The 230,686-nt window shown below is 39.3% G+C and carries 227 protein-coding genes, 1 other RNA gene, 2 pseudogenes and 2 riboswitches (2 of these 232 cut by a window edge); of the genes and pseudogenes, 64 read left to right on the top strand and 166 right to left on the bottom strand.

Going from position 1 to position 230,686, the window contains the following annotated elements:
* The 16 genes from MKY45_RS10940 to MKY45_RS10865 all read right to left on the bottom strand — a co-directional run.
* On the bottom strand, positions 1-684 hold the 5' portion of the coding sequence (locus tag MKY45_RS10940; RefSeq protein WP_193062034.1) for an ABC transporter permease. 429 nt of this gene lie to the left of the window's left edge; the window shows 684 of its 1,113 coding nt (coding positions 1-684); it begins with the start codon at positions 682-684; the stop codon falls past the left edge of the window.
* On the bottom strand, positions 681-1,937 hold the full coding sequence (locus tag MKY45_RS10935; RefSeq protein WP_256706209.1) for an ABC transporter permease: 1,257 nt from the start codon (positions 1,935-1,937) through the stop codon (positions 681-683). Before MKY45_RS10935 ends, MKY45_RS10940 begins: the two co-directional genes overlap by 4 nt.
* Before the next feature lie 12 nt (positions 1,938-1,949).
* A complete protein-coding gene (locus MKY45_RS10930) occupies positions 1,950-2,882 on the bottom strand; it encodes an ABC transporter ATP-binding protein (RefSeq protein ID WP_042533733.1) in 933 nt (310 codons plus the stop codon).
* A gap of 184 nt (positions 2,883-3,066) precedes the next feature.
* Positions 3,067-3,882 carry a cytochrome c oxidase assembly protein gene (locus MKY45_RS10925; RefSeq protein ID WP_256706208.1) on the bottom strand — a complete coding sequence of 272 codons (816 nt, stop codon included), beginning with the start codon at positions 3,880-3,882 and terminating at the stop codon, positions 3,067-3,069.
* Between the two features lie 113 nt (positions 3,883-3,995).
* A complete protein-coding gene (locus MKY45_RS10920) occupies positions 3,996-4,634 on the bottom strand; it encodes a response regulator transcription factor (RefSeq protein ID WP_193062030.1) in 639 nt (212 codons plus the stop codon).
* 28 nt (positions 4,635-4,662) lie between these two features.
* A complete protein-coding gene (locus MKY45_RS10915) occupies positions 4,663-5,736 on the bottom strand; it encodes a sensor histidine kinase (protein ID WP_256706207.1) in 1,074 nt (357 codons plus the stop codon).
* Positions 5,737-5,753: 17 nt separating this feature from the next.
* On the bottom strand, positions 5,754-6,269 hold the full coding sequence (locus MKY45_RS10910; RefSeq protein ID WP_193062028.1) for a DNA-deoxyinosine glycosylase: 516 nt from the start codon (positions 6,267-6,269) through the stop codon (positions 5,754-5,756).
* 53 nt (positions 6,270-6,322) lie between these two features.
* Positions 6,323-6,883, bottom strand: coding sequence for a maltose acetyltransferase domain-containing protein (locus MKY45_RS10905; protein ID WP_256706206.1), 561 nt, complete (start codon positions 6,881-6,883; stop codon positions 6,323-6,325).
* A complete protein-coding gene (locus MKY45_RS10900; RefSeq protein WP_042533726.1) occupies positions 6,883-7,281 on the bottom strand; it encodes a hypothetical protein in 399 nt (132 codons plus the stop codon). Before MKY45_RS10900 ends, MKY45_RS10905 begins: the two co-directional genes overlap by 1 nt.
* A gap of 258 nt (positions 7,282-7,539) precedes the next feature.
* A complete protein-coding gene (locus MKY45_RS10895) occupies positions 7,540-8,844 on the bottom strand; it encodes a nucleobase:cation symporter-2 family protein (protein WP_042533724.1) in 1,305 nt (434 codons plus the stop codon).
* Positions 8,841-9,428, bottom strand: a complete 588-nt coding sequence (locus tag MKY45_RS10890) for a xanthine phosphoribosyltransferase (RefSeq protein ID WP_042533723.1) — start codon at positions 9,426-9,428, stop codon at positions 8,841-8,843. The genes MKY45_RS10895 and MKY45_RS10890 overlap by 4 nt, the downstream gene beginning before the upstream one ends.
* Before the next feature lie 114 nt (positions 9,429-9,542).
* Positions 9,543-9,644: riboswitch (purine riboswitch) on the bottom strand.
* A gap of 107 nt (positions 9,645-9,751) precedes the next feature.
* On the bottom strand, positions 9,752-10,126 hold the full coding sequence (locus tag MKY45_RS10885; RefSeq protein WP_042533722.1) for a VOC family protein: 375 nt from the start codon (positions 10,124-10,126) through the stop codon (positions 9,752-9,754).
* A gap of 171 nt (positions 10,127-10,297) precedes the next feature.
* Positions 10,298-11,047, bottom strand: a complete 750-nt coding sequence (locus MKY45_RS10880) for an SDR family NAD(P)-dependent oxidoreductase (protein WP_042533721.1) — start codon at positions 11,045-11,047, stop codon at positions 10,298-10,300.
* 199 nt (positions 11,048-11,246) lie between these two features.
* Positions 11,247-11,434, bottom strand: a non-coding RNA gene (ssrS, locus tag MKY45_RS10875) — 6S RNA.
* Positions 11,435-11,566: 132 nt separating this feature from the next.
* Positions 11,567-12,181 carry a 3'-5' exonuclease gene (locus MKY45_RS10870; protein ID WP_042533719.1) on the bottom strand — a complete coding sequence of 205 codons (615 nt, stop codon included), beginning with the start codon at positions 12,179-12,181 and terminating at the stop codon, positions 11,567-11,569.
* Between the two features lie 6 nt (positions 12,182-12,187).
* Complete coding sequence (locus MKY45_RS10865) at positions 12,188-13,144, bottom strand: MBL fold metallo-hydrolase (protein ID WP_256706204.1); 957 nt, start codon at positions 13,142-13,144, stop codon at positions 12,188-12,190.
* Positions 13,145-13,304: 160 nt separating this feature from the next.
* Here MKY45_RS10865 and MKY45_RS10860 point away from each other — a divergent pair, with 160 nt between their 5' ends.
* On the top strand, positions 13,305-13,511 hold the full coding sequence (locus MKY45_RS10860; protein WP_212929126.1) for a hypothetical protein: 207 nt from the start codon (positions 13,305-13,307) through the stop codon (positions 13,509-13,511).
* 99 nt (positions 13,512-13,610) lie between these two features.
* Here MKY45_RS10860 and MKY45_RS10855 read toward each other — a convergent pair whose 3' ends face one another.
* Entirely contained in the window at positions 13,611-14,858 is a 1,248-nt protein-coding gene (locus MKY45_RS10855) for a glutamate-5-semialdehyde dehydrogenase (protein WP_256706203.1), read from the bottom strand.
* A complete protein-coding gene (proB, locus tag MKY45_RS10850) occupies positions 14,855-15,973 on the bottom strand; it encodes a glutamate 5-kinase (RefSeq protein ID WP_042533711.1) in 1,119 nt (372 codons plus the stop codon). The genes MKY45_RS10855 and proB overlap by 4 nt, the downstream gene beginning before the upstream one ends.
* 500 nt (positions 15,974-16,473) lie before the next feature.
* On the opposite strand from proB, the gene MKY45_RS10845 reads away from it, so the two are divergent.
* The 4 genes from MKY45_RS10845 to cydS all read left to right on the top strand — a co-directional run bounded on the left by MKY45_RS10845 (position 16,474) and on the right by cydS (position 19,753).
* Positions 16,474-17,238, top strand: coding sequence for an NRDE family protein (locus MKY45_RS10845; protein ID WP_256706202.1), 765 nt, complete (start codon positions 16,474-16,476; stop codon positions 17,236-17,238).
* A gap of 64 nt (positions 17,239-17,302) precedes the next feature.
* Positions 17,303-18,646 carry a cytochrome ubiquinol oxidase subunit I gene (locus MKY45_RS10840; RefSeq protein WP_256706201.1) on the top strand — a complete coding sequence of 448 codons (1,344 nt, stop codon included), beginning with the start codon at positions 17,303-17,305 and terminating at the stop codon, positions 18,644-18,646.
* Positions 18,643-19,656: a cytochrome d ubiquinol oxidase subunit II gene (locus tag MKY45_RS10835; RefSeq protein ID WP_193062024.1), complete on the top strand. Its 1,014-nt coding sequence runs from the start codon at positions 18,643-18,645 to the stop codon at positions 19,654-19,656. The genes MKY45_RS10840 and MKY45_RS10835 overlap by 4 nt, the downstream gene beginning before the upstream one ends.
* Before the next feature lie 4 nt (positions 19,657-19,660).
* Entirely contained in the window at positions 19,661-19,753 is a 93-nt protein-coding gene (gene cydS / locus MKY45_RS23305; protein WP_374705745.1) for a cytochrome bd oxidase small subunit CydS, read from the top strand.
* A gap of 117 nt (positions 19,754-19,870) precedes the next feature.
* Here cydS and cydC read toward each other — a convergent pair whose 3' ends face one another.
* Together cydC and cydD are read right to left on the bottom strand one after the other, a co-directional pair.
* On the bottom strand, positions 19,871-21,586 hold the full coding sequence (gene cydC / locus MKY45_RS10830; RefSeq protein ID WP_256706200.1) for a thiol reductant ABC exporter subunit CydC: 1,716 nt from the start codon (positions 21,584-21,586) through the stop codon (positions 19,871-19,873).
* Complete coding sequence (cydD, locus tag MKY45_RS10825; protein WP_256706199.1) at positions 21,583-23,307, bottom strand: thiol reductant ABC exporter subunit CydD; 1,725 nt, start codon at positions 23,305-23,307, stop codon at positions 21,583-21,585. Before cydD ends, cydC begins: the two co-directional genes overlap by 4 nt.
* A gap of 233 nt (positions 23,308-23,540) precedes the next feature.
* On the opposite strand from cydD, the gene MKY45_RS10820 reads away from it, so the two are divergent.
* Positions 23,541-23,813: a hypothetical protein gene (locus MKY45_RS10820; RefSeq protein ID WP_212929120.1), complete on the top strand. Its 273-nt coding sequence runs from the start codon at positions 23,541-23,543 to the stop codon at positions 23,811-23,813.
* Between the two features lie 48 nt (positions 23,814-23,861).
* On the opposite strand, the gene MKY45_RS10815 is transcribed toward MKY45_RS10820, so the two are convergent.
* Positions 23,862-24,539, bottom strand: coding sequence for an endonuclease III domain-containing protein (locus tag MKY45_RS10815; RefSeq protein WP_193062021.1), 678 nt, complete (start codon positions 24,537-24,539; stop codon positions 23,862-23,864).
* Between the two features lie 144 nt (positions 24,540-24,683).
* Here MKY45_RS10815 and MKY45_RS10810 point away from each other — a divergent pair, with 144 nt between their 5' ends.
* Together MKY45_RS10810 and pdxK are read left to right on the top strand one after the other, a co-directional pair.
* Positions 24,684-25,721, top strand: coding sequence for a C45 family autoproteolytic acyltransferase/hydolase (locus tag MKY45_RS10810; RefSeq protein ID WP_193062020.1), 1,038 nt, complete (start codon positions 24,684-24,686; stop codon positions 25,719-25,721).
* A gap of 137 nt (positions 25,722-25,858) precedes the next feature.
* Positions 25,859-26,689, top strand: coding sequence for a pyridoxine/pyridoxal/pyridoxamine kinase (gene pdxK, locus MKY45_RS10805; RefSeq protein ID WP_256706198.1), 831 nt, complete (start codon positions 25,859-25,861; stop codon positions 26,687-26,689).
* Between the two features lie 56 nt (positions 26,690-26,745).
* Here pdxK and MKY45_RS10800 read toward each other — a convergent pair whose 3' ends face one another.
* From MKY45_RS10800 to MKY45_RS10760, 9 genes are all read right to left on the bottom strand, one after another.
* Complete coding sequence (locus MKY45_RS10800; protein ID WP_256706197.1) at positions 26,746-28,140, bottom strand: DHA2 family efflux MFS transporter permease subunit; 1,395 nt, start codon at positions 28,138-28,140, stop codon at positions 26,746-26,748.
* Between the two features lie 284 nt (positions 28,141-28,424).
* Positions 28,425-28,970: an NADPH-dependent FMN reductase gene (locus tag MKY45_RS10795; RefSeq protein WP_256706196.1), complete on the bottom strand. Its 546-nt coding sequence runs from the start codon at positions 28,968-28,970 to the stop codon at positions 28,425-28,427.
* A gap of 276 nt (positions 28,971-29,246) precedes the next feature.
* Positions 29,247-29,642 (bottom strand): spore coat protein, encoded by a 396-nt coding sequence (locus MKY45_RS10790; protein WP_341172914.1) that lies wholly within the window; start codon positions 29,640-29,642, stop codon positions 29,247-29,249.
* 96 nt (positions 29,643-29,738) lie between these two features.
* On the bottom strand, positions 29,739-30,221 hold the full coding sequence (locus tag MKY45_RS10785) for a GNAT family N-acetyltransferase (protein ID WP_341172913.1): 483 nt from the start codon (positions 30,219-30,221) through the stop codon (positions 29,739-29,741).
* 221 nt (positions 30,222-30,442) lie between these two features.
* Positions 30,443-31,516: a DUF871 domain-containing protein gene (locus tag MKY45_RS10780; protein ID WP_256706194.1), complete on the bottom strand. Its 1,074-nt coding sequence runs from the start codon at positions 31,514-31,516 to the stop codon at positions 30,443-30,445.
* Between the two features lie 59 nt (positions 31,517-31,575).
* Entirely contained in the window at positions 31,576-32,949 is a 1,374-nt protein-coding gene (locus MKY45_RS10775; RefSeq protein ID WP_042533685.1) for a PTS transporter subunit EIIC, read from the bottom strand.
* A 14-nt stretch (positions 32,950-32,963) separates the two neighbouring features.
* Complete coding sequence (gene murQ, locus MKY45_RS10770; protein WP_042533683.1) at positions 32,964-33,854, bottom strand: N-acetylmuramic acid 6-phosphate etherase; 891 nt, start codon at positions 33,852-33,854, stop codon at positions 32,964-32,966.
* 115 nt (positions 33,855-33,969) lie between these two features.
* Positions 33,970-34,821: a MurR/RpiR family transcriptional regulator gene (locus MKY45_RS10765; protein WP_042533681.1), complete on the bottom strand. Its 852-nt coding sequence runs from the start codon at positions 34,819-34,821 to the stop codon at positions 33,970-33,972.
* A gap of 69 nt (positions 34,822-34,890) precedes the next feature.
* Positions 34,891-35,388, bottom strand: a complete 498-nt coding sequence (locus tag MKY45_RS10760; RefSeq protein ID WP_256706193.1) for a GNAT family N-acetyltransferase — start codon at positions 35,386-35,388, stop codon at positions 34,891-34,893.
* A gap of 500 nt (positions 35,389-35,888) precedes the next feature.
* On the opposite strand from MKY45_RS10760, the gene MKY45_RS10755 reads away from it, so the two are divergent.
* Both MKY45_RS10755 and MKY45_RS10750 read left to right on the top strand, forming a co-directional pair.
* The gene (locus MKY45_RS10755) at positions 35,889-36,902 is read left to right on the top strand and encodes a hypothetical protein (RefSeq protein ID WP_256706191.1); all 1,014 of its coding nucleotides are present in this window, start codon (positions 35,889-35,891) and stop codon (positions 36,900-36,902) included.
* A gap of 47 nt (positions 36,903-36,949) precedes the next feature.
* Positions 36,950-37,267, top strand: a complete 318-nt coding sequence (locus tag MKY45_RS10750; protein WP_256706190.1) for a DUF5362 family protein — start codon at positions 36,950-36,952, stop codon at positions 37,265-37,267.
* An 80-nt stretch (positions 37,268-37,347) separates the two neighbouring features.
* Here the strand turns inward: MKY45_RS10750 and MKY45_RS10745 are convergent, their stop codons facing one another.
* From MKY45_RS10745 to MKY45_RS10735, 3 genes are all read right to left on the bottom strand, one after another.
* Complete coding sequence (locus MKY45_RS10745) at positions 37,348-38,013, bottom strand: SIMPL domain-containing protein (protein ID WP_042533676.1); 666 nt, start codon at positions 38,011-38,013, stop codon at positions 37,348-37,350.
* 51 nt (positions 38,014-38,064) lie between these two features.
* Positions 38,065-38,634, bottom strand: a complete 570-nt coding sequence (locus tag MKY45_RS10740; protein ID WP_042533674.1) for an SLOG family protein — start codon at positions 38,632-38,634, stop codon at positions 38,065-38,067.
* A gap of 118 nt (positions 38,635-38,752) precedes the next feature.
* A complete protein-coding gene (locus MKY45_RS10735) occupies positions 38,753-39,082 on the bottom strand; it encodes a CotD family spore coat protein (protein WP_276540064.1) in 330 nt (109 codons plus the stop codon).
* Between the two features lie 336 nt (positions 39,083-39,418).
* Here MKY45_RS10735 and MKY45_RS10730 point away from each other — a divergent pair, with 336 nt between their 5' ends.
* Complete coding sequence (locus tag MKY45_RS10730; RefSeq protein WP_040982314.1) at positions 39,419-39,619, top strand: cold-shock protein; 201 nt, start codon at positions 39,419-39,421, stop codon at positions 39,617-39,619.
* A 94-nt stretch (positions 39,620-39,713) separates the two neighbouring features.
* Here the strand turns inward: MKY45_RS10730 and MKY45_RS10725 are convergent, their stop codons facing one another.
* Both MKY45_RS10725 and MKY45_RS10720 read right to left on the bottom strand, forming a co-directional pair.
* Positions 39,714-40,190, bottom strand: coding sequence for an SRPBCC family protein (locus tag MKY45_RS10725; protein WP_042533672.1), 477 nt, complete (start codon positions 40,188-40,190; stop codon positions 39,714-39,716).
* Between the two features lie 145 nt (positions 40,191-40,335).
* On the bottom strand, positions 40,336-41,259 hold the full coding sequence (locus MKY45_RS10720; RefSeq protein ID WP_256706189.1) for a manganese-dependent inorganic pyrophosphatase: 924 nt from the start codon (positions 41,257-41,259) through the stop codon (positions 40,336-40,338).
* A gap of 178 nt (positions 41,260-41,437) precedes the next feature.
* Between MKY45_RS10720 and MKY45_RS10715 the strand changes: the two genes are divergently transcribed.
* The 3 genes from MKY45_RS10715 to MKY45_RS10705 are packed head-to-tail and all read left to right on the top strand — an operon-like array spanning position 41,438 to position 43,169.
* Positions 41,438-41,902, top strand: coding sequence for a DinB family protein (locus tag MKY45_RS10715; RefSeq protein WP_341172912.1), 465 nt, complete (start codon positions 41,438-41,440; stop codon positions 41,900-41,902).
* On the top strand, positions 41,895-43,019 hold the full coding sequence (locus MKY45_RS10710) for an NAD(P)/FAD-dependent oxidoreductase (RefSeq protein WP_256706187.1): 1,125 nt from the start codon (positions 41,895-41,897) through the stop codon (positions 43,017-43,019). The genes MKY45_RS10715 and MKY45_RS10710 overlap by 8 nt, the downstream gene beginning before the upstream one ends.
* An 18-nt stretch (positions 43,020-43,037) precedes the next feature.
* The gene (locus MKY45_RS10705) at positions 43,038-43,169 is read left to right on the top strand and encodes a hypothetical protein (RefSeq protein WP_256706186.1); all 132 of its coding nucleotides are present in this window, start codon (positions 43,038-43,040) and stop codon (positions 43,167-43,169) included.
* A 121-nt stretch (positions 43,170-43,290) separates the two neighbouring features.
* Here the strand turns inward: MKY45_RS10705 and MKY45_RS10700 are convergent, their stop codons facing one another.
* From MKY45_RS10700 to MKY45_RS10685, 4 genes are all read right to left on the bottom strand, one after another.
* On the bottom strand, positions 43,291-43,893 hold the full coding sequence (locus MKY45_RS10700; protein ID WP_374705747.1) for a YczE/YyaS/YitT family protein: 603 nt from the start codon (positions 43,891-43,893) through the stop codon (positions 43,291-43,293).
* A 182-nt stretch (positions 43,894-44,075) separates the two neighbouring features.
* Positions 44,076-44,798 carry an amino acid ABC transporter ATP-binding protein gene (locus MKY45_RS10695; protein ID WP_256706309.1) on the bottom strand — a complete coding sequence of 241 codons (723 nt, stop codon included), beginning with the start codon at positions 44,796-44,798 and terminating at the stop codon, positions 44,076-44,078.
* Positions 44,798-45,448 (bottom strand): amino acid ABC transporter permease, encoded by a 651-nt coding sequence (locus MKY45_RS10690; RefSeq protein ID WP_175297054.1) that lies wholly within the window; start codon positions 45,446-45,448, stop codon positions 44,798-44,800. Before MKY45_RS10690 ends, MKY45_RS10695 begins: the two co-directional genes overlap by 1 nt.
* Positions 45,449-45,573: 125 nt before the next feature.
* Positions 45,574-46,386 (bottom strand): transporter substrate-binding domain-containing protein, encoded by an 813-nt coding sequence (locus MKY45_RS10685; protein WP_193062015.1) that lies wholly within the window; start codon positions 46,384-46,386, stop codon positions 45,574-45,576.
* A 311-nt stretch (positions 46,387-46,697) separates the two neighbouring features.
* Here MKY45_RS10685 and MKY45_RS10680 point away from each other — a divergent pair, with 311 nt between their 5' ends.
* The gene (locus MKY45_RS10680) at positions 46,698-47,027 is read left to right on the top strand and encodes a hypothetical protein (RefSeq protein ID WP_042533662.1); all 330 of its coding nucleotides are present in this window, start codon (positions 46,698-46,700) and stop codon (positions 47,025-47,027) included.
* 43 nt (positions 47,028-47,070) lie between these two features.
* On the opposite strand, the gene MKY45_RS10675 is transcribed toward MKY45_RS10680, so the two are convergent.
* The 3 genes from MKY45_RS10675 to MKY45_RS10665 all read right to left on the bottom strand — a co-directional run bounded on the left by MKY45_RS10675 (position 47,071) and on the right by MKY45_RS10665 (position 49,544).
* Positions 47,071-48,015 (bottom strand): bile acid:sodium symporter family protein, encoded by a 945-nt coding sequence (locus tag MKY45_RS10675; protein ID WP_042533661.1) that lies wholly within the window; start codon positions 48,013-48,015, stop codon positions 47,071-47,073.
* Between the two features lie 455 nt (positions 48,016-48,470).
* Positions 48,471-48,593 carry a hypothetical protein gene (locus MKY45_RS10670; RefSeq protein WP_256706185.1) on the bottom strand — a complete coding sequence of 41 codons (123 nt, stop codon included), beginning with the start codon at positions 48,591-48,593 and terminating at the stop codon, positions 48,471-48,473.
* A gap of 204 nt (positions 48,594-48,797) precedes the next feature.
* Entirely contained in the window at positions 48,798-49,544 is a 747-nt protein-coding gene (locus MKY45_RS10665; RefSeq protein WP_256706184.1) for a sulfite exporter TauE/SafE family protein, read from the bottom strand.
* A 299-nt stretch (positions 49,545-49,843) separates the two neighbouring features.
* On the opposite strand from MKY45_RS10665, the gene MKY45_RS10660 reads away from it, so the two are divergent.
* The 5 genes from MKY45_RS10660 (at position 49,844) to MKY45_RS10640 (ending at position 55,628) form a co-directional block, all read left to right on the top strand.
* A complete protein-coding gene (locus tag MKY45_RS10660) occupies positions 49,844-51,568 on the top strand; it encodes an ABC transporter substrate-binding protein (RefSeq protein ID WP_256706183.1) in 1,725 nt (574 codons plus the stop codon).
* Between the two features lie 185 nt (positions 51,569-51,753).
* On the top strand, positions 51,754-52,710 hold the full coding sequence (locus tag MKY45_RS10655; RefSeq protein WP_042533658.1) for an ABC transporter permease: 957 nt from the start codon (positions 51,754-51,756) through the stop codon (positions 52,708-52,710).
* Positions 52,711-52,727: 17 nt separating this feature from the next.
* A complete protein-coding gene (opp4C, locus tag MKY45_RS10650; protein WP_256706182.1) occupies positions 52,728-53,648 on the top strand; it encodes an oligopeptide ABC transporter permease in 921 nt (306 codons plus the stop codon).
* A 4-nt stretch (positions 53,649-53,652) separates the two neighbouring features.
* On the top strand, positions 53,653-54,642 hold the full coding sequence (locus MKY45_RS10645) for an ABC transporter ATP-binding protein (RefSeq protein WP_256706181.1): 990 nt from the start codon (positions 53,653-53,655) through the stop codon (positions 54,640-54,642).
* Positions 54,639-55,628, top strand: a complete 990-nt coding sequence (locus MKY45_RS10640; RefSeq protein WP_042533655.1) for an ABC transporter ATP-binding protein — start codon at positions 54,639-54,641, stop codon at positions 55,626-55,628. The genes MKY45_RS10645 and MKY45_RS10640 overlap by 4 nt, the downstream gene beginning before the upstream one ends.
* Positions 55,629-55,677: 49 nt before the next feature.
* On the opposite strand, the gene solA is transcribed toward MKY45_RS10640, so the two are convergent.
* The 9 genes from solA to MKY45_RS10595 form a co-directional block, all read right to left on the bottom strand.
* The gene (gene solA / locus MKY45_RS10635) at positions 55,678-56,823 is read right to left on the bottom strand and encodes an N-methyl-L-tryptophan oxidase (RefSeq protein ID WP_341172911.1); all 1,146 of its coding nucleotides are present in this window, start codon (positions 56,821-56,823) and stop codon (positions 55,678-55,680) included.
* A gap of 22 nt (positions 56,824-56,845) precedes the next feature.
* Entirely contained in the window at positions 56,846-57,319 is a 474-nt protein-coding gene (locus MKY45_RS10630; protein ID WP_256706179.1) for an acyl-CoA thioesterase, read from the bottom strand.
* Positions 57,320-57,355: 36 nt separating this feature from the next.
* The gene (locus tag MKY45_RS10625; RefSeq protein ID WP_341172910.1) at positions 57,356-59,092 is read right to left on the bottom strand and encodes a class I adenylate-forming enzyme family protein; all 1,737 of its coding nucleotides are present in this window, start codon (positions 59,090-59,092) and stop codon (positions 57,356-57,358) included.
* Between the two features lie 152 nt (positions 59,093-59,244).
* Positions 59,245-60,096 carry a metallophosphoesterase gene (locus MKY45_RS10620; protein ID WP_341172909.1) on the bottom strand — a complete coding sequence of 284 codons (852 nt, stop codon included), beginning with the start codon at positions 60,094-60,096 and terminating at the stop codon, positions 59,245-59,247.
* 114 nt (positions 60,097-60,210) lie between these two features.
* The gene (locus tag MKY45_RS10615) at positions 60,211-60,951 is read right to left on the bottom strand and encodes an esterase family protein (RefSeq protein ID WP_341172908.1); all 741 of its coding nucleotides are present in this window, start codon (positions 60,949-60,951) and stop codon (positions 60,211-60,213) included.
* Positions 60,952-60,968: 17 nt separating this feature from the next.
* Positions 60,969-62,138, bottom strand: coding sequence for an ATP-grasp domain-containing protein (locus MKY45_RS10610; protein ID WP_193062008.1), 1,170 nt, complete (start codon positions 62,136-62,138; stop codon positions 60,969-60,971).
* A gap of 236 nt (positions 62,139-62,374) precedes the next feature.
* Positions 62,375-63,202, bottom strand: coding sequence for an alpha/beta hydrolase (locus tag MKY45_RS10605; RefSeq protein WP_042533648.1), 828 nt, complete (start codon positions 63,200-63,202; stop codon positions 62,375-62,377).
* A gap of 62 nt (positions 63,203-63,264) precedes the next feature.
* Positions 63,265-64,554 carry a globin-coupled sensor protein gene (locus MKY45_RS10600; RefSeq protein ID WP_256706176.1) on the bottom strand — a complete coding sequence of 430 codons (1,290 nt, stop codon included), beginning with the start codon at positions 64,552-64,554 and terminating at the stop codon, positions 63,265-63,267.
* Positions 64,555-64,954: 400 nt separating this feature from the next.
* Positions 64,955-65,782 (bottom strand): mechanosensitive ion channel family protein, encoded by an 828-nt coding sequence (locus MKY45_RS10595; RefSeq protein WP_193062005.1) that lies wholly within the window; start codon positions 65,780-65,782, stop codon positions 64,955-64,957.
* Positions 65,783-66,180: 398 nt separating this feature from the next.
* Between MKY45_RS10595 and MKY45_RS10590 the strand changes: the two genes are divergently transcribed.
* Positions 66,181-67,758, top strand: a complete 1,578-nt coding sequence (locus MKY45_RS10590) for a PTS sugar transporter (protein ID WP_193062004.1) — start codon at positions 66,181-66,183, stop codon at positions 67,756-67,758.
* A gap of 234 nt (positions 67,759-67,992) precedes the next feature.
* Here MKY45_RS10590 and lpdA read toward each other — a convergent pair whose 3' ends face one another.
* From lpdA to MKY45_RS10540, 10 genes are all read right to left on the bottom strand, one after another.
* Positions 67,993-69,366 carry a dihydrolipoyl dehydrogenase gene (gene lpdA, locus MKY45_RS10585; RefSeq protein ID WP_341172907.1) on the bottom strand — a complete coding sequence of 458 codons (1,374 nt, stop codon included), beginning with the start codon at positions 69,364-69,366 and terminating at the stop codon, positions 67,993-67,995.
* A gap of 12 nt (positions 69,367-69,378) precedes the next feature.
* Positions 69,379-70,731, bottom strand: coding sequence for a dihydrolipoamide acetyltransferase family protein (locus MKY45_RS10580; RefSeq protein WP_042533644.1), 1,353 nt, complete (start codon positions 70,729-70,731; stop codon positions 69,379-69,381).
* A gap of 15 nt (positions 70,732-70,746) precedes the next feature.
* On the bottom strand, positions 70,747-71,730 hold the full coding sequence (locus MKY45_RS10575) for an alpha-ketoacid dehydrogenase subunit beta (protein ID WP_042533643.1): 984 nt from the start codon (positions 71,728-71,730) through the stop codon (positions 70,747-70,749).
* A gap of 26 nt (positions 71,731-71,756) precedes the next feature.
* Positions 71,757-72,737 carry a thiamine pyrophosphate-dependent dehydrogenase E1 component subunit alpha gene (locus tag MKY45_RS10570; RefSeq protein ID WP_042533642.1) on the bottom strand — a complete coding sequence of 327 codons (981 nt, stop codon included), beginning with the start codon at positions 72,735-72,737 and terminating at the stop codon, positions 71,757-71,759.
* A 106-nt stretch (positions 72,738-72,843) separates the two neighbouring features.
* Positions 72,844-74,133 (bottom strand): NAD(P)H-dependent oxidoreductase, encoded by a 1,290-nt coding sequence (locus MKY45_RS10565; RefSeq protein ID WP_341172906.1) that lies wholly within the window; start codon positions 74,131-74,133, stop codon positions 72,844-72,846.
* 26 nt (positions 74,134-74,159) lie between these two features.
* Entirely contained in the window at positions 74,160-74,525 is a 366-nt protein-coding gene (locus tag MKY45_RS10560) for a PTS glucitol/sorbitol transporter subunit IIA (RefSeq protein WP_042533640.1), read from the bottom strand.
* A 135-nt stretch (positions 74,526-74,660) separates the two neighbouring features.
* The gene (srlE, locus tag MKY45_RS10555; RefSeq protein WP_256706172.1) at positions 74,661-75,713 is read right to left on the bottom strand and encodes a PTS glucitol/sorbitol transporter subunit IIB; all 1,053 of its coding nucleotides are present in this window, start codon (positions 75,711-75,713) and stop codon (positions 74,661-74,663) included.
* Positions 75,714-75,742: 29 nt separating this feature from the next.
* Positions 75,743-76,273 carry a PTS glucitol/sorbitol transporter subunit IIC gene (srlA, locus tag MKY45_RS10550; RefSeq protein ID WP_042533638.1) on the bottom strand — a complete coding sequence of 177 codons (531 nt, stop codon included), beginning with the start codon at positions 76,271-76,273 and terminating at the stop codon, positions 75,743-75,745.
* Complete coding sequence (locus tag MKY45_RS10545) at positions 76,261-76,659, bottom strand: transcriptional regulator GutM (protein ID WP_052485050.1); 399 nt, start codon at positions 76,657-76,659, stop codon at positions 76,261-76,263. The genes srlA and MKY45_RS10545 overlap by 13 nt, the downstream gene beginning before the upstream one ends.
* A gap of 88 nt (positions 76,660-76,747) precedes the next feature.
* Positions 76,748-77,695, bottom strand: a complete 948-nt coding sequence (locus MKY45_RS10540) for a sugar-binding transcriptional regulator (RefSeq protein ID WP_052485049.1) — start codon at positions 77,693-77,695, stop codon at positions 76,748-76,750.
* A 341-nt stretch (positions 77,696-78,036) separates the two neighbouring features.
* On the opposite strand from MKY45_RS10540, the gene MKY45_RS10535 reads away from it, so the two are divergent.
* Positions 78,037-79,692 carry a glycerol-3-phosphate dehydrogenase/oxidase gene (locus tag MKY45_RS10535; protein WP_042533636.1) on the top strand — a complete coding sequence of 552 codons (1,656 nt, stop codon included), beginning with the start codon at positions 78,037-78,039 and terminating at the stop codon, positions 79,690-79,692.
* A 12-nt stretch (positions 79,693-79,704) separates the two neighbouring features.
* Positions 79,705-80,748 (top strand): alcohol dehydrogenase catalytic domain-containing protein, encoded by a 1,044-nt coding sequence (locus tag MKY45_RS10530; RefSeq protein WP_212929111.1) that lies wholly within the window; start codon positions 79,705-79,707, stop codon positions 80,746-80,748.
* 50 nt (positions 80,749-80,798) lie between these two features.
* On the opposite strand, the gene MKY45_RS10525 is transcribed toward MKY45_RS10530, so the two are convergent.
* The 7 genes and pseudogenes from MKY45_RS10525 to MKY45_RS10495 all read right to left on the bottom strand — a co-directional run.
* Complete coding sequence (locus MKY45_RS10525) at positions 80,799-81,722, bottom strand: sugar-binding transcriptional regulator (protein ID WP_246529028.1); 924 nt, start codon at positions 81,720-81,722, stop codon at positions 80,799-80,801.
* A gap of 230 nt (positions 81,723-81,952) precedes the next feature.
* Entirely contained in the window at positions 81,953-82,693 is a 741-nt protein-coding gene (locus MKY45_RS10520) for a reverse transcriptase domain-containing protein (protein ID WP_289584617.1), read from the bottom strand.
* Positions 82,686-83,339: a reverse transcriptase domain-containing protein gene (locus tag MKY45_RS10515; RefSeq protein WP_289584618.1), complete on the bottom strand. Its 654-nt coding sequence runs from the start codon at positions 83,337-83,339 to the stop codon at positions 82,686-82,688. The genes MKY45_RS10520 and MKY45_RS10515 overlap by 8 nt, the downstream gene beginning before the upstream one ends.
* A gap of 394 nt (positions 83,340-83,733) precedes the next feature.
* Positions 83,734-84,168, bottom strand: coding sequence for a hypothetical protein (locus tag MKY45_RS10510; RefSeq protein WP_212929109.1), 435 nt, complete (start codon positions 84,166-84,168; stop codon positions 83,734-83,736).
* A 43-nt stretch (positions 84,169-84,211) separates the two neighbouring features.
* Positions 84,212-85,384: a M20 metallopeptidase family protein gene (locus tag MKY45_RS10505; protein WP_445667638.1), complete on the bottom strand. Its 1,173-nt coding sequence runs from the start codon at positions 85,382-85,384 to the stop codon at positions 84,212-84,214.
* A gap of 231 nt (positions 85,385-85,615) precedes the next feature.
* On the bottom strand, positions 85,616-86,680 hold the full coding sequence (locus tag MKY45_RS10500; protein ID WP_341172904.1) for a C45 family peptidase: 1,065 nt from the start codon (positions 86,678-86,680) through the stop codon (positions 85,616-85,618).
* Between the two features lie 292 nt (positions 86,681-86,972).
* A pseudogene (locus MKY45_RS10495) lies at positions 86,973-87,176 on the bottom strand (glycosyltransferase); the annotation flags it as partial.
* Positions 87,177-87,534: 358 nt separating this feature from the next.
* Between MKY45_RS10495 and MKY45_RS10490 the strand changes: the two are divergent.
* On the top strand, positions 87,535-88,812 hold the full coding sequence (locus MKY45_RS10490) for a glycosyltransferase family 2 protein (RefSeq protein WP_341172903.1): 1,278 nt from the start codon (positions 87,535-87,537) through the stop codon (positions 88,810-88,812).
* A 59-nt stretch (positions 88,813-88,871) separates the two neighbouring features.
* On the opposite strand, the gene MKY45_RS10485 is transcribed toward MKY45_RS10490, so the two are convergent.
* Positions 88,872-89,972, bottom strand: coding sequence for a glycosyltransferase family 61 protein (locus MKY45_RS10485; protein WP_193064066.1), 1,101 nt, complete (start codon positions 89,970-89,972; stop codon positions 88,872-88,874).
* Between the two features lie 167 nt (positions 89,973-90,139).
* Between MKY45_RS10485 and MKY45_RS10480 the strand changes: the two genes are divergently transcribed.
* The 3 genes from MKY45_RS10480 (at position 90,140) to MKY45_RS10470 (ending at position 93,068) form a co-directional block, all read left to right on the top strand.
* Positions 90,140-91,282 carry a polysaccharide biosynthesis C-terminal domain-containing protein gene (locus tag MKY45_RS10480; protein WP_193064067.1) on the top strand — a complete coding sequence of 381 codons (1,143 nt, stop codon included), beginning with the start codon at positions 90,140-90,142 and terminating at the stop codon, positions 91,280-91,282.
* Between the two features lie 7 nt (positions 91,283-91,289).
* Positions 91,290-92,027, top strand: coding sequence for a sulfotransferase domain-containing protein (locus MKY45_RS10475; RefSeq protein WP_193064068.1), 738 nt, complete (start codon positions 91,290-91,292; stop codon positions 92,025-92,027).
* 114 nt (positions 92,028-92,141) lie between these two features.
* A complete protein-coding gene (locus MKY45_RS10470; RefSeq protein WP_256706165.1) occupies positions 92,142-93,068 on the top strand; it encodes a glycosyltransferase in 927 nt (308 codons plus the stop codon).
* 183 nt (positions 93,069-93,251) lie between these two features.
* Here MKY45_RS10470 and MKY45_RS10465 read toward each other — a convergent pair whose 3' ends face one another.
* The 6 genes from MKY45_RS10465 to MKY45_RS10440 all read right to left on the bottom strand — a co-directional run bounded on the left by MKY45_RS10465 (position 93,252) and on the right by MKY45_RS10440 (position 99,173).
* A complete protein-coding gene (locus MKY45_RS10465) occupies positions 93,252-94,244 on the bottom strand; it encodes a polysaccharide biosynthesis protein (protein ID WP_193064070.1) in 993 nt (330 codons plus the stop codon).
* 417 nt (positions 94,245-94,661) lie between these two features.
* The gene (gene cysC, locus MKY45_RS10460; RefSeq protein WP_193064071.1) at positions 94,662-95,279 is read right to left on the bottom strand and encodes an adenylyl-sulfate kinase; all 618 of its coding nucleotides are present in this window, start codon (positions 95,277-95,279) and stop codon (positions 94,662-94,664) included.
* A 12-nt stretch (positions 95,280-95,291) separates the two neighbouring features.
* Complete coding sequence (locus MKY45_RS10455) at positions 95,292-97,070, bottom strand: SLC13 family permease (protein ID WP_256706164.1); 1,779 nt, start codon at positions 97,068-97,070, stop codon at positions 95,292-95,294.
* Between the two features lie 55 nt (positions 97,071-97,125).
* A complete protein-coding gene (gene sat / locus MKY45_RS10450) occupies positions 97,126-98,280 on the bottom strand; it encodes a sulfate adenylyltransferase (protein ID WP_256706163.1) in 1,155 nt (384 codons plus the stop codon).
* Positions 98,281-98,545: 265 nt separating this feature from the next.
* Complete coding sequence (locus tag MKY45_RS10445) at positions 98,546-98,758, bottom strand: hypothetical protein (RefSeq protein ID WP_193064074.1); 213 nt, start codon at positions 98,756-98,758, stop codon at positions 98,546-98,548.
* A gap of 13 nt (positions 98,759-98,771) precedes the next feature.
* Positions 98,772-99,173: a DUF2642 domain-containing protein gene (locus tag MKY45_RS10440; RefSeq protein ID WP_256706162.1), complete on the bottom strand. Its 402-nt coding sequence runs from the start codon at positions 99,171-99,173 to the stop codon at positions 98,772-98,774.
* 739 nt (positions 99,174-99,912) lie between these two features.
* On the opposite strand from MKY45_RS10440, the gene MKY45_RS10435 reads away from it, so the two are divergent.
* Positions 99,913-100,065, top strand: coding sequence for a hypothetical protein (locus MKY45_RS10435; RefSeq protein WP_256706161.1), 153 nt, complete (start codon positions 99,913-99,915; stop codon positions 100,063-100,065).
* 259 nt (positions 100,066-100,324) lie between these two features.
* Here MKY45_RS10435 and MKY45_RS10430 read toward each other — a convergent pair whose 3' ends face one another.
* Positions 100,325-101,323 (bottom strand): SDR family oxidoreductase, encoded by a 999-nt coding sequence (locus MKY45_RS10430; RefSeq protein ID WP_341172902.1) that lies wholly within the window; start codon positions 101,321-101,323, stop codon positions 100,325-100,327.
* A gap of 142 nt (positions 101,324-101,465) precedes the next feature.
* On the opposite strand from MKY45_RS10430, the gene MKY45_RS10425 reads away from it, so the two are divergent.
* Positions 101,466-101,630, top strand: a complete 165-nt coding sequence (locus MKY45_RS10425; protein ID WP_256706159.1) for a hypothetical protein — start codon at positions 101,466-101,468, stop codon at positions 101,628-101,630.
* A gap of 358 nt (positions 101,631-101,988) precedes the next feature.
* On the opposite strand, the gene MKY45_RS10420 is transcribed toward MKY45_RS10425, so the two are convergent.
* Both MKY45_RS10420 and MKY45_RS10415 read right to left on the bottom strand, forming a co-directional pair.
* The gene (locus MKY45_RS10420) at positions 101,989-102,144 is read right to left on the bottom strand and encodes a hypothetical protein (RefSeq protein WP_256706158.1); all 156 of its coding nucleotides are present in this window, start codon (positions 102,142-102,144) and stop codon (positions 101,989-101,991) included.
* 145 nt (positions 102,145-102,289) lie between these two features.
* Positions 102,290-103,150: a DUF421 domain-containing protein gene (locus MKY45_RS10415; protein WP_341172901.1), complete on the bottom strand. Its 861-nt coding sequence runs from the start codon at positions 103,148-103,150 to the stop codon at positions 102,290-102,292.
* Between the two features lie 90 nt (positions 103,151-103,240).
* On the opposite strand from MKY45_RS10415, the gene MKY45_RS10410 reads away from it, so the two are divergent.
* On the top strand, positions 103,241-103,579 hold the full coding sequence (locus MKY45_RS10410) for a DUF4363 family protein (protein ID WP_256706156.1): 339 nt from the start codon (positions 103,241-103,243) through the stop codon (positions 103,577-103,579).
* Between the two features lie 79 nt (positions 103,580-103,658).
* Here the strand turns inward: MKY45_RS10410 and MKY45_RS10405 are convergent, their stop codons facing one another.
* On the bottom strand, positions 103,659-105,719 hold the full coding sequence (locus tag MKY45_RS10405) for a catalase (RefSeq protein WP_341172900.1): 2,061 nt from the start codon (positions 105,717-105,719) through the stop codon (positions 103,659-103,661).
* 109 nt (positions 105,720-105,828) lie between these two features.
* Positions 105,829-106,455 carry a spore coat protein gene (locus tag MKY45_RS10400; RefSeq protein WP_193064077.1) on the bottom strand — a complete coding sequence of 209 codons (627 nt, stop codon included), beginning with the start codon at positions 106,453-106,455 and terminating at the stop codon, positions 105,829-105,831.
* Between the two features lie 254 nt (positions 106,456-106,709).
* On the opposite strand from MKY45_RS10400, the gene MKY45_RS10395 reads away from it, so the two are divergent.
* Positions 106,710-106,925 (top strand): hypothetical protein, encoded by a 216-nt coding sequence (locus MKY45_RS10395; protein WP_193064078.1) that lies wholly within the window; start codon positions 106,710-106,712, stop codon positions 106,923-106,925.
* Positions 106,926-107,345: 420 nt separating this feature from the next.
* Here MKY45_RS10395 and MKY45_RS23300 read toward each other — a convergent pair whose 3' ends face one another.
* Positions 107,346-107,441 (bottom strand): hypothetical protein, encoded by a 96-nt coding sequence (locus MKY45_RS23300; RefSeq protein ID WP_379542613.1) that lies wholly within the window; start codon positions 107,439-107,441, stop codon positions 107,346-107,348.
* A gap of 679 nt (positions 107,442-108,120) precedes the next feature.
* Between MKY45_RS23300 and MKY45_RS10390 the strand changes: the two genes are divergently transcribed.
* Positions 108,121-108,270, top strand: a complete 150-nt coding sequence (locus MKY45_RS10390) for a hypothetical protein (protein WP_193064080.1) — start codon at positions 108,121-108,123, stop codon at positions 108,268-108,270.
* A gap of 218 nt (positions 108,271-108,488) precedes the next feature.
* On the opposite strand, the gene MKY45_RS10385 is transcribed toward MKY45_RS10390, so the two are convergent.
* Positions 108,489-110,549: a catalase gene (locus tag MKY45_RS10385; protein ID WP_341172899.1), complete on the bottom strand. Its 2,061-nt coding sequence runs from the start codon at positions 110,547-110,549 to the stop codon at positions 108,489-108,491.
* 369 nt (positions 110,550-110,918) lie between these two features.
* Here MKY45_RS10385 and MKY45_RS10380 point away from each other — a divergent pair, with 369 nt between their 5' ends.
* From MKY45_RS10380 to MKY45_RS10345, 8 genes are all read left to right on the top strand, one after another.
* Positions 110,919-111,467 (top strand): amidase family protein, encoded by a 549-nt coding sequence (locus MKY45_RS10380; RefSeq protein ID WP_341173479.1) that lies wholly within the window; start codon positions 110,919-110,921, stop codon positions 111,465-111,467.
* Complete coding sequence (locus MKY45_RS10375) at positions 111,464-111,661, top strand: hypothetical protein (protein ID WP_341173478.1); 198 nt, start codon at positions 111,464-111,466, stop codon at positions 111,659-111,661. Before MKY45_RS10380 ends, MKY45_RS10375 begins: the two co-directional genes overlap by 4 nt.
* 147 nt (positions 111,662-111,808) lie before the next feature.
* On the top strand, positions 111,809-111,991 hold the full coding sequence (locus MKY45_RS10370; protein ID WP_042533617.1) for a hypothetical protein: 183 nt from the start codon (positions 111,809-111,811) through the stop codon (positions 111,989-111,991).
* Between the two features lie 377 nt (positions 111,992-112,368).
* Entirely contained in the window at positions 112,369-113,097 is a 729-nt protein-coding gene (locus MKY45_RS10365) for a polysaccharide deacetylase family protein (RefSeq protein ID WP_042533616.1), read from the top strand.
* Positions 113,098-113,471: 374 nt separating this feature from the next.
* The gene (gene ectA / locus MKY45_RS10360) at positions 113,472-113,990 is read left to right on the top strand and encodes a diaminobutyrate acetyltransferase (RefSeq protein WP_319022553.1); all 519 of its coding nucleotides are present in this window, start codon (positions 113,472-113,474) and stop codon (positions 113,988-113,990) included.
* A gap of 47 nt (positions 113,991-114,037) precedes the next feature.
* A complete protein-coding gene (gene ectB, locus MKY45_RS10355) occupies positions 114,038-115,285 on the top strand; it encodes a diaminobutyrate--2-oxoglutarate transaminase (protein ID WP_193064157.1) in 1,248 nt (415 codons plus the stop codon).
* A gap of 31 nt (positions 115,286-115,316) precedes the next feature.
* Positions 115,317-115,703, top strand: a complete 387-nt coding sequence (locus tag MKY45_RS10350; protein WP_042533613.1) for an ectoine synthase — start codon at positions 115,317-115,319, stop codon at positions 115,701-115,703.
* A gap of 222 nt (positions 115,704-115,925) precedes the next feature.
* Positions 115,926-117,272 carry an MFS transporter gene (locus MKY45_RS10345; RefSeq protein ID WP_341172898.1) on the top strand — a complete coding sequence of 449 codons (1,347 nt, stop codon included), beginning with the start codon at positions 115,926-115,928 and terminating at the stop codon, positions 117,270-117,272.
* A 133-nt stretch (positions 117,273-117,405) separates the two neighbouring features.
* On the opposite strand, the gene MKY45_RS10340 is transcribed toward MKY45_RS10345, so the two are convergent.
* The 3 genes from MKY45_RS10340 to MKY45_RS10330 form a co-directional block, all read right to left on the bottom strand.
* Positions 117,406-117,840 (bottom strand): GNAT family N-acetyltransferase, encoded by a 435-nt coding sequence (locus tag MKY45_RS10340; RefSeq protein ID WP_042533611.1) that lies wholly within the window; start codon positions 117,838-117,840, stop codon positions 117,406-117,408.
* Positions 117,841-117,907: 67 nt separating this feature from the next.
* Entirely contained in the window at positions 117,908-119,431 is a 1,524-nt protein-coding gene (locus MKY45_RS10335) for a Na+/H+ antiporter NhaC family protein (RefSeq protein WP_341172897.1), read from the bottom strand.
* A gap of 370 nt (positions 119,432-119,801) precedes the next feature.
* Positions 119,802-120,035 (bottom strand): hypothetical protein, encoded by a 234-nt coding sequence (locus MKY45_RS10330; RefSeq protein WP_042533609.1) that lies wholly within the window; start codon positions 120,033-120,035, stop codon positions 119,802-119,804.
* 347 nt (positions 120,036-120,382) lie between these two features.
* On the opposite strand from MKY45_RS10330, the gene MKY45_RS10325 reads away from it, so the two are divergent.
* The 3 genes from MKY45_RS10325 (at position 120,383) to MKY45_RS10315 (ending at position 123,040) form a co-directional block, all read left to right on the top strand.
* Positions 120,383-120,553 carry a YfhD family protein gene (locus MKY45_RS10325; RefSeq protein ID WP_084612954.1) on the top strand — a complete coding sequence of 57 codons (171 nt, stop codon included), beginning with the start codon at positions 120,383-120,385 and terminating at the stop codon, positions 120,551-120,553.
* Between the two features lie 174 nt (positions 120,554-120,727).
* The gene (locus MKY45_RS10320; protein ID WP_193064085.1) at positions 120,728-121,078 is read left to right on the top strand and encodes a hypothetical protein; all 351 of its coding nucleotides are present in this window, start codon (positions 120,728-120,730) and stop codon (positions 121,076-121,078) included.
* 486 nt (positions 121,079-121,564) lie between these two features.
* Positions 121,565-123,040 carry an MDR family MFS transporter gene (locus MKY45_RS10315; RefSeq protein WP_341172896.1) on the top strand — a complete coding sequence of 492 codons (1,476 nt, stop codon included), beginning with the start codon at positions 121,565-121,567 and terminating at the stop codon, positions 123,038-123,040.
* Between the two features lie 35 nt (positions 123,041-123,075).
* Here the strand turns inward: MKY45_RS10315 and MKY45_RS10310 are convergent, their stop codons facing one another.
* Positions 123,076-123,285 carry a hypothetical protein gene (locus MKY45_RS10310; protein ID WP_193064087.1) on the bottom strand — a complete coding sequence of 70 codons (210 nt, stop codon included), beginning with the start codon at positions 123,283-123,285 and terminating at the stop codon, positions 123,076-123,078.
* A 242-nt stretch (positions 123,286-123,527) separates the two neighbouring features.
* Between MKY45_RS10310 and MKY45_RS10305 the strand changes: the two genes are divergently transcribed.
* Positions 123,528-124,967, top strand: coding sequence for an RNA-guided endonuclease InsQ/TnpB family protein (locus MKY45_RS10305; RefSeq protein ID WP_341172895.1), 1,440 nt, complete (start codon positions 123,528-123,530; stop codon positions 124,965-124,967).
* Positions 124,968-125,511: 544 nt separating this feature from the next.
* Positions 125,512-128,205 carry a cation-transporting P-type ATPase gene (locus MKY45_RS10300; RefSeq protein WP_256706145.1) on the top strand — a complete coding sequence of 898 codons (2,694 nt, stop codon included), beginning with the start codon at positions 125,512-125,514 and terminating at the stop codon, positions 128,203-128,205.
* A gap of 120 nt (positions 128,206-128,325) precedes the next feature.
* Here the strand turns inward: MKY45_RS10300 and MKY45_RS10295 are convergent, their stop codons facing one another.
* Positions 128,326-128,988, bottom strand: coding sequence for a reverse transcriptase-like protein (locus tag MKY45_RS10295; protein ID WP_319022556.1), 663 nt, complete (start codon positions 128,986-128,988; stop codon positions 128,326-128,328).
* A 362-nt stretch (positions 128,989-129,350) separates the two neighbouring features.
* Here MKY45_RS10295 and MKY45_RS10290 point away from each other — a divergent pair, with 362 nt between their 5' ends.
* Together MKY45_RS10290 and MKY45_RS10285 are read left to right on the top strand one after the other, a co-directional pair.
* A complete protein-coding gene (locus MKY45_RS10290; protein WP_042533605.1) occupies positions 129,351-130,073 on the top strand; it encodes an ABC transporter ATP-binding protein in 723 nt (240 codons plus the stop codon).
* The gene (locus MKY45_RS10285) at positions 130,051-131,232 is read left to right on the top strand and encodes an ABC transporter permease (protein ID WP_341172894.1); all 1,182 of its coding nucleotides are present in this window, start codon (positions 130,051-130,053) and stop codon (positions 131,230-131,232) included. The genes MKY45_RS10290 and MKY45_RS10285 overlap by 23 nt, the downstream gene beginning before the upstream one ends.
* 186 nt (positions 131,233-131,418) lie before the next feature.
* On the opposite strand, the gene MKY45_RS10280 is transcribed toward MKY45_RS10285, so the two are convergent.
* Positions 131,419-131,781, bottom strand: coding sequence for an ArsR/SmtB family transcription factor (locus MKY45_RS10280; RefSeq protein WP_139089108.1), 363 nt, complete (start codon positions 131,779-131,781; stop codon positions 131,419-131,421).
* 59 nt (positions 131,782-131,840) lie between these two features.
* On the opposite strand from MKY45_RS10280, the gene MKY45_RS10275 reads away from it, so the two are divergent.
* Positions 131,841-133,208, top strand: coding sequence for an MFS transporter (locus MKY45_RS10275; protein WP_256706143.1), 1,368 nt, complete (start codon positions 131,841-131,843; stop codon positions 133,206-133,208).
* Positions 133,209-133,502: 294 nt separating this feature from the next.
* Here MKY45_RS10275 and MKY45_RS10270 read toward each other — a convergent pair whose 3' ends face one another.
* The gene (locus MKY45_RS10270) at positions 133,503-134,141 is read right to left on the bottom strand and encodes a sugar O-acetyltransferase (RefSeq protein WP_256706142.1); all 639 of its coding nucleotides are present in this window, start codon (positions 134,139-134,141) and stop codon (positions 133,503-133,505) included.
* A gap of 575 nt (positions 134,142-134,716) precedes the next feature.
* Positions 134,717-134,959 carry a hypothetical protein gene (locus tag MKY45_RS10265; protein ID WP_256706141.1) on the bottom strand — a complete coding sequence of 81 codons (243 nt, stop codon included), beginning with the start codon at positions 134,957-134,959 and terminating at the stop codon, positions 134,717-134,719.
* 863 nt (positions 134,960-135,822) lie between these two features.
* Between MKY45_RS10265 and MKY45_RS10260 the strand changes: the two genes are divergently transcribed.
* Positions 135,823-135,987, top strand: coding sequence for a hypothetical protein (locus tag MKY45_RS10260; protein ID WP_341172893.1), 165 nt, complete (start codon positions 135,823-135,825; stop codon positions 135,985-135,987).
* Positions 135,988-136,070: 83 nt separating this feature from the next.
* Here MKY45_RS10260 and MKY45_RS10255 read toward each other — a convergent pair whose 3' ends face one another.
* The 6 genes from MKY45_RS10255 to MKY45_RS10230 form a co-directional block, all read right to left on the bottom strand.
* The gene (locus tag MKY45_RS10255) at positions 136,071-136,622 is read right to left on the bottom strand and encodes a hypothetical protein (RefSeq protein ID WP_341172892.1); all 552 of its coding nucleotides are present in this window, start codon (positions 136,620-136,622) and stop codon (positions 136,071-136,073) included.
* 54 nt (positions 136,623-136,676) lie between these two features.
* On the bottom strand, positions 136,677-137,108 hold the full coding sequence (locus MKY45_RS10250) for a hypothetical protein (protein ID WP_256706138.1): 432 nt from the start codon (positions 137,106-137,108) through the stop codon (positions 136,677-136,679).
* 630 nt (positions 137,109-137,738) lie between these two features.
* Positions 137,739-138,032, bottom strand: a complete 294-nt coding sequence (locus MKY45_RS10245; RefSeq protein ID WP_256706137.1) for a TIGR04104 family putative zinc finger protein — start codon at positions 138,030-138,032, stop codon at positions 137,739-137,741.
* Positions 138,033-138,885: 853 nt separating this feature from the next.
* On the bottom strand, positions 138,886-139,479 hold the full coding sequence (locus MKY45_RS10240; protein ID WP_256706136.1) for a GNAT family N-acetyltransferase: 594 nt from the start codon (positions 139,477-139,479) through the stop codon (positions 138,886-138,888).
* 98 nt (positions 139,480-139,577) lie between these two features.
* The gene (locus MKY45_RS10235; RefSeq protein WP_256706135.1) at positions 139,578-140,147 is read right to left on the bottom strand and encodes a TetR/AcrR family transcriptional regulator; all 570 of its coding nucleotides are present in this window, start codon (positions 140,145-140,147) and stop codon (positions 139,578-139,580) included.
* 311 nt (positions 140,148-140,458) lie between these two features.
* Positions 140,459-141,340 (bottom strand): LysR family transcriptional regulator, encoded by an 882-nt coding sequence (locus MKY45_RS10230; protein ID WP_256706134.1) that lies wholly within the window; start codon positions 141,338-141,340, stop codon positions 140,459-140,461.
* Between the two features lie 113 nt (positions 141,341-141,453).
* On the opposite strand from MKY45_RS10230, the gene MKY45_RS10225 reads away from it, so the two are divergent.
* Positions 141,454-142,566 carry a citrate synthase/methylcitrate synthase gene (locus tag MKY45_RS10225; RefSeq protein ID WP_332093637.1) on the top strand — a complete coding sequence of 371 codons (1,113 nt, stop codon included), beginning with the start codon at positions 141,454-141,456 and terminating at the stop codon, positions 142,564-142,566.
* Between the two features lie 230 nt (positions 142,567-142,796).
* Here MKY45_RS10225 and MKY45_RS10220 read toward each other — a convergent pair whose 3' ends face one another.
* From MKY45_RS10220 to MKY45_RS10150, 15 genes are all read right to left on the bottom strand, one after another.
* Positions 142,797-144,557, bottom strand: a complete 1,761-nt coding sequence (locus tag MKY45_RS10220; RefSeq protein ID WP_042533588.1) for a putative ABC transporter permease subunit — start codon at positions 144,555-144,557, stop codon at positions 142,797-142,799.
* Entirely contained in the window at positions 144,554-145,348 is a 795-nt protein-coding gene (locus MKY45_RS10215) for an ABC transporter ATP-binding protein (RefSeq protein ID WP_341172891.1), read from the bottom strand. The genes MKY45_RS10220 and MKY45_RS10215 overlap by 4 nt, the downstream gene beginning before the upstream one ends.
* Positions 145,349-145,620: 272 nt before the next feature.
* A complete protein-coding gene (locus MKY45_RS10210; protein WP_256706130.1) occupies positions 145,621-145,806 on the bottom strand; it encodes a hypothetical protein in 186 nt (61 codons plus the stop codon).
* Between the two features lie 126 nt (positions 145,807-145,932).
* Complete coding sequence (locus MKY45_RS10205; RefSeq protein WP_256706129.1) at positions 145,933-146,337, bottom strand: DUF4064 domain-containing protein; 405 nt, start codon at positions 146,335-146,337, stop codon at positions 145,933-145,935.
* A gap of 24 nt (positions 146,338-146,361) precedes the next feature.
* A complete protein-coding gene (locus MKY45_RS10200) occupies positions 146,362-147,312 on the bottom strand; it encodes an ABC transporter permease (RefSeq protein WP_256706128.1) in 951 nt (316 codons plus the stop codon).
* Positions 147,305-148,228 (bottom strand): ABC transporter ATP-binding protein, encoded by a 924-nt coding sequence (locus MKY45_RS10195; RefSeq protein ID WP_256706127.1) that lies wholly within the window; start codon positions 148,226-148,228, stop codon positions 147,305-147,307. The genes MKY45_RS10200 and MKY45_RS10195 overlap by 8 nt, the downstream gene beginning before the upstream one ends.
* A 177-nt stretch (positions 148,229-148,405) precedes the next feature.
* Entirely contained in the window at positions 148,406-148,588 is a 183-nt protein-coding gene (locus tag MKY45_RS10190; RefSeq protein ID WP_256706126.1) for a hypothetical protein, read from the bottom strand.
* 13 nt (positions 148,589-148,601) lie between these two features.
* Positions 148,602-148,793 (bottom strand): hypothetical protein, encoded by a 192-nt coding sequence (locus MKY45_RS10185; RefSeq protein ID WP_256706125.1) that lies wholly within the window; start codon positions 148,791-148,793, stop codon positions 148,602-148,604.
* Between the two features lie 18 nt (positions 148,794-148,811).
* Positions 148,812-149,042, bottom strand: coding sequence for a hypothetical protein (locus tag MKY45_RS10180; RefSeq protein ID WP_341172890.1), 231 nt, complete (start codon positions 149,040-149,042; stop codon positions 148,812-148,814).
* A gap of 33 nt (positions 149,043-149,075) precedes the next feature.
* Complete coding sequence (locus tag MKY45_RS10175) at positions 149,076-149,825, bottom strand: LolA family protein (RefSeq protein WP_341172889.1); 750 nt, start codon at positions 149,823-149,825, stop codon at positions 149,076-149,078.
* A 117-nt stretch (positions 149,826-149,942) separates the two neighbouring features.
* On the bottom strand, positions 149,943-151,022 hold the full coding sequence (locus tag MKY45_RS10170; protein WP_256706123.1) for a LolA family protein: 1,080 nt from the start codon (positions 151,020-151,022) through the stop codon (positions 149,943-149,945).
* A gap of 3 nt (positions 151,023-151,025) precedes the next feature.
* The gene (locus MKY45_RS10165; protein WP_256706122.1) at positions 151,026-152,483 is read right to left on the bottom strand and encodes a HAMP domain-containing sensor histidine kinase; all 1,458 of its coding nucleotides are present in this window, start codon (positions 152,481-152,483) and stop codon (positions 151,026-151,028) included.
* Entirely contained in the window at positions 152,480-153,190 is a 711-nt protein-coding gene (locus MKY45_RS10160; RefSeq protein WP_341172888.1) for a response regulator transcription factor, read from the bottom strand. Before MKY45_RS10160 ends, MKY45_RS10165 begins: the two co-directional genes overlap by 4 nt.
* 130 nt (positions 153,191-153,320) lie before the next feature.
* Positions 153,321-155,072 carry a sensor histidine kinase gene (locus MKY45_RS10155; RefSeq protein WP_341172887.1) on the bottom strand — a complete coding sequence of 584 codons (1,752 nt, stop codon included), beginning with the start codon at positions 155,070-155,072 and terminating at the stop codon, positions 153,321-153,323.
* Complete coding sequence (locus MKY45_RS10150; RefSeq protein WP_042533577.1) at positions 155,069-155,782, bottom strand: response regulator transcription factor; 714 nt, start codon at positions 155,780-155,782, stop codon at positions 155,069-155,071. The genes MKY45_RS10155 and MKY45_RS10150 overlap by 4 nt, the downstream gene beginning before the upstream one ends.
* Before the next feature lie 153 nt (positions 155,783-155,935).
* On the opposite strand from MKY45_RS10150, the gene MKY45_RS10145 reads away from it, so the two are divergent.
* From MKY45_RS10145 to MKY45_RS10120, 6 genes are all read left to right on the top strand, one after another.
* Complete coding sequence (locus MKY45_RS10145; RefSeq protein WP_341172886.1) at positions 155,936-156,358, top strand: DUF4064 domain-containing protein; 423 nt, start codon at positions 155,936-155,938, stop codon at positions 156,356-156,358.
* A gap of 19 nt (positions 156,359-156,377) precedes the next feature.
* Positions 156,378-157,073, top strand: a complete 696-nt coding sequence (locus tag MKY45_RS10140; RefSeq protein ID WP_193064108.1) for an ABC transporter permease — start codon at positions 156,378-156,380, stop codon at positions 157,071-157,073.
* Positions 157,074-157,985: an ABC transporter ATP-binding protein gene (locus tag MKY45_RS10135; RefSeq protein WP_042533575.1), complete on the top strand. Its 912-nt coding sequence runs from the start codon at positions 157,074-157,076 to the stop codon at positions 157,983-157,985.
* Positions 157,986-158,030: 45 nt separating this feature from the next.
* Positions 158,031-158,525, top strand: coding sequence for a PH domain-containing protein (locus tag MKY45_RS10130; protein WP_042533574.1), 495 nt, complete (start codon positions 158,031-158,033; stop codon positions 158,523-158,525).
* Positions 158,522-160,018, top strand: a complete 1,497-nt coding sequence (locus MKY45_RS10125) for a PH domain-containing protein (RefSeq protein ID WP_341172885.1) — start codon at positions 158,522-158,524, stop codon at positions 160,016-160,018. The genes MKY45_RS10130 and MKY45_RS10125 overlap by 4 nt, the downstream gene beginning before the upstream one ends.
* A 477-nt stretch (positions 160,019-160,495) precedes the next feature.
* Positions 160,496-160,765, top strand: coding sequence for a hypothetical protein (locus MKY45_RS10120; protein WP_042533572.1), 270 nt, complete (start codon positions 160,496-160,498; stop codon positions 160,763-160,765).
* 96 nt (positions 160,766-160,861) lie between these two features.
* On the opposite strand, the gene MKY45_RS10115 is transcribed toward MKY45_RS10120, so the two are convergent.
* Positions 160,862-161,494 carry a TetR/AcrR family transcriptional regulator gene (locus MKY45_RS10115; protein ID WP_042533571.1) on the bottom strand — a complete coding sequence of 211 codons (633 nt, stop codon included), beginning with the start codon at positions 161,492-161,494 and terminating at the stop codon, positions 160,862-160,864.
* 216 nt (positions 161,495-161,710) lie between these two features.
* Entirely contained in the window at positions 161,711-161,980 is a 270-nt protein-coding gene (locus MKY45_RS10110) for a hypothetical protein (protein WP_341172884.1), read from the bottom strand.
* A 301-nt stretch (positions 161,981-162,281) separates the two neighbouring features.
* Here MKY45_RS10110 and MKY45_RS10105 point away from each other — a divergent pair, with 301 nt between their 5' ends.
* Both MKY45_RS10105 and MKY45_RS10100 read left to right on the top strand, forming a co-directional pair.
* The gene (locus MKY45_RS10105) at positions 162,282-162,860 is read left to right on the top strand and encodes an SLC13 family permease (RefSeq protein ID WP_341172883.1); all 579 of its coding nucleotides are present in this window, start codon (positions 162,282-162,284) and stop codon (positions 162,858-162,860) included.
* A 14-nt stretch (positions 162,861-162,874) separates the two neighbouring features.
* Positions 162,875-163,792 (top strand): SLC13 family permease, encoded by a 918-nt coding sequence (locus tag MKY45_RS10100; RefSeq protein ID WP_338112860.1) that lies wholly within the window; start codon positions 162,875-162,877, stop codon positions 163,790-163,792.
* Between the two features lie 151 nt (positions 163,793-163,943).
* On the opposite strand, the gene MKY45_RS10095 is transcribed toward MKY45_RS10100, so the two are convergent.
* Positions 163,944-164,699, bottom strand: coding sequence for an SDR family NAD(P)-dependent oxidoreductase (locus tag MKY45_RS10095; RefSeq protein ID WP_256706114.1), 756 nt, complete (start codon positions 164,697-164,699; stop codon positions 163,944-163,946).
* Between the two features lie 341 nt (positions 164,700-165,040).
* On the opposite strand from MKY45_RS10095, the gene MKY45_RS10090 reads away from it, so the two are divergent.
* Positions 165,041-166,069 carry a hypothetical protein gene (locus tag MKY45_RS10090; protein WP_256706113.1) on the top strand — a complete coding sequence of 343 codons (1,029 nt, stop codon included), beginning with the start codon at positions 165,041-165,043 and terminating at the stop codon, positions 166,067-166,069.
* A 90-nt stretch (positions 166,070-166,159) separates the two neighbouring features.
* On the opposite strand, the gene MKY45_RS10085 is transcribed toward MKY45_RS10090, so the two are convergent.
* The 3 genes from MKY45_RS10085 to MKY45_RS10075 all read right to left on the bottom strand — a co-directional run bounded on the left by MKY45_RS10085 (position 166,160) and on the right by MKY45_RS10075 (position 171,022).
* Positions 166,160-169,231 carry a hybrid sensor histidine kinase/response regulator gene (locus MKY45_RS10085; RefSeq protein WP_341172882.1) on the bottom strand — a complete coding sequence of 1,024 codons (3,072 nt, stop codon included), beginning with the start codon at positions 169,229-169,231 and terminating at the stop codon, positions 166,160-166,162.
* Between the two features lie 325 nt (positions 169,232-169,556).
* Complete coding sequence (locus tag MKY45_RS10080; protein ID WP_256706111.1) at positions 169,557-170,369, bottom strand: pyruvate, water dikinase regulatory protein; 813 nt, start codon at positions 170,367-170,369, stop codon at positions 169,557-169,559.
* A 23-nt stretch (positions 170,370-170,392) separates the two neighbouring features.
* On the bottom strand, positions 170,393-171,022 hold the full coding sequence (locus tag MKY45_RS10075) for a CBS domain-containing protein (RefSeq protein WP_256706110.1): 630 nt from the start codon (positions 171,020-171,022) through the stop codon (positions 170,393-170,395).
* Positions 171,023-171,198: 176 nt separating this feature from the next.
* Here MKY45_RS10075 and ppdK point away from each other — a divergent pair, with 176 nt between their 5' ends.
* Entirely contained in the window at positions 171,199-173,805 is a 2,607-nt protein-coding gene (gene ppdK / locus MKY45_RS10070; RefSeq protein ID WP_256706109.1) for a pyruvate, phosphate dikinase, read from the top strand.
* Positions 173,806-173,972: 167 nt separating this feature from the next.
* Here the strand turns inward: ppdK and MKY45_RS10065 are convergent, their stop codons facing one another.
* From MKY45_RS10065 to MKY45_RS09990, 16 genes and pseudogenes are all read right to left on the bottom strand, one after another.
* Entirely contained in the window at positions 173,973-174,905 is a 933-nt protein-coding gene (locus MKY45_RS10065; protein WP_341172881.1) for a D-2-hydroxyacid dehydrogenase, read from the bottom strand.
* A 109-nt stretch (positions 174,906-175,014) separates the two neighbouring features.
* The gene (locus tag MKY45_RS10060; protein ID WP_256706107.1) at positions 175,015-175,434 is read right to left on the bottom strand and encodes a hypothetical protein; all 420 of its coding nucleotides are present in this window, start codon (positions 175,432-175,434) and stop codon (positions 175,015-175,017) included.
* A 392-nt stretch (positions 175,435-175,826) separates the two neighbouring features.
* The gene (locus MKY45_RS10055; RefSeq protein WP_256706106.1) at positions 175,827-176,852 is read right to left on the bottom strand and encodes a proline racemase family protein; all 1,026 of its coding nucleotides are present in this window, start codon (positions 176,850-176,852) and stop codon (positions 175,827-175,829) included.
* A 131-nt stretch (positions 176,853-176,983) separates the two neighbouring features.
* Positions 176,984-178,304, bottom strand: a pseudogene (locus MKY45_RS10050) (alanine/glycine:cation symporter family protein).
* 168 nt (positions 178,305-178,472) lie between these two features.
* Positions 178,473-179,153 (bottom strand): SDR family oxidoreductase, encoded by a 681-nt coding sequence (locus tag MKY45_RS10045; protein ID WP_341172880.1) that lies wholly within the window; start codon positions 179,151-179,153, stop codon positions 178,473-178,475.
* A 115-nt stretch (positions 179,154-179,268) separates the two neighbouring features.
* Complete coding sequence (locus MKY45_RS10040; RefSeq protein ID WP_341172879.1) at positions 179,269-180,747, bottom strand: alanine/glycine:cation symporter family protein; 1,479 nt, start codon at positions 180,745-180,747, stop codon at positions 179,269-179,271.
* A 65-nt stretch (positions 180,748-180,812) separates the two neighbouring features.
* Positions 180,813-181,412 (bottom strand): short chain dehydrogenase, encoded by a 600-nt coding sequence (locus MKY45_RS10035; RefSeq protein ID WP_341172878.1) that lies wholly within the window; start codon positions 181,410-181,412, stop codon positions 180,813-180,815.
* Between the two features lie 27 nt (positions 181,413-181,439).
* Positions 181,440-182,642, bottom strand: coding sequence for an NAD(P)/FAD-dependent oxidoreductase (locus MKY45_RS10030; protein ID WP_256706103.1), 1,203 nt, complete (start codon positions 182,640-182,642; stop codon positions 181,440-181,442).
* A 6-nt stretch (positions 182,643-182,648) separates the two neighbouring features.
* Positions 182,649-182,948: a (2Fe-2S)-binding protein gene (locus MKY45_RS10025; RefSeq protein ID WP_256706102.1), complete on the bottom strand. Its 300-nt coding sequence runs from the start codon at positions 182,946-182,948 to the stop codon at positions 182,649-182,651.
* A complete protein-coding gene (locus MKY45_RS10020; protein ID WP_256706101.1) occupies positions 182,932-183,216 on the bottom strand; it encodes a (2Fe-2S)-binding protein in 285 nt (94 codons plus the stop codon). The genes MKY45_RS10025 and MKY45_RS10020 overlap by 17 nt, the downstream gene beginning before the upstream one ends.
* Before the next feature lie 18 nt (positions 183,217-183,234).
* Entirely contained in the window at positions 183,235-184,017 is a 783-nt protein-coding gene (locus MKY45_RS10015) for an aspartate/glutamate racemase family protein (RefSeq protein ID WP_289584646.1), read from the bottom strand.
* A gap of 101 nt (positions 184,018-184,118) precedes the next feature.
* Positions 184,119-185,021 (bottom strand): 4-hydroxy-tetrahydrodipicolinate synthase, encoded by a 903-nt coding sequence (gene dapA, locus MKY45_RS10010; protein ID WP_338112853.1) that lies wholly within the window; start codon positions 185,019-185,021, stop codon positions 184,119-184,121.
* Between the two features lie 15 nt (positions 185,022-185,036).
* Entirely contained in the window at positions 185,037-186,233 is a 1,197-nt protein-coding gene (locus MKY45_RS10005) for an NAD(P)/FAD-dependent oxidoreductase (RefSeq protein ID WP_256706099.1), read from the bottom strand.
* 34 nt (positions 186,234-186,267) lie between these two features.
* On the bottom strand, positions 186,268-187,791 hold the full coding sequence (locus MKY45_RS10000) for an aldehyde dehydrogenase family protein (protein ID WP_256706098.1): 1,524 nt from the start codon (positions 187,789-187,791) through the stop codon (positions 186,268-186,270).
* Positions 187,792-187,831: 40 nt separating this feature from the next.
* Positions 187,832-189,178: an aspartate aminotransferase family protein gene (locus tag MKY45_RS09995; protein WP_256706097.1), complete on the bottom strand. Its 1,347-nt coding sequence runs from the start codon at positions 189,176-189,178 to the stop codon at positions 187,832-187,834.
* 20 nt (positions 189,179-189,198) lie between these two features.
* Entirely contained in the window at positions 189,199-190,656 is a 1,458-nt protein-coding gene (locus tag MKY45_RS09990) for a CoA-acylating methylmalonate-semialdehyde dehydrogenase (protein WP_341172877.1), read from the bottom strand.
* Positions 190,657-190,778: 122 nt separating this feature from the next.
* On the opposite strand from MKY45_RS09990, the gene MKY45_RS09985 reads away from it, so the two are divergent.
* Positions 190,779-191,660, top strand: coding sequence for a LysR family transcriptional regulator (locus MKY45_RS09985; protein WP_256706096.1), 882 nt, complete (start codon positions 190,779-190,781; stop codon positions 191,658-191,660).
* A gap of 106 nt (positions 191,661-191,766) precedes the next feature.
* Here MKY45_RS09985 and MKY45_RS09980 read toward each other — a convergent pair whose 3' ends face one another.
* The 15 genes from MKY45_RS09980 to MKY45_RS09910 form a co-directional block, all read right to left on the bottom strand.
* Entirely contained in the window at positions 191,767-192,366 is a 600-nt protein-coding gene (locus MKY45_RS09980) for a short chain dehydrogenase (RefSeq protein WP_256706094.1), read from the bottom strand.
* A 719-nt stretch (positions 192,367-193,085) separates the two neighbouring features.
* Positions 193,086-194,435 carry a GntP family permease gene (locus MKY45_RS09975; RefSeq protein WP_042533557.1) on the bottom strand — a complete coding sequence of 450 codons (1,350 nt, stop codon included), beginning with the start codon at positions 194,433-194,435 and terminating at the stop codon, positions 193,086-193,088.
* Positions 194,436-194,500: 65 nt separating this feature from the next.
* Positions 194,501-196,177, bottom strand: coding sequence for a dihydroxy-acid dehydratase (locus MKY45_RS09970; protein WP_042533556.1), 1,677 nt, complete (start codon positions 196,175-196,177; stop codon positions 194,501-194,503).
* Positions 196,178-196,210: 33 nt separating this feature from the next.
* Positions 196,211-196,870 (bottom strand): FadR/GntR family transcriptional regulator, encoded by a 660-nt coding sequence (locus tag MKY45_RS09965; RefSeq protein ID WP_042533555.1) that lies wholly within the window; start codon positions 196,868-196,870, stop codon positions 196,211-196,213.
* A gap of 173 nt (positions 196,871-197,043) precedes the next feature.
* A complete protein-coding gene (locus MKY45_RS09960; protein ID WP_042533554.1) occupies positions 197,044-198,504 on the bottom strand; it encodes a CoA-acylating methylmalonate-semialdehyde dehydrogenase in 1,461 nt (486 codons plus the stop codon).
* Positions 198,505-198,531: 27 nt separating this feature from the next.
* Positions 198,532-199,863 carry a GntP family permease gene (locus MKY45_RS09955; protein ID WP_193064153.1) on the bottom strand — a complete coding sequence of 444 codons (1,332 nt, stop codon included), beginning with the start codon at positions 199,861-199,863 and terminating at the stop codon, positions 198,532-198,534.
* 32 nt (positions 199,864-199,895) lie between these two features.
* The gene (locus MKY45_RS09950; RefSeq protein ID WP_193064154.1) at positions 199,896-201,089 is read right to left on the bottom strand and encodes an iron-containing alcohol dehydrogenase; all 1,194 of its coding nucleotides are present in this window, start codon (positions 201,087-201,089) and stop codon (positions 199,896-199,898) included.
* 144 nt (positions 201,090-201,233) lie between these two features.
* A complete protein-coding gene (locus tag MKY45_RS09945; protein WP_256706091.1) occupies positions 201,234-203,018 on the bottom strand; it encodes a sigma 54-interacting transcriptional regulator in 1,785 nt (594 codons plus the stop codon).
* Positions 203,019-203,435: 417 nt separating this feature from the next.
* A complete protein-coding gene (locus MKY45_RS09940) occupies positions 203,436-203,672 on the bottom strand; it encodes a nucleotidyltransferase domain-containing protein (RefSeq protein ID WP_341172876.1) in 237 nt (78 codons plus the stop codon).
* Positions 203,653-204,072, bottom strand: coding sequence for a nucleotidyltransferase substrate binding protein (locus MKY45_RS09935; protein ID WP_341172875.1), 420 nt, complete (start codon positions 204,070-204,072; stop codon positions 203,653-203,655). The genes MKY45_RS09940 and MKY45_RS09935 overlap by 20 nt, the downstream gene beginning before the upstream one ends.
* A 678-nt stretch (positions 204,073-204,750) precedes the next feature.
* Positions 204,751-206,244, bottom strand: coding sequence for a tripartite tricarboxylate transporter permease (locus tag MKY45_RS09930; RefSeq protein ID WP_042533550.1), 1,494 nt, complete (start codon positions 206,242-206,244; stop codon positions 204,751-204,753).
* A 15-nt stretch (positions 206,245-206,259) separates the two neighbouring features.
* Entirely contained in the window at positions 206,260-206,712 is a 453-nt protein-coding gene (locus MKY45_RS09925; RefSeq protein ID WP_042533549.1) for a tripartite tricarboxylate transporter TctB family protein, read from the bottom strand.
* Between the two features lie 13 nt (positions 206,713-206,725).
* Positions 206,726-207,700, bottom strand: a complete 975-nt coding sequence (locus tag MKY45_RS09920) for a tripartite tricarboxylate transporter substrate binding protein (RefSeq protein ID WP_256706090.1) — start codon at positions 207,698-207,700, stop codon at positions 206,726-206,728.
* A 192-nt stretch (positions 207,701-207,892) separates the two neighbouring features.
* Positions 207,893-208,576, bottom strand: coding sequence for a response regulator transcription factor (locus MKY45_RS09915; RefSeq protein WP_042533547.1), 684 nt, complete (start codon positions 208,574-208,576; stop codon positions 207,893-207,895).
* Positions 208,573-210,159 carry an ATP-binding protein gene (locus tag MKY45_RS09910; RefSeq protein ID WP_052485038.1) on the bottom strand — a complete coding sequence of 529 codons (1,587 nt, stop codon included), beginning with the start codon at positions 210,157-210,159 and terminating at the stop codon, positions 208,573-208,575. The genes MKY45_RS09915 and MKY45_RS09910 overlap by 4 nt, the downstream gene beginning before the upstream one ends.
* Before the next feature lie 319 nt (positions 210,160-210,478).
* On the opposite strand from MKY45_RS09910, the gene MKY45_RS09905 reads away from it, so the two are divergent.
* Positions 210,479-211,660, top strand: a complete 1,182-nt coding sequence (locus tag MKY45_RS09905; protein WP_042533546.1) for a metal-dependent hydrolase family protein — start codon at positions 210,479-210,481, stop codon at positions 211,658-211,660.
* A gap of 63 nt (positions 211,661-211,723) precedes the next feature.
* Here the strand turns inward: MKY45_RS09905 and MKY45_RS09900 are convergent, their stop codons facing one another.
* From MKY45_RS09900 to MKY45_RS09890, 3 genes are all read right to left on the bottom strand, one after another.
* On the bottom strand, positions 211,724-212,062 hold the full coding sequence (locus MKY45_RS09900; protein ID WP_052485037.1) for a DnaJ family domain-containing protein: 339 nt from the start codon (positions 212,060-212,062) through the stop codon (positions 211,724-211,726).
* Positions 212,063-212,298: 236 nt separating this feature from the next.
* Complete coding sequence (locus tag MKY45_RS09895; RefSeq protein ID WP_042533545.1) at positions 212,299-212,733, bottom strand: hypothetical protein; 435 nt, start codon at positions 212,731-212,733, stop codon at positions 212,299-212,301.
* A 133-nt stretch (positions 212,734-212,866) separates the two neighbouring features.
* Positions 212,867-215,032 (bottom strand): DNA topoisomerase, encoded by a 2,166-nt coding sequence (locus MKY45_RS09890; RefSeq protein WP_193064586.1) that lies wholly within the window; start codon positions 215,030-215,032, stop codon positions 212,867-212,869.
* 230 nt (positions 215,033-215,262) lie between these two features.
* Between MKY45_RS09890 and MKY45_RS09885 the strand changes: the two genes are divergently transcribed.
* Both MKY45_RS09885 and MKY45_RS09880 read left to right on the top strand, forming a co-directional pair.
* The gene (locus MKY45_RS09885) at positions 215,263-215,412 is read left to right on the top strand and encodes a hypothetical protein (protein ID WP_175297047.1); all 150 of its coding nucleotides are present in this window, start codon (positions 215,263-215,265) and stop codon (positions 215,410-215,412) included.
* 479 nt (positions 215,413-215,891) lie between these two features.
* Entirely contained in the window at positions 215,892-216,647 is a 756-nt protein-coding gene (locus tag MKY45_RS09880; protein ID WP_193064585.1) for a hypothetical protein, read from the top strand.
* Positions 216,648-216,874: 227 nt separating this feature from the next.
* Here the strand turns inward: MKY45_RS09880 and MKY45_RS09875 are convergent, their stop codons facing one another.
* The 15 genes from MKY45_RS09875 to MKY45_RS09805 form a co-directional block, all read right to left on the bottom strand.
* Positions 216,875-218,221, bottom strand: a complete 1,347-nt coding sequence (locus tag MKY45_RS09875) for a DUF6612 family protein (RefSeq protein WP_193064584.1) — start codon at positions 218,219-218,221, stop codon at positions 216,875-216,877.
* Between the two features lie 240 nt (positions 218,222-218,461).
* Positions 218,462-219,373, bottom strand: coding sequence for a sensor histidine kinase (locus MKY45_RS09870; RefSeq protein WP_341172874.1), 912 nt, complete (start codon positions 219,371-219,373; stop codon positions 218,462-218,464).
* Positions 219,374-219,388: 15 nt separating this feature from the next.
* Positions 219,389-220,138, bottom strand: coding sequence for an ABC transporter permease (locus MKY45_RS09865; RefSeq protein WP_193064582.1), 750 nt, complete (start codon positions 220,136-220,138; stop codon positions 219,389-219,391).
* Entirely contained in the window at positions 220,135-221,049 is a 915-nt protein-coding gene (locus MKY45_RS09860; RefSeq protein WP_193064581.1) for an ATP-binding cassette domain-containing protein, read from the bottom strand. Before MKY45_RS09860 ends, MKY45_RS09865 begins: the two co-directional genes overlap by 4 nt.
* 97 nt (positions 221,050-221,146) lie before the next feature.
* Positions 221,147-221,827, bottom strand: coding sequence for a response regulator transcription factor (locus MKY45_RS09855; protein ID WP_193064580.1), 681 nt, complete (start codon positions 221,825-221,827; stop codon positions 221,147-221,149).
* Between the two features lie 153 nt (positions 221,828-221,980).
* Complete coding sequence (locus tag MKY45_RS09850) at positions 221,981-222,355, bottom strand: cupin domain-containing protein (RefSeq protein WP_193064579.1); 375 nt, start codon at positions 222,353-222,355, stop codon at positions 221,981-221,983.
* A 34-nt stretch (positions 222,356-222,389) separates the two neighbouring features.
* Entirely contained in the window at positions 222,390-223,190 is an 801-nt protein-coding gene (locus tag MKY45_RS09845) for a GNAT family N-acetyltransferase (protein WP_341172873.1), read from the bottom strand.
* Between the two features lie 104 nt (positions 223,191-223,294).
* On the bottom strand, positions 223,295-224,269 hold the full coding sequence (locus MKY45_RS09840; RefSeq protein ID WP_193064577.1) for a quinone oxidoreductase family protein: 975 nt from the start codon (positions 224,267-224,269) through the stop codon (positions 223,295-223,297).
* A gap of 16 nt (positions 224,270-224,285) precedes the next feature.
* Positions 224,286-224,759, bottom strand: coding sequence for a GNAT family N-acetyltransferase (locus tag MKY45_RS09835; protein WP_193064576.1), 474 nt, complete (start codon positions 224,757-224,759; stop codon positions 224,286-224,288).
* Positions 224,760-225,156: 397 nt separating this feature from the next.
* Positions 225,157-226,272 carry a 5-methyltetrahydropteroyltriglutamate--homocysteine S-methyltransferase gene (locus MKY45_RS09830; protein WP_341172872.1) on the bottom strand — a complete coding sequence of 372 codons (1,116 nt, stop codon included), beginning with the start codon at positions 226,270-226,272 and terminating at the stop codon, positions 225,157-225,159.
* Between the two features lie 95 nt (positions 226,273-226,367).
* A riboswitch (SAM riboswitch) is annotated at positions 226,368-226,470 on the bottom strand.
* A gap of 896 nt (positions 226,471-227,366) precedes the next feature.
* Positions 227,367-228,770: an MDR family MFS transporter gene (locus tag MKY45_RS09825; RefSeq protein ID WP_193064574.1), complete on the bottom strand. Its 1,404-nt coding sequence runs from the start codon at positions 228,768-228,770 to the stop codon at positions 227,367-227,369.
* Positions 228,771-229,045: 275 nt separating this feature from the next.
* Positions 229,046-229,567, bottom strand: a complete 522-nt coding sequence (locus MKY45_RS09820; protein ID WP_193064573.1) for a ClbS/DfsB family four-helix bundle protein — start codon at positions 229,565-229,567, stop codon at positions 229,046-229,048.
* A 91-nt stretch (positions 229,568-229,658) separates the two neighbouring features.
* Positions 229,659-230,063: a VOC family protein gene (locus MKY45_RS09815; protein ID WP_193064572.1), complete on the bottom strand. Its 405-nt coding sequence runs from the start codon at positions 230,061-230,063 to the stop codon at positions 229,659-229,661.
* Complete coding sequence (locus MKY45_RS09810; RefSeq protein ID WP_193064571.1) at positions 230,053-230,652, bottom strand: hypothetical protein; 600 nt, start codon at positions 230,650-230,652, stop codon at positions 230,053-230,055. Before MKY45_RS09810 ends, MKY45_RS09815 begins: the two co-directional genes overlap by 11 nt.
* A protein-coding gene (locus MKY45_RS09805; protein ID WP_341172871.1) for a hypothetical protein crosses the window boundary here: on the bottom strand, positions 230,640-230,686 show its end. It continues 169 nt past the right edge of the window; the window shows 47 of its 216 coding nt (coding positions 170-216); the start codon falls outside the window, past its right edge; it ends in the stop codon at positions 230,640-230,642. Before MKY45_RS09805 ends, MKY45_RS09810 begins: the two co-directional genes overlap by 13 nt.

Raw genomic sequence — 230,686 nt, 5'->3', positions numbered from 1 at the left:
AAAACTGTAAAACAGGTTCGCAATATACATTTCTGATTTCTTAATTGGCGATAAAATCATCCGGTCCCAGACACCCATTCTTTTTTCTGTCAGGATTTTGACTACCCCATACGCGATGGTATAAATAGCGAAAAATAATGCAAAGCCGCCCACACGATGTACATTATCATCATATTGCCAGGATTCCTCTCCTGAAAAGCTGTGTACCGACAAATCAAATGTACCTTCCGAGGCAGCTTCCTGGTAGGATGAAACGACTTGATCGGCTTCCATTCCTTCTGCGTCTGCTGCCTCCCGGATTAATGCCTCTTGCATATCTGTTGTATATACTTCCTGGACCGTCTGTTGGATCAGACCTGCATTCGGAGATTCTACTCCTACTAAAATATCAAAACGATCCACAGATAAGATAACGCCCGTATCTGCATCCCCTTCCCTTAACTCTTCTTGCAATGCTTCTTTATCAACTTCATAAAAACGAAAGGCTTCCTGCTCCTCCAGAGATTGCTGGTAATCACTTGCTCCATCTTCCACATAGACAGGAACTGGAATTCCACCGCCTCCTTCCCCTACATTTAAAGAAGAAATAACCCAGGCAAAGACAATCGACATTCCTGTAAAAAGGAGAAAAGTAAATGGATTACGAATAAACTCCCTTATCCGTGCTAATAATATGCCTTTCATCGTGTGGACCCCCTTTTTGGAAAGCTTATCGCAGCAACTATAATCATCAGAGCACCAAAACCAATCATGTAAATAAGATAATTCGAAATTTCCTCTATGCCGCTTCCCTGGAGTAACTGAATATAAGCACTTAATCCAGAGCCGTTCGGTGTCATATTACCGATACGCTGAATCATTTCCGATAATTCTCCAATCGGGAAAAAGCTCCCTCCGATAAATGCCAAAATAGAAGTAACAACCCCTGAGAAAAAGCCAACAATCGCATCTGATTTAAAACGATAGCTGATAGCCGTTAATAGTACGGTGATTCCACCTACTGCAACAGCATAGGAAAAGGTAGTTAACAAAAATGCCAGCACATCCTGAAATGTGACTTGGAAAACAACATAAGAAAAACCAAAAATAATCAATAGCTGAATAAAGGCAATGATCATACCAGAAATTAGGATACTGAAGAAGTACATCCATCTCGGCATATCACCGACAATAATACGGTCAAACACCTGATCCTGCCTTTCCCTGGTTGCAAAGAAACCAATGGTAGAAGCAACATATAACCCGGTAAAAACTGCCATGGCAACCGTATAATAATCACGAGAGGAAATCGGATCCAGCTGTTCAATCTGTGTCTGCTCGCCAACGTTTGAGGCAGCCTGCATTTCATTCATATCTACATCCAAATCATTTTGCTGCAGAAAGGCCTGCGTAGTCAGATTCTCATCAAATTGCTCCAAAATTTGTGATAAGACAGATGAATAGATTCCATCCTCCTGATTGACATGCAGCGTTAAATCTGGTTTGGCAGTGTCCTGCCCTGAGATAGCCTGCAGCATATCATAGGTGAAATTTTCTGGTACTTCGATTAAACCGGAAAAGGAATCATCCGCCAGCACATCTGCTTTTTCGTCTTCCTGTATAACCTCTAATTCAATCATTTCCTGCAAATCTTCCCCTTGAAAAATATCCTCCCGGAGCATCGTAATCATATGCAGGTCTTCGCTGTCACCAAACGCCTCTGCCGGCGCACCAATTGCTTCCATTTCATTGATAAATCGCTCGACCTGATCCGCTTCATCTTCATGCTCCAGCCAGGCTACTTTTAATTCAAGCTTTGGACTGCCGCTTTCCATAAACCCTGCCAATGCAAAGCTTAAAATAAGAATAAGGATAATCGGCAACCCCAGAAGTAAAAAAATCTGGACAGGATTACGCCATAGCAGGAGCAATTGTTTTTTAACTAGTTGAAATATCATAGCAATCCTCCTCTAATCACGTAATGCTCTTCCGGTTAAGTGCAGGAATACATCCTCCAGCGTTGGGGACTTCACATGCAGCGAGCGTAAAGAAATATCATATTTATCCGTCATCGAAATAATTTCAGAAAACAAATTGACTTCCTTTGGCGTAATTAATGTAATCTCTTTTTCTTCCACATGCACATTTGTCACCGATTCATGGTCCTTCAAACGGGCAATAAATGCTTCACTCCAATGGTCAGCCTGGATTGAAATCGTATTTTCGGAAGAAAGAATCTGCTTGATTTCCTCCTTCGTCCCAGAAGCAATTAAATTCCCCTGATCCATAATATAAATACGGTCACACAGATAATCTACTTCTTCCATGTAATGACTTGTATAGACGACCGTCATTTGATTTTCTTTGTTCAAACGTTTGACAGTCTCCAAAATATAGCTTCTGGATTGCGGGTCGATGCCGACAGTCGGTTCATCCATAATTAAAATTTGAGGGCTGTGGAGCATAGCTACCCCAATATTCAACCGTCTTTTCATCCCTCCGGAAAAAGACTCTACCAGCGCTTTTCGCTTCTCTGTTAAACCAATTTGCTCTAAAATCTCATTCACCCGCTGTTTTAAAGTTGAGCCCTTCAAACGATAAATTCTTCCAAAGAAAAGCAGGTTTTCTTCCGCCGATAACTGCGGATAAAGTGCGATTTCCTGCGGTACAACCCCAATGGCTTTCCGTAATGGAGATGGCTTTTTAATGACAGACTTTTTCAAAAACCGGACGTCTCCCTGTGTCGGCTCAATCAATGTAGAAAGGATAGAAATAGCCGTTGATTTACCAGCTCCGTTCGGACCGAGCAGACCGACGATTTCTCCCTGTTCAATAAACATATTTAATGCCTTTACTGCTTCTATTTTTTTAAAATGCTTTGAAATATCAACTAATTCCAGCATGTTAGCCCCTCCTGTCAAATCTACTTATATTTTATCGTCTTCCCGAGCAAAGCAACACTTTCCTCCGTCACTAATCGGATGGAAAAAAAGTGACTCCAGTCATTTTTTCATCCAACACTTCTTCTTTCCTTGCTTAACACAAAAACAGCAGAACTGATTTTCAGCTCTGCTGTCATTAAGTAATTCATCCTTTTTCATTTTTAAATTGCCTTTGAGACCAAACCAGCGTAATAACGAATACGAGTGCGATGCTGAACAGAAAAATCAAAATTCCCATCTGCTGCTCATAAACCGGGTCAAAAGGCAGAAAACCAATATAGAATTCATCCGGCATTTGCAAATCGACCGGAATACATACGCGTAAGGACTCTAGAAAAACAGCCGGATCCTTGTAGGTTTGATAAATGCCTGAACCTGCTAAAAGACCATAAAAGCAATAGGGTAAGAATGCAGATATTTGAACGGCCGTTGCATACCATCTGACACGATTATTCAGCCAATAATAGAAAAATGCAGCCCAGAAATTCAATGCAGCCAAAAACAGACACATCATAAAGAAATGATTCCAGTACAGCTCTATACGGGCAATATCAAACATAAATGGCAGATGATAACCGTAAAAAAAGACCGTCAGCAGGGTAATAGCTACTGCAGGCTTCCGGAAATAAGCAAGTGCGCTTTGTATCCAGCTGATTTTTTCACTGATCCACGATTTTGGCCTCCATCCAATAACAAGCAAGGGAGCCGCAACAAAAAGTAAACCGACAATTTGATACATATGTGCCTGCAGGGTCAGCCTGCCAATAATATTTAATGGACTTCCCACAGACAAAAATAAGACAACCATGCCGAAGAGAAAAGAGATAATATAAAGCATACCGCTCTTTCCCTTGGAAGGAATCATAAAAAAATAACAAACAATCATAAATGCACAAAACAAAAAGATTCCGCCATTCCACAGGGTTGAAAAATGAAATTCATCTAAAAATATTGCAATCATCTCTTCTTCACCAAACTTTTATTTAAGGTTACTTCTATTTTAAATTATGTAACGGCGGACTTCAGCAGGGAATTCGTACAATTTCTTGACATTCGTTCTTGAAACTTCCTCATTTACGAAATATCATGAGTAACCGCATAAATGGCAAGCTGCGTCCGGTCACGTAAATCAGTCTTTTGCAGAATAACAGAAATATGATTTTTTATCGTTCCTATAGAAAGATACAATTCAGCAGCGATTTCTTTATTCGTTTTTCCCTGTCCAACCTTCTGAATAATTGCTCTTTCCCTTTCTGTTAGCTCAATATTTGCTGCAGCGCTTGTTTTTTTAGATTGCTTTAACAATCTCGGCATTACTTTCGCGGTCACCTCATCATGCAGCACCAAGCCGCCTTTCATCACGCTGTAAACTGCTTCAATAAGCTTTTTGCCGTCAGAGGTTTTCAACAAAAAACCGCTTGCTCCTTCATTCAGTGCTTTCAGTGCATATTCATCGTCATTAAAGGTCGTCAGAATGAGAATAGGCACATCCGGCCACCGCTCTTTGATTTTTCTAGTCGCCTCAATACCGTTCATATCCGGCATCCGGATGTCCATAAAAACAATGTCAACACGATGCGCGCTCATCTTTTCCATCGCCTCGATGCCATTACTTGCTTCACAGCTTATCCGAATTTGCTCATCCTGCTCCAAGATCATACGCAGCCCTTGACGTACGATTTCCTGATCCTCCACAAGCATCACGTGGAACATACATTATCATCTCCTTCCGTCATCAATATCAGCTGGGAATCCTTCCTGATAAAACAAACTTATCAGGTAACTGAAGAATCTCTAATTTCCCATCGAATTCCTCCACACGACTTTGCATATTTGTCAGACCAAATCCTGGTTCATATGCTTTTACTTGATGTATTTTATTACTGATTTCAAAATGGATTGCCTTATCTGCAGATTTACTTAAAGTTACAAAAACCTCACGGCTGTTGGCATGACGCATGGCATTGGTAATCCCTTCCTGAATCACCCGATAAAGAACAACACTTTTAGCATTAGAAATCGGCACGGATAAAACCCCGTTCTTCATCGTGAAATGCACATTCAAATGACTTTCACTTTCCAACTTCCGAATCAGCTGGACGACCGTTGCGATACCTTCCGATTCCTCCACTTTTAAAGCTTTGACAGCATCCCTGGTTTCCTGCAGGCTTCTGTTTGCCAATTCCTTCATCTGTCCAACTTCCAGCTCTGGATATTGAATCGACAGCATCTCTATCTGCATCATTAATGCAGTCAAATGATGTCCGACAGAATCATGCATATCTCTGGCGATACGTGCTCTTTCCTCTGTTTTTGCATTTTTCTCCGCATCCACATGCTGCCGTTTCAGCTGCCTGTAGGAATCATTCAACTCCTCGTATAAACGCTTATAATACTGGTTATGACTCCATTGCTGATGCAGAAGAATGCTTATTATCAAAATAAAAATGCTTCCAAGAAATAATTCAAGGGAAATCGATGAAAAAAAAGAAAAGAACATACACGCTGCTATTGCTGCAGCTGACAGCGTATAATATGCCAGTGTTTCTACCTGCCTGGCAGCTAACACCAGCAAAAACCATATTAAACTGATAGAAAATAAAACATTTTCCGAGAAAAAGAAACCGGCGCATAGAATAATGATGGTATTGCCTAAGAAAAGATACAGATTCTTCGTTCGAAACGATAAGAGAAAGAAAAAAGCCAGACTCAGTGCAAATAAAAAGAAATGATAAGGGATAAATGTACTGTTAAATAAGAGTAATCCAACCCATAATATTGAAAAAAACAGAAATTGCAGCCAAAATTGTTTCATCCTGTCCCCCTCTGGATTTACGACCTTATATCCTCTAAATAGGTAGTAACTACACGCCAGACTTCTATCTTCTCTTCAAATGTTTTATTATATTTTCCGGGAACAGGGCTTGTAGAAGGAAGCTTTATCACATCGATTTCCTGTTGGAGCGCCGGAGCAATAAACTTATGGAACATTTGATATGCTTTTGTTCCATTACAAGCGATCAGCTGAATAGAAGGATATGCCTTTAAAAGTCCTGCAATATCATTCGGCTCTTCTTCTTCAATATGCATATCCAGACTTCCTTGCCGATAGCAATAGCCGACAGTATCCCATAACGCCAAGTGATGCTTTTTCATTAAATGTAATTTTTCAGAATACGTATCTGCGGCTCTTTCATTTAAAATATGATACATAATCGGCCAGAAATGATTTCTGGGATTTCCATAATATTCTTGTTCTTTTAATGACTTTTTACTTGGCATGGAACCGACAATCAGCACTCTAGGCTGATTACCGATAACCGGCGCAAATGATTGAAGCTTATCCATGATAGCCCTCCCCCTGAACCCTGTTTTTAAAAGATTGTTTAACAAACACATCTTTACAATTCTACACTTTTAATAAACTTAGCCGGATTTCCTCCGTAAACAACGTTTGCAGGAACATCCTTTGTTACGACAGAGCCTGAAGCAATCACTGCATTATCTCCAATCGTTACACCAGGATTAATGATTGCCCCGCCGCCAATCCATACATTATCACCTATGGTTACTGCCTTACCAAATTCTTTTCCGGAGTTACGCTCTACGGGATTGATTGGATGCGTTGCTGTATAAATATGTACACCTGGGGCCAGCATGCAATTGTCACCAATTCGTATCGGGCAAACATCTAACATAACACAGTTAAAGTTTGCATAAAAATTTTCCCCAACATGAATGTTAAAACCATAATCACAATGAAAATCAGGTTCAATAAACAGAGATCCCTCTGTTGAGCCAAATATTTCTTTCAGACAGCTTGTCCGTCTTACCGTATCATCCTCTGTCAGCCCGTTATAATAACGCATCATCTTTCTGACATGCAGCCGGTCCTTTACTAATTCACTATCTCCCGGATTATATATTTCCCCTGCCTGCATCTTCTCTCTTTCTGTTGTCATTACATCTCCTCTTTCATTTTGTTTTTGTCCTGTTTCCGAACACGGTTTTTAACCCATTGAATCATTCTTTTTACTTTGGGGAACAGAAACTCATATAGCCGCTTAAATTCTGCACCAAATAAGACCCAAAAAAGGATATACAGATGCCCTAATAAGAGAAAGACTCCTATACCGCTTCTTCCTCTGGCCTGCTGCCATATATATGCTATTTCATTCATACCCTCTGGACGATTAATGCTATATAGAAAGCCTGCAAGCGGTAATAACAGAGATAAAATAATAGCTAGAACGGCCAACACTTCAAATCGTCTTCTCACCCATTGGATAATACCAATCATCAATGCAGCTGATATAACCAGACCGTAGATAAGGAGCGTGCCGTTTGATAAATCAGTCATCCCGATGACTCCTCCTTCCATTTTTCAAGGAAAACTTGACATTCATTAAAGGAGCGTTGAAATCATATTTTTACTTTCTTAGAATCCCTTATACGCTTCATATCATGTCCAACATACGTTATTCCTTAAATTCTCTATACATTCTTAAAATACATGAAAATATATACTTCGATTTTAGCGTAACCCGGTCTTGAATTCCAGTAATCTTTGAAACAACAATTAAAAAACTGCCACCGAAGTGACAGTTTTAATGCTTATTTAAGATACTTCTTCAGCAAGCTCTCTTGTTCCAGTAACCTGCTTTTCTTTTTTACGCCGCGGTGTCATATTGAAAATTATATTTAATACAATCGCAGTAACACTTCCTGCAACAATGCCGTTGCTGGTTAAAATTTGCAATGAGTTTGGAAGTACATCAAATAATTCCGGCACGACTGTCACACCGAGACCCATTCCAATTGAACAAGCAATAATCATGGAATTCTCCGGCGACTCGGATATTACAGCACCAAGCATTTTTATGCCTTGTGCAACAACCATTCCAAACATCGCTAACATCGCTCCGCCCAGCACAGAGGTCGGAATAATCGTTGTCACGGCAGCAATCTTAGGGACAAATCCCAATACAATCAGCATCACCCCGGTAATCACAATGACACGTCTTTTTTTCACACCTGTCATCTGCATCAAACCGACGTTTTGAGAAAAGGCTGTGTACTGAAATGCGTTAAAGATTCCTCCAAGGAAAATCGCTAATCCCTCTGCACGATACCCTCTGGATAAATCTTTTTCATTTAATTTTTTATCCGTAATATCACCTAATGCAAAATAAACACCTGTTGATTCGACCAGTGACACCATCGCAACTAAAATCATTGTAATAATTGCCGACCATTCAAAGGTCGGTGTCCCAAAGTAAAATGGATGAACCATATGGAAATAAGAAGCCTCTGCAACAGCTGAAAAATCAACTCTTCCCATAAATGCAGCTGCAATCGTTCCTGCACCTAAACCAATCAGGATGGAAATGGATTTTAAAAATCCTGTTGTAAACCGGTACATTAAAATAATAAATAATAATGTTCCAAATCCAAGCGCGATATGCGCAGTTGATCCGAAATCGCCTGCTCCTTCTCCGCCGCCCAGATTATTAATGGCTACAGGAATCAAGGTAATTCCGATAATCGTTACAACGGAACCGGTAACGACTGGCGGAAAAAAGCGAACCAGCTTTCCAAAAAATCCGCTCACGACGACGACAAATAACCCGGATACAATAATCGCACCGTATATCGCCGTGATGCCATACTGTCCGCCGATAGCAATCATAGGAGCAACTGCGGTAAAGGTACACCCTAAGACAACCGGAAGTCCGATACCGATAAATTTGCTGTTTAATACTTGCAGCAGTGTCGCCACGCCGCACATTAAAATATCAATTGCTACCAAGTACGTTAATTGCTCTGTACTCAGTCCGAGAGCATCCCCGACAATCAGCGGAACTAAAATTGCTCCTGCATACATTGCTAATAGGTGCTGGAAACCTAATGCTGCCATTTTCATTGCCTGAGAGCCTCCTCTTTAAAAGCCACCTGATTATTTTCTAAGGAGTCAATAATAGCCAACGATTCTACTTTAATTCCTTTATCACGAAGTGCCTGTCCACCTTCTTGAAAGCCTTTTTCAATGACGATGCCGATACCGGCAACATCCGCCTTTGCCTGCTCTGCAATATCTATTAACCCAAGTGCTGCCTGGCCATTAGCCAGGAAATCATCAATAACCAGCAGGTTGTCGCCCTCTTTAATAAAATCATGGGAAACAGAAACCTTGCTTGTCGTCTGTTTTGTAAATGAATAAACCTCAGCAGTTAAGAGATTATCTGTTAACGTCAACGATTGACGTTTCCTTGCAAATATAACCGGAACACCAAGCTCCAGCCCTGCCATCGTCGCAGGAGCAATGCCTGAAGATTCCAACGTAAGAATTTTAGTTATCTTTTTGTCACGGAATCGATTCGCGAATTCCTTCCCGATTTCCTGCATTAATACAGGATCAACTTGATGATTTAAAAAAGCATCTACTTTTAACACGCTATCTGATAATACTTTTCCTTCTGTTACAATTTTTTCTTTTAGTAAATCCATGAATGATTCCTCCTAAAGTATTAAAAAGCCCGAAAATCTACCATGGAAAAAGTAGATTTTCGAGCTTTTTGTCGAATAATCAAGCAAGCGTGCATTGTTTTCAGACATAATACAAGCTTTTTAATACTTTTCCATAGTCAGTTTATTTACGGTAAACCGGTAGAAACTTGCAGGCCGTATCCCCACGATTATATGAAAAATATTCATTTTTGGGTTGAGTTAAAAAATAAAGAATGCCTATAGTATAGCACGTACAATCACAAAAACAAGCATAAGGGAAAAATTAAAATCTTTCTAATAATTCCGATTAAAAAATGCCTTTCTTATTTATTCTCCCATTCCAAAAATTCCAGCCTGTTTCCAAACGGGTCCTTGATATAGAATCTTCGCGCATTCGGAAGTTTACTGTCTCTTTTTGTCGGAAAGCCGGCATTTTCTAAATAAGTTTGCAACGCGTCGATTCCTGATACACTAAAAGCAGGATGTGCTTTTTTCATAGGGGAAAATGGTTCCTCGATTCCAATATGAAGCGCGATGTCTCCCTTGTTAAACCAGACCCCTCCATTTGCCTTTAGCGACTCCGGTTTTTCTTCTTCTGCAAACCCTAAAATATCACGGTAGAACTTTTTCGCTGTTTCCTCCGAACCCTTTGGTGCAGAAAGCTGAATATGATCTAATTTTTCTAATTGAAATGTCATGTTTGCTCTTCCTCCTTTGGATTGAAAGCTTATATCAAGCATAGCAGGATGAGGCGAAAAGTAAAAATCGTATTTTTGAATCTATTTGTATTTGTTTTACTTATTGGATAAAAGCTGCTAATCTCCCCCCAATGAAAAAAATCTCCCTGTATCAGGAGACTTTTATTCAAATTATACACTTGTATATCCGCCGTCAACCAGCAAGCTTGCCCCTGTAATGAAAGAAGCTTCCTCACTTGCCAAGAATAGAACGGCATTCGCTACTTCCTCTGGTTTCCCAAGTCTTCCAATAGGATGAAGTCTTATTAAATCTTGCTTTGCTTCATCTGGCGCATCTTTGAGTAATGGCGTATCAATATAGCCAGGATTGACATTATTGATTCGGATTCCTTTTGCTGCATATTCTGCTGTAGCTGTCTGAGTCAGCAGCTTCACCCCGCCTTTTGCAGCAGCATAGGCGCTGACCCCGGCTTTGCCGACAAAGCCATGGATTGAATCGTTATTTACAATGGCGCCGCCCTTTTCTTGTTTTAACATTTGCTTAATCGCATATTTATTCGTTAGAAATACGCCTGTTAAATTAACGTCGATTACCTTCTGCCAATCCTTTAAAGACAATTCATGCAGGATTGTGCTGTTCCCGATTCCTGCATTTGCAAAAACGATGTCTAGACGGTCATATGCGGCAACTGTTTCCTGTATTAATTTTTGAATATCCACTTCATTAGTCACATCCGTTTGGATAAAAGTTGTCTTCAGTCCCTTATGATTGAGTTCATCTGACAGCTGTCTCCCTTTCTCGGACATATCAGAGAGTACTACCTTGGCACCCTGTTCAGCAAATTTCACCGCAGTTGCTTCTCCAATCCCGCTTGCTGCGCCTGTTACAATCACTACCTTATCATCAAATCGACTTGTCATTTTCAATACATCCTTTCTGTACTTCAGTTCAATTCATTAAATCGTATTGTTTCCAAGTCGGAAAAAGATAACCATTTTTTCCAAACTGATGCTAATGACAATGCAAATTTTCTCTTTCACCTTAATGAAAGAGAGCTTATTTAAAAATATAAAAATCCCGGGAGCGAGGCCGCTGCCGGGATAGGATAATAAATTATGTATACAGGCCACATTTGCCGTACCATGCAATAAAAAGTTTTAAACCACCACTTCGCAAAGTGGGTGTCCGCAGAAACCTTCCTGTCTTCCATTCCTTTATGACGGCTCGACATTTCAATTTCGATGTAAAACTCCCTATTCCAACATTAGAGGTTAAAACTTTTATTGATACGAACAATGTAGCTTGTAGAATTTATCATACGCCTTTTTTCTAAAAAAAGCAATGATAAGGATAGCCTAATTTTTTCTTTTTAAACAGTTAAAAAGTAACCATCTTTTTTGATTTCTGATATCAATTCCTGTGAAATCAAATTCTATTTTTTATAAATACAGCTTCGTTGATCCCCGCCCTGTCTTATTTTTAGAGCCTGTTTTGGGATAGCTTCGGCGTTTGCTAGCTTTTGACGCCAGCCATCTTTCTAAAAAGTGTTCCGCATTCCCATCCTGCTGTGCTTCCAGAGCCTTCATCAAAATAAACGCAGAAGCCTTTGCATCTTCTAAAGCGTGGTGATGAATTAATGGAATATCATGATAATCAGCTACTGTATGCAAGCGGTGATTTTCTAAATGTGGCCATACACGCTGGGATATTTTCACAGTGCATAAGGAAGTAAAGTCAGGATGTCTTAAATCATATTTTAATAGCGATTGACGCAGCACACTCATGTCAAAACTGGCATTATGCGCTACTATAATATGCCCTTCCAGTTTTTCATACAAGGCAGGCCACAGGTCTTCGAAAGTAGGCGCATCCTGCACGTCATCCTCTCTGATACCGTGAATCCGGATATTCATACTGCGAAAATCACTCATCGGGTTGATCAGGGAGTAATACTCGTCCAAAATCTCCTGCTCATCAAAACGGACCACACCTATTGAACAGGCACTGTTTCTTTTTTCATTGGCTGTTTCAAAATCAATTGCTGCAAACTTCATCTGTTATCAGCTCCTAATAGCTTGTAAATCTTTGGCCGGTAGTTCGTAAAAATTCTTCCCTTTTTTAGTCTGCACGTTTATTTTTGACTGTTCCTCTAAATAAATCAATCGTGTCAAGGTCGCCATAAATTGACTGGCAAAGGCAAGACTTTTCATCGGACCATACGCTTTTGTTGTTAATTTAAAAGCAGTCATTTCTTCCTCTTCCATCAGCTCCAATAATTGCTGCAGCCGTTTTTCATGACGTTGGAATATATCTGTTATCCGTTCATTTAGGTCTTCAATGATATCACCATGCCCCGGCAACGCCTGGCGTACCTGATAGCCCTTCAATAGCTCCAGTGCTTCAAAATAAGCTTCCAGCGCATTGTGTTCCTCTCCCATCCATAACCCGATTACCGGGGAAAGATGGTTTAATACATGATCACCAATAATCATCATTTCTGTTTCCGGCTGATAGAAGCAATAATGATCAGGTGCGTGGCCAGGCGTCCATATCGTCTGGTATGACCGGTTTCCGAGTGTTATTTCATCATTATCTTCAAAAAATCCATTCGGCTCAAATTTATAAATATGGGATTCATCTCTTATTTTTAAAGGAATCGGCGGAGCTCCATGTTTTTTGATTAAACGCTTTATTCGATTTTTACGAGCTTTCGCATCTCTTCCCTTATGCATTTCTTCATAACCGCGCCTGGACACATACACAGGAATTTCATAGATTTCTTGAAACCAGCGAGCTAAGCCGATATGATCCTCATGCGTATGTGTTAGCACAAGCTTTTCAATTTTATACTTACTTAGAACACGCTCCCATAAAGCTTTTGTTTCTGGTGCATGGATTCCTGTATCAATCACGGTATAACCATTGTCGCCTTTGATAAGATAACTGTTTACCTCTCCCATAGCCCCTTTAAACCGGACAACAAGACGGTAAATGTCATCTGTTATTTGCTCTAGCATGTCGAACCTCTCTTTTCTGCATCCTTTATATTGTTATTCTATCGCGATTTCCTGCTTTTGCAAACTGAAAGATACTGACAATTGGCAATGACTTGGTGTCCAGCCTTTAAAGAATAACCAATTACTGGTAGTCTAAATAAGGTGAAAGGAGCGGATAAAATTGAAAAAAGATACATTGAATATTATCTTTGCAATTATCGTTTGCACTACGATTATTACCATTGGGAGTATTTTGGCTATACAAATTAATAACAATCATAAAGCGAACGAGCTGATTATTGAAAAGTGTATGGAGAACTTGCATGAAGAAGAAAGTGTTACATTGGAAAAAGAAGGGCTCTGGTCTCCCGTAGTCTGTGAAAAATAATGTTGAAATTCAAATAAAAGCAGTTCATTTTAGCATATTTAATTTAGTGTTCTTCACAAAAGAAAGGGAGCGAAAACCGCTCCCTTCTACATTTATCTCTTATTCCCGAATTTGCCCTTCACCGGAAACAATAAATTTATTCGATGTTAATGCTTTTAAGCCCATTGGCCCTCTCGCATGCAGCTTTTGTGTGCTGATGCCAATTTCTGCACCAAACCCGAATTCAAAGCCATCCGTAAAGCGCGTAGAAGCATTATGGTACACCGTTGTTGCATCTACTTTTTGCTTGAAAGTTTCAGCGTGAGCTGCCGTTTCTGTAATAATTGCTTCTGAATGCTTCGTGCCATACGTATTAATATGATCAATTGCTTCATGCACATCCGCTACGGTTTTCACACTGATTTCTAAACCAAGATACTCCGTTCTCCAGTCTTCCTCTGCCGCCTCTTGAACAAAAGGTATCTTTTCTACAACACGTGCATCGCCATGAACTGTAACGCCCTGTTCCATCAAGGAAGCGATTAAATCATTTCCGTGCTGTTCAAACCAATCTGATTGAATAAGCAGCGATTCAATCGAATTACACACAGATGGTCTCTGCAGCTTCGCATTTAAAGTAATTTCCTTTGCCATCTCCGGATTTGCTGTATCATCAATATAAGCATGGCAGTTTCCGGCACCTGTTTCGATTACTGGAACACGTGACTCTCTGACAACGGTATCAATCAGGTTTTTCCCTCCACGCGGGATAAGCACGTCTAAATATGCGTTTAATCGAAATAGTTCACTTGCGGTTTCTCTGCTTGTATCCTCAATTAATTGAATCGCATCAGGAATAACCGCACTGTCTTCCAATGCTTCATGGATTACCTTGACAATTGCCAAATTGGAATGAATCGCAGATGAGCTGCCTCGTAGGATAATGGCATTTCCTGTTTTAACAGCAAGTGTTGCTGCATCAACAGTGACATTTGGTCTTGCTTCGTAAATCATGCCGACAACGCCGATTGGGACACGTGTATTAATAATCTTTAGGCCATTATCCTTTTCAATCGTTTCAAGTACTTCGCCGATTGGATCAGTTAAATCAATAATTTGCAGAATCGCATCCGCAATGTCAGCAATACGCTGTTGATTTAATTCCACACGGTCAAGCAGTGACGCAGACAAACCTTTCTCTTTTCCAGCCTGGATATCCAATCGATTGGCTGCAAGAATCGCTTCCTCATTTTCTCTCAAACCATTGGCAATTTTTAATAATGCTTCATTTTTTTCCTTCGTCGTGCATGTTCCAATTTGATAACTGGCTTTTTTAGCAAGCTTTCCTTTTTCGATTACTTCACTCATGATAATTCCCCTTTCATTGTCTCAAATGATACCCACTTATCACGGTGGATCACCTCAATTGTCGGTACAGCGTGAATATAATCTGATTCACGCAATTTCATAACGGCATCTAATTCTTCGGAGGAACATTTCACCTGTCCTCTCCCTAATAAAGCGGACTTTCCATAAACCTCGACAACATCCCCTTTTACAAAATAGCCCTCCACCGCCGTAATACCTGGGGAAAGCAAACTGCTGCCATGATACATTAAGGCTTTTTCTGCCCCTTCATCTATAACTACCCGGCCATCTAAATCCGAATGCAGGGAAATCCATTGTTTATTCGCCGGTAAATGCGCTTTTCTTTCACTGTCGATATAGGTGCCGTCGCCCTTCCCATCTAAAATAGCTGCCAGCTTCTCTTTTCCGTAACCCCGTCCAATAAATACCGGAATGCCCACGGAAGATGCCATTTTCGCAGCCATCAGCTTCGACTTCATCCCGCCTGTCCCTACTTTGGAGCCAGTCGCGTCTGTTTGTGCAATCAGCTCTGTGCTGAGCTTCATTAAATGGTCATAGCGTGTTGCGTCCGGATGTCTAGTGGGATTTTTATCATATATGCCATTGATATCAGTTAAAAGAATTAAATGATCCGCATGAATTAAACCGCCTACTAATGCAGAAAGCATATCGTTATCTCCAAACGTAAGCTCGTCAATGGCAATCGTATCATTTTCATTGATAATCGGGATGACCCGCCGCTCCAGCAATTCTTCCATTGTCGCATAAGCATTTCGATATCTCCCCTGATCAGAAAAATCACTTCTGGTCAAAAGGATTTGAGCAGCAGTAATATTGTATTCTTTTAGCTTTTCCATATAGGTCTGAATCAGCAGACCCTGACCGACTGCCGCTGCAGCCTGCTTTCCTTTTTGCGTAACAGGTCTTGAAGAATAGCCCAGCTGCTTAAACCCTGCAGCAATTGCTCCCGAGGAAACCAAAATCACTTCCATATTATTCTGATGAAGCAGCGCGAGGGCATGCACATGATCCTCCAGCTGCTGTTGGTCAATTTCCCCATGCGTATTAGTTAACGAGCTGCTTCCTATTTTAACGACAATACGTTTTGCTGCCATTGTCATCCCACCTCTCACTTTCTAAAAACATTTCAACCAGGCAATAAAAAAACTCCTCCATCCCTTATAAACAGAAGGGACGAAAGAGTTTACTTCCGCGGTACCACCACAACTTAAATACGATTCTTTAACTGCGCCCGCCTGGACAACCGTATTTCACTTATTCCGAGATAACGTTCGGAAGACGCTTATGTTTTGCATAAGACTGATAAAGGCAGGTTCAGTAAATCAACAATGAGGAATCTCACAGCATTGGACAAATGCAATTAAAATTTGCTTCTATCCTCTGATTCCATCTCTGTCATTGTGACGGCTTACTTACTAGTCCTTCCATAACGTTCGATGTATTGATATTAATTATTATCAGATTTTTTCTCGTTGTCAATAGAGAAATGCATTTTATTTCAGGGAATGCGATAACATTGATTCTAAAATATCAGAAAAGTATACTGAAGACAAGCTATTCATTCGATATTAAAAGAAAAAGGAGGAGCTATTCCATGTGCTTAATCACCTTTGCCTATCATGCACATCCAAAATATAAATTCATTTTACTCAGTAACCGGGATGAATTTTTTCATAGACCAACGCTCCCGGCAGCTTTTTGGGATGACATGCCGGATATTCTGGCCGGCAGAGATTTGCTCCAGCTGGGAACCTGGCTGGCCGTTTCCAAGCAGGGAAAATTTGCTGCGGTGACCAATTATCGGGACCCTTCTCTTCCAGCATCTAAGACATTTTCCCGCGGAGAACTCCCGGTAGATTTTTTGTTACAGAATTTTGACGGGGAATTGTTTTTAGAGCAGCTTTCAAAAAATCGTCATAACTACGCCGGATATAACATTCTTTTCGGTGACAAGGACACTTTGTATCACTATAATAATGTGTATAATCAGGGTTCTAAGATAAAAGCAGGGGTTCATGGATTAAGCAACGATACGCTAAATACCCCCTGGCCAAAAGTCGAACATTCTAAAAAGGAACTGACGGATTATATTCAGTCACACCCGGAAATGAAAACAGAAGATTTATTACACAGCTTACAAAACAGGACACAAGCTGACAGCGAACTTCTGCCCCAGACAGGGATTCGTGCAGATTTAGAAAAAGCATTGTCTTCCATCTTTATCGAAACACCTGATTATGGCACCCGAGCATCCACTATTGTACTCATCGATCACCATAACAAGCTGACCTTTATTGAAAAAACGTATGATCAGGAGGAATTTCTTCAGCAATATGAATTTTTGACAGAATCTGATTAAAACTGTATACACAGGGAATGTTAAAAAATAGAGTAAAAAAACACATAATAGAGGAGGTTGACCCATGACCTTATTTGAGGATCCGGCGTATGCCAGCCGAATGCTGACGCTGTTGACATTATCATTTCATATTATTTATGCCACAATCGGTGTCGGTGTTCCTTTAATGATTATGATTGCCCAATGGATCGGGATCAAAAATAACGATAATCATTACCTGTTGATGGCCAGACGCTGGGCGAAAGGATTTGTTGTTACCGTTGCTGTCGGAGTAGTAACAGGTACGATTATCGGACTTCAATTATCTCTGCTGTGGCCGAGCTTTATGGAATTAGCAGGAAATATTATCGCGATGCCATTATTTATGGAAGTGTTCGCCTTTTTCTTTGAAGCGATTTTCTTAGGAATTTATTTATATACATGGGATCGTTTTGACAATCCGAAAAAACACTTGCTTTTATTGATTCCGGTAGCTGTCGGCGGCGGTATGTCAGCTTATTTTATCACCGTGGTGAATTCATTTATGAACAGCCCGGCAGGCTTTGACATCATAGGCGGAGATTTGATTAATGCGAATCCGGTTCTGGCCATGTTTACTGTATCCATGCCGACTAAGGTTGCTCATGTGCTGTCTACAGCCTATATGACGATTGCCTTTATGTTCGCTGCGATTGCGGCATTCCGGCTGCTTCAAAAGAAAAATCAGGAGTATCATAAAAAGTCCCTGCATATGGCTATGAAGATTGGTTTAATCTTTGCAATCGCAACAGCTTTGATCGGTGATTTATCCGGTAAATACTTAGCAGAATATCAGCCCGAAAAGCTGGCTGCGGCAGAATGGCATTTTGAGACAAGCACGGAAGCGCCATTAGTGATGTGGGGCGTGTTAGATGAAAATAATGAAGCCAATTATGCCCTGCATATTCCTTATGCCTTGAGTATTCTTGCACATGGCTTCCCGAGTTCAGAAGTAACCGGTCTGGAGGAATTTCCGGCGGAAGAACAGCCTCCGCTCGTCATCCATTATTTCTTTGATACGATGGTCACCATCGGGATGTTTATGATTGCCTTATCTCTGCTTTACTGGTTTGGAATGCGGAGAAAATGGGCGTTCGTTGAAAAAACATGGTACCGCTGGCTGATCGTCGCAGGCGGACCGCTCTCCTTCTTAGCCATTGAAGCCGGCTGGTGGATGGCGGAAGTCGGGCGCCAGCCATGGATTTTAAGAGGGCTGATGACCATTGAGGAAGCTGCTACAACAAGTGATTATGTCGGCTGGATGTTTTTGTTATTTGCCATCCTTTACCTTATTCTGGGTGTCGGAACGGTTGTTGTATTAACGTATATGTTCCGGAAAAACCCGGTTGAAAAAGATTTAGAACGTATGCAAGGTGGTGACGAATCATGATATTAGAAATTATCGGTATTTCCGTACTCTGGTTATTCTTATTTGGTTATATCATTGTTGGATCCATTGATTACGGAGCTGGCTTTTTCAATGCCTACAGCATCGTTACCGGAAAGCAGCATATTCTTTCGAAAATCATTCAGCGTTACCTGTCCCCTGTCTGGGAGGTTACCAATGTATTCTTTGTCTTCTTCTTTGTCGGAATCGTCGGCTTCTTCCCGCAGTCTGCTTACTATTTCGGAACCATTTTACTGATTCCGGGCAGCTTGGCACTGATTTTACTGGCAATACGGGGTTCTTATTATGCATTTGAATCCTACGGAAAACAGGGGCATAAAGGATATGCCATTATGTACGGGCTGTCCGGGTTGCTTATTCCGGCTTCCCTGTCGATTGTTCTGACCATTTCGGAGGGCGGCTTTGTCTTTATGGAGGATGGAAATCCGGTCTTAGATTACAGCGCCCTGTTTTTCAGCCCGTTAACCTGGTCCATTGTTGTTTTAAGTATTGTGGCTGTGCTATATATCTCAGCAGTGTTCTTAACCTGGTATGCAAATGAAACAGGCGATATGGATGCAACAAACTTAATGAGAAAGTACGCATTAGGCTGGTCCATTCCTTTGATTATTGCCGCTTCAGGAATAATTGTCGAGCTTTACTTCCATAACGAAGCTCATTTTGCAAATCTCTTAAGTCTCTGGTGGATGTTTGCCGTTTCCTTTGTGTTATGGATATTGACCGTCATCCTGATTTGGAAGCGCCGAAATTATGGAATAGCATTTTGGCTCCTTACCGGACAATTTGCCTTTGCTTTCTTCGGTTACGGGATAGCCCATTATCCATACCTTTTATACCCTCATATCAGCATTCATGAAGGGTTTACCAATCCGGCAATGGCCATCTCGCTTATCGTTGTCTTTATCTTAGGTATGGCGCTTTTAGTTCCGTCTCTGTATTTATTGTTAAAGCTATTCCTGTTTGATAAAAACTATATTAAAGGAAAGAAGTGATAACATGTTGAACCAATTTCTGATTTTCATCGCTCCTTTCATCGTCCTGATTGCAGCAATTGCTTTAGCATTTGTCGCTGCAGCTAAGGATAGATAATACACAAATGCCCTCAGCTAACCGATTTTTTAATCGGATTAGCTGAGGGCATTTTTTTGTTTCCCATATAAGCGAAAAATACAAAATATCCGTTTTAGATACGACTGTTTATTGCCGTTACACCAGTTGACTATTTTCCAGCTCCTTCATCGCTTTAAAGTAGCCGTCTTTCTTCCCCATCAGCTCCATATAAGTGCCTTGTTCAACGACTTCTCCGTGGTTCATGACAATAATCTGATCCATCTTTTCCAAGCCTGTTAAACGATGCCTGATGGTTACCACCGTCTGATATTTTGTTGCCTTTTCTATTTCCTCCATTATTTCCTGCTCTGTAATCGCATCTAAAGATGAGGTTGGCTCATCCAGCAGCCAGACAGAAGCATCCCGTAAAAACAGACGGGCAAGTGCCAGACGCTGTTTTTCTCCGCCAGACAGGTTCGTTCCCTTTTCCAATACTTGGTCCTCTAATGAAAAATGGCTTAATTGAACCTTTTCTAATGCTTCCTGGCAGGCTTCTTCCCCCGCCTCTTTATTCGCAAATCGCAGGTTTTCATAAATACTTCCGTAGAAAAAATGATTATGCTGCAGGGATACATTCAATTGTCTCCAAAGACTGTCTGGAGCAATTTTATCAAGCTCTTGCCCATTTACTAAAAGTTGACCGGATTGGATGGGAGCAAAAGTGAGCATCGCCTGCATCAGCGTCGATTTCCCTGAGCCGCTTGGCCCGACAATGGCGATATTTGTTCCCGGCTTGATTTGAAAAGCAGTGAGACGCACAGCCGGCTTCTTTTCAGTGGGATATTGAATGGAAACATCCTTAAAATCAAATTGAATCGGTACATCCGTTTCAATTTCATGAACAGCCTCTTCGGTTTGCGTCTCCTTTTCCCAAACCTCGGTGAGACGTTTAGAGGAAGCTTTGCTTTCTTCTAAATGCGCAGGAAGCACTGCCATCGATGACGTATCCTCAAACACCGTAATGGCAATCATAAACAGCATCGCTAACAGTGTTCCGGCAAGGTTTCCCTCTGATACATAAAACCCTGCCTGCACGAGAATAATTACTGCAATGAAAAAAGAAAAGAAGATAACAACGGCTTCCCGGATAGCAAGCTGGCGATTTTCTTTCGCCTTTATTTCTTCGTATTGCTTCATATTATTATCGAGCTGCTGTTTTTTCCTTTCCGCCTGTTGAAAGATTGTCAATTCCCGGAACCCGTACAGATAGTCTGTAAATTCCGAGGACAATGCACCTCTTTTTTCCCGCATCGTTACAGCTGTCTTTTTCTGAAACAGATAAAAGATGGATGGGAAAACAACCAGTACGATAATCACGCCGCCAATCATTGTCATAGCCACCCCTATGGATAAATACATCGTAAAGAAAATCGTAGCTGTAAAAACAGCTGCCAATACCACCGGCGGATAAAACACACGTAAAAAGAAATGCTGTAAGCTCTCTACATCACCGACGATCCGTGCCAGAATATCCCCGCTTCTGTATTTTTGCAAAAGTCTGCTTGCCAGCGGCTCTATCTGATCATAAACCTTCAGGCGGATATTTTTCAGAATCGTAAAGGTACCGCGATGAGAAAAATAGCGTTCCCCGTATCTGCTGACAGCTGAGGTAATCCCCAGCAGCTTCACACTCGCTACCAGAATCATCAAGGTATAGATCGGCGGTGCAAAAGCGGCTTGTGAAATCAAATAACCGCTTGCTGCAAATAAGGAGACAGCGGTAATCCCCGCTAAAAATCCAAAGAAGATAGAAATCAGAATATCCCTTTTTTCTTTCAACATCATTTTTAAGACCAGACTGATATCCTTCATGCTTCCCGCCCTCCTTGCTGTGTATGGATCATTTTTCGATACATTTCATTGTTTTTGTAAAGTTGTTCATGTGTCCCCTCTCCTGCTATTTCTCCCTGATCCAGCAGAAAGATTTTATCGGCGTTACGGATTGTATGCAGGCGGTGCGCAACAGTAATCATCGTTGTTTGGTTTCTTAAGGTATCTAACGATTTTTGCAAAATATGCTCCGTCTGGATATCGAGACCGGTTGTCGGCTCATCAAAGAATAGAATTTGCGGTTTTTTCAGAAGGGTGCGGGCAATCGCAATCCGCTGCTTCTCTCCTCCCGATAAGCCTCTGCCTCCCTCTCCGATGATCGTATCTAATCCGTCTGGTAAAGCAGTAATCCACTTCCAGATTCCTGCATGCTCCGCAACCTCCTGTATGACTTTATCATGCTGTTCTTCCTGAGAGCCGAGTAATATATTATCCCGTACGGTTCCAGAAAACACATAGGGCTGCTGCGATAAATAACCAATCCGGCCGAACCAATCTGCTTTTTCTACCTTTTCTTGCGCAATACCGTCAATTAGAAAGTTTCCTTCTTTCGCCGGCAGAAAACCAGCTAATACATGCAGCAAGGTTGACTTACCTGCACCGGTTTTACCAATAATGGCAACCTGCTCATACGGTAAAATCCGCATCGAAGCCGGCGCTAATTGAAAGTTTCCCTCTTCATAATGAAAGGAAGCCTGTTCCAGCCTTAATTCGGGTGCTTTATCGGTTTTTAATGAAGCAGTTCCCCAAGAAACTGGAGTCGTCTCTTCATCAAGCACATCCTCGACCCGTGAGGCTGCGCCCATACTTGCGCGTCCGGAATGAAAAGCGGAGCCCAGCTGTTTCAATTGACTGAACAGCTCCGGCGCAAGAAGTAAAACAAAAAATCCCGTAAAAAAGCTGAGATTTTGAAAAATAATCATCCGGATTGCAATCTCTAAAGCAATCAGACCGATACTCAGCATAGCGATAAATTCCAGCGCTAAGGAGTTTGTAAAGGCAACCTTCAGCACACCCATCGTTGCATCCCGGAAGCTTGTACTATCCTGATCAATTTTATTTCTCTGTTCTTGAGACCGGCCAAATAATTTCACCGTCGGCAGACCCTGTAATGTATCCAGGAACGTTCCTGAAAAAGCTGCTAATTCAGACAGCTGTTCCTTTGATTTATCCTTTGTTTTTATACCAATAATCATCATAAAGACAGGAATAAAGGGAGCGGAAACAAGAATAATCAGTCCGCTTGTCCAATTTTGAATAAAAATAACTAACCAGACAATCAGAACAATGCCGACAGATTGAATAACCTGAGGGAGATACTGACTGAAATAGCCGTCTATTTCATCGATCGTATCCATAAATAAGCTTGTCTTCCGGCCAGACTGTCCTTTATCTGCATCGATCATAGGCTGGCTGGTAAAATGACGGAGCAATTTTTCCCGTATCGAAACCTTCGCAGTCTGAGCCATTTTTATGCCGGAGCCTTTTATCATATATTGAAAAACCGTTCGTACCAAAAGCATGCCAATCAATATAAAAACAGCAGGAAGAATAGATGAAAATGCCGCATTATCCAAAAACAGCTGCTGGATAATCGTTACCACGAGATAGCTCTGCCCTACGATGGCCAGTGCCATAAAAAGGGACGCCACCCCCATCCAAATCATCCTGTTTCGAAAATCTTTTGTAAATTCCTTTAACAACGGATCACCACCCTTAAACACAACATAATCAATTACAATATATCCTCTACTCCATTATACAACAGCATGCTTTTCGCCGCTCACCACACAGTGCGCTGCACCATTTAGAAATGAATATTTTATGAACATCCGCTATTTGTAGAGTTTTTTTTAGGAAACACATATATTAACCTATATATAACTATTCCATGAATATAAAGCAATAATAAAAAGATTTACAGGAGTGTCCTATCATGTCTAATTTTTTCCTTAACACCCCAACAAATTTTAATGTGAGCGAGAAAAGCCTTGGTGATAAATTACTTTATTATGGCGGAGTGGTTACTACATTAGGAAGTATTATGTCCCTCGTCGGATCAACGATTCTATACAATGAAGATGTAGAAGAGGAAGAAGCAGCTTTTGAAGAAAATTCACCTGTTACGAGCCGCCAGCTGATAGAAATGCAGCAACAGCTTGACCTTTTACAGAAAAAAATAGATCGATTAGAGAATCAAGGGCAGTAGATAATTCATTTCCTGTCCCTGATTCACCTTTTTAAAAGTTTATTCTTCTTAACTTAACAGATTCCGTTCTCCATTTGTTTTTTTCTCCCCCGTCCAGCAAAACGAAAGAAGCGGACAGTTTTCACATAACGGCGTCTTCTTACAATATTGTTTTCCATGCTCCACAATTAATGCGTGAAATTCCTGATGCATTTTTAAGTCATGCGGAAAGAAATTTTCCACTTCAATTTTAAGCGCATGATAGGTTTTGGGAAGCTGATAGCCGATTCGATGAAACAACCGCATCGCATAGGTATCCGCAATAAAACCGGCTTTATCAAAAGCATACAGCATCATCGCATCCGCAGTTTCCTCTCCGATTCCATGGATTGCCAGCAGTTCTTTACGGAGAACAGCTTGATCAACGCTTTGAATCCTCTCTACCTGAAAGTCATATTTTTGAAACCAATGCAGCCAGGCCTTAATTTTCTTCGCTTTCATTCGATAGAAGCCGCTTGGGCGTATTTTTTCGGCAAGCACTGCTTCTTCCATTTGTATTAAACGCTCAGCAGCTGCATCTTTCCCCAGGTTCGCCAGAGCCAACTCGACATTTTTCCAATTTGTCCGCTGAACCAAAATAGCGCTGATCAGCATTTGAAAATCAGAAGCTGCTGGCCACCACCCTTGAGGGCCATAGTAATGAAATAATTTTTGATATAATTCCGTATAGCTTATCTTTTCTGTCATCTGAATCTCCTCTTTTTCCATTAAACGAAAGTTCACTTAGCAGGAGTTTTACGAACGATTCTCCATGATAAAGCTGATTTCTTTTCTAATCACTCTAAACAAGATACACTAGCAATACATTTACGAAAGAAATGGAGAGCAACAATGAAATCTGTTCATGCTGATATTATACAATTCCGTGGAGGCCATTATCAATTCGGACTTTTTCAGGCGGAAAAACTAAAGAATTCACCCATAATCAACCATCGGAAAGCACTGCTCAGCAAACGCTGGAGAAACTTCCTTGTTGATGAAGAAGAAGTAAAAGCAGTATTCAAAGCATTTTCTCCGGCTATTTGGGAAGAAATAGAAGGATTAAGTGATGGATTAGGCATCCCCTGGAATGATGCCATTCGCGAATTTGGCGGTTACTATTATGAATACGGCCGCAGCGGCTGTTCCATTAATACCAAGCAGGATTACCTGGTACGAAATTATGATAATGCCCCCCATTCCTATGAAGGCCGTTATGTTTTATTCGCTCCCTCTGATTCCGGATATGCCAGTGTCGGTCCTTCCATGCAAATCACCGGGCGTACGGACGGAATCAATGAAAAAGGGCTGACGATGGGCTATAATTTCGTCAACCGTAAAAAATCCGGCGATGGCTTTGTCTGCAATATGATTGGCAGACTGCTTTTAGAAAACTGTGCCACTGTGGAAGAAGCCGTTCAATTACTTCGTGAGATCCCGCACCGGAATACCTTCAACTATGTATTATTAGATACAACTGGAAAATCACTCGTTGTGGAGGTTTCCCCCCGCTCTTTCTTTGTCCGGGAAGATAGCAGCTGTACAAACCATTTCAATGCATTAACAGAAGAGAACCGGTACCGTTCAGATGAATCAATGGAACGGCTGGAGAGAATCCTAACAAAGCAGAGGGATATTCATACACCTTATGAAGCGTTTCGTATGTTAAATGATATCGAACAAGGAATCTTTTCTGAAAAATACGGTGCATGGGCAGGGACACTGCATACAGCACTGTACTTGCCAAAAGAACAAGCTGCTTGGTTTGCGTTGGGAGGCAATCGTCAGCCATTTATTTTCTCTTTTCAAAAATGGCTGCAGGGAGAAAAATTACATGCAACGAAGATAAAGGGACAGATTAATGCAACCGATTCGTTTATTAACGTATAGCGGCATCTTGCCTGTCGCATTTCGATGGCTTTACAATTGAGTTAGAAAGGATTATCCTAGCAACAAAGGAAAAGTAATTTTTAGAGAGTCAGCATCATTTAATTTATGAGTATAACTGACTTTAAGGAGGAAAACCAATGACTATGAAAAAAGCATTAACCCTTGCTGGTTCTGACTCTAGCGGCGGAGCCGGGATTGCTGCAGATTTAAAAACCTTTCAGGAGCATAATGTATATGGCATGACCGCTCTGACTTCCATTGTGACAATGAATCCAGAAGGCTGGGGACATGACGTTACACCGATTGATGCGGAAGTCGTTGAAAAACAATTGAACACGATCCTTTCTGTCGGCGTAGATGCAATGAAATCCGGAATGCTGGGATCTGTAGATATTATTAATTTAGGCGCAAAAAAAATTGATGAATACAATATTGAGAAGTATGTTCTTGACCCTGTCATGGTATGTAAAGGGGAAGATGAAGTGCTTCAGCCGGAAAACACAGACGCGATGCGTGAAGAATTATTGCCTCGTTCTCTGGTTGTAACGCCTAATTTGTTTGAAGCAGCGCAATTAGCTCAAATGGCTCCAATTAAGACCATAGAGCAAATGAAGGAAGCTGCTAAAAAAATTCACGCCTTAGGTGCAAAAAATGTTGTCGTTAAAGGCGGAAAACAGCTTGACCACGATAAAGCTGTTGACCTGTTCTATGACGGAACAGACTTTGACTTATTAGAAAGCGAAAAAATAGAAACAAGCTATAACCATGGAGCAGGATGTACTTTCGCTGCGGCAATCACTGCAAACTTAGCTCACGGTGAAAACGTGCACGATGCCGTAAAAGCAGCAAAAATCTTCGTTGCAGCTGCTATTGCTAACGGCTGGAAGCTAAACGAGTATGTTGGTCCTGTGATGCACGGAGCTTACAACAAAACAGACAGCAAAAAAGTAGAAGTATTCAGCGTATAATGAAAAAGACCTTAGAACATCCGGTGTTCTAAGGTCTTTTTCATTATATTAAATAGTTAATCCCGATCATGGATAAAGAATGTCAATACCAGCGCAATGATAGAGATTATTCCAGTGACAAGGAAAGAAACATTGACACCATGAACCATCCCTTGGATTCCCTGTTCAGGGATAGATGCTGTAGACATAATGGTAATTGGCAATGCTGTACCGATTGCTCCGGAAACCTGTCTTAAAGTATTGTTCACTGCTGTGCCATGCGAAATATACTTTTCGGGCAATACATTGAGACCTGCTGTTGTAACAGGCATCATCGCCATAGCCACCCCCAGCATTCTCAAGGCATGAATCGTTGCGATAAATATAAAGCTTGTTTCTGTCGTTAACGTGCTTAACATAAAGGTCGTACCGACAATCAGCACTAAACCAATCATTGCCAAATACCTGGCACCGTATCGGTCAAAGAGCCTTCCGGTAATCGGATTCATTAACCCTTGTATAACAGCACCTGCCAGTAAAGCCAGCCCTGAATGAAAGGCACTGAATCCTAACATTTGCTGCATATAAAGCGGCAAAATGACAGCAGCTCCAATCATTGTCATAAACGTAACCATACCTAATACGGTAGTGATTGTAAATATCCGATATTTAAACACCCGAAATTCTAAAATAGGTGTTTTCAAATGCATTTGTCTGGTAATAAACCATGCCAGCATAACCCCGCCGATAACTAAGGAACCGATAACCTGATAGCTTAACCAGCCTGCATTTCCAGCGGTGCTGAATCCGTATAGAATACCGCCGAAACCAAGTGTAGATAATAAAACGGATAGCTTATCCAATTCAGGGAAAGTCCGTTTCGTCACATTTTTAAGTAAAAAGTAAGCGATAATTATGTTTAGGATAGCAATTGGCAAAACCATGAAGAATAACGTTCTCCAAGGAAAATGCTCTACAATATACCCAGATAGCGTCGGTCCGATGGCGGGTGCGAAGGAAATAACTAAACCGAACATTCCCATTGCACTGCCCCGTTTTTCCTTTGGATAAATTAAAATCAAAATGGTCTGCATCAACGGCATCATAATTCCTGCACCGGCTGCCTGCAGAACACGCCCCAGCAGAAGTGAGAAAAACTCTGGTGCAACGCCACAAACCAGTGTACCTATTGTAAACAGGGACATCGCGGTTAGAAATAAACTGCGCGTCGTAAACGTCCCAATTAAAAAGGCTGTAATCGGGATCATAATCCCATTTACGAGCATAAAAGCAGATTGCAGCCATTGTACTGTATTTGCATCAATATCTAAATCCGCCATCATATGAGGCAGCGCCGTTCCTAGTAACGTCTGATTCAGAATAGCTACAAAGGCTCCGGATAATAAAACAATCAGAATGGGCGCCCGGCTAATATTTTTTGTATCTATTGATGATTCATGACTCTCATCCATTTACGACCCTTCTTTCATTAAAGATTACATTTTTATTTAGCTATCGGTGAGTCATTACTTTTCATATAGTTATTTCTTTCCCAATTTTGCTTCATTATAAAACGAAACTTTATTCAGCCGAAACTTTCGGTTCTCCAATTGAATGGTTTCAGTGTGAAAAAAGACAAAACCGGTGACTGTAAAATCACCGGCATAAACTGAAGCTTTATTCAGTGGGAGTTTCCCCTGCTGAAATTTAAAAAGAACAAAGGCCAAACCCGCAGTTTCACGGAACCTCGATAAAATTAATTCTTTAACGTATCGCACCAATCGATAAAGTTATGAACAACGGAATCAAGAAAATCAATGGTTTGTTCATCCGCCAGATTTCCTTGCTCGTCCATCTTGTTCTGCACGGAACCAATTAATACTTCATTTCCTGGCAGAGTCAATACCCCGACTCCGCGAGAATTTAAAATTTGACGAAGCTGTAGTTGAGCTTTTACTGTACCAAGAACTCCCATTGAAGCTCCTACTACCATTCCAGGTTTATTTACCATAACTAAATCAACACGGGAGAACCAGTCGATTGCATTTTTTAACATACCCGAAATAGACCCATTATATTCAGGTGTAGCAAATAAAATAGCGTCACTATCTTTGATACGCTGACGAATTTCTTTTACAATTTCTGGCGGATTTAATTCCTCATCCTGATTATAGAAAGGTAATTTTTCTATCGGCAAAATATCAATTTCTATTTTTTCCTGATAACGGTCCTTCATATATTCAACAAGTTGTTTGTTGTAAGATTCTGCGCGGTTGCTTCCAATCATTGCTGCAATTTTCATTCGTATACCTCCAATATTTCTTCTTTTAAAATGTTATGTTTATCACAAATGCTTGTCGTTTTTTAAACACAATTAATATTATTACCATAATCACTTATCTATCTCAAGATATCTGCTCAAGAAAAACGCCTTTCTAAAACACAAAAAATACTCTTATTAAGAAGCATTTCATGGGTTATTTTCTTCCCATTGAAAAGCTTTCTTAATAAGAGTTATTTTACGACATCATGATAATCAGGAGAAGCGCAGGCTCTCCAGCTAATAATATTTCAATTTTTAGAAGAACCAATTACGGTTTCTGCCGCAACCGCAGGAACGTTTTTTTTTGCAGCGGTTCTCAGAACGTTTGCCGCAATGGTCGGAATGATGGTGATTTCCACCCCCGCCATTATTAGAACCACCTACTCTGCGGCAGTTACTTGAATCGTTTACGTCGCTGCCACAATCATAATTTTCAACAACCGTTTCGTTCACATTGGATTCTCTGACTGGATAATAATTTTCATTGCGGACAATTGTGCGATGCACATTTTTAATTTCTGTCGGGTGAATGTTTTTTACAGTTTTCACGCTATTAGTAGTACGAACCTCATGCCTTGTTGGATGAACACGTACATCCTCATCCCGGTTCGAATTGCAACAACGGCTACATTGACATTTATCTCGGCTCATTCGGACTCCCTCCTTTCCAATGCATAATACATCTTATGAAAGAAGGCGGTTTTGTCCTACGCAAATAACTATTAATCCGATAAATGTACGTTTTGTCTATATTGCTGGATTGTTACGTTTCATCGTTATAAACTCTATTCCTTTATAGCGAAATTGATGTTCTTTAATAAAGTGATTTTTTTTATATAACTGGATTGCTCGTTTATTGAACGATGCAACGGTAAGTCGAATTGCCTTGCCTTTATGCTCCTGCTCAATAAAATGAAGAATTCTTTTTAAAAATGAATCTCCGTTTCCTTTTCCAGTCAACTGTGGATTCATTCCCAAACCTAAATCAACACAATCTTCTATATAAGCTGCATTTCTATCTCCAACAGGAACCTTGGCTGAACGGCCTGTGCAAAAGAAACCAATTAACCTGTGAGATGAATCTACCATTGCGTAATAGCCGCCGCCAAGCAATTCTACAATCGCACTAGTCGTTAACACATTATTATAAAAATCATACGGCTTTTCGTACTTCCAGCAAAGTGCCTCCACTGCATACTTTTGTGTCATCCGAACAATATGTATATCCACTAAACATCCCCACTTTTCCTTTAACCTTCCTATATTATTTCACATTTTTCATTCGAGGTGAATAAATATCTCATATCTTCTGATTATCAAATAAAATAAGATGCACTCCTAATCTGTTATAGAAATAACATGGCTAGGAAAGTGAAAGGTCGCAGCTCTCTCTGTATAAAATGAAAAGAGCTCATCATTAGTTAATGGATATCCCTGCAGCATTTAGTCCGTTACAGCCATTCGATCCGAAATCTCTGATTCCCCTCGATCCATGGAAGCAGCGGTAAATCATTTTCAATCACCTGCCCAAGCACATTTACCCTTTCATCCGCCGGTAAATCGGCTAAGGTGATTTGAATTTCACCCTGGTAACGCAAATATTTTTCATTATCTATCGTTACAGAACCTGCAGGGCGCTCCGTATTGTTTTGAGCCTGAACACCTGATTCTCCAAATTGCGCATAGCTTCTCGATTCAACGGCACGGATACAATCTCTTGCATAATCCGCCCGGTTGGTCATTGCAGCCGCTGCTTTACGGATTATTTCAGAGTCTGCTCGTTTATCAGAAACAGCCCGGATTAGTATTTCATCTTTCTGGATATAGGCCTGAAATTGTTTCAGAGAATCCTCCCCTATTTCAACATCACCAACAACGATTTTATCAACTTCACCGAATTTTTCTAATTCCAGATATGCAGCAAATGGAGAATACCCGCGATGCTGTTCCAAGGTTGGCAATTTTTCGTATAGCGGGCCCCGCAATTGCTTATCTCCCGGTATAAAAGCCATTACGGTCAAACCAGCTTCTTTTAATGCTTTATTTTTCTGAATAAAATCAACGGACCCTAACCCGCTTTCCGGACGCGGATAATAATTATGCCATGCTTCTACCGCTTCCATATGGAGACCATTCGCCCTCAAATGATTTAACGCGTCCACGTCAATGGTACTGGCATTTAATGCAACCCGCATTTTATGTGATAAATCAATGATTGTCTGGTCATCAATACCGTAGTCAATCCTTAGACCGGAGAGTCCCCAGTTTAGTAATTGATCTGCATTCTCCCAGTTAAAGCCTAATGTTTGTAACGAATTTGGTGAAATATCCGCCATGAGTTCCATATCTAATTCACTCGCTGCTTTACCAAGCGCCTGAAGTTGCTCTTTATATACTGTCTGATCATCCTCCGGAATATGCAAAGAGGTGAAAATGGAATGAAACCCACTTTCCTTCATTTTTCGAATATAGGGAATCTGTTGTTCTATTGGTGTATTCCCTAAATAAATAGAAATCCCTAACATAACTATCCCTCCATCTATTATATAAGAAGAAACAGGAGGCCGCAGCCTCCTGTTAATTGTTAAATTCCATCTGCCATACTATCCTTAAAGCCGAACGCATACGTAAATAAGAAACCAAATACATACGAAATAACAAGTCCTAGAAAATAGCTTATATACTGCCCATTTGTTATTAATGGTATCAATGATAAGCCTGAAACGCCAATTCCTGCAGCTGCTGTATTCATCACTGCCTGGAACGCTCCGCCGATGGATGCTCCTAAACAAGCGGTTAAGAACGGTCTTCCAAGCGGCAGGGTCACCCCGTACATTAACGGCTCACCAATCCCTAAGAAGCCAACCGGAGCAGCTCCTTTGATAATATTTTTTAAATGCTTATTTTTGGTTTTTACATAAATCGCAATCGCTGCGCCAACCTGCCCGGCGCCGCCCATCGCTAAAATGGTCAACAGTGCCGTTTCATTAAACGCATTAATCAACTCTAAGTGAATCGGTGTCAAACCGTGATGCAGGCCAACCGTAACCAATGGCAGGAAGAACCCTGCCAGAACGGCCCCTGCTAGAACGCCGCCCGTCTCAATCAAGGCAATCAACCCTTTAGTGATTCCATCGGATAATAAACCTGCTGCCGGCATAATGGCAAATAAGGATACAAATCCAACAACCAGCACGGTAATTAAAGGAGTAAAAATAATATCAACTGCATTCCACATCACTTTACGCACATTTTTCTCAACAACCGTCATCAGCCAGGCAGCAAAGATAACACCAAACAAACCGCCTCTGCCGGGAGTTAATTCCTCTCCAAAAATCGCAATATTTTCAAGCTGCGGGCTAAATAAAATCATTCCTGCTATAGCACCTAATACCGGAGTTCCGCCAAATTCCTTTGAAGTATTCCAGCCTACTAAGATTCCTAAGGAAGCAAAGATAACGCCGCCAAACAAGAGCAATATCTGCATCCAGTTTTGCTCTGGATCCACCCCTGCGTTGACTGCAAAGTTCGCTCCGCCATTAATAACTCCTGATGCTACAAGGCCCGGAATTAAAGGTATAAAAATATTTCCAAGCTTACGTAAAAAGTTTTTAAAGGGGGTCCGGTTCTTTGCTTTCATATTTTGTTTATCCAGTGCTGCTTTTTCTTCAAACGTTAAATCATCCGCATTTGCGTCTTCCCCGATGCCAAATCCAGTCAGCTGGCTCATTTCTGCAGCAACCTTATTGACAGTACCAGGCCCGATTACGATTTGCAGTGTCTCATCTTCAACCACGCCCATTACGCCATCAATCTGTTTTAACCCTGCCAAATCAGCTTTCGAATCATCCTTTAAAGATAAGCGCAGCCGTGTCATACAGTGAGCAATCCGCTGGAGATTACCTTTACCGCCTGCCTGTTCTAAAATTTCCGCGGCCATTCTCTGTTCTTTCTTCATGGTAAACCCTCCCTTTATTTTGTCAGCGCATGTCGAACAAATCCATCCGAATTATTCAATCTATTCACCGCATCATCATAGGAGCATTCCAGCAGTATCATCACAATCGCAACCTTCACCTGGTTGTTTGCCTTTTCAAAATAGGAGGCTGCTGTATCATAGTCGGCTCCAGTGATTTCCATTATGTTTCGTTTAGACCTTTCCAATAATTTTTCATTCGTCGGCTTTAAATCCACCATAAAGTTTTGATAAACCTTGCCAATGCCTACCATTGCTGCAGTCGAAATCATATTTAAAGTCATTTTCTGAGCAGTCCCGGCCTTTAATCTTGTAGAACCAGTCAGCACCTCCGCGTCTGTTTTCAGTTCAATTGCTACAGAAGCATACTGGCTCATGACAGCATCTTTATTACAGGATACGCTGACTGTATTCGCTTTTTTCGAATCAGCATATTGCAAAGCGCCGATAACATACGGTGTACGTCCGCTCGCAGCTATTCCAATTACTGTATCGTTTTCTGAGAGCTGAATGTTTTTAAGGTCAGCAGCGCCGAGCTCCGGATTATCCTCCGCACCTTCTGCGGCTTCGTAAAGCGCTTTCATACCACCCGCAATAACTCCCTGAACCATCTCTGACGGCGTACCAAATGTAGGAACACATTCCACTGCGTCTAAAACGCCTAACCTGCCGCTTGTACCAGCTCCGACATAAATCAGTCTTCCATTTTTCTTAAACGATTCAATCGCATATTTTGAAGCTTTCTCAATTTGCGGCAGCTGCTCCTTGATTGCTGTTAAAACCTGCTCATCTTCTTTATTCATTGTCTCTAAAATTTCCATTGTCGACATCTCATCTAAATGCATCGAATGCTGATTTCGCATTTCTGTTGTTAACTTATCGAGCATATCATCACTCTCCTCTATTCGCTTATAACTCTATTTTAAATGTTTTTGAAATTAAAAGTCAATAAGATTTATATGTTTTGTGAAATTAAATTTCATTTTATAATAAAAAAAGAAGCTATCTTCTTAATTTCACAACATAATCTCTAGCTTCTTGATATTCATCCAGCACATTTTCACCGATGATATTAAAAATACTGATATACAAGCTGTCTACCATCGTCAGCTGGGTCATTCTTGAAGTAATACTTCCAATCCGGAAATCCTGCTCTACATTCGGTGTCGCTAATCGAATATCTGCTTCTTTATATAGCGGGGACTTATTCATGTTCGTTATTGCAATAACCTTAGCTCCTTTTTCTTGAGCCAATCGTGCTAAATCTAAAACATCCTTCGTCTTTCCAGACATACTGATGGCTACAAATACATCCTGGCTGTTAAAATGAGGCACCTTTGACAGCATGTAGTGAAAATCTGCATTAAACTCCACTTCATATCCGAGTTTCGTAAATTTATATACCGCATCGAGCGCAGCAATCGATGAGCCGCCTACACCATAAAATATAATCTTACGAGCATTTTTTAGCACGTTGACTGCATCATCCAGCTCTTTTTTTTCTAAAGATTCCATCGTCAGCTCGATCGCATTTTTATTCACATGAACGACTTTTTGAAACAATTCATAGGGAGAATCTTTTTTCTGTAAAATAGAAAAGTCAGTGATATAATCATCTGTTACCGCTAACTCCTGTGCCAAGGAAATTTTAAAGGTTTTAAAACTTCCAATTCCGATTGTCTTTGCAAAACGAATAACACTTGCTTCGCTCACATCCGCCTTATTCGCTAATTCTTTCGTCGTCATATTTGGAATAAGCTCTGCATGATGTAAAATATACTTCGAAATCTTTTTCTCAGTTTTAGAAAATTGATGGAGCCGTTCGTTGATTCTAGTTAGTAGTGTTGTCGCCATGTCAACTTCTCCTATTCCAATTCGGTTATGTTCCTTAGTATAGCAAAAATCAGAAGCGTGTTCTAATGATTAATTAGAGGAACGATTTACTTCTAATTCCATTGTACAGGTATGTAACGTGTGCCCGCTGAGGTCTTCGGTGAATTCAGAAATAATCTTGAAACCTCTTCCTTTATAAAACGCCATCCCTTTTGCATTTTCCTTTTCTACATTTAGCTGAATAAACGCAGGTTTCAAATCCTCTATCCCATATTCTAATAACGCTGTTCCCATTCCGTTCCCTTGTGTATCCGGATACAAGTAAATAGCATAAAGCGTACTGATTCCTTTTTCTGATACCCGGCTAAAATTCGCAAACCCTTCTATTCGTTTATCCGACTCCACAACATATAGACTGGAAAGCTCGATACGCTGAAGCATGGTTTGATTACTATATGATTTATTTAAAAATGCATCCTGAATGCTTCTGGGTATAATGCCTTCATATGTATCATGCCAGCTTTGGCAAACAATACGCTGAACAGCACCAATATCTGTCTCTTCTGCCAATCTTACATGGTAATTCATACAGCCCACTCCCTTTGAACAAAATGATGTTTTTATTATAAAGCGAAACTTCATTTAATGATAGTACTGCTCTTCCATTTTAAAACAAAATTATGGTAATATGTTTCATTATCTACTAATAATTCAGAGGTGTATCAAAAAATAAGGAGGGATAGGTATCGAAACGCTAAACCAAAAATACCTGACACGCATCCAGATTTGGGGAATATTTGTCGGAATTATTTTATTTATCTATGGATTGCTTCTATTTTTCACCGGTTTTTCTTCTGCTCTTATTGCTCCTGTTCCGGGGCTTATCCTGATGATATTAGGAAGCTTTTTATTTAAAACGGGAAAGTTTGCGGGAGAACTCAAAAAAGATGCATCAAGAATATATGTATTAGAAAATTTTTTCAAAAATCATCTTTGGTTCCTGCTGCTGACTAGCATATTGGCCAGCTTAATTATTTTGTTTTATCTTATCTTTTTTATTTTTATTACATAGGAGAGAGGGAATTAATATGAAAAAATTATCATTTATCCTGATTCTGACCATTATCCTCTCAGCTTGTGGAACAGACAACCTAGAAGAAAGTTCATTTGACGTGGAAGTAAATTGCAGCTCTATGGAAGCAGGTACAGAAGAAGCGCTGGAGGAAAGAGTTTCTCTTTTTGAAAGGGATACGCATGAACCTTTAAAGGAAAAGCTAAATGAGGATGTATTGGTTTCTAAGGAGAACTTAGAAGAAGAACTCGCAACCGCCGTCTATTCCACCTGTATAAAGGAGGAAGAATCGTATAATGACAGCTATGACAAATTATATTTTTCAATGCTGGAATATTTTTATGCTTTCATGATATCGGAAAAAGAGGAATCCCTGACAATAGAGGAAATAAACTACAAAGGACGTTCTTTTAATGATTATGCACTCAATATCGTATTGGATGACGGGCGTCAAGCAAATGTTTTTCGCTTTGATCCTCTTACATATTCCGGTGATGTTTTACAGCGGTTAGACGAAGAAGCCGTTATTGGATCATTGGAAGAATTATATGCTTCTGCCATCAAAAAGGATTTTATCGACAGGGCCTTTTCTGGATTGGAAAATCCGCTGAATGCTGCATTCCACAATATTCCCGACATTCTGGAAGAAAAAGATCTTGAAGAATGGGAGCCAGATCTTGATAAAAACGCAGAAGCATCTGATTTTTGGCATTTATATGCCATTATTATTGATGGAGATATAAAGGAACAAAATCTATTAAGAGAGAAAGAGAACTGGCGGGATATCAAATTATATCCAAGTTGGCGTACGTATCAAATGATAGAAAGGCTCGAGGAAGTTCACGCTATCTCCCCTGACATTCCCTATCCGGAAGGAGCACTCGAGAATGAGGAATGGTTCAAAGCGACGGACTACATGTCAGAGAATATGGAGGAGACCGTTAAAGATAACAAATTGGATAAGGATTTATACGAGATATACCAATATATTCACACAGGGGAAGGATACTTAAGCGATTTGGAGCTTTAGAAAAGATGTTAAATAAAAAACATCACTTTCGGAAAGGAGCATTTTTTTTGGAATACTTGCACCCAAAATACTTTAAATGGATTCATATTTTAAGCAAATTTCTCGGTATTATCATCATTCTGTACGGAATTTTCATCATCATTCAGAATTTCCCGTCCATTATCGGGCCTGTTCCCGGGCTCGCATCTATTTTGCTGGGTGTTTATTTGTATAAAAGCGGAATGGAAGCAGGCCGTCTTTTGAGGTCGGACAGAAAAAGCAAGCAGGCTTTGGAAGAAATGTTAAAATATGGCTTATTTTTAATGATTAACGGACTGCTGTTTATAGCGGCAATCATTTTATACATTATCTCTATTTGTATATAGGGAATGCCACGCTTACAATAAAAAAATACAAATCAAGTACTTTCAACATGCTTGATTTGTATTTTTTTATATTTCCTTTCTTAAAGCTGATACACTACTTCCAGGCGTGCTTCTATCGATTGATTTCCCGGTTCAATTGGCGTAGACACCATCTTGAATACCTGCGCAGGTCCAACCCCTGGCGAAGCAGTCTGTTCGTTAATCTTTAATGGAACCGTGTTTAAATTAGCGCCAAGCTGTTCAGCTAAGCTTTCTGCCTTCTTCTTTGCATCTGTAAGTGCAAAGCTTAATGCTTCCATATAAAAGTTCTCCGGATCATTTACCGAAAACTCAATCGAAACAACTTCATTTACGCCATTTTCGGTGACACGATCAATGATTTCTCCAATTCGATCCATATCATCCGTAACCACAGTGATTTCATTTCGAACCTCGTAGCCCTGTAATATCTGATTGCCATCCTGATAGCTATACATCGGTCTTGCAGAAAAGCTGGTAGTTTGAATCTGCTCTCTCGGAACACCAATTTGCTGCAAGGTATCCAGAGCCTGATTCATTCGTCCTGTATTTTCTTTCTGCGCTTCCTCTAAAGAGCTGCTGACGGTGGAAACAACCAATTGAATACGGGCAATACTCGGCGAAACTATAACCGTGCCCACGCCAGTGACCGTGATGGTCCCTTGCTGATTATTTTGTCGCTCATACATTCTATGCCCATAATTAGGCGGTCCATAAGTATAATACATTGCGAACATCCCTCCCTCATACCATCCTATGTTGTATAAGGGCTGTACCATTCAATAATTATCCGGAGAATCCCAGTAATCGGGGTCCTGCATTTGCAGTTCTTCGACAACATCCTCTAAGTCCTGAGGTGTAATCGTAAAAACGGGGTACTCCTTGGACGTCCGATTCACAGCATCATAAAAATAGCGAACGCTGCCGGGATATTCTTCATCCACGAGGAGTAAAGCAGCATCACTTTTATCAATCAGCCATAAATCCTTCGCCCGAAATTGGTACGCCCCCTGATACCCACCTCTATACAGCGGTTTGAAAAAATCGGCTGTCATCATTAATTCTTCATATTTTTCCTTGATTGGGTCCGGCCAACGTTCATCCTGATTTTCAAACGGCGGAAAAACACCTACTTGTACCTCATAGGTTTCTTTTAAATCCATTATCACAGCAGCAGCCCACAGCTCAATACCCATCTGTCCAGAAATAATAATCCATTCTAATCCTTCTTCTATAAAGGTGCGCAGCCTTTTCTCTAAAGCTGCCTTAATAAAAACAATTCTGGGATCATTTTCTTTGAAGATGCCTAATTCCGTCGGCTTATAGCCTGTTACATGTAAAATTTTCACAGTAATATCCTTTCTTCATTACAAGCTTAAGTTATCTCCTATTTTAACGCAGGGATACTTGATTTGAAAGCTTGTCTCTGTTTAACAAAAAGGCAGTCCGCACTGCCCATTGTTATTTTCACCACATTCCCGGTCTTCTCGGCGGACAAATGCCTGGGTGATTTCTCATTTCTCCCATGTGTCCAGGAGGCATTTGTCCTGGTAAAGCGAACGGCGCAGAAGGGAATGGCGGACGTGGTCCAATTTGCGGTCTGCCCATAAAGGCATTTTTTCCATACGGGTGCGGATGCTGCTTTTTTATACTATGGTGATTTACATACGTTGTATGGACAGGATGAATATGATTAACAACAGATTCGGATGACGTGTGGACATATTGATGCTTTGTCGGATGCACAATGGTCTTTTCATTCGATCGCTGCGGATGAAATCGCTCTTTACCTTGCATCGTTTCTTCCTCCTTTTTGTTCTCTCTTTTTACTATATGTGATAAACGTACAAGTCGAGCAAGACAGATACCCAGATTTATTTTGATTTTTAATAATAGCCGGAAAGCCCGCTCTTTAAGTGATTTCAGAAAAATAATCGGTTAAAAAATTTGTGTATAAGCAGGTTTAGAAACTTTTTTCCTAAAAAGGTTGGCTTTTATCATTGTAGATGCTATAATAAGGATACTTATTTAGATTCGGTAGAAATACAGGATGGGATACATCTTTCGTCTTGAAATTTAACTTTGAACTAAATAGTAATAAACAGTGCAACAATTGCACGTGGAGGTAAAAGAATGAACACAGGTTCTGTAAAATGGTTTAACGCTGAAAAAGGCTTCGGTTTCATCGAAGTTGAAGGTGGAGACGATGTATTCGTACATTTCTCTGCAATCCAAGGCGAAGGTTTCAAAACTTTAGAAGAAGGTCAAACAGTTACTTTCGATATCGAAGAAGGAAATCGCGGACCACAAGCTGCTAACGTTGTTAAAAACTAATAAGCAGATAATCGAAAAAAGCTGATCATCATTGATCAGCTTTTTTTATTTATCATTTTTCTATAGGGAGGATTTAAAACAATGGTTACTTTTTTTATTCCGTAAAGACAGCAAGATTCTCCAATGTGGATTTTAAACCTATATCATGATCCTCCTTTCGTATTCCTTCAGGTACGTTCTCGCAAATGACAGTAACTTTTGTGCCTTCTGAAGCGTCTTCAAAAAGCCATTTTTGAATCATCTCTCCTGAAAATAACGAGTCTCCGGAATCGAAATTGACGGATTGAACGATGCGCTTGTTTGGAACCAGCTCCAAAAACCTGCCTTGCGTTACGTCTGTATTATCTGTAGTTTTACCAGAATGCGCACTATCCATTTCGTACGTAAGAGTTATCCTATAAGTTCCTCCCTGCCTAGGGTCAAATGCATCCACATGACCTGACATTCCTTTAGGCGGCAGCCATGAAATCAGTGCTTCCTGGTTTATAAATGCTTGATAAATGGTTTGTGGGGATGCCATAATCACTCTTGATGCAGTGTCTACCCTTCTTTTTATCGGTTCCTCCTTCATCAAAATCCCTCCTCTTTTTCAGTTTATCAAATCAAAACGCTTAAAATTTCTTATCAATTGCTCAACATCCTTCTACTAGTAAATCGATATCAACAAAATCCCCTCACCAATCAGGCAAGGGGATTTCACTTTTTTATATACCGTTTTAAAATTGCTCTGTTAAAGCTGTCACAATCTGTTTCTTACGGGAAACAACACCTTTTAATAAAGCACGATCATTTTCATCTAAAGTGGCATGGAATGCTTTTTCAACATTAGCTTTTTCTGGTCCTACTGCTAATACTTCGGAATCATTATTTAGAATATCAGTTGCAACAAACAAGAATAAATCCAATCCTTTTTCATTTACAGTTGCCGTGATTTCACTTACTAATTCATCATGAAGCTGATAAATCTCACTGACATCGACTGCATTTACCTGAGCGATTTCTACCTTTGCATCGCCCATTGCAAATTCCTTAGCATCCATGGTAATCAATTCTTTAACCGTTTTATCACTGATATCTGCACCGGCTTTTAACATTTCTAAACCGTATTCTTCCAGGTCCACTCCAGCCTTTTCAGCTAATTCTTGCGCTGCTTTTACATCTTCTTCTGTACACGTCGGTGATTTTAATAATAAAGAATCGGAAACAATAGCGGATAATAATAATCCTGCAATGTGTTTATCTAATTCAATTTGTTTTTCTTTGTACATTTTGTTTAAAATAGTTGCGGTACATCCCACTGGCTCGGCACGGAAATAAAGCGGCTCTTTGGTTTGGAAATTGGATACACGGTGGTGATCGATTACTTCGTGGATAACCGCGTTTTCAATGTTATCAGCACTTTGCTGGAATTCATTATGGTCTACTAAAATAACATCAGCGCCATCTTCTAATTTCTGAACAAGTGCTGGAGCTTCTACTCCAAATTGCTCTAAAGCAAATTTTGTTTCCCCATTTACTTCACCTAAGCGTGCAGGACTTACGTCTTCCCCCAATTTTGTTTTTAAATCAGCGTAAGCTAATGCGGAACAAATAGTATCCGTATCTGGATTTTTATGTCCGAAAATAAGTGTTTTTGACATTTTTGATTTCCTCCCTCGACAAACTTTCCATATATAGATTATCACATTTAATGTCCTATGCTCCAGCCCTAATCTTGTTTCTGTAAAAAAATGCTGGAAATATTATTGATTCCGCCTCAAAATACTGTAAAAATAATCATTATTAGATTATAATTAGTATCATTGGAGGATTGATGAAATGACAAGAAAACAATTTAACTTAACACGTACTGCTTTGCTCACCTTTGCTTCCGAGCTGGATGATAATAGTATCGATGTGCAGGCAGACTATTTTGATACAACGATCCGCTGGCATTTAGGCCACGCGCTCGTAACCATGGAAAAATTCTTATTCCGCTACCCTGTAAAATCAGAAAATATACCAGCTGGCTATGTTGAACTTTTCAGCTCTGGGACAAGCCCAAAGGATTGGACGGAAGAACCGCCCAGTTTAGAAACGTTATTAGAAGCATTAGAGCTGCAACAACAGCGCATTAATGAATTTAATGATTTATTCTGGAAATCGAATGTACAATTTAAAGTTCCATTCGGCAGCGTGGAGACTCAGGGCGATTTGCTGATTATGCTTTCCTTCCGCGAAGCAGAGCTTTTGGGTAAAATCAAAGCCATGTATCAGGTTATTTCAAGGGATAAAAATGAGTAAACCTTATATTATTATTGGCGGCGGCATTTTAGGTTCCAGCACCGCCTATTATCTTTCAAAACAAGGTGCAGAGGTCATTCTGATTGACCGGCACGATGAAGGTCAAGCAACGGACGCAGCAGCAGGAATTATTTGCCCGTGGGTTTCCCAGCGCCGTAACAAAAAGTGGTATCATCTTGCTAAAAATGGCGCCCGGATATATCCATCGCTTATAGCGGATTTAGAAAATCTCGGCGAGAAGGACACCGGTTATAAACAGGTAGGAGCACTCAGCCTCCATACAGACTCCAAACAAGTAGACGGTATGGAAGAAAGAGCGTATAAACGCCGGGAAGACGCTCCAGAAATCGGTGATATTATCCGTCTGGATGCCGAAGAAACATATCAGCGCTTTCCCATTTTGCAAAAGGATTACCAGGCTGTCTTTATCAGTGGAGCAGCGCGGGTCGATGGAAGAAAATTAGTAAAGGCTTTAAGAAATGCTGCCAAAGCAAATGGGGCTTCCCTTCTATCTGGAGATGCCAAATTATACACAGCTGGTAATACGGTAACCGGTGTGGAGTATAATAATGAGGTCATTGATGCCGAAAAAGTCATTTTGGCGAACGGAGCTTGGATGAAGGAAACCGTAGACCCTTTGGACATCCATCTGGATGTTTCGTTCCAGCGGGCACAAATTATGCATCTGGAAATTCCATGTTTACACACAGCACATTGGCCGGTAGTTATGCCTCCTGGAACGAAATATTTACTCACGCAGGATGACAACCGCTTCGTCATTGGGTCAACTCATGAGGATAAGGTTAATTTTGATTATCGCGTCACCGCAGCAGCCGTACATGAAATTTTAGATCAAGGGCTTGAGATTGCACCAGAGTTAGCAGAAGCAACCATTTTGGAAACCCGGGTCGGCTTTCGCCCGTACACACCCGGTTTCTTGCCGGTTATCGGCGAACTGCCTGCATATTCCAATATTCTTTTAGCAAACGGACTCGGTTCATCCGGACTGACGATGGGCCCTTATCTTGGACAGCAGCTTGCAAAATTAGCTTTACATGAAGAAACAGATATCATTTTAGAGCATTATGATGTATCATCTGCATTAAAGCGTCAGTAATGAAAAGAGGTGGCTCATTTGAAGGGATCTTATGTTGTTCTTATTATTCTTCTTCTGATTCTCCTGACAGGCTTCTTTACCTGGTTATGGCTGCAGAACTTTAATGAGAATCAAGAAAGTATTGCAGCTTTAGTTGATTACTTAGTATAAATATTGGAAAAAGGACCGGTTGAGCCGGTCCTTTTTTTGACACAAGTATATCTATTTTTCTAATACGCACATACGATTTCCCTGCCTCTGCTCTGTATCAAGCCGCTTTCTTTTTAAATCCTTAGGAAACATGGGTTTCCTTTCTTTTCTTATTTTGGTTGTATTCTACCTTTAAAACAAACTCCCCCATTTTTAAATAAGTAGCTTGAAATATCGGACTTTGAATGAATGTAAAAATAAATGTAAAGATAAATACCGGTCCACCAATAATCCACCCTATAACAAGCACACTGCATTCCGTGATAATCCGGACTCTGCCAATCGGCGCTTTCAATTTATCTGCAAGCGAAAGCATAAAGCCGTCACGCGGGCCGGATCCGACACCTGCCGCATTATACAGTCCTCCGCCAAACCCCATGATACAAATACCAGCTAATATAAATAGAATGTCCACCCACGTATTGGTCGCTTCCGGAAGAATTCCTGTCCAATGATAGAAATCCACAAATGACCCTACAAGAACGGCATTAAAAAAAGTACCTGCCTTTATGTATCTGCGGTCTAAAATAAAACAGACAACAATTAAAATCATGGAAATTATAATATTCCATGTTCCAATTGTAAACCCGACCCTTTCAAACATCGCGACATTTAATACATCCCACGGGTGGATGCCTAAATGCTGCATATTAATGGTCAGTGAAATACCGCCGCTGAAAATCATTATTCCCAGCAAAAAAAATAACCATCGAAATGATTTAACCAAAATAAGCTCCCTTCTTTCCAGATGAAATAATTCTTGAGGATATATCCATAATTATAATAAGTATACGCTTTTTGGGAGGAAATAAAAAGAGCAGGTTTACCGATGATTGGAGGAATCATGAAACCAGCTCTCTTCTATAATTATAAAACTTTATTTAAGAAGTCTTTAGTTCGCTCAGACTCTGGATTATTGAAAATGATATCCGGTGTATTTTCTTCCATAATAATACCTTCATCCATAAATAATACTCTATCCGCAACCTCTCTGGCAAATCCCATTTCATGTGTGACCACCACCATTGTCATGCCTTCTTTCGCAAGCTGCTTCATTACCTCCAAAACCTCACCGACAAGCTCCGGATCAAGTGCAGAGGTTGGTTCATCAAAAAGCATCATTTTCGGTTCCATAGCAAGAGCTCTTGCTATCGCTACACGCTGCTGCTGTCCTCCGGATAATTGGGACGGATACTGATCTGCTTTCTCAGCAAGTCCCACCTTTTCTAATAAAGCTTCTCCCCTTTGCCTTGCTTCTTTTGGAGAAAGCTTCCGAACCTTTTGAGGTGCAAGCATCACATTTTGAATCACCGTTTTATGCGGAAACAGATTAAACTGCTGAAAAACCATTCCAACTTCTGTTCGAATCATATTAATATCTGTTGCCCTATCCCTTATATTGTAGCCGTCTACAATCACATCTCCGCTTGTAATTTCCTCTAATAAATTAAGACACCGTAAAAACGTACTCTTACCTGATCCGCTGGGCCCAATCACACACACGACTTCTTTTTCTTCCACTTCACAATGAATTCCTTTTAAAACCTCATTATCTCCAAAACACTTGTGTAAATCCTGCACTGTAATCATCAATACTTCAACCTTCTTTCTATATAACGCAGCAATAAGGACAGACTGAAATTAATTACTAAGTAAAACAAAGCTACTGTTGTATAAATCTCTACTGCGTTAAAATGATTCGATGCTATATATCTGCCCTGGAACATTAATTCTGGAACTAATATAACAGACAATAAGGAGGTATCTTTAATACTGATAATAAATTGATTACCAAGCGGCGGTATCATTCGCTTAAAAGCCTGTGGCCAGATAATATAACGCATTGTCTGGTGTTTATTTAGTCCTAAAGAACGTCCAGCCTCCATTTGCCCTTTATCAATCGAATCAACCGATCCGCGAACGATTTCTGCAATATATGCTCCAGAGTTTATCGCAATAACAACAACTCCGGCAGTAATGGAATCCATATTGTACTGGGTAATAATTGGTAATGCAAAGAAAATCCAAATAGCTTGAACAAGTACCGGTGTGCCTCGAATAACTTCTACATAAATAGATGCAATAATAAAAAAGAATTTATTTTTTGATATCCTGCCTAAACCGAATATAGCGCCTAAAGCAAAACCAATTAATAAGCCAATAATAGAAATTAATAGCGTATAATATAAGCCTTTACCTAACTGCGGTAAAAAATCAATTACCTGTGTAAAATCAAACATTTCCTCACCTCTCTGGTACATAAAATAAGGAGCCGTGCATAAGATTGCCAGCTCCTTATTTTATCCCTGCCAAGTCAACTGCACTAATGGTTCGCTTTTCAATTAAGCATTTGTTGCTTTATTTCTTACTCCGAAGCGCCAAACCATTTATCATAGATCTCATCATATGTTCCGTTTTCATGTAACGTTGCCAATGCATCGTTAATCGCAGCTACTAATTCATCATTTCCTTTTGAAATTGCAATACCATAATCTTCTGCCTGATAAGTATCACCAACTGCTTTTAATCCATCACCAGTTGTTGCAATATAGTACTCTACGTTAGGAAGATCATATACGGCTGCATCAGCACTCCCATTTTCAACTGACATATATACTTGATCCAGCTGTTCATAAGTATCAATGGTCTTATCCTCCAGGTTTTCCTCTAAAAATTGTGAACTGGTAGATCCTAACCGGGTTGCAATTGTTTTTCCTTCTAAATCCTCTAAACTATTAATATCCTTATTATCCTCTGGGACAGCAATGGTGATACCGGATTCATAATAAGGATCACTGAAATCCACTGTACCTTTTCGTTCTTCCGTAATACTTATTCCAGCAACGGCAATTTCAAATTGCCCTGTTTGTAAACCTGGAATGATCCCATCGAAATTCGTTGTTTGAATTTCTCCATCAATTTCGAATCCCGCTTCTTCTGCAACTGCAGTAATTAATTCAATATCAAAACCAACTAGCTCCCCATCCTCCATAAATTCAAATGGAACGAAAGAATTATCACTTACAACAGTGTACGAATCATTTAAATCATAATCACCGTTGTCTGCGTCTGCTTCCCCATCATCTCCTGAAGTATCATCTCCACCACCACACGCAGCTAAAACTAGTAATAAAATAAGTGCCAGCATGAAAACCCAAGTTTTCTTTTTACTAAACATCCAAAAATACCCCCTACGAATTAGTTTCATTTATATGGATAAAATAAAGTACCATACATCTAAGTATAACAAAATTCTATTTTTATTAAAAATTCATTATTAACCCATATTTCAGAAAATATATGCAAATTTTGTGATTTCACCTCATCACCCGCTGATTACGTTCTTTAAACTTGGAATTCATCGGAAATCCTTTCTTTTTCATAGGTAAATCCCCAAATTCAGGTTTCTCAAGCAAAAATAACCGGAATCTGTTATACTGTTTTTGAAAGTGAATGATCCGGCAATTTACACAGGAGGAAAGAATCCGTATGGAAGAAAGTATCTCCATTTTGAAATGGAAAGCATTTGTTGAAAATAAACAGAGAAAAAAATTATTAGTGAAGGTAATCTGGAATGATACAGATAAATTAACGCTGCTTATTCCCCCAAACATGAAAGTAAATGCTTTTATTAAGGATGAAAAAGAAGGATTCCTTTTTTATGATATAGAAGGAAAATCAATTTCAGGACCTATTCCGTCCATCCTCCCCAGCAGTGCATTAGAGGACGGACAAATTCTATTAAAAGCAATATCTGATGGAACGGTAACCGCCTATGGAGAAAAAATAAATAAGAATGAAATGAACGCTTTACATTAAAAAATCTCTAGAGATAGAATATCTATCTGCTAGAGATTTTTTGTTAATGATTCGTTTTATCATCATATTTTGACCAGAATGTGGCAAGCACCGGACCAGAAATATTGTGCCAGATGCTAAAGAGCACACTTGGCACAGCAGCTATCGGCGTAGCGGAAAAGAATGTTAATGCTAAGGTGGAGGCAAGTCCAGAGTTCTGCATACCAACCTCAATAGAGACTGCCTTTTGATCTGAAAAGTTCAATTTAAACAGTCTGGCAATCGAAAAACCAAGCAACAATCCTAATAGATTATGCAGCACAACGACACCAAAAATAAGTAATCCAGATGTTGCTACGGCCTCTTTATTTACAGATACAACTGCTGCGGCGACGGCGACGATACCAATCACAGAAACAAGCGGCAGTACAGAAATACTTTTTTCTACTTGTTTACTGAATAATAACCGAATCACAAACCCTAAAATAATTGGAACAAGGACAACCTGTAATATTTGGATAAACATATCCTTAAATGAAACCGGCATCCATTGGTTCGCCAATAGAAGTGTTAATGCCGGGGTCAACACAGGCGCCAATAAAGTGGATACCGTTGTTGCGGATACAGATAAGGCCGTATTCCCTTTCGCTAAGTATGTAATGACATTGGATGCCGTTCCGCCAGGTGAACACCCTACAAGAATAACACCGACTGCAATTTCAGGCGGCAACTGAAAAACAACAGCCAAACCATATGCTAAGAGCGGCATGATAATATATTGTGCAAGTACAGTAATGAATACACTTTTAGGAGCTTTTAATACATCCTTGAAATCTTGAGGTGTAAGTGTCAACCCCATCCCAAACATAATAATTCCTAATAAAATACTTACATGCGGCGCAATCCAAGTAAATCCGCCTGGAAACAGAAAACTGACGATGGCAAATAAAATAACCCATAAAGCAAAGGTATTACCTGCAAAGGCACTGATTCTTTCTAAAATCTTCACTTTCAAATCCTCCTAAAAATACGTTCATTAATGGCTTCTTATCATAAAAATTCAAATAATTCAATCTTCTATCCCCTGAAAGAAAGAACTCAATGGAAGCCACATTGCATTTCTCCTTTTTAGCAAGAAATAAAAGATATTTCTTTATCATACCAAATATCAAATAAATACGTCTAGACCTTTTGTAAAAAATCACTGAATAAAAAGGACAGACCATTTTCATTTACTCTCACACAAGAAAAAATCTTGTCTTCTCTCTCCTTTTGAGTTAGTGATATCGGCTGTTAGTGTGGTGTTCAAAACGATTTAAGAATTGAACAATACCTATAATCATAAATCCATTAAAAAATACCAAAATACTCATTATTTGAATGATTTCGTATTTTTGATAAAGTGATATTTTGCATAAATACATGTCTCTTTTATCTCACTAATGCATAATAAATTACATAGAGCTATCCAAAAACACCATGAATAATAGCCCATAGAATAGATTGATTTACACTCCAAGAGATAGTTATAGCCAATACAGAACCGAACCCAACTCCAGTTTTCACTACGGAATCTTTGCTATTCATATTCTCTCCACCCTTTCATTCCAGATAAATGAATCCTTTGATTGTTCTTTTCCTTTTTTCAGTACTTCATTAACTATTTATTTCAGAATCGTAAGAAAGTATGAACCTTTCCCTTTTTAAGTTATTGAACTATTTTTAGATACAATACAAACCATAAAAATCGACTGCTCTCCTCCAGAATAACGGCTGTTTCTCATATATTTTTTAATTAAAAATCAAGTTCAATCCGCCAAGTGTTGCGAAAATTAAAATCAACAGGGTGAATACCCGCTGCGGAATAAAATTCAGTATTTTTGCTCCGGCAAATGCGCCGGCTAAAATAATCGGCACCATCATCATATTGACAGTGAAAGTATCAAACGTAATCATATCGAGATGAACATAAAAAGGAAATTTAATCAAATTTACTGTCAGAAAGAACCAGGCGCCTGTTCCAATAAATGCTTTTTTCGGCAGCCCTTTTACCAGCAGATAAATAGTCATTATCGCGCCTGCAGCATTTCCGACCATCGTAGTGAATCCTCCAAGAATCCCCATAAAAACTATAAACAATAGCGAGTTCGGAAGCATCTCATTAAAGCGGGCACCCAGCTTTTGCCGAATAAAATTCAATGCAATCATCATTAATACAATGACACCGATAACCGGTTTTAGCTGCGCATCATCAATATTCTGCAAAACAAAGAAGCCCATAATAATCCCAATCAATACCCACGGCACCAGGCTGATTAAATATTTCCATACCACATTCCTTCTATAATATGTAACCGCAAACAAATCACCTGCTAACAGCATCGGCAGCAAAAATCCGACAGAATCTCTCGCTGGAAAGACGAACATAATTAAGGTTACTGCTAAAATAACTAAGTTTGGCAGACCAGATTTAGAACATCCTATCAGCAAAGCACACAGGCCAATCAGCATCCAATCCAGAAATCCGAGCTCTAACATCCTTCTTCTCCTTTATATTCTATTATTCTCGTTCTATGCTTCGTGTGGTTTAAGTAAAAAATAATCTGCGTTAAGCATATAATAATCCGGCTTGTTGAAACAAGTATTACTACTGCTTCTCCTGTTCTAATTAAAAATTATTCTGAATCGGAAAACCTTTCGATACTTAGCTTCTCCCAATATTTTCATAAAAAATCAGATTAACAGAAAAATCTTACTTTAAATCCCCTGTTGACTTATCGGGTTTATGAGGTTAAATTATAGTTATTCATTAAAACTATATGCAGGGAGGAAATTCAATGAAAGTTCCAAAGTACTATTTAATTTTGTTTACCGCACTTATTTTATTTTTAGCAGCATGTAATACGGAAATGGGAGGTGACGAAGAAAGTGAAGCTGCCCCAACCGAAGAAGGTGAACAAGGATTAGATGTTGTAGAAGATACAAAAATTGAAGCAAGTGATCCGGACAGCTCTCCAGAACTAGCACTTAATCGAGGCAATACAGTAGTTGTCGGTCTGCAAGAACCAGGCGGTGTATTTACACCATATTTTAATACAAGCGGTTATGATGGCAATGTACAATCCGTTATGTTCCCTCCCTTGGTTGATATTGATGAAACGGGTGAACCTTACCCTCGTCTAGCTGAAGATTGGGAAATTTCTGATGATGAACTAACTTATACATACCATTTAAGAGATGATTTAAAATTTGATGATGGATCAGATTTTACTGCAGAGGATGTAGCATTTACTATCACGCTTCTTCATGACCCATCCTATCCAGGTTCCACGGATATCACTGAAGCCAATGTAGTCGGCGGACTGGATTACAAAGAAGGCAATGCAGAAGAAATTGAAGGCATAAACGTCATTGATGACCAAACAATCGAATTCCAGCTGGAGGAGCCCAATGCAAGAGCATTAACCATGCTTGGCGGTCAAATTCTCAGCGAAGAATACTATGGTGCTGATTATTCAAAAGGTGATTTAGATTATATTAGTGATTATCATCTAGAACCAGTCGGTGCTGGTCCGTTTAAATTTGAAGCTTATAATCCAGGGGAAGAAATCCGCTTCACTTCTAACGGGCATTACTATAATGGCGAGCCGGAAGTAGATACATTTATTTATAGAACCTCTGAAGGAGATTCACAGCAATTCTTCCAAACTGGGGAATTAGATTATAGTACTTTCCCGGCAGATCAGGATAATTTTGAATTATTGCAGTCTTTAGGTTATGCAAATATTGACCTTTATACGTCATCCAATTATAGCTACGTTGCATTTAACCATGAGTCTGAAATTTTCCAGGATCCTAATGTCCGTATTGCTTTCAATCTTGGGCTGGACCGTCAGGCATACATCGATACACGGTTCCAAGGCTATGCTGAATTAGCCAATGTCCCTGTTGCACCTGTTTCATGGGCTCACACAGATGACATTGAAGCATTCCCGTACGATCCGGAAGAAGCAAAACGGTTGCTGGAAGAAGCAGGCTGGGAAGAAGGATCTGATGGCATTCGTGAAAAAGACGGTGAGAAATTAAGAGTTTATTTCTTTACAACAGATGGAAGCGGCGGAAATGATATCTTCGTCACTTTAGCACAGGAAAATTACCGTGAGATTGGGGTTGACCTGCAAATTGAACAAATGGACTTCAATGCATTATTATCTCGCGTAGACAACGGAGACCATGATCTTGTATCTTTCTCCACTACGATGCAGCCAGATCCGCATATTGGTGTAGAGGCGTTTCACTCAGAATATAATGACAGCACCTTTCGAGGTTATGATAATCCAGAAGTGGATAAATTGATTGATGCTGCCGTAGCTGTCAGCGATATTGACGAACGCGCAGAAGCTTATCATGAATTATATGCAAAACTGCAAGAGGATCCGCCGATGATCCTGCTTAATTATAATAAAGTATTAGCAGGTACAAATGCACGGGTGGAAGGTTTTGAACCAAACGGCATTCGCGGCATCGCACCAAGCTTGGAGCTTTTGAGAATCGCAGAATAATAAAACCGGAATAAATAGTTAAGCAGTGATTATTCATACAGGTCCAATGATATAAAGCAGTTGATTCCTGTCTTCATCTTAGATAGGAATCTTCTTGCTTTTTTATAGAAATAATAACTTTTTACATATTGTTTTTTAAAATTTGCAGCCTTGTATCAATCATGAGTTAAAAGGAGGGCATCAACATGAACAATTATTTTGTCAAACGGTTACTTTATTTAATCCCAACGCTGATTGGCGCATCTATTCTTATTTTCTTTTTGTATTCCTTGATTCCAGGAAATTTCATTGATACGGATCCAAATTTAACAGCGGAAAGAAAAGCGGAATTATATGCCCTGTACGGTTTTGACCAGCCTACCATTACCCGCTACTTTATTTGGCTGGGAAATTTATTTCAGGGAGATTTAGGTTACTCCCTTCAATTCCAGCGACCTGTTACGGAAGTTCTTAATGATTACATATGGAGCTCTTTTATCGTTGCTTTTGCATCTTTATTCTTAACATGGGGAATCGCACTTGTTATCGGGGTTATCTCAGCAACGAAACAATATTCTTTTTTTGATTCCTTTGTGACGATTCTTGTTTTCGGAGCGATGGCCATCCCCTCTTTCTTTCTCGGTCTAATCGCTATTAAATTTTTTGCTGTTGACCTAGGCTGGTTTCCTGCCGGCGGTATGACAACTTCAGGAGCGGATTATACTGGTTGGGCCCGTATAAAAGATATCGCAGAGCATATGGTGCTTCCTGTCATTGTTTTGACCATGCTTGGAATTGGCGGCCTGACCAGGTATTTCCGAACAAATATGCTGGAAGTAGTAAAACAGGATTTTGTGCGTACCGCAAGAGCAAAAGGGTTAAAGGAAAAAGTTGTTATTTATAAACACGCATTAAGAAATGCCCTTCTCCCCGCCATCACTTTATTTGCTTTTGAGCTTCCGGCACTATTCAGCGGAGCAATTATCACAGAGCAGATTTTCAACTGGCCGGGAATCGGCGCTATCTATATGCAGGCTTTTTCTGTAAGGGATTACCCTTTATTAATGGGCTTTACCATGTTTATTGCTGTACTAACTGTTATTAGTAATTTAATCGCAGATATTCTATATGGAATTGCTGACCCTCGTGTCAGAGTTAAATAGTAGAGGGGGCGAGCACAATGGCTTATTCAAGTAATGAAATGATTCAATCAGGTCACACTGTTCAAAAATCTTCTTTATGGAAAGAAGTTTTGAAACGTTTTTTAAAAAGAAAAATGGCTATTGCCGGATTACTTATTCTTTTATTAGTGTTTTTATTCAGTTTCGTCGGGCCTTTCTTTTCCCCATATATGACTGCTGGCACTAACTCGCAAGCTATTCACCAGGCCCCTAATTTATCACACTGGCTTGGTACGGATCACTTAGGAAGAGATGTACTTACCAGATTAATGCTGGCCGGCAGAATTTCCTTGACTGTCGGAATCGGGGCAATGTTCCTGGCCGTAACAATTGGCGGCATTCTTGGTATTCTAGCAGGATATTATGGTGGTATTATCGACCAAATTGTAATGCGTCTTGCTGATATTTTAATGACTTTACCCGGCCTTCCGCTTCTTTTTATCATGGCTGCTATTATGTCAGAGTGGCAGGTGCCGGCAGAGCAAAGATTATATATTGTTATGATTATGTTAAGTCTGGTAAACTGGCCAAGCCTCGCGCGATTGATCCGCAGCCAGGTTCTCAGTTTAAGAGAAAGAGAGTTTATGGTAGCAACCGAAGTATTGGGGCTGCGTGATAAACGAAAAGTATTAAATCATCTTCTCCCAAACGTCGTTCCTTTATTAATTGTAACGGCTACATTAAGTGTCGGGGGAGCTATTTTAAGCGAATCGGTATTAAGCTTCTTCGGATTGGGTGTTGTCCCGCCGACTGCCTCATGGGGAAACATGATTAATACAGCGAATACGTTAATCGATTTTACCAACAGACCATGGCTTTGGATTCCTCCTGGTGTAGCCATTTTCATTACGGTTATTGCGGTAAATCTATTAGGCGATGGACTGCGCGACTCCATTGATCCAAACATGAAAGGAAGGTAATTACATGGCACAACAAGAACCGCTTTTATCCGTTCATCAGTTAAAAGCACACTTTCAATCAGAAGACGGATTGGTAAAAGCTGTGGATGGAATCAACTTTGACGTTTATCAAGGAGAAACTGTCTGCATCGTCGGAGAATCTGGATGTGGAAAAAGTGTTACAGCCATGTCTATTATGGGGCTGCTTCCCGATACATCAAAGGTAGAAGGAGAAATAAATTTAGCAGGTAAAGATCTCACCAAGCTTTCGAAAGGAAATATGCGCAGAATTCGGGGAAATGAGCTATCTATGATTTTTCAAGAGCCAATGACTTCCCTAAACCCTGTTATGACAATAGGAGAACAAATGACAGAAGTCTTATTAGAGCATCAGGCGATTTCCAAAAAACAAGCAACAAAGAAATCACTTGAACTGATAAAAATGGTTGGTATTGGACGCGGTGAACAAATTATCAAATCCTATCCGCATCAATTGTCGGGGGGCATGCTTCAACGCGTAATGATTGCCATTGCCCTTGCCTGCGACCCGAAGGTGCTTATTGCAGATGAACCGACAACAGCGCTCGATGTCACGATACAAGCACAGGTATTGAATTTATTACAGGATTTAAAGGAAGAAACAAATATGTCCATGCTGCTGATTACACATGATCTTGGTGTCGTAGCTGAAGTAGCAGACAGGGTTGTAGTAATGTATGCCGGTAAAGTAGTTGAGCAAGGCACGGTGGAAGAGATATTTGCTAATCCGAAGCACCCTTACACAAAGGGTTTATTGCAAGCCAAGCCCGTCCTCGGATCCCGAAAGAAAAAACTGTATACCATTCCAGGGCAGGTTCCGAAGCTGGTTGATTTAAAGCCCTCCTGCTACTTTGCTGACCGCTGTGAACACTGCATGAAGATTTGCACACAGCAAACACCCGAGCTAAAAAGCGATGACAGCAGTGAACATAAAGTCGCCTGCTGGCTTTACGAAAATGAGGTGGTACACAAATGACGCAGGAATCGCTTATTCAAGTCCATCAGCTCGAGAAAAAATATAAAACAAAAGAAAAAATGTTTAGTAAAAACAATGAGTATATCAAAGCCGTTGATAATGTGACTTTTCATATTAAAGAAGGAGAAACATTTGGACTAGTCGGAGAATCTGGTAGCGGGAAAAGCACCATTGGTAAATCAATTCTGCGCCTTCAAGATATTTCCAATGGAGAAATCAAATATCATGGAAAAAATGTTTTTGAATTAGATAAAAAAGAAATGCGTCACTTGCGTACGAAGATGCAATTTGTCTTTCAAGACCCATTCAGCTCTTTAAATCCGCGGTTACGGATTGGCGATGCCCTTGCAGAGCCTTTACTGGACCACGGCTTAGCAACAAAAAAGAATGTGAAGGAAAAAGTGATGGAAACAATGGAACTATGCGGACTGCCGACGTACCATATCAATAAATATCCGCATGAATTCAGCGGCGGTCAGCGTCAGCGAATCGGCATCGCCCGTGCGATGATTATGAACCCGGAATTTATTGTAGCGGACGAGCCAGTTTCCGCACTAGATGTATCCATACAAGCGCAAATTATTAACCTTTTTCAAGAACTGCAGGAAAAAAGAAACTTATCCTATCTATTTATTTCTCATGATTTAAGTGTGGTAGAGCATCTATGCTCCCGGATAGGTGTACTGTATTTGGGTACCATGATGGAACTGGCCAGCAGGGATCAATTATACGAGAACCCGCAGCATCCTTATACAAAAGCATTGCTGTCTGCGGTTCCTATTCCTGACCCGACCAAACGGCGCGAACGTATTTTGTTGAAAGGAGATTTGCCTAATCCCGCATCTCCCCCTTCCGGATGCAAATTTCATACTCGCTGTCCATTTGCTATGGATATTTGTAAAAATGAAACACCAGTATTCAAGGAAAGAGAGCCAGGGCATTTTGTAGCTTGTCATTTAGTAGATCAAGAGAAAGCAAATACTTAAAAACAAAGGTGTATCCTATTAAACAAGCGGGTGCACCTTTGTTTTCATTCTATTGATACCCATCAAATCTATTTAGCTGGAAGCTTTCTAAACTCACTGCCAGTTCCCTATCCGTTAATAACCTGGCTAAGCTTTCCCCAATTCCGCTGGCAAATTTAAAACCATGACCGGAAAATCCGCAGGCAACGACAATATTGGTATTGGTATGCCCCGGCAAATAATCTATAATAAAATCTTCATCAGGTGTGTTTGTATATGTACACACCCTACCTTCTTTAAGGTCTATATCCTTCGAGAAATGCTTACGCGCAAAGGCAAGTGTCTCCTGTTTATCTTCAGAATATGTTCCAAACGGAGCCAGCTCTCCCGGGTCCTCTAAAGGATGCCCTGCATCATGTCTGCCAATTTTCAATCCGGCGCTATCGATACTCGGAAAACCATAATATGTACTTTCCTGGTCAACATGTCCCCAGCCCGGAAACGATTCTTCCGTATAATTCGCTACTTCAGCTGCCGTAAACCAGGAGAATGTCTTCCGCACAGGCGTAAGAGGCAGCGAGATATCGAGCAGCTTTGTCACTTGATTGGTACCCTTTCCGGCAGAGATAAGTAGCTTCTTCCCTTTTATTTCGCCATCGGTTAATTTTACTGTAACTTGATCAGCTGTTGTTTCAATTGCTTGAACAGATCTGTTTGTATATAAATCCGCACCATTTTTTTCTGCTAAGATCCGATAGGCGCGAACAGCATTTTCACTGAACAATACGCCCGAATTTCTCTCAAAATAGCCGACAGCGTCAGCATCTAATTGAAATCCCGGCCAGCGATTGTTAATTTCTTCTGCTGTCATGACATCCAGCGGAAGCTGATATTCCTCTGCTGATTTTTGAACGGTCTCCAAAAACACATTTCCTTTTGCACCAAAATTTAGAACACCAGTCTTTAAAAATATGCGTTCCTCCGTTTTCTCATCCAGCTCTTCCCACAGCTTTTGTGCATGTAATGCCAATGGAACATAATTTCCGCCTTCTCCGTAGGCATGACGGATCAGTCTTGTTTCCCCATGATGAGAACCCTCTTCATGCGGAGGGTCATCGGAATCAATAAGCGCCACTGTTTGGCCCGCTTCTGTTAAATAATAGCCTGCCGACATCCCCATGGATCCCGCACCAATAATAATCACATCGTATTCCATTTTGAGCTTCCTCCCTATTCCTCTAGTCAGCAATTCGCTGTATTTTTTCATACAGTTCTGGATGTGTTTTTCGAAGCTTCACCGGTTTCCACTCCTTATTCACCCACATATGTGTTGTTTTTCCCGTGGTGAGTAATTCCCCGTAAGGTTCATCCGCTGTAGCATGATTTAACCCGTTAGCTTTCCAATCTTCTTCCGTTATTCTTCTCGCTTCATATTCAAAAACTAACCGGATCGGGGAATACTGCTCAATACGTGTGAACAATACAACCAAATCATCAAATCTTGCTGAGCTTTTATATACAGCATTCACGTCCAATACCGGTAAAAGCAGCCCCTCTTCTTCAATCGCATGATAGGACATATCAAAATGCCTCATCCACTCTGTCCGCGCTACCTCAAACCAGGTAATATAGTTCCCGTGATGAACAACCCCCATTTGATCTGTATCCTTGTATTGCACTCGCATTTGGTGCTGATGCCATTCTTGTGCCATTCCTATTTCCTCCTATACGTTTCTCTATCTTACTTATTATGGGCGGTTTAACTTCTCCTCCGCCATTTCCTGCAAACGAAATTTTTGAATTTTTCCAGTGCTTGTCAGCGGCCAAGCAGAAGCTGATATAACCCAGACATATCTAGATATTTTAAAACGTGCCAGCTTATCTGCACACCACTGGACGATTTCTTTTCTCGTAACAGCTTCTCCATCATACACTTCAATAAACGCAGCCCCAATTTCTGTTGTCATCGAATCAGGAACCCCTATCACACCCGCTTGTGCAACGGCTGGATGTTCGGAAATAACCGCCTCTACTTCTCTTGGAGCAACCAGCTCTCCAGAAACCTTATACATTTCTTTACTGCGACCTAAAAGCTGTACATAGCCATTTTCATCTATTCTTCCGACATCGCCGGTACGCAGCCAGCCATCTTTATCAATAACTGCCGTTGTTTCTTCAGGCTTATTATAGTATCCGCTCGTCACAGATGGGCCGCGGACAGTTAATTCCCCAACAGCTCCCGCTTCTAAATCCTTTCCATTTTGCGGATCGATGGTTTTATATTCTGTTGCATGTCCTTGGAACTCCGAAAGCCCGCTGGAACCTGCTAATTTAGGACGCCCTACTCTTGTCGAAATCATTTCTAAAGAATCCCCCAGTTCTGTTGTCACTCCCGAGGAGCTTACCTCCGTCTGTCCATACCCGGTAATCATTTCCGTCAACCCCAGCGTATCCATGGCTTTTTTCCATACGGGAACGGGAGCAGGTGCAGCCCCGCACCACATCGCAAAAAGCGAGGACAAATCAAATGCTGACACCTTTGGATGATTTAATAAGGCTACCAGGGTAGATGGAACACATAAGTAATCATTCGCACGATATTTTTCCATTAATTCCAGTGATTTTAACGGGGATGCTCCAAGCGCAGAAATAAAAGAACCGCCAACAAAAGACATAGCCAGTATCGCTTCAACAATGGCAAAGCAATGATAGAACGGCAATGGTGCAAATGTAATCCGCCCTTTCTCAATAGCCCGGCTGTAGCATGTACTAAATGCACAGCGGAGCAGCATATCATGTGTCAGCATGACTCCTTTAGGACTTCCCGTGGAACCAGAAGTGTACATAATAATAGCTGCTTCATCCGGATATAGGGAGGCATTCCAACGCTGTTTCCATTCTTTATCAGAAACCTCCTGGCCTGCGTGCAGGAAATCCTCCCATTTAATAAAGGAATCCAAGATTTCCGTATCTCCTTCTGTCTCCATGCAGATTACTTTTTCCAGTGAAGCATTATCTTGAAATTCTTTTGTTTGCCATAACGCTGCGACTGTTTGAGCGTGTTGCTTATCCTTCACTGTCTCATGCACAACTAAATGATTCGTATCTGACTGCCGTAATATATAGGTTAATTCCGCTTTCGAAAGCATGGAATTCAGCGGAATGAATACAGCTCCGACCATGGATGAAGCAATCATCAGTGACGGATATGCCACATCATTATCCATCAAAACAGCAAGATGATCGCGCCTTTTCACTCCATTATGTATAAGCGCTTTTGCTATTTCTACAGCATGGTCCCATACATTTTGATAGGTATACGTCATCCCGTTAATATGCATGAAAGCTTGATCCGCATAAGCTTCCACACTTTTTTGAAAATGAGCAGCGATAGTATCCCGATTCCAAACGGGATAACCCTCCAATAACTCCTCTCTTCTCTCATTTACCGTTTTAGCTGTCTTCTGCCCTTGTTGGTTGCCCATGAAAAAGAAAATCCCCCTTAAACTGTCTTTATTTTATGTAAATGCGATTTGTTTTCTATTATATCACTATATATTCCGTAAATTAAATGACAGGTTTTTAGCATAAAAAGAAGCAATACCTTCGTAAAAAAACAGGCATTGCTTCTTTCATGCTATTGTTCCGGTTGAATCGTAATCAAACTGATCTGACTCTGGTTAAGAAATCGTATTGGCAATGCTGAAGTCCCCAGACCGCTGTCAATATACAAATAACGCGCATCACCTAATGGATATACGCCCTTCTGTAATTCCGGCAGCAGTCCCTCATCCGGAGCAACAAGCGCCCCTATGAACGGCAGTCTTACCTGTCCGCCATGAGTATGACCGCTTAACACGATATCCGCATCAACCTCCGGGTATTTCTGAATAACGGCGGGAGCATGAGAAAGTAGAATGGTATATTTATCCGTATCTAAGCCGGAAAAAGCCGAAGACATATCTTCATGATTTGTGGATACGTCATTCACGCCAACCATATTAAACAGCTGGCCATCTTTTTCAAATTGTGTATGTTCATTGCTTAGAATGCGTACTCCTCTCTTCTCTAATCCGGCCAAGAAAGCCTCTTTCTCCGGATTTTCATGCTCATGATTGCCAGTGACAAAATAGGTATCCGGGTTTACCTGTACTAAAGCCTCTGCCAGTTCAAAGGCTATCTCCAGATCTTCTGTTTTACGGTCAATCAAATCCCCTGTCAGCACAATGATATCCGCATCCAGCTCACTTACCTTCTCAAGCACCTGTTCATTCCCTGCTCTGAATACACGGCTATGTACATCCGTTATTTGCAGCACGGATAGCTCTGTACCAGCCTCCAGCTTCACACTGGAAAACTGCTCTCTATTAATCTTAAAAGTGTTTGTATCAAAATATACTTTAATCAGCAATGAAAGCATTGCCAGCAGGAGAACGCTTAATATAATCCCTCTTTTTAAATTGTTTTTGGTTTTCTTAGTTCGTTTCATCTTTTAACCTCTTTATCCATCTATTTTTCAGCAGGGAGCATATAACTGCTCCCTCTACCAAATTTTCCCCATTAAAAAACACCAGCACTTTTATTGTACTAGTGTTTTAGCATTTTAGGAAAACAATTTTTCCAGATAATAAGGCATTTGCTTCCGCCACCAAATCCAATCATGGGAAACATCTTCGCCCCATTCATCAAACCAGGCAGGAATCTGCTTCTCTTCAAACGCTTTTTTCAATGTATAAAATGAAGACAGTCCATCCTGCTCCCAGTCCCCAAGGCCGGTACAGACAATAATATCGGCTGAACGGTAATGATCGATAAACCAGCCATCATTCTGATTCCAGATATAATCACTCGGTGAATTTTCATAGACAAGCGGGTCATTTCCATAATCTCCGAAAAAGAAGCGTGCATCGTATATACCGCTGAGGGCCACCGTCGTCTGAAAAACATCCGGGTGCCTTAAGAAAAAGTTGAGCGCATGATAAGCCCCCATGCTGCAGCCGGTTGTCATCATTGGATGGAACCAGTTTGTTTTATGTTGAATAAATGGAATTGCTTCTGAAATGACATAACGATCGTACGCCTCATGAGCTAATGCGCGGTCATGCGGCGGCTTGGAATCATGCAGCCAGCTCTCGCTATCCACGCTGGCTAACGCGAAAAATTGCACCTTTCCCGCTTCAATAAATTCCTGACACGCATCAATCATTCCAAAATCATAGTATTCATAATGTGACCCGCCGGATGATGGAAACACAATAATTGGTGTACCGCTGTGTCCATATCTGTTTAATGGCATCTCCCTTCCTAATTCTCCGCTCCAATGGCTTAACTGTTCCATCTGCATTGTCAAATCCCCTGTCTCTATTTTTTTCGTTCATGTACAAAACGAGTAATTTCATTAACCTCTTCTTCCGTATCCGCATTGATTGCATAAAATTGATTTCCCTGCAGATGGGCAAATGCTTCCGGCATACGCTCAGCAAACTTTACCCTGTCTCCGAATTTATCACGGATTGCTTTGGTATTGTTTTGGTATTGATAGGCGTCCCGCTGGGTAACTCCAATACAATATTGATTCGGAACATCCGGCTTCTTAAATCCGCTTCCTGTTACCAAAGAAGCATACTGTGCAAATAAATCAATCGAGTAAGCATAGTTATACATATCAATGGTGTAGCCGCCAGCCAGACGGTTATTATACTCCAGCGCCACATAATCTCCATTTTCTAATTGGAAAAACTCAATATGAAAAAAACGTTCCTTCATGCCAAAGATTTTCACAATCGCTTTCCCGTATGCTTCAAGCTTCGGATCAATTTCCTTCTGAATAACATAGAATAGATCCAGCTGCCCCTGAACGAGCTCTAATGTCGGCACATTATATGTAAAACTTGTCTGAAAAGCAATATCTCCATTTTGATCCGTCAGGCCATCAAACGTACACAGCTTTCCGCCTTCCACATAAGGCTCCAGGAAATAAACGGTTGTTTCCTGCCATTCCGCTTCAAAATGACGTATATCTTCATCTGAACTCAATTTAAAGGTCGCAGCCGAGCCGACACCACTATCCGGCTTCGCAATTACAGGAAGCCCTAATTTTTCCACAGCTTTCGACAAATCCTCTTTATTTTTTACGACATAGCCCTCTACCACTGGCACACCAGCTTTTTTAAACAGCTTTTTCATTTCCGATTTAAACTTTACCTTTTTCAAGTCAGCTGTTTTATTCCCATACACATTAAATTGTTCACGAAGCTGCGCATCAAGCTCTAACCAGTGTTCATTATTAGACTCAATTCGGTCAATCGGGCCATGCTTAAAAAACAAAAACGCTACAGCACGCTTTACTTCATCAACATTTTCTAAACTATTGACCCGATAATATTCGCTTAACGATTTTTGTAATTCTGAACCTAATTGATCATAAGGCTCTTCCCCAATTCCAAATACTTGAACGCCTGCACTTTTTAAACGATGCGCAAAAGTCTGAAAATTCTTGGGATAATATGGTGAAATTAGGATATAATTCATATTATTTCTCCTTTCGTTACCTAGGTAAAAATCATTAGATTACCTGTTAAAATACCATTTTTTCAATTTAAAATCAATATAATTTTTAGAAAATTGTCAAATAAGATTAGATAATTAAAAAATACTCGAAAGAAACCGCCGTTTCATCCAATTTGATGAAGTTAATCAACCATGAACCAACTCAAACTCACAATGATTTCCGACGGATTCTATCAATTTTTAAACAGCTATCTCTATCACCAATTTGCACCTAAGAATCGAAAACATTCCGGAAGATGCTTTGACCAGGCTTCCTCATTATGCTCCTCATCCGAAAAAATATTTAAATCGATATGGTCGATAGGAATACCGCCTTTGACCAGCTGTTTATAATACTTTAGCGAACAGTCGATATACGCCTGCTTCATATTACCATACATTAATTGCCGGTCCGCGTCGTCACCCTCCTCTGTCCCGACTTGGACATACACACGCTGTTCCGGATCTAACGTTTCTCTTTCCATATAATGGTCAAATGCTTTGTTAGTAATCCAGTTAGCAAGCGAAAAAATCCCCAGGCCGCCGATTTGATCCTTATATTCAATTCCCATAAAAGCAGAAATATTTCCGCCAAGGGAGCTGCCAATCATTGCCGTATGGTATTTATCTGGTTTAGTTCGATAATGTTCATCGATAAAAGGCTTTACTACTGTCATAATAAATTCAGCAAATTCAGCGCCTCTTCCTCCCAATTCAATATCCTCCGGGAGCGGGCTTTCCGTTATTTTCCATGGTGTATATTCATTAATGCGGTCTCTTTCGCCATTATCAATCCCGACAATAATCATTTTGGGCAAATCCGGATTCCGTTTTATTGCCGGAATCACCTTCCATGAATAACCGCTGTAGGCTTCACTGCTGTAAAAAACATTTTGCCCGTCATGCATATACACAACAGGATAATGCCGATCCTTTTCTTTCCCATAATCCTTTGGCAATAATACCCGCACACGACGGTTCTCTTTTTTATAAGCCATTGGCAGCTCGTGGGATTCCAGCTTTAAATAAAAATAGGATTGTCTCATGTATATTCCTCATTCCGTCAAGATTCTTTAAGCGTTTTTAAAATTGCGGTAATAACAAGCTATCATTCCATTTCATTAAATTTCAGAGAGTAATTCTCAATCTCACCCATGGAAGATTCTACTTCACTGATACTGTGCTGATTTTCTTCCAATGATTGTTGAATCTGACTGCTGTTTTGCGAAATACGGGCCATAGATTCCGAAACCTTCCTTAATATTTCTGCTGTTTTCGCTGTTTGTTCACGGACGGATGTTACTTCTTCCTGTGTTTCTCTAATCGCTTCCCGGCTATTTGCAACCTGTTCGTTTGTCTCCAGGATCAAATCGCTTACTTCAGCAACAGCTTTCGCTGATTGCTCCGCAAGTTTACGCACCTCATCCGCTACCACAGCAAAGCCTTTTCCTTGCTCACCAACTCTTGCTGCTTCGATAGACGCATTTAGAGCTAATAAATTTGTCTGCCCCGCAATCGACTCTACAATAGAAATCACCGATTTGATTTTTTCGGCACTGCCTGTTAATTGTTCCAACCTTTCTACGACAAGTGCCATATGCTTATCCAAATGGGACATGCCTGCATTCGTTGTCTGTGTCTGCTCCATCCCCTGCTGTGCTGATTCACTTGTGGCGGCAGCAATTTCTTCCCCTTGCTTGGATATTTGATTGATTCGATTTGCTTGATCTACCATTTTTATCACAGACTGATTCGTTTCCGAAGACAAGAAGCTCAAGTTCTCAGCTGTTTCTCTCATGGAAGTAATCAGGTTTTGATTCTTTTCATCCATCACAGCTCTTTTCTCTTCAATATCTGCTTCATATGCTTCTAAGACGATCTGCTGCTCGAAATTCAACAGCTTATTTACCACCTGTATCGCATACAAAAAGTTTTCTTTGTCCTGATATGTATCTGATACTAGCTTGGATATTTGAAAGAACAGCTCTTGAAAGGAAGCGATATACCATTTAGGCTGCAAACCAATATGTACATGCACCTGGGCAATCCTCCGGCGCTTGTCAATAAATGCTTGATTAATTTCTCCGGAAAACATTTCTATAACGTGTGTTGCCAATGTTTGTTTTAATCGGCTGACCGAACTGTTGTCTTCGATAATATCCATTAACTCTGGAGAAAGTGCCAAATTAGCATAGAAAGCATCGATAATAATATCAATATTTTCTTGAATCACCGGCTTCAATAATCTGGAAACAGCCAAATCCTGCTTTGTTAACCTGGATATTTTCAGCTGTAACGCTAAATCGGTTTGCTGCAGCTTCTCTAAAACCACAGTTACTTCTTTACTGCTTTCCAATAAACTCTCTTCTCTTTCATCTTTACGAAAAATACTTCTCAACCAACTCACTCCTAAAGCTTATTTTGCAAATGCTCATTATTTCTTACCTGCTCAGCAATCAAAATTTTGTTTGTTTTCTATTTCTTAGTAAAAGAAAATTGTATATGTATCTTTATCATGACACTATTATACAGGATGTGCGTGCATCTATGACTGTCTAAATAAAAAACATCTGCTTCAGAAATAAAGTTGATTCAAAAGTCCTATTATAAAATTAAGATTATTTCTTTTATTAAGAAAATAAACAGCGATTATTCCTTATAATCACCAGACCACTCCTGTTTCATCTTTTATCCCCCTTTTAAATAAAATCAAACAAAAAAGGCATCGATTAATCGAAAGCCTTTTTGTTTTAAAATAACATTATTCTTCATACTAAATTATTCCCTTATGCCTTCACCTATCCCTGAGGCTGTTCGGCATATGTTTTTTCAGGATCGTCCTGATTTGCATCAAGCGCTTCTTTAATCGCTTTTCGTAAATCACGTTCTATTGCCCATTGCTCCATCATTTCTGTCTTAGCAATAACCCGTAAAGTTACCGCAGCTGTATCAAACGTTTGGACACCAATTACATTGGGCCCTTCTACGATTTTAGAATTCATTTCTTTCATTTCATCACAAACGGTTTGAATAATGCCAACTGCTTCATCAATATTATCACTATATGGAATGACAATATCCACTAAAGCCTGCATATTCCCGCGGGTGTGGTTGCTTAGGGAGGTAACTTCCCGATTAGGTACATAGTTTAACGTGCCATCAAAGCCGCGAATTTGCATTGTTCTGAGCCCGACATCTTCTACAACCCCATCATATCCGGCAGCTGTTACATAATCACCAACATCCACCTGCTTCTCCAGCAGTAAGAAAAAGCCTGTAACTACATCACTGACTAATCCTTGCGCACCAAAGCCAATAGCCAGTCCTACCACACCAGCCCCGGCAACTAAACCAGTGGCATTAATATCAAAAATACCAAGAACAACTACTAGCGTAACAAATAGTAAAGCGTAAGAAAACGTACTAATGGTTAAAGACTGCAGCGTTTTCGTTCTGCCTGCCGACATTTTTTTCTTCACTTGTGCTTTGGAAAAGGAATTCCGAATAAATCGCTTTCCAATAGCACGTACAATATAAAATACAATAAGCGTTCCAATCAATTTTAAAAGAATAAATCCAGTATCTAATAGAAGCTGCTCCCAATTTATATTTTCTATCCAATCCATTTCATCTTCTCCTTTACTGCTCTCAATGATTGATGATTATATCAAAAGAGGAATCTAAAGTAAAATAAGACAAAATTCGATGAAATCATTCAATCAACAAAAACAGCATTCGATAAAGTGAAACTTCCTTCAATGGGGATTTTTCGACGCACAACAGTTCTTCGGTGGGGCGAGTGATCGCAGCCCCAGCCCCAGCCAGTTACACTGCGTTAAATTTCATTTCAACAAATACAAAACATTTAATATGAAGATATCTGTTAAACAGAATCTTAGAAATCTATTCCCTAGCCGCTCAAATCACTTTCTTTTAAATCTTTAAAGACTTTATCGCTTTAGTATGATAAAATACTAATGTGTTAAAAACCTGTTTATTGAAATTTTCTACTGGGGGAATAATCTTGAAAACTATAGCTATCATAGGTAGCTCCGGCGGCAACCTGTACAATTTAGGAGGAAAAAATCCAAGGAAATTATTAGACGAAATTGAAAACCAATGCAGTGCTGCAGATTTTAACATCGCTGCCGTTCAATTTATTGCTTCTGACGTTTCCATGGACCAAGCAAAAGCAAGCTCGAAAACAAGCCTTTTTAGTCTAGATGAAGAAGGGCAAGTTACACAAAGCCCTCCAAATACATTAGAACAAATAAACGAACAAGCAAAACAGACAGACGAGCAGATAGCTGCGCTTATACTTAATCAAACAGTTGATGGGTTAATCGTCATGAGTGCGGATCCAAAGTGCGCCAATCAAAATGTCATTAACGCAGCCATTCAAAGGAACATACCGATCGTCGGAACAGGCGGAACGTCCATGGCAACCATCAGCGCACAAGGTGCGAATGTTATTGCTAAATCAGGAACAACTGGTACAACGAACCGAACGCGAGCAATTTCTTTCACTAGCTCCCTTGCAAAATATTGGGATGTAACATATAAACCAATTATTGGAACCACGAGTAAAATGAATGCGGAAAACAGCGGAAGCATTTGGAAAAATATGAATATCCGCGGTATCATGGTTTCTGCATTGCCTGGTTTTATTGCGATGGCACTTGTTCTTGCGTTAAGTAAGATTCCGATATTCAGTGGTCTAGAAGATATTTTTGATATAATGATTGGAGCACTTCCGATTATTATCGCTGCAATTGCCGCCAAACAAGTGTCTAATTTAGACGAGGTATCAATTGTAGCCGGGGTTGTAGCTGGTGTATTATCCGTTAATGGCGGTATTATTGGCGGTCTCATTGGTGGTATTTTAGCAGGAGTTTTCGTACATTATTTCTTTCAAAAATGCATCAGCTGGAAATTTCCGATGACAACCGTAAATATCGTCACTGGAGGCCTAGCCGGTTTATTCGCAGGGCTGTTAGTCTACTTTTTATTCGCGCCGATCGCATTGTTCATCGGGGATGGAATTAAAATTGCAATCGAGGCAGCCATTGCATATAACCCTATTTTAGCGGGGTTACTAGGCGGTCTGCTTATTTGGCCGGCCATTTTAGGCGGGATATACCATGCAGCTATTTTGCCAATCGTATTATTAGAAATGGAAAAAACAGGCGTAAGCTTCTTAGGAGCCATTGATATGGTTGGTTTAGTTATGGTATCTGCTGGAATCAACTTAGCAAACATCGTTGCTCCGAGGGAGAAAGGAGAAGCAGCTGCTGCAACCCCAGGATTCTTGATCAATATGGGATTCGGAACATTTGTGGAAGCAGCCTATCCGTTCATGTTCTCAAATAAAATCGTATTCGCCGGTGCCATTTTATCTGCCGGAGTCGGCGGCGCCCTAGTCGGCCTGTTCGACGTTCGCGGGACCGCCTACGTTCCAACATTCACCACACCATTTTTATCTGATAATCCATACGGATTTATCATCGCCATGCTTGCAGCTTTTATATTATCTTTTGCGATTACATTGATTGCAAATAAGAGAAAAAAAGTGGATATTGTAGATAAGGGCGTAAATGCTTAACAATTGAAAACAAACAGTATAGTTAGAACGATGACTAGAAGGGAAATCAAACGCATTACGAAAATAAAAGACCGATCCGAAGAGCTGGAAATATATCCAGCTCTTTGGATCGGTTTAGTTACCAACTGTATTTTAAATCAACTCTTATAAAGGCATGGTATATCCTGTTGAAATCGTGCTGCTATACTACATGAAATTACGACTACAAATGGAATATACAGCACTTTTCTTTTTTTAATAATGAATCCCTTTATCCAGCCATTTTGCAGCTGCTTCAAACATTCCCTCCGCTAAGGTTGGATGCGGAAAAATCATATCCTCCAACTCTTCTACCGTCCCTTCTAAGTACATGAAAGAAGTTGCCTGACTGATCATTTCCGTCACATGGGCGCCAGCAAGCACCACACCGAGGATTTCACCATACTTTTCTTCGGAGATAATTTTCATAAATCCGCTGTTTTCGGCAGAAGCTATTCCTTTTCCATTAGCGGCTAAGTCTACTTTTTGAGCTTTCACCTGATAGCCCGCTGCTTTCGCCTGCTCTTCTGTCATCCCAACACTTGCAATCTCAGGAAATGTATAAATACAGCGTGGCATAATGAAATCTTTTGGATGTGTTTCACCTAAAATATGACTGACTGCACGAATTCCTTCTTCACTCGCTGCATGTGCAAGCTGGTATCCGCCAATTAAGTCTCCGATAGCATAAATCCCTTTTACATTGGTCTGCATCGATTTATCCACTTTGACAAATTTGCCTTCATAGTTAATAGAAAGGTCATTCAATCCGGTCAAATTAGGTTCGCGTCCCACAGAAACAAGGACACTATCTGTTTCCAGACTCGTTTCTTTTCCGTCCTTTTCTAATTTGACCACCGTTTTCTTATCCTTCTTCAATTCCAGCACCTTTGCACTGGTATGCATGCCTATCCCTTTTCTTTTCAGCTCATTTGCTAGATAATCAGCTGCTTCCTTGTCTTCTGCAGGAATGATACAATCTGCCATTTCCACAATTTCTACTTTCGTTCCTAAGCTTTGAAAAATACAGGCGATTTCCAATCCAATGACCCCGCCGCCGACAATAACTAAATGCTCCGGGACCTCTTCTATATCGAATATCGTATCACTTGTATAATAAGGAACTTCATTAAGCCCCGAAAGGTTAGGAACAAAAGGCTTGGAGCCGTTTGCCAGAATAATAGATTCCGCTTCCAGCTTTTCTGTTTTCTCTCCGGTATCAACCGTAATTATTTTTTGATTATCCACTGTTCCATAACCAGAATATAGCTTTATTTTATTCGCTTTTAATAGACTGTTAATCCCGTTTTGTAGCTGCTGAATAACCTGATTCTTTCTATTAATCATTGTTTTTAATTCCAATGAATATGAATCAACCTTGATTCCAAACTTTTTCGCATCTTTTATTTGATTGATTACTTCTGCATTTTTTAATAATGTTTTAGAAGGAATACAGCCACGATTTAAACAAGTTCCACCCAGGTCTCTTCCTTCTACCAGCGCAACAGACAAGCCCAGCTTTGCAGCTCGGATTGCCGATACATATCCTCCGGGACCGCTGCCAACTATCGCTACATCAAATTTTGTCATTTACTCCGCCCCTTAAACTAATAAACTGTATGGATTTTCAAGATTCGCCTTCAAGTCCGTTAAGAATGCTGCAGCTGGTGCACCATCAATTGCACGGTGATCAAAGGACAGACTAAGCACCATCATTGGACGAGCTGTCAGTTCTCCATCTACAACAACAGGCTTTTCAACAATTCTTCCAACACCTAAAATCGCTGTTTCCGGTCCATTAATAATAGGAGTGAAGGCATCAATGGCATACATTCCCAAGTTACTGATGGTAAAGGTACTTCCGCGCATTTCATCCGGTTTTAGTTTATTTTCTCTTGCCTTCTTGCCCAGTTCTTTACTAGTTTGAGTTAACGCAGCCAGACCTTTTTGATTTACATTTTTAATAGAAGGCACAATCAATCCATTATCTACAGCAACTGCCAGTCCGATATTGACTTCATTGTTCATCACAATTTCATCACCAATTAAAGAGGCATTTAATTTTGGATGCTTCATAAGTGCATTGGCAGTTGCTTTTATAATCACTTCGGTAAAGGATAACCGGTATCCCGTATCTTTTTCAATCACAGGAAGCAATGATTTACGCAGGTCAATAACATTCGTCATATCCACGTCGCTTGTCAAGGTTACATGCGGGATGGATTGAACGCTTTGTACCATTTTGTCAGCAACCGCTTTACGAAGTCCTTTGAGCTTTATACGTTCTGCTGGCTCAGATTCCGTTTCTTTTGAAATTTCATCTGCTTTTTCCAGATAAGAAAGTACATCCTGCTTTTCAATTTTTCCGCGCGCCCCTGTACCCGTAATTTGATTTAAATCAATTCCATGGTCAGCTGCTATTTTCTCTGCCAACGGCGTCACAGCTATCACACCTGCGACAAGAGCTGCTTCGACATCCTGTTGATGTACCCTTCCATTTGGACCAGAGCCGGAAATAGCGGATAAGGAAAGATCATTCTCGCGGGAAATCCGTCTGGCAGCAGGAGTCGCTCTGACTTTTCCGTCCTTATTTTCTTCTTGATCAGAATCGGTACTAACTGTTTGCTCCTGTCCCTCAGCAGATGCTTCTTCCTGGACATTTTCTACCGATTCAGATTCTTCGGAAGCTGCCGGCGGATTATCAGGAACTTTTTCTCCTGCTTCTCCTATATAACCAATACAAGCATTTACTTCGACCTCATCATCCACTTTAAAATATTTCTTTAGCAGTATGCCCTCTTCATATGACTCAACTTCAATATTGATTTTATCCGTCATAATTTCGAATAGGGGCTCCCCCATTTCAACAGAATCTCCCTCTTCTTTAAACCATTGAAGCAGGGTGCCCACTTCCATCGTACTGCTTAGCTTAGGCATAAATATTTCTTTAGCCACCTGAATCCCTCCTTTCTATGCTTTATTTAATGTTTCCTTCACTGCCTGGATAATATCTGGAACCTGCGGCACATGCATTTTCTCTAATTCCGGGTTATATGGAATCGGCGAAGAGGCACCGCCCAATCGTTTAATCGGCGCATCTAAATAATCAAATGCTTCACTCTCTGCAATCATACTGGCAATCTCTGCACCATAACCGCCTCTTTTTACCGCTTCATGGACAACAACTAAACGAGATGTTTTGGAAACAGATTGAATAATTGTTTCTGTATCCAGCGGTACTAATGTGCGCGGATCAACAACTTCTGCACTGATGCCTTCCTTCTCCAGCTCCTCAGCTGCTTCTAAAGCACGGTGTACCATAATAGCTGTTGCTACGATTGTTACATCTGTTCCTTCCCGCTTAATATCTGCCTTTCCCAGCGGGATGCTGTATTGCTCTTCCGGTACGTCCCCTTTTGTTTTATAAAGTAATTTATGCTCATAAAAAATCACCGGATTATCATCATCCATCGCTGCTTTTAATAGTCCTTTTACATCATGCGCTGTAGAAGGCTGAACAACTTTCAAACCAGGAACATGAGCCACCCAAGCCTCTAAACTTTGCGAATGCTGTGCAGCTGCTCCTGTACCTGATCCGCTTGGCGTACGTAAAACCATCGGAACTTTTCCTTTTCCGCCATACATATAACGAATCTTCGCGGCCTGATTCACCATTTGATCCATCGCAATCGTAATAAAATCAGAAAACTGCAGCTCTAAAATCGGGCGCATCCCAGTCAACGCTGCACCAACTGCCGCACCGGCAATCCCAGATTCGCTGATTGGCGTATTTCGTATTCGCTCCGGACCAAATTCTTCAATCATTCCCCGGGTAACTCCAAAAGCTCCTCCATATACCCCTATATCTTCACCAAGAATAAAAACATCTTCATTTTGACGCATCTCTTGGCTCATTGCTTCACGAACTGCTTCTAAATATGTTAATTCTCTCATTTTCTTTCCTCCTTTGAACATCCACTTTAAGCAAATACATCCGTTAATAAATCACCCTTCGTAGGCATCGGGCCCTCTTCAGCAAAAGCAACTGCGTCTTCAATTTCTTTTAAAGCATCTTTTCGCAGTGATTCCGCCTGTTCTTCCGTGATAATAGATTCACTGATTAACAGTTCCTTAAGTCGTTTGATTGGATCTTTTTCTTTCCATTCTGTTTCTTCATCACGGGTACGATACTTTTTAGCATCACTTTTCGAGTGACCCTTCCAACGATAGGTTTTTGCTTCAATTAAGGTTGGTCCTTCCCCGTTTTTAGCACGCTCAAGCGCATCATTTGTGACATTCATCATTTCAATAAGGTCATTTCCGTCAGCTACCACTCCAGGGATGCCATAGGATTTTGCTCTTGTTGCAATATCCTCTATCTTCACCATTTCCTTCACAGGGCCAGACATGCCGTATTGGTTGTTTTCGCAAACAAAGATAACTGGCAAATTCCAAACTGCAGCAAGGTTCACTGCTTCATGAAAACTTCCTTCATTCGTAGCGCCATCCCCAAAAAAGCAGACAGTTACATAATTTAACTTTTTCATCGATGCTGTTAATGCCGAGCCGACAGCTAATGGAATCCCTCCGCCAACGATACCGTTTGCACCAAGATTACCCATTTCTACATCTGCAATATGCATGGATCCGCCTTTTCCCTTACAATAGCCTGTTGTTCTGCCGAATAACTCTGCCATCATTTTATCCGGCGTAGCTCCTTTAGCGATGCAATGACCATGCCCGCGATGCGTGCTGGTAATTTTATCTTCTTTCTCTAGTAAAGCGCATACGCCTGCAGCGCTTGCTTCTTGTCCTACTGCTAAGTGCGTTGTTCCATGGATTTTACCTTTTGCAAAGAATTGATCTACTTTCTCTTCGAAAAAACGGATTGTCCACATTTGTTTATAGAGTTCTACCAGTTTTTCATTTGTAATCTTATCTGGAACGTTTAATTTTGACATAAATTTCATCCTTTCCTTTTGTTCTTATTAGGCACAAATGTAAAAATGTGTGTAAATGAATATGCCTTGCTAAAGCGCAAAACACATCCTGATTAACCCCAGTTTATTAAAACTCTCTATCTTGAATAGAACGAAGCTTCCAAATAGTAGATTCTTCTGTTTGTTCTACGGCATCATAGGTAATAATCTCACCTTTTTTAATATCTTTCTTCAATACAACATTTCTATCAACCAACCCTAGCGGAAGAGTTTTTTGTTCTTTAGCTTCTTCAGCTTTTAAAATATGTCCATAAACGGTATAGCCGCCGATATAATCCAGATGCTCCCCTTCCTTCAAATCTTTTTTAGCTACTGTAACCGTTTCTGCCTGTAATCCATAATAAGGAGCAATCGTTGCCTCATGATCAATATATGCTTTAGCAATGGATAATGGCGTTTCTAAACTAGTTAAATGATATGGACGATATAACACATAATTTGGCCCATCTCCCATTTTTAAATATTGCATTTCTGCATTAACTTCTTCTTTATCAGAAGCAATGATGGCAAATACGCCTGGTGCGATTCCGTTGATAAACTCTACAATTCTTTTTCCATTTACCTCTCCGCCTTTGTCCTTTTCAAGAAAGACTTTTGGCAATTCTTGAACAGAGGCTTCAAAACCGTGCATTCCGGGCTTATCTGGTGAAAATCCAGTTGCATTTGCAACAGCATTCATCTCAACCATTGTTTTTGTTCCATCTTGGAAGGATGCAAGCATTTTAGGGGATGACCCTTTTTCTTTAGCCTCTGCTTCCGCCGTTGTCGGATTCGCTTCTAAATTTAACGGATTATTTTTCCCTTTTCCGAGTGCTACAATTTCAAATCCCATCGCATCCGCAAAATCATATAATTCCATAATTGCTCCAGGCTCATCCCCTGCAGATCCTGTATATACGACGCCGGCAGAATCCGCCATTTTTTTGAGCAGCGGTCCGACCGTAACATCCGCTTCAACATTTAACATAATAATATGTTTATTATTTAAAATAGAATCCCAGGCAATTTCTGCTCCTACATTTGGAATACCCGTAGCATCTACTACAACGTCTACTTCAGGGAGAGAGGTTACAAGTTTCATATCTTTTGTAGCAACTACTTTATCTTCCTGAACCGCTTTAGACGCTGCCTCTTTATCATTTGTTTCTTGAATACTGGCAGCATCGATTCCAGCATGTTTATAAGCATTTGTCACATTCTCTACTGCTAAATCGGAAGTAATTACTACCCGCATCCCTTTCATACCCTCAATTTGTGAAATCATCCCTCTTCCCATTTGTCCGGCGCCTACAAGACCAACTTTGATATAAGATCCTTCATTTTGTAATTTTTCAAGTTTTCTATTTAAATTTAACATGGAAACGCACTCCTTCTATGACTAATTTATAATCTGTGAAATGAAATTGTAGAACCTGTCTCTATATGAGGAATTTCTTTTTTTTCCAGATAAACCGTACCCGGCATATCATATTCCGTTTCACCTTCAAAATTAAATGTGGCATGGCCTAGCTGTGACAACGTTTCATTTGCTTTATCTCCAACATGAAGGATACGGAAAAGTTCACCGTTGATTATCATGTTATCGCCAGACTTAATGTCTTGATGAAATGCGCCATCGTGAATAACAGCAATCGTTTTCAAATCTTCTGGCACGGTATTATTAAATAAAATCAATATACCTTCCTCTTTCATCAGCTCTACATCTTCCCCAACTTCAGTTACATTTAAATCTAATTGTAATTGACTCATCTAAATCACCCTTCAACGCACAAAATTTTCTGTAAGAATTTCTAATAATCTTTATTTTATAAATCCACTATACATGACATCTCATCTTTTTACAAATGTTATATCTGTTTACATTTGTAAAAAATCTCGAGTTAATTAACTGTAAAGTCCAAAACTAGCAAGATAAGCAATAACTACTGCTATTGGTCCAGTAATTAATCTAGAGAATAATACTGCCGGAACTCCAACCTCAACTGTTTCTGCTTCTGCTTCCCCAAGCGTTAATCCAACTGGCACAAAATCTGTACCAACTTGCGGATTAATAGCAAACAATGCCGGTAATGCCATTTGTGGAGGTATATTACCATTTGCGATTTCCACACCAATGAGTACTCCGACAACCTGAGCAATTACTGCGCCCGGTGCGAGTAATGGAGATATTACTGGAATGGCAGCGATAAATGACAGGATTAGCATTCCAATAAGACTTGTTGCTAACGGAGCAACTAAATTAGCAATCATATCACCGATTCCTGTAAATGTGATGATACCCATTAATGCGCTTACAAAAGCCATAAACGGCAAGATATTTTTAATAACCGTTTCAATTGTATCTCGTCCTGATTGGAAGAAGACACTTACGACATTCCCCACTTTATTTCCCAGGATCTCAATAAATCTCATTATCGGATTCTTTTTCTTTCCATTACCGTTCTTAGATTCAGCTACTTTTGATTTTGCTTCTTCTTTTACCTGTTGGGCAACCTTTTTATCCATTAAATCTGGTGCATCATCATTCTCAACTTTTGCCGTTGTAACTGCTTCTCCAGATGCATCCACAATTTCAAATTGACTTTGACTCTCTACTCCGGATACGAAATTACCTTCATTAATAAACTTCATTAATGGCCCGGATGGCGAATTACTAAATGTGTTAATTGTCTTTACTCCCATTCGCGGATATACCCCGCTTCTCGCCGTTCCACCGCAATTAATAACTGCCGCTGCTATTTCTTCTTTCGGTACAGACTTTTCAAAACCATCTATCGCAATAGCTCCCGTTTGTTCTGCTAAAGCTTGTGCAACTTCATGGATTCCCCCGCCAGTTACAGAAATAATATATTTTTGTTCTTCACTAGGCTGAATTACTAATGGACCACCCCATCCAGAAGGTCCTTTATGAACTTTTACCGCTTTAAATTCACTCACTCTCTATCCCTCCCATAATTGTTCAACTATTACGCTGCGCTGTCTTGCTTATTTTTTAACATACGGGCTGTAATCATCTCTGTTACAACTCCTCTAATCAACATAACGACAATTCCGACCAACAGAAATCTTAAAGCTAACGGCCCTAATGATAAACCCAGTTCTGTAATTCCAGCTGCTACTCCCATATATACAAATAATTCTGCCGGGTTTGCATGTGGGAAAAGCCCGGTTATTGGATGGACAAATGAAACAGCTGAATCATAGAAAGCTGGTTTCTGTCTCTCCGGTAAAAAACGTCCAAATGTATAGCACATTGGATTAGTAAGGAAAAAAACGGCTAAAAACGGAAAAACAGTATATCGTAAAACAAAATATTTTGTACACTTTTGTGCAAAACTATTTACTCTGTCTTCCCCAATAAATTTGATTAAAGCATTTACTGCTGTAATTAATACAACGAGCATTGGAATAATACCCGTTACTAGCCCCATGAAAGTTTCTCCGCCTTCTTCAAACATTCCAATAAATCCTTCTGCAATACTGATTAAGAAATCCATGCTGCTTTCTCCCCTTTCTTCTCAAACTCTTTTTCAATCATTTTGACTGCTCCTTGAACGGCATTTTTCTCTTTAGCATCGAGAATCTCCATATTTTCAACTTCAAATAAATCCTTGCCGATTAATTCTTTTCTATCTTTAAAGCGAGCAAAAACGGTAATCCCTTTCATTATTTTTGCTTCAACTACCTGCAAATTTTCATCAGATACTAATAAAACCAACGCCCCTGTTCCAAACCTTTTTTTAAAATAACCTGTTCCTAAAAAACCTGACTTTCGATTGGTAAAGCTCTTTATGTTTGAACGATAATGCTTTACTTGCAGTTGTGTCATTAGAAACTGTACTCCCCACACAAAGGCAAAAATTAAAATGAAAGTTCCCCACATAACTTATCCCCCTCTTATATTTACAAATGTAATATTAATTTACGTTTGTAAATAGAATAATAAAACGCTTTCAAAACTTTGTCAACATTTATTTGTATTTTTTTAAAAGTTTCTCTGCGGTATCACTATCAATAACTAATGTAGTGATAAAGTTATTTTCAAGTGCGACATGCAACGGGAATAATTTGTAATCTCCTCTTACAATTGTAATTACTTCTGAAATATTTTTAATATCTTCCAACTTAACTCCTACTGTGCGATTATTTAATGGGTGGTCAACGAGTTCACCATCTTTATTAAAGAAATTTGAATTGATATCACCAATGGCCCCAGCATTCAAAAGACTTTGCTGATCTTCTTCCAATAAATACCCCATTTCTGTCATCGTGTTTTGTATTCCTGGATTCCCAATACCTACGATCGCTATATCAACTTGTTTTCCTTTAGTAAGAACTTCTTTCACATCTTTAGAACGTACAATATGATTCCTTAACTCTTCACTTTCGACAACTGCTGGAGCATACAGATAGGAAGAAGTTGAATTTAACTTCTGAGCAAGCTCAAAAAGCAGTGAATTGGTATGGTAACCAATATAGTTCTGTCCAATACCGCCAATCAGCGGAATAAGATGAACGGGTTTATTTGCTTGATATTGAAAAGCTTCGACAACTGCATATACAGAAGTTCCCCATGAAATACCAATTGTATTTATTTGATCCAGTTTTTTTTCAATATATCTCGCTGTCACTACCCCAAGTTTGCGCATAATTAATTCTGGGCCGCTATGTGCGGATTCAATCACAATTGCTTCTTTCAAATTATATTTTTGCTCCAGTTCTCTCTCTAGTTGAACCGTATGTACAGTACTATCCTTCAAGTATATTTCAACTATTTGTTTTTCTTTTGCCTGCTTCAGAAGTTTAGAGACAATTGGCCTGGATTTGTTAATTTTTTTTGCAATTTCCGTTTGTGTCCAACCTTCTAAATAATACAGTTTGACTACTTTTGTCATTAATCTTCTTTCTTCAATATTCATAATTTCAACCCCCTTACAAATGTAACACGATTATATCATATTTCTTCAGATTTTATGCAAACGCATTCAAATTTGAAGAAATTTCACTGTGCTGAAATTTTGCGGACACTTATTCTTTACAAAGAAGCAAAACACCATTTTGCAGCTCTTTATCCTTGGTGTATTGATGTATAACTACAGCTATTTTCCAATTGTGTGAATCATCTCGCCATTATAAACAAACATGAATAAAGGTTTTTAACCATCTAGATTATTGACTTGTTACTCCCCAAATTATATACTCATTATAAAATTACAAAATTTTCGTTTTTGAACATTTGTAAAATATAGGAGGATTCGACATGTCTCATAATCATTCTTTTTCTACACTTCATCGTGACAGCACCCTTCACCAATTAGAAGAACAACAATTCGATTTATTGATTATTGGCGGAGGAATCACAGGAAGCGGAATTGCCCTAGATGCTATCACAAGAGGACTAAAAGTAGCTTTAATAGAACGTTATGACTTCGCATCAGGAACAAGCAGCCGCTCAGGAAAATTAATCCATGGAGGTTTAAAATATTTACAGAACTTTGATTTTCCTGTTGTAAAAGAAACTGGATCAGAACGCGATATTGTTTATAATAATGCCCTTCATCTCGTTTACCCGATTACTATGAATTTTCCTTTGATAAAAAAAGAGTCTTATAATTTAGTAACTTTAAAAGCCGGACTCACCCTTTATGACAAACTTGCCGGTGTAAAAAAAGAGGAACGCCATAGCCTATACGGAAAAAAGAAAACGCTTCAAAACGAACCCCTTTTTAACAAAAAGATCGTTCAAGGAAGCGGATGTTATATTGAATATAGAACAGACGACAGCCGTTTAACACTGGAAGTAGCAAAAACAGCACAAGAAAAAGGCGCTGTAATTTTAAATTATGCCGAAATGACCGAATTCCTAAAAGATGAAAATAACATGGTTAAAGGAATCGTAGGAAGAGACCACTGTGCTAACCAGACATTCACTGTTTATGCTAAACACATTGTAAATGCTGCTGGCCCCTGGGTTGATGAAGTTCGTAAGAAGGATGAGAAAATAACCGGGAAGCATATGGTTCTTGCGAAAGGAATTCATATTGTATTTCCTTATGATAAATTACCAGTGAAATCCTCTGTTTATTTTCAACATAACGGAAGAATGATAGCCGTTATTCCAGTAGGAAACCGTACGTATGTCGGTTCAACAGAATCACTGTACAATAAAGATATGGATGATATACATGTGCATCTTAGCGAAGTTCAATATTTATTAGGCTGCTTAAAGGATATGTTTCCAAATGTAAAATTACAGGTTCAGGATATATCATCCAGTTGGGCAGGAATTCGGCCGCTTATTGGCGAGAGCGGAAAAAAACCTTCCGAATTATCTCGTCATGATGAAATTTTCGAATCAAATTCTGGTGTTGTTACCATTGCTGGCGGAAAATTGACTGGTTATCGTAAAATGGCAGATCGCATTCTAACTTATATCGATAAAAAACACAAATTAAATCTTCCTACAACTAAAACAGCAAATTTAAAACTATCCGGATCACAATTTAACAATATTAAAGAACTTTATGAGTATGCGGATCGGATTCATGGACGATATAGTCATTTAGAAATTTCACAGCAGAACATCACTAACTATGTATTGCGTTATGGATCAAACACTGAAAAATTACTGCAGACAATAGATAGCTATAACGGGCAGCAACTAAAACACGTACACAGGAACATTTTAGGAGAACTTCGTTATACAATCGAGCATGAAATGGTTTCAACATTAACTGATTTCTATGATCGTCGTACAAGCTATTTATTATTTGATTTAGAGCTTGTTAAAGAAACATTAGAAATAGTTACTAAAGAGATTGCTGATATTCTTCAGTGGAACGACGCCGTTAAAGAACAAGAAATCCGTCAAATGCAATACCAAATCAAAAAAGCACTCCATTTCAAAGAAGATTAGGGGGAATCAAATATGATGCAGGCAGTCGCATTAACTGGTAAAGAAAAGCTCGAATATCAGGAAAAGGAGATTCCTGATATCGATGACCATGAAATATTATTAAAGGTTCATGCCACTGGAGTTTGCGGGTCCGATTTACGAATCTTCCAAAACGGGGACAGCCGGGTAAGTTTTCCTAGAATTATCGGACATGAAATAGCAGGAGAAATCATCCAAAAAGGAAAATATGTTTCATCATTTCAATTAGGAGACCGCGTCACACTTTGGGCACATCTCCCTTGTGGCGAATGCTACTATTGCCAAAAAAATGACAGCCACTTTTGTGTAAAAGGAGAATCTATTGGCTACCAAATCGATGGCGGCTTTGCTCAATATATGGTGCTGCCGCGAAACTTTATTGAATATGGATCTATCCAGCGCATTGCAGATACTACATCATATGAATTAGCGAGCCTTTCTGAACCATTCGCCTGTGTGCTTAGCGGGCTGACTGAAGTAAAGATCAATGCCGGTGATGCAGTCGTTGTCTATGGAGCAGGCGCAATTGGGTGTATGTATATTGCTGCAGCTAAAAAAATGGGCGCCGGGAAAGTTATTGCTGTACAGCGTTCCAAAGCAAGGCAAGAGCTTGCTAAGCAAATCGGCGCTGATATAGTTATCGACCCAACTAAGGATAATACATTGCAAACCATTCTTGATGCATCAGGTGGATTAGGTGCTGATGTTGCCATTGTAACTGCTCCCTCTGCTTATGTTCAAAATGAGGCTTTGGAAATTGTACGAAAAAAAGGAAGAGTATTATATTTCTCAGGAAATAAGAAGGTTACTGAAACTTCAATTAATACAAATCATTTTATCTATAAACAATTAACTGTTGTTGGTACACACGGAGCTCCGCGTGATTTACATGTAGAAGCAGTGAAATGGATTGATGAAGAACTAATTGATTTCACTCCATTTGTCACAGATATATTCTCTTTGCAGAATACAAAAAAAGCGTTTCAAACCGCTCTTGATAAAAACGGTTTGAAATGCGTAGTAACCCCTTGGAAATAATAAAAATTTTAAACGACCCAATTATCTATTTCTGATAATTGGGTCGTTTCTTATATATAGCTTTCAACCAATTCCTGTGCCGTTCGATCATCAATAATTAATACGTCTAAATATTTACCTTGTAATGCCGATTCTAGACTTTCTAATTTATATGAACCTTCCACTATCCCAATAACTTCGGGTATCTGTTTAATTTCATTTAAGTCTAAACCGATAACACGATCGTTTAAGGGATGATTTAATTCTTTTCCAATCGCATCATAAAATCTTGAACTGATATCTCCTACCGCTCCCGCTTTACGTAAAGATGCGAGGTCTTTTTGGTTTAGATATCCTATTTTTTCCATTGTTGAGCTTTTAAACGGATTCCCAAGACCAACAACCGCCATATCAACATTCCTTGCTTGCTCTAAAACATGAGAAATATCCTTTGACTCAACTAACCTTTCTTTTAAATCAATAGATTCTACCATCGCTGGAGCATATAAATAAGAGCAGCTTGAATTCATTTTTTGTGATAGATGGAACACTAATTGGTTGGAATGTAAATGAACATACTCGCTTCCCATTCCTCCAATAATTGGAACAATATGTGTGTCCTTTTTATATTTATAAGGGTACTCTTCTACGAAAGATAATAGCGTTGTTCCCCAAGAAAGCCCTAAGCTTTTTACATCCGTTAAGTGATTCGCTATATAAGAAGCAGCTGATTTTCCCAGCTGGCGTTTTATCATCTCAGGAGCAAAGCCCGCTGTGGATACCACAATAACTTCTTTCAAATCAAATTTTTTCATAATAGCGTTTTCCAACTCCACGCTATGTAACGTTTCATCTTTAATATAAATTTCTACAATACCCTCTTTTTTGGCATTATTTAACAATTTTGAGATGATAGGACGTGAAACATTTTGCTTTTTTGCAATTTTTGCTTGTGTCCATCCTTCATAGTAATATAATTGCGCAATTTTAACCATTAAACGCCGTTCTTCCCAACTTAGCATAACATCCGCTCTCTTCACAGTTTATAAATACTAATTATTAAACTTCCTTTATTCTTTATATTAATCATAGAATCTATACAGTATAAAGTCAAATATGCCTAATGCTTTCCTAATTTAAGGTTTAGATAATCGAGTAGAGGGAAAAGCTAAATAGCTTTCCGCCCCTCTCACACCACCGTACGTACGGGTCCGTATACGGCGGTTCAATAGTTTAAGTGTACGAACTGGTATTGAAGAGCGATATCTTTATATCCTCTCGATGCCAGTTCTTTATCTGTCAATGAACGATGGAGTACATAGCTACTCGATATGACCCAGTAACCTTTTCTTGTATTCGACCATTCATAAGCTTTCTGTTTATCGATACCTAAGTAAATTAGATTTTTCCTTTTTGTACGTGGATTCTTCCACTGTTTCCAAATGTACTGTCTAATTCTACGCTTGAGCCACCCATTCAGATTCTTCATAAATCCTTTCATTTCTCCTATGCCATAGTAGTTTATCCACCCTGTCATAAGTTGCCGGATTTCTTTTAGAATTCTATCGATACTTCTTCCACGATTGCGTTTCGTGATTCGTTTGAGTTTCTGTTTAACGGTCACTTTTGCTTTATAATGCGGACGAATCTGAACACCTTTCTTTGTAACGAGGAGACAGAACCCTAGAAACTTTCGTTTCAAGGGGCTTCCTACTGCGCTCTTTTCCCGATTCACCGTAAGACTTAAATCCTTCTCCAGGAATTTCATCACACTCTTCATTACGCGCTGTCCTGCTCTTTTACTTTTCACGTAAATGTTACAGTCGTCTGCGTAACGCACGAATCGGTGTCCCCGTTTTTCCAGTAATTGGTCTAACTCGTTTAAGTAAATATTACTGAGTAACGGAGACAGGTTTCCCCCTTGAGGCGTTCCTTCCTCTGATTTTTCAAAGGTGCCGTCAATCATGATTCCACTTAACAAATTGTCTTATCAAGCGTAGTACTCGTTTATCCGTTATCCGTTTTTCCACAAAGTACATTAGTTTATCATGGTTTACTGTATCAAAGTAGGCTTTCATGTCCAAGTCCACCACATATTTGTACCCTTGTTCGTAGTACGATTTTGCCCGTATGATGGCTTGATGTGCACTACGTTTTGGACGAAACCCAAAACTATTATCGGAGAACGTTGGTTCAAATATGGGTTGTAATACTTGATTTATTGCTTGTTGAAGCATTCGGTCAACAACGGCAGGAATCCCTAGTTTTCTTTTTCCACCATCTTGTTTATCTATTTCAACCCGCAATACGGGTTGAGGTTTATACTTCCCAAGATGCAGCTGCGTTAATAATTCTTCCCTGTGTTCCCTCAAGTATGGAAGCAGCTGGTCGTATGTCATACCATCCATTCCAGCTGCTCCTTTATTTCTGACCACTTGAAGGTAAGCTTGATTCAGATTATCCCTTGACAGGATTCTTTCAAACAGATTGGATACACCATTTTGATTGTTCTTCTCACCGTGAAAGGCACTATGCACTTCGACATACCTTTCATGTTCCACACTATCTCTCTGTCGATAGCCAGATTCTCCTGTTTTCTGCAGTTCTCGCACCTTTCACACCTCCTAGACTTTTCAAAATTACTATTGTTCGGTCCTTCATGTTTTGGTCCTTTCACACTACTACGACCTCTGCTGACTTCTTGTGATTCACCAAGATGTCACCACCTTGGTTGTGTCGGCTCATTATCATTCAACTCACACGTCACCCTCACAAGACCTCCCCCGGTAAGAACGAAAACTTTCCTCCCACGTAACTGCTAGATTTACTGTATAGGTTAAGGGCAGTATTGGACTTTGTCTTGTAAAGCAGACTCATCCGACCTGATTACAGTTCCTACTGCCAAGCCTGTAGTGGTCTTTCACCACCAAGTTTTCGCCCATGCAGGGCACACTTTGAAAAGCGCTATAAACCCAAAAATAGGTTTATAGCGCTCCCTTGGAAGTTTCAAGAAAAATCCTTCTGTTCTTTCAACAACACGGAAATACCTTCTGCTCCATCTTCTACTTTCCAATTAGGGGAAAGAATCTGCTTTAACTCACTCAGAGCTGGTTCATCCAAATTCAAATCAATTACCCCTGCTTGCTGTTTTTGATAATCCTTTCCAGCCTCTTTCCCAAATTTCAAACTCAATAATCTCTCCAAACCGCCAACCGTTACAAATTTAACAGCATAACCATCATGAATTACTTTTTCAAAAGCTGCTAAATCCTTTTCCGCTAATGCAATCAGCTGTTCAAAATCAAATTTTTCATTTATTTGCTTCCACCCTGATACATCTTTAGCTTTTACACCTGCTATTATTTCTTCATTTGTTATTCCGTTTACGCGCATTGTTTCAATCATATACGCTTCCATTAAAGATATCTTTGGCCGAGTCATGCTTAAATTCCTTTCTGCTGAAACTTTCCTGCATTTTTTTATTCTACAATAAATAATGATTAATGATTGCTGCAAATGCTTTTTCCGTATTCACCAATGCCCGTTCATCAATATCAAATCGAGGATGATGATGCGGGTAATGTGTGGCTACATCTTCGTTTCTAGAACCAACCCGGAAATAGGTCCCCGGCTTTGCTTCTAAAAAGTAGGAGAAGTCCTCTGCCCCCATAGCCGGAGAAAATTCTACTACATTCTCATGCTCAAAAGCTTTCTTGAATAAACCTCTAGCAAGGTCTGTTTCTTCTAGATGGTTGAATAATGCAGGATATCCTCTTAAGTAGTCCAGCTCATAAGTCGCATGAAATGCACTGGTGATTCCATCTAATATAGAACGAATTTCCGTTTCTACTTTATCACGTACTTCTGGATCGAAGCTGCGCACAGTTCCTTCAATACGTGCTGTATCAGGAATGACATTAAATGCGTTCCCTGCCTGAAAAACACCAATTGTTACCACAGCTGATTTTAACGGATCAATTTGCCGGCTGACTATTTTTTGCAAAGCCTCGACAATGCTCGTTCCGATTACCAGTGAATCCGTAGTATCATGCGGCCGGGCGCCATGACCGCCATGTCCCTTAATATCAATGGCAAACTTATCTACTGCCGCCATTTGATACCCTGCTCCAACACCAACTTTCCCGATTGGTATGTCAGATGCAAGGTGAGCTCCAAATACATAATCTACATCATCTAAAATTCCTTCTTCAATCATGAACTTCGCTCCGCCAGGCGGTGTTTCTTCTGCCGGCTGGAATACAAAAACAATGCTTCCTTTCAGATTTTCCTTATATCGGCTTACTACTTTTGCCACGCCTAATAAAGCTGCAGTATGTCCATCATGACCACAAGCATGCATCACACCGGGATTGGTAGATTTATAAGCGGTTTCTTTTTCATCTTCAATCGGCAGCGCATCAAAATCTGCTCTTAAAGCAATCTTTTTGCCGGGCTGTTTTCCTTCCAAAATACTTATTAAGCCATGCCCTCCGATATTTTTTTGAACATCTAAACCAAAGCTTTTTAATTTTTCTTCTATGTATTTTGCTGTTTTCTCCTCTTTAAAGGATAATTCTGGATGCTGATGCATATATCTTCTCCAGCCTTTTACTTCTTCAAAGTTCGCATCAAATTCTTTAAATATGGAATGTATTATTTTATTATCTACTGTGCTCACTGTTTAATCTCCGCCCATCTCAATAGTATATATGACTTACCTAACACATGTTCAGAAATAAATTCTGAATTTTATATAAGTCTACCTATTTTATCCCGAGTTGTCAACTAGGGTTTGTGAGATTATATGAGCAGCAGCTTCCTCCTGCAAAAGAGGCTGCTCCTCTCTCTATCGTGAATCTGCCTCATTTAGACACCATGGTAAATAAAATTATTTCTTATACCAATCCGCCTTCTCCATATGAACAAAAGGAATATCTGTATCTACCATTCCTGTAACTTCAGAAACAGGGAAATCATTCCCCTTCAGCCATGATGCAAAATCAAATTTCACCGGCTGCTGATCACCGCCAAGGGCAATCCATGCTTCTAATTTCGATGGAAAATACGCAGTAGTATGTATTGTCCCTGCCCACTGCCCGTATAATTTAGAAAACACACCATTCTCTGTTCCATTTAAAAGCTGAAAAGCTTCCTTCCCATGAAGAAGATTGGCTGAGCTGCTTTCCATAATTTCCAGTCGTCTTTTCGAATCCTTCAAATAATGACGGTTTTCCTTCTTCAGTATTTGAAAATGATTCGTGCATGATGCTCCAGTCCTTACCTCTACATTTCTTGGAGAAGCCTCAACAATCGTTGATTCCGAATGATCTTTATCAAACAACACATAACTAAATGATCCCCGATGCGGAATTTGTTTTAGCAACGAAACAGCTTCTTCGATATTAGCGCATGTTTCTAAAATCATTCTTCCAATCATATGACAGACAAATCCATCTTTCGGGCGTTTACGATGCATAAAGGTATATCCCATTGCTAAACCCTTTTCGTTCATTCCGTCACAACGTCCCGTTACTTTCTGCGTAACTCCTATAACTGCGTATCCTGTATCCGTCGGTTGGAATACGGAATAAAAGCCATCGTATGTTTTGGGATGATAATCATAATTTCTGATCATATAATCTGCTCCTGTTATAATGGAACATCCGGAACGGTTCAAATTTACCCGATACCCTCCAAATTCAAGCAGTACTCTCTCCATCGCCCATTCAAGCGCGTCACCAAAACCTAATAATTCCTCCCATATTGCCGGTGCTATTTCTTGAAAAATCCTTTTTGTTTCTTTGATATCAATAGAAAATAAAGGCGTTCTTACCTTCCATTGATTTTCACGATTCTTTACTAAGATATGATTTTTTAATAAAGTTCCTTGATGATAACCAAATTCATAATGTGTTCCCCGAAATTGAACAACACTTGATGATATTTTTTTCAAGTTAATTCCTCCTCCCGCAGCAGCTGCTCATAAACTGAAGCTATATTCAGTTAATTTTTTATCTTTTAAACAAAGATAAGCTGTGCTTACTCACTTCATTTAGACTGTGTCAGCACCATAAATCAAAAGACCTTTGGACCAAAACTGGACTTAAGCAGCATTATTTACATTAAAATAAATCCCCATTAGTCAATCGATAACTATTTATACGCTAAGTGTACAAAGAATAAGACAGAAAGGAAATGATTCTGCTTAGTGTATCATCATCCAGATTAATTCTCTCCGATTAGGCAAAGTTTCTGGCAGCTGAAAAGTCATCGATCCACTTAAAATCAATGACTTTATCTGTGTACTCTCTTGCGATTTCTTTCGTTTTGTCTGTTGAACCGGTATCGACAATGATGATTTCCTCGCAGAGGTTATTTACACTGTCCAGACATTGCCGCAGCACCTCTTCTTCATTTTTTACAATCATACAAAGGCTTACTTTTATCATATATATCTACACCACCAATACACAAGATATAATAATATATGTTGAGAAGCTGTTATCGGAAACGGAGAATAAAAAAATGGTTGTATAAACCTTTTTCAATTTGAAAAGGATACCATGAAGACCCCATTGATTACTTACAGGGGATAAAATCAGATTAGCTTCATATATATATAATGAAACTTTATTCAGCGGGTGTTTTGCGTTTCCCCACTGAAGGATTAGTTGAGTGATTCAAGGAGACAGCGTCCGTTATCTCCCGCCTAAATAAATTTATTCTTACGCTTTATTTGGAAGCGGGAGCTTTACAGACGATTCTCCGTGATAAATAGAAATATCGTAAAAGAACGGGGGATTCCGATTGAAGGATATCACTGCGATTCTCATTCTTTATTCTGATGCAGCAGCAATTCATAAAGCATTAGTATCTTTAAAAAGGATTGAATCCAGATTACATTCTGTGATGGTTCTCCATGAACAGAACGTGTCTTTAGCAGGAATACTAGATTTCACTCCTATCAAGCAAATCCAATCGATTATATGCAAAGAGAATGATCCCGGGAAAACATTGAATGATGTGATCCAAAAAATCACCAATCCCTATGTATTATTTCTGTATGAAACAGATTACCTTTCTCCAGTTATACAAGCTGATTCCCTTCATCTTTCCCAATCAGAGTCATTTTTAACAACTGGCTTTCGGAATCGAAACCGTGTGATTCATCGGCCATTACTAGTGTCTGCTCCTTTTCTTAAAAACCAGCCATTTCTATTAAACACCCAGCTGCCGTTTAAGGAGGCTCTCTTGCCAGCCTGGCTTACTGATAAATCAAGTTTAAAAAGACGCTATGAAGAAGGTCTGGTGCTGCAGTCAAGAAGAAGCAATTCAACCAGCACATTAGAAAAACAAAAATTCATAGAGAAGTACCAGCTGAATAAAATCCAAACAGCAAATCCAAGTCTATCTGTCATCCTTTCCAATTATAATATGGAAAATCATGCAGAAACTGCAGTTGTCTCCTGCCTGCTTCAAAATGAATTGCCGGAACAGATACTAATTATGGATGACGGCTCAACAGACAATTCCTATCACCGGCTCAAACGATGGCACGACGGACAGCTGGTGAAGCTTTTTGAAAAAAAGAACGAGGGAAAAGCTGTCGCTCTCAACCATTTATTACCTCACGTGACATCCGATTTCATCTTAGAACTTGATGCAGATGATTGGCTGGATCCGGACGCTGTTTCCAATATAAAAAAACGTATGGCAAATCTCTCTGAAAATGTATCCGTATTATATGGAAATCTTCGAAAGTGGAAGCAGCTGGCGGGAGATATTCTTTTTAAAGGAACAGCAAAGGGAAGGCATATCCATGGAAGAGCTGACCTTCTTTCCTATCGATTTCCTCTCGGACCAAGGATATACCGCACTTCTGCTTTAAAAAGAATTGGAGGATTTCCTGTGATAACATTTAAAGAAGGAAAGCTTTTTGAGGATGTGAGCGTATTAAATCAATTGATTCAGAGCGACCGTTTTCAGTATCATGATTTTACAGTATATAATGTACGAGAGCATAAGGAAAGCATAACCAGAACCAGCCGTTCAGACTGGAATGAATTTTTGAGATTGCTGAAATAACAATGCCTTTAAAAATGCAGGTGCTTCTCTGAGCGCCTGCATTTTTAAAATATTCCTTACTAATCTATCCCTTCCTCCTTCAAAATCTCAGCTATTTTTTTCACATCCACCACGAGGTTTTTGATAACTTCATGCTCTGTGGAGACGGGGTTGGCATTCCTGCATTTCAAAAAATGATAATCCAAATCCAGGTATTGTCCAATTTTTATAAATTCGTCTGATGTAGCTGTAAATAATTGAATGATTTTTGTCCGCGGTTGACAAAACATGAGATTTGCAAGTCCGGCACCGTTTGGGCTTATAATTACGTCGGCCGAGGAAAAAAGAGCAATTTGCTCCTCTACCGTCAACGTACTCAATACAATTTTTTTAAATCCTTTTCTGGTCAAAAGCTCCAAAAGCTTTCCTTCATTGGCAACCTTTCTCCACGAAGCATCCTCCCGGCTGATATAGATTCGCTTTTCGGGATTTGCGGAGCGATAGGAATCCTTCTTCAATAATGCGCTCCGGAGGAATTCAATTGTCCATTTCACACAAGTTCCTGCATTGAATGGCACAGATGGCAAAATCAGCTGTTCTGCTTGCACATGCATTCCCGGTGTAAGCTGTAAGATTTTTTCCTCTGGGATGCCAAGCAGTTTAATCGTCTCCCGTTGAAACGGTAACGTCAGAGGAGGTAGAACATATTTATCTATCTTAAATCCGCTGAGCTGCAATAAATGATAGCGTCCCAGCGTATCATGCAGCCAATGCCAGTAATTGGCATGCCCGGCCCAAGCCAATACCCCCAGCGTTCCCTCATAAGGAGAAACCGAAGGAATGGAATTAACTGCAATTTTATCAAAATAATTCCAATATAAATGGAAAACCATATCGTGAAAATATGTGTGATCAGGCGCCAGTGCATAAACCATGCCCTCTCCTTTATCGCACATCCACACACTCCCGTTCTCTATCTTTGAAACATAGGCTTTCTCAAACCTATGTTTCTCTCCAAACGTTGGCGGCTTTACCCAGTCGACCCATTCCGGCGAATCTCCTTTTGGAAGCGTATATGTTACCGTTTCGTCTGTATAGAATTCCTTATAAACTTCATGTATATCTGCTTTTGGTGTTATTTTTTCCAGCCAATCCTTTGTATGAATAGATAAATCTACCATATATACATCCCCTCTTTTTCAATTAACAATCTTGCCTATGCCCTATTTTTTCACATTTCGCAGCGTACTCCATAATATGTAGAAAAGTATTTAAAAGTGTTGAACAATCGTCCAGCTATCACCAATTGGACCATTGCGCGGGTAATAGAAACAGGAGGAATATAAACATGATTAACGTAACCGTAACCGGTGCAGGAGGATTTATTGGCAAGAATCTGGTTGATAGATTACAGAGGGTAAAAGGTGTTTCTCTCAGGCAATATCATCACGGGGACGACCTGTCACTGCTGCACGAGTATTTAAACGAATCGGATATTATCTATCATTTGGCAGGAGTGAACAGGCCCCCAAACAGCGATGCGTTTGCTAGTGTTAATAGAGGACTTACAGAATCCATTGTCAACTATTTAAAAAAACATCATAAAACACCGAAAATCATTTTTACCTCATCCATTCAAGCAGAAGGGAATACACCTTATGGTTTGAGTAAAAAAGCTGCAGAAGAAGTGCTTCAAAATTATCATATAGAGACTGGTGCAGATGTGTGCATTTACCGTTTGCCAGGCGTCTTCGGCAAGTGGTGCAGGCCGCATTATAATTCGGTAGTCGCTACCTTCTGCCATGAAATTTCCCATGATAAAGAGATTGAAATCCATGACGCTGACAAAAAGATTGACCTCGTATATATTGATGATGTCATAGACAGTTTTATAGATTGTCTTGATCAGAAAAAGCCGGAAAAGAAGTTATATTATGATATCGATCAGACCTTCCAAACAACCGTAGGAGAACTGGCCGAAAAGCTTTACCAAATAAAGAATGTACGAGAATCGCTGATTATCCCGGACCTGTCAGATCAATTTACGAAATACCTTTACACGACTTATCTGTCTTATTTAGAAGCGGATAACTTAGCCTATGCATTACCTGTCCATCGGGACGAACGAGGAAGCTTAGTTGAATTAATCAAATCAAACCAGGCCGGGCAGGTTTTTATATCCACATCACGTCAGGGTGTTGTAAGAGGAAACCATTATCACCATACAAAAGTAGAAAAATTTTGTGTTATTAAAGGAGCGGCACGCATTAAATTAAGGAAGATAGATTCGGATAAACAAATCACCTATCAGGTTACAGATCAAAATATCGAAATAGTAGACATCCCTCCAGGGTACACCCATTCCATTGAAAACATAACGGAGGAAGAAATAATTGTTTTGTTTTGGGCCAATGAAATATTTGATCCGGAGAACCCGGATACAATCTCATTAGATGTTCAGCCGAATAAAACGGATGAACAGAAAGGATGATAACCTCATGTCAACGAATCAAACATATATATGTCATAAAGACGATATTTGTCTCGTAGCCTATCCAAAGTCGGGAAATAACTTCTTATTATTTCTCGTCGCCACATTATTATATCGAAAAAAAATGGACTGGGCCACGAAAGGAGAGATGATTCAGAATGTAGCAAGCGAACCAATCGAAAATCTCCCTTCCCCGCATCTTGTATGGAGCCATGACAGTTATGACCCATCCTATCCTCAAGTAATTTACCTGGTAAGGGATCCAAGGGATGTTGTTATTTCCTATTATCATCATTTCCAGAAATATCATGGAGAAAGCCGTGACTTTGCTGCTTTTTTTGCTGCTTTTATGAAGGGCGATATTGTGCCCGGAATGTGGGACACGCAGATAGAAAGCTGGCTCGATAATCAGGAGAAGGTCAAAAAAGGTTTTCTGCTTGTGAAATATGAAAATCTTCTTGCAGACGCGGCGAAAGAAGCAAAAAGAATAATAAACTTTTTACACTTAGACAGAACCGAACAAGAAATCAATGAAGCAGTCCATTGGGCTTCTTTCGATAATATGAAGGCATTGGAAGAAAAACAAAAAGAGCATATAAATGGTTCTTCGCAATTTACCAATCCTGCGCTGCCTTTTGTAAGAGAAGGCAAGGCAAATAAATGGAAATCGGTTTTAAGCCAAGAACAGCAGCAGCAAATCAATAAAGCTTTTTATAAGACCTTATCAAGACTAGGGTATAAATAACACGAAACTTCATCCAGTGGGAATTTTACGGTCGGTTCTCTATGATAAAACGCTAAATCAAGACGTCTTCTAAATCTAGAAGGCGTTTTTACTTCAGGAAGGGGTGATGAACCAATGCTAAATCTATTATTGATTGCGGCCGATACTTCTCGCTTTACGAATAATAATTATGCTGATTTGGAGCAGGAATTAGCAAAAGTGACAAATTTAATGGTGTATCGAAAATCTGGTCCGATAAAAAAAATATTGCGTAAAGTATCTGACAAACCGGATTTTATTTTAATTATAAATGATGTAGGGAAAACATTTGCCCCTGTTGTTACAGGCTTAGCCGATATCGACACGCCTGTAGGTCTGATGGTAAATGATGCGCATCGTTTTGTGGAACAAAGAAGAAGGTTTATAGCGCGTAATCAAATCAAGACATTCTTTGTCATATGCCGGCATAATTTTTACCAGCATTACCCTCACCAAAAACAGCATCAGGTATTTTTTCTCCCCCAATTCGTGAATACCTCCATCTTTAAAGACTATGGCAATGTGAAAACAATCGATTTGATGATGCTGGGTGAAATAGCCTTCCCGCAGATCTACCCGTTGAGAGATAAGATATTACAGCATTATCAAGACAGTTCTCATTTTCATCATCGTCCTCATCCCGGATGGCGAGATTTTACAAGCGAACAGGCGGAGCAATCATTAATTGGCGAAAATTATGCCAGAACCATCAATCAGGCGAAATTGTTTTTTGCCTGCGGCTCCGTACGTCAGGTTGTGACTTTTAAATATTTTGAGGTACCGGCGTGCCGCACCTTGTTAATGGCACCGGCCTTACCAGAGCTTGAGGAGATTGGCTTGATACCAGGAAAGCATTTTGTGGATATAAACGAGGAAAATTTTCCGGAAAAAGCAGCATACTATCTGCAACATCCGAAAGAACGGGAACAAATAACCGAAGCTGGCTGGCGCTTTGTTCAAAATCATCATTCAACTGCTCATCGGGCAAAACAATTATCCCGGCAGATAAGGAGCATATTATAAGGACTTACGTTAGCTTTTATTTTAAAAACCCATCAAAAAAATAGTGAGTCTTCCTTTACAGGAGAGCTCACTATTTTTCATTTTTTTCTGGGGGCTGTCCCAGGTCCATCCCTAAAATTAGTGTTTTTGAATATGTTCCATTCCTTTTGTACCTCTTTACAGATTGTTGTATTAAAAAAAAGCTTACACTGTAATAACATTTGCCTTGATAAGAATTTGTTCAATTTCACTGAATGACATTAATTCATCATCCGATTGGTATCGGGTGAAGCCAGCCTTTGGTAAGCCGTCATACCTTTTCTTCACCTCTTCGGAAGCATTGTCTGGCAAAATAACATAGTAATTTTCATCATATTTATAAGCATTCCGGGATTCCGAATTTGACACTAATACCTCATGAATTTTCTCACCTGGCCGAATGCCGATTTCCTTCATGTGAATTGCTTTCTCAGCAAAGTGTTTTTCCAGAACACCAATTAAATCGACAATCTCACATGCTTTCATTTTCATAACAAATATTTCCCCGCCAACGGCTTTTTCGGAAGCATATATCAGTAAATCAATGGCTTGCGAAACCGTCAGGAAAAAACGCGTCATTTCTCTGGATGTAAGCGGCACGGAATGATACTTGACAATCTGTTCTTTAAAAAACGGAATCGCACTGCCATTTGTCCCAATAACATTGCCTCCGCGGATACAGACAAAGCGCGTATGATTGCTTAATTGGTCAGCCTGAATGATTAATTTTTCCCCGATTGCTTTTGTCAGTCCATAAAAGTTAACTGGTTCCACTGCTTTATCTGTGGAAACGTCAATGACTTTCTTCACCTTTTGGTTTAAACTTGCTTTGATGATATTCTCCGTTCCGTTTACATTGGTTTTTAACGCTTCTAAAGGCTGTTCTTCACATATTGGTACATGCTTTAGTGCGGAAAGATGGAATAGATAGTCCACATTTTTTGCTGCTTCGTTTACCGCTTCAAAATCTCTTACATCTCCAATCACAAATTTTAAGCAAGGATTATCCAGGAATTCTCTTTTCATTTTCACCTGAGCAAATTCATTACGGGAAAAAATCCTTATTTCCTTCGGTTGAAAGGAAAGCAGCTTTTTGACTAGTTCATGTCCCCAGGAACCGGTTCCTCCGGTAATCAATATCGTTGTATTTTGAAACACATTTAAACACTCCTCCAGGAATAATGCCTATTATTTTTATCATCAGGATAATAGATATATTCGAACACCACTGATGATTTCGATGACAGGAATTTCCCTAAAACAGGTTTCAACGTTCGTTTATTCCCTGCTTAGTAACTGGCATCATTACATTCAAATAGGTTCTAAATCAATTTATGAAAAAACTAGTAGACTGTACATGATAGACGTTTAAATAAAGATAAAAGAGGCAGCTGCTGCGGGTCCAAATTTGCTGTCTATATAATTAGAGCCTTTCATTAGATGATGACCATTTGCATATGACGAACCATCCTATTAAAATGCTGGAAGATTAGCGAGGTTAAGCAGCTAGATTAACAAGACTATTAGATTGTTTAGAAGACCGCTGATTTCCGGTGATATATCCAGCGTGATTTTTTATTTACATGAATCACTGATGAGGTATCCTTTCATTCTCAAATAGGAAATGATTGTCTGCACCGATTCCTCTACACTCTCTACATCCGTATTCACTGTAATTTCCGGCTTCCCCGGAGCTTCATAAGGTGCATCGATTCCAGTAAACCCTTTAAGCTTACCAGCGCGTACTTTTTTATAAAGTCCTTTGGGATCACGTGATTTACATGTTTCGATACTTGCATCTACAAATACCTCAATAAATTCCCCCTGTTCCATCAGGTTACGTACCTCATCACGATCTGCGCGATACGGTGAAATAAATGCTGTCAATACAAGCAATCCGGCATCTGCCATCAGCTTGGATACTTCCCCGATGCGGCGGATGTTTTCTTTACGGTCGTCCGGACCAAAGCCAAGGTCTTTATTCAACCCATGGCGAATGTTATCTCCGTCCAAACGATAAGTCCTGACGCCTAAGTGATGCAATTCTTTTTCCAGTTCAACTGAAATAGTCGATTTGCCGGAACCGGATAGCCCGGTGAACCATATGACAGCACTTTTATGGTTATTCAAATTTCTCCGATGTTCTTTTGTTACTTTCGAATGATGCCATTTTATATTTTCTGATTCAGGCATAAATAATTCCTCCTAAAACCATTGTTGATAAATAATCAAAACAGACGTCACCATAACGATTAGACTTAGCGGAAGTCCTGCTTTTACGTAATCTGTAAACGTATATCCGCCAGGGCCATATACAATCAAATTTGTTTGATAACCGATTGGTGTAACAAAACTTGCTGAGGCAGCTATCGCTATAAGAACAGCTATCCCCGTTGGATCGACATGAAGTGTATGAGCCATTTCCATTCCAATCGGAAACATGATAACAGCCGCTGTGCTATTGCTTACCATTTCTGTAAACAAATTCGTCAAGAAATAGATCATAAATAAAATAATCAGCAGCCCCAAAGGCTTCCCAACATCCAATAAGACATCTGCAATCCATTCTGCCAGCCCCGTTTTTCTCATCGCTGCACCAATACCGAATGAACTGGCAATCAACAGTAAAACATTGAAATGAACATATTTTTTAGCCTCTTGAGGGGTAATAATTCTCGCAGCCAAAAAAACCAATACGGCTACTGCCATTGCTTTAAACATACTGAGCCACCCAAGTGTCACTGTCCCAATCATCCCCAGCAGCATGATAATGGAAAACCAGCCTTTTTTCGTACTCAGTTTCAGAACTGCTGATGTATCCAACGAAGATACAACAAAAAAATCATTCGACCGCTGGTATTTTTCAACAAAATCCGTTCCAGTCAAAAATAACAAGGAATCTCCGGGCTTTAATACGATATCCCCGATTTTGCTCTTAATCCGTTCATTATTCCGATGTACTGCAATGACCCCTGCATCATACCGTGAACGAAACTGTGACTGTTTAATGGACTTGGATAAAAGGGATGACTGATCTGACACAACGGCTTCCACTAAATTGATTGTTCCATCCCTCAAATCATCAAGATCAATATTCGTCCCTGTTTCCAGCTCCAAGCCTTTTATCTTTTGCAAGTCAGCAATGGTTGAAATCAAACCGGTAAAAATCAGGCGGTCCCCTACTTGAATAACCGTTGTTGACCTGACCGGTGAAATCCGTTCCTTCCCGCGGATAATCTCAATCAGATAAAGCCCTTCTAAATCTCGCAGGCCGGCTTGCTCCACACGCTTGCCAGGATTCCCGAAAGCTTCTGTTACCTTCATTTCCGCAATATATTCCTTCGGTTCTTCCTTCAGTCTCTGGCTGAAGCCTTTGTTATCCGGCAGCAATTTATATCCGATTGAAAATAAATAAATGAGCCCGACCAATGTGACTGGAATACCAACGGCTGCTAAGGTGAATAACGAAAACCCCTCCAGCCCAAAATCTAGCAGCAGACCATGAATAACAAGATTGGTAGATGTTCCCATTAACGTTATCATCCCGCCCAGTATGGTGGCATATGACAATGGAATCAAAAACTTAGATGGAGCGATTCCGCGATCTTCACACCACTTTTTAATAATGGGGGTAAGAGTCACCACAATCGGTGTATTATTTAAAAAAGCCGAAAAGGCAGATGTCGGCACGAAAAATCGCATCATTGAACCTCTGCGACTGCGGCTGTTTTGCAGCCATTTTTCCATCATTTGATGGATTAAACCGGATTTCTGTATCACACCCGCAACAATGAATAATAACGCAATGGTCAGCATTCCTTCATTGGAAAAGCCGCTCAATGCTTCCTCAGCTGTCAATATGCCGGATAGCATCAATATAACCAGCACGGAAAAAATAACCATGTCTGGCCGGGCAACTTCGAAAACCATTGCAGCAAACATGGTCAGAAGTATAATCAGAACAAACATCATTTCCAATGTCATTGGGTATCAGACCCTCTTTTCATACATGTTCAAAAAGCGTATTTTTGAACATGATTTATTGTTTTCGCTCCATTCCTTTAATTAGTACATCGGCAACCTCCGGACGTGAAAACTCTTTTGGTGGACGTTTGCCATGACGGAGCATTTCGCGCACCTTTGTACCGCTTAAATGGACATGATTTTCCTTGCCGTGCGGGCATGTTTTTCCAGATGCCATATTTTCACAGACCTTACAGTAAAACGCATGCTCAAATGGAAAAATCTGAATACCGAGTTCTTCTTCATATTGTGCCATCAGCAGTTGCGCATCGTACGTTCCGTAATAATCACCAACACCAGCATGGTCACGCCCTACAATGAAGTGCGTGCAGCCGTAATTTTTGCGGACAATGGCATGCAAAATCGCTTCTTTCGGCCCTGCATAACGCATAGCGGCTGGATAGATAACGAGGCGTACACGGTCTTTCACATAGTAATTTTTCAAAATCACTTCGTAGCTTTCCATCCGGACATCAGCCGGAATATCATCCGACTTGGTTTCGCCGACAAGCGGGTTCAACAACAGCCCATCTACTGCTTCAAGGGCAGTCTTTTGAATATATTCATGGGCGCGGTGCACCGGATTACGTGTCTGGAATCCAACAATTGTTTTCCAGCCTAAATCTGCAAACATTTGCCGTGTTTCGGATGGATCCATATAATACGCTGCAAATTGGCTGTGATCAGGACGCTGAAGCAATGTAATCGGTCCGCCAAGATAAACTGCTTCTTTTTCATACACTTTCTTCACCCCTGGATGTGCTGCATCCGTTGTACCATAGATATGGAGCGCTTCCTTATTTTTATCGTAAGCATACTTCTCCTCCAAGGTGATGGTTCCATAAATGATGCCATCCTTTCCTTTAAGAGCAATTTGTTCACCAATATTAAAAAGGCTAGCCTCCTCTTCGGTTGTCGGCAATGTAATCGGAATACTCCAAATTGTGCCGTCTGCAAGACGCGTATGCGCAACAACATTTTCATAATCAGCCTGCCCCATAAATCCGGTCAGCGGACTAAATCCTCCTGTTCCAATCAACTCTATATCAGATAGCACCCAGGAATTCACCGTCATGGATGGAAGACTTTCCGCATTTCTGATTGCTTCCTCCCTTTTCTTTCCTGTTAACTCCCGGCAGACTAACCTTCCGCCATGTGGCTGGTTGACCATAAAAAAACCTCCGAATTTCAGTTTTATTAAAATAATATATTGAACAACAGTATAGGTTGAATTGACGCATGACATCATATCAAATAACAATTGATGCCAAATAAATTTTTCAGATATCATGGAGTAATGAAGCGGAATAGAATACCCCGGCTGTCAAGCAAGCCAGGGTATTTTTTATCCCTCTATACTCCTAAAATAGGAAGCTCATCAAACAAAAACTTTATTCAGTGGAAATTCCACCAATAATTCTTCGTGAAATAATCTTTTACGCCGCTACAAGAAAACGGACGAAGTTGATTGCATCTACTGAAATATATATTTTGACATTATCTCCATAACCGCTTGTCACATCGATAACCAGGGCTAAATCTGCAGTAACTGTGGAAAGAATACCTTCGATCAAATTATTATCCGTAGCTACTTCGACTCTTGACCCAATTCGATTAGCCAATTCAGCAGCAAACGTCGCTTGAAACATTTAAACTCCTCCTTTACGAATTACTGACAAATTCAATTTTTTCAATTCGAACCAGCGCTTGTGCACCAGAAGCTTCAATAATTACAACATAATCATCTTGGACAGAAAGCAATGTTCCAGATATTGTGTCAAAAGGAGTAGTAACCTGCACTTGTTCGTTTACTAATCCCATCAGGACTTCTCTAATATTCGTTGGAGTGCTGGGCGGGGTCGGTTTTCCTCCTCCCCAGTTACCAAAACCCAAATTTAAATTATTATTAGAATCCAGACTAAATCCTGGTAAATTCAGAGAGAAATTATTACTTAGTGTGCTATCATTATTGCTATCATTGGCACTATTGGCCGTAATTAAATTTTGTGATAACTGGTTTAACAAATTTACCAACCTTCTTTGCCGTTCTGTTAAATTAGCCAAGCTTGTTCATTCCTTTCCATAATGTTTTTGGGGTCGCCTTTTTAGTACTAGGAAAACCCACAACATAAATTGAGAAATCAACTGCTCCTTGCTTACAGCTGATATCCCTCCTCATTTATTCCTTTTAGAGTCAAGACCCAGACGGGCTGTCCTCCCCATTTGGGTACTGCTTTGCAAGGAATTTGCTATTTGCGCTTCTACGCATGAAATTCCGACGTATTCCCAAGATTGAATGATTCCCATTCGGCTGTAACTTTACTTGCCATGGTTAGACTGTATCCCCTCTTATGCAGCAGTTATACCATAGTGTTTGTCCCAGTATTTAGAGTCATTATTGCTATATATCGGAGCAACATTCTTTAATCCTCTTCCCTTACTTAATTGGAAGTGGAATGGACTTTTCAGAACAACGTCTGTTTCATGTTATAAATAACACTCCTTTCATGTAGATATAAAATAATTTATGTTCTTTTTCATTGGTTAGATTGTACACATTCATTAAAATATCGTTTTCTGAACACAAAGGGCTGGACGAAAATCATAAAATGAAATTTCATTCAGTTGGAGTTAGCGCCTGTTACCCCCCGCCTAAATAAATTTATTTTCTCTCTTTATTTGGAGGCGGGAGTTTTACGGGCGGTTCTCCATGATATTTTTATAAGTCTTTTTATAAGCATAAGATTAGAGAAAAAGGAAATCATTAAGATGGGAGATCTATCATTGAAATGAGGTGACAGTAATGAAATTCAAAAAGCTGACTTTATGTATAATTACTTGCATCCTTTCTGTGGGAATGGTGTCTGGATGTGGTACTTCACAAGATGAACAGCAACAAGATAAACCATTTGAACATCCTCAGCGGGACGATTGGGGCGGTAAAGGAAATCAATAATGAATATTCATGAAGCCTCATTTAATGTTTGATGGCTTCATGAATTAGAATGTAAGCTTATTTGAGCTCTTATCTAAACAGATTTCATGTCCCCATTAATTTGAAGTGATTGTTCATAGACTTTGGAGATTACATGACCTTTACCATTTTAAAGTACTCGGGATTTGATTATGTTTTTCCATTTTTCAAGAAAAAATTATCCGAAACCGCAATATCTATTAAATTTATTTTTAATATCTTCCTTCTATATACACCACGCTTAGGAATTGGTGGATTCTCCTCCGTCTACATGCAGCACTTGACCAGTGACATGCCTGGAATCATCTGATGCCAGGTAAACAAAGGTCGGCGCTACTTCAAAAGGCTGAGCCATCCTGCCAAATAAATTCCCTCCAGTCAAGGCATTTTCATCTGCAGAAAAGCTTGCCGGAATAAGCGGTGTCCAAATTCGTCCCGGGGCAATCGCATTTACGCGAATCTGTCGTTTAGCAATGTTTTTGGCTAAAGAACGTGTCCATCCGACAATAGCTCCTTTGGTAGCTGCATAATCCATTAATAAAGGCTCTCCTGCATAAGTAACCACTGAGGACGTTCCAATAATGGAGCTTCCCGCTTTTAAATGAGGCAGTGCTGCTCTCGTAGTGTAAAAATGCGAATAAATATTCAATTTGAAGGTTTGATCAAATTGTTCATCGGTAATTTCAGTCACGTCATTTTGCTGAAATTGAATTCCGACATGATTACATAAAACATCCAATTTATTAAAGTGATTGATTGTTTCCATAACTATATGTTCGCATTGCTTTTTTTCACGTAAATCTCCTGGTAATAATAAGCATTTCTGGTAAAGCTCCTCGATTTTTCTTTTGGTCCGATTAGCATCCTCGTGCTCATTTAAATAGGCAATGGCAACGTCAGCGCCTTCTTTTGCAAAAGCAATTGCTGCCGCTGCGCCCATTCCGCTGTCTCCTCCTGTTATCAGCGCAACCTTCCCCTTTAATTTTCCACTTCCTTTATAGTTTGGATTCTCAATAATTGGTTTGGGCACCATTAATTTTTCAACGCCCGGCTGAATCAGCTGACGTTGCTCCGGTTGTGTAAGAGGTACCTCTTCGTATTGCGTAATTTTACCGTATATCGGGTAATACGGATAAGGATCTTCTATTTTATTTTCTTCAAACCATTGCTGGTATGCCCGAATTTGTTTCAGCGCTTCCTCCGATAAGGATAGATCCCGGTCATTATTTTTGTTTTTCATAACGATCTCCCCCTCCTTTTCATAGGCTATGATTAGGCGGCTGCATATGTGAAGCAATATGGCATTTAGGCCCTTTCGTTTCGCATGCATGTGCAAAACACACCCGTACACAGCATAACTTTTTACAGAAGGAGGCAGTAAGTTGGAATTTGAATTTTACCCTAAGGTCAAACGCTTATTAGAAAATAAAGCAGAAAAGCTGGAAATGCATTATTTGAACTATAGCTGGAAAACACCGTCGATTAAAATCAGACCGCCATATTATAGCGACCCTGTATATGAACCTTTTTATCCGCATATTCATTGAAGTAAATATTATAGAAATGATATTGAGAGAAAAAGTCTTAACTGAAAGATTACAGATATTTGCGATAGACGAATGAAATGAATCGGCTTTAAAGAAAACTTGGCATTCGTTAAAGGGAGTCTTGAAAGCGTATTTTGCTTTCTTAGAATCCCTTATACTCTGGAGTACAAGCCTTTTGTGAATGCCTTAGTTGGGATTGGAGGTGGGGCAAGTACTGCGATTACTCGCCCCATCCAAAGCACTGCACTTATACTTTATTCCTTGAATTCTTTATACTTCTTAATGTGTAATAAAAAAACATGGCATTTACTCCTAAATATTTGTGAGTAAATGCCATGTCTTTTTCGTCATATCTTGACTATAGGTCTTTCTTAATTTGTTCTATTTCTTGTGCTGTTAGTTCTGTCGCTTCCTTTATTTGTTCTTCATCTATTTTTAACAGAAGTAACTTTTTAGCTACTTTTATTTTTTCTTCTTTCATACCTTCATTTCTTATTTTTTCGGCAATAGACATTAGCCGTTCCCCCCCTTCTATTGTTAACCGCTCCTTTACAGTCTCCACTGACAAGTTATCACGAACATGTAAGAGATAAATCATTATTATACGACTTAGAAGAGTATAACAAGTAATTCATAATTTAATCAAAATTCTTTTTCCTTCACTTCAAATAAGGCAAGATCGTATCCAGCACTTTTTGAACCTCAGCTGCTTGCTCAGTATATAATTTCTTAGCTTCCGAATCATCTGTCTGTAGTGAAAATCCCTCTAAATCAGCCTGTATTTTTTTTAGCGAAGCTGCTAACAGTGGTCTTTCTTCTACCTCCGTTTTTGTATATTGGTCCTCATATAAATCAACATACAAGCTGCCGCGAGAATCAATTTGAGCTAAAAAAACATCTCTTACCTCTTCAGCTCCTTGCTTTTGGATTTCTCCTATTAACCATTCCTTCGAGTAACCGAGATTCTCCAAACTCTTTTTCATTATTTTACCATCCATAATTAAAATGGCAGGCCCATGCTCCTGTTCTAATGGAATCCCTAATGTTTGTGCAGTAACTGGCTGTTGATTGCTCTTCAACATAACACTCAGCTCACCATTTGTTTCTAAAACAGCCATTTCTACATCAGAAACTTTAAACGTTCCTTTTTCCCTTAATAGCATTAATAGCTCATTAATTGTTACTAGACTCTTCTTCATATTCTTATCTAATACCTCGCCATTTCGAATTAATATCGTTGCTTTGCCATCTGTTATCTTTGAAAAAATAATTGATTTCATCCCAAGGTACGCTAGAATAATCGGGAAAAACCCCCAAATAGTCAGTGACACTAATCCATTAATAATTTTTACATTCTGGTCCACTGACAACGTAGCAGCTATGGAACCGATAGTAATTCCCACACAATAATCAAAAAAAGTGAGCTGTGAAATTTGCTTTTTTCCCATCATCCGCGCCATTAAAAATAATAAAAAGAAAGCAGCTATGGAACGGATTAGTACCAATACAATTTCAGGCATCTCCTATCCCTCACTTTACTAAAATACGTAATATATTAGTATTATCGGACAAACTATAGATAACAATTCATTAAATAAGGAGAATGAGAAATGAAGAAGCAAATAATCATTTTTACGCTTTTATTCATCGTCCTTTCCGGATGCGAAAATCAAGTCGGAGGGAATTATTTCTTTGACCACATTGATCAGCTGGAACAATCTTTAGACGAACCAAAATGGGATGAAATTACGACTCTAGCGGAAGAATTAAAAACTATTTTCAAAAATCACAAATGGAAAATCCAATTAATAGGTGACGAGGATGAGTATGAGGGATTGCATGAAAGTATTAACAATCTTATTGCGGCAGCTAAGGAAAATGATTCAACAAGCACTAGACTTGAACTTGCTACTGTCAAATCGTTTTTGGAGGATATTTATTCCTTATAGTTCAAAGTGGCAACACAGCTACACGCCACTTATTAAAGAAAAAAGGCCTCTCTCACATGCAGAGAACCCTTTTTATTCCTTATGATATACTTCTGTCCCAGAAGCGATGCGCTGCAATTGCATCAATAAATTGCTTGGAAAAATCATCTGGCTGCTGCTTATTGATAACAACACCCGCTTTGCTTGGTAATTGTTTGTCTTTAAACCACTGTTCCCCTTCGTTCGAGACAGCAATCGGTTTGAAATGATCAAATGCTTCCTGCATAAACATTTTAGCCTTTTTTTCAAACATTATATCTGCTTTCATACCTCCGGCAATATACACGGCATCAAAAACAACCGATGAATCGGTAAGAAACGTATGCTTCGCTTTAAGTGTACTGTTGTCATCGGCCGTGATAGAACCCAGTCTGTCACTTAATATCGCAACTTGAACCTTGGCTGCTTGCAGATTCTCAATAACTTTTTTTACCTCCGCCCCATTAAATCCATCTGAAATAATAACAGCTGTTTTACGCGTTTCTGCCAACTTTGGTGTGTTCTCCTGACTTAATGCAGGCGACGTTTTAGTTACCTTGCTTTGAATATTGGCAGGCGGTACGCTCACATCAAGTTTGTGCGCAATCGCAGCAGCCAGCCCGTGGTCCACTTTCCCAAACATATCAACAATCTTTTGTTGCACCGGCTTATACTGTACTTTTCCAACTTCAAAACTAAATCCATCAATAATATGCTGCTTTTCCGCGTTACTCATGCTATTCCAAAATAATTTGGCTTGACTGAAGTGGTCTTCAAAGCTTTTACTCCGGGATTGAATTTTTCTTCCCTCAACCTTTTCCTGATAGTGGGCAAACCCGCCATTCTTTTCATCTACTGTATGCGGTGAATTACCTGCTAAAGCATTATTTCGATAAGAGACCTGCCCTTTATTAATTGTTTGTCTGTGAAATCCATCCCGTTGATTATTATGAAACGGACAAACAGGGCGATTAATTGGTATCTCATGAAAGTTTGGACCGCCAAGACGAAGCAGCTGGGTGTCCGTGTAGGAAAATAAACGTGTTTGCAGCAACGGATCATTCGTAAAGTCGATTCCAGGTACAACATTCCCCACATGAAAAGCAACTTGTTCATTCTCCGCAAAAACATTATCTACATTTCGATTTAAGGTCATTTTTCCAATAATACGTACAGGAATATCCTCTTCCGGCCAAAGTTTCGTGGAATCAAGAATATCAAAATCAAAGTTAAATTCATCTTTTTCTTCTAAAATTTGGACACCTAACTCGTACTCTGCATAATTCCCCATATTAATGGATTCCCACAGATCACGGCGGTTAAAATCAGGATCTTTACCGCCTAGTTTTTCCGCTTCATCCCATACAAGGGAATGGGTCCCTAATACCGGTTTCCAATGAAACTTAACAAAATGAGCTTTGCCCTCATCGTTCACAAATCGAAACGCATGGACACCAAAGCCTTCCATCATTCGAAAGCTGCGGGGAATTGCCCGATCACTCATCAGCCACATAACCATATGCGCACTCTCCTGATTTTGTGAAACCCAATCCCAGAATGTATCATGTGCACCGCTTGCTTGCGGCATTTCATTATGCGGCTCAGGTTTGATGGCATGGACAACATCCGGAAATTTCATACCGTCTTGAATAAAAAAGACAGGGAAATTATTGGCCACTAAATCAAAGTTTCCTTCTTCTGTATAGAATTTCGTTGCAAATCCTCTAACATCTCTGGGGGTATCCTTAGAACCCCGTGAACCGACAACCGTAGAAAAACGGGTGAAGACTGGTGTTTTCACATTCGTATTTTGCAGGAATTTTGCTTTCGTATAAGGTTTCATCGATTCATATAACTCGAATTCTCCATGAGCAGAGAAGCCGCGCGCATGCACAACACGTTCCGGGATTCGCTCATGATCGAAGTGGGTCATTTTTTCACGGAAATGGAAATCTTCCATTAAAGTTGGGCCTCTTTCTCCGGCTGTTAAAGATTCCTCATCCTCCGATACTTTCACACCTTGATTCGTAGTAAGCTTTTTATCCTCGCTATCCGCACTTCGAAAATATTCTAATTGTTCATTTTTACTATTTGCATTTATTTTTTTATCTTCATTTATCATATGGTCGAGCTCCCTTTCTAAATGTCGTGTCATATTATTGTTTGAGCTGACAATTGATTAAAATCGCAGCTAAACAATATGCCCCTCAAAAAAAGGAGGGGCCAGTTCTTTAATGTAAAGGGGGTTTTTGCGATGGTACAGCAGCAGGTGCATACCCTTCCTGCATCTGCATCATGTCTTGTGGTGTCAGCTGCGGCACCTGATAATATCCATGCTTGTTTTGATATAGAGAAATTTCATAAGCCATTTCAATACAATTGGGTACTGAATCTGCAAGCACTCTGCGAACTACGGGATTCGTAACCTCCAGGGCTGCTCCTGCTTTGGCTGGCACAGTTGATTTAACGGCATTTAACATGCTGTTAGCAATCGTTTCATCATTGATTTCAGTGGATGCTTGCATTGGCTTTTTCGGCTGCGAAGCTTTTAACCCATAAGTGAAATGATTATCCTGCTTCATTTCATAAGTTTGTGTAGGTTGTGCAGGCTTTTGTCCTGTTTTAAAGGATTCTAGCGTAATATTATACTCTTCTTGCATGAACGCTTTTTGACGTTCTAAAATATCTCGAAGCTCCGGATCCCTGACATGCTCGTTCAGCATTGTAAAGGTGTTCATTGTATTAATTGCTCCTGATAATACCTCGTGAACATCAAACATTTCATGGCCTCCATGGTTCATTTGCGGCGGGACAGCATTTGTATTCATTTGCTCGTTTTGCATTTGGTTGTTTTCCATAAAAATCCTCCTAGTTCGTTTTCCTTCAATAATATGGTGCTAAAATAATGGTCAAATATACGCTTTTTTTAAATCATCAAAGAAATTGTAAAGGAAATGCCTGCTGGAACAAAAGAAAAGCAAATAATTACAGAATAAAACTGAACATCATTCGAATGTGACAACAGCTGAAAAAATTGGATTTAAGATGGCTTATAATTTTTTTAATATGTACAAGATATACAAGTAATAATTATTACAAAGGGGAGATTCTAATGGCTCAGCAACCAATCGATGTAAACCAATTAACTCAAGCAAAAGCAATTGTTACATTAACGCAGGAATTGTTAACACAGGCTATCGAAAAAAGCACCTCAGATCAAGCACTGGCTCAAGAAGCGATTAAGCAAGCTTCTACTGAAATTGCTTCAGCTCAAACAACGGTAAGTCAAGTTCAAAGTGCCATCATGACCCAGCAATCAGAATCTTAATAGTAAAAATAATGACCCGCGCTTCAGATGATTGGTGCACGGGTCATTTTCTTCCAATAAAACGAAACTTCACTCAGTGGGAGCTTTCGACGCACAGCTCTTTACGATGGGACGAGTAATCGCAGCCCCAGTCCCAGGATGTCGCGAATTTAGTCTGCCGTTCTTCTCCCACTGAGTTAGCCTAAGTGATTCAGAGAGTTAGCGTCCGTTATCTCCCGCCTAAATAAATTTATTTTCACGCTTTATTTTGAGGCGGGAGTTTTACGGACGGTTCTCCGTGATAAATTACGGATGATACGATTTCTTTTTTTATTGCTGAACCTTTTGTTCCGAAACAAAGTCTAAAGAGCAGGAAAGAAAAAGAATTTGATTTAGCTGTTCAAACATCCATTCTCGGCGGCTCCTCCATCCAGCCATTATTCAAAGACTCGCATTCAAATCATTACGCATACTGAAATTAGCACCAAAGCTTTGAGTGCCAAGAGATACGTTACAAAAAAAGAAGGTTGTTATCATCATAAGTTTATCTGAAAAAGGTGCGGATGTTGAACTTGTCACAGTGCCCCCCGGAGGTACCTGGCGCTTGAATATCATCCCGAAGAAGAATTTCCCCCGTCTCATTTAAAATTTCTTTGGAAAGTTCCTTGGTGCATCCAGGTACACATCTTCATGCGTAAATCCTTTGGGGGGCTGCGCTTTCCGCTTGAATCATCATTTCCATTTCTTCGACTTTGGGATGAAGTGCTTCTCATAACCCTGACGTGAGTTTTCGGGATTTTTCATTCTCTGCTGTTTCTATAAAATATTCCAAATATCGAAGAATCAATATTTTTTATTGGTATGTCATCCATAGAGCACCGAGTTCTGAGGAAGCCATTTTGGTTTATTGGGCATTAGCGCGTTGCCCCCCTATATTTATTGTTCGATTTAAAAAGTAGTATTTGGTTTTTTATGAATGTATACATATTACGGCACATGAGCACCGTAATAAAAATTCCATCTATAGTTAATAAGGAAACAGTTTTTATAACTGCCTCCTTCATTCATCAATCATTTCATATTGTCAGGCTTCTATTAATTAAAAATTATCCATGTTGGTTCCCTTTTTAGATACAATGGAGATATATCGATGTAAACAAAGCGGTGGATTTCATGTTCAAATAAATAAAATTCAAAGAAGAAATGAGGGAGACGGATGAAGGAATATATAGGTACATGTGTAACATGCAATAAAGAAATTTACTGTAAAGACGGCTTTTTAGATGGTGTGAACGAACGGGGCCGCTTGTATTGTTTTACCTGCTCAGAAGAACGGCAGCAGGAAACGGAGCATAATAAAAATTAAATAAATCAACGCTTTTAGTAATGGCATTTTCTAATCCATTACCTCGACGCGTATCGTATAATTACAAATAAATCGTCCCAAATAGTCAATTTATCAAATGGCAAAACTGCTTTGGTCTATGCTTTTCATATTCGTTGGAAATGCTGACTTTTGGATTCAGTCCAGGAAATATTTTAAGAATAAAAAAGAGCATCTTTTTACAATGCTCTTTTTCCATACTATGTTCGATTCCAAAAACGATGCTCTGCAATAGCAGAAACAAATTCTTCTCCAAAGTCTGTATTATTCGCAGCAAAAACAACACCAGCTAAATTATTATTTTTGGATGCTTGAATATATGGCTGCCCTGTAGAAGCAACACCAATTGGTTTATAGTGTTGATAAGCTGTATGCACATATTCTGTAACTTGGGAATCGAATTTTGCCTGATGCTTGGAGCGGCCGCCAACAATATAAAGAGAGTCTACCAGATAGGGACTTGTCGTAATAAAAGTGTCATCAACTTTAAGTTCTCTTCCTCCAGCACCAGCAACAGTACCGAGTCTGTCACTGATGATGACAACAAAAACGCCATTTTGTTCTAAAACGTTAAGCGTCTCAGTGACCTCATTTCCAAAACCATCACCAATCAATACACCTGCTTTCTGCGTGTATGCATAACGAGGGGTATTGGACTGGCTAAGAGAAGGGTAGCTTGTAGAAACAGACACATTGGATCCGCTTGGACGATTCACTCCAATGTTATCAGCAACAATGGACGCCATTTCCTTATCAACATGGACAAGCTGTTTATCAACCACCTGCTGCCGGACAGATTCGCTTTTTACTTTTCCAACCTGATAACTTAATCCTTCGATTGTATGCTGCTTTTCAATCGGGGTTAAACTATTCCAAAAAATTCTCGGCTGTGAATAATAATCTTTAAACGATTCGCTCCTGGCTCTAATTTTATAGCCATCTACTTTCCCAGGGTAATCTTTGTAGCCGCCCTCTTCTGGAGGCACTGTATATGGCGTATTATCAGCCAGTGAATTTTCATGATAATTTACCTTGTCAACATCGATACGTTGTCTCATAAAGCCCCGCCGCTGATTATTATGAAATGGACAGACAGAACGGTTAATTGGTAATTCCGCATAATTGGAACTGCCCAGCCGATGATTTTGGGTTTCTCGATATGCCATCAATCTGCCTTGTAAAACAGGATCATTAGAAAAGTCAATTCCCGGAACAACATTGCCGGGGTTAAATGCAACCTGTTCTGATTCTGTAAAGTAGTTATCAATATTTCGATTTAATGTCAATTTACCAATCATTTGAACAGGAACCAGCTCTTCCGGCCAAAACTTTGCAGGGTCAAGCACATCGAAATCGAATTTAAACTCATCTTCCATCGAAATTAATTGAACACCCAGTTCATATTCAGGATAAGCCCCCTTATCAATGGCCTCTCGCAGGTCCTTTCTATGGAAGTCGGGGTCAAGCCCGCCGATTTTCAGTGCTTCATCCTGCAGCAGGGAGTGCACTCCAAGAACAGGTTTCCAAACATACCTCACAAAGGTTGCGACATCCTGGTCATTAACAAATAAATACGTATTAATCGACCATGATTCCATCATTCGATAGCTTCTTAAAATCCCGCGGTCAGACATTATCCAAAGCACCATATGAAGGGCTTCATCGTTATTAGCCACGTAATCCCAGAAGCGATCATGGGCTCCGCTTGCCGTTGGGATATCATCAGATTGCTTAGATTGGTACGCATGCATCGCATCCGGAAACTTCATCGCATCTTGATTAATTAATACAGGCATGGCAATCGTTGTCAGGTCAACATTTCCTTCTTCCGTATACAGCTTAACGCCTTTGCAGCGCAAGTCTCTCGCGGTGTCATACGATCCTTTAGCCCCTTGCACCGTAGAAAAACGAACAGTTATTGGCGTCTTTTTCCCGGCTTCCTGCAAAAAAACTGCCTTTGTCACATGCTTCATGGACTGATAACATTCAAACTCACCATAAGCACTGTAGCCTCTTGCATGAACTACTCTTTCCGGTATTTCTTCATGGACAAAATGCGACATTTTTTCAAAAAACTCATAATCCTGACGTAAGGAAGGCCCGCGTATACCAGCCTTTAATTGGTCCTGGTCCTGTGATCTCTTTTTCCCTTCCTGTGTTGTCATCGGCTTCCCTGAATCCTTTACGCGAAACTGATCTAGTTGGTCCTGCTTAACATCTCTATTATCAGAATGTTGATTTCTTGACGATTTCTCATCCACACAATCACCCTTTCAAACCTTTCAGTATACATACCATTTCTATATTTACGTAATTTTTCTTAAATTAGAACGCTATTTTTACTACAATATGAGAAATCCCTTGTACTTCCTAAAAACATCATTCCTTTGGATTACTGCATCGAAAGTTATATTCGAAAATCTCAGCATGATTAAAGAGAACGTCCAAAGGGAGACGCGGTCTCTGTCTACCTTCCATTTACGCCGGAATATACTCCATTCCAGACTTTTTATAGATTTTATTTCTAAAAAAATGCGACAACCGGAGATAAATTGGTAAGAGCAAGCGGCAATATGCTCGGAAAGCAAAATTTGCATGAGCTTGCAGCTGGATCAGATACATTTTAATACATTCGCTTACCCGCTTCCATCTGCGGTATTTACGGTCTGAAGACAACTTATGGATTAGTCAGTACGCATGGTATTTTTCCTACAGCTATGACTTTAGATACTGCCAGTCCCATGGCAAGATCTGTTTCTGATTTAGTATGTATGCTTTATTATATGGCGGGTTTTGATGCAAATAATCCGGGAAGTCTGGATGTGTCCGTTCCAAATTATATATCCGATTTAAATAATGGAATCCAAGGAATCAAAATTGGTACCCCTGCATACTTTCTCCAAGACCTGGCCCCTGATATAGAAATCCTTTTCAAACATGCCATGGAAACACTCCTCTATTTAGGTGCTGAAATAGTGGATGTAGAAATTCCTGAATTAGCTTTATCAACCTTTTCCGGCTATACGATAGCGGCTGGCGAAGCAGCTGCTTTACACCACCAATGGCTCCAGACCCATTCAAACGAATATTCTGCAGACATACGGAGTTTCTTTCTGGCCGGCGCTTTAACTGAAACACCGCAATATATCAGGCGCAGCAGGCCCGGAGACAATTGGTGAAAGGTTTTGAGAAAGCTTTTAAACAGGTCGATATATTCCTCGGTCCAAACATACCTATCACGCCTCATATCTATAGTGAACAATGGGTAGAGCAAAATCTGGAAGTTATCAGAAGATGTCTGCCATTTGTTCCAGTTAATTTAACCGGCACACCGAGCCTTGCCGTTCCAATGGGTTTGGACGGTAAAAAATAACAAAATATGGCTTTCGAAATAACGAGTGAATTTTTGATAAGGGGGTAAAATATAATTCGAGGACGACATTTGTACTGGAAGCTTCTGCTTCAAGTAACGCTTCAAAAATGAATGTTTTTCTCATAAAGAATAATGGGAGGGCTTTCCATGGATAACAATAAACGTAACTTTAACCGAAATGAACGCAAAAACCGCAATAATGAGAACCGCAATAATCAAGAAATCAATAACGTGGAATTTGCCAATGAAAATGAATTTATCGACGAGAATGCTTTCGAAGATAACAACAACCACAACAACGAGCGACGCAATAACCGCAACCGCAAATAGTTAAGCCCTGTTTTTGTCAGATACCTGAATCCTTGGAGAGTAATCCTGATTCAGGTATCTTTTTATAGCTAAACTTTTGGAGGAATTAATTAAGTTTTGCCTTTTTAGTAATTAATTTTTTCACCTTTCTGCTCCTGCTTTTCAAAACCTTTTCTTGGAAGCATCTTTCCATCATGCGTTTTTAAGTCATCCATTTTATACAGCTTTTCTTACAGTATATTTAAAATGAAGAAGTTGGTTTAGCCTTCCTCTTTTCTTCTCCAAAATTTGCTTATGATAAAAACGTGCTTCTTAGCAAATAATAGATTTAATTAATAACTAATTACGTCCATAAATACTTAAAGTTTAACTTATTTTTTGAAAATGAGAGGTGTGAAATGAAGAAAAAAATATTTTATGCGATTAGTTACCTGCTTCTGACTTCTTGTGCTTTTCTATTCATCCAAGAGCAGATATATGCGAAAGATAGATTTGATTTTGAGAAAGACGGAGATATTTTCTGGGATGCAAAAACGGAGGAAAAGGTAATTGCTTTAACATTTGATGATGGTCCGCATTCAAAATACACTCCTGCCATTCTCAATATATTAGCTGAATACGAAGCCGCAGCTACCTTCTTTGTGCTCGGAGCTCACGCAGAAAAATTCCCAGATATCATCCATCGGCAAGTAATGGAAGGGCATGAACTCGGCAATCACACCTATGATCACACCATGAAACTCAGCAGACTTAGTCAAGAAATGAAAGAAACCTCTGATATCCTTTACGCCATCACAGGAAATCGGCCAAAGCTTTTCCGGCCGGTCGGCGGCAGTTATAATGATGCGATTGTAAAGAAAGCCCGGGAAAACCAATTACATGTTGCACTGTGGTCTTGGGATCAAGATACGAAAGACTGGGACGGAGTAGATTATAAAACCATTGCAGATAACGTCATCAGCAATATCTCCCCGGGGGATGTCGTACTGTTTCATGATGCAGGAGGAAAAAGAGAGCAAACAGTTAAAGCTCTCCCGCTTATTCTTGATTATTTAGCTGAAAACCAATATAAAACCATTACAGTATCTGAAATGATGGAAATGGATGAAAAATTAAAAGAAAATTAATCAATTCAAGCTTTATTATTGCTGTCCCTTAATCATTTACTCCCCTAAAAATGAGCGGACAGCTGTTTTGTTCTTCAATAATAAATTTTTAGCTTACAGTTATCCTTTTCTATCCCCACAATATGGTTTATCTATTTAATTCATTATTTTATTTTCCCCAAAAGTTTATAAAACGGATTATTTCTGTTATATTCAAAGCTATTTATAGCCAATGGCAATCATTTTACCCTCACCCCTTCTTATCACGAATAATCGCGTTATTCTCCGTTATATGCGTTTTGACGTTATTTTTCCTTATGTTAATCTAATATGGTAAGTAAAAAATCCACTCAGGAGGTGAGAGCATTAATACAAACACAACAAATAATATGACAATGACTATTGAAAAAGAAAACGATTTTTATTTTCGAGAACCTGCAAAAGATGACGGGGCAGCTGTTTGGGAACTGATTAAAGCTACCAAGGTGCTTGATCTCAATTCTTCCTACAGTTACTTAATGTGGTGCGATATCTTTTCAGGAACCTCCATCATTGCAGAAAAAAACGGGAAAACGCTCGGTTTTATTTCCGGGTATAAAAATCCGAATAATCCGAATAAACTATTTATCTGGCAAGTTGCTGTAGATGCTTCCGCTCGAGGTAACGGATTAGCAACGAAAATGCTGCGCCAATTATTAAAGCGCGAAGCTTGTAAAAAGATTGATTATGTAGAAGCAACCGTTTCTCCATCCAATCAACCTTCTCAGTCTTTATTTAAAGGTCTCGCTAAAAAGCTTGATACGGAGTGTCATATCAGTGACTGCTATGTAACGGATGATTTTCCGGATGAAGAGGAAGAACATGAAGATGAGCTACTGTTTACAATTGGACCGATTGCTACAGAAAATAAATAATTAAAGGAATGATTTCATTGACAACAGCAACATGGAATGATGCGAAAATGAAAACGTTTGAAAATTTAGAATCTGAAGTAAGAAGCTACAGCAGAGGATGGCCGACTGTTTTTGAAAAATCAAAAGGCTATAAGCTGTGGGATACCGATGGAAAAGAATATATTGATTTCTTTGCAGGCGCAGGTACATTGAATTACGGGCATAATGACGATGCGATGCAGGAGAAATTAATTGAATATATTAAAAATGACGGCGTGATTCACAGCCTGGACATGGCTACGATTCCCAGAAAAGATTTTCTGGAACGCTTTACTGATGTCATTCTCAAGCCCCGAAATCTGGATTATAAAATTATGTTCCCTGGCCCTACCGGTACAAATACCGTAGAAAGCGCGCTGAAAATCGCCAGAAAAATAACTGGACGAGAAACAGTTATCAGCTTTACCAATGCATTTCACGGGATGACGATTGGCTCCCTTTCTGTGACAGGAAACTCCTTCAAGCGCCATGGTGCCGGAGTTCCATTGCATCATGCCGTTTCGATGCCATTTGATAATTATGTGGAGGACAATGATTCGATTGCTTATCTGGATCGCTTTTTAGAAGACAGCGGAAGCGGTGTTGCCCTCCCTGCTGCCATCATTCTGGAAACCGTTCAAGGAGAAGGCGGGATTAATGCTGCACGCATGGAATGGCTGAAAAAAGTAGAAGCACTATGCAGACGCTGGGACATTCTCCTGATTGTGGATGATGTCCAGGCAGGAAATGGCCGGACGGGCACCTTCTTCAGCTTTGAGCCGGCGGGAATTAAACCAGATGTAGTCTGCCTGTCTAAATCCATTGGAGGAATTGGTCTGCCGATGGCGATTACGTTAATCAAGTCAGAATATGATCAATGGGGACCGGGCGAGCATAATGGAACCTTCCGCGGCAATAATATGGCCTTTCTTGCTGCAACCGAAGCACTGAAAAATTGGGAAAATGATGATTTTGCCAATGCTGTACAAGAAAAAGGCGCATTTCTTAAATCAGAAATCAACAGATTGATTGACCACTATCCGGAGTTAAACGGAGAAGCTAGAGGCAGAGGTTTAATGCAGGGCATTGCTGTGGAGAAGGAAGGTTTAGCAGGTGAAATTTGTGCGGAGGCATTTGAACGCGGACTTATTGTAGAAACCTCTGGTCCAGATGATGAAGTGGTGAAATTCCTGCCGCCTTTGATTATTGATCAGGAAGGTTTGGTAAAAGGTTTAGACATTCTGGAAGACAGTATAAAGCATGTTTTAAAAAAATAGAGATATGGTTTACGGAGAGGAGAATTTATAAATGATCGTAAAATCACTGGAAGATTTAATTGGAACAGAAGATGAAACAAAATCGGAAAACTGGGAGAGCCGCCGCTTTATTTTAAATAAAGATGGTGTCGGCTTCAGCATGAATGATACCATTATCAAAGCAGGGACAGATAATTTCTTCTGGTATAAGAACCATATTGAAGCGGTTTATTGCATTGAAGGTGAAGGAGAAGTCGAAAAGGTCTCCACCGGAGAGGTACACCAGCTTAAGCCTGGCACGATGTATCTGCTAGATGAAAATGATAAGCACCGTCTGCGGGCACGCACCCAAATGCGTATGGTATGTGTCTTCAACCCGCCGTTAGTTGGAACAGAAACGCATAATAAAGAAGGATATTATCCGCTTTTAACAGAATAAATTACTTTCTAAAATCCTCTGATAAGAATAGCTTCTATCAGAGGATTTTTTTACGTACCTTATTTATTACAAACAACTGCTTCTATCCTCTCCTTTTTTGATATAGCTTTTACCTATAGCGAACGATACCTTTTTACAATTACCTTATAACCATGGTTTCATGGTAGTATTTTAAATAATCATTACACTTCGATTATTTAAAGGAAAGGACGTTTTTTAAACATGCGGACGGTTCAGACAACACAGGTTTTAGGTAACAGTAAGTTTAATAAATTTCATTTACTTATCTTTCTCTGGTGCTTTTTCGCCATTGCCTTTGATGGCTTCGATGTGGCGATCTATGGGATTGGGCTGCCATTGATGATGGAGGATTTTAATATCAGCAGAATCGAGGCTGGCGCAATCAGCAGCTATACGCTGATTAGTACGATGGTTGGCACCTTCCTGCTGGGTTCTATTTCGGATCTTATTGGGCGTAAAAAAGCGATTGCAATTTGCTTAATCTTGTTCAGCCTTTTCACCTTTTTAGCCGGGTTTGCACAGAACCCCACCCTCTTTATGATAATGAGAGTGATTGCGGCGCTGGGCTTGGGAGGAATTATGCCAATCCTCGTAGCTATTATGGGTGAATATTCTCCGGTGAAGAAGCGGCCATTAACCATTGCTACGATGTATTGCGGTTATTCCATCGGCGCTATTATTGCCTCCTTGATTGGTATGTACTTGATGGAAATGGTGGGCTGGAGACTATTATATTGGATTAGTATTATTCCGCTTCTTGCTCTGCCATGGTTTTTAAAGCAATTTCCGGAATCCGTTTCTTATTATCTGACCAAGAAAAAAGGCGATAAAATTGCAGAGATTCTCAATAAAGTTGATCCTGGCGGTAACTATCAAGCGTCTGATAACTATGAATATGAATCTTTTAAAGAAAGCACGAAGGAAATTCCGATTAAAAAGGTTTTCTCTAATAAGCGGACCAGCAGTACCATCGCCTTTTGGATTGCAGTTACCTGCTCCATGCTCGTTATTTCCGGGCTGACAACCTGGCTGCCGCAAATTATGGTGGACGCCGGTCACGGTCTGACATCCAGCTTATCCTTTAATCTGATGCTTGCTGTCGGTCAAATTTCCGGTTCCATATTCGGCGGGATGTTAGTGAATCGTCTCGGTCATCGTTCCGTCTTAATCCTGATGTTTTTTATCGGTTCACTCTGTTTTGTTTTATTAAGCATCACTACAAGCTCGCTCTTACTGTATTTAATCATTACCTTAACCGGCGCTTGTACAGTAGGTACTCAAAATTTAGTGAATCCGTATATTTCAGAATTTTACCCGAGGGAAATTCGTACGACCGGATTAAGTATCGCTGTCGGTGTCGGACGGATTGGCGGTATCATGGCTCCCGTAGCCATCGCCCTCCTGTTATCAACCAATTTAGACCCGCAGCATGCATTTATGGCATTTGCCGTACCAAGCTTGATTGGAGCTGTTTGCTTTATTACTGTCAGAGAAAAACATGCAAGCTTTGACCGGGCAGTACCAGTGAAAAAGCATCAAATTGCCTAACGAAAATAATTTACTATAAGATAAAGCCGCTGCTTCACGAAGAAGCAAGCGGCTTTATTTAATGGTCCTTTTTCCTATGCTATTGTTAAAAAGAATACTCGTTCTCCTTACCTTGCAATTTTACGTCCGTATATTATTTCGCATTCAAACACAAATGCAGTATCGGATAATCCCTCCCCTGGTCATCCTGTTCTGACTCTCCAGTAACTTGGAAGTTGTTTTTCAGGTAAAAAGCAAGAGCCGATGTATTATCTTTATTGACATCTGCTGTCTTAATACCGTCCTTTTCAATTAAATCATTTAAAATCCTGCTGCCAAGCCCCTTCCCTATTTGATCCGGGTCTAAGAACAGCATTTCTAGCTGAGACGCATTCACACCGGAAAATCCAACGAATGTAGTATCTTTAAACCACATTTTCATATCTAATTGCGGAAAATAAGCAGGAATCTCCTTCTTAAGTGCCTCTCTATCCTCAGATGCTAAAAAATCATGTGTTGCCAAAACAGACTTCTCCCATAATTCAATTAAGGCAGCGTAATCATCACTACCAGGCTTTTTCCATTGCATTATTACTTCCTCCATTTAAAAAATTGAAATAAAACATGCCTCACTTCACCAGCAAGGCATGTTTCTGTTATATATTCATTTTCGTTTCATATTTATTTTTTGTCAACTTTGATAATACAAAAGCTGCTAACACAAGCAATACAATTGTCAGTACTACGGTCCACGGACTGCCAGTCACACCTGCAATCACAAAACCGATTATCGCAATGATTGCATTGGTCAATGCATAAGGGAACTGTGTTTTCACATGGTCAATATGGTCTGCACCAGCTCCTGTTGATGACAGAATACTTGTATCAGATATCGGGGAGCTGTGATCTCCGAAAATACCGCCTGACAATACAGCGCCGATACAGACAAGTACTTGTGCATCTAATGCAACCGCCATCGGAATAGCGATTGGAAGCATAATGGCGAAGGTTCCCCAGGAAGAGCCGGAAGCAAGAGAAACGATTGCCCCGATAACAAAGAGTAATGCTGGTATGATAAACGCCGGCACTCTTCCCTGCATCAATTCTACAATATAATTCGCTGTCCCCATCTCACTGATAACCGTTCCAAGCGACCATGCAAGCACTAACGTCGCAGCAACATACACCATCTTTTGCATCCCGGAGGTATAAATATCAAAAATCTCCGCAAACTTTTTCAGACGGAAGCTGATTAATAAAATAAAAATAGTAATAGCCGCAAATAAATAAGCTGTTGTCAGCGAGACGCGGAAGTCATTTCCATCTACCGGCTCAAATGGAAATCCTTTTGTGGAAAGCAAGCCAAACAATGTAATGAATAATACCAATAAAGGCAGCCAAATTAAAATCGCCTTGCCTTCTTGATTACTGTCCGCTTCCTTATCCGGTCTCCGAAGCGGCTTGGAATCCTTCCAGTACAGTTCTCCGGTTTCTCTCACTCTCCGTTCTGCCTTTGCCATCGGACCAAAATCTAATTTAAATACGGCCATTAGTGGAATCATTAACACTGCGGAAATAGCGTAGAACTGGAATGGAATGACTTGAACAAAGGTATCGAACTCCGATGTGGTTATTCCCAGTGCATCAAATTCACTTCTTATCAGCCCCATAATATAGACTCCCCAGCCAATGAAAGGAATCAGTACTGCAACTGGAGATGACGTGGAATCAATGATATATGCCAGCTTCTCTCTAGAAATTCTTGCTTTATCAAATATTTTTTCAAAAATAGGGCCTACAATCAAAGGTGTTCCCAAATCAGAGAAGAAAATAATCAAACCGCCCAGCCAGGCAGATAATTGAGCTTTCACTTTGGAATTAATCGATTTGACGGTTTTTGCTGCAAGTGCAGCGCCTCCCCCTGATTTTTCGATTAAAGCTACAAATCCTCCGATAAAAAATAGCAGGACAAGCACCGCCGCATTGTAGCTGTCCGTCAATTGCGGAAACAGAAAATTCCCTATCGTTTCGGTTGTCGCAGTTAATGGATTTCCTCCTACAATAATAAGTACGCCGACAAAGGCGCCTAAAAATAATGAAATAATAACGTTTTTCGTTAGAATCGCTAAAATCACTGCCAAAATTGGCGGAACTAGCGATAGCCATCCCATATGCTCCATCTTTCCTCTCCTTCTCTCTTGATGCTTTGCTAAATGAAGTATGAATGATATGTACATACATCCTTATCAGTTATTTCATCTCATAAGATAACGAAACTTCATTCAGTGGCGTTTTGCTTTTCTCCATGATAAATTGAAAATAAAAATTATTGCTAATTAATATATGTTCCTTATTCTATCACGGAAAAGATAAAAATAAATGAAACAAAATACCTAATATTTATGCATTTTAACGAATAATTATACTGAATAACTGGCTACACAGTTAAACCCGTCTATTTATTTATAGAGAACTTAATTCATTGCGATGGCAGCTTCTAATGAATTTCAAGAGATTCTCTCCATATCAAAAAACCCTCAGCAAGAATGCTCAGGGTTTTTTACTGTCGTTGTCTTTATTTTGTTTCTCCTTATGCTTCTTTTCACTTTGCGAATCATCCTTCGATTTCGTTTTTCGTTTCTCATCCTTAGCTTCTATTTTTAAATCTTCCAATGGAACGTCATCGACAAACATCTGCTCTTCATGTTCATCCAGCATGGTTCTTCGCTCTTCATTCCGATTCGGTTTTCCGCTTTTTGAAGAACGCTTTTCATTGTTGGACATTTTCATCCACCTCTCTGTGTCTTTTTAATACTTTTCCTTTCTAAACAGATTACTAAACATTATTATGCGAAAATTTCTGCTTGAACAAATTTTAATAACCGTCACAGATTACTGCCACAAGTTTAAGCGGTACAGTATGTTCTAATTTTACCAGCGGAAAAAATGAATAAGTATCGTAAACCTGTTAAAAATACAGATATGTCAGTACAGTTTTCCCTTATGTTATCTAGGGGATAAGGCGGTGCAGCAGCTGCCTTCACAGAGCGGCTCGATGTATTGCAATCTTCAATCTGTCTGGCCGAATGTTCGACTAACCAATTATATACAACCTAAAAGGAGTGTTCCCAATGGGCAGAGATGAGCATAAGAAAAGAAAAAATAATTTTTTGTCACAAACTCCAAAAAATCAAATATCTGACGGCATAGATGTTGAATTTTCAGATGAGTTTGCTGATGCAGAAGACAGAAAAGCTCAAGCAAGAAGCCGCGCTGCTGATAAACGGGCACATGAAAAATAATTGGTACAACGGAGCGATTCGGTTCAATAACCGAATCGCTCCGTTACGTTATCCTTTAGTACTTCTACCTCTTACCTCTCAAAGTCCGCGTACAAATATTACGATTTTTTATTTACTTTCTTCCTGTATATTTCCGTTGTATTTAGGAAAATTATACACAGGAGGGGTTGTTCTATGGAGCATGTTTTTTTAACTATTGAGGAGTTTAATACGCTGATACAACAGTGGAACGGAAGAACAATTAAAATTACAAAGCATGAAATAAACGATATCGATCAAACAGTAATCCATCTGCAAAGCATATCCTATGACCAGAATACCCGCAGAATTGATGACTATGTTCCAAAACATAGCTTACTTTTAAACGGAGACGGACAAATCGAAGCGCTGCCAACGATGAGCGATGAACCGCTTCCGTCATCCAATTATGAAATCCCTTTGGAGGATAACTCTTTATTTGAATTTAATGGACAAAAGTTTTTTATTACTACGGATCGTGGAGTATATAAAATAGAGTTAGTTTAAATGACGGTAAAAAGGCTGCAATAGCCTTTTTTTGGCAGTTAAGAAAGTTTACACTTTCTTACTGCATAAGTGTAACTAAGGTTGTCACTTAAAGTCTAGGTGACAACCAAGTTTTCTTTATTATTGCAGGCAGTTATAATCAACTTAAAATGAAAGCGAAAAATATAGGAGCTATCCATTTTAACTGATAGTTCCTCACCCTCTATGAAAATATCATAACAAAGAATAGATTATCCGGTTTCCAACAAAGGAATATTAAATCTGTTCAACGAGCCTCCCCTGCTGACGCATTTCGGACAATGAACTTTGAAACTGGCATTCCATTTCTTACAAAATAAGAAAGCATCTGCTACAATAAAGCTAATTGGATTATAGATTAGTACTGCGGTTTGAAAAGACTTTTGATAGTTCGCAAAATCACCTGTGGCCAGAGAGTCTTGCACAGTGGGTAGAAACAAATAGCTAGAGTAAAGGAAGGAATTATAGATGGTACATAAACAAACCAAACGGCCTATCGTGCTTATTGCCCTCGTATTATCTATGTTTATGGCTGCAATTGAAGGAACCATTATTGCCACTGCCATGCCTAACATTGTATCCGATTTAGGCGGGTTCACGCTGTACAGCTGGGTCTTTTCCAGTTTCCTATTAATGCAGGCAGTCACCACGATGATATATGGCAAATTAGCTGATTTATTTGGCCGCAAACCAATCTTTGTCATTGGTGTGGTTATCTTTCTGATTGGTTCTTTATTATGCGGATTAGCAGAAACGATGACTGCCCTTATTATCTTCCGGCTTATCCAGGGGCTGGGCGCCGGGGCCATTCATCCGATAGTAACTACCATGGTCGGAGACATGTATAATTTGGAAGAACGCGCCAAAGTACAGGGTTATTTAGCAAGTGTCTGGGGAATATCCTCTGTTGCCGGCCCGCTTCTGGGAGGAGTCATTGTACAATACATTGATTGGGCTTGGATATTCTGGATGAACATTCCGATTGGCCTTATCGGCTTGGCCGGAGTTGTCCTATTCTTTCATGAAAAAGTGGATAAAGAACAGAAAACCATCGATTATCTTGGGACAAGCTTCTTTTTTATAGCCATATCATCGCTGATTATCGTGTTTGTACAGGCAGGTACAAATTGGGCTTGGTTGTCACCAGAAACGCTCGGTCTCCTTGGACTCTTTGTCATTTGTATTTCCTTATTTATTTGGCAGGAGAAGAGATGCGCAGCGCCAATGATGCCTTTATCTTTATGGAAGAACAAATTAATGATCGTTGCCAATATCGCTACCTTACTTTCCGGTATGATTATTTTAGGTTTAAGCAGCTCTCTTCCTACGTATGTACAGGGAGTCATGGAAGAATCAGCGATTGTGGCCGGTTTTACCTTGAGCACCTTATCCATTGGCTGGCCAATTGCAGCCACTGCCGCCGGTCATATGGTATTACGAATCGGCTTTAGAAAAACAGCATTTCTTGGCGGTATCGCATTATTTGTGGGCACATTTCTCTTTTTCCTGCTTGATGCAGAAAAAGGGCCCATTTATGCCGGTTTCAGCTCTTTTATTGTTGGAATAGGGATGGGGCTGACTTCGACAACATTTATCGTAGCCATTCAAAATAGTGTGTCCTGGCAGGCAAGAGGGTCGGCTACCTCTTTAAATATGTTTATGCGTATCATTGGCAGTGCAATCGGTACTGCATTGTTAGGCGGTATTCTTAATCTGCGCCTGCAGCAATATTATCAGCAGCAAGCAATCGATGAAGATATGCCAAATACAAATGCTATTTTAAATGAAGGATTACGAGAATCTATCCCGCCAGATACACTGGCTTTAATGCAGGATGGGTTGACCCAGGCATTTCACACGGTGTTCTTTGGTCTATTCGTAATTGGTACACTGACTTTTATTATTCTATGGTTCTTCCCGAAGGATACACCTAAGGATACATAAGAATACCGGGCAAAAGGCGGTCCGGTTTTCTTATGTTAATCAACAATTATGGAATCCCCCTCATTTGAGGGCTGTTCATTTATTATGTTATTTGTTTTAACACCGATACTGGATAAAATCACCACTGCAAATACAACTGTGAATCCTATAATGACATATCCCAGTATCTTATACCCTCTGGTTGAACCTTTGATAATCAAATAACCCCCTAAAATCAGAACAGCTAATAAAATTAACCATAGCATTGTATCACAACCCCTGTGTTCTATTTCAATTCCCTTCCATGCTAACATATCGAATCCTATTTTAAACTATTTTGATTATTATTAGTTCAATCTATCATTTCAGCCAAGAGGACTCCTTCCTCAAAAATTCGATGGAATTTTAGGTGGGAGGTGAATTGGCGGTTTTTTCGCTAGAATTTTTATTCCCTTTATAGTAAAATAAATTACAGAACGTTAGTTCGTTTTAGAGGGGTGGAAAGTAAATGGCGAATTACCAAACGATGCAAATATGGGTAAAAATGAATCACCGTATGTACGGATATTTCAAAGAAATGTGTCAAAATGCAAAGAATATGCATAACACGACCAATTTTTATATCCGGCAAGTATTTACAGCTTTCACGCAGGAAAAAGCGTTGCAGCCGCTTCAGGAAGAAGTGTTAGACGCTATCCAAAAACATATGCCAATAATCAACGATAACCAATTCGTTGTTTATCAAAAGAAGGTCGTAAAAGAACATTCCAAACCCGCCCGAGAACGAAAAGAAATCAAGTGTCATGTATTGAAAGAACCTTCTAGAGAAAACCCTTATGTTGATTGCAATTTTTTGGATGCTCTTTTTAAATCCATGGCACAAGACGATTATCGCTCTCTGCCAACGCAATCGAGTCAAGGGGTTATGAAAACGGTGTTCCAAAATTGGAAAGCATTTTATGGCAGTTTACGAGAATATAAAACGAACCCTTCAAAGTTTAAAGCAAGACCAAAAATTCCAGGATATAGTCGTAAGAAAGAAAAAGAAGTTCTTTTTTCAAACCAAGATTGTGTCATAAAAGAGAATAAGTTTTTGAAGTTTCCTAAAACGAAGGAACGTTTAAACATCGGTAAATTAGGGTTTACGGAAGGAAGACTGAAACAAGTCCGCCTTATCCCAAAGTATGGTCACTACGTCGTAGAACTGGTTTTTCAAGTACCGTCAGAACAAAAAATGAAAGCATCGAAAAAACGGTACATGTCCGTTGATTTAGGAATGGATAACCTTGCAACCATTGTCACCAATACAGGACGAAAGCCTGTTGTAGTGAAGGGCAAAAATATCAAATCCATCAATCAACGCTACAACCAATTGAAAGCGCATTACCACGGAATTCTTAGACAGGGTAAAAACACCAATGAAGGTCTGTTTACGTCTAAACGATTGAAGAAAATCAACTACAGACGCTTTAATCAAATCAAAGATTTATTTCATAAAGCGAGTTACCGAATCGAAAAAATAGCCCTGGAAGAGGATATTGATACCATCATTATTGGGCAAAATAAAGCGTGGAAACAACATGCCAAGATGGGGAAACGAAACAACCAATCGTTTACAACCATTCCGCATCGTCTTTTGATGGAAATGATTGAATACAAAGCTCAGAGACATGGAATCAAAGTCATTATGACAGAAGAATCCTACACATCGAAAGCGAGCTTTCTTGATCAGGATGAAATCCCTGTTTACGGTGAAAAGACTTCAAAAAAAGCTTTTTCAGGTAAGCGAATAAAACGCGGGCTTTATCAGTCCAAGAATGGAGTTATGATGAACGCCGATGTCAATGGAGCCGGAAATATTATGAGGAAAATATTTCGGGAAGCATTTGAAGAACCCTTCGCTTGCATTGAGATGCTGCTTCGACCGGCAGCAATCATTCTCAAATAAAAGTAGTCCCAAAGGCAGGACCAATGGGATAGCGGGGTTGGGTGTTTTTAGCACACCAACGTGTCAACTCCACTGGTGGTTAATCGTCATCTTGAAAGTCGACACCCCAGAAACCCCCACTTCAAATTTCAGTAGAAATTAAGTGGTGGGAGTATTCATTTCGCATAGCTGTACTGTAAAAATTCCTTTCAGATTACTTGCCTCCATTTTAAAAGCATTCATACCGTATTAACAAAAAGACCATCACTAAATTGTCGAAAATTTTCAACCAATGCTCCTTGAACTGTCCTTATATATCCTTCATCATTATAAGTGAGGATACATTTACTTCAAGATAGAAAGAGGTGATGGATGATGGTTACAGCTATAAAAAATCAGGCGTGATTTTCTGCTGGATACTTTTCATTACCTCTGTATCAACGATTCATAAGCAGCAGAAAAACACCCCTTAACGTTCATTTCTAGTTTAAACCTCCTTGAAACGTTTTACTCCTATTTATTCGTAAAAGATAAAACGGGTTCAGGAAGAAAGGGGCACGTGCTTATGGCACAGAAAAAATGGTTTAACATGCAGACAGAGCAAGTGGAATCAGAGCTTGGAACAGATATAAAGCATGGTTTAAGCAAAGAGCAAGTGGAACAAGGCAGACAAAAATGGGGAAAAAATGAATTACCGGAGCCGGAGAAGGATCCAAAATGGCTAAAATTTTTACGCCAATTTAATGACACGTTAATTTATGTTTTATTAGCTGCCGCTGTTCTTACGATTGTTTTAGAACATTATGCAGACACTGTCGTTATATTAATGGTGGTTCTGATTAATGCGGTTATCGGCTATTTCCAAGAAAACAAAGCCGAGAAAGCATTGGAAGGCATTAAAAAGATGCTCTCTTTGGAGTCAACAGTTATTCGTGACGGGGAGCGCAAGGAAGTCGCTTCCAGCGATCTGGTACCGGGTGATATCGTATTATTGTCTCCAGGAGATAAAATTCCCGCAGATTTACGGTTGACTGCCGCCAGCCGGCTGACAATAGAAGAATCCCTTCTCACTGGTGAATCAACATCCGTCGAAAAAAATACAGACATCCTGCCGGAGGATACGGTCCTTGGAGATCGATTAAATATGGCTTTTTCCGGAACAGCGGTTGTATCTGGATCGGGACAAGGGATTGTCGCAGCCACCGGAGCAAATACGGAAATCGGTAAAATCAACCAGTCCATTGCAGAAGTGGAAGAATTAAAGACACCTTTATTAAAACAAACAGCGCATTTTGGAAAAATGATTTCCATCGCTATCGTCAGCATTGCTGCTTTATTATTTGTTTTTGCAGCAGTTTTCTATGACTATCCGATTGGAGAGCTGTTACTCTACGTTATCAGCTTAATTGTTGCTGCTATCCCCGAAGGATTGCCTGCTATTCTTTCCATCATTCTTTCCTTAGGTATGCAGGTAATGGCCAGAAACAATGCTATTATGCGTAATTTGCCGTCTGTAGAGACACTCGGAGCAGTAACCGTGATATGTTCGGACAAAACAGGAACGCTTACCAAAAATGAAATGACCGTCCAATCCATTGAACTCTCCGACAGGCACTTGGATGTTACAGGTACAGGATACGCACCAGAAGGAAAAATTCTTGAAAATAATCAAGAAATAGATATTGCAGAGGATAAAGAACTGCAACTGTTTTTAAGTAACGTATTAACAGTCAATGATGCCTATTTGCGAAAAGATGACGATGAAGAATGGACAATCAGCGGCGAACCGACAGAAGGGTGTTTGGTCACGCTGGCAGAAAAAGCAAATCAGGAAATAGACCGGCTTCCCCTCCTCTCTAAAATTCCTTTCGATTCCAGCTATAAATACATGGCAGGACTCGTGGAAAAAGACGGAGAAAAAATCATTTATGTCAAAGGAGCCCCCGACCGGCTGTTTGATATGGCAGGTTTGGCAGAAGGTTCTGAACAACGCAAGCTTTGGGAGGATAAAACGCTCGTACGCTCCAGCAAAGGAGAAAGAGTTATCGGCACAGCATATAAATACGTTGATAACAACAAAACACAGATTGATCACGAAGACGTTTGTGAAGAATTGAACATAATTGGTTTGGCTGGCATTCTGGATCCTCCTAGAGAAGAAGCGATGGAAGCAGTGAAAGTTTGTAAAAAAGCTGGCATCCAGGTGAAAATGATTACAGGAGATCATAAGGCAACAGCTCTGGCTATCGCTAAGCAAATGGGCATTACCGAACAAGACAATGTTCTCGAAGGTCGCGATTTAGACCAGATGTCTGAAGAGGAGATGCTGACTGCAGCCCAAAAGGTAGATGTTTTCGCCCGCACCAGTCCGGAGAACAAACTGCAGTTGGTAACCGCCATGCAGGAAAACGGAGAAATCACAGCGATGACAGGTGATGGTGTCAATGACGCTCCAGCCTTAAAACGGGCAGATATCGGTGTTTCCATGGGCATCAAAGGAACCGAAGTCTCCAAAGAAGCTTCCGAAATGGTGCTGGTCGACGATAATTTTAATACGATTGTCAATGCCGTGAAGGAAGGACGGCGTGTCTACGATAATTTGAAGAAAACGATTCTGTTTATCCTGCCAACCAATGGCGCGGAAGCATTCTTGATTGTTTCTGCTTTAATCGTAGGAATGAATATGCCGCTCTCCCCGATTCAAGTCCTTTATGTAAATATGGTGACAGCAGTAACCGTTTCGTTCGCACTGACATTCGAAAAACTGGAGCCAGGAGCAATGGAGCGGCCGCCGCGCCCGGCTAACGCAAAACTGCTCAGTCCCTACTATATTTTCCGGATTATTCTCGTATCATTGCTTGTCGGCGGAGCCATTATGACCATGAATGTAACCCTGCTTGGTGATCCGGAACACTATACACCGGAACAGTTAACAACGATTACGCTGCATTCCATTGTAATCGCACAGGTTTTCCATGTGTTTAATGTGCGAAATGAACGACATTTTGCATTTAATAAGGATTTCTTCTCAAACAAGATCGCTTTTATGCTTGCGGGCGTTCTGATCCTTCTTCAATTAACGGTGACGTATATTCCATTCTTAAGGAATGTATTTGATTTATATCCAATCGAGGCGCAATACTGGGTCTATCCTTTTGCGATTGGATTGATGACCTTTACCATTATTGAAATCGAGAAATATATTACCCGGAAGATTTCTGCTGCAAGAGCATTTAACAAAGAAAATGGGAAAGCATAACGACAAAAAGACAGGGATAATCCTTGTCTTTTTAATGTTATTAGCTGCTTGTCATCATGCAAGCTGTATGGAGTCAAATGACGTTAACATGCAAAAGAAGCAGAGAATCCCTTCCCTGCCTCACTCCGCTAGTTCTTTTTTGCTTGTTATTTCCATCCCTTTCAATGCCTGACCAGCCAATCGATCCGCTTCCCGATTCTTTTTACGTGAAATGTGCTTATACTCCGGGATAACTCCCAATTGATTCATTTTATTTTCAATTCGATCTGCCCATTTTGTTAATTCTTCCTCATAACAAGGCCACTCTCCCATTAATTGATTCACAACAACCTGGGAGTCGCCATAGAAAGAGACAGGCAGATGATGGACATCCAGTCTCTCCAATTCCACCAGTGCCAAGTGCAATGCAGCATATTCTGCTTCATTATTCGAACAAAGTTCTTCCACCATTGCATTTTTTCGTAAACGGTAAAAGGTATTATTCTGTTGATAATAGATGGCACAGCCCAAACCGGAATGGCTTGTTTCGAGGTCAAATCCCCCATCAAAATAAACAGTTATATCATGCGGTTCTGTTTGAATTTCTTCCATCTGCTTACGTAATTCTTTTAAACTCCATGTATGCTCATGAGAATCGACGAATACGACATTTTTCATACGTCCCATTTTCCTTATATCTTCAACGATGAATAACGCTTTTGATGCCTCCATGTCCTCAGAAGTAAAAGCTGCAGTAACCCCTTTGGGTGTCTGATAGGTATATTCGATTCGTACTTTCATCATTTTGCCTCCGGTCTATATATCGGGAAACGAAAAACTGCTCTCTTTCTCCGATAGTATTTCCATAACCCTCTATTTATACATCTGTCAGAAAAGCGATAAGGAATGAAACACCAACAGTAGCTTATGTTTATCCTATCAGCCCTTTCAATAAAAAAGATACACAAAAAATGGATTATAAGCAAACCAGCCATTGCCACTTTCGGAGAAGCGACAGAATAGCGATCCGATAAACTTTGTATTTGTTGCAATCATTTTTTATCGTAAACCCAAGCAGTTTCTCCAAAAAGATTCTTGTCATCATAGCCTTACTCTGATATTATAATGAGTGAGTACTCACTTTTATATGAAAGGTGTTGTGTTTTATGATGCAATTATCCAATATGTCCAAGAGCTTTGGAAAACAAACGATTCTGCAAGATGTCTCCATAGATATTAGCGCCAATCAAATCACCGGATTGATTGGTCCTTCAGGTACAGGGAAAACGACATTGATTAAATGCTTGATGGGAATGGAAAAATACGATACTGGTTCTATCCAAATCGATGATACAGCGGTTCCCAACCGTAAACTTTTAAACAAAATCGGCTATATGGCGCAAAGTGATTCGCTATACCATGATTTAACCGGTTTGGAAAACATTCAATTTTTTGCTCATATGTACGGGAGGAAAATATCCAATAAGGCAGTTCAGTCCACACTGAATCTCGTCCAGCTTGAACAGGATAAAAATAAATTGGTAGCCCACTACTCTGGCGGAATGAAACGCCGCTTATCACTTGCGATTGCTTTAATTAATCAGCCTGAGTATTTGATTTTAGATGAGCCTACGGTCGGGATTGATCCCGTGCTTAAATTAAATATCTGGGATCAACTGCATGATTTGAAAAAGGAAAGTACGCTGTTAATTACGACCCACATTATGGATGAAGCCATGAAATGTGACCAGCTGTTATTAATGAAAAATAAAGGAATTGCAGCAAGCGGTACGCCGCAGGAAATATTAGAGAACTTTGGCGTCAGCGATATTGACCAAGTCTTTTTAAAATTGGAGGAAATCGAATATGCGAATGCTTCAGCTGATTAAACGAATTTGCAAACAGGTTCTACGTGATAAACGTACTCTTGCATTATTATTTCTGGCTCCTATTTTTGTCATTACGCTATTGAATTATATTTTTCCAGATCCGGATGACGAGGTAACCATCGCTGCAGTTAATGTCAATGATGAGGTAATCGATATTTTAGAAGGTAATGATATCATCGTAAAACAGGAAAACGAGATGGATATACAATCTTATCTGGAAGAAGGAAATGCCAGCGGTGTTTTAGAGGAAAAGGATGGGAATTGGACATTGACCATTCTGAATGATAACCCGATGGATGAGGGTCCTGCTATTCAGGGAAGCTCACAGGCTGTAATGGAAACAAATTTAAATGACCTTTCGGATAATATCGATGAGATGATAAGTAATATGAAAGATATGTCAGCAGGCGTAGAAGAAATGATGGAGCAGCTACCTCCAGAAATCGCAGAGAACATGGATATAAATATGGACACGAATATCGATACAGACATCGATTCTGAAATCGATATGGATGAAGACCCGATTACTGTAGAATATATCTATGGCGATGAAAGCAATACCTTTTTTGAAATTTTAAATCCCATTTTAGTCAGCTTCTTTGTATTCTTTTTTGTCTTCTTAATCGCCGGTATGTCGATGTTAAAAGAAAGAAGCAGCGGCACATTGGAGAAATTATTATCCACGCCAATCAGAAAATCTGAGATCGTATTTGGTTATTTATTCGGCTATGGGATTTTTGCTATTCTGCAGACAGCGATTATCATCCTATATTCAGTATATATTTTAGATATGGAAATCGCCGGTTCCATCAGCAACATGTTTATCATTAATATTTTATTAAGCTTCGTTGCCCTTGGGCTTGGTCTTCTGTTATCTACATTCGTCAGCAGTGAATTCCAGATGATTCAATTTATCCCGCTCGTCATTATTCCACAGATATTCTTCTCTGGAATGCTGAATGTAGATACCATGGAATCGTGGCTGCAATGGATTGCGCCGATTATGCCTTTGTACTATGCAGGAAATGCGATGATCGATGTTGTTTTAAAAGGATTTACATTTGGAGAGATTCTGGCTCCCCTCTCTATTTTGTTTTTATTTATTGTTGTTTTTGTAACGTTGAATATTTTGGGTATGCGGCGGTATCGGAAGGTGTGAGAATTTAATGTGATTGCTGCAGGTTAAAAAGAATACGGATTTGTTATAACTATTATCAATCGAAAACTCTTTCTCCGCTTTCATGGGAAAGAGTTTTCTTTATTCATTTAGCCTTAAAGAACCCACTCATTATCCCTGTTAAAAATAAAATGTTTAACATTTTTAATTTTAATAATTGATGCGTGGTTATCCTTTTAATATAAAATTTATCCAGGATTGAATCATTTCCAGTCTATCTTTATTAAACAGATAAAAATTACGTTTCCCCTCCTTGACTAAGTAAATAACATGAGTATTTTTCATTTCCTTGAGATGGTAAGACAATTTGGTATTAGAAATATGGATCCCTTCTTCCTGCAAAATCGTCAGGATATCCATTGGACAAAAGCCACCTTCTGCTTCAGATGAATCCGGAAAAAACTCCCTCCTTCCTTGATCAAATCGCAACATCTCAATAATTCGAATTCTAATTGGATCCTGAAGTACCTTAAAAATATCAGTAACATGAGTATTTTTCATAATTTTATTATAACATTTCCCTCTTGACATTTCAATTTTTTTTGAAATAATAGTTACAGTTCAAAAAAAATTGAAATAAGGTGATTTTTATGAAATACACACGTCGAGAAACAATAAGCTTAATCAGTATTTGCATCGGATCTTTCTTAATTATTCTAGATACAAATATCGTAAATATAATTATTCCACCTTTGAGAGAACAATTATATTTAAGCAATTTACAAACCTCTTGGGTCGTAAATAGCTATGTATTGGTATTTGCTTCGTTCATCCTATTTTTTGCCAGGTTCAGTAAACGAATAGGTGCAAGAAATGCCTTTATCACGGGGATTTCAATCTTTATGGTTGGTTCGCTATTCTGTGGTTTCTCTAACACTTATGAACAATTGGTAATCTCTAGGATTATTCAAGGAGTTGGTGCAGCTATGTTTGCACCTATTGCAACAAAGCTCTTATCATCGACAGTAACAGAGCCAAAAAAAAGAGCGACTGCCTTTGGTATATGGTCCGGAACATCAGGCATCGCATTTGCCTTTTCGCCGATGGTTGGTGGTTTTTTAAATGAATTGTGGGGTTGGCAAAGCACCTTTCTTATCAATATTCCTTTTTCTTTAATTGTCATCTGGACTGGACTTGCTGCAATCAAGGATACAGAAAAAGAAAAAATTCCGATGTTTTTCAAGGAACAGGTGCTGGTTGCATTGTTTATCTTAATTTTCGTATTTATGATACAGGAATATAAAGTAATCTATCAGTTACCGCTGTTATTTACTTTAGGAGGAATCACTTTACTAATTTTTGGATATGCATATAGTATCAAGTTTAGAAATAATCAGACACAAGTAATAGAGCGGCAACTATTCACAAAACAGAATGTTGCCAGCTTAATAAATGGATTTACTTATAATTTTTCAATCTATGGAGTGATGTATTTCCTTTCTATTCATTTTCAGGAACATTTATTTTTGTCTTCGCTTGAGACGGGTGTGAAATTTTTGCCCTTAACGGTTTCCGGTATGCTAATATCCTCATTTTTGTCACCTGTTCTGGTCAATAAATTAGGACAAAAATGGACTCAGCAGCTATGCTTATTGGCTATTATTGCAGGCAGTATATTTTTGTTTACCTACTTCACAATAGCAGCATACTCTGTTTTTATTTTAATTAGTTTTATTCTTTTCGGTTTTTCTGGAGCTATAGCTCCCGTATTAATGAATGCAGCTTTTTTATCAACGGGAGAAAAATATCATAATGAAATTTCTTCATTAGTAAACCTTGCACGTCAAATTGGCAGTATTTTTGGTGTAATAAGTGTTTCAATTATATTGGATATACTGGCAAATACAACGACCATTCTTTACTTTCTAGTAGTGATTATATTTATCTCATTCTTTGCTTTTCTATACTTAGCATTTGCATACAAACTGAACAATCAAAAATCCGGAATGCATGAATAAAGCCGCCACCTGGAAATATAAGCTTTCAAGATATGCAGGTGTTTTTCAAATAGATTCCTTTTTTATTTTGATAAAAGAAGGGCTGTTACATAATCAATTACCTGATTATGTAACAGCCCTCAACTCAAGTCAAATTGTACGAATACGATTCTATTCTCACTCAAAATATAGCCCATTAATTACTTTAGTGAGTAGAATATTTTCTTAAAACTTGATTACAACCACTACGCCAATTACGTTTGCCCCGCAGTATTAAACGGGAATCTGTAAGGCCTTTCATAGTCCGAAATATTTTTATTCTATAATTCTATTATCGTCCAAAATTTCCGGCTTATGTTTCATGCTGTCCAGTTCCGTAATTTCTCTAATCACTCTGCATGGGTTGCCAGCCGCAAAGGTATTGCTTGGAATGTTCTTCACAACAACACTTCCTGCCCCAATTACGCAATTATCCCCGATTGTTACTCCCGGACAAACAACCACATTTGCTCCAAGCCAGCAATCATTACCAATTTTAACCGGTTTCGCATAACACATATGCTTAGGCACACCGTCTTTATCCATAATGGCGCGGCGTTCATCTGGAAGCATTGGATGTACAGGCGTAACGATCGTCACATTTGGACCAAAATCACAATGATTGCCAATAACCACCTCTGCATCATCTTGAATGGTTAAATTAAAATTTGCAAAAAAATGATTACCAATCTTTGTATGTTTTCCGTAGTGAATATAAATAGGACCTTGCAGACGGCTGCTCTCTCCAATTTCATGGAAAATATTTGAAATGAGTGCTTGTCTCTTTTCCGTTTCATCTTCGAACGTGCGGTTATATTCGGAGCATAGGTTATGAGTTCTCAGCTTTATTTTTTTTAAATCCGGTTCTCCAGGTGAAAAAAGGGTACCTTTAAAGATTTTTTCTTCTTCTCTCATTTTTATTCTCCTAAGTGGAATCTAGCGCAGGATCAACAAGTTTGTTCCAATCGCTTTTTCCTGTAATTTTGTTTCAAAAGTTCATTCTACAAACAGACAAGCCAAACATAACAAGTGCTATTCATACTAAAAGTCACGATTGTCTGCCCATTGGTACTACCAAGGTATTGTAAATGACCAAAATTCGATTGCTTTTCTCACATTTAAGAATAAACAGTCTTAAAAAGATTTGAAGCCTACTTCAATGACTTGCCCAGTTTTGGTAGGGTGGCATTTCATTTTGCCATCTTATTATTTAAGTTCATTCTTATGCAATATTCGCACTTATTATAACATAATTCCATTGCTTATTTCTCACGCTGATTCACTTGCTGTATATCACTTTAGTAAACTAGTAGTTGTTTAAATGCTAATGCATTATAGGTATTTCTACCCCCCAGCATCTAACTTCCAGGCTTTTCTTTATCTTTAGGTTTGTTCATAATAGTCAGGATAAATTATTTATGATTATGGATTATCATTCAACATAAATCCTATCGCCATAAGAATCGGAACTAGCAAAATAAATAAGAGAATTAGAATTGGCAGTAAGATACCAACATATTTTTTACCCCTTTTTCCTTTTGTTTCATGGCAATCGTGCTTCCAAAAATCCCTAAAACCAAGAATATAATTCCCATGAAAAAGATAAGTTGTATGCCAATTATGACAATCCCTTGAGGTGTCTCAGGAGCAACTACATAGGAAGCTATTAAAAGGATTAAACAAATTATGCTCGATAACATAGACAAAAAACCATATTTTTTCTTTAAATTCATTAGTTAGCCTCCATTTGTTATGCTTTCATAAAAGAAAGAATAACTTGATTTGGCCGGTAACTGACAAGTTAATGATTGATAAATCATTATTTTTTATAAAAAGCGTTGTAAATCAATTTGTCATAATCGTCGATCCAATACTTAAAAAAAGTGGTTCAATTCATCTGCAGCAATTATATGATACTTTTTTAGATTCATTTACTTCTTTCCCTTTTATGATAAATTATCACAAATAACCACTTTATGTAAACACTTACATCCCAAGCTGCCTATCCACCCTTATCGAATCTCCGCTTCCTATTGGTGAGATATGTGTATTGGAAAATCAAATATTCTTTTTAAAGAAATATTATTGCTGGGTACCGTGCCCCCTATTATTATACGCTTATTTAATTACTCCTTCTTTTTTACTGGTTCCATTTCTTGTTGTTCATAAAAGTCACGTATAGTATATGCACTGGAAGATTTTACTGTAAATCGTGAAAAACTTGCTAAAGAACAAAAAGAAAAGAAACAAATACAAGCTATTTTTTATGTAAAGAAAAAATAATCTTTATATGATTTACAGCAACAAACATGTGAAGTAAACTATTAGTAGATTCATTGGTGGGTTTCTTCTTTTTCTTTGGTGACAAAAGGAGAGGTGATTCTAGCTTTTTTTAAAGAAATGCTTTCTAGAATCCAATGTAACTAATAAGAAATACTGACTAAAAAGCATAATAATTATTCTCATTTAAATAGATTCGATATAGCTATTAAAGACTTATCCAGGCTTTTAAACTATGATGTTGCTCACATCTGAAATCTATTATATTTAAGTATCTTTATTTCAACCTAAAACAAAAAGAGTGGAGTGGTTAAAAATGTATATGAATAGTTTTAGTTTGATAGGTACAATAATTTTTATTATTGTAGTTATATTAATTGTTTTTGTTTTAAAGAAATATTTTAAATCAAAAAGAAAATTAGAGCAAGAAAATCATAATTTAAAAAAAGAACTTAATGATTACAAAAATAATAATTTATAATTTAACAAAATAGAATTATGTATTATGTTTTACATCAATTAAAATGTGGAAGAGAATTATGTAAGTAAATATTTCAATTATTTTTAAGGAGGAAAAATATTTATGTTCAAAAAGTTCTCAATGTTAACTATTTCCTTATCCATTTCTTCCTTGTACATATCTTTATACGTGATGGAAAAGATATCGCCATCTTTGTTAAAAACGCGCAATAATTCTATATACGCATCATACTCTCCAGGCTCTGCTAGTGTAGATATCAAAAGAATAAATTCATCCTCATCGAAGTCTATCATTTCTACGTCAATCTCTTCATATTGAGATTGTATCCCGCTAATGAACTCCTCAGAAAACTCTTCCATTGTTGAATAATAGTTTCCAAGGCCGACGATTACCTCCATCGTTAGTATTCTGTTCACATCATTATCAATAAGTAGGTCAAGGTTTGCAGAGCCTTCCCCTTCCTCATAATAATCCACTGTCAGCTCTTCGTTTATCGAACTCAAGTCTATCTCTTTCAAAAGGGCTGCATAGTCTCCTTCTAATTCATCAATGGATGTGACACCCTCACTAGAATCAGGGATATCTTCCAGGATATTGCCATATTCATCAATATAACTGATTTCGGTACCAGCCATCGAATAGATTTTCCAATGTCTGTCCTCTTTCTGTAGTGAATACAGTATCGTTTGTTAATAGTTATGTATGGACTCATCTTCAAAATATGTTTCTTGTGACGTATAGATAATTGCGTTATCTTCCTCTTTTTCCTCCAAAGCGATATCTGTAATCCATGTTTCCCCGCCTATATCCATGATGCTTGTGAGTTCTCCCTCGACATCTTGCATTATTGGCGATTCACTATGAAAATAAGACAAAAACTTATCCTCATCCTCTTGATTTTTAGCCAAAATATGGTTCCTTATAACATCAAATAACTTTTCTTGTTCGGGGTCTTCTACATTGGAAGAGGCTTCCACTTCCTCACTTAATGTCTCTTCCTCATCTGCTGTCTTTTCCTGATTGTTTTCTTGATTCTCAGATTGTGTCTCATTATTATTGCAAGCAATTAAAAATAAAAATAGAACAAAAATAAGTGCTGTAATACTTCCTTTTTTCATCATATCTTTCTCCTCTCTATTTAATATAAATAGTATATCGCAGACATTCTCAAATTGAATCGTATTTTTTCTAATTTTTAGGTTTTGAGTTTTTAATTTCTTTAGCTATAGAGGACTTCTTCCCTTTTCCACCCTTATAATTGGTTAATTGTATATGAAAATAGTTAATATATTCTATGATGACAAAGATGTAAACTAACACAGCAACCAAAAAGATATAGGATTTCCGTTCCAAGATAAATATATCCATAATTACTATTAAAGGCATTATACATATGAGGACAAAATTAACTTTCTTCAAAATGGTAAGAGGTGTATAGAGATTGGGTAAAACCGCTCTTTTACTTTTCAGCCTTTTCCACTTGATAAATCAATAAAAACTCCCCTGTAATAGTATAAAATTCAGGATGAATAGTGCATAATTCAATGAATAGCTTTGATTCAAAGAAAAATTATTAAAATATGTAAAGCAAAAAACTACTACTGCAAAAAATTCTCCAGTAAATAAATACACGAGCCTTTTCTCTAAACTTTTGTTTGCTCCACTTTCCATTACAACACCTCTTTATTTCCTGTTACATCCATTAAATTGTAAACCTATTAAGAAATTTCATTTAATAATATTCTCTGAAATTAAACGATAGGCTCTTCGTTTTCTGTAAACTTATAAAAATAAGGCGCAATGATTAAAAAAAGAAGTATGATGAATAATCCAATAATAATCATATTTAATGTGGAGAGTTTAACAAATAAATTTAGCATAAAGATAATTGTCATTGGTATAAATCCGAAAAGGCTGGTATTAAATCTGCTTTCTTTGGTTAGAAACTGTTTCTTGCCGCATACTGGACATTTTTGCTTCCATGGTAAAATAATCTCCCGTAATTTAAAATGATGCTGGCAATTCCAGCAATGAGGAAGTTTCATTTTGAATTCATCTCCCTATCTTTACAATCTTTTCCTTCGTTTATTTTATTGTAACATGAACGCTTATCTGTTTAATTCGACCTGTTATTTAAAAGCAGCCTTTTATTTATTACCACTTTTCTTATTGACTAATTTTAATTGCAAAAACCTAGTCCAATGAAAAGCCAGGTTTAGATTACAATATTGAATGTTGATTATCAACATCTTGAAAATCAAATAAATTAGCCTCTACATGCTTTGTCATCACACCATTTTAATCGCGCTTAAAAATCAGTTATTGATTTTTGAATTCAAGTATTCAGCAACTTCATCGGGCACTTTAAAACTTAATGAAAGACTTTCCAGATCAAATTTAACGTTAGGAACATCTTTATAAGTTATCATCGTAGCAACCTCATTTAAACCATCATTGTGATTTTCTGACTCCCCAGTTTAACAGTATCTTGTTGATACATCTGATAATAAGATTTGGAGAATATCCTGGTTTGGCTTAATGGTCGTATTCCTTTTCTCCTGGGAAACAGGCCTTGGATCAACTGTCAGTAGAATGATTAATTAGCATGAATGAAAAAACACTAAAAAATCAAGTTAGAATTTATCCCCACTTATTTGAGTTAGGATAAGTGGGGATAATCATATTTTTTATCTGGAATCAGCGTTTTAAATCATCTTTAAAATGCTGATCAGCAGATAAAAACATACCAATAAGTATCAATAAAGCGTATAAAGAAAAATTAAATTTCCATTATAAACTATACACGTTTCTATAGTTTTACTAGTTTCATCAAAAAATTTTTCTACTCTTTTTTAAACGAAATCATTCATCATAAAGAAACATCTCTAATGTTATAATTTATACCTCCAGCTTCATATAAATACGCTCCTTGAAACCTTTAAAAGAAGAAAATCGCTCTTTTTTCCTTTCCATATCGATAAAACCCAGTTTGACATACATTTGATACGCTATTTTATTCGTATCAATCACTTCCAAAATAAACCGCTGATAAGCGGTATGATATAATACATGCTTAAATAAAGCGGTAGAAACTCCTTTACCTCTAGCTTTTACTGAGGTGGCGACACATTCAATATATCCCGTATCATCCTCATATGGAAGCTTCTTATTAAAATCGTCTTTCATAAAGTGATATCCTAGATTTCCCTTCACAAGACCAAAATGCTCTTTTAATGTAGTTCGATCAATGTTAAGTCCACGCGCTTTATTATCGGAACAAGCGAGTAGGCCTACAATTTCACTATTTAGTGTAGCCAGGTAGAAAACCTCTGGATGTAACATTTTTTGAAATGCATCCACTAATTTTTTTCGGTCTTTTGAAAAAAAGCCTAATTCTTTTTTATAACCATCCACAAACACTTCAGCGGCTTCTTTTCTTACGTCGCTATTAAAGTCTTTCATTTGCTTCACTTCAATTAAAGCCTTTTGCATTTTACTCCACTCCTTCTCTTAATTTGTATTTTTTAAGAATAAAACTATTTTGGTTTTATTAGTTTTACCAAAAAAAGAGGATAAGTCATAGACCTCTTTTATTCTTCTTTAGAAACCAACCCGTATAAAATAATATCAGCAATTTGCGATAACGCTTCCGTAAGGGAAATATCGTTTACGATATAGAACTGCTGATCTTGAGCTGTTTCTACTGCTCCTCTTATCATCTTTACAATTAAGGCTGCATTTTTATTGGAGATTATGCCTTCACGAATTCCTTGCTCAATTAAAGCGTCCATTTCATCCCAGTCTTTTGTATATATTTTAGATAATTTCTCCCATTGTTCCGGGAAAGAACGTTTAATTTGTTCTAACGTTGGCCGATCAACAAGTTCGATATGAGTCGGTAAACTGATAATCACTTCTTTTATCTTCTCAGTTATTGGGATCTCATCATTTTGTAAAATTAATTCGTTTTTTTTATCCACTTCAGCAAAAGCGTCTTCAATTAGTGCATCCAGAATATCTGCTTTCGATGAAAAATATTCGTACAGCGTACGTTTACTAATCCCCAATCTTCGTGCAAGATCATCCATTGTAAATTTAATCCCATTTTCTTTTAATTCTTCTGCAAAAGCTTGAATGATACGATATTCTATTGTAATCACCCCTCAAAAAAAACCAATTAAACTTTTTTAGTTTTTTCGTTTCATCAATTAGTATATATGTTGTGTCATATTGTTGCAAGGGATTCTTCATTGTAGCTTTTTGAATAACGCTGTAATAATAGTTAAACTGTAGTTAACGTCATCAATTAAAGCTAAATATACTCCATAAGGAATTATTTTTCTTTCTAAGCATTCAATATTTGGGTGCCAACCTTCCAATTTCCTTTCTTCATACTATGTCCATTCTTTTGTGTTGCAAAATTACCTATTTATCATTTTCTTTTTTATGGATCCTTACCAATCTAAATATATTAATACGAGAAATATTCTCCAAGAAAATCTTGGAACAACCTGTTTTCTTCTGTATCCGCACGAGTAACGATATAAGTAGATGCCTTTGGAAGCTTTAACTCCGGTGTTCTTACTTCCAGTAATCTCCCTTCTATTAGTTCCCGATTCAAAGCGATTTTAGGAAGAAAAGAGAAACCTAGCCCTTCCTCGATAAATTTTTTCGTAATGTGGACCTGTGTAACAACCATAGTACGTACCTTGTGATACTTTACATGGATCGCATTTAATAGATCATCCCAGTATTCTGGATGATTATAGGTGAATAATGTCTGATTTTCAAATAGATCATGAATATCAATTGGCGGGCTGCTTTCTAAATCACCGCCATCATGGGAGCATACGCAAATCACATCATCTTCTTTTATTTTCTCCACTTGCAATGATCCTTGTACGGGGTTCATCTGCAATAATCCGAGATCTGCTTCTCCTTTTTCAATCATTTCGCTTATTTCCATTGATTCTTTTATCTGCACAATCACTTCCACATCCATGTGCCGCTCCATAAATTGTCTAATAATATATGGAAGAATGGAGGCAGCTAATAATGGAGAAATAGCGATGGTTAACTTTCTTTTATACCCTTGTTCCCAAGCCAGTAAATCATGAGTTCCACGGTCATAGCTGGATAATATTAACCGGGCATGCGGCAAAAATCGGCGTCCAGCTTCCGTAAGAATGATATTACGTCCAGACCGGCTAAAAAATTGTGTGCCAATATCTCTTTCAAGCTGTTTAATATGTGCCGTTACCGTTGGCTGTGCCATATATAGCTTTTCTGCCGTTTTTCTAAAATTTTCACTTTCTGCAGCCATAATAAAGGTCCGTAACCAATTTATATTCATCTCTTCCCCCTGATTGATTATGATTTTTAATCATTTAGTTAATAAATAACTAATATTCATTATTATATATCTCATTTATAATAGACACAAATAGTAAAAATGGAGGAATTATAATGAATTTTCGACCTGGTCTTGAAGGTATTACAGCAGTACAAACCAATTTGAGTTCTGTAGATGGTGAAAATGGCCGCTTGATTTTTCGTGGATACCATGCAGATGAATTAGCTCGTAAGTATACGTTTGAAGAAGTTATCTATTTACTCTGGTATGGGGAACTGCCGGCACAAAATGAATTAAAAAAATTGAAAAAGCAGCTTCATGAAGCAAGAAATTTACCGGAGTACATCATTCGTATTATTGATGAATTACCAGAAGATATGGAAATGATGGCTGTTTTAAGAACAAGTATATCTTCTTTGAAAGCGAATCCAGAATGGCCGCCAACATTAGAAGAAGCAACCCGTATCACAGCTATCATACCAACTATACTTGCTTATCGTTATCGATCTTTACACCATTTAGAATTTATTGCGCCTAATCATCAATTAGATCATGTGTCCAATTACTTGTATATGCTTACTGGTAAAATACCGAAAGACGCACATATCAAAGTTTTAAATGCTTATTTTATTCTTACGGCAGAACATGGTATGAATGCCGCAACGTTCACGTCCAGGGTAATTGCATCTACTGAATCTGATTTGTTTTCTGCCGTTTGTGGAGCAATTGGTGCTATGAAAGGGCCATTACATGGAGGTGCACCAACCGGTGTCATGTCAATGTTAAACGAGATAGGTACAATGGAAAATACCGAAGATTGGTTGAGAAAAAAACTAAATAACAATGAAAAACTGATGGGGTTCGGACATCGTGTTTATAAAACAAATGATCCCCGGGCTGAGGCATTAAGCGATGTCATTGAAAGTTTATCGGCTAATGATGATTGGTTTGCCCTTGCAAGGTATGTGGAAAATACCGCAATTCGCTTGCTTAAAGAATATAAACCTGGACGAAGACTTTATACCAATGTTGAGTTTTATGCAGCAGCTGTTTTCAAAGCTATAGATCTGCCGGAAATGCTGTATACACCAACATTTACTGCAAGCAGGACAGCCGGATGGAGTGCTCATGTTCTGGAGCAAGCAGAAAACAATCGGATATTCCGTCCTCTTTCTGAGTATACTGGATCGAAGAATATGATTAATGAAAATACCCAAAGAGGCTAAGAGAAGACTAACCTCTTGGGCAAATACTGCACTAAAATATTAATCGATAAACTCTTAAATGTTCGTAAACATTATAAAGTGAAACTTCCTTCAGCGGGGTTCTTTCATCCCCTGCTGAAGGAAGTTTCGCCTTATCTAATTCATGTTTACCGAACATAAAATAGTTATATTTACATTAACTACTGCTCTATCTTTCAGCAAAATTGGCTTTCTCACTAAAAAAATAAAGCTTAATACAAACTTTTTCCAGATTTCTGTTTAAACAAAGTCTTTCCACTCGTCTCACTCACTATATCAATAGTAACACCACGATTAATCCGCTTCGCACTCTCATACAAGAACAACCACGCAAGACCAATAGACAATACGAACATCAGCAGCAAGCCCAGACTGATTACGATCACTGGATTACTTGCTTTCCATGTAAGTAAAACGCCAAATAAACTAAATACGAAACCGAAAAATCCAGAACTTTCCGCGCCCAGATCAACAACAAATGGAGCTGCCTCACCAGGTACGAGCATTAATGCGTAAGGGATGCTTAAAACAGCCAAATACACATATGCCAACAATAATAGAAACATAGACGTTCCAAAGGTTAACCGCTGCTGGGGATTGCCCGGATTAAACCGTGCACCAATTGTTCCGATCCAAATGCCGATGGAGCTGATTCCGATGGTAATTCCAGCTTTCACCACAATTCCAAAGATGAACTGCCACCATGCCCAGCCAAGAAATACTCCTACAATACATTCCAAGATCGTTAAAATAATAAATGGCAGCAGCCAGCTGATCCATAGCTTTCCTAAGGCAATATCGCGGCCTGATAATGGGAGCGTGCGTAAAATCCACGCAGACAATCCTTCCCGTGCAATAGCCGCAGCAGCAAGCTGTCCGTTAAACAATGCATAAATAAATAAAAAGAAGCCTTGAGCAATGGGCCATGAAATATCATTAAATCCGCGAAGATCACTTAAGCGGATGCCACCACTGAAGAAACCAATAACCGGAAAAACGATGAAAAAGGCAAGCGGTAAAAATGTCATCCATTCTCTCATATCACGCTTAATGGAAAACCATTCTTTCTTCCCGATCGCAATAACTGGATGTGATACACCCTGCGCACGCTCTTTTTTAGGTTTACGCTTTTTCTTTTTCCCGCTTCCTTCACTTAGTCTAACCCAACCCGTGCGGAATCCTTTTTCAACTAATGTCGTCGTAAGTAAAATCAACACTCCGGCAAAAAGTATCAATAAAATCATTGGCAGGAAAAAGCTCATTGAACCATTTGCTGCCTGAATTAATGCATCACTTCCCCAGCTTACCGGTACCCAATCCGGTAAAACTGGAAGCCCTGCCATAAGAGACTCTGATAATGAACGGTTATTTGATATTTGCGGTAACATAAATATCAAATAGACAAACAATCCTGACAGAAAGGTCATCGCTGTCATCAATTCATTTGCTCGTCTTGCAGGAATAAGCTGTATGACAACCAAATTAAGCAGGTAGGCAATGGAAAGCCCAATGGTAGCCGCTGTAAACAACATACATACAAGTACGAAATAATAGATAATATTTGCGCCGCTGGCCACCCCATAAGCTGTAAGTGGTACTAAAAGAAATAAAAAAACAGTCAAAGGTGCGCCGATAAAACTTTGCATGTACTTCATTATAAAAATTTGTCTCGTTTTAATCGGCATGGTGAACAGAAACTCTAAATCGGTTGCCGAGTACAAGTGTTTAAACACTTCTGGCATCCCGATTAAAATAATCATTCCAATAATCATTAACAAGCTGAAAGAAAAGATCCCATCTAAAATGGGCTCAGTCACCGAACCGGCAATGTTCCATATCGCCTGAGAGACAAAAAACAACAGAACAGCCAAGACTGCAAAAACAAAAAGATAGGCAAAATAATTTTTAAGATTTTGTGATTTGAGTGTATTTACAAATATTCTGCGCTGATTCTTGAGCAAAACCTTTATCATGATGGACCACCTGGTTGATTTTCTTTCGCCATCTCCTCAATAATCGCTTCTTGGTCATCACTGCCTGTTAATTCTAAGAAAATTTCTTCAAGACTTCCCTCTGTACGTCCGTCTTTTTCCCTTAATTCATCCATTGTTCCAAGTGCGATGATAGCACCATCTGAAATAATACCGATCCGGTCACACATCTGTTCCGCGATTTCAAGAATATGTGTTGTTAAAAACACCGTCATGCCTTTATCGCATTCTTCTCTGAGCAAATTTTTAAGATTCCGTGCACTTTTAGGATCAAGCCCCACGGTTGGTTCATCTAAAAATAAAATTTCCGGATCATGGACGAGTGCTCCACAGATTGCAATTTTCTGCTTCATCCCATGAGAATATCCTTCTATTAATTCATTAGCCCGGTCCGTCAGTCCAAATATGGACAGTAACTGCTCCGCCCGTTCTTTAAAATGATCCGATGGTATTTGAAATACAGACGCCACAAACTCCAAATACTCCCAGCCTGTTAATTTCGGATATAAATTTGGCTGGTCTGGAACATAAGCAATCTGCTTTTTCGCTTCAAGCGGATTTTTCCAAATATCATAACCATTTATTTCAATCGTTCCATTTGTTGGCTCAAGCAATCCAGTCATCATTTTAATCGTCGTTGTTTTTCCTGCCCCATTTGGCCCTAAAAATCCAAACAGCTCCCCTTTTCTCACTTCGAAATTAATCTGTTTGACAGCAGCTTGATTTCCATATTTCTTTTCAAGCTCTAAAATTTTGATGGATCGTTCACTCATTTTTTGCCTCCTTGTATATCCCATTCATTTATTCGGTAAAAGAGTAACTTTAATTTTCTGCTATTTCTTCAACAATCAAATCAATACATTTGTTATTTGTTTTTTTATACAATAAATATTATTAACTTTCAATTAATTCTTTCAAATATATTCCGCTAATATTTGTGCATTATTAATTACTCAGCACCCTAATTATTACAAATCCTGCCCTGCGTGTAAAATAGTTTAAAGTACGATACTAGCTTTTTAAATAGATTTCATCATGCCATAACTTATTGATTTTTCACGTCTCTCCAATGACTGACAATAAGCAGTGCAGCGATAATTGAACAATTAATCATCAAACCTGAATAAATTTGCCAGCCTAGATTACCCGTATGATGAACAATTTGAAAGATAAAATATGGGATTAGCAGCATACTTACTGCAAATATGACATATGTAATCTTATTATTCACTTTTAACACCTCCGCTTCCTCTTTGCTTCATCAATTCCTTTCATTTCGCAGTTAAATAATAAAACTCTAAAGCTGTCATCAAATATATCCTTCCTTTGATGACAGCTTCTTCTCTTTAAAATACTCTTATAGAGTCCCTTGCTTCCGAACCAGACACATAATACCGCTAATAAGCAGGAAGATGCCAGGAATAATACCAAACCCTACGGTAACAATCGATCCTAAGATAGAAATCACAATGAAAATCGAACCTGCAATTTTCGGCTGTTTATTCCCTTTAATCAAGAAAATCGCTGCAAGGCTTAAAATAATCGCGAGGATAGAAGTAATGAGAAGCGCCCACCCTCCTGCGCCCATTCCTTCCATGACCGTATTCAGATCATTAAGACCCATTTCTGGATTTTGCTCTACTACTTCTTGAAGGAGGTCTTCATTATTTTGCAGAAATAACATAAACCCGCCTAAAGCTGCAACCAGTCCATATCCGACCATTCCAATGACACCTAATACAATTTCAACCGTTCTTTTCATTATCTTTATACCTCCCTAAATCTCTTATTGACCTGCAATATCTCTCTTCGTAAATATTCCCCAAGAAGCTGCTAAAAACACTACAAAATAAACAAGTAAAACCATGATGGAAAACGGCAACGTCATCCCGTCCACCCAAGGTGCGTCATTCGCATATTGGCTTAAATCTGTGTTCGCAAATAAGATATATTTAGCCCATGCATACTCCGAGAAAAAACTGACAATGGAATTCCCAGCCATCATTAGAAATACCGCTGTTCCAATGGCAAGTGCACTATTGCGGAAAATGCTTGAAATCATAAAGGCAAAGGTTGCCATCATTACTAAATTAACGAGTTTATAGCCATAGTTTGTAATTATCTCATGAATAACCGATACGTATTCCAAACCGCCGACCTTATCCATGACGATTTGCGGATTTAATCCTTCCACACCAAAGAACACGGCACCAATCACCCATGAAAAGACAACCACAAATAACAGTGTAATCAAAGCGAATAGCAGGACTGCCAAATATTTGGATAATAGTATTTTTGATCTGGAGATAGGACGGATAAGTAAAAGTTTTATCGTACCCCATCTAAATTCATTCGCAACAATCCCTGCTGCGATAATGATCGTTAATAAACTTACGATGGACAGCATGATGTTCATCTCCATCACAAATTGCCACGCATCATACCCCGCCGGCTGAATATCATTTTCTAAATAGTAATTGTTTTGCTCAATCAAACCCATATTAAAGTCTTCCAGGAGCTCTTCCTCTTCCATCTCCTTCGTCAGCTCTTCATTCTCTTCCTGCAGCTCCGCACGCCATGAATCCTGACTGTAATCCTCTCTTACGTCACCAAAAAAGCTTGTTAACATGCCATATCCCGCAATAATAACTGCTAAAAGTATGTACATGATCCAGGTTGATTTTTGTATATATATTTTATTTATTTCGTTTCGGATTAAATTCACCAGGTTACTCAATGACATTCTCTCCAATCAAATTAAAGAATTTTTCTTCTAATGTCGCTCTGGATACTTCTACTTGATAAATCAAAATATCATTTCGCACGAATGTTTGAATGATATTAGGAATTTCTTCTCTTTGACTTTGAAAGGATATGAAACCATTGGTGAGAACGGCCTCTATAATATGCTCTGTGCTTAACAGTTCTATTGCTTTCTCTGCAGGTGTTACTTCCATCTGAATCTGATGGGAATTCTGCTCTGTATCTGCTGCATCATGAACATTTTGAATCGTAATAAGCTCTCCATTTTTAATAATTCCAATCCGGTCACACATTAATTCGATTTCTGATAAGAGATGACTGGAAATAATAACTGCAACATTTTGCTCTTCAGCCAATCGTCGAATATAGTGTCGTATCTCTCGGATACCTGCAGGATCAAGCCCGTTTGTCGGCTCATCTAAGATTAAAACAGACGGATTATGTAATAAGGCTTGAGCAATCCCTAACCTTTGCCGCATTCCTAGCGAGTATTTGCCGACTTTTTCTTTGATCGCCTTTTCCAGGCCTACTAAGCAAATAACCTCCTGTATCCGCTCCTTCCTGACATCCGGAAGCATACGCGCAAAATGTACCAGATTTTGCATCCCTGTCATAAACGGATACATTTCTGGATTCTCAACAATGGCTCCAACCTCTTTAATAGCCTCCTTATAATCGTTTTTAATGCTTTTGCCCAGTATCTGTACGTCTCCACCGGACATTTTTATCAGACCTACCATCATTCGAATGGTTGTTGTTTTACCCGCACCGTTTGGGCCGATGAAGCCAAAGACTTCGCCTGATTTAATCTCAAAATTTAACCCTTTGATAATTTCGTTTTTTCCAATTGTTTTCTTTAAATCAATTAATTTCATTGCTGTGTTTTCCAAAAAGTTCCCTCCGTGAAAGCATAGTTATTTAGTTCATTATTACCGTAATTTCTTTATAAATGATCAAACCTGGTTAGCCGTTTTGCAGGATTTCTTTAACTGATAAAGTATGTGGCGCCAAATATGAAACAGCCAGCAGTTTTTTAACGTTCTTAGAATAACTTAACGAGATTATTTTTAAAATGAGATTGTTTCAAAAAGCGGAACCATCAAAATAAGTGTAGATAAGCAGCCCGCAGACATTAACAAAGTAATTCGTTTTCTATTCTGCTCTTTTGAAGATTTTGTAAGCTCCCAGGACACTGCACTCCATATAACGATTGAGATAATAGCTGTTACAAGCGTTACCTCTGTTGACATTTTTGACATCTCCCTACTTTTCATTTATTTTCCGATTACGAAAAATACCATAAACAGCTAAAGTTAATGTAAACAAACACAATACCGTTAAAGCAATAGCAGCTCCTCTATCATCACCGTAAAGACGATAAGCAGAAAAACCGTTTCCTAATGTATTGATGAATAAAGCGACAATAATAAGCGGATGTATCTTTACTTTTTTCATGGGGAATCACCTCTTTTTTCAAGGTTGTTTATTTAAGTCCGAGTTCAATACCATACTTTCCGTTCTCTCTATCATTTCATTTTTCTCAACTTCGGAACCAATCATAATGATGGAGTACCTTAACCCCTCTTCATCCCAAGTAATACTATTGACAACCTTTTCATAGGCCGCCTTCCTTCCCCGAATTTCCACATCAGCTTTTTCAATTTCCATCCCTTCAGGAGAATGAAAAATAGATAAGTAGAACATTGGCATATCCGCTTTAGAATAATACGTTAAATTTTACTCGTCACGCGTTATTATTCCGTCGATGTGATGCATTTCGATATCCTTTAAAATAAACTCATCTTCAGGAAACAGATAAAATGATTGTTTAAGAATTTCTTCTGCCTCCGCTAATGTTACTGTATCTGGAGCAAATGCTTCTAAATCCTTTATTTCAACATCATCTGGAATATTCAAAGTGAAGGTATCTTCTGCAAATACTGGTGATATGTCGATTTTCTTATAGTCCAGTTCCGTTCGAATACCGCCCACTTCGGAAATCATTTTAATAATAAATCTAGTTTTCTGATCCACCCACAAGTCTGTATCTCCAAATACATGATCAGAAATTTTTGCTTTTGCTTCTATATGGAATGTATCAAAATCTAGTATTTTTTCTTCTCCTATTATTTCAAGTGCATGAGTATCCTTCGTGATGCCCATCATTCCATTCATTTTCCCTGTAGAATCATGTGATTCTACATCTCCGTCTGCTGTTATATCCATCTCAAATGCGCGATGATTATATTTATCATAGATAATTGTTTTTGCACCATCATTCAAGACTTCCGTTCTTTTATCTTCCCCTTCCAGCTGGTCATGTGTAATGGTTTTTCTTTTGCCATTTGCGACGTATTCTTCTAAAATACTGTGCTCCATTAATTCTGTTCCTTGATATACTTTTGATTCGGATAACGTATAATAATGATCCATTCCTTCTCCTGCTTCAACCGCCTTGCGCATGATTTCTTCAGCAGATATGTTCATATCTTTTCGCCTCCTGATTTGGTAAAAGGCTGCATACGGGCCTATGTTCTTTTTATATACATTGGACGGTATGCAGCCTTTTTGATGTGGAAAATGCATTTGAAAAACTGATCTCTTCTATTGTTCTGAACTTAATATCATCTCTTCCGTCAACTCCAAAATTTCTTCTTCCATATCCGGATCATTAATCAGTAAAGAATAACGCAAACCATCTTCATCCCAGTAATAATTGTTGATGGATTCTTCATATGCTGCAACATTCCCTCTAATTTCAACATCTGATTCTTCTATTTCCATGTCCTCTGGAGACTCAAATATAGATAAATTAAACATAGGTATTTCATCATCTGATATATAGGTTAAATTTAATTCTTTTCTCTGCAATTCCCCGTCTGAACCATATAGTTCAATTTCGCCCAAATGATAATCTTCTTCAGAAAACATATAGAAAGCTTGCCCAAGCTCTTCTTCTGCTTCTTCTACGGAAATAAATTCAGAAGAAAAATTATCCTCCATATCTGTAATTTCTATCTCTTCCGGAATATCAAGTGTGAATGTATCTTCTGTAAAATCAGGCGAAAAGTCCAGCTCTGTATAAACTGATTCCATTTTAGAATCACCTGTTTCTGAAATGGTTTTTAGAATTATCCACGTTTCCTTATCTACCCAAATCTCCATATCTCCCATTAAACTATTCGCTTCTTTCGCCTCCAGCTTCATATGAAAGGTATCTCGATTCAATAATTGTTCGTCTCCAATTACTTCATAGTCATGAGAGTCTTCCATTCCAGCCAGCATATTTTGAAAAATCTCTTTTGGACTGATTTGAATACCTTCGAAAACGGATGTATCCATTTCCTGCGCTGTTCCGTCACTTTTATTATACATCACCATTTTTTCACCATTATTAAGCGTCTCTATTTCCTCTTCCCCGGCTTCCGTATCCCCACGCATGACTATTTTCCGATCATTGCCTGAAGTGTATTCTTCCATTACCGATTCCTCTATGATGTTTTCTCCTTCATGTACTGTCATTTCAGATTTCCCATAAAATTCATCTATTTCCTCTACCTCTGTTTCCACCACATTATGAATAATCTCTTCAGCAGATACCTCCACATTTTGTGAACATCCACCTAATACCAGAAACAAAATACTAGCTGCTATCAAGCTTGCTTTCCATCTAAATTTAGACATAATTTATCTCCTCTCTTTTATCCAGCAGGCAAACAACGTTCCTTTTCCTGCTGTTGACCAGATATTTATTCTTCCTTCATGATTTTCCATAATAAATTTTGCAATACTTAAGCCAAGGCCTGAGGTTGTTCCTTTCCCTCTGGAAATATCGTCTTGATAAAATGGTTCAAATACTTTTTTCATCTGGCTTTCTTCCATTCCTTTTCCTTCATTTTGAATCAGAAGTACCGTTCCATCTGTTCTCCACTGATTTACTTTTTCTTTTAATTCAGGGAAAATCCAATCTGGCAGTGATTTTGTTGATGCTATTGCCCCTATCCAAATTTCACCATGCTCTGGTGTATGACGAATACTATTATCCATGAGATTATCTACCAGCCGAATCATTTGTTTTGGATCCAATTCATAAGCGTTTCTAACATGCCATTCAGTAGTTAACTGAATATTTTTCTTCGCACAGGGTTCTTCATAGCCTGAAAATAACATGTCAAAAAACTCTTCTCCATTTACTTGCACCGGTTGGAGAATATTCTTAGAGGATTGCAGTGCTGTGAAAATAGATAAATCATCAATCAATTGCTTCATATGATTTAATTTATCATTGAGAATCAATTGGTATTCTGTCCTTTCTTCCTTTGATAAATCATGATTTTCCATAGCCTCCGTATAGGTGCGGATTACCGTCAGAGGTGTTTTTAAATCATGTGATAAAGCAGCTACCATATATTCTTTTTCTTCCTGCTGTTTGACAAGTTCCTCTCTTGTTTCCGTAATTTGTTTTTTCATTTCCTCAAATTGGTTATTTAATTCTCCTATTTCATCTTTTGATTGATTTAGTTTTTTATCTGTATTTTTCCCAACAGCAAAAGCTTGCATATGCGCTTGCAACTGATGCAGCGGGCGATTCAGTTTACGGTTTATCGCTCGTATGACAATAACATAGAGCAGAATGAAAAAAATCCCTGAAAGAATGATTGTAAGTAATAGCTGCTGATTGGAGGTCTCAACCCAATCCGTTCTTCCTTGTGTAATTTCGTAAACACCAGTCAGCTGTTCATTCTCATCAAATACAGGCCTCTTATACACATACGTTTTTGGTCGTCTCTGCATCTCATTTAGATTTTTAAGTATTCTATCCTGATTTTGTAATGAATAATATCCAGTATTCCCCTCCATCGTTGAGAATACATGAAGGCCATCATAACGATATAAATCGATGCTCAGATTATCATCACCAATCTCTGTTAATTCTTGAAAACGGTTATTATCCAAAGATTGATATAAAGAAACATCATTCAAAGTCTCATTTAGATTGGAAACTAGTATTTGAAAATCAACATATTCTTTTAAATTTTCTTCCTGATTATAACTCTGTAAACTGACATAAAGCAGATACACCGCCACAACCGGCAGCAGCATCACCACAAGATGACTCACCATCAGCCAATTTTTAATCTTCATGACATCGGCTCTCCTACAAAACGATAGCCTGCTCCCCAAACCGTTTGAATAAATTTCGCCTGCTTTCCAGTGTCCTTTAATTTCGTGCGAAGACTCTTAATATGCACGGTCACCGTATTATTACCGTTCACATTTTTCAGCTGCCAAATATGCTCATAAATGTGTGCTTTCTCAAACGTAATAAACGGATTCCGGGCAAGTAAGAATAAAATTTCCTTTTCCTTCGCCGTCAGAACAAGAAGCTCACCCTCCAAAAATACTGCGTCATTTAAGAAATCAATGGCTAATCCATGTGCATACTGTGACATTTGCGCATCATAGCTTTTGCTTGTATAACGCTGGTATCTTCTTAAATGTGATTGGACCCGCGCTGTTAATTCCTTGAGACTGAACGGCTTGGTTAAATAATCATCTGCACCTAAATTCAGTCCGCGTATTTTACTGTCATCCTCTCCTTTTGCACTGACGATTAATAAGGGTACATCGCTTTCCAAACGGATTTTTTCACACAGATCATAGCCATCCATCTCCGGCATCATCAAATCAACAAGTATGATGGAAAAGTCACCTGCTTTAAAATCCTCCCAGCCTTCTACACCAGTAGATGCCCATGTCGTTTGAAACCCTTCCCTGTCCAGATGATCCTTCATAATCCGGGCAATTTCATAATCATCTTCTACAATTAAAATGTTTGTTCTCTCTTCCATTGGAACCCCTCTCTCTGACTACTTTGAGTATAAATCATGCATGACGCTGTCTTTGAATTCTTTATTTTTAGTTAATAATTTCTATGTAAGAACGCGTTACAGTTTTCCTTTGCTGTAACGCGTTCTTTGATTAATCTCTGTCATAAGGCAAAAATACCGTTACGGTGGTGCCACGACCTTTTTCTGATTGTACCGAAATAGCCCCCTGATGCAGCTTGGCGATTTGCAGGGCAATGCTCATGCCAAGCCCTGTCCCTTCATTTCTTTCCTCTGTATTGGTGCCGCGATAATAGCGGGTGAACAAATGCTTTTGCGTTTCCTCATCCATTCCCGTTCCATTATCGGTAATTCTGATTTCCAGTGCTTTTTCTTCTTCAGATTGAGCAACTTCTACCTTTACAGCAGTTGCTTGCGGATTATGTTTCCAGGCATTATACATCAGATTATCAATCATTCTTTCAAACAACCGTTCATTCACTTCTATTTTTCTATCTGGATGAATCGGTTCATATACAACTGGATAATCCTTAAAGGTGACATCCTTTTGAAACTTCTCTAAGATTTGCTCCATATATTCATTGATACTCACCGCGTTAAACGTTAAGCTGCTGGCATCATTTTTCAATCGAAAGCTGAGCGTAAAGTCTTCAATTAAATCTACCATATAATCACTTTTTTCAGTGATGGTATCTCCAATCTCTTGAAGCTCCTGCTTCGACCAATCGTATTCCTTATTTCCCAGCAAGCGCCCATAGCCCTCCATGGTGGTCAGAGGTGTGCGGAGGTCATGGGAGATCCCTGCCACCCATTCCTCTCTGCTTTTTTCCAGCTGTTCTCTTTCTTTTCGGGAAGCATCCAGCTTTTCTGCCATCTCATCAAATGCCTGAAAAACCTCTTTATACAACTTATATCTTCTTTTTAATTTGCCATTTTTTCGATATACTTTTTTCTTCTCCTGTGCTGTTAAAACTTCCTTATAGTTTCCATCCCCCATCCGGTTGAGCCAATTTGAAAAAATAAACAAAGGGCTTCCATAACGAAAACTCGTCCAAAAAGAGATTAAGAATGTTACTAGCAATATAACCCCTGTTAAACCAACGAATACTAGCGTAATATCTCTATACAATGTTAATGGCATATCCTGACTTTGTTCATTTGATGTATATAAAATCCACGAATTACCTGAACCTCTATCTAGGTAAGTATACTGTTTTTCAGTGAAAAGATCGGGAGAAGTGTCTTTTTCAATTATTTCTAATGGCTGCCCTTCTATTTGCTCCTGATTACCAAACTGTTGAATAATAGCTCCTGTTTCATCATAAATAGAAAGTGTTCCTTCAAGCTGGTTTAATTTCTCTTCCACCTCAGGCTGGTCTGTTTCGGAAATCCTGCCGTTTGCATTCGTATTTTCTGATAATTCATTAATAAGAATTTTTCCTGGTTCTTGGTAACCTAGCACAAATAAATATGCATCGTCACCCGCAAATAAAAGCTCTTCTAATGTATATTTGATAGCATATTCCCCTAGCTGCTCTCTCTCCTTCATTTGTACAATGTCAAAACTGCTGTAATTCTCTTTTATATCTTCCGGTACATTTGCAGATTCAACCACTTTTCCCTCTTCATCAATAATTTGCAGCCACGTTTTCTCAGGTAATGCATCGCTGATTTCGTTCCCAAATTCTTTATATTCGTACGGATCGCCAATCTCAATTGCAAGTTCTTCTAGCTGCGTTTGATAATAATCCTCATCTCTTTCCACATTAGAAAGGGAATACAAACCGATAAAAAAAGCAGCGACTACAACAACAATCATCAACAAAGAAATAAACCCAAACTGAATTGAAAAATGAAAAAACAACCGGCTCCGTAATTTCTTCATGAGACATTTCCTTTCACCAATTTATACCCCAATCCCCGAACAGTGAGTAAAAATTCTGGTTTACTCGGATTGACCTCAATTCTTTCTCTGATTCTTCTAATATGTACCGAAACCGTATTCTCATCTGCAAAATGTTCAAAGCCCCAAACCGCCTCCAATAAATCTGCTTTGGAAAAAATTCTATTTGGATGCTTACATAAATAAAGAAGCAGCAAATAGACCTGTGTCGGGCATGGAACATCCTCTCCATTAACCGTTAACATACCTGCGCTTTCATCTAGCACAAAACGACCGAAGTTATATTTGCTGGATTTCTCTGGTATAGCGGCTTCTGTTTTAGCAGATCTTCTTAAATACGCTTTAATCCTTGCCGCCACCTCTAACGGATTAAATGGTTTGGTGACATAATCATCACCCCCTGTTGCAAATCCTGTTAACACATCTAAATCAGAAACTTTTGCCGTTAAAAAGAGAATATACGCATTTGTCAGCTCTCTGATTTTCGGGCAAAAATCAAAGCCGCTCCCATCCGGAAGCATGACGTCCAAAATAATCACTTCTATTTTATGTTGCTTTAATATCTGAATGGCTTCCTGCCCGGTATAAGCTTTATGTACACGCTGAAATCCTTCTTTCTTCAGCATCATTTCTAACATAGTTACAATTGCTTTCTCATCATCCACAATCAAAATATCTGTTTGATCCTCCATGTATGACACCTCCATTGGTATCGTACCATAGCAAGTTTACGAACAGTTGAACAAATCGAAGCTTTTTTAATTTATTGGTAATGTTCTGTTCAACTAGCAGACAGCTGCGTTTGCTAGAGTGAACGTAAAGAAACATAAGAAGGAGTAGTGGATATGAAGCACCAAGCAGAAACGGTTTTAACAGCTATTGGCATTTTATTATTTGGCGTACTATTCGCAGGAAGCATCCTGTTGTATGGCAATGTCGAAGGAAGCCCCAAGACGCTGGAGTTAGTCCAGTCTTTTATGGAGGATGAAAATATAGTTGAATTCAGCGAACAACAAATCATCACTTATATAGGTTATTTATTTATCTATTTAGCTGTCATTTCCTTCACCTGGATAATCTTAGGGTCCGCAGCTATTTACTTATTGAAAAAAGAAACCAGAGGAAAATCGGCTGGGGTTCTATTAATTGGAATAGCCATACTTGGCACGCTTTCAACAATCGGTTTAGGGATTTTTGGCGGTATGATCTATTTGATTGCCGGAATCATGGCGATAACCCGCAGCGCTTCTGCCAGCAAGCATACCTAGGAAACGAGGAGATGAATTTATGTTTACAGTCGCTTTTAGAGAGTTTAAAAGTTTATTTACGAGCATTCGCTCAGGTTTAATAATTGCCGTCTTATTTGGTGTCACAGTCGGTGCTGCCAGATTAGTCCGCCAATTTGAAGCTCCCCTTCAGGATTTAGGACTTGGACAGGATGCTTACGTGATGGGATTAATGCTCTTATTGATTTTAGCCGTGCCTTTGTTTGTAACCAGCTTATCCCACAACATCGTCAATAAAGAAATGGATACACGAACCATCCGTTTTTTAGCAACAAAGACAAGTCGGAATCATATTATTCTTGGCAAATTTATCGGGAGTTTTTTATTTTGGGCTGTATGCCTTACTGTCGCTTTGTTACTTATCATTCCATTTTCAAAATCGTTTTCTATTTTAAATCTGATTCAAGCGATTATTTTTGTGTCTTACTTTATCGGCCTGACACTATTTCTATCAACTGTTATTCCAAAGCCATCTTTAAGTATGTTTTTAGGAATCATTATTTCGGTTGCTCTGCCGGTGCTTGGTTTATGGAGTACAGGGACAGAGAATCTTTTTGTGAAGGCCATTGGCTATATTACACCTTATTTTTATTACATACAGGAAGAAACGCACAGTTACTATGCTTATTTCGTAGTGCTTTTCCCCGTTTTATTTATTGTATTAAGCTTATTCATCTTTAGAAAGAGGGATTTATAAATGGAAGCTTTGCAAACACATCAGTTAACTAAAACATACGGAAAGAAAATAGTTGTCGATTCCGTTGATTTACACATTCCCGAGGGTACGATTTTTGGCTTTCTCGGGAAAAATGGAGCAGGTAAATCCACGTTTATTAATATGGTAACCGGGCTTATCAAGCCCAGCTCCGGTTCCTTTGAAGTTTTAGGTCAGCCTGAAAAAAGGCTGGAATCGATTCAAAAAGAAATTGGTGTACTGCCGGATTACTCTACCTTTTATGATGATTTAACAGCATACCATCATTTAAACTACTTTCAAAAATTAGTCAAACAATCGCTTTCCAAACAGGATATTATCCATGTTCTCACCCAAGTCGGTTTAGAGGACGCTGTCCATGTCAAAGTGAAAAAGTATTCGTTTGGAATGAAAAAGAAACTGGGCATCGCTCAAAGCATTATTCATCAGCCTAAGCTGCTCTTTTTAGACGAACCAACATCCGGCGTGGATGCCAACGCCGTTTTGAACATTCATGCATTAATCAAGGAAATTGCTGCACAAGGAACTACGATTCTATTAACCTCTCACAATTTAAATGAAGTAGAGAAATTATGTGATGAGATTGCGATTATGAACAAGGGAAGCATTCAAACACAGGGAACGATGAAACAGCTGCGGGAACAGTATCAGCAGGACATCGTGATTCATATTCATCATCGCTCCCTCTCTGAAAAGGAGCAAGTACACTTACAGACTTCCTTCACAGAGCTTGTCGAAAAAATTCAAATCGAAGAAACATCTTCCGAAATCATTGTGGCTTCAAAAGAGTATATTCCGCATGTAAATAAACAATTTGTAAGACAGGACATCGATGTATTTCGGTTAGAAGTAGAAGAACCGTCCCTTGAGGAAATTTTTCTTAATCTAGAGTAAATGAAGTCTGTATAACAAAGCAGGAAAAATGAAAGGTGATTTAATTTGATAAAAGACATTCCAGCACCACAACGCAAACTATCCAAATATAGTATCAAGGTTTGGCTTATGAATGAAGTCCTTTCGAATGTAATTGGTTTAGGTATACTTGGTCTATTCCTCTATCTTAGCTATTATTTTTCATGGAGAGAATGGATAGTTTGGATCATCATGGGGCTGATTTTGTTCACGATTATTGATATGAGCTTCACCCCTTTCAAGCTCCAAAGACGGTATCAGCATTGGCGTTTTGGGGTCAGTGAGGAATTTTTACAATTAAGGTCAGGAGCGCTTTTTCAAAAACATCAGATGATACCCATGACGAAGATCCAATCCGTATCCATTCATCAAGGACCATTCATGAGAAAATATCAGCTTTATCAGCTGAAGGTCAACACGATAACAACAAAGCATACCATTCCCGCCTTAGATGAAACAGAGGCCATGGAACTGCGACAGCAAATCGCAACCTATGCGAATGTAAAGGAGCGGGACGCATGAATCAAGAAAAACGGTATCATCACCTGCTTATGATCTACGATATTTGGCGCTTGATTAAAAACATGTTCTTCTTATTCTTGTTTTTATTTATTATTCGAGCAAATTCTGATTTTTGGCTGTTTACCTATGGACGTTTGGCAATCGTTTTGATATTTATGCTTATTCTTTTGGCCATTCCCATTCGATGGTTTACCAGCAAATATAAAGTTGGAAATGAAAATCTGCAGCTAAACCGGCGTCTCGTGATAACAAGCAGCCGAACGATACCCTATGCAACAATTCAGCATACCAGGCGGAAAGCTTCCCTATTCCATCGCATGGTCAATATGACCTCACTTACGTTGGAAACGAGCACAGCTGGAGATAATAGCACGGTAACCTTTCATGTTCTAACACAGAAAGAAGCACAGGAAATGGAAAAACACATTCGTGCAACAAGAAGCTTGAACCGTTCAGAAAATACCTATGAGAAAGAATTCCCGGGCCCGGTATCTGAAAACATTCAAACAGATACGTATAATGCAGATCCTATCGTTCATTTCTCGCCGACAGCCTATGATATTTTCAAAGCTTCCTTAGCATCCTTTAGTTTTATAGCTGTGTTTCCCATTGTATGGTCGCTTCTATCAAACTTCATACAATTCTTTTCTTTCGACGCACAAGCGGAAGATGTGTTCACCGATATTCTGGACGCTTGGCCCTGGTGGATTATTCTCGTTTCCATCATCTTGATCATACTGATTGCGATAGCTGCCGGCACCGTGTTAACCATATTTCGATTTGGCAAATATGAAATTGCTTCTGATATCGAAAAGATTTACGTTACACAGGGATTTTCAGAGAGAACTACCTTTCGTATTTCCAAAGCAAATGTGCAAGCTGTCAGCGTACATCAATCATGGATCAAACGAGCTCTTGGAATTGCGGAAATAAAATTGATTTGTGCAGGAAATACAGGCAGTGAAGATGCAGAAGTGAACAGACTGTATCCTTTTCTTCCTGTACAGCGTGCATACACAATGATTGAAGAAATATTACCGTCTTATCAGGTAACTTCAGAAATGAATCGTTTGCCTAAACAAGCTTGGCTGCTTCAGATGCTAAAGCCCAGCTGGGTTTGGATGATTGCAACAGGCTTGCTTTATTATGTTAAACCTGACTTTTTAGGCTTGGAAATACCCTGGTGGATATTTTCTGTCTTTATTTTCATTCTGGTAATCATGTCAAGACTGCTTTATTTCTATCAGACGCGCTATACAGTGAACGACTCCATTGTACAGATTAAGACTGGCGGTTTTAATACAAAATTTTTCTTATCTAAGAGAACTAAAATAGCGGAATTGCAGCTGACACGTCATATCGTACAGCAAAAGCTGGGATTAGCTTCTATCGTAGTAAGCAATCGCGCAAGACCTGTTATGTATACAAGGATCAACAACCTTCCCATTGGATGGTGCCAAGATTTTAGCAGATGGTATACGTTAAAGAGATAGTGCATCCGCATTTATTTAGAGTTGAAAGCTTCTGCTTACATCTCAAAACAGGCGTGATTCCTCCATCATAGAATGACAGAGGAATCACGCCTGTTCCTTTCATGAAGCACTATTTTTGCTTTTTAAAAGAAGTAAAAAAAGAACCTTGCTTCCTATTGCTAATAATAAGGAAACATAAGAAAAAACCTGTTCAGCTTTCGTTTTATTTCTGACAAAACAAATGATACTTATCATCAAAAAATAGAATGGGAAAAATCACGGATATATTTCTGGAAAAGCGGCAAGTTTCATGATGGCCATGATACCTGTTAAAAAATAGATATTCGTATTCCTTTTTCCTTCCATGCGGGCATTTTGTTTATCCTAACAGATCCTTCATATCCTACACAAATGATGTAAATAATAATTTTTAGGGTATAACATAGTAAGGTAACCGTAAATAACGATGAATGATGTATTGAAGGAGGGTGATATATCATGAAAATATTCCAAAGTATCTTATCTGGTTTCTGCTTTGTAATGATTTATGTCCTTATTATACTTTGCGCACCACTCATTCTAACATTGCTTCATCTGTTAGGTCTGCCTCAGCATGCTTCTATCTTTGGCTCCGGTTTATTTGAAATGGAGACGAGTCAAGGCGGATTTTACTCTCAAATATCTTTATTAGGATGTTTTCTCTCCTTTTTCACGGGGGCAATCTTTTACTATATTTTATATCCGATAAAGGAAAAGCGCAGAAAATAATAGCCGAATTGTCTATTTTAATAAACGCAAAAAGTTTCCCCTGACCTTTCCGTTAATGGGAAGGTCTGAGGAATCTTTTGATAAAGAAACGCATACCTATTGCCCGCTGTTTTTCTGTATAATCCCGCTTTCCAATATTTGAATAATTCTTTCTGTCTCTATCTCTTCTTCATCCCAATTTATTTCCGGAAGAAACACATAACGCGCCACAATATACGATAAGATCGATGTAGCAACCGTGCGTATAATTGTGTCTGTCTTCATGTCAGCCAGCTGTCCTTTGTCTTGATAATACGTGACGATTTCCCTCAGTTTATCAAAAATATCATTCCCTACATATTCAATAAACTTTTCTTTTAAATCGGGATGAAATGGAATTTCTTGCACTAAAATCTTTAACATCGGCAAATTCTTTTGGATGAATTCTTTTCGATTCTCAATCATCGCCCGAATAAAATCTTGAATATATTCAAATTCCTGATCAAGCACCTTATTCAGATCTTTTTTTATCATGGGAGCAAGCCATTTCACCATCATTGGCGAAACAACCGCCATCAGCAGTCCTTTTTTCGATTTAAAATGCTTAAAAATCGTTCCTTCTGCCACCTCTGCTTTCGTGGCAATTTCACTCGTTGATGTGCCTGCATACCCTTTTTCTGCAAATAAATCCGTTGCAGCTTCTAATATTGCGATTTGTTTTTTCGTTAATTTTGGTTCATTGTTTTCCATTTTAACTCGCCTCTTATCACGTTAGACATATCTATCTATACTATATCGGATAAGTTACTGGTTTGTCATGAATAATGGGATGATTTGATAACTTTATTCGCAGCTTGGTTGCTGCAATATGTTGAGAATTTTATTTTACGATTAAAAATAGTCGTTACATGAGATAGAGATTTTGAAAAAGGTTGGTTATATCTTTAAATAAAAGTCCGTCTATTATCAGTCAGCTCTGATTTCCTTTAAAATATGATAAACAGAGAAACAGAGAAATCCCAGCCCTATAACAAGCAATGCTCCGCCTATAACAATATTAGTTGCAATATACCCTTGTTGAATCATATTGAATTGTGCCGAATCCATCGTGCCTCCAGTAGTGGCCAAATAATTATTTGCTCCTTCTACCCCACCGCTAACGCTGGTTTTCAGCTTGAAATAGCCCGCTATCGTCAGGGATAGAATAAGAATCCCGTATTTTTTTATAATCTCCATGATTATCCGCCTTTCCATAAGTAAGCTATTCATGTCATTTTATCAAATTCTATTACAAACATAGCATTATTATATTGTATTTCATAATAAACCTGTCTTTTATCAAGTTTTATCAATAAATCTGCTGGGAATAATATTACAAGAAAAACCAGTAACCCATTTGCTATTTTATTGTTGGGATATTTGAAGTGAATTTACATATTTAGCAAGCCTTCTATCCAGATATAAGGATAAATATTACTAGTTGAAGGCTCACAAAAATGGGACAATCAAGCTTTACTAAAACATAGGGGGCCACACAATGAAATCTAAAGAAAATCAAGAAAATAATGAAAACCAAGAAAATAAACCCCATTATACAATACGCAACTGGGTCGGACTCATCCTGGGACCAGTATTATTTGCACTCGTTTATTTCCTTATTCCTGAAAACGTTTTACCGCATGAACAGAAGGTAGTACTGGGAGTAACATTGCTAGTCGCGACTTTCTGGGTGACAGAACCTGTCCCAATGGCTGCAACTTCCGTATTGCCGCTTGTCCTGTTTCCTGCTTTTCGTGGTGTGGATATCGATACCGTAGCACCTGCTTACGGCAGCTCCGTCATCTTTATGTATGGAGGCGGTTTTGTCATTGCCCTGGTCATACAAAAGTGGAATCTGCATCGGCGTATTGCGCTCAATATTATTAAAATGATTGGAACAAAAAGCAATCGGATGATCCTGGGAATTCTGATTGCCACAGCAGGAATCTCCATGTTCGTTTCCAATGCTGCCACAGCTTTGATGATGCTGCCGGTGGCTATCGCACTCATTGATGAAGTAAAGGATAAAGAAATACTTAAGGGGCAAAACTTTGATTTTTTTTCAAAAGGCATCTAGCCTATGCAGCTACAATTGGCGGTCTTGCCACACTGGTATCTGCCGTTCCAAACGCGCTCTTGGCAGGTATTGCATCTTCACAGCTTGACCGGACAGTTACCTTTGCAGAGTGGCTGTTCTTCACAGGACCAATTGCAATTATCCTGTTAGTTATCTTATATTTTTATCTTACAAAGGTTAAATTTAAAGTGAAATCCTCAGAAGAAGCCGATGGTGCATTAAGCTTCGTAAAAGATGAACTTCATAAGCTTGGCAAGCTCAGGTCGGACGAAATAAAGGTTGGAATTGTCTTCCTGATTACTGTCATGTTATGGATTATTTCTCCATTTGTTTCCAGCATTGGATTCATGCCTGAAAGTATTAGTGCGTTTTTTGACAATTTGGATGATGCGACCATTTCTATCTTTGGGGCAGCACTCTTATTCTTCCTGCCAAGCTCAAATAAAGCTGAACGTATCCTCGAATGGAAAGACACGACGGAATTGCCTTGGGGGATTCTTATTCTTTTTGGGGGCGGTATGTCAATCGCAACAGCATTTAGTGAATCAGGATTGAATGATTCTATCGGGGAAGTCCTGCAGATGCTTCAAGGCATGCAATATATCTTTGTAATACTGTTACTTGTTGTGTTTGTACTCAGCATTACCGAAATTCTTTCAAATACCGCTGTCTCTAACTTAATCCTGCCGCTGACTGTCGGCCTCGGGATTGCTATTGGAATTGATCCGCTTCCGTTTATGGCAGCCGCAGCATTATCTGCAGGATCTTGTTATATGCTTCCTGTTGCTACTCCGCCGAACACAGCAGTGTTCAGCGCTGGATATTTAGAAGTTTCCGACATGGCAAAAGCCGGTGTATGGCTGAACCTCATATCCGTTGTGGTCATCACTGCTGCCGTATACTTCTGGATGCCAATTGTTTTCAGTTTATAAGATAAGTGAAAATACAATGCTCTGTACGCTAATCAGCTAATGATAATAAACCAAAATAAAAGGGTTCCGATTATCTAATTAGGATAATCGGAACCCTTTTAAGTTATTTTTAGTGAGCTATGATTCAAGGTTTTCCTCTTAAGTCATGCTGCTAAAGCGAGCTGGTAGACCCGCCATCAATCGGAAACTCGGCGCCTGTCGTATACGAAGAATCATCTGATGCTAAGAACAACACTGTTTTTGCCACTTCAGCCCGTTTTCCTAAACGTCCAAGCGGATAAGTATTCCCAACTTCATCTGCGGTCTTCCCTTGCTGCTCTGCTCCATAATCCGCCATTTGTGTGTCAATATAACCTGGATGAATCGAATTCACACGAATCTGATCCTTGGCAACTTCCATCGCAACGTCCTTACTCATAATACGGACTGCACCTTTACTTGCACCGTATAATGCATGTCCAGGCGCTCCGCCCAGTCCTGCAACAGAGGAAGCATTAATGATTGAACCACTTTTTTGCTTCTGCATCACAGGCAATACATGCTTCATCCCTAAGAATGTGCCTGTCACATTGATATTCATTAATTTATTCCATGTCTCTAATTCGATTTCCGTGATTGGCTTAATAATATATATCCCTGCGTTGTTGAACAAAACATCAATGGTTCCAAATTGGTCAAGTCCCTTTTTAACAACCTCTTGCCAATCCGCTTCTTTACTGACATCATGCTTTATCGAAATAGCTTCTGCTCCAAGCTCGTTGACTTCCTTTTCTGTTTCTTTGACACCATCGACATTCACATCTGTCAAAATAAGCTTTGCGCCTTCTTTTGCAAATAAATGAGCTGTTTCTTTTCCAATCCCTGTCCCAGCTCCAGTAATCAACGTAACTTTGTCCTGCACTCTCATCTTAACCCCTCCTTGAACTCAATAAACAAATCATAAAATTTGCTTCCTTTGTATTTTTTCCCCTCCTTTGTATATTTAAACAGACAAAAATTTTTCAAATATATTTCAAAAATTCATTGTTGTACATCTCTTTTTTATTTGTAACAAAATCTGGATGTGGTACCATATTATCAAACATAGGCTGTAATAAAATAAACTGATTAGAAGAAGAACCAAAGGAGGGAATCCACATCGAAAACAACCTACATAAACCAATCAAAGATACAAATCAGCCTCCTTCCGAAACAAATGATGCGCTCCGTCGCATAACAACGATTGCTTTTATTATTTGTCTTATTTTCATGGGAAGCGTAATCTATTTTTTATTCTTACAACCTATTAACTGGATACTTGTAAGCATTTTTGCTGTTATCAGCTTTATATCTGGCCTGATTTTTGCTTTTTTTATGCAGCAGAAAAAATACTTAGAAAAATATGAATTTTTCTATGAATTAAATGAAAAAGGGTATTTCCAAACTGCTATTGATCATAAGGCCGGACAAAGGGAAGAAACATCCATCTTATTTGATTCTGTCTGGGAAGTCATTATAGGAAATAGTATCAAAGAATCTTCCTCTAATAAAAAATTGTATTATGCAGGAAAACTTATGGTTTTTAAATACAAAGACGATCAATATTATATGAGAGAATTTTTTAATGAAGAAGAATTTTACGATTGGACAGCCCGTTTTCAGGATAAAGGATTGCCATTGTTTCAAACAGATGATGATCTCCGTCCTGCCCTTTTAGAACGTCAAAAATATCATACGGACTTTAACCAGCTCAAAGGAGAGCCATGGAACGCGGAGGAATTCCCACAAAAAATAGGAAGAAAAATATATAAGAATCCATTTCATCCATGGGAGCCCGATGAAAAAAAACCTGAAATACCATTGAGAAAAAAGACAAGAAAATGGGAAATTCGAATAGGAATACTTCTGTTAGCTTATGCATTCATTCTTGGTTTAACTGTACTTCCCTGGCAGCCTGTCGCTGACGATAATACCTTTTGGGAAATGGGGTTATTATTTGTTATTGGCATGTATGGTATCAACATACTGCTGCCGATTATTACTGTTTTTTGGAGGGCTTATACGAAATGGTTTCTCCCGTTCATTTATTTCGCTGTCCTCTTTGCTGGCCATAGTATTCCTGTATGGATTATCTGGATATTCGCCGACATTCCGCCGTTAGGTATCTTTATTATTGCGACGGAGATTATTATTCTTTTGTTTGGATGGATTCCCGGGTATATCCTGCTTAAAGTAGGAAAAGGAATTTTTATGTTCATTAGAAAGCTTACTATAAAAGAAAATAACCAAATGTTATAAGAGAATAACACAAACACTGTCACAGCTCCAAAATAAGATAAGTCACCTCTATTTGCACAGTACGATAGAGGTGACTTATCTTATTTTGTATTATCTATTTTTAGGAATCCTCAGCGTCACCTCTGTCCCCTCTCCTGCTGTACTTTTAATATTCATTCCGTGTCCAAAAAGCTGTTTCCATCTCTGATTCGTATTCAGTAAACCCACACCCTCTTTCTCATCCTCTTTATTTAATAATCCGGCCAGTACCTCTGCTTCCATCCCTGCTCCATCATCGATAATTTTAATGTAGTAACCATCTACTAATTGTTTCCCTTGCAGCCAAAGTGTACCTGGTTTATTTTGGGAGATAATCCCATGATTGATCGCATTTTCGACAATTGTCTGGATAGATAGCGGCGGTACAAAGATATCCTGAACGTCATCAAAATCCTTATGCACGGTCAGCTTCTCCATAAATCGCTGCTGCATGATATACATATAGGAATCTACTAACTCCAGCTCTTCCTCCAGCGATACTAACGGCTTTGTATTATTGCTGTGGAAGCTTCTGGAGAGATATCTGCCAAATTCATTCAGCAGATTCATCATCCGGTCGATATCTATATTGCTTAAGGCAGCAATGGCATTCAAAGTATTAAACATAAAATGCGGTTTGATTTGAGCTTGTAACCAAGCCGCTTCCATCCGCAATTGTTCATCAATAGAATGACTTAAGTCTGTTAGCGCCCTGACCCGGGCTTGTAATTCTAACGCTTCGACTGGCTTGGCGATATAATCATTTGCACCGGATATAAAACCAGTATAAATATCCTCCGTTTGGTTACGAGCCGTTAATAATAGAACAGGTAATTCGGAAAGACTAAAGCGTTCTCTAATACGTTTCGTTAATTCATAGCCGGAAAACGGCGACATCATCACATCCGAGATGACCAAATCATAAGATTGTCTCTCCAGCCACTCTATAACAGTCTCCGGATCCGTTGTACAATGCAGCTGATAATCCGGTTCTAAAAGATTTTGCATTACTTTTAAATTAACAGGATCATCATCCACAACCAGCAGGAAAGGCTTGCCTGTTGCGGGATTTTTATCATGCCATCCCATGGTATGAATGGCAGAGTCATCATAAATGCTGCCTTGTTTCCCACTCTCTGACTGTACCAAATTCATACCTGCTGTTGAGCCTAATGGCATACTAAAAGAAAAGGACGTTCCTTTGCCCAGTTCAGAATCCACATTCATTTCACCGCCATGGAGCTCAACCAATTGTCTGCAGATATTTAACCCTAATCCGATTCCCCCGCTATCCACATCAGACTTACTGAGTTTTTCATAAGGAAGAAAGATTCGTTCCAAAGCATCCGGAGCAATCCCGGCTCCTGTATCCTGAATCGTAATAACAGCCATATCTTCCTGCTCTGCAGCAGAAATAATAACCTTGCCGCGTTCTGTATATTTCACTGCATTATGAATCAGATTAAACAAAATTCGAATCAGCCGATTTTCATCTGCATATAGAGGCGGAAAATCCAACTCAATTTCATTATGTACGGTAATGGACTTTTTTGGAGAGGTAAACTGCACCATCTCGATGACACCGTCTGTAATAGAATACAATGAGAGATTCTCTTTTTGTAACGGAATCTTCCGCTCTTTTAGTCTTGTAATATCCAGAATATCATTTAAAGTAAATGTTAATCGATGGCCAATTTGAGCTAAAAGCTGTAAATTATTGACCGTCTCAGGAGTTAAGCTGTCCCCATGTTTATTAATAATTGATTGAGCAATATTCACCATTCCATGTAAAGGATTGCGAATCTCATGAGACGTATTCGCTAAGAATTGGTCCTTTTTCTTATCTTCTTCAATTAACCTCACTGCCTGCTCTTCACTCAGCTGTGTCAATTGAATATGACGTTTAATTAATAGAATAGCGATGATAACAATGGGCACAAAAAAATCAAAGGGATAAAAAGGAAAGTCTATTTGACCTGTTTGTATTGCCGCTCCCCACACTACATTAGAGGTATAGCTGCATATCAAGAGTAAAATCAGAATCCCGTTCTTATCTCCGCGGACAATCTGCCTGAGCGTAATGATAAACAGATAAGCAATAGCAACAGCATCATATACAAACACCAGCATCGATAAAACGGTAAAATGCTCCAGTGAAAAGACGGTCAAGGTCAATACCGCCATCACGATAGCAATGACGCCCAACACCTTGATAAACTTCTGATGCATTTGATACAAATGCTGAATAAATTTAATCAAGACAAATAACACCAGAATATAGATGGCAACCAGCAGCCGGAAGGAGACATCTGCACTAAATGGCAATTGAACAAATACTTCATCGTCTAATAAATTCCCCACAGCAATCAAGAATGACATGAATCCAAAATAAATTAATTCGGTTTGCCGCTTCCCTTTATTCATAAGGAAAATGGCAAAAGCATACAGGGCATGCAAGAAGAGAATGATAATAACGGTTAACTGAAGGAAGCGGGACAGATTGGTTTCCTGATTGACAGCTTCTGCCGTTCCAAAGGAAACCGTCTGATCGACTCCACCTGCAAACGGAAGCTCATGATTCGAAACTTGCAAGATAATTTCTAGTTCACGCTTATCCGGATCCGCATAAAACAGACTGGTAATCGGCCCGCGGATATGTGACTGTTCCGTTTTCTCGGCAGTTGGGTAATTCACCGATTCTACAAGCTGATTATTTACCCTGATATTCACTGCCGTATGTATGTTATTCAGACGAAGTCCCAGAAAAGGAGGACTCGCATCCGGCAGCAGCACCTTCAAATAATAACTGCCATATCCCAAGCTGTTTGCCTGATTTTCATTAACCATCCTCAGCTCATTTTGCCAATCACCAGGAACCTGAATCAGTGTTTGGTTCACTACAGAAGAATTAGCTGGTGTATCTATGAATTGATTGGGGTAAAAAATCCACTCCCCATTTAAAGAAATCGTCTCTTTGTCAGAAAAATTCCAATCTGTTAAATCAAGTACACCCTCTGTGATGACAGGCTGCTCTCCTTTGTTATGGTAATTAATCCACATAATTCGAAAACTGATCAGGCACGTAAAAAATAATAATAAAATGGCAAAAACCTTGAAGTATGTATAGGTATTCTTATTTTTCATCGCAGCGACCGCCCTGCCGTTATTTGTTAAAGAACAGCCTTCTTTATAAGAATCAGCACCCATTGAGGGGTGCTGAAAGACAGCAAGATTGCTCCATTCCAGAACATCTCACTTCACGACTTGGCCAATTCTTTTATATTTTTTAGAATAAAATCTATCATAAAAAGCATGGTATATTAACAAGATACTCTCTTTTCCTAGTATTATAGCAAATAATACTACATTAAACCCTGCAGAATGAATATAAAGTCATGAAAAATACCTATTCCCTATTTTATAAAAGACAGTTGTCACTCATATTAATACATACCATAAAAAGATTATTTTATTCCATTTCTTTAAAATGTTCTTCAATCACATACGCTGTTTCTTCAATCGATTTATCTGTCACATCAATCGTAAAAATACCAAATCGTTTGAAAACCTGTTGTGAATAGTCGAGTTCGTTATATATTTTTTCTAAATCGGTATAACTGGTGGAATGATTTAAACCTAATGAATCTAAACGATTACTTCTAATTCTAGATAAATTATCTGGATGGCAAACTAAACCCACCAGCTTATGCGGATCTACATCTTCCAGTATCTGTGGTAAGGGAACCTCCGGAATCAGAGGTAAATTGGAAACTTTATACCCTTTATTCGCTAAATACATACTTAATGGTGTCTTTGAGGTTCGTGATACACCTAACAAGACTAAATCGGAATCTATAAAGCCTTGCGGGTTCTTGCCATCATCATATTTCACCGCAAATTCAATAGCTGCGATGCGGTTAAAGTATTCCGTATCTAATTTATGAACTGTTCCAGGTTCTTCAATGGGTCTCGAACCGGTTCTTGCTTGAATCATTTCAAAAAATGGGTGCATCAAATCTAAATACATGAGACCTGTCTGCTGACTGAAATTCCGGGCAGTTTCAGCTAGACGATGATTAACTAAGGTGCTAACAACAATCGCTTTATCCTTTAAGGCATCCCGCAAAATTCCCAATAACTCCTCTTCTCGATTTACTAATGGAAAGCGATAGCTTTTATTAAAATTCAAATCCGGATATTGTGCACTGACGGCTGTTAGTAACTTTTGTGATGTTTCTCCGAGTGAATCAGAAATAGAGTAGATGATGATTTCATTTTTCATAATAGATGGATATCCCCTTTTATTTATTTATTTAATTCTGCATTTCTGGCTTGCTGCGTAATGTAATTAAGTATTCGAGACTTCGTAATTTTACCAATCACTTTTTTGTGATTTTCTTCTTCAACGACTGGCAGTGAATCAACTTCAAAATCTTGTAAGATAGTGGCTGCTTCCAGTATATTGATATTTTTTTGACAGACTTTAATATGCGGCATTCGTGTCATACACACTACAACTGGCGTATTATCAATATCTGAATTTAATGATGCCCTTAATAAATCCTTCCTGGATAAAACACCCACGAGAAGTTTTTCTTCATCCACCACGTAGAGGGAACCAACATCATAAATAAACAAATTAGTGATGGCATCTCGAATCGATGTATTTTGGTTAATCACTAAGGGTGGAATCATAATTTCATCGATTTTCGTATCAAAGGTCTTAAAAAAGAAAAAGGCTTCTAAATCCGAACCTGAATACGTATAGCCGATTTTAGGTGTAGCTTGTAAAACACCTGCTAATGTCAAAAACGATAAATCTGAACGTAACGTAGCTCTAGAAACATCTAACAGCTCAGATATTTTTTCCCCGCTGACCGGCTGATAATCTTTTACTAATTGGATGATTTGTTCTTGTCTTTCACTTAATTTCATACTTGGACCTCCAAATAAAGCTATCAAACAATGTTATTATTATGTTTTCATTATACACATATTAATGAATCTTTTAAACTAATAATCACATATTTATGTATTGACACACATATTTTTGTCATATATGATGATTATTAAATAAATGTGACACACAATTAAATCATTGGAGGTTTCTTATGGAAAAATTAATTTATACATTTGATGAAGGACGAAGCGGGAACAAAGAATTGCTGGGTGGCAAAGGAGCCAATCTTGCAGAAATGACTCATTTGGGATTACCTGTACCTGAGGGCTTTACGATTACTACAGAATGTTGTATGAATTTTTTAGCAGATGCTTCCTTTTTTGAAAAGCAATTAAAAGCAGAAGTTTTGAAAGCGATTCAAAATTTAGAGTCAGAAACAGGGAAATCTTTTACATCTACTGAAAATATTCTATTAGTTTCTGTTCGAAGCGGCGCTGTCTTTTCCATGCCCGGCATGATGGATACCATTTTAAATCTTGGCTTAAATGATCATAGAGTTCAAGATTTTGCCAAATTGACCAATGTGAACTTTGCCTATGACTGCTACCGCCGTCTCTTGCAAATGTTCGGTGATGTCGTTTACGGAATCCATAAAGAACAATTCAATGTATTGCTGCATCAAATGGAGAAGCGTTTGAATAAAAAAGTAACTGATTTTAACGAAGCAGAGCATGTAGAATTGATTGAATCGTATAAGAATTTGTTCTCTAAGAATAAAGTAGCCTTTCCACAGGATCCAATGGAGCAATTATTCGAAGCAACGAAGGCTGTTTTTAAATCCTGGAATAACCAGCGGGCGAAGGTATATCGCGACCTGCACCATATTCCTCATCATTTAGGAACAGCGGTTAATGTCCAGTCAATGGTCTTTGGCAACAGCGGTGAGGAAAGCGGAACAGGAGTGGTCTTCACTCGCAATCCTTCTGTCGGTGATAATAAATTATTTGGTGAATTTCTAATCAATGCGCAGGGAGAGGATGTCGTTGCAGGGATTCGTACACCGGAGCCGATTGAATCTTTGCAAACCATTTTGCCAGAAGCTTATAATGATTTTATTAAACATTCTCATAAACTGGAGCAGCACTATAAGGATATGCAGGATATCGAATTTACAATCGAAAATGGTAAGCTGTATATTCTGCAGACCAGAAATGGAAAACGCACCGCCAAAGCTACCTTGAAAATAGCTTTAGATTTAGCAGCTGAAGGTTTAATCTCAAAGGAAGAAGCGATTATGCGCGTCTCTCCTGAGGTGATCGATCAATTGATTCATCCGGTCTTTGATACCGAAAAACTGACAGCAGTGGATGCTTTCGCAACAGGTTTACCTGCCAGTCCAGGCGCAGCAACCGGATCAATCGTCTTTACAGCTGATAAAGCAAAAGAATACACTGCTTTAGGAAAAAAAGTGATTCTGGTTCGTCAAGAAACCTCGCCAGAAGATATTGAAGGCATGGTGGTCAGCGAAGCAATTGTTACGAGCCGCGGCGGAATGACATCGCACGCAGCAGTTGTTGCCAGAGGAATGGGAACTTGCTGTGTCACCGGCTGTGAAGCATTAACGGTCAATGAAAGTGCCAAAACTGTATTATGCGGTAACCATACCCTGACGGAAGGCGATATGATTTCTGTTGACGGCAGTACTGGAAGTTTATATCTAGGGGAAATCCCGACAATTGTTCCTGAAAACGATCAGAGCTTGCAGCAATTACTTACTTGGGCAGACGAATGCGCTGAGTTGAAGGTTCGTGCGAATGCTGAAACATTACAAGACTTACAAACAGCGATTGATTTTGGTGCAACAGGAATTGGTTTAGCCCGAACAGAGCATATGTTTTTTGGGGAAGAGCGTGTACTGGAAATGCGCCGCTTGATTCTCGCTAAAGATGAAGAGGAAGTCCAGGCCGCTTTAAATAAATTACTAAGCTTCCAGCAAGAAGATTTCTATCAAATGTTAAAAACAGTTCAAGATAAACCAATGGTGATTCGTTTGCTTGATCCGCCAATGCATGAATTTTTGCCGCATGATGCCAATGAAATTAAGGCATTAGCTGATCAGCTAAACAGATACCCGTCTGCTGTGGAGAAACAAATCGAAAAATTACAAGAAACCAACCCAATGCTAGGCCATCGGGGCTGTCGCTTAGGTATTACTGAACCGCTCATTTATCAAATGCAAGTCAAAGCAATTTTCAACAGTGCCATTCAATTAGCAAAAGAAGGCTTGACGATTTGTCCAGAAATCATGGTTCCTTTAATTTCAGAAAAAGCCGAGCTGGACTACGTTAAAAGCTTTTTAACCGAAACCATCGAAGCTACATTCAAGGAGCATCAAATGGAGCCCTTCCCTTACGAAATCGGGACCATGATTGAATTACCGCGCGCATGTATCATCGCTGACCAATTAGCAGAAAATGCCGATTTCTTCAGCTTCGGTACCAATGATTTAACTCAAATGACATTTGGATTTTCTCGCGATGATATCGGTAAGTTTATCAATACCTATAAAGAAAAACAGATTATGCAGCAAGACCCGTTCCAGGTTCTGGATCAAAGCGGTGTTGGCGAATTGATTAAGCTCGCTGTCGACAAAGCAAGACAAACGAAAGAAAATATGATAATCGGTATTTGCGGCGAAGTTGGCGGCAATCCAGAATCGATTGCTTTCTTCCAACAAATCGGCATCGATTATGTTTCTTGTTCACCATACCGTATTCCAGCCGCTCGTTTAGCTGTAGCGCAAGCAGTATTAAAATAGAAAAACATACTATAAAAAATAGCAGCACAGACCAAAGCCATGGTTTGTGCTGCTATTTTTTATAGTAGAGATGAAGGAAAGCTGACCAGCTCCTTGGAATCATTGTCAAATTCGGATTATAAATCAGCTTAGCCTCCCCTATTATTTGAACCAGCATAAAATTAGCTTTAATATCCTTTTTGAATATCCACCTTATTTTCCAAGTCCTGCCCTGCTTCCACTCTTTTCAGGGTGTCAACAAAGCAATCCGCCGCTTCTTTTGCCGTTGTCACAGCAGATATATGAGGTGTTATTGTAATAGCTGGATGCTCCCAGAACGGATGCGATGCAGGCAACGGTTCTTCATGGAAAACATCCAGTACAGCAAACCGTACTTGCTCCTTCTCCAAGGCAGCCAGCAAATCTGCTTCAGCAACAGACTTTCCTCTGCCTGCATTGATAAATCCAATATTGTCCGTTTGATCAAATAAGCGTTTATCAAATAAATCTGCTGTTTTCTCTGTTAACGGCAATGTATTGATTACATAATCCGCTACTTTTATATATGAAAATTGCGAGCCAATAGCTGTAACTTGGTTAAAAGGTGCTTTCTGCTTTCCGCTTAAAGAAATGCCGTACACCTTCATTCCAAATCCGGATAGAATCTCTGCCAGCCTCCTGCCGATTTCACCGGTTCCATAAATCACTGCGGTTTTCTCACTCAATAATATAGGAGAAAATTCCTTCCAGACCTTCTCTTCTTGCTGAGCTGCAAACGTCTGATGCGCTTGGGTATCCCTTAACATATAGCTTAAGCAATATTCCCCGATGCGCTGTCCAAACGAGCAGACAGTACGTGTTAATAATACATTTTCATTCCAATTCTGATCATACAAAAATCCATCGACACCGGCGCCTAGAGAATGTACCCATTTCACTTTGCCGTAGTCGGTATCCTTCCGCAGCTGAAACCCGCAAAGAGCATCCGCCCATTCCAGGTCTCCCTCTGTTAAAGCATCCTCTGTTATGTAACGAATTTCTTTATCCAGCTTATGATGTGCTATGTGTTTTTCTAATTCCTTTATCAGCGGACTGGCAATAATTATTTTTTGAATGTTCATATTAACCTTCTCCCTTCTCTATTATTGCAAAATTCTTTTACAGGATTAACATAAAAGATAGATTCCATTTACCTTTTTCTATCATATTCTTTTTATAAAATAAGGAAACCTAATTTGCGATTTCTTCATCTACTTTATCAAATTCCACATGACAGCTCCCTTTTGTGTGTTTTCCAACAACTAACAGTGAACAGCTTCTCTGTGAAGAGGTAAAAGAGAAAAATCCTTTTTCACTATCATGAAATTCTTTTTGAAAAATGACATTCCTTCGCTGTCTGAAAGTTAATTCAACTGAACCTGTCTCTACTGCAACATCATAATCAAATTGTACTTGTTGACTTGTGCCTACCATAAAAACATGATTTGAAATGCCATTAAATTTTTTATAGCGCAGGCGTAACTGATTATTTTTCAGGTGATTTGTAATAAAACCAATCTTTATCATGGGAAACCGAACATTTTTTACCAGACCTTTTCGGTATAAAAAATAGACAATACCAGCAACAACTAAAAATCCGATAAGCTCCATGGCACACCTCTTTTTTATGAATATTTTATACATAACATACTTATATTCATTGTACCTGTTTCCTCTATGTAAATGTGAGAATTTAATTATTTTCACTAAAAAATAAAACGTGTAAGGGGCATATAAAATAAAAGGACCCTGCACGCTTTAATAGAATATCCTCCATCTACAAATAGCTGATCGATACGATTTAGCATCACCATTTCACTTTCTTTACCTATTTGTTCAATGTTATCTGTCAGTTAGGCTGCTCCATATGGTTCCACGAACAATTTTGTTCATTATAATGTTATTGTCCCAGTTCAAATACCCCATCCCTACTCATCGCACCAACAACTCCTTTAACTTATAAATCCATATTATAAGTTAAAGGAAGATAAAATATTTTGATATTAAAACCAAATATCACTAACCTGGTGACCGGATTGAATTGGGTCTGTAGGATCCACTCCCAGATTCATTAAGCCAGTTATCCATGCTTGCCCCGATAGCTTAGGAACAATAGCTTCTTTATCCTTTACTTTAGAAAGGGATATGATTTTACTATTAAATTTGGTTCCAGTAATCGATTCATTTTCAAATTCTTCATCCACATCAATTAATCCCTTTGCATACATCACTGCCAAACGTGCACTGGTTCCAGTACCACATGGTGACCGATCCATTCTTCCATGTAAAACAACCGTACCATTTTTACTGATAACACCTGCTTGAGAGCGTTTTAAAGGCCCTTCAAAAATAATATTAGACACATTTCGAATTTTGCTGTTCTCTGGATGAACAACCGTTAACTGTTCATTTACGGCTTTTTTGATTTTTTGACCAACTAAACACATTTCATGCGCTTCATCTGGTGTAATATGAAACCCTAACGCTTGCGCATTCACATGTGCAAACATCATTCCTCCATAGGATGTGTCAACCTGAATATCCCCTATCCCTTCTACCTTTACAGGGGCATTCAAATGTATTGCAAAAGCCGGAACGTTTGTTAGCTCTACCTTCTTTACTTTTCCATCTTCGCACACACATTTTACTTTAATGAGCCCTCCAGGAGCTTCTAAAACTAATTCAGTCACCGGCTCTCTCATAGGAAGTATTCCATTTTCTAATAAAACAGTAGCTACACAAATTGTATTTGAACCTGACATCGGCGGATATTCTGTGCTTTCCAAAATAATATAGCCCATATCTGCTTCTGGATGAGCAGGAGGCACGAGAATATTTGCATTATAGAATGGACCGCCACGAGGTTCAAAAAGTAATAATTTTCTTATGTCATCCATATGTTTCTCGAAGTATTCTTTTTTCTCGAACATGGTATCACCAGGTATAGGCGGGATACCTCCTACTACCACGTTGCCTACTTCCCCTTCTGCATGAGCACCGACTACATCAATTTTACGCGACCATTTCATGAAACTCCTCCTTCAATAATTTGAAAGCGTGTCTTACTTTACATGATAAAGTGCGAATTCTCCATTAAACGAAGAATTCGCACTTTATCATGTTAAATTATTTCAACACTTAAGCAAACGCTTACAATACTTCAAATAACCTTTGTTCCGCTTTTAGATGATCGGGAACTTTCTTCTTGTCGTGTTTCCCAATAATCCGCATTCTTAATTCCTAGCTTTACTGGATCAAACACAGGATCTTTACCTGCTTTTTTCTGTTCTTTATAATCCTTTAAAACCTTGAGTGCTACCCCAGATAACAGCAACGTGCTGATTAAGTTCAAATACGCCATGCTTCCTAATCCGATGTCTCCCATTGCCCATGCTGTAGATGCGGAAACAATAGCGCCGACAAAGGCAAAAATAAGTATGCCTATACGTAACGGAAATAAAAATAATTTTTCCTTTTTATTGGAATGGCCAATAATATACGTAGCACTAGATTCTGTTTTATAATAGTAAGTTATCATTGTGGTAAAACAAAAGAAAAATAAGGCAATAGCCATAAAAGCAGATCCAATACCCGGCAAAACGGTATCTACTGCCAGCTGCACATTTACTGAGCCAGCTTCTACACCAGGAACATTCACGACAGATGCTGCCCCTTCTACATTGTACATCCCTGTAATAAGAATCATAAAGGCAGTTGCCGAGCATATAATCCAAGTATCAACATACACGGCCAGCGCCTGAACCTGCACCTGCAGCATTCGAGAAAAATCCTCTTTGAACCCCCCATGATATAGCCGCTCCTATCATGCCACCAAACGTTGCTTCTGCACCAAATGCACTCGATATAATCAATGAAAACAAATCTGGAATAGCCCGAAAATTAAGCCCTAAAATAATAATACAGACTATAATGTAACCAATTGCCATAAAAGGTACTAAATACTCCGCAGTTTTAGCAATTCTTTTTACACCGCCAAAGACACATAACCCCATTAAAAGAACAAGGATAATCCCAATAACATATGGCGGAATCCCAAAAGCTCCCTCCATTGAAGCCGCAATCGTATTAGATTGAATATTCATCAGAAAAAATCCTGTTGCCAAAGTTGTTAATATTGCAAAAATAATACCCAGTTTTCTAAATCCAAGACCTTTTTCAATAAAATATGGCGTCCCGCCACGCAATTCTCCATTCACTTTACTTTTATAAACCTGCGATAATGTAATTTCAATAAAACTTGTAGCTGCTCCAAAGAAAGACATTACCCACATCCAAAATACTGCTCCCGGTCCCCCAAGTGTGATTGCTGTTGCAACTCCTGCAACATTACCAGTTCCGATTCTGCTCCCCAGTGACATTGAAATTGCCTGGAAGGAAGACACGCCGGATTCAGAAGATCTTCTCACAAACATTAGCTTGATCATATCTTTTAAATGTGTCACTTGCACAAATCTGGTCATAATAGAAAAGAATAAACCAATCACTAAAAAACTGAAAATAAAATACTGATTCCAGACAGCTCCGCTTAACCAATCTATAAATGCGCTCATATAACTCTCCCTTATCTATTTCAGATTTTTTAATCTTACTGATTTCCTCTGTTAGCAGTTATCTAAAGTCATTCGATTCTATTGGTTTTCTATAACTATGTCCGAACTAACTACATTTTCTCTATCCTGGAAATGATCCATAATTATTTTCGTCATATCTTTTGGACTTGCGTAGCTTTTCCGTTCTGCCGGCTTATCCTCCCGCCAGAGGCTGGTGTTCATATTCCCCATGTATGCCGCAAGCACTCTAATATCTGTGTCTTTTGTTAAATCCGTTAATGCTTCTGAAAACCCCCGCATTCCAAATTTACTGGTACTATATATGATTTCATCTGCTTTGGCAGCTTTTCCAGAATTGGAAATAATATTTAAAATATCTCCCTTATTCCTGCGTTGCATATCTGGTAAAACTTCTTTGGTGCAATAAATCGCTCCTTTTACATTTGTATCAATCAACAAATCGACTTCTTTATTATCCATTTCAGCTAATGATTTAAAAATACCGACCCCTGCATTATTTACGAGACAGTCTATGGCATCATGTGATTCATCTATTTTCTTGAATACTTCTGCCACACTTAAGGGATCTGTAATATCCACTTCAAAGATGGAAGATTTTCCTTTTAAATTTTGGGACACCTCCTCTAATTTATAACGCGTCCTGCCTAACAGACATACCTTATAATCAAGTTCAGAAAAAGCATACGCTAATTCTGAACCCAGACCGCTTCCAGCACCTGTAATAACCACTGTTTTCATAAAATCGACCACTCCTAAAAACCGAATGAACCCGTATGCTTTCTTAACCTGCCCCAAAAGAATCTAAAGACACCATTAAACTAAACTGGGCCAACCAGCAAACGCTTACAATACACTAAATAACTTTTCGTTCTTTTTTAGCCGGCTGCACATTTTCCTCTTGTTCCGGTTCCCAAAAATCTGCATTTTTAATTCCAGCTTTCAACGAATCAAATACTGGATCTTTTCCTTGTTTTTTCTGCACATCATAATCCTTTACGGCCTTTAAGACTGGTTTTGTCAGAAATAGCAATGCTATCATGTTTAACCAAGCCATGACCCCAAACCCTAAGTCGCCAAAACTCCATGCCAGGGCAGCTGAATTTGTACTATTATAAAAAACGGTGACTAACAGGCCGCATTTCAAGACAGTTAATGGCCACTGCAGCTTTTTTTTACGGTTACTGTTAAGATAGGCCAGACTGGTTTCCGCTTTATAGGAGTACGTAATCAAACTGGTAAATGCAAAGAAGAAGATCGCAACAGCAACGAAAGGTCCCCCTAATCCCGGTAAAATCGTTTCAACGCTTAATTGAACGTTGTTGGAACCTGCTTCCACAGCACCAATATTGTTCTCAACCATCGTGCCATCATCCAGCTGAACATTATACATACCAGTAATCAAGACCATAAATGCTGTAGCAGAACAAATAACCAGGGTGGTGATATACACGGATAATGCCTGCACTAATCCTTGTTTAACAGGATGGGAAACTTCTGCTGCTCCTGTTTCAAAGGTTTCACTTCCAAAGCCGGCGGCATTCGAAAAGGCTCCTCTTTGTACGCCCCAGGCGATTGCTGAACCTATGATTCCGCCAAATGTTGCACTTGGATTGATTGCGCTGGAAACAATTAATGAAAGTACATCTGGTATGGATGTGAAATTAACAGCTAAAATAACAACACATACGCCGATATAACCAATTGCCATAACTGGAACAATCGTCTCCGCCGTTTTTGCAATTCTTTTTACCCCTCCAAAAATAACAACAGCCAGTAAAATCACGAGTAATATACCTGTTATTGCCGGAGCTATACCAAATGCGTCATCAAGAGAAAGCGCTATAGTATTTACTTGAATCCCCGGGACAAGAATCGTCATAGAAACCATGGTCACGGCTGCAAAAATGACAGCAAACCATTCTTTCTTTAACCCTTTACCAATATAATACGGGACGCCTCCGCGGTATTCCCCATCCTGCTTCACTTTATAAATCTGTGCAAGCGTGGTTTCCATAAAAGCAATACTGGCAGAGAAAAAAGCCAAAATCCACATCCAGAATACAGCTCCCGGACCCCCTAATGTGATTGCAGTCGCTACACCGGCTATATTACCAATACCAATTCTGCTTCCAATCGACATCGATAATGCTTGAAACGAAGAAATACCTGCCTCCGACTTTCCGCCAGTAAATGTCAGTTTAAACATGTCCTTAATATATCGAAAATGAATGAAACGCGTTGCTATGGAGAAAAACAATCCCAGTGCCAGAATAAAAATAACCAACGCTGGACTCCATACAATATCGTTTAATCGCCCTATAAATTCACCCATGTTATCCCCCTTGTTCACGGGCCTAAAAACTAGAATCCATTTTAGGCCCCGCACCAGAAAATCGGTTAATATACTTTATATGCCTGACCCGTTTGCGCTCCAAAGACACTTTTTCGATAAGCTAAGCCAATCCGTTTGGAAGAAACAGGTTCGAACCCTTGGAATAGTTTACCATATTTTTCTTTTGATTTCTCCAGCATCGATGGACTGACATGATTAATCCGGATTCCACGCGGCATTTCAATGGCTGCTGATTTAACAAACGCGGATACACCGCCATTGGCCATCGCCGATGAGGATGCAGTTTTCAATGGATCATCCATCAAAACACCCGTTGTAAGCGTAATGCTTCCGTTATCTCTCAGATAATGTAAACCGATTAATACTACATTTACCTGTCCCAGCTGCTTGCTGTTTACCGCAATCATATTCTGTTCCGGTGTCAGTTCATCCACTGTGGCAAAATGGGCCGAACCTGCAGCGCAAATGATGCCATCCACCTGTCCTACCTTTTCAAAAAGCGCTCTGATGCTCTCTTCTGAAGTAATATCTACTGGATATTCTGAAGAATTCCGGCTGGCTTGGATGATTTCTGCATCGTCCTTTAATTCTTCATACGCTACTTCTCCGATGGATCCGGTTGCTCCGATTAATAGTATTTTCATATGACATGTCTCCTTACCTTCTTCATTTCAAGCATTTTGTTGATAATCTTGATACAATGTTTCTCTTTCCTTTTTAATTTCCGGATGAAATTGAATTAAAGCGGCTGCTCTTACCTTTTTTACATTTTGAATTGCGCGATTCATACGCTCTGTTAATGCGGGATTTTCTCCAATTACTTTCGATGCTATATTTAATCCGGCGACTTCCCCTTGTGCCATGGCAACCTTTGAGCTTTCTACTCCTGTGATATTGCCAGATACATATAAATCAGGGAGTGTTGTCTCCATTTTTTCATTATGAACCGGAATATGTCCCCCTAATGCTTCCACGTATTTAAAGGAACAACCGGCAACAGAAGCAAGCTCTGCCATTGGCGTCAGTCCCCCTGAAATACAAACCACATCAGCTGTTTCCGTCTTTTCTGTTCCTGGAATGGGTTCGCCTGCTGTGTTTATTTTTACGGTTTTCACTCCTTCAACAACATCTTCCCCGATAATCTCTGTTACAGCCGTTTTTAATTTGATTGGAATCCCGTTCATTTTCAATCCATTACTTGGATAAAATTTTGTCGCAAAACTCACGGGCATATGTTTTCCCAGCTTGCCCAGCTGTTTTAGTAAAGGAGAAGGAGCCAGATGGGTCAAACGCATTAATGATGCTAATACTTCCTGCGGCTGACCAGCTTCTTTTCCTATTTGTTCGGTTACTGGTAAAATAATGGCCTTCACATCTACGCCGCACAGCTTTAACTCATTGGCAATGGCCATCGATAATACATTTGCTCCGATGATAATACAAGAATTCCCCGGCTTTACCCTGTGGACATTCCCCATTACCTGTGCCGCTCCAATTGACATTACCCCTGGAAGCGTCCACCCCGGCAGCGGAATATGTGTTTCACTTGCGCCTGTTGCCAACAGCAGATGCACCGTATCGATAGCGCCGCTGGAAGTATAAATTCTCCAGCCAGCTTCTATTTTTTCCAAATTATAAACGGATGTTTCACATTCTATTTCCACACCTAGAGATTCAGCTCTATCTACCAGATTTTCAGATTCTTGGATGCCATTCCACCACTCCCCGTTCGGCTCCTCATGCAATTGGCCTAATAACCTGCCTCCCGGGCGGGGAAATTCATCAATCACCTTAACGGCTACTCCATTTTCTGCGGCTGCTATTCCTGCTGTTAAACCCGCTGGACCAGCACCGATAATCACCAAATTCCACATAAACCATCACTTCCTTAAAGAATAAACAGTCATCCCATCCTTGACAGCAGTTACACAAGCGCGGACAACTTGCCTGTCCTCCAGCTGAACTCTGCATTCAAAGCAATGACCGATATTACAATAGATTCCTCTGCCTTTTCCGCTTACATCATGCTTTCGTAATTCTCGATATCCTTCTGCTAATAATGCTGAAGCAATGGTATCTCCTTCAAGCGCTTCTATCGTTTGATTATTAAATGTAAAGGTTAATTTATTTTTATTCGATAAAGACCCTAAAATCGGGTGCTCCTCAATCCTCACTGACATGATCCATCCCTCCCAGAGTGCCAAATGATACTGGTCTGACCGGCGGACGATAGCTGAGAGAAATACCATCTGTCCTTGGAGCAGAGTCATGGGACTGAACAATTTGATCAATCATACTCCGGCACGTTCTTCCTCCGCAATATCCCATCCCTGCTCTTGTTCTCAGCTTCACTTCACGAGAGGAACAATGGTAATGATCTATCGTCTGATTAATTTCTTTTAATGTTATCTCTTCACATCTGCAAATGATGATATCTTCATCCGCCATCCGTACTCCTCCTTTGTTTTAAATAAAACCATAATACGGTTTCTGAGCAGTTGCCATATGCGCCCATCGAATCATTGTAATAAAATCAAAGACTGGCAATCCGACCGCTTGTTGAATTGCTGCGGCATACGGAGGTAAATCACTGCATTCCAGCAGGATAGCTCCAATATCCGGATGATCCTCCACCAGCTCATTTGCCGCTTGAATAACCTCTTCTCTAACTACTCCGTTGTCAAAGCTTCCTCTGCTCTCCACGATGGCAGAGAATTCCGGTAATTTCCCCAAATCTTTTACCACGACATCATCTACATTGGTCACTCCACAGCTGTCAAACAGACTTTCCGTTATGCCATCACTGTCTGCCGTCAGCATGCCGATACGCTGATGGCTTTTTAATCCTGTTTTAATCCATGGAATCTGAACAACACTCGACATAAAGACGGGGATGTCTACTGCATCGGCAACCTGCTTTTGATAATTCCCAAAGAAGCCGCATGCTCCGCAAATGACCCTCGCTCCCTCTCTTTCCAGCTGCTGTGCTGTTTGAATCACATCGCCCACCAGCGTCGGGTCGCCGACGTGAATTCTGTCCTGGGTACAATTCGACACAACCCGTGGTACAACAGGAAAATCATAGGTGGATAAATTAGCTACGTTGCCAGGTAATACCGGGTACCAGCAATCATCCAGGAATAGAATTCCTACGGAGAAACCCGCTACATATTGCCCTTTTTTCATTTCAATCAGCTGACCGTGATCCGATTTCACAAAGCCATATTCTTGATTTCTGCTGCTCGCCATATTTTTTTCCTCCATCATCTCAATTCAAAGCAGCGGCACAGAGAAATCAAACAAAATATATTTTTATGCTGTTTTTCTCTGTGCCTTCACCTGCTAAAAACCTAAACCGGCTTTACTTCATAGCCTAATTCTTTTAATGTTTTGCTCATCTTCTCTTTTAGCTCCTCGGAAGCTGGCACTAATGGTTTCCGTACGGTTCCTCCTTCCAGGCCAATAATATCTAAACCGGCTTTCACAGGTCCCGGCACCGGCTCTGCTTCCACATAATCATATAGCGGAAGTAAACGCTGATTGATAGCTAATGCGCCGTCGATATCTTTTTCCTTTGTAAATAACTCGTACATTTCTACGATTTCTTTTGGAACCAGATTGTGAATAATTCCTGTCGCCCCGTGCCCACCTACAGATAACGTCGGCAGAATCAGGTGTTCAAATCCGGTTAATACAGTAAAGTCCTCGTTATCCTTGGTTAAAGCAATCACTTTACAAGTATGCTCCTGGTCTGTTGTATTTTTGACCGCTACAATTCCTTCCTCTTCACTTAATTCCGCAATAAATTCAGGGGAAAGCTCTACATTGGTTGCTGCAGGATAATGATAGATAACAATTCCAATTCCTGCTTCGGCAGCTAATTTTTTATAATATGCTTTCATTCCTTCTTCACTTGTTGTCATATAATATGGTGTTACGACAAGCGCACAATCCGCGCCAACTTCTGCTGCATATTTTGTCAGCTCCAGCGTTTCTTCCTCCCGGTGTGCACTCGTACCTGCCATGACAGGCACACGTCCGCCGGCATATTCTACCGCTGCTTTTAATAGACTCTTTCTTTCTTCTAACGACATCAGCGAATATTCTCCTGTGCTTCCTCCAGCAAGCAGGCAGTGTACTCCGCCGTCAACCAGGTGATTAATCAAGCCTTGATAGGCAGAAAAGTTAATCGATCCGTCCTCATTAAATGGTGTTGGCATTGCAGGTATCATTCCAGTTGGTTTATACATCATTCATTCCTCCAATAATTAAATAGTTTGTAAGATTTCTTCTTGCGCTTTATATCTTGAAAATTTCAAGCGATCAATATTAAATTCGGTTTCTTTTCCTGAAATAAGCTCTGTCATCATTTTCCCGGTAATCGGTGCCATACTGATTCCGTCACCCTCATGGCCGCTGGCAATATAGAAGCCCGGCACCTCATCTACCTCGGATACAATCGGCAAATGATCCACTACCCATGGGCGGATGCCGGCATAGGCACGTATACAATTGACATCCTTTAACATCGGCAGGAACCGCGTTGCCCGTTCGGCAATTCCCCGCATCACATCATGTTCCGCACTGGTATCATAGCCTTTAAATGCGCGATGTCCGCCTACTAAATAATTACTTGCTTCTGTCGGTTCAATGGTAAAGGCAATATTATAATCTTCTACAAGTTTACTGACATTTCTTTTGTAGTTGATATCTTCAAATTTAGAGAGCATATAGCCAAATTCATGTACTTTTTGATGAACGATCCTGTCTGTCCGCTCTGTCACAAGGACCATTCCTTTTCTTGGCCGAATCGGAATGTCTATCCCGACCATTTCCCCAATATGACTTGCCCAGACACCGGCGCAATTGACCACATTTTTCGTATATAACGTTGTGGTGCTGGTTTTTACAGACTCTACAGAGTCATCCGGACCCTGTGTGATTTCTTTTACTTCCTGATTCGTAAAAAGCTGCAATCCGTATTTTTTTGCTTCTTCAATAAAGGCGTAGCAAACGAGATATGGATTCATCGTAGAGTCAACCTCTGTCCAGACACCGCCTGCCAAATCGTTAGCCAAATGCTTTTCGATATCGGGAAGCTCCTCTTTACTTACCATCTTCATATCGTAGCCGGCAGCGACCTGCTGCTTGACATACCCATTTGCAATTTCCAATTCCTGTTCTGTTTCACAAACATACAGGCTTCCCCGGGAGAAAAACTCGAAATCAAAAGAGAATTCTTTTGCTAATTCTTTATACAGCTGAATACTTCGAAAGCCGATTTCTGTATCAATTCCCGGTTTCTTATCACAAATGAGGGCAACAGCATCACATCTGCTCGACGTACCAGCCGCTATATCTCCCTTCTCCACCAAAGCAACTTGGTACCCTTCTTTAGAGAGGTAATAAGCTACACTTGAACCAATAATGCCTCCGCCGATAACAACCACATCAAAACTATTCAATCTGCCACCTCCTTTTTAAAAATAGATTGATAGATTAACTGTCTGCATTGGAGTAAGCGCCTGAAGGCTTCACTTCTAAAGCAATGTTGACCTGCTTTTTATACAGATACTCTTCAAAGCCATATGTGCCTAAATCTCCGCCAATTCCACTCTGCTTATAGCCGCTCCAAGGAGCTTCATTGAATGTTGGATGATAGCTGTTCACCCAGGTAATTCCTGCATGTAATCCGCGAATCACCCGCTGCGCTTTCGCACCGTCATTCGTAAATACCGCTGCCGCCAATCCAAAATCTGTTCCATTTGCCAGCTCCAGTGCCTCTTTCTCTGTTTCAAATACTTGAATAACCAGTACTGGCCCAAAAATTTCTTCCTGTACAATCCGCATATCTGGTGTTGTATTTGCAAAAATCGTCGGAGCTACATAATTCCCTTCTGCAAGAGAACCGTCTGTTAAACGTTCTCCGCCGCATAATAATTCCGCGCCTTCATCCAAGCCGACTTTGACATATTCCAGAACAGAATCGGCATGATCCGGAGAAATAAGCGGTCCCATTTCAGTTTGCGGGTCCCATCCCGGTCCAATCTTGATTTTGTTCGTGCGTTTTACTAATTCATCAACAAATTTCTCATAGATACTTTTCTCTAAAATTAATCGGGAGCCCGCCGAGCAAACCTGCCCCTGTCCGGCGAAGATGCCCAGCATGGCATAATCGACTGCCGTTTCAAAATCCGCGTCGGCAAATACGATATTTGGAGATTTTCCTCCCAGCTCTAAGCCGACTTTTTTAATGGTATCCGCTGCATCCTTCATAATTTGCTTCCCGGTATCTGTTCCGCCGGTAAACGATATTTTATCGACATCCTTATGTTGTACTAATTGATTGCCGATCACAGAGCCTGGACCCAACACCAGATTCGCTGCCCCGTCTGGAAAGCCGACCTCATCAATAATTTCAAATAATCTCAACACGGTTAACGGCGTTTGAGAAGCTGGTTTTACCACCACGGTACACCCTGCAGCAAGCGCAGCTGACAGCTTTTGCGCAGCCATTACCAGCGGGAAATTCCACGGAACAATAATGCTGACCACGCCAACCGGCTCCCGAATCACCATGGCCTGAATTTCATCGGGCACTTCATAGGTTTGACCATGCGGCTGCATCGCCAGTCCCGCATAATATTTAAATTGATGTATGGCATCCTCCACATCAACAATAGAATCCTCATAGATTTTTCCGTTATTTAATGTTTCTAATTTTGCTATTTCCTCTTTCCGCGCCTCCAGCTTCTCTGCTACATTCAATAGCAGGTCAGCCCTTGTTCTCGCATAGGCTTCACGCCAGCCATCTTCATAAAAGGCTTTTCTGGCAGCTTCGATTGCTTTGTCTGCATCCTCAGCGCCGCCGTCAGCAACGGTTGCAATGACTTGGTTGTTTGCAGGGTTATAAACCTTTCTGGATTTTCCGGTACTCCCGCTGGTCCACTCCCCAGCGATATACATATTCTGAACTTCTTCCGTATCTTTTAAAACTGCTTCAAATGCTGCTGCGTCACTCATGATACCTTCCTCCTTTGTATCTATCCTTTGAAGAATCCAATCAATTCAACTCTGAAATGCTCTCCGTCACTGTTTTGACGATGAATTGATAATCCTCTTCTGTAATACTGAGCGGTGGAGCCAGCTGAAGAATATTATTAAAGCCGGCAACCGTATCCCCATTTTTACCAACCAGCAATCCGCTTTGCTTACATTTAGCTACAATCTGATTGATTTTATCGACATGAATTGGTTCCTTTGTCTGTTTCTCCTCTACCAGCTCTATTCCCAGCAACAAGCCTTTCCCGCGGACATCCCCGACATTGGGATGCGTTAATAAATCTTGAAAATCTTCTAGTAATCGTGCTCCCAGCTGTTCCGACTGCTGGAAGAGATTTTCCTCTTCCATAATTTCAATATTCTTTAAAGCTACAGCACAGGCTGCTGGGGACCCGCCGTACGTATTCACATGACGGAAACGATCGTATATATCTTCACCGTCAAATTGCTCAAAAATTTCTCTTCTGACTGCAGTAGCTGATAAAGGCATATAACCACTTGTAATTCCTTTTGCCATCGTAATAATGTCCGGTTTTACATCATAATTCATAAATCCGAACGGTTTGCCCGTCCTGCCAAAGCCGCAAATAACTTCATCGACAATCAGCAATGCTCCATGCGCCTCACAGATTTCTTTGACCCGCTTCAGATAATTCTCAGGCGGCATCAGAATGCCTCCTCCGGTAATAATCGGCTCCATAATCACACCGGCGATGGTTGAGCTAAGCTCCCATGTCATTAATTCATTAATTGCTTCCGCAGAGGATAAAGTCTTTTCATCGTCCGGGTTGCGATAAAGATCAGGCGGTGCTACATGCAAAAAACCTTGTGCTAACGGCTCATACTTATATTTTCTTTCAGCCTGGCCGGTTGCAGCGAGCGCTCCCATGGTATTTCCATGGTAAGCACGATATCTGGAAATAAATTTTGTCCGCTGTCCTTCTCCTTTATGCTGATGGTATTGCCTCGCTATCTTAAAGGCTGTTTCATTTGCTTCCGAACCGCTATTAGAGAAAAAGAACACGTAATCATCATCTAGAAAGCTGTTTAACTTCTCAGCCAATTGAATCGCCGGCTGATGACTGTGTGCCAGCGGAAAATATGCCAGCTTTTCCAATTGTTCATATGCTGCCTGTGCAATTTCCGTCCGTCCATAACCGGCATTAACGCACCATAATCCAGACATTCCATCTAAGTATTTATTTCCGTCAATATCTGTCACCCACGCTCCTTCAGCAGTTTCCGCAACCAGAAGATTCGGATCGGGTTTAGACCCTCTCATTGCGTGCCAGAGCTGTTTAGCATCTTTTTGCTTAATATCATTTGCTTGATTCATGGATTGAAGCATTGGCCAACCTCCTTATCCACTTAATAACGCGCCGTCACCATTTTCTTTCGCGTATAAAATTGAACACCGTCCTTGCCATTTGCATGTAAATCTCCATAAAATGAATTCTTATATCCTGAAAACGGGAAGAATGCCATTGGAGCAGGAATGCCTAAGTTAATCCCTAGCATCCCGGAATCTATTTCCTCTCTGAATGTTCTTATAGCCTTTGCACTATCCGTGTATAAGCAGGCTCCATTCGCAAATTCCGATGCATTCGCTACCTCGATTGCTTCATCAATCGTATTCACACGCACAACCGAAAGCACTGGCGCAAACATTTCATCTTCCCAAATTTTCATATCGGTGCGAACATGATCAAATATCGTTGCCCCGACAAAATATCCGTCACTGTCTTTCTTATCTTCTCTTCCGTCTCTCAGTAAGGTCGCCCCTTCTTCTAAACCAGTTTCAATATAATCTAACGTTCTTTGCTTTTGTTCTTTCCGGATAACTGGTCCAAGAAAAGATGCTTTATCCGCCCCATCTCCGATAACCACATTATCCGCTGCCTGCTTCAAGCGTTCCGTCAGTTTATCTGCAACATCTCCAACAGCAACTACTACAGAGGCTGCCATACATCTTTGCCCAGCTGAGCCAAATGCTGCAGCAGTAATATTTGATACCGCATTATCTAAATCTGCATCTTCTAACACAATGCTGTGATTTTTAGCACCGGCTAGCGCCTGGACACGCTTTCCATTTGCTGCAGCTGTCTGATAAATATATTTTGCAACAGGCTGAGACCCGACAAATGATACCGCTTTAATTTTTTCGTGTTCTAAAATTCCATTCACAACATCATTGGAACCATGAACAATATTCAATACACCGTCAGGCAAACCTGCCTCTTTAAAAATTTCAGCTAATCGGTTGGCAAGCAATGGCGTTTTTTCAGATGGCTTTAAAATAAATGTATTCCCGCAGGCAATAGCTAACGGAAACATCCAGCATGGAACCATCATCGGAAAATTAAATGGTGCAATCCCGCCGACGACTCCAATCGGGTAGCGATACATTCCCGATTCGATTCCTGTAGCGATATCCGGCAGATGCTCTCCCATCATCAAGGTTGGAGCACCAGCAGCAAATTCTACGCATTCAATTCCTCTTTGTACCTCGCCCGTCGCATCATCAAATGTCTTTCCATTTTCTAATGTGATGATTTCAGCCAGCTCTTCCCTGTTTTCAATTAATAATTGCTGATATTTAAATAGCATTCGCGCTCTTTTTGGAACAGCAACTCTTCTCCATTCTTTAAAAGCAAGCTCCGCTGATTTGACAGCGCTATCAATTTCTTCAAATCCTGAAATCGGAACCTTGCCAATTTCTTCTCCCGTTGCCGGATTAAAAACTTCTGTATAATTTCTTGAAGTGGGTTCTACCCATTCCCCATTTATAAAATTACTTATCTGTTCAACCGTTCTTATCGTCGACATCGTATGCCCCCTTTAATTGGAATTTGTTTGACATATTCTCATTTTATTTAGATAATTAGCATAAGTAAAATAAATATTCATTATGTCTACCATTCAAAAAAATGATAGTAAGGAGCACGCCCATGACATTGCAGCGATATGAAATATTTAATAAAGTAATTCAGCTGAAAAATATCAGCAAAGCAGCAGAGGAACTTCACCTTACGCAGCCCGGACTCAGTAACGCGATTAAAAGTTTGGAATCTGATTTAAATTTAAAATTATTGAATCGAAACAGAAATGGAATTACCTTAACCAAAGAAGGAGAAAAAATTTATCAGTATACGTTGCAGATAGAAAAAATGAATGAGGCGTTAATGCAGGAAGCAAGCCATTTGAATGGGTTGAAGACCGGAACGGTGAATGTAGGTTCTTTTTCCAGTGTGACAGGCAATTGGATTCCTGACATTGTTATGAAAATGCAGGAGGAGTATCCAGGAATTGAAGTGAATATTCATGAAGGTGATTATGAATCCCTTGAAAAAAGGGTGCTGACCGGGGAATTGGATTGTTGTTTTAATACTCCGATTGAAAACAGCGGTCTAACCTTTTCACCGCTAAAAAAAGATGAATTATTTTGTATTGTTTCCAATCAGCATCCTTTACATTCCAGAAACGAAATCAGCGTAAAGGAGTTGTCTTCCTATCCGTTTATCAAACCCAAAAAGAGCTGGGATGATGAAATCAATGGACTATTTTCAAAATATAATCTATCTCCCAATATTAAATATGAAGTATCTGAAGATTTGCCGATTATTGCGCTGGTTGAAGCAAATCTCGGAATAAATATTAGACCGGAGCTAGTACTGCAAAGAGAAAAAACATCTAAAAGTATTCGGATTATCAAATTAAAAGAGGATGCTTATCGAATTATAGGACTATGTACGCCAACTAGCCCGTCCCATGCTACGCAGCTTTTTGTCTCTATTACCAAAGAACTTTATGAAGAACCTTTTCAATTATAAAGACGTCCTTATTTTCATATTTTTATTGCTCATACGAAAGCAGACCAATTACAGCTAAATTGATCTGCTTTCTATTTGTCTAGTTAAACAATAATTTTTAAATTGCTTAATAAACCTTATAAGCCTGGCCAGTCTGCGCACCAAAAACGCTCTTTCGATAAGCTAAGCCAATCCGTTTGGAAGATACAGGTTCAAATCCTTGGAATAGTTTACCATATTTTTCTTTTGATTTTTCCAGCATCGATGGACTGACATGATTAATCCGGATTCCACGCGGCATTTCAATGGCTGCTGATTTAACAAACGCGGATACACCGCCATTGGCCATCGCCGATGAGGATGCTGTTTTCAATGGATCATCCATCAAAACACCCGTTGTCAGCGTAATGCTTCCGTTGTCTCTCAGATAATGTAAACCAATTAATACTAAGTTCACCTGTCCCAGCTGCTTACTGTTTACCGCAATCATATTCTGTTCAGGTGTCAGTTCATCCACGGTTGCAAAATGAGCCGAGCCTGCTGCGCAAATGATGGCGTCTACCTCGCCCACCTTTTTAAAAAGCGCTCTAATGCTTGCTTCAGAGGTAATATCTACTGGATATTCTGAAGTGTTCCGGCTGGCTTGGATGATTTCTGCATCGTCCTTTAATTCTTCATACGCTACTTCTCCGATGGAGCCAGTTGCTCCGACTAATAGTATTTTCATGATTATCTCTCCTCTTCTAACTATAGTTCTAATTTTCTGTGTACAGTATCTCATAGTGTTTTTTAAAATGCATAGATTCTAGCTCATTCCGTTTTTAGATAACTATTCAACAAGATAAATTTATTTTCATGCTTTATTTTGAGGCGGGAGGTTTACGGATGTTTTTCCTTGATAAATTTTGAAAAGTAGAGGCAAAAAAGAATTCCTATTATTTAAAGCAATAAGAAAAACCAAGGAGAATACTTGGTCCTTAAAACACAGCTGTTCTTGCTAAAGAGATGTCCGCTGCGGGAAGTCGCTTTCCGCGGGCAACGGCTCAGTCTCCTCGGAAGAAAACCGCTTCCTGCTCAGGTCTACCTGTTGCTTTTCCCGCAGGAGTCGACAACATCCGCTCCCATCTAAGAAGAAATATGTTTATTTGTTTTCTTCTTACAAAGAAATGACGCTAATTCTAGCGACGCTTTTTGACGGGACGAGTAATCGCAGTCCCAGTCCCAGGGCGAAGATCCCGCAGAAAAAAGCGAACTTCTTTTTTCGAGGAGGCTGAGCTCAAGCCCACGGAAAGCGGAGTGTATTTCTGGGGTTGCGATTACTCACCCCATGAAACCCGTTGGAGCGGCTATCTTCAGCTTTTTTATATACTTTCCTATTCTTTAAATAAAAACTCCATCCATCTTATATATTTCTAAAAGGCATAAGATCGATGGAGCACTCTATATTTACTTTATAAATAAACTTAATATTAAAACAACTGCTAATCCAGTTAATCCAACTAACGTTTTCATAACTGTCCAAGACTTTAACGTGTCGGCTACACTCATTCCAAAATATCTATTCGCCATCCAAAAACCGGAATCATTCACATGAGAAAAAGCAGTCCCTCCACAAGCAATTGCGATTGTTACCAATCCTAGCATTGGTTCACTGACATCAAAATGCTGGATTAAAGGTGAAACCAGACTGGCAGCAGTAATCATTGATACTGTTCCTGATCCCTGTGTAATTCGAATTAATGCTGCAGTGATAAATCCGAATAAGATAATCGGCATATTAATTTGCTGCATTGAATCTGCAAGAATGTCTCCAATTCCAGTAGCTATCAACGTTTGTCCAAATACTCCTCCAGCACCAGTTATCAAAATGATTATCCCTGCCGGTTCTAAAGCTCTTGTAGTTATTTTTTGCAGTTCCCCTTTAGTAAAACCTCGCCTTGTTCCATATAACCATATGGTTAAAAGACTTACAATTAATAAGGCAATGATAGGATTTCCAATAAACATCAGAATTTCTCTAACTATATTCCCTTCATCCAATAATAAATCTGCCGTAGTATTTCCTAAAATTAAAATCAGCGGTGCAATCAACATAATAACAACACCGGCAAATCCCGGCAGTTTATCTGGATCATAGTTTACCTCTGATTCTTTAAAATGTTCAGGAACATCTACATGAATTTTTTTCGATATAAATTTTCCAAAAAGCGGTCCGGCAATTATCATGGCTGGGATACCTGCAATTACTCCAAATAAAATGACATAACCCAAATCAGCACCGATTATACTTGCAGTTGCAATAGGTCCGGGTGTTGGAGGAATAAACGTATGCGTAACACTAAGACCAGCTGTTAAAGGAATTCCATAATAAAGTAATGATTTTTTTGATTTCCTTACTAAGGCATAGGTTAACGGAACCAATATGACGATAGCAACATCAATAAAAACAGCTATAGAAATCAGAAATCCGCTTGCCCCTAGCGCCCAGACAATATTCTTTTCTCCAAATTTGTCCATCAAGGTTAAAGCCAATTTTTCAGATGCCCCGGATGCTCTCAATACTTCCCCGAATATTGTTCCAATTCCAATAATTAATGCCACAAAACCAAGCGTACCACCCATCGCCTCTTCGATATGTGCCAATAATTCCTGCGGCGGCATGCCAACAGCTAGCCCTACAAATAAGCTGGCTATAATCAGGGCTAAAAAGGCTTGAAGCTTTGTTCTGATAATCAGAAAAAGTAATATTACCATCGCTAGTATTCCTACCGTAATAATCCACGCAGTACTTTCCATAAAATATTAATCCTCCTTCTTTTATATACTGCTCTATTCAAGGGTATTCACTAGATTACTATTGCTTAAGGGAGTAAAAAATCAAAATCACACCCCTCTGAGGCTTGAAGAACATGATTTCTGTATAACTGGGGATAGCCTCGTCCTTCTTTAAATACAGGAGGCTTCCAAAACTCTTTTCTCTTTTGTAATTCATCCTCAGAAACCAGTACTTCAAGAATTCCATTTTCTATATCCAAATGTATCTTATCTCCATTTTTCAAAAGACCTAACGGCCCTCCAACAGCGGCTTCAGGTGCAGCATGAAGAACCACGGTACCGGAAGCCGTTCCACTCATCCGGCAGTCTGAAATTCGAACCATATCCCTGATTCCTTCTTTTAAAAGTTTTTTGGGAATAGGGATCCCTCCCGCTTCTGGCATTCCAGGCGCACCAACGGGTCCGGCATTTCTTAATACCAACACGTTGCTTTCATCTACCTGCAAATTATCATCATTTATTTTCTCCTCCATCTCTTGTATGGAATCAAATATGATAGCTTTTCCAGTATGCTTCATTAATTTAGGGTTTGCTATTGCTTTGGGCTTTATAATTGCCCCGGAAGGTACTAGATTCCCTTTTAATAATTTAATCCCTCCATTTTTATAAAGCGGCTTATGAAATGGTTTAATTATCTTTCTATATTCTTCTATTACTTCTGCACCTTCAATATTTTCTCCAAGCGTTTTATTCGAAACCGTTAATTCTTCTAAATGCAGCAGCTGTTTTAACTCTGTTAATAATGCAGAAACGCCTCCCGCATGATAAAATTCTTGCATTTGGAATTCTCCTGCCGGTCTTAAATTAGCTAATATCGGAGTTCTTTGCGATATTTTTTCAAAGTCATCTAATGTTAAATCAATCCCAAGTCTTTTAGCTATTGCTATTAAATGTATAACCGTATTGGTTGAACCGCCTACTGTCATTAAAGTGGTGATAGCGTTTTCAAATGAATTTTTCGTAATAAAATCGGCAGGTTTTATATCTTTTTCCACTAAATTAACGATAGCTTTTCCTGTTTCTTTTGCCATTCTTAATCGTTCATTCACTGTAGCTGGAGGAGTAGAGCTCCCTGGAAGCATGATGCCTAATGCCTCTGAACAAGCAGCTATCGTACTCGCTGATCCCATGACCATACAATGTCCATTTGTTGGAGCTAATTGGGCATTTATCTCGGATAATTCTTTCTCCGAGATTGTCCCTGCCTTGTATTCTTGCCAATAATGTCTACAGTCACTGCAGGCTCCCAGAGTCTTCCCTTTATATTCACCATTTTCCATCGGACCTCCAGTAAATAGAATGGCAGGTTTATTGGCACTAAAAGCTCCCATCAATTGTCCTGGGGCCATTTTGTCACAGCCTCCAATAAGAACAACACCATCAATAGGCTGTGCACTTATCATTTCTTCCGTGTCCATCGCTACTAGATTTCTATACAGCATCGTAGTAGGACTGGTAAACATTTCTCCAACAGAAATCGTTGGAAATTCAAGAGGAATCCCTCCTGCCATTAAAATTCCATTTTTTATAGAATTAATTATCGGTTTTAAATGTGCATGACATCTGTTGATTTCACTAAACGTATTACATATCCCAATAATAGGCTTATTATAATCATTCTCGTCATATCCAAGATTTCTTTGAAACGCCATTTTTATATACTCACTAAATCCTTTGTCTCCATATGATGTAACCCTTTTCAAAACAGTTCACCTCGTTGTTAAAAATTAAGAAATTTAGAATAACAAATTTAAAGCTAATTCTTCATTTGATTCCATATGCGCCTGCATGTACATCTTTGCCTGACTGCTATTTCTAGTTCTGATTGCTTCCGCTATCATCAAATGATAATGTGCTGCCTTTTCAATCATTCCTGGAACATTGGTATGTTTTCTTCCCATCGATAACTGCTCTTGAAAATCCTCATAAAATTTTATCGTATAAGCATTATGCGTTGCTTTAGCTATTAATAGATGAAAAGTTAAATCCTCTTCTTTGGTGTCTTCTCCTTTTTTAGCTAACTCCGCCATCTTATTTGCTGACTCAACAATTAAATCAATCTCAAATTGAAATGCTTGTACTGCAGCAATTCCAGCAAAAGAAGGTTCCACCATTGTTCTAAAACTGGTTAAATCCATTAAATCTCTTACTTCTGATTTCGATATAGAGTCATTGCTTCTTTTTGCATCGTATGTAACAAATGTGCCTCTTCCTTGCTCGATTTTAACAAAAGACTGGCTTTGCAGCGCTCTCAATACCTCTCTGACAGTAGACACGCCAACATCATACTTATCAGATAACTTAGCCAAAGAAAGTAACTTTGTGCCTTCCTCAAGACTTCCGCTCATAATTTCGTCTTTTAATTTATCGTATACTGTGTTAAAATTCCCTCTCAAAAAGATACCTCCTCTCAACTCATCTGATGAATATAATATACATCAGATAAGTTAGCTTTGCAATATACTATTTTAAAAATTATAAAATCTATTTTACTTATTTGATGACTAGAAGCTTGCTTACAAACAAAAAAAAGAAGCCGCTGCAAAAATACAGCGACCTCTCTTTCTCCTTACACCCATTTCGTCGTAATAACTTTCTTTCTCGTATAGAAATGTAACCCGTCTTTCCCATTGGCATGTAAATCCCCATAAAACGAATCCTTCCACCCGGAGAAGGGGAAAAATGCCATTGGCGCCGGTACACCAATATTCACACCAAGCATTCCTGCATGAATGGTTTCCCGAAATTGACGGACGCTTCCCCCATCTCTGGTAAAAATACATGCTCCATTCGCAAAGCGTGATTGATTAGACAGTTCAATTGCTTCACTTAAATCCTTCACACGAGCGATAGATAATACAGGCGCAAAAATCTCATCCTGCCATATCTTCATTTCCGAAGTAACTTGATCAAAAATGGTCGGACCGACAAAATAGCCTTTTTCCTTCACAGCTTCATCTTTTCGGCCATCCCGAACCAGATTAGCCCCTTCTTCTTGTCCAGCTTCAATATAGCTTAACGTACGTTCTTTATGCTTGTCACGTATCACTGGTCCAAGGAAAATTCCTTCATCTAAACCATTACCAATTTGAATTCCATTGGCTTTTTGTGTCAAAAGCTTGATAAATTCATCTGCAACGCTGTCCTCTACTGCTACTACAGAAGCTGCCATACAGCGCTCGCCAGCCGAACCAAATGCCGCATTCATAATTTGTGTTGTAGCATTATCCAGGTTGGCATCCTGCAGAACAATCGAATGATTCTTTGCGCCTGCCAAAGCCTGTACCCGTTTTAAATTATCTGTCCCGCGTTTGTAGACATACTCGGCCACCGGCTGCGAACCGACAAATGAAATCCCTGCCACTTGCGGATGATCTAATAATCCGTTTACGACATCGTGTGCGCCGTGAACGATATTGAACACACCGCCCGGGAGACCAGCTTCTTCCAGTAATTCCGCTAAACGATTGGCAAGCAGCGGTGTCCGTTCAGAAGGCTTCATTACAAACGTATTTCCAGTCGCAATCGCCATCGGAAACATCCAGCACGGCACCATCATTGGAAAATTAAACGGTGTGATTCCTCCAATAACTCCGATTGGATAACGGTATAATCCGGATTCCAACTCTGTTGCAATCGAAGCAAGCTGCTCTCCCATCATCAATGACGGCGCTCCTGTTGCGAATTCTACATTTTCGATTCCTCTTTGTACTTCTCCATACGCTTCCGCAAAGTTTTTACCATTTTCAAGAGTGATCAGCTTTGCCAGTTCCTCATGATTATCAACAAGAAGCTGCTGGTATTTAAATAGAATCCGGGCACGTTTTGGTACCGGAATTTCTTTCCAGGTTTCAAATGCCTCTGCAGCTGTTTCTATTGCATAATTAATATCCTCTAAAGTAGATAACGGCACGTGAGCAAGCACTTCTCCTGTCGCCGGGTTCACTACCTCTTCTGTTTTTGCTGTTTTCGCTTCGATCCATTTTCCGCCTACATAATTTTTTAATGTTTCTACTGTTGTCTGTGTCAATGAAAAAACCTCCTGTAATATTCTTTATTAAATAAGACTGTAAAGCACAATCGCCAATACTAATACGATACTTGGAACAATAATACTAACAAGGAAAACGGGTTTATATGCCCGGCTGTGCGTCTCGCCGCAAATAGCTCTTACCGTCGTAACAACGACTCCATTATGCGGAAGCGAATCCAGACCGCCGGATGCTAACGCAGAAACACGATGCATTGCACCAGGGTCTACTCCTTGCGCCAAATAAATAGGCGCTAGAATAGGCAGTGCAATCCCTAACCCGCCAGAGGCCGAACCAGTAATTCCGCAAATAACCGTTACCCCAATAGCCAGTCCCAATAATGGCGGTCCAGGCAGATTAACAAGTCCAGTTATCAAGGTATCAAATGCCGATACCTCTGCGGCAACACTTCCAAAACCAACGACCGCACAGGTATTTGCCAGTGCAACCAGTGCATTTTGTGTTCCTGCTGCCATTGAACTCCAAAATTCCTTAAGAAATTTCAACATCGTTAAGCAGGAAACAGCAATCCCTACAATTAATGCAATTAATAATGCCGTTGTCGGGTTCATAAACTGACCTAATATATTTAGTAAAACAATAACTAAAAAGAGAGGTAAAATAGCAACCACAATATTCGGCAGCGCCTGTGATTCATTTTCTTCCACAGCGGCAGCTGCCTCCTCTTTTTCTTTTTCCAGAACGGATTTTGGAGGAGAAAATTCTTCCCCGCCGGCAACCGCTTTCTTCACCATTGATCCAAGGTACAATCCGCCGGCAATCATAATCAGCAGGGAGCATAAAACTCCAATCCAGCCGCCTGCTGTCGGTGTAGTTCCAAAGAATTCTGTTGGAATAATATTTTGTATTTCCGGTGATCCCGGTGCAGTCATCGTAAACGAAATCGATCCAAAAATAAGTGCAGCAGGAATAAAACGATGCGGCAGATTGGCCGCACGGAACAGGGAAACAGCAATTGGGTAGACCGCAAAGCCAACTACAAATAAACTTACCCCTCCATATGTCATCACTGCTGCTGCCGCTACCACGGCAAACACGGCCCGTTTGACGCCGAATTTCTTTTTAATCCACTGGGCAATACTTTCCGCTGATTTGGTTTCATGCATAAACTTTCCAAAAATAGCACCCAATAAAAATACTAAAAACCATGAAGCAAAATACCCTGTAAAGCCCGTCATATAATTATCCAGTAATGCTGTTTCTAAATTCAATCCCCCTGTAACAGCTATAACTACTGAGCTGATCAGCGCAGCAACGATAATATGAATTCCCTTCATTGTCAGATAGACGAGCAAAGCAAGCGCAGCTATCAATCCGATAAAACTGATTATTTCCATCCCATTTATCCCCCTTGATATCATCCCTTCTATTACGACGTTTTTTCTATGCTAAACTGATACGAGAAACAAACATGATAAAGCTCCTCTACCTCTTCTTTTGTTGGTACTCTCGGATTATTTTGCGGGCTGCCGCTTGCCATTGCATCTTCCGCCATTTTACTGACAGCTGCTTCAAAATTCTTCTGATCGATTCCCCAGCCTTGTAAATTAGGAACATCTAACTCATAGCACAGTTTTTTTACTTCATAAACCGTCAGATCTGCAGCTTCCTCTTTAGAAAGCCTATCTGCGTCCGCATCAAAAAATTTCGCTAAATCAGCTAATCGATTCACACAATCATCTCTGCTGAAATCAAGCACAGCAGGAAGAAGCATTGCATTAGAAATCCCATGCGGTACATGGAACAACGCTCCAATCGGTCTGGACATGCCATGCACTAAGCACACCGAGGCATTGGAAAAAGCCATCCCCGCCTGCATGGATCCAATAGACATTGCTTCCCGGGCAGCCACATTCTCTCCTTCGTTATAGGCCGTTCTTATATTCTTTACGATTTGTTCAATCGCCGATAAAGCCAGCGTGTCTGTCATGGACTGTGCTTTTTTCGAAATATAAGCCTCCACCGCATGACTTAAAGCATCAATCCCGGTAGCAGCTGTAACGGATTTAGGCGATGATATGCTTAGAACAGGGTCTACAATCGCTACATTCGGCATCAGTAATGGCTGCTTAATCATCATCTTGACATCATTCGTTGTATCAGTGATTACGGTAACATCTGTTGCTTCTGAACCTGTTCCGGCTGTAGTCGGCACTGCTATATGCGGAAGCGGCTGCTGCTCTATTTGTTTCTTTCCACCCATATACTCTCCAATATAAATCCCATTTACTGCAGCGACAGCTACTGCCTTGGCCGTATCAATACAGCTGCCTCCACCTACGGAAATAACGACATCACATTTTTCTTTTTTACATAATTCCAATGCCTCAGCAACATAAACATCTGTCGGCTCTGATTCAACCCCTAAATAGACAGCGCTTTCAATCCGTCCCTGCAAAAGGATATCTCTGCACTCGCTGACATAACCAAGCTTCTCCATGATACGGTCACTGATAATCAGCGCCTTCTGCCCTTTTTCCGATGCTTCCTTCCCTATCTTTTTAAAAGCATCTTTTCCATAATGAATAGTCTGTGGTGTACGAAACACATTACTCTCTCCCATAAGTATCTCTCCTTCTCTCTTTCTTTCACTTTTTAAATAGCAAAAATCATGCCAAATTTTTAGAGCGCTGCTGTAAGCGTTTTAAAACAAAAAGTGTAGCTAAACAGCTACACTTCACTGAAAAGTTGTAGTTATTCTGCTACACTATTTATCCAAACCATGCTTTTTCATTTTTTTATATAATGTCGTACGGTGCATCCCGAGTTCCTTCGCTGCCTTTGATTTGTTGCCTCTGTTCTCTTCCAGCGCTTTCATCAGAACTTCTTTTTCTTTATTCTTCACTTCCCGCTGGAAGACGTAAGGCGTCTCCAGCAGGTCAAAACGCTTCAAATAGTTTGGAAGATGGTCTACATCGATGGTATCGGATTCAACTAAAATAACTAACTTTTCCATTGTATTTATCAGCTCTCGGATATTTCCATACCAGGCATAATTCATAAAAACAGCCATTGCTTCAGGTGTTACTTCTTTATCCGGAACATCATATTTCTTACACAAACTCGATAAGTAATGAGAAATCAGTACCGGGATGTCTTTCGGACGCTCTCTTAACGGCGGTATCGGGATTTCAATAACGTTGATCCGATAATATAAATCCTCTCTAAAGGTTCCCTCCCGAACCATTTCTAACAAATTCTGATTTGTCGCTACAACGATTCTTGCCTCCAGCTTTTCTTTTTGAACTGCTCCTACCCGTTCAAATTCCTTTTCCTGCAGCACACGCAATAATTTTGTCTGCATCATCTCAGGCATTTCACCAATCTCATCTAAAAACAGTGTCCCTCCTTTAGCTAATGCTAACTTTCCCGGTTTCCCGCCTTTTCTCGCACCTGTAAAGGCACCATCTGCATAGCCAAATACTTCAGACTCAAAAAGCTGCTCCGGTATGGCGCCGCAGTTGACACTGATAAATGGACCATGTTGATAATAACTCAGCTCATGGATGCTTTTAGCGAACATTTCTTTCCCAGTTCCGCTTTCCCCTGTGATTAAAGCGGTTGCATCTGTTTTGGCAACTTTTCGGGTAATCCGCTTCACATCCGTTATCTGTTCACTGGATCCCTTAATTTTTTCAATCGATGCATGCTCTATTCTGTTCTCCTGCAAAGGCTGCTTCACTCTGTCTTTATTTACAGCTGTCTGCATCGTTTTTTCCAAAAACCGATCATAGATTTGATATAGCTCTGTTACGCCTTCAAAAATAAGCATCCCGATTGCGCCCACCAGCTTTTCTTCTCTCCATATCGGTATCCGGTGCACCACCATCGGCTGCCCTTGGATGTATTGGATAACTCCCCGCTCCGGCATTCCATTTCTGGCTGTATGATGCAGATTGGTATTCTCAATAATTTCCTGTACTGGTCGTCCGACAGCATCCTTCTGATCAATTCCAGTAAAACGGCTGTAGGCTTCATTAAACTCAATAATGATTCCTTCCTGATTAACAACAGCAACCCCTTCATAAGCGCTTTCAAGAATAACATCCAAAATTTCGGCAGTATGAGAGGTTTGACTCAGCTCGTTCATATAAAACGATAAACATTGCTGTATTTCTTTTCTTGTTAATACGCCTGTCAGCTGCTGCTTCTCATTAACTGCAAAAAAGTAAGTATACGGCATTTTATAAAAATCGATGATGAACTCATCGGCTCGAATAATCGAAAAATCCTCCTGTGATATATAATTCGCAATCGACGCTTCGTTTTCCCCATCCAGGTACGCTTTCAGGATTGCTTTGGACGTAATGATTCCAACCGGATTCATAGATTCCCCTACAACAGGAAGGAAATCGGCTGCCAAATTATGAAGAAGCGCTGCTGCAGCTTTTACAGTTTCATTTAAATAAATGACCTCCGGATTCCTTCTCATCCAATTGCCGGCTTGACCATTTTCTTCATTTAATAGCTCTTGTGAATTCATTTGCAGCATGTTATCTTCCTCCAAAAATATAATGCTAAATGCTTTGATTATATTATCTTGATTATGCTTCTACAGCTGAGTATACCATAGTCTTATAAGAGAATTCATTTCAATTTCACCTGTGATAACCGTACAAATAATGTTTCGTATACGTTAAAAAACACAGCATCTATCGATGTAGAAATCACCATAGATACTGTGTTTACATGTTGAAATCTTCTTTATTTCACTGCCTTTCTCCTCCTGCATTCAATAATAAATCTATCTCACAGGCAATAAAATAATTAAAATATAAAAATCAACTATGCTATAGTTAAGTGTATTTGCTTCTAAGAAGTCTTTTTATCAATAACTGCTCCTTCCGAATAAATCACCCTTCCGCTTTTCAAAATCTCCTCTTTTAACTCTTCTGGAGCATCTTCATACTTAAATCAAATCCAAAAATAGCAATGTATCTAACTCCTCTTCTAAAGCAAATGTTAATTCCACCCATTCTTCCTTCGTCATATTTGGAGCAACAAATGCTAAATCAATATCAGATTTTAGTGTATAATCCCCAACAGCTCTTGATCCAAAAAGAATAATTTTATGAATGGTATTGATACGTTGACCAACATGAGTTAACTGATTTATGATTTTTTGCTCAATCATCGTAAAATCCACTCCCTCCTTCTTTATACTTTTCTTTTAGAAATTTAAAGGTCTCCTTCATTTCAGGGAAATAACCTGCAATATTTTCATAAATATCTCTTGCCTTCTTTTCATCATATACATGGGAGGTTTCATTTCTATCACGGAGCATTTGCAGCCAAGCTTGTTCATTTTGAATCCAATCTACTGCATATGCTTGTTTTAATGTCTCTCTGGGGGATTTTGCTTCAATCCCTTCTTCTTCAAGCATTCGTTTTAACGTTTTCCAATAAAGCTCAAACGCAGTCTTAAAACGTTGAATTGTTCCATCGATAAACAAGCTATTCTTTGCACCTTCATTTAGAGCATCTTCCAGTCTTCCGATTGCTTTCTCCAAGTTAGCTAAGCTCTGCAATGTCTTTATTGCCGACATATATTATTGCTCCCTCTATATATTTAAACGCAACAAGTTTATTGTTATGTATTTTACTATAATGCACGCTATATGGGCAGACCGATGGTAATTCAAAATAGTTCGCAGAGTTAAATACTTTTTCATTAGGTCGTACTACTCTTTTAAAATATTCCCAAATATTTTATCAAAAGCATATAAAATATGTTCTATCTGATCAAACGTCTATTTGGTGAGTTGTTTTTCACGGATAGAATATCCTGCTAGCAGAGGCGGATCGTTTTGACTTTTGACTCCTGAGGAATCAGCACCATCTGAAGATTCACTTTTGCCAAGTGCTCTTCTTGGCAAAAGTTAGCTGAAGAGCGTGCCCCTAGGCAGACTAACATCGCAACGTCCTGGGGTTGCGATTACTCACCCCATCGAAAAGAGTTGTTGCAACGTCTGCACTAGTACGTCCTGGGACTGCGATTACTCGTCCCATCGAAAACATTTGTACGTCGGAAAGCAAAATGGTTCGCCACAGCGGTGCTTTACACTTCACCTTTTATTCTTTGTCAAGGGTGTTATCGAAGGAACGATCAACGCCTGTTTCTATAGAATTGAAATTACTTTTTAATGTGCGAAAGTTGAATTACAAACAAAAAAAGCGGCACCTATTTGTTAATAATAGATGTTCGCTTTTTTGTATATGATATTTTATTTCACTGCCTTTCTTCTCTTAAAAACCTTCGCAATCAATGGATAACAAAGGGATAAAACAGTCAGCAAAGCAAGAACAATCGCAATCGGAGAAGCAAATAAAATATCCATTGGAGAATCATAAACAATCATTGCTCTCTGGAAATTTTGTTCCATATCTCCTCCAACAATCAAAGCAAGAATTAACGGTACAACAGGGTAATTCAGAATACGCATCAACAACCCAATAACACCGGCAATAATTAAAATATAAAAATCAATTGTACTGTATCCAAGCGTATATGCCCCTAAGAAGGAAAGAATAAGAACAATCGGATAAAGCACATTCGGCGGTGTTTTTAAGATTTTCACCAGCATACCGACCATTAAGATATTAATAATTACTAAGATAATGTTTCCAATAAACATACTGTTGATCAGCGTCCAAATCGTATCCGGACTATTTTCAAATAACAAAGGTCCCGGTGTGATTCCAATCATAACAAGTGCTCCCAGCATCACTGCTGTTGTCCCGGACCCAGGTATCCCCATGGTCAGCATCGGAATCAGCGAGCCGACAGCCGATGCACTGTTTGCGGATTCTGGTGCAACCAGTCCTTCTACAGCACCCTTGCCGAATTCATCTTTATTTTTGGATATTTGTTTTTCTGTACTATAAGATAACAAAGAAGCAATCGTTCCGCCAGAACCGGGAAGTACACCGAGGAAGAATCCGATCGGGCCGCTTCGGATAATCGGGGCAAGCGATCGCTTCCACTGCTCCTTCGTAAACCACTTGCTCCCGATGTCCTGCCCATTTGATTTTCCAGAGTATTGCGGTTTAAGTAAATTATAAAGCACTTCCCCTATGGCATAAATACCGATGATAATCACAATAAAATTAATACCATCTGTTAAATGCGGCAATCCAAAGGTGAAGCGGTGTACGCCGGATTGCAAATCCACTCCGATTGTACTGATACCCAATCCTAAAAACATGGTTAAAAAGCCTTTAATAATATTTCCTTGCGATAAGGTCACCACAGCAGATAAGGCAAATAGGAACAACAGCAAAAACTCAGCCGGCCCAAAATTTAATGCAAAATTTGCCAGCGGTATTGCTAAAAAGATAAATCCGAAGATTGCCATCACACCGCCAATCAGCGAAGCCATCGCAGCAATAGACATCGCCTGCCCTGCCAGTCCCTTCTTCGTCATCGGGTATCCGTCAAACGTAGCTGCAATCGAAGAACCATCTCCCGGCGTATTAATCAGAATAGAGCTGCGGGAGCCTCCAAATAAAGCTCCGTAGTAAATCGCTGCCATTAAAATCAATGCGCTGACCGGCTCCATTCCAAACGTTAATGGAATAAGCACTGCCACTCCTGTTGCCGCTCCAAGCCCCGGCAGAATACCGACAATTGTACCAAGAACTGCTCCAAGTAAAAGCCATAACAAATTAGCAGGCTGGAGCGCTGTCCATAATCCATCTAAAATAATATTTACATCCATTCTCGCACTCCTCCTCTAAGGCAGACTTATTTGCAGCAGCTCTGTGAAGCCATACCAGGTTGAAACAGAAACAACCAGTGTTACAACTACATTCAAGAGCCATTTCTTCATTCCGTTTAAATAAAACATAAGTGCTCCCATAAATAATATCGTTGCAATCAAATAACCGACATGTTCAAAAATAAGCGTATATATCACGCAAATTCCAATAATGATTGCAATTAATTTAAATGATTTCAGCTGGGCAATCAGCTCTAAATCTTTATTCTTCGCATATATTTGTTTACGTACATTGACTAAATCTGCGATAGAAAATACAAGCAATCCAGCACAAACAAATAAAGGAAAAAACTTTGGTCCATCCGGGTTGCCTAATGTTGCCGGATCTAATTGTATAATCATCGTGCCATAGATAACGCTGCCAATAATAAACATGACAGGCATGGCATACCGTATTGCTACCTGCATCCTATTTTCCCTCCTAAGGCGTTAAGCCAGAATCCTCTACTATACCTTCAAAAAATTCATTTTGATCTTGTAAAAATTCCTTTGTTTCTTCACTGTTCATATAGAATTCTTCCAAATTATTATTCTCTAAATCTGTTTGCCATTCTTCTGTTTCTACCATTTCACTCAAATAAAGGTCCCAGGAAGCAATTTCCTCCTCACTCATTCCCGGAGGGCCCATGATTCCGCGCCAATGCGGAAATTCCATATCAATACCCTGCTCTTTCCAGGTTGGTATATCCGGAAATGCGTCTAGTCTTCCTGGCGATGTAACAGCTAATATATCCACTTCTCCTGCTAAATATTGTTCGGACAGGTCAGATAACGAATTGCTGGTGACATCGATGTGTCCGCCAAGTAATGCATTCATAATATCGCCGCCGCTGCTGTAAACAAGGAACTGTAATTCTGTCGGATCAATGCCGTATTCAATCACAGCTTGGACAAAGGCCAGATGATTCCCGCTTCCTAAAGATGGACTGACACCAATCACCAGCGACTTTGGATCTTCCTTCAACTGCTCCAATAACTCTGTACCGCTGTCAATCCCTGCATCTTCCCGGACTGCCACAGCAAGCCATTCCGTAGATAACATGGCTAATGGCGTAAATTCTTCATGGGTTAATTCTGTCTGACCAAGCAATGGACCTGTAATTAATAGACTGGAATTTAATGCAGCAAAATGCGCATCCTGCTGCATCAAATATTGCCAGCCTACTTCCCCGCCGCCTCCAGGCTTGTTCACTACTGTAATATCCTCTTCTACGGTCCCGTCCGCATTCATCGCCCGCTGTGCAGAACGCGCTGTCCTGTCCCATCCGCCGCCCGGACTTGCCGGAGCAATAATCTCTATGTTTTTTTCAGGAAAGGTCCCTTTCCCTTCACTGGTATTCTCTGAACATCCTGCCAGAAGAATACAGCCAATAAATAATAAGCATAAACGCTTCATGTCAACACCTCTCAAAATAAATAATTAAGTAAACGCTTTCAATGATAGGGTAATTATTGCAAACCCAAAGAGGAAAAACAATATTTCGAATTTTATTCACTTAACATTCTTTAATGCCTTTTCGTCCTTTTTATCCATTAAGTGAAAAAAAGAGAATAAAAAAACACCCTGATACCAGGATGTTTTGAGGTTTTACTGTAAAATATATCTTCTTTCCGGCCGGCCGATAACCCCATAATTTAAAATGGTAGTAGCTTCTTCGTCAGATACGATATGCTCCAAATATCGTCTGGCCGTTGTTCTTGAAATCCCGACCAGCTGGCACATTTTATCGATGGTTACCCCTTCTGGATGCTCCCTTAACGCTGCTTTTACTTTTTCTAATGTAATGGAATCAATCCCTGTCGGCAAAGGCATATTTGTCCCTTTTTCTTCTATGCTTCGCTGGTATCCCCCTGTCAAAAAATAATCGGTATCGTTCGCTTTAAATTCTCCCGTTTCTTCAAACCATATCCGATCCTTTACATATTGTTTTACCGTATTTGTAAAATCATCCACCGTCACTGGTTTAATTAAGTACTGGTATACGCCATAACGTTTTGCCAGCTGCAAATGCTGCCGGTCTGTAGATGCAGAGACCATAATAATATCCAGATCCGGAGAATGCATTCGCAGGTAATGAAGCAATTCTGTCCCTAATATATCAGGAAAATAAATATCAAGGATGATCAGATCTACTTTCTCTTTTTCTATCAGCTCCTTGAGTTCTTTGCCATTCAGCGCTCTGCCAACAACTGTGATCTCTGAAAAAGCCTGCAGATACTTTTCATGCAATAAAGCTACCCGATAATCATCTTCTGCAATAACCACATTCATTTTTTCACCTCTTCTCCTTTTGGTAAATAGATAGAAAACACAGTTCCACCTTCAGCTGGGGAAGTCACTTCCATCTCTCCACAATACTTTTTCACCGCTTCATAGACATGAAACAGACCATAGCCTCTATTTTCCCCTTTGCTGGAATATCCTCTGGTAAAAATCTGCCCAGTCTGTTCTTTCGTCATTCCCGGCCCTGTATCTTCTATATCTATCACAATATCACTTCCAACATCAGTAACCATCACGGTGATTCTCTGTTCCTCCGATTCTAGTACAGCATCCATGGCGTTATCTAATAAATTGCCAAGCATGATAGCCATATCTGCAGCAGCTATTTTCGTTTTATCCAGATGACTTGCTTCTTCTATGATAAGTGCTATTTTTTTCTCAGCCGCCTTCGCTAGTTTCCCTAATAAAATTGCCTGCGCTCCAGGGTCTTTAATGTTCTTTAACATTGGGAATGCTTGTCGCTTATCAGCGGTTTCTTCCTGAATCACTTTTAACGCTTCCTCATATTGCTCAAGCTGGATTAACCCCAACAGCACATACATCTTATTTTTAAATTCATGTGTCTGGGCACGCAGGCTATCTGCATAGCCCTCTATCTGCATCACTGTTTCTTGAAGCTGCTTCATATCTGTTTTATCTCGAAAACTGCAAATCGCACCGACAATCTGTTTATTTTCATATAAAGGAATGCAATTCGTAATAAATGTTTTCCCTTGGTAGACTTTTTCCTCATCATAGCTCGGCTTTCCAGAGAAAAGCGTCTCCGGCAGGCCAAGCAGTTGAATCGACTGCCGGAGCTCCATCGATGAATCTAGTAATGCCTTCGCAGAGGGATTAATCAAGGAAATCGCTTGCTTATCATCAATCACAATAATCCCTTCTTTTACTGCGTTTAACATGGCCTCCCGCTCACGGAACATTTCTGCGATAACTGCAGGCTCAATGCCCAGCGTATCCTCCTGAATACTTCTGGCTAAAAACAACGCTCCGCCAACGCAAAGAATCATCCCAATGGATGCCACGATAACTAATCTTGTGAGCTTACTTACTATGATAGCGTTGATCGATTCTTCCAAATACTCGACTGTAACCGCACCGATAATTCTTTCCCCGCCATTGGCATCCACCTCTTCATAGATTGGTGCAGTGGTCATAATAGCAGGTCCAAGCGCCCCTTCCCCAGACTCTGTCACATAAGAGCCATATAACAGCGTCTGGTCAAATTGCTCTGTTTCTTCCGTTATACCGATGTGGTTTTCATCTGGATGGATAATATATTCTCCGTCTCGTGTAACTACGGTCACAACCGGATTTTCTGCCTGCAGCCGCACACGGTCAATAATTCCCTGTAATTCGTCATGGTCACTGCTGCTGACAGCTTCCTCCAAAGCCGGCATAAAGGCCAGTCCATTAGCCGTCTGTCTGGATAATTGCTTGTATGTATCCTGGGCATTGCCAATCTCAAAATAAGCAAACACAGAAATAAATAATAAAATAAGAAAAGTAGATAAAGTCAGAAATATAAAGACAATCCGCTTTCGAATCGTCATATTTTTAATCAAAGAAAACATTTATACCTCCTTTTCTATTGATCCATGAGTCTATTTCGTTTTATGTAATGGCATTATCAGTTTATCGGAAATCTGGTGTTGGGGCAAGAGAACTAGATTCGTTGTAGCCCTGTTTCTATAAACAATATGGATTATCTCTTTTGTTCTTGTCACATGAAAGAAAACCCTTACAAACAAAATACACATAGTAGGTTTATAACATCTCCTCAATTTAACTAGAACTTTTTCTCACAATTTCTTCTCTTTTTATGATATATTGTTCTTTATTCTAAAATATTTCACACACCCTTAGAAAAACCTATCACGAGGAGAGACAAGAATGACAACCATCTTATTTAAAAATGCCAAGGTGTTTACCGGCAAAAATACGGATTTTGAAGGGATTGACTTTGCTGTAGATACAGAAGCAGGCCAATTTATCAACAAAGAAACAGCAAACGCAGATGAAACGATCGACTTAAAAGGGAAATATGTCATGCCCGGCTTAATCAACGCCCACACGCATATTATCTTAGATCCTTTCTTCAAAATCGGCGGCCTTTCTTCGGTCAATGCATCTCAGACCGGAGCCGTCGTAAACACGTATATTGCAATTGATAACCTGAATAAACTTTTAAAACACGGCGTTACGTATATACGTGATGTTGGTTCTTCTGACAACATTGATTTACAGTTATCTAAATTAGAAAAAGAAAATAAAATAACAGCCCCTGGAATTATCGGATCCGGTCCTGCCATCGTAATGACAGGCGGGCATGGCGTAGAACTCGGATGGGAGTCGGACGGCGTAGATGAGATTCGTAAACATGCCCGCACCAATATTAAAAATGGAGCACGAAATATTAAAGTCATGGCAACCGGCGGCGTCAGTATGGATGGGGAAACACCTAATGATGTTCAGCTTAGCGTCGAGGAAATGCGTGCTGCGGTGGACGAGGCACATCATAAAGGCTATACTGCCTGTGCACATGCTCAAGGAACAGAAGGAATCAAAAACGCCATCCGTGCTGGAGTAGATTCGATTGAACATGGGATTTATTTAGATGATGAAGCCATCCAGATGATGCTGGATAATGATACTTATCTTGTTCCAACCTTAATGGCACCTTGGGCAATCAATCAACATCCGGAAAAACTGCCTGATTTTATGGTAAAAAAATCACTTGCTGTTCAAGAAGCACATATTGAAAGTATTGGCAAAGCAGCGAAGGCTGGAATTAAAATCGCAATGGGGACAGACTCCGGAACTGCTTATAATGACTTTGAGAAAGGGCCCTCTCAAGAGCTTGAACAGATGGTCGATGCTGGTTTAACACCATTGCAGGCATTACAATCAGCTTCTATCAATGCAGCAGAACTGTTGAAAATAAATGATTATGCAGGCTCTATTGAGACAGGCAAGCTTGCTGATTTTATTATTATTGAAGAAAATCCATTGGAGGATATCAAAGCTGTCCAAGCGGATAAAATTGTTTATAAAAAAGGGAAGAAAGTAGAATAACTCTACAGAAAACAACTGGACTTGCAAAGGTAAGATATATCTTGCAAGTCCAGTTGTTTATATTCACCACACTTTTTTTGCGTTTTCCAAATCAGTTAAACTGATAAAGCTCTTTTGCATTGGAGGCGGACAAATGCGATTATGCATTTTTATTTGTTTATTTATTTTCTTAATATCCTTTTCAGTTTGAGCTTCCTGCACAAATACACTGATTTCCTTTTGCAGCTTCAACCATGGCGGTAAATAGCCTGCATCCTTCGCTATTTTTTGAAAATGCTGGAACGTATCCTTTTCCATATAATCCTTCGTTAGCGGTTTTCCCTTTCCCGGCAAATTCTTTTCATAGCTATAATCGTTCTCTTTAATCATATCTCCAATTAAATCATTGTATTTCCTTTCCAAATAAATCCCCCCTGCTCTTATTTGTTTAAGCAATCCAATGAACCATTAAGATCAAGTGAATTTAAATAATACTTCTACTTTTCAGTATACTGTTTAATTATATATCGCGCTATTAATCTTCTTTATTATAAAAAAATGAAACGTGCTATGCTTTCTTAACAACTATCTCCACATAAAAAAGCTGCCCCATAAAGTAAAATACCTCATGGAGCAGCCAGACTGCATTGCAGTAACATCTATTGTGACATTTTTTTCTTTTCGGAGAAGAGCTTCCCTCTTTCCAGCCATTTTTGTTTGGCTTCTTTCCTTCGCTTTACTTCTGCTTTTACAAGCTTTGGATAAGTATCTTCAGCAAAGTCCTGGACGCTGTCCCAATCTGAAAAGAAAAGAACCTTCATATCTCTGGAGCCATCCTCATTACGGCGTTTATTCAGGCAAACACCAAAAATCCGGTTCGATTCCTCAATCATTTGTTTAAATAAAAGGGGATGTTTTTCCTGATCTCTGTACAGTTCTTCCATCATTCCCATATAATGCGAATCGTAATGATGGAACGGCATTTCGGAATCAATGCTTTTACTGCTGCGATAAACTTTACGGTTGTTTGCGTAAATCCATATTAAAGTACCATAATCCAGATTTTCCTTTGTACTTACGATAACTTTTTTCATGTTTGTCATCCTGTCTAGAGGAAAATTTAGCATGGTAAATATTATTCTTAAAATCTCCGTTTATTAAATAATGCTACCTCTACTCTTTAGTATACACTACTTTCACTTTAAAAGCTTGAAAACTTCGAAGAACCTACTTTGAAAACTCCATTTTCCAGCTGTAGTAGTCGTTTTCTTTATTCTTTTCATAGCTTAAATAAGCATTGAATTTCTTTCCTTTTTTACTTGTCAGACCTTTCACAAAGACTTTCTTATCCTTCAACAGTTTTTTCACCATGGTTTTCGTCGGCTTCTTCCGCATCGAAGCTAAATATTTATCATTTTTCCAAATGGCAAATGTACAGCCCTGCTTTCGGTTGCTGCAGCTAAAGGCTTTATAGCCATCTATTACTTTGCCGCCGCACTGCGGACAGGTTCCCACTACTTCATTGGTTGCCCGTGTCTGCGTTACCTTATTGATAATAACGTCCTCTCCATGCTTGATTGTTTCAACGGATTCTGATGTAAAATGAAAAACGAGCCGGAGAAATTCCTGCTTGTCCGCTTTTCCTTTTTGAATATCCGATAAGGCTTTTTCAAGACGTCCGGTGAACTCTAAATCAAATAAATCTTTTACAGGAAAAGTAGTAACCAGCCGTTTACCAAGCTCTGTACAAAGCAAATGCTTGCTTTCCGTTGTAATATAGCCTATATCCTTCAACTTTTTAATGGTTTCGGCTCTTGTTGCAGCAGTGCCAATACTAAAACCGGTCAAAATACTGCCCATCAGCTCCTCGCTTTCATCCTCCTGGTAGCTTTTCCCGCATGTTTCCATGACACGCAGCAAGGTTCTTTCAGTATGATGCTTCGGCGGCTTGGTAACATGGGAAGTGACTTCAGAATTGCTCACCTGGACACGCTCCTGCTTCTCCACCGATGGCAGCAGGGTATCCTTAGATTGGATGTTCTCTACTTTTTTCCACCCTTCCACCAGCTGTACCTTCCCTTTTGAATGAAAAACACCAGATAAATCCACATCCAGAATTTTGGTAGTCAGCTTTGTCTCTTCATATTCTGCTATCGGCATAAATTGCATAATAAAGCGGTTTTTGATGGCTGTGTAGACAATTCCTTCATCTGCCGAGAGCCGTTTAGGCTTCATATAAGTGGGAATGATCGCGCTGTGACTTTCCACTTTGGCGTTATTAAAGACACGCTTTGTTTTCATAAACTTCATTTCATCCTTATAAGGAAGCTCTTCGGAATGCACTTTTAAGACATGGGCTGTTTTTCCAACCAGGCTCTCTTCTAAGGCGGTACTCGCAGTTCGCGGATAGGTAATCAGTTTTTTCTCATAAAGTGACTGAGCCACCTTTAGCACCTTATCAGATGTCCATCCCTTGAACTTATTCGTTATAAACCCCTGCAAATTGGATAAATTGAATAGAAACGGCGGAAATTCCTTTTTCTTTTCCACCTGCTTATCGGTAATTATGGCTTGTTTGTTCTGAATCGCTTCGTTAATTGGCTCCAATAACTCTTTTTTCTTAAATTTATCCTCTTTGTTTTCGACATAAGTCCCTTCGTATTCGTGGTTAGCCGCCGTTTGAAAGGTTGCAGTCAGTTTAAAATAATCCTCTGGCTTAAAATTTTCAATCTCTTGATCGCGGTCATAGATTATTTTTAGAGTTGGAAGCAGCACCCGGCCTATATTTAACGCTTTGCTTTTACCCTGCTGATATTTTAACGTTGCTACGGATGTCAAGTTAATACCGATAACCCAATCGGCCCATTGCCTGCTGATTCCCGCATCGCGCAACGGCTTCATCCTATCGTTTGATTGGAGGTTTTCCAGGCCCTGCAGTACTTCATTTTGCGTCCATTCGTTTAAAAGCAGGCGATACACAGCTGCCTTTGGCTTCACCCCGCCCCGATAGATGATACTGTCTGCAATCAGCTGTCCTTCCCGGTCGTAATCACACGCTGAAATAATTTCGTCCACATCATTCCTCTTCATTAAAGCGTGAATCGTTTTTAACTGTTTTGCAGCTCCGCCATCTGTCTGCGCCCGATTTCTTGGATTGCTTTTCACTTTATATTTAAATTCAGAAGGGATAAAAGGAAAATTATCCATTTTCCAACTTCGCATTTTCCCATCATAGTCCTTTGCATCATACAGCTCGACAAGATGGCCAAATGCCCAGGTAATCACATAGCGCTCCCCTTCAAAATAGCCGTCTTTCTTCGATTTTATATTTAATGCATCTGCAATATTTTTTGCGACAGATGGTTTCTCTGCTAAGATTAATCGGACTCCCATTTCGAATTCATCGCCTTTCCTTAAAAGCCATATCAGCTGGTTTTTCGCTATCATTTTTTATATTAGAAACATTCGTTCGATATCTTATTATGCCATAGATTTCACTTTTTTTCTAATAGATACCTAAAACCGCAGTTTATCATTCGTGCTCGCTTATAATTTATCGTTATATGGTTAAACTAGCTTCATTAGTGATTGTAATCACCATATTTACTTACAGGAGGTGGCCCATGTCTGAGCAAAATAAAAATCGCAACAAGGATAAAGGAAAGCAAAATAATCGCAATAAACACAATAAGACAGGCAATGATACAGAGTTTGCGAGTGAAAATAGTGAATTTCTGAACTTAGACAATAAGAAAAACAAACGAAAAAGGTAGCATCTTTACGAAAGGGCTGAGTGACCAGTTGACTCAGCTTTTTTGTTGCCTAGTTGTAAAACCGCTTCCATTTTTTCATATTTATATGGAAATGTTTGTTGCTATCCATTATACTAAAAACAGACGAGGGTCAAAGAAGCCCTGTCCGCTTTATATCTTCATCATTTCCCTGCCTGAAAACATCTTCTTTAAAAATTCCTTCACAGCCTGATTCCATTTTTTATCGCTTCTGCTGCCACTGTATTTTTCTTCAAAACAAAGCCCGTACCTGGTTAAAATCCTGCGTATTTCTTTCTAGTGCAAATATTTCTTTTTATGCTCCTGTCGCCAAACCCGTTCCCAATAGTTTTTACAATTCTATATGTCCATTTACTTTGACTATCGAAGTTTTACAACCCGGCTAGAATACTTTATGATTAATTTAACATACTTACCTATTTATTGAATTGAAATTACACAAAAGGAAGGAAAGTCTAAAAATGAAAAAACATATAAAATTCTCCTGCTACAGTCTTCTGCTGCCTCTCATTTTTTTGCTTATTGCCTGTTCAGACAATACAAATAATGAAGATAACTCTGGTTCTGCCACAGATAAAACTACTGAAGAACCGGGTACAGCAGACGATGAAGACTTACCGGATGGAGAGGAATCAGAAGACCCTTCAGAATCAGATAACTCATCGGAAGATTCCTCCGAAAATGACTCTAATGATCAGTCAAGTGATGAAGCAGAAACAGATGCTTCGGAAGATAGCTCTGTTGAAGAGGAAGAAAGTAACGACAGTTCTTCGGAAGACGAAGAAGCGGGGAACGATCAGGCATTATCGGACTATTCTTCCGAAGAAATTGAGTATGCCCGCGTCTGGCTGCAGCTTGGGCCAAATCAAGATATCGATGAACTATACGTCGAACATATTCCAGCCGGCACCCCGCTTGATCCCAACGATGAAGAAAATGATATCAGCTACCCGGAAGATGTGATTCAGGTCTCCGGTTCCCGTATCGCAGATGGCATGATTACGTATAGCGGAAATGGAGACGGTACCATTAATGTATATGACATTCCATATGGAAATCGCTGGTACGGAGGAATGCCTCGTCCGGATGATGTTGATTTAGAAGAGGTAAAGGAAGATATGCGAGAGATAATTGAAAATACCGAGACGGTCACCATTGAGCCTGGTGAGGAGGAAGATGTTATAGCTATTATTGAAAAAATGTATATTATTGATTAAGACGATTGGGGATTCTTGCAGAAAGCCTGATTGAATATAATATCGATTAAAGATAAGGCGGCTGGAAAGTATCTATTCCAGCCGCCTTATCTTTTATTTACACGTTAGGAAAGCATAAAATTTTAACGAAGAAGAATTTCAATGTAGTAAAAACTTTTAGGTACCAAGTCGGTTTTGATGGGGCGAGTAATCGCAGTCCCAGCCCCAACTAAGGCATTCGTTATCCTTTATTGAAAAAATCCTGCTAAATATTGATCCTGCGCGATAACGACATAGCTGCCATCAGGATTTTGCATCACATGAACAGTAAGCTCTACAGGAGGCAGGAGCGTATCGATGGCATTATATTTTTCAATCAACAGCTCGATGGTTTTCGAATCAACTTCTTCACGTGTAATGTCACCATTTTCAATAAGCTCAAGCAATTCCTGGTCTACTTCCTGATAAATGGACGTATCACTGATTCCTTCTATGGAAACCGTAACCATAATACTATCTGCCGATTCCGCCTGTGCTTCAACAATCTCATAATCCGCAGTAGACAATGCATACATCACAGCATCCGCTAATTCGATAATTTCTTGTTCTGTCACATTGGTCCCTTGCATATTTCGTTCCGTGTTTTGGATATATATATCCTTGAACATATCCCGCTGTGTCTCAGCTTCTGTTGTTTTCTCTTCTTCCGAATAAGTGTCTGGCAAACGCTCGATAGAGGCTTCCGCATCCTGGAAGACCGTCGCCTGAATAAGTGCATCCAAATAATCTGATGCTCCTGTTTCCAGTGTTTCCCTTTCTTCCTCGCTTATATCTGTTGTTTCCGCATCTGCGGGCTCTGTATCCTCTGCTGTCACAGTGACTGCCGGAATTTCAATTGGTTCAGCATCATTATGATTAGAGTATGTATACAAATAATTCTGATCATTCGTCAAATCATGAAACGTATACGTAAATTCCTGTTCCATTTCCTGCAGATGATGGGTCTCTTTTTCAATAACCATTTCAAGTGTGAATTTATCAATGTCAAAATCGGCGGGGTCAAAATCCACTCTTTCCGAGCCCTCGGTAATTCGGAGTGTTTGTTCCGCGATTCCTCTGCCTAACTCTTCGATATCTGTTTCATCCCCATTGTATGTAAGGACATAATCTTCATCTCTTGCTTCCATATCAAATTTGTTATGAATATCCGGGTCTATGGATACGAAAAAGGCAAATGGCATTTTCATCCTGCCTAATTGATTATTAAAGATATGTTCGAGTTCCTCCTGATCAGCGGTTGTTGTTGCAAAGCTCTCCATGACCTCCCCTTCAGCAGTTTCCATCAAAAAGTCACTATTGTCTCTATACAGAGCAAAGTTCCCCAGGTTGTAATAATCGATATCCTTTTCAAAGTCAAACACGCCATTCCCCGATAACGTTTCGCCTTCGATATTTTCTTCAAACTTCACGTCTAACGAGGTCATATCCTGCTCCAACTGCTCCATTTCCTCCAAAACCTCTGCAGCCTCAGGCTCGGAGCACCCGGTTAAAAATAAAATAATAATGAATCCAGCTCCAAAGATATAATTTTTCAAAATAAAGCTCCCTCTCCCTTCTTTTTTAATGTAAACGTTATACATATATTATACGGAGAGAACAACTGGTTGACTAGAGAGAAAGAGAAAAAAGGTATAAATGCCCATTTAACATGCCACAGTACAAAATACTGTGGCAGCACCCATGTTATATACTTTTTTAAAGAAAACCCGGGAAATCATTCTATGAAAATCTGTGAATTGCCCCTAGTCGCCCTGCGATTATTTATTCCATGCGATTTATGACCACTTCTTGAATAATACAACAAGCTGAAATTTATTATCCTCCAGCTTAGCGTCTATCTGACCACCTAATTTCATAACCAATTGCCTGACAATATGCAAGCCTAATCCTAGCTGTCCGCCAGCTCTGCTGCTGTCCATCCGATACGACCGGTCAAAAATCCGATGGAGTTCCGTTTTGTCATCCAATACGGTGATATCATTTTCTGCTTCCAGCTTGACACATTCCTCTTCTTCTGCCAGCCTGATGGTAAAATAACTTTCCGCATATCGTAACGCATTTTGAACAATATTACTGATAATCCGATGGACTGCTTTTTCATTTGCTAAAATGGGGGGTACAGCCGTCTCGTCTATTTCTATCTGCAGCTTATTTTTCTCAAAATCATGGTAAAACAGCAGCATCGTATCCACTACCAGCTGATTCAAAGATACCTGCTGGATACTGAATTTCTGGTCCGAAGATTCTATTTGGGAAAGCTCATAAAACTGATCCACCATCATCGTTAAATGATCAATTTTCTTTTGAATAATAGCCAAAAAATCTTTTTTTTCTGCATCCGACAAAGAGGGATCTGCCATCAATTCAGAAAATCCTTTTATTGATGTTAACGGCGTTCTTAAATCATGTGAGAGATTGGTGATTTCCTGCTTTAATGCTTCTTCTCTCCTTTGCTTACGCTGTTGATCCTGCTTAAATAGATGAATTAACTGATTGATATTTTCAATAAACCGGAGCAAACCTCTGCTGTGTGTATTTGTACGGATTAGTTCGTTTGTGCCAAAGTTCTCATTAATGCCTTTGAGCTGACTGGTTATCCTTCTGATATCCCAATAAAGTAACAGCAGCATGCTGATACAAACGACTAATAATATACTCAATATAACAATAATCAACCAGCTGCTCACTGTCACCCCTCCTCCTTAATCCATATCCTGTTTCGTAAATCTGCCCGCTCCTATCCACAAAGCAATGATGCTAATGACAGCACCGGTCACCCAATAACGATAATCCAATTGTACAGATTGATTCATAAAGTGCATTAAATTATCCGTCAATAACGCACCTGGAGCAAATGTATATAACTCATTTAATCCATTCACCTGACGGAAAATAAGGCGCAACACATCATCGAAAAAAATATAGATAACTGCGACAATAATGATATTATATATATCAGCGATTTTCAGCATTTTTAATGCATGTATCAAAATAAAACCGCTGAGCACAATCGGCAGCATATTAAAGCTTGCAATGAAGAAATTGCTGACTACTCCTTGGTCCTCCGCAAAAAGGCTCTGCCCTAATCCTATCATCAGAAGTAAACCTACTGCACAAACCAACAAAAAATAACCTAGCGTCACAAGCAATTTTGACCAGAAGATGACGCTTCGAGAGATACCGAAAGAAATTGCCTGTTTTGTCAGCATAATATCCTTACCAGTCAATATGCTATTATACAAATAAGAGATAATAATTATTTGTGTCCCCATACCAATGACATTCGAATAGAAAAAGCTGCTTGTGCCGTAACGGAAATCTGCATCTACACTGCTAAAAAAATATAAACAAAATGCAGCACCTGTAATTAGGAGAAAAAAGATAGCAGTAGTGAGATATAAGCTTTTCCTATGCAATATACGGTAGTTTTCACTTTTCAAATAGTTAATCATTTTTCGCCCCCCTCCACTAAACCTAAGAAATATTCCTCTAAATTCAGTGCTTCTAGCCGGAATTCCATCACCAATACATCATTTTTGATTAAAAGGCGGTTTATTTCTCCAGCCTTCTCAATGTGGTTTTGTATCGTGATAACCTGGTCAGGAAGGGATTTATATTGGATATCCTCATAAGTGCGTTCTAATAGCTGTGCTGTCTTGGCTGTATCATCCACCTTTAAATGGATTTGTTTCCTGCTTTTTTCATCCAGAAGCTGCTTGCTTACATCCTCGACAATCACCCCGTTTTTGATAAATACAAACCGCGTTGCCAACAGCTGCAATTCCGTTAAAATATGGCTGGAAATCAAGATGGTTATTTGCTTTTCTTGATTTAACCGAATCAATAACCTGCGAATTTCCGTAATACCTTCCGCATCTAAACCATTAATTGGTTCATCAAGCACTAAACAATCCGGGCTGCTTAAAAGAGAAAGCGCGATTCCCAGCCGCTGCTTCATCCCCATAGAATATTCTCTAAATTTTTTCTTCTTTTGATTAGCCAGCCCGACAATTTCTAATACGTCATATATCCGCTTCTTTTCCGCAACTCCCCTTTGAATCCGAAAATACTCCAGGTTTTGAATTGCTGTAAAATCCGGGAAAAAGACCGGCGTCTCTATCATAAATCCCATTCTTTTTTTCGCCTGCATCATTTCTTTGCCTGACTTACCAAACAAGTAAATTTCTCCCGTTGTCGGCGTTAACTGCCCTGCAAGCATTTTAAAAATAGTCGATTTACCAGCACCATTTTTACCAATTAAGGCACAAATCTCTCCTTTTCCTACAGAAAAATCAAGCGGTTTAATGACTTCTTCCTGCTTAAATTTCTTAGTTAATGTATACGTCTGAATAACAGCACTCATTTTCTCGGCTCCTTCACTAAATGTTCTTGCTATTTATTTTAGCGCAAGAGCCATTAAAATCCTTTAAGCAAATCATAAAGAATTCATAAAGAAAGAATCAAACCAGCATGAACCCGACACCCCAAATGGTTCTGATATACTCTTCTGGAGTAACTTCAGCCATTTTTCTGCGCAGATTGGAGATATGGACACTAATGGTATTATCATCCCCGACATACGTGCCTTTCCAAATTTTTTCGTAAATCTCTCTTTTAGAAAAAGCATGCTCCGGATGACTCATAAATAAGAATAAAATATCAAATTCCGCATTGGTTACCTGCAATGTTTTGTTCTCTAGTGTAACAGACAGCTTTTCTGGAAAAATAGTCAAACCCCGCCATACTTTTTTGCCTTCTTGTGAGGATGGAGCAGTTGATTTTCGCAGCTGTACTTCCACGCGGGCTTCTACTTCTTTCTGGTGAAATGGCTTGGTTATATAATCATCTGCTCCCATTTTCAAGACTTGAACTTTATCCTCTACTCCAACCTTTGCGGAAATCACAATAATTGGGATTGCGCTCTCTTCCCTGACCTGCGTAATAAATTCTTCGCCGCTAATCCCCGGCAGCATCAAATCTAATAAAATCAAATCGAATGGATTGCTTTTCAGCTGCAGCAGACCTTCTGTCCCCGAATAAGCAGAGACTGGCGTCATCCCCATTTTTGTTAAAATTACATGCAGCAGTTTGCTGATTTCCTGATCATCCTCAATAATTAAAATTCGTTTCTCTTCATTCACGTTTACCACTCACTTTTGTATAATAGCTATTACTTTATAATAATAATCACTCTTTCATCGTTTGAAAAGTGTGCCTGTCTATATCTTCACCAAAACAAATAAAGGAGTGCGCAGGAAATCTAAGATGCATACTCCTTTATTTACAAAGAATAATCAATAATAGCCTGTTACAACATTCTTTAATATAGGCATGTTTTCTGTGTTTAAATGCTTCCCCTCCACACATAAAACAATCATCTGAGAATCTGTTCCTGTAGCATGAAGCGCTCCTTTTTCCCAAAATGCTGCTTTACCGGCAGTCAGAGGGATTTTGTTCTCCTCCTCGCCGCAGACCCAGCCTTCTCCAGATACAATCATGAAAAGCTGATCCGTCTGCGCTTCGTGAAAAGGAATATTATCCTCCATTCCCAAATACATATAACTCATTCTTATATCATCGGTATCAAATAAAAGACGATGCGCAATAAATTTCGTTGTCTCTGTATCCATCGATACGCCGGATTCTTGCTCAAACGAAATAATTTTCAAATGAACCGCCCCCTATTCTGATTAAACCCAAAGCCTATTCCGCTTCATAACGAATCATCGTCCACATCCCGATATCCTTAAAGCCTAATCGTTTATAAATATTTCCAGCCGCTGGGTTATCATAAAAAAGACAAAGTGACTTTCCCTCTGCTAATAATGCAGTGCATAATTTCTCCATACATTTCGTTGCATAGCCTTGACGCTCATACCCTGGGCGCGTACAAACACCAACTATCATGGCAGAATGGGAATTTTCAGCGGTTGTCGATGCAGATGCAACCATCGTCCCTTTCTCATCACGAATAAAATAGGTGCGTCCTGTCTTATTTTTCTCTGCATGCTCCCTGGATTCAACAGTTACATTACTTGCTGCAAATTCAGGAATGGAGTCCAGCATCTTTACATTCTCTTCATAATCAACAGGCTGCAAATATTCTACCTGCTCTACTTCTTCTAAATTCACTGGATAACTTAATTTTTCGCAAGCTGCATAGTATGTTTCTTTATGTATACGCACATATTTATCAATATAAGTCTGTAATGGTTTAATCAGATGTTGAAGACCACTCACATTGCACCGCTGTTTATAGTCGTTAATTATCTCTGTAAACCCTTTTACATCATATTCCCCTTCACTGTAAATAATGAAATTCTCACTATAGCGCAGGAGAACAGCGATTAAATCTTCCTGTTTCCATTCTCCCCAGACTTCTTGAATATCCGAATCATAGCCAAACGCTTCAATATCTCCAATAATAAACAAATTTTCTGCAGCCTTAGGCTCAACTAACTCCATTACTTTTGCATGATCCTCTTTTGTCAGCTTTCGTATCATCCTGCTTCCTCCAATAGACGTCAATAGTAGCTTCTACATGATTAAAATCTTACATTCTTCCAGTTAAGACATTATTTCTTCTCTTACTCCTCATCGCATTCCCATCAATCAGAAACATGAATCAATATCTTCCCAGTACTCTTCCTGCTGCTGATAAAATCATGTGCTTCCGCTATTTTTTCAAGAGGAAACACTGTACCGACTTTTATTTCTAATTTTCCGTTCACTATTAATTCAAGGACATTTTGAGATACGGCTTCCAATGTCTCCGGCCTTTCTTTTCTTGTCGTACCTAAGCTGAACCCCAGTACAGACCGGCAGCTCGCGTGCACTTCCTTTGTATTAAAATTTCCAATACTGCCTGATGAATTCCCAAAATGAACCAGCTTGCCAAAATGCGATAAAACCTTCATACTTCTTTCGGTTATCTCTCCAGCCTGCGAATCAAAAATAACGTCTACACCTTTACGATCTGTTGTTTCTTTTATTTTTTCATCAAAATCTGTATATGTATAAACATCATCCGCTCCTAATTCAAACGGCACGCTGCTTTTTTCAAGGCTGCTGACCGTACCAATAATTCGTTTGGCTCCGAGCAATTTGGCCATCTGAATAATCGTTGAACCGACTCCACCGGCCGACGAATGGACTAAAACCGTATCATCTGGAGTTATTTGTGCTAAATCATATGTTAATTTATAAGATAAAAAGCCGACAGTCGGGCATGCTGCAGCCATTTTAAAATCTAATTCATCTGGAATTTTAAAAGTAAGTAACTCCGAGGCCAGGACATATTCCGCATAGGCGCCCCCTTTTGGAAAGCATATAACCCGGTCACCAGGCTTGACGCTTTCTACAGATGCTCCAACCTTCTCGACTACTCCAGCGGCATCTAATCCTAAAATCATCGGGAAATTTGCCTTCGCTTTGTTGCCGGTTCTATTCTTAATATCAGCATAATTCACGCTGGTATAAATCACTTTAATTAAAATTTCATCGGTTTGAGGTTCCGACTTTGGTATTTCTTTGAATTGCAGCACATCTGATCCGCCAAATTCATTCATTATAACCGCTTTCATCTTATTTCCTCCCTTTTTATGTCAGCTCTTTCTTAAACAGAACGCGATCATTGCCAAACCCATCATAATTTGCTTTTACTGCTGCACCATCTACTGTTTTGTCTCCTCGCTCGATCACAAAGCCCATTTTTTGATGAAACGCAATCGATGTTTTATTTACGGGGGAAGTGATAGAGCGGATGATTTTCCGATCAGCCATTTTAACTTTGGCGAAAAATTTCTCATAAAGTGTTTTTCCAATATCTTTCTTTCTGTAATCCGGGTGTACACCTACAAAATGGATATATGCTTCATCTGACTGATCCTGTGATAAAAATCCAATTAAAAAACCTACCATCTCGTCATCTTCTTCTGCGATAAAACTGGTATTCTTAAAATGTTGAAAAAATAATTTAGGCAGCATCCCTGCCATATCACGCCCGCCCCACCAGTCGTTTATCTGCGGAATCAGGACATCATAATCCGAACTTTGCAAACTGCGAATTTCCATTCTACATTCTCCCTTTTATTTGAAACGATGTACTATCATTCGTATAAATTCTTTTATTTCCCATGATCAAACAGCTGAATATCCTTATTGTTATTACTAATATATCAAAAAATTATAATGATTTCTTTCTTTGTTTGAATTTTTTTAGAATTTATATTTAATTTTTCGCGCCCGCATGTTAACCTTAATTTAAATTAGGCTGACAAAGAGAGGACATAATGGCAAATTTATTTTTGTTCATCACCTTAGCTTCCGTTTTCAATACTGGTTTATTAACTCAAAAGTATTTTCATTCAAAACAATCTTCTCTAAATGACTCATAGTACGTATTCAAAAAGTTCGGCAAAAAGGAGATTTGGAAAGCCCACCTCTCCAAATCTCCTTTTTCTCATATCCCTTATTTCCACACATCTTCAGCAATTCGCACAACATGCCGGATTTTTTCCCATTGCTGTTCCTCACTCAATAAATTTCCTTCCTCTGTAGAAGCAAACCCGCATTGAGGACTCAGGCAAAGCTGATTCAACGGTACATAGCCCGCCGCTTCTGTAATTCTTGCTTTAACAGCTTCCGGATCTTCCAGCTCGCTGAACTTAGACGTGATAAGACCCAGCACAATAAATAAATCATCACGGTTCACATGACGCAAGGGTTCAAATCCTCCCGAGCGGTCATCATCAAACTCCAGGAAAAGACCATCCACCTGTAGGCCGCCAAAAATCGTTTCTGACACCGCCTCGTAACCGCCGCTTGACATATAGGTAGATTGGAAATTTCCCCGGCAAATATGCATTGTTACCAGCATATCATCTGGTCTGTTCGCAATCGATTCATTGATTGCTCTCGCACATAATTCAGCTGTTTTCTCTGGATTTCTTCCTTTTTCAATCAACGAATTTCTGCCCTTCTCTGAGAAAAAGGTTGCCCAGGACGTATCATCCAGCTGTAAGTAGCGGCAGCCTTCATCGTATAATGCCTGAATCACCCCTTGATAAGCAGCAACCAGGTCATCAATAATGGCTTCATCATTTTCATAAATTCCTTCTTCAAACTCCGCCCGGAAAAAGAGCATGTTCGGGCTCGGAATCGCAAATTTTGCAACCGCATCTCCAGCAATACCATGCAGGAATTTATAATGCTCAATCATATAATGATTACTAAAACCAATTTTACCGGTTACCTTAATACCTCTTTTTTTCGTTTCCACACCAGTGAATTGCAAGCCTTGTTCCGCGCTATAGCCTTCCACGCCATCTAAGCCTTCCAGAAAATCAAAATGCCACCAGGCACGGCGAAACTCCCCATCCGTCACGGATTGAAGTCCTGCTTCTTTCTGCTGTTCTACCAGTTTGATAATTTCCTCATCTTCCATTTGACGCAATTGTTCTGAGCTGATTTCCCCTTTTGCCTTTTGTGCACGCGCCTCTTTTAAACGCTGAGGACGAAGAAAACTCCCTACATGATCTGCTCTGAATGGAGCCCGTGTATTTTTTGTCTCTGCTGATATTGCCATCGAATACCCCTTCCTCTTTATCTGCTATATTCATTCTATATTCCATTAAAAAAACCCCTTCCGAAAATATAAGAGGTTCGATATGATAAAATCTCTTCTTATCTTCAAGCAAAAATGCTTCTGGAATTAGCACAGTACAAATCAACGTCTGCTGCTAAGGCTTCAGCGGGCCAGTCCCTCCACCTTTCTCGATAAGAATATATGGAATTATACGAATAATTACAGTTTACTTTACATGGAAGCAATGAATTCGTCAAGGAGAATCCCAAAATATAGGAACCTTGCTGCAATTGATTTTAAATCAAGATTACGTTAACTTTTTTTATCGGAAAAAATTTTATAATCTTCACTAATCACAAAAGCAGCCAAATACAAGCAGAAAAATAAAATAGCTGCTCCTTCCCACGATACACTATTCCTCGTAAATAAGGACTCAATAAAAAATTTATAAAAACAAACACTAAGGAACCATTGAGCCACATAACTCATAAGCATTACTTCCTTTGTCTGCTTTATTTTCGCTGCTTCAAGGATTAACATGTATAACAAATCAAACAGCATCCCCAACACATAAGACAGAAACAGAAACCCGCCGAAGTAAAGAAAATTCATAAAAACAGTATCAAAAAATTGTATTTCGATAAGTTTCCAGCCTGCTAAAATATTAGATAATCCATGTGTTATCAACATTGGATTGACGACAATAGCCGTAATACTAGCTATTAGCAGACCAGCAATAAGCAGATTGGCAATAAAGGTCGCAATCTATTTGTTTCTTATTCACAATGGTTAGAGCCCTCCATATGCTATAACACGTTTTTAACGCCAAATCGTATTAACTTTCAAAAAGCACTTATAAATCTTAATAACTGTCTTATATTGCTATATGATAATTTCATTGTTATCATTCTTTGAAGTTTTTTAATATATATCTTTATTTTACCACTATATTTACACATATCTTTTACTAAGACTTCTTTAAGGGATGAAATACACAATTTCGTTCCCCCGTTCTACATCAAAAAAGTACCAGACATCTAACAATGATAAATTGCTTCGATGGCTGGTACTTTATTTACCTTCCTATTTAAATCTTAGCTGACACGATCTCCCGGTTTTATTTCTTCTTTTAATTTAAAAGAAAGAATAAATCCAACGATAGCAATAATTGCTGCTACGATAAAGGATACATTCACACCATGAATAATACCGCTAATATCCTCACCCGGTATAGCTGCAGTCGACATGATTGTTACAAGCACTGCTGTACCGACTGATCCAGCTACTTGGCGGAATGTATTATTCATTGCTGTCCCGTGCGGAATCAATTCGTTAGGCAGCTGGTTCAGTGCCATCGTTGTCATAGGCATCATTACCATGGCAATCGAAATCATGCGAATGGCATTCATGGTTGCCAGATAGTTGAAGCTTGTATCCGCAGATAAATTCGTGAATGCAAAAGTAGTCAAGGATAGCAGTAACAAACCGCCCCGAGCAAGCCACTTTCCTCCGAATCTATCAAAAAGATAACCGGTAATCGGGTTGGAGAATCCCATTATAATTGTACCGGGCAACAAGACAAGCCCAGATTCAAGCGCCGAGAAGCCAACCATATTCTGCATGTATAACGGCAAAATCACATTTGTCCCAATCATCGCAGCGAAGACCAGCATTCCAAGCGCTGTTGCTAACGTGAATGTGCTGTGTTTGAATACCCGGAATTCAAGAAGCGGTTCTTTCAATTTCAACTGTCTGGTAATAAACCAATAGAGAGAAATACTACCAACAACAATCGTTAGAATGACCTGAAGACTGAGCCCCCCAGCGTCACCGGCGACACTGAAACCGTATAGAATTGCACCGAAGCCAACTGTAGAAAGGATGACCGATAAAATATCCAATTTCGGTTTCTTCAGCTCTGTTACGTTTTTCAATAAGAAATAAGCCGCTATCATATCTAAAATAGCAATCGGCAGTACAACATAGAATACACTGCGCCATGGGAACTGATCCACGAGCCAGCCTGAGAGACTCGGTCCAATCGCCGGCGCGAATGCGATAACTAGTCCAAACAGTCCCATTGCTGTACCTCTTCTATGAACAGGGAAGGTAAGGAATAATATCGTCTGCATCAGCGGCATCATAATGCCGGCCCCTGAAGCCTGTAAAATCCGCCCAACCAATAACAATGAAAAGTTTGGTGAAATTGCTGCAATAAACGTACCGATGGTGAATAATCCCATCGCAGTCATAAATAGCTTACGCGTTGTGAATTTATCAATTAAAAAAGCCGTAACTGGAATCATTATCCCATTTACGAGCATAAAAACCGACTGCAGCCATTGCGCTGTACTCTCACTCAAATTCAAATCTTTCATAATAGGTGGAAGTGCAGTCCCTAGCAGCGTCTGGTTCAATATGGTGACAAAAGCACCGGGTAATAATACCGCGAAAAGCGGAATATATTTTTTAATTTCAAATGTATTTTCGCTTTCCATTTTATACCAACTTCCTTACAAAATATTTACTTTTTAATCAACAATAGAACACAATATCATATTTGAAAGAGAACAATAAATCATTCCGCTTATTTTTTAACAGTTTTATTCAATTAAGCCCTCTTTACATCAAAGGATTTTGATTTGGTTAATATGGATAAGCTGATGATAGTTTACACTTTTTAATTTCATAAAAAAACCATTGCATAATCTATTGATAAGATACATGAATGGTTTTAAATGATCTATGATTTATTCTTAGATATACGAAACAGTCATTTTACTTCATTTTCTTTAATCGACTTCGCAATAGCCACACATTTGGGGATTGCCCATATGTAATGTTTAAAAGTATTCGCAGCAAAATATCCATATAAATTACTGGTCTTTGTCCATTTATAATATTTCTTCGTCATAATTTCTTCATTAGTATGGGATTGAATCAACTTCATTACCCGATGATGACTTAACTTCAATTTTTTTATAGCTTGATTCATCGTTACATCCTGATAGTTTTCCCGAATTTGCATATTAAGCGGCTTGATTGTTCTCCACATATAACCTGGTGCCGGTATAAACGGAGTATCTCCATCCATTCCTTCTCTGTACCATCTTTCAAGCATGGCATGCCATTCATATAAATGCATCAATACATCCCGAAAATTTTTATCTCTTTCTTCTGTCTCTATTGTCATACTTCTTTTTCTATGCGGTATAGATTCAATGATTTCAAATAACGCTTTAAAATTCTGTTCGCTCTTTACTAAAAGAATTTCCTTCCCGTTCTTTTTTGTCATGATAATCACCTCCTCTTTTACTACATTTTAACGTCAGCATGAAGAATAGAAGGATAGCTTACTAATTTTCTAAAAAATAACACATATCATTTTAATCATAGGCGCGGTTCATAAAAACGACTCTCCAGCCATCTGGATCTTCGATGGTAACTCCTTTGTCTTTCCAATAGAGATTCTCTGGTTCTACTTCGTTATACCCCATTTGGGCCAACCGATTTACGACATGCATGATTTCATCCTTATTTTCTATATAAAAAACCAGCAGATTATCTTTCGTAGGTGCAGGGCATGGGCTTCCGTCTTGATGAGATGTAAATTCTAAATGATAGTCTGTATGAGGCAATCCAAAGATAACTCCCTTAATCCCTCTGTCTCCTTCAAATACTTCTATTTTTGTTAAACCTACACCCGTTTCGTAAAAGCTGATTATTTCATCAAATTTATCTGTCGGTCTGGCTATCCTTACTTGCACTGCTGAAAAATTATTAAATTTCATACTGCCACCTGCTTTTTAATATTTTTATTTGAATACACGATTTAAATAGAATAGATCTCTTCCTCAACCACTGGCAAAATAGCGCTTGTTCTTCAATAAAAGGCGTGTGTGCGGAATTTTCAAAGGTATACATTTTCTTGAACGGAGCTTCGATGGAATCATAGAAATGTTTCGCTTGCGTGTAGGTTGTTTGATAATCATGCTGACCTTGAAGTATAAAGACAGGCAACGGAAGCTTGGGAACAAGCTCTGCTAAATCTGCGGCGGCCATTACATGCCCCAGTGACTGCCAGCCTAAAACAGCCCCTTTAAAACTATTGATTCGTTCATTAAATGTATAATTCGCACACGAAAAAACGTGCTTCAACCTTTCCAGATTGGAGTAACCCTCTCTTTTAAAACCCCCGCCATACTTCTCGGTAAATTTAGTCCTGATGGCGCCATAAGCTCGATTTTCATCAAAATTTTCATCAAAAGCCACATTTTCAATTTGCTTGACAGCACGTTTATCCTTCCTGTCCCTTGCTGTTTTTAAAATATATTGATAGGCTTCTTTTTCTGATTCCAGTTGAGAACCTATCTGCCCCACTCCAATATACGCATAGAAAAGATCCGGACGTATT

Source organism: Oceanobacillus sp. FSL K6-0251, from assembly GCF_038004725.1.
Classification (GTDB): domain Bacteria; phylum Bacillota; class Bacilli; order Bacillales; family Amphibacillaceae; genus Oceanobacillus; species Oceanobacillus oncorhynchi.
This window is presented reverse-complemented; position numbering and strand designations above follow the sequence as displayed.

Bases quoted from the DNA above. Each gene is read 5' to 3' on its own strand.
- MKY45_RS10350 (WP_042533613.1), top strand. From the start codon at position 115,317: ATGATCGTAAAATCACTGGAAGATTTAATTGGAACAGAAGATGAAACA.
- MKY45_RS10745 (WP_042533676.1), bottom strand. From the start codon at position 38,013: ATGTATTATACTTATGGACCGCCTAATTATGGGCATAGAATGTATGAG.
- MKY45_RS10045 (WP_341172880.1), bottom strand. From the start codon at position 179,153: ATGAAAACAGTGGTTATTACAGGTGCTGGAAGCGGTCTGGGTTCAGAA.
- MKY45_RS10330 (WP_042533609.1), bottom strand. From the start codon at position 120,035: ATGTCCAACAATGAAAAGCGTTCTTCAAAAAGCGGAAAACCGAATCGG.
- MKY45_RS10395 (WP_193064078.1), top strand. From the start codon at position 106,710: ATGGCTCAGCAACCAATCGATGTAAACCAATTAACTCAAGCAAAAGCA.
- MKY45_RS10780 (WP_256706194.1), bottom strand. From the start codon at position 31,516: ATGTTAGGGATTTCTATTTATTTAGGGAATACACCAATAGAACAACAG.
- MKY45_RS09860 (WP_193064581.1), bottom strand. From the start codon at position 221,049: ATGAGTGCTGTTATTCAGACGTATACATTAACTAAGAAATTTAAGCAG.
- MKY45_RS10320 (WP_193064085.1), top strand. From the start codon at position 120,728: ATGGAGCATGTTTTTTTAACTATTGAGGAGTTTAATACGCTGATACAA.
- MKY45_RS10810 (WP_193062020.1), top strand. From the start codon at position 24,684: ATGAAATCTGTTCATGCTGATATTATACAATTCCGTGGAGGCCATTAT.
- MKY45_RS10610 (WP_193062008.1), bottom strand. From the start codon at position 62,138: ATGAATTATATCCTAATTTCACCATATTATCCCAAGAATTTTCAGACT.
- MKY45_RS10535 (WP_042533636.1), top strand. From the start codon at position 78,037: ATGTCTCATAATCATTCTTTTTCTACACTTCATCGTGACAGCACCCTT.
- MKY45_RS10240 (WP_256706136.1), bottom strand. From the start codon at position 139,479: ATGCAAAAGGCTTTAATTGAAGTGAAGCAAATGAAAGACTTTAATAGC.
- MKY45_RS09895 (WP_042533545.1), bottom strand. From the start codon at position 212,733: ATGAAAAAAGTTATCGTAAGTACAAAGGAAAATCTGGATTATGGTACT.
- MKY45_RS10715 (WP_341172912.1), top strand. From the start codon at position 41,438: ATGACAAGAAAACAATTTAACTTAACACGTACTGCTTTGCTCACCTTT.
- MKY45_RS10880 (WP_042533721.1), bottom strand. From the start codon at position 11,047: ATGACAAGTCGATTTGATGATAAGGTAGTGATTGTAACAGGCGCAGCA.
- MKY45_RS10890 (WP_042533723.1), bottom strand. From the start codon at position 9,428: ATGGATTTACTAAAAGAAAAAATTGTAACAGAAGGAAAAGTATTATCA.
- MKY45_RS10315 (WP_341172896.1), top strand. From the start codon at position 121,565: ATGGTACATAAACAAACCAAACGGCCTATCGTGCTTATTGCCCTCGTA.
- MKY45_RS10035 (WP_341172878.1), bottom strand. From the start codon at position 181,412: ATGAAAATACTATTAATCGGAGCAACCGGATCCATCGGAGAAGTAGCG.
- MKY45_RS10630 (WP_256706179.1), bottom strand. From the start codon at position 57,319: ATGGCACAAGAATGGCATCAGCACCAAATGCGAGTGCAATACAAGGAT.
- MKY45_RS10085 (WP_341172882.1), bottom strand. From the start codon at position 169,231: ATGAAAAATAAGAATACCTATACATACTTCAAGGTTTTTGCCATTTTA.
- MKY45_RS10775 (WP_042533685.1), bottom strand. From the start codon at position 32,949: ATGAAGAAAGAACAGAGAATGGCCGCGGAAATTTTAGAACAGGCAGGC.
- MKY45_RS09840 (WP_193064577.1), bottom strand. From the start codon at position 224,269: ATGAAAGCGGTTATAATGAATGAATTTGGCGGATCAGATGTGCTGCAA.
- MKY45_RS10820 (WP_212929120.1), top strand. From the start codon at position 23,541: ATGTCTAATTTTTTCCTTAACACCCCAACAAATTTTAATGTGAGCGAG.
- MKY45_RS10140 (WP_193064108.1), top strand. From the start codon at position 156,378: ATGTTTACAGTCGCTTTTAGAGAGTTTAAAAGTTTATTTACGAGCATT.
- MKY45_RS10620 (WP_341172909.1), bottom strand. From the start codon at position 60,096: ATGAAACGAACTAAGAAAACCAAAAACAATTTAAAAAGAGGGATTATA.
- MKY45_RS10365 (WP_042533616.1), top strand. From the start codon at position 112,369: ATGAAGAAAAAAATATTTTATGCGATTAGTTACCTGCTTCTGACTTCT.
- MKY45_RS10645 (WP_256706181.1), top strand. From the start codon at position 53,653: ATGGCACAACAAGAACCGCTTTTATCCGTTCATCAGTTAAAAGCACAC.
- MKY45_RS10430 (WP_341172902.1), bottom strand. From the start codon at position 101,323: ATGAAAAACAAAAATAATGACCGGGATCTATCCTTATCGGAGGAAGCG.
- MKY45_RS10695 (WP_256706309.1), bottom strand. From the start codon at position 44,798: ATGATTACAGTGCAGGATTTACACAAGTGTTTTGGAGATAATGAGGTT.
- MKY45_RS10300 (WP_256706145.1), top strand. From the start codon at position 125,512: ATGGCACAGAAAAAATGGTTTAACATGCAGACAGAGCAAGTGGAATCA.
- MKY45_RS10145 (WP_341172886.1), top strand. From the start codon at position 155,936: ATGAAGCACCAAGCAGAAACGGTTTTAACAGCTATTGGCATTTTATTA.
- ectB (WP_193064157.1), top strand. From the start codon at position 114,038: ATGAAAACGTTTGAAAATTTAGAATCTGAAGTAAGAAGCTACAGCAGA.
- MKY45_RS09830 (WP_341172872.1), bottom strand. From the start codon at position 226,272: ATGGCAATATCAGCAGAGACAAAAAATACACGGGCTCCATTCAGAGCA.
- MKY45_RS10480 (WP_193064067.1), top strand. From the start codon at position 90,140: ATGATTAACGTAACCGTAACCGGTGCAGGAGGATTTATTGGCAAGAAT.
- MKY45_RS10295 (WP_319022556.1), bottom strand. From the start codon at position 128,988: ATGATGAAAGTACGAATCGAATATACCTATCAGACACCCAAAGGGGTT.
- MKY45_RS10725 (WP_042533672.1), bottom strand. From the start codon at position 40,190: ATGAAGGAGGAACCGATAAAAAGAAGGGTAGACACTGCATCAAGAGTG.
- murQ (WP_042533683.1), bottom strand. From the start codon at position 33,854: ATGCTCGATAAGTTAACAACAGAAATGCGAAATCAGCATTCGATGCAT.
- MKY45_RS10790 (WP_341172914.1), bottom strand. From the start codon at position 29,642: ATGAGCCGAGATAAATGTCAATGTAGCCGTTGTTGCAATTCGAACCGG.
- sat (WP_256706163.1), bottom strand. From the start codon at position 98,280: ATGGTCAACCAGCCACATGGCGGAAGGTTAGTCTGCCGGGAGTTAACA.
- MKY45_RS09890 (WP_193064586.1), bottom strand. From the start codon at position 215,032: ATGGGAGTCCGATTAATCTTAGCAGAGAAACCATCTGTCGCAAAAAAT.
- MKY45_RS09990 (WP_341172877.1), bottom strand. From the start codon at position 190,656: ATGTCGACGATAAGAACGGTTGAACAGATAAGTAATTTTATAAATGGG.
- MKY45_RS10075 (WP_256706110.1), bottom strand. From the start codon at position 171,022: ATGAAATTAAGTGAAAGACAAGAACAAATCATCCAATTAGTAAAAGAT.
- MKY45_RS10150 (WP_042533577.1), bottom strand. From the start codon at position 155,782: ATGGAGGATCAAACAGATATTTTGATTGTGGATGATGAGAAAGCAATT.
- MKY45_RS10305 (WP_341172895.1), top strand. From the start codon at position 123,528: ATGGCGAATTACCAAACGATGCAAATATGGGTAAAAATGAATCACCGT.
- MKY45_RS10685 (WP_193062015.1), bottom strand. From the start codon at position 46,386: ATGTTTAGTAAAAAGAAAACTTGGGTTTTCATGCTGGCACTTATTTTA.
- MKY45_RS10760 (WP_256706193.1), bottom strand. From the start codon at position 35,388: ATGAATTACCATGTAAGATTGGCAGAAGAGACAGATATTGGTGCTGTT.
- MKY45_RS10485 (WP_193064066.1), bottom strand. From the start codon at position 89,972: ATGGTAGATTTATCTATTCATACAAAGGATTGGCTGGAAAAAATAACA.
- cysC (WP_193064071.1), bottom strand. From the start codon at position 95,279: ATGCCTGAATCAGAAAATATAAAATGGCATCATTCGAAAGTAACAAAA.
- cydS (WP_374705745.1), top strand. From the start codon at position 19,661: ATGTTGAACCAATTTCTGATTTTCATCGCTCCTTTCATCGTCCTGATT.
- MKY45_RS10345 (WP_341172898.1), top strand. From the start codon at position 115,926: ATGCGGACGGTTCAGACAACACAGGTTTTAGGTAACAGTAAGTTTAAT.
- MKY45_RS10120 (WP_042533572.1), top strand. From the start codon at position 160,496: ATGAAAATATTCCAAAGTATCTTATCTGGTTTCTGCTTTGTAATGATT.
- MKY45_RS09935 (WP_341172875.1), bottom strand. From the start codon at position 204,072: ATGTCGGCAATAAAGACATTGCAGAGCTTAGCTAACTTGGAGAAAGCA.
- MKY45_RS10730 (WP_040982314.1), top strand. From the start codon at position 39,419: ATGAACACAGGTTCTGTAAAATGGTTTAACGCTGAAAAAGGCTTCGGT.
- MKY45_RS10470 (WP_256706165.1), top strand. From the start codon at position 92,142: ATGCTAAATCTATTATTGATTGCGGCCGATACTTCTCGCTTTACGAAT.
- MKY45_RS10510 (WP_212929109.1), bottom strand. From the start codon at position 84,168: ATGACTCGGCCAAAGATATCTTTAATGGAAGCGTATATGATTGAAACA.
- MKY45_RS10410 (WP_256706156.1), top strand. From the start codon at position 103,241: ATGAAGAAGCAAATAATCATTTTTACGCTTTTATTCATCGTCCTTTCC.
- MKY45_RS09945 (WP_256706091.1), bottom strand. From the start codon at position 203,018: ATGCTGCAAATGAATTCACAAGAGCTATTAAATGAAGAAAATGGTCAA.
- MKY45_RS10855 (WP_256706203.1), bottom strand. From the start codon at position 14,858: ATGAGTGAAGTAATCGAAAAAGGAAAGCTTGCTAAAAAAGCCAGTTAT.
- MKY45_RS10670 (WP_256706185.1), bottom strand. From the start codon at position 48,593: ATGAATAGCAAAGATTCCGTAGTGAAAACTGGAGTTGGGTTCGGTTCT.
- MKY45_RS10605 (WP_042533648.1), bottom strand. From the start codon at position 63,202: ATGAGACAATCCTATTTTTATTTAAAGCTGGAATCCCACGAGCTGCCA.
- MKY45_RS10040 (WP_341172879.1), bottom strand. From the start codon at position 180,747: ATGGGTGAATTTATAGGGCGATTAAACGATATTGTATGGAGTCCAGCG.
- MKY45_RS10190 (WP_256706126.1), bottom strand. From the start codon at position 148,588: ATGTCAACAGAGGTAACGCTTGTAACAGCTATTATCTCAATCGTTATA.
- MKY45_RS09930 (WP_042533550.1), bottom strand. From the start codon at position 206,244: ATGGATGTAAATATTATTTTAGATGGATTATGGACAGCGCTCCAGCCT.
- MKY45_RS10935 (WP_256706209.1), bottom strand. From the start codon at position 1,937: ATGATATTTCAACTAGTTAAAAAACAATTGCTCCTGCTATGGCGTAAT.
- MKY45_RS10230 (WP_256706134.1), bottom strand. From the start codon at position 141,340: ATGAATATAAATTGGTTACGGACCTTTATTATGGCTGCAGAAAGTGAA.
- MKY45_RS10530 (WP_212929111.1), top strand. From the start codon at position 79,705: ATGATGCAGGCAGTCGCATTAACTGGTAAAGAAAAGCTCGAATATCAG.
- MKY45_RS10710 (WP_256706187.1), top strand. From the start codon at position 41,895: ATGAGTAAACCTTATATTATTATTGGCGGCGGCATTTTAGGTTCCAGC.
- MKY45_RS10270 (WP_256706142.1), bottom strand. From the start codon at position 134,141: ATGAGAGAAGAAGAAAAAATCTTTAAAGGTACCCTTTTTTCACCTGGA.
- MKY45_RS10755 (WP_256706191.1), top strand. From the start codon at position 35,889: ATGAAAAAATTATCATTTATCCTGATTCTGACCATTATCCTCTCAGCT.
- MKY45_RS09925 (WP_042533549.1), bottom strand. From the start codon at position 206,712: ATGCAGGTAGCAATACGGTATGCCATGCCTGTCATGTTTATTATTGGC.
- MKY45_RS10865 (WP_256706204.1), bottom strand. From the start codon at position 13,144: ATGCTAGAGCAAATAACAGATGACATTTACCGTCTTGTTGTCCGGTTT.
- MKY45_RS09910 (WP_052485038.1), bottom strand. From the start codon at position 210,159: ATGTTTTCTTTGATTAAAAATATGACGATTCGAAAGCGGATTGTCTTT.
- MKY45_RS10275 (WP_256706143.1), top strand. From the start codon at position 131,841: ATGAAATACACACGTCGAGAAACAATAAGCTTAATCAGTATTTGCATC.
- MKY45_RS09920 (WP_256706090.1), bottom strand. From the start codon at position 207,700: ATGAAGCGTTTATGCTTATTATTTATTGGCTGTATTCTTCTGGCAGGA.
- MKY45_RS10525 (WP_246529028.1), bottom strand. From the start codon at position 81,722: ATGGTTAAAATTGCGCAATTATATTACTATGAAGGATGGACACAAGCA.
- MKY45_RS09905 (WP_042533546.1), top strand. From the start codon at position 210,479: ATGACAACCATCTTATTTAAAAATGCCAAGGTGTTTACCGGCAAAAAT.
- MKY45_RS10090 (WP_256706113.1), top strand. From the start codon at position 165,041: ATGGGAAGCGTAATCTATTTTTTATTCTTACAACCTATTAACTGGATA.
- MKY45_RS10595 (WP_193062005.1), bottom strand. From the start codon at position 65,782: ATGGATTGGATAGAAAATATAAATTGGGAGCAGCTTCTATTAGATACT.
- MKY45_RS09915 (WP_042533547.1), bottom strand. From the start codon at position 208,576: ATGAATGTGGTTATTGCAGAAGATGATTATCGGGTAGCTTTATTGCAT.
- MKY45_RS10155 (WP_341172887.1), bottom strand. From the start codon at position 155,072: ATGAAGAAATTACGGAGCCGGTTGTTTTTTCATTTTTCAATTCAGTTT.
- MKY45_RS10335 (WP_341172897.1), bottom strand. From the start codon at position 119,431: ATGGAGCATATGGGATGGCTATCGCTAGTTCCGCCAATTTTGGCAGTG.
- MKY45_RS10110 (WP_341172884.1), bottom strand. From the start codon at position 161,980: ATGGAGATTATAAAAAAATACGGGATTCTTATTCTATCCCTGACGATA.
- MKY45_RS10720 (WP_256706189.1), bottom strand. From the start codon at position 41,259: ATGTCAAAAACACTTATTTTCGGACATAAAAATCCAGATACGGATACT.
- MKY45_RS09820 (WP_193064573.1), bottom strand. From the start codon at position 229,567: ATGACAAAAAAGAACGGGAAGGAAATTCTTTTAGTAAAGAGCGAACAG.
- MKY45_RS10065 (WP_341172881.1), bottom strand. From the start codon at position 174,905: ATGAACATTCAAAAAATAATTATTGCCAGTCCGCTGATAAAGGAATTA.
- ectA (WP_319022553.1), top strand. From the start codon at position 113,472: ATGACTATTGAAAAAGAAAACGATTTTTATTTTCGAGAACCTGCAAAA.
- MKY45_RS10420 (WP_256706158.1), bottom strand. From the start codon at position 102,144: ATGTCTATTGCCGAAAAAATAAGAAATGAAGGTATGAAAGAAGAAAAA.
- MKY45_RS10735 (WP_276540064.1), bottom strand. From the start codon at position 39,082: ATGCAAGGTAAAGAGCGATTTCATCCGCAGCGATCGAATGAAAAGACC.
- MKY45_RS10680 (WP_042533662.1), top strand. From the start codon at position 46,698: ATGGAAGAAAGTATCTCCATTTTGAAATGGAAAGCATTTGTTGAAAAT.
- MKY45_RS10575 (WP_042533643.1), bottom strand. From the start codon at position 71,730: ATGAGAGAATTAACATATTTAGAAGCAGTTCGTGAAGCAATGAGCCAA.
- MKY45_RS10325 (WP_084612954.1), top strand. From the start codon at position 120,383: ATGGGCAGAGATGAGCATAAGAAAAGAAAAAATAATTTTTTGTCACAA.
- MKY45_RS10700 (WP_374705747.1), bottom strand. From the start codon at position 43,893: ATGATTTTCAGCGGCGGTATTTCACTGACCATTAATATGCAGCATTTA.
- MKY45_RS09835 (WP_193064576.1), bottom strand. From the start codon at position 224,759: ATGGAAATTCGCAGTTTGCAAAGTTCGGATTATGATGTCCTGATTCCG.
- MKY45_RS09880 (WP_193064585.1), top strand. From the start codon at position 215,892: ATGAAAAAACATATAAAATTCTCCTGCTACAGTCTTCTGCTGCCTCTC.
- MKY45_RS10250 (WP_256706138.1), bottom strand. From the start codon at position 137,108: ATGATGAAAAAAGGAAGTATTACAGCACTTATTTTTGTTCTATTTTTA.
- MKY45_RS10540 (WP_052485049.1), bottom strand. From the start codon at position 77,695: ATGAATATTGAAGAAAGAAGATTAATGACAAAAGTAGTCAAACTGTAT.
- MKY45_RS10415 (WP_341172901.1), bottom strand. From the start codon at position 103,150: ATGCCTGAAATTGTATTGGTACTAATCCGTTCCATAGCTGCTTTCTTT.
- MKY45_RS10175 (WP_341172889.1), bottom strand. From the start codon at position 149,825: ATGAACATATCTGCTGAAGAAATCATGCGCAAGGCGGTTGAAGCAGGA.
- MKY45_RS10115 (WP_042533571.1), bottom strand. From the start codon at position 161,494: ATGGAAAACAATGAACCAAAATTAACGAAAAAACAAATCGCAATATTA.
- MKY45_RS10160 (WP_341172888.1), bottom strand. From the start codon at position 153,190: ATGGAAGAGAGAACAAACATTTTAATTGTAGAAGATGATTATGAAATT.
- MKY45_RS10925 (WP_256706208.1), bottom strand. From the start codon at position 3,882: ATGATTGCAATATTTTTAGATGAATTTCATTTTTCAACCCTGTGGAAT.
- MKY45_RS10225 (WP_332093637.1), top strand. From the start codon at position 141,454: ATGAATTTTCGACCTGGTCTTGAAGGTATTACAGCAGTACAAACCAAT.
- MKY45_RS09865 (WP_193064582.1), bottom strand. From the start codon at position 220,138: ATGATTAACTATTTGAAAAGTGAAAACTACCGTATATTGCATAGGAAA.
- MKY45_RS10370 (WP_042533617.1), top strand. From the start codon at position 111,809: ATGGATAACAATAAACGTAACTTTAACCGAAATGAACGCAAAAACCGC.
- MKY45_RS09975 (WP_042533557.1), bottom strand. From the start codon at position 194,435: ATGGAAAGTACTGCGTGGATTATTACGGTAGGAATACTAGCGATGGTA.
- MKY45_RS10900 (WP_042533726.1), bottom strand. From the start codon at position 7,281: ATGACTGATTTATCAAACGGCACGCTCCTTATCTACGGTCTGGTTATA.
- MKY45_RS10125 (WP_341172885.1), top strand. From the start codon at position 158,522: ATGAATCAAGAAAAACGGTATCATCACCTGCTTATGATCTACGATATT.
- MKY45_RS09845 (WP_341172873.1), bottom strand. From the start codon at position 223,190: ATGATACGAAAGCTGACAAAAGAGGATCATGCAAAAGTAATGGAGTTA.
- MKY45_RS10665 (WP_256706184.1), bottom strand. From the start codon at position 49,544: ATGTTAGAGCTCGGATTTCTGGATTGGATGCTGATTGGCCTGTGTGCT.
- MKY45_RS10795 (WP_256706196.1), bottom strand. From the start codon at position 28,970: ATGAAAATTGCAGCAATGATTGGAAGCAACCGCGCAGAATCTTACAAC.
- MKY45_RS10310 (WP_193064087.1), bottom strand. From the start codon at position 123,285: ATGCTATGGTTAATTTTATTAGCTGTTCTGATTTTAGGGGGTTATTTG.
- MKY45_RS09885 (WP_175297047.1), top strand. From the start codon at position 215,263: ATGTCTGAGCAAAATAAAAATCGCAACAAGGATAAAGGAAAGCAAAAT.
- MKY45_RS10545 (WP_052485050.1), bottom strand. From the start codon at position 76,659: ATGTGGGGAACTTTCATTTTAATTTTTGCCTTTGTGTGGGGAGTACAG.
- srlA (WP_042533638.1), bottom strand. From the start codon at position 76,273: ATGGATTTCTTAATCAGTATTGCAGAAGGATTTATTGGAATGTTTGAA.
- MKY45_RS10840 (WP_256706201.1), top strand. From the start codon at position 17,303: ATGACCTTATTTGAGGATCCGGCGTATGCCAGCCGAATGCTGACGCTG.
- MKY45_RS10215 (WP_341172891.1), bottom strand. From the start codon at position 145,348: ATGAGTGAACGATCCATCAAAATTTTAGAGCTTGAAAAGAAATATGGA.
- MKY45_RS10845 (WP_256706202.1), top strand. From the start codon at position 16,474: ATGTGCTTAATCACCTTTGCCTATCATGCACATCCAAAATATAAATTC.
- MKY45_RS10520 (WP_289584617.1), bottom strand. From the start codon at position 82,693: ATGATTGACGGCACCTTTGAAAAATCAGAGGAAGGAACGCCTCAAGGG.
- MKY45_RS10400 (WP_193064077.1), bottom strand. From the start codon at position 106,455: ATGGAAAACAACCAAATGCAAAACGAGCAAATGAATACAAATGCTGTC.
- MKY45_RS10285 (WP_341172894.1), top strand. From the start codon at position 130,051: ATGCGAATGCTTCAGCTGATTAAACGAATTTGCAAACAGGTTCTACGT.
- proB (WP_042533711.1), bottom strand. From the start codon at position 15,973: ATGGCAGCAAAACGTATTGTCGTTAAAATAGGAAGCAGCTCGTTAACT.
- MKY45_RS10920 (WP_193062030.1), bottom strand. From the start codon at position 4,634: ATGTTCCACGTGATGCTTGTGGAGGATCAGGAAATCGTACGTCAAGGG.
- lpdA (WP_341172907.1), bottom strand. From the start codon at position 69,366: ATGACAAAATTTGATGTAGCGATAGTTGGCAGCGGTCCCGGAGGATAT.
- solA (WP_341172911.1), bottom strand. From the start codon at position 56,823: ATGGAATACGATGTGATTATTATTGGTGCGGGATCCATGGGGATGTCG.
- MKY45_RS10105 (WP_341172883.1), top strand. From the start codon at position 162,282: ATGAAATCTAAAGAAAATCAAGAAAATAATGAAAACCAAGAAAATAAA.
- MKY45_RS10390 (WP_193064080.1), top strand. From the start codon at position 108,121: ATGAAGGAATATATAGGTACATGTGTAACATGCAATAAAGAAATTTAC.
- MKY45_RS10475 (WP_193064068.1), top strand. From the start codon at position 91,290: ATGTCAACGAATCAAACATATATATGTCATAAAGACGATATTTGTCTC.
- MKY45_RS10565 (WP_341172906.1), bottom strand. From the start codon at position 74,133: ATGTTAAATTTAAATAGAAAACTTGAAAAATTACAAAATGAAGGATCT.
- MKY45_RS10095 (WP_256706114.1), bottom strand. From the start codon at position 164,699: ATGAGAGTGCAGGACAAAGTTACGTTGATTACTGGAGCTGGGACAGGG.
- MKY45_RS10290 (WP_042533605.1), top strand. From the start codon at position 129,351: ATGATGCAATTATCCAATATGTCCAAGAGCTTTGGAAAACAAACGATT.
- MKY45_RS10080 (WP_256706111.1), bottom strand. From the start codon at position 170,369: ATGAAAAATGAAATCATCATCTACTCTATTTCTGATTCACTCGGAGAA.
- MKY45_RS10455 (WP_256706164.1), bottom strand. From the start codon at position 97,070: ATGACATTGGAAATGATGTTTGTTCTGATTATACTTCTGACCATGTTT.
- MKY45_RS10245 (WP_256706137.1), bottom strand. From the start codon at position 138,032: ATGAAACTTCCTCATTGCTGGAATTGCCAGCATCATTTTAAATTACGG.
- MKY45_RS10060 (WP_256706107.1), bottom strand. From the start codon at position 175,434: ATGGAGCTTATCGGATTTTTAGTTGTTGCTGGTATTGTCTATTTTTTA.
- MKY45_RS10025 (WP_256706102.1), bottom strand. From the start codon at position 182,948: ATGTCAGTGAGGATTGAGGAGCACCCGATTTTAGGGTCTTTATCGAAT.
- MKY45_RS09985 (WP_256706096.1), top strand. From the start codon at position 190,779: ATGACATTGCAGCGATATGAAATATTTAATAAAGTAATTCAGCTGAAA.
- MKY45_RS09825 (WP_193064574.1), bottom strand. From the start codon at position 228,770: ATGGAAAGCGAAAATACATTTGAAATTAAAAAATATATTCCGCTTTTC.
- MKY45_RS10910 (WP_193062028.1), bottom strand. From the start codon at position 6,269: ATGGATAAGCTTCAATCATTTGCGCCGGTTATCGGTAATCAGCCTAGA.
- MKY45_RS10000 (WP_256706098.1), bottom strand. From the start codon at position 187,791: ATGAGTGACGCAGCAGCATTTGAAGCAGTTTTAAAAGATACGGAAGAA.
- MKY45_RS10135 (WP_042533575.1), top strand. From the start codon at position 157,074: ATGGAAGCTTTGCAAACACATCAGTTAACTAAAACATACGGAAAGAAA.
- MKY45_RS10165 (WP_256706122.1), bottom strand. From the start codon at position 152,483: ATGAAGATTAAAAATTGGCTGATGGTGAGTCATCTTGTGGTGATGCTG.
- MKY45_RS10260 (WP_341172893.1), top strand. From the start codon at position 135,823: ATGTATATGAATAGTTTTAGTTTGATAGGTACAATAATTTTTATTATT.
- MKY45_RS10445 (WP_193064074.1), bottom strand. From the start codon at position 98,758: ATGTTTCAAGCGACGTTTGCTGCTGAATTGGCTAATCGAATTGGGTCA.
- cydC (WP_256706200.1), bottom strand. From the start codon at position 21,586: ATGAAGGATATCAGTCTGGTCTTAAAAATGATGTTGAAAGAAAAAAGG.
- MKY45_RS10870 (WP_042533719.1), bottom strand. From the start codon at position 12,181: ATGAAGTTTGCAGCAATTGATTTTGAAACAGCCAATGAAAAAAGAAAC.
- MKY45_RS10185 (WP_256706125.1), bottom strand. From the start codon at position 148,793: ATGAAAAAAGTAAAGATACATCCGCTTATTATTGTCGCTTTATTCATC.
- MKY45_RS10265 (WP_256706141.1), bottom strand. From the start codon at position 134,959: ATGAATTTAAAGAAAAAATATGGTTTTTTGTCTATGTTATCGAGCATA.
- MKY45_RS09995 (WP_256706097.1), bottom strand. From the start codon at position 189,178: ATGCTTCAATCCATGAATCAAGCAAATGATATTAAGCAAAAAGATGCT.
- MKY45_RS10800 (WP_256706197.1), bottom strand. From the start codon at position 28,140: ATGGATGAGAGTCATGAATCATCAATAGATACAAAAAATATTAGCCGG.
- MKY45_RS09950 (WP_193064154.1), bottom strand. From the start codon at position 201,089: ATGGGAGAGAGTAATGTGTTTCGTACACCACAGACTATTCATTATGGA.
- MKY45_RS09980 (WP_256706094.1), bottom strand. From the start codon at position 192,366: ATGAAAATACTATTAGTCGGAGCAACTGGCTCCATCGGAGAAGTAGCG.
- MKY45_RS10435 (WP_256706161.1), top strand. From the start codon at position 99,913: ATGAAATTCAAAAAGCTGACTTTATGTATAATTACTTGCATCCTTTCT.
- MKY45_RS09955 (WP_193064153.1), bottom strand. From the start codon at position 199,863: ATGGAAATAATCAGTTTTATCGGATTGATAGCTGCGCTTGCTTTGCTC.
- MKY45_RS10895 (WP_042533724.1), bottom strand. From the start codon at position 8,844: ATGAAAATGGCAGCATTAGGTTTCCAGCACCTATTAGCAATGTATGCA.
- MKY45_RS10615 (WP_341172908.1), bottom strand. From the start codon at position 60,951: ATGCAGATGGAACAGTTAAGCCATTGGAGCGGAGAATTAGGAAGGGAG.
- MKY45_RS10205 (WP_256706129.1), bottom strand. From the start codon at position 146,337: ATGAAAAGAACGGTTGAAATTGTATTAGGTGTCATTGGAATGGTCGGA.
- MKY45_RS09815 (WP_193064572.1), bottom strand. From the start codon at position 230,063: ATGAAATTTAATAATTTTTCAGCAGTGCAAGTAAGGATAGCCAGACCG.
- MKY45_RS10055 (WP_256706106.1), bottom strand. From the start codon at position 176,852: ATGAAATGGTCGCGTAAAATTGATGTAGTCGGTGCTCATGCAGAAGGG.
- MKY45_RS10655 (WP_042533658.1), top strand. From the start codon at position 51,754: ATGAACAATTATTTTGTCAAACGGTTACTTTATTTAATCCCAACGCTG.
- MKY45_RS10340 (WP_042533611.1), bottom strand. From the start codon at position 117,840: ATGCAATGGAAAAAGCCTGGTAGTGATGATTACGCTGCCTTAATTGAA.
- MKY45_RS10690 (WP_175297054.1), bottom strand. From the start codon at position 45,448: ATGTTTGATTTTACACAGGTAATTGATTTTTTACCGCAGTTAGGTAAA.
- MKY45_RS10255 (WP_341172892.1), bottom strand. From the start codon at position 136,622: ATGGCTGGTACCGAAATCAGTTATATTGATGAATATGGCAATATCCTG.
- MKY45_RS10560 (WP_042533640.1), bottom strand. From the start codon at position 74,525: ATGAGTCAATTACAATTAGATTTAAATGTAACTGAAGTTGGGGAAGAT.
- MKY45_RS10280 (WP_139089108.1), bottom strand. From the start codon at position 131,781: ATGTCAAGAGGGAAATGTTATAATAAAATTATGAAAAATACTCATGTT.
- MKY45_RS10765 (WP_042533681.1), bottom strand. From the start codon at position 34,821: ATGGCGACAACACTACTAACTAGAATCAACGAACGGCTCCATCAATTT.
- MKY45_RS10915 (WP_256706207.1), bottom strand. From the start codon at position 5,736: ATGAAACAATTTTGGCTGCAATTTCTGTTTTTTTCAATATTATGGGTT.
- MKY45_RS10815 (WP_193062021.1), bottom strand. From the start codon at position 24,539: ATGACAGAAAAGATAAGCTATACGGAATTATATCAAAAATTATTTCAT.
- MKY45_RS10170 (WP_256706123.1), bottom strand. From the start codon at position 151,022: ATGTCTAAATTTAGATGGAAAGCAAGCTTGATAGCAGCTAGTATTTTG.
- opp4C (WP_256706182.1), top strand. From the start codon at position 52,728: ATGGCTTATTCAAGTAATGAAATGATTCAATCAGGTCACACTGTTCAA.
- MKY45_RS10835 (WP_193062024.1), top strand. From the start codon at position 18,643: ATGATATTAGAAATTATCGGTATTTCCGTACTCTGGTTATTCTTATTT.
- MKY45_RS10020 (WP_256706101.1), bottom strand. From the start codon at position 183,216: ATGGCGGATGAAGATATCATCATTTGCAGATGTGAAGAGATAACATTA.
- MKY45_RS10660 (WP_256706183.1), top strand. From the start codon at position 49,844: ATGAAAGTTCCAAAGTACTATTTAATTTTGTTTACCGCACTTATTTTA.
- MKY45_RS10905 (WP_256706206.1), bottom strand. From the start codon at position 6,883: ATGACAACAGAAAGAGAGAAGATGCAGGCAGGGGAAATATATAATCCG.
- MKY45_RS23300 (WP_379542613.1), bottom strand. From the start codon at position 107,441: ATGATAACAACCTTCTTTTTTTGTAACGTATCTCTTGGCACTCAAAGC.
- MKY45_RS10180 (WP_341172890.1), bottom strand. From the start codon at position 149,042: ATGTTCTACTTATCTATTTTTCATTCTCCTGAAGGGATGGAAATTGAA.
- dapA (WP_338112853.1), bottom strand. From the start codon at position 185,021: ATGATGTATAAACCAACTGGAATGATACCTGCAATGCCAACACCATTT.
- MKY45_RS10930 (WP_042533733.1), bottom strand. From the start codon at position 2,882: ATGCTGGAATTAGTTGATATTTCAAAGCATTTTAAAAAAATAGAAGCA.
- ppdK (WP_256706109.1), top strand. From the start codon at position 171,199: ATGGAAAAATTAATTTATACATTTGATGAAGGACGAAGCGGGAACAAA.
- MKY45_RS10570 (WP_042533642.1), bottom strand. From the start codon at position 72,737: ATGTCAAAATTAAACGTTCCAGATAAGATTACAAATGAAAAACTGGTA.
- MKY45_RS10220 (WP_042533588.1), bottom strand. From the start codon at position 144,557: ATGATAAAGGTTTTGCTCAAGAATCAGCGCAGAATATTTGTAAATACA.
- MKY45_RS10885 (WP_042533722.1), bottom strand. From the start codon at position 10,126: ATGACATTTCAATTAGAAAAATTAGATCATATTCAGCTTTCTGCACCA.
- pdxK (WP_256706198.1), top strand. From the start codon at position 25,859: ATGACTATGAAAAAAGCATTAACCCTTGCTGGTTCTGACTCTAGCGGC.
- MKY45_RS10015 (WP_289584646.1), bottom strand. From the start codon at position 184,017: ATGGCGAGCAGCAGAAATCAAGAATATGGCTTTGTGAAATCGGATCAC.
- MKY45_RS10030 (WP_256706103.1), bottom strand. From the start codon at position 182,642: ATGTGGAATTTGGTGATTATCGGTGCTGGTCCAGCGGGTTTAACAGCA.
- MKY45_RS10640 (WP_042533655.1), top strand. From the start codon at position 54,639: ATGACGCAGGAATCGCTTATTCAAGTCCATCAGCTCGAGAAAAAATAT.
- MKY45_RS10625 (WP_341172910.1), bottom strand. From the start codon at position 59,092: ATGGGCAACCAACAAGGGCAGAAGACAGCTAAAACGGTAAATGAGAGA.
- MKY45_RS10405 (WP_341172900.1), bottom strand. From the start codon at position 105,719: ATGATAAATGAAGATAAAAAAATAAATGCAAATAGTAAAAATGAACAA.